We start from the raw sequence: 220,665 nt of genomic DNA, 5'->3' as shown, positions 1-220,665 counted from the left end.
CAATAAGCCTCGGCTATCTTTTTCCCGGTCTTTAGCCTCTTCTCTCCGGGGTATTTCCCGCGTATCCTCTCCTCCTCCTTGGCGGCGAGAAGTGCCAGGACCGCCTTCCATGCCTGGAACGCCTTTCCCGCTGCATTTCGTATTAGCCCTTGTCTTAAGAAATCCAGCGCCAACTCCGCCTCATATAAGGCTTCCTTGCTCCTGGTATTAATATACCCGTCGAGGTCTATCCAAGGTTTTTTTAACTCCACATAACCGCCGTGGGTTGAACTTAAATGTTTATTCAAAGAGGGGTTCGACCTTTTCGGCGGTTTAGGCACGGGGGCAGTAAGTGGCATTCTCGCCGTGGATTCTGACGTGTCTATGAGGTGCCTTTTTTCCGCTGTTTAGATGCGCCCATTGGCCGTTCTACCCCTCGCTGTAGAAGCCGCGGTTTGCCCACGGCGTGTTTTCTATTCGGTATAGGTACTCGGCGGCGTCGGGGGGATTCCTATATATTTTACCTGTCCCACAATCCCCCGGCGCCAGCTCTGCCTATTTTCACCTCTATTCCCAGCCTCAGCTCCGGCACTGCCCTGTACCACCTCTTGAGGGTAGGTCACCTCGTCGAGTATTACAAAGGCGCTTCTAACCCCCACCTCTCCTTCAGCCTAGCCACCTCTCTCAACACCTCTGCCAGCTCCCGGTAGTCGGCTAGGAGGTCGCAGGTGTAGTAAAAAATGGAGCGGGGTCCCTACCCTCCTACACAAGCCGCTTCACCAAGAGACTCGGCGCGGTGATCCTCCCCACCTGCCTCGGCCCGAATAGGAAGTGGAGGGCGTAGGGCTCCAGCTCCACCTCGTAGACGAAGCTGGGCACCCGCCTAACAGGCGACTCTGTCCACCTAGCCAGGTGGGGGTCCTCCTCAAGCCTCCCCCTCCACCAGGGGTTTAAAAAATCCACGGAATCCCCAATTCCAACATGTTTAAGAACTTTGGAATTTCAAATTCCAAAATGTTTAAGTGCTGGATATGGCGCGCCAGAAGTCCAGTTCGTACCTCTGTATCGTCCTGGCCACGAAGCGGTAGCGCCCCCAGTCGAGATACCTCTCCGCCACGGCCTCCGCCGCCGCCTCCAGCTCGTCGTAAGGCCCGGCGAACATCTCTAGAAAGCCCAGCTTGGAGTAGACCTGCCCCCTGGCCCACCTCGCCAGCGCCGCGCAGTTCTCGCCCCAGACGGGGAGGTTCACCGTCATGGCAACGGCGAGGTCCCCCAAGGTGCCGTGCAGAGCGAGCCAGCTCAAGAAGTGGGTGTAGGAGACCGCCGACGGGTCGACGGCGTCCCAGCTGAAGGTCACCCCCACCTCCTCCGCCAGCTCCCGCAACAGCTCCAAGGCTCTGTAGTCCCCGTCTACCAGCAACTTGACGAGGCGGTATTCGTCCCCCTCCCTCGCCTTGGACATGGCCGCGGACAGCGCCTTCAAGTCGTGGGGCACTATGTAGAGCTAATTAGCCACTAACCTGCGAAGGGCCTCCCCACTGGGCTTGAGGGTAGCCAGGATCTCTCTATTAAGCGGCTCCAGCTCCCTCCTAATAGCCTCAATGACCCTCATACGCCGCCTGCCAAAACTCCAGCTCGTAGAGAGACGCCTCCCGGAAGTAGGGCCACAGCTCGTCGGGGTGCCTCCCCGAGCGGTCCAGCACGGCCTTAAGCCTCTCCACGAGGGCTCTGTACTCTGGGGAGAGGTAGACGGAGGCCCAGCGCCTGTAGACGGCGACCGGGTTCCCCTCCAGCTTCTCCCGGTGGGCCTCGGCTATCTCCAGGTAGCTCCAGAAGCAGGTCAGAACCGCCGCCATGCAGCTGTAGAAGTCTTCCAAGGCGCAGACAGACTTGAGATACGACATATACGCCTTGTTTACCCTATTAGGCTCTGCCGCCTCGGCGTCTCTCAGCGTAAGCCCCACCTCCGCCAGCAACCTCTCGTAGTTAGCCATCTCCCCCGTCACTGTGCCGTAGGCCAGCTCAAGCGCCGTCTTCATAAGCGACACGTCGGGCGCCTTGGCCGCGGCGAGGGAAAGCGCCTTGGCGAAGTTAACCAAGTAGTTGTAGTCCTGGAGCAGGTAGTACCTAAACTTCTCCAGCGGCAGAGACCCCCCGTACAGCTCCACGACAAAGGGATGCGCCAAAATCCTCCCCCAGACATCACCAGCCCTCCTCCTCAACTCAGCCGACGACATAAGACATTTATCCCCTGAATATAAAAACGTTATTACACTGATTTATTTAGGGGACGTGTCACCTCCGTGGGCCTGGAGGACTGGTTTGAGAGAGGAATTTCATTTATGAAAATGGCTTACATAGCACTGCGCTCGGGGGTTTACAACTTGGCATGTTTCAACGCACACCAAGCGCTGGAGATGTTTTTAAAAGGCCTTATCGTAGACGCCACCGGCTCCCACCCCTTTACCCACAGCATTACAGAGCTACTGGAGGTGTTGAAAAAGCTGGGGAGGGAGGTGCCGGAGGAGCTTTTTAGAGAGGCTGAGTGGATGGAGCCCCACTACATACTCGCCCGCTACCCCGCCAGGGGGGTGAAGCCCTACACGGAGGGCACCGCCAAGAGGTGCATAGCGGCAATGGAATTGATAGTGAGCCTAGTAGAGCGCTGGTCCGGGCGGGAGATACCTAGAGGAGGCTAGAGCCGGCGTATTTCACACGCCGTGGGCTATATATACGGGTGGTGTGTGTGGATCTGTGGTTAAGATTGAGGTTTTTGTAGAAAGGGTGAGGGAGTACCCCGAGAGATTTTCCCACTGCATATCTTCAATAGTGGAGCGGTACGGGGGCCGCGTCTCGGTTCTACTATTCGGCTCTAGGGCGGCGGGGAGGCACGGCGCCGCAAGCGACTTCGACATAATAGTGGTACTGCCGAGGTACGAGGACTACTTCGAGGAGGCGGCGGAGATTAGGAGAATGTGCAGAGGGGTACCCCTAGACCTGCTTCTCTACTCACTGGGGGAATTCGCCGTAGACGGCGTATTGGCGAAGATGTTGGAAAACTGCCTCGCGCTGTTCGACGGCCTCCGCCTCGGAATCTGCCGTCAGGCGGAGCCTGGCGGCACGATCCAGCGGTCTACGTAGCGGTCTAGGTTCTGGAGCACCACTATGCGGCTCGGCTCGTCGTCGTCCATGTAGACAAAGCGGGCCCCCAGCCTCTCCAGCTCCCCCAGCAGTTTGCGGCTCCACTCCTTAACCTCCTCGTGGCTGAGCATGTCCTCCTTCCTCAGCCTAAAGGTGGAGTGGCCGAGGTGCATGTAGCTCTTCACCTCCACGAAGTGGGGGTTGCCCCGCTTCACAATCTGGGCGAACTCCGGTATGTACCTATCGTCGTAGTTGAGGCTCCTGATCAGGGTGATGCGGAGCACAGTCCTCGTGGGGGCCTTGGCGATTATGTCTAGAGACTCCAGCCACCTTTCCCAGGCGTCCTCCACGTTGTAAACCGGCACGTTTATCCTGTAGTACAGCTCCCTGTTCGGCGCGTTTGTGGAGAGGTAGAGCTGGGTGGGCAGGGCGTCCTCCTCAATAAGCCTCCTCAGCATGTCGGGGTGCTGTCCGTTTGTGACGAGAAATACAGACTTGGTGTGGGGAAGCGACTTCACCAGCTTAATCAACTGGGGCAGTTTTGGATACATAGTGGGCTCCCCCGAGAGGGAGATGGCCCAGTGGGTGGGCGCCAGCGCGTCTTTCACTCTCTTACGCCCCTCGGGGTGGCCCCAGTAGCCCGAGAGGAGGCGCCTCCTCTCCTCCAGCACCCCCCTCACCACCTCCTCAGGCTCCATGTACAACCTCTCGTCGAGGACAAAGGCGTCGAACTCCTCGGTGGGCCTCCAGCAGTAGACACAGCGGTTGCTACAGACAAGCCCCACCGGGCTCATCTCCACACACCTGTGGGACCCCCCAGCCGGGGCGTTGTAGAACTTCACCTTGTAGCAAGACTTACCCCCCTCAACGGCGTCCTTGGTCCACTTGCAGAGCTCCACCGCGGCGTGGCCAACGAAGCCGTAGTGCCGCTCCACCAGGGCCCTCCCGGCGGAGGCCCTAATCCTAAGCCTAGGCCCCTCCAGCACGTGGTACCGCCCCAGCGCCACGTCTTCACAAGACACGTAAAACCCCCGTTGCCACTATATAAAGTTAAAAAAGGCCGCAGTCCACGAGAGCCTTCAGAATTCTAAAGGTGAGGCCCCAGATAACCCAGCTCCCAGCAACATATGCGTAGCGCCCCATCCACTCCTCCTCAGCAAGCTCCTCCCTCGCCACCCACCTCGCCTCGGCAACCTCCCGGGGGTTGGGCCTCACCTCCCCCTCCCACCTGTCGAAGACGAAGGGGACCACCTTGAGCCAAGGCGCGTTTTTCGGGCTCTGCGGCGCCATGACCCCCACAAGCCCTGTGGGCCTAACCCCCACCTCCTCCTCCACCTCCCTAACCGCCGTCTGGAGCAGATCCTCCCCCTCCCTCCAGCGGCCCCCCGGGAAGGCCACCTGTCCAGACCAGGGGTCCCCCTCCCTGCTCACCCGCCTAATTAGCAAAATCCGGCCTCTGTCCAGCAACACCCCCACAGCAGCCCAGTCCGGACCCCCCGACGGCCACGTCTTTGAAAGACACACCCACATAAAGAAGGGGTGTTTATAAGAATGTGGCGTTAAAGCTAAAATACGGGGGCGTAGATTTCAATGGCGATGAGGACGACTTGCCCCCTATCGAGCGGTGAGAACTATTCCGCGGACTGAGCCAACGTCGTGAATACACGCCGTGAACACCGCCCTCGGAGGCGTTCACCACGTCAAGCCGGCCGTTCACCACGTCGGGGAAACAAATTCCTTTAAACCACGGCAGATACGGGGGGTCATGCAAGGGAAATACCTAATAATAGCCGCGGTGGCGGTGTTGCTCGCCGCGGGCCTATCCGCGGCGGCCACTACAAACTCCACAACTACAAACTCCACAGCCACCGTGTCGAACGGCACGGTGTACGTGGTGACGCCCTCCGGCACGATACACATCGTCTACAAGACAAACGGCACGATGCTCGTCCTAAACTACAATAATAAGACTATTAATGTAAATCTGAAGACAGTTGTCTACAACGGCACCACCGCCTACTACATACACGTTGTGGGCCACGCCGTGGGTCAGTTCAACGCCTCCAGCTCGGTGAAGCAGATATACGAGGCCCTTAAGGCCGGCAACACCACCAAAGCCATGCAACTACTGAAGCAACTTGCGCAGTACGTCGCCACAAACAACGCCACGAAGAAGGCCGAGCTGAACGTAATGGTCGCCGCCAAGGCCCTCAACGGCACATCCCCCAACGCCACAGCCCTAAAAGCCAAGATAGAATACGAAATAGAGAGAAGAGCCAAGGCCCTCAACGGCACCTCCAGCGAGCTCGAGGTAAAGGCCCACGTAAGAGACCTCGCCCAGATGGCCACATTCCTGAGACAGGTGGCTAAGCAGATAGAGCCCATAGATCCGCAGACGGCGGCGCAGCTGACAAAAGCCGCCGCCTACGTGGCAAATCTCACGTCAACGCTCAAAAAGGCTGAGCTATACCTAGGCAACGGCACCTACATAGAAATAAAGAAAACGGGACAAGGCTACGCAGTAGAGGTAGAGGTAAAGAAAGGAAAAGTCCACAAAGACAGCCACGATGAAAAAGACGAAAAGGCGAAAGATGAGAAGAAGGAGGACAAGGGCGTAAAGGAGGAGAAGAAGGAGGAAAAGTCAGATAAGAGCGAGAAGAACGAAGAGAAGAAGTCGGGTGGCGGCGACAAGAAGAAGGACAAGGAGAAGAAGGATAAGAAGGGTAAGTAGGGGGCGAAACTTTGAAATAGGTTTTTTCCGGCTCCCCCGTGTTCTGGGCAGTTCTAATCTTTGCCAACGGGACAGCCCTCCTCCTATTCAACCAGACCTTAGTGGGCACTCTCTACAACCTCACCCTCCCAGCCCCGCCCCTATCCGCCCCCGTGGTTTACAACAACATGACCCCGGTCCCCGCCGTGCTCGCCGGCGACGTCTTGACGGTGCCAGTCCTCGGCTACGCCTTGATAACGGTAAAGTACGTCCCCCGGACTAGGGTCGTCGACGGCACACTCGCCTTCAACGTCACAGAGGGCTACTACGTCATATGGGCAGAGCGAGGCGTGCTCCTCCTCCCTACACTCCAAATCATCAACTACACCCTTGACAAAAACGCACTCGTAGTAATAGCCAAAGGCCCCGGCACCGTCGCCTACACACTACAAGGCCGAGGCCAAACCCCCACCACCACAGCAACCACATCACCAGCCCCCACCCCGGCCACCACTACCACAGCCATGACCACCACAACAGCGATCACGACGACAACGCTGACGCCTGCACAAGCCCAGCAGACCGGAGCCGGCCCCTCCACAACATCCACCACACAGACGTCGCAGCCTCCCCCAGCCGCAACAAGCTCCACAGCCCAGAGCCCGGGCCCCACCGCCAGCGCCGCTCCTTCTGGAGGCGGCCCGCCGCCTGGCTTCGACTGGGTTCCCGTAGCCGCGGCAGGTGTAGCGGCGGCGGCCGCCGCGGGTGTGGGATACGCCGTGTTGAGGAATAGAGGCAAGAAGTCGGGCGGCGACCTCAACGAGACGGATAGCGCCGTGCTGGAGTACGTCAGGCGCACCGGCGGGGTTTACGAGGCGGAGATAGCTAGGGCGCTGGGCCTCCCACGTACCACAGTCTTCAAGGCCGTGAGGAGGCTGGAGAGGGAGGGGCTTGTGGAGGTGGAGAAGAGAGACGGCCGGAACTACGTCAAGCCTAAGTAAACCTGTGGAGGGGCACAGATTTTACAACTGATGAGGTACGGCTTACTCCAGCGCCGCGGTGCCTCCCTTCAACACTCCGTAGTTTGTGACGATCCACCTATTCTTCACCTGCCTAATGACGACGGTCTTGGCGCCCTGCTCGGCGCAGACCGCCTTCTTAAGCGCTACGGAGACCACGTCTTTCTTAACTGACTGGACCACGCCGAACACGGTGGCGGGGCCTACCGCCACCAGCACCACCTCCCCCTGCTTAAGCGGCTCCACCTTCTCCCCCACAGCCCTGGGTATGGGCTTCGTATCGATCTCCACCGCGGTCCAGACGGGGGGGAGCGTGCCGGGCTTCCCCACCACTGCGCCGGCCAGGGCGTCTGCCTTTGTGAGCGCCGGGTCGAGGCCGGTCATTATGCCCACCAGCCCCCCGGGCCTCGCCTCCTCCACCTTGTACCCGCTGTACTCGATGCTAAGCACCTTTGTGTATATAGGCTGGTATCCGGGCTTGGGCTTGTCCACCTTCAGCCCCGGCCTCAGCTCGATCTCGTCGCCGACGCGCAACACCCCCTGCAGTAGCGTCCCGCCCAGGACCCCGCCCCTCAGCTTCTCCGGCGGGGTGCCCGGCGGGTTGACGTTGAAGCTACGCAGGACGGAGAACCGCGCCGGCTTCCCCAGCTCAGCCTCGCGCCTCGGCACGGACTTCGCGATGTAGGTGGCGAGGACGTCTATATTTACCCTGTGGAGCGCCGAGATGGGCACCACCTTGGCCTTCTCAGCCCACGTCCCCTTTAGAAAGTTTCTAATCTGCTCGTAGTTTTCAAGGGCCTTCTCCCTAGTCACCAGGTCAATTTTGTTCTGGGCCACCACCATGTGCCTCACCCCGATGATGTCGAGCACGGCGAAGTGCTCCGCCGTCTGGGGCTGCGGCGCGGGCTGGGATGCGTCCACCACGAGGAGGGCCCCGTCGACGACGGCGGCGCCGGATACCATGGTGGCTACAAGCACCTCGTGGCCGGGGACGTCCAGAAGGGAGACGCGGCGGATTAGCTTCGGCTCCCCGCCCCCCGGGCACTTACCCTCTTGGAGAATACCGTCGCTGTAGTAGTACTCCTCGCCGCAGTCGTAAATCCCCACCTGGGTGTAGCCAAGCTTTATAGTCATGGCCTTCTTAACCTCCTCGCTGTGCCTCATAACCCAGACCCCCGATAGGGCGTAGGTGGTCTGCGTCTTCCCGTGGTCCACGTGCCCCGCGGTGGAGACTATGGCGTCTGGGTAGACGAAAGCCATGCCGCCACCTACGGCAACGTTTATATACTTAACGCGCCTCGGCATACACAACACTTAATATATATACTGGCTGGAAGAGAAACATGTGACCGTCGTGAGGCTGGAGAAGCTCCGCAAGGTCTTCGACAACCGCGTCGTGGCTGTAGACGACGTAGATCTCACGGTGAACGACGGCGAGATCCTCGCAGTCCTGGGGCCCTCCGGTTGCGGCAAGACCACGCTCCTCCGCCTCGTCGCCGGGCTGGAGGAGCCCACCTCCGGCCGTATATACTTCGACAACCGCGACGTCACCCACCTCCCCACGCAACAGAGAAACACCGCCGTGGTGCCCCAGACCTGGGCGCTGTGGCCCCACATGACGGTGTTTGAAAACGTGGCGTACGGCCTCCGCCTCATGAAGAAAAAGGGCAAGAAGATGACGGAGGCGGAGATAAAGAGGAGGGTGGGGGAGGTGCTGGAGCTTGTGGACCTCTCGGGGCTGGAGGAGAGGAAGCCCTTCCAGCTCTCCGGAGGGCAGCAACAGAGGGTGGCCCTCGCCAGGGCCCTGGTGGTTCAGCCCGAGGTGCTCCTCCTAGACGAGCCCCTGGCCAACCTCGACGCGAAGCTGAGGGTGGAGCTCAGAGAGGAGGTGAGGAGGATAGCCAAGAAGCTCTCCATAACCACGATATACGTCACCCACGACCAGGAGGAGGCCTTCGCAGTTGCCGACAGAATAGCCGTCATGAACGCCGGGAGGGTCATGCAGGTGGGGACACCTGAGGAGATCTACCACAAGCCGGCCAACCTATTCGTCGCCACCTTCGTCGGCCGCTCCAACGTCCTTAAGGGCCGCGTCGTGGAGCAGAGGGGGGAGGCCGCCGTCGTCGACGCCGGCTTCCCCATACACGCAGCCACCCCCCACAAGCTGGCCCCCGGCGACGAGGTCACCTTGGTGATTAGGCCGGAGGACGTCTACGTAGGCGGGGGGCGCCTGAGGTGCGAGCTGATGGACGTGGTCTTCCTCGGCAGGTACTACCAAACCACTCTGAACTGCGGAGGAGTCGTCCTCAAGGCAGAGGGCCCGAAGCCCCCGGCGGCCCCCGGCGAGGGGGTGGCGGTGGAGATAGCGCGGGCCTGGGCCTTCAAGACATGAACCTCATAAAGCTCTCCACGGGGGCTGGCTACCTATACCTCACCATCCTGCTGGTAGCCCCCCTGCTCTTCATCTTCTGGCAGGTCCTCGCCGGCATAGCCGAGATCTATACATCAATTACAGACCCCTTCTACCTAAACCCCACCCCCGGCGCCTTTAGAGACGCCGTGTTTATAAGACCCACAGACCCCCCGACGGTGGTCATCAGAGGGCCCGACATGGGCGTCATCCTCAACAGCCTCTGGGTAGCCCTAACAGTGGCCGCCGCCGACGTGGCCCTGGGGTTCGTCCTAGCCTACGTCCTCGCCAAGTACGTCTTCCCCGGCAGGACGCTTCTGGGGTTGCTCGCAACGATCCCGCTGATAGTTATGCCCTTCGCCACGGCGTATGTGGTGAGGAAGTTCCTCGACCCCAGGTGGGGCACCCTCAACTGGCTCCTCCACGACGTCCTCGGGCTCCCCTTCAAGATAGAGGTTTCGGGGCTGGCGGCGGTGGCGGCTGTGCAGATGCTCATGTACCTCCCCATAGCCTACCTCAACATATACGCCGCCCTAACCCGGGTGGACCCCACCCTCGAAGAGGTGGCTAACAACCTAGGCGCCGGCGAGGGGAGGGCTGTCCGCGACGTGGTGCTCCCCCTCTCCACGCCGGGCCTCGCCGCCGCCTTCGTCCTCGTCTTCATATTCGCCATAGACGACGTGGCCGCCCCCATAATATTCCAAGACGACCCAGCCGCCCGTAAGCTACTCTCCTACCAGGTCTACTCCAAATTCCTCGACCAGATAAGAGGCCAGATTAGCCCAACCGCCGCCTTCCTCGCCCTGATACTGCTGTCCATATCCATCGCCTCGTTCCTCGCCGTGAGGAGGTACGTCGGGCTTAGGCAGTACGCTATGCTCATCCGCCAGCTGAGGCCGAGGACCTACACCCCAGGCCCCCTCGGCAAACTCGCCATCTACCTAGTCGCCTTCCCGCTGGTCCTCACCGCCGCCGCCCCCCTCATCGGCGCCGTGGCTCTGGTGTTCGCCGACAGGTGGACCACCTCGCCGCTACCGGAGGGCCTCAGCCCCGCCAACGCCGCGGAGAGGCTGGAGGGGGTTTTCCAAAACCAGCTCTTCCTCCGCGGCATACTCAACACTCTGTACTACGGCGTAGCCGCCACGCTGATCATGACTGCGGTGGGGCTCTTCATAGCTATCGCCGCCGCCCGCTCCAGAGGCCCCTTCGCAGACGCCCTAGACGCCCTCGCCACCATGCCCATAGCCATACCCGGGCTGGTGGTGGCCTATGCCTACTTCCTCACCTCATTTCAGGTGACCACGTGGCTGAAGGCCGCAGGCGCCCCCCAGCTAGCCGCCGTCCTCGACCCCATCGCCCACCCCGAGCTCTACCTTGTGCTGGGATACTCCGTGAGGAAGCTACCCTTCGTCGTGAGGAGCATATACGCCGGGCTCCAGCAGATACACACCTCCATGGAGGAGGTGGCCATGAACCTAGGCGCAGGCTACCTCGGCGTACTCCACAAGATTTTGATACCACTCCTCAAGACCAACATCCTCAGCGGCGCCTTGATAGGCTTCGTCTACGTCACCAGCGAGGTATCCCTCAGCATAACCCTGGGAGTCCTCAAGGGGGTGGGGAGAGACACCGCCATGCCCATAACAGCCTTCATGAGAGAGCGGTTCGAAAGCGGGCTATACGGCGTACAAGACGCCGCAACCCTCGGCCTCATACTAGTCGCAATACAGATAGCAGCGATAACCCTAACCACGAGGGTACTAAAAACAAGATACGGATTCGTCTTATAGGAGTAAAATTTTTAAATACAAAAAAAGGATCTTATGCCCAAATTACCTCAGTACTGTTATAATGCAGTCTATAGCTACAGTATAAATGCCTATTTAGAATGGCCATGAAAAATGTAATAATATTCTCAAGCGTAGTATTAGTTATTGCCATACTGGCGGTTGTTGCTATCATACAAACGGGCTTAACAACAGCGCCAGATCGCCAATCAGCTCCACAACACAACACAGCCGCAACAACATCGGCTCCTCAACAAAATACGCATACCAACTCAGCAACTTACCAGAACACTCCCCCCGCGGTCACAGAGACAGCTTCAAGAGCTACAGAAACGGGGCAGAAGCTGGCGCCACCGCAATCAGCTACCTCACAGAGAGGGGGCGAAAATTCTACGAGAGCTGGAAACAGAACCGACTGGGGGTCCTACACATTATTCGTTGAATCCATCGCGTACGATGGCTTGGAGAGGGTGTACATCGGCGTGAGGGCTGTGGAGATGGACTACTTCAAGAAACCTAAGAGAAACGACACAGTCGTGAAGATCTACGGAGTGCTAGACGACGAGGCCCGGAGGGAGTTTCTCTCCTATGTAAACTCGTCGGCTGGGGTCGTGGAGAGGGTGAGGCGAGATCCAGAGTTCCTCGCCCCAGGTGACGTGGACGAGTTGGTAGACGTATTAAGGGCTAAGATTCCAATACGCGGTGTATACTACGCATGGCGTATCGAATACGCAACGCTGGTCGCGGGAAGAAATGAGACCACGGCGTGGGGCCCCGTTGCGGATCTACTCGTGCTAGACGACGCGGATTTTGTAAAACTCGGCCGGGAGCACCTCGGTATAGAGGTTGACCCGTGTAGCAACACAATTCTACTCCCCTCCGACTACGGTAGCTTCTTCAAAAACCGCCAGGTTGTGGAGGCCTTCGTTCCTCTGGGGTGGTACGGCGTCTCTAAAAACACGGCAAGAGCATTTCTACACGCTAACATGCAGTTGAGAGTAGAGGTGCTTAAAATCGGCATGTCCGGCGACGCCGTGGGCTTCATCGGGCGTTGCTTCGCCGAGAGCTTCACCGATCTACCACCTGACCGCTCATATGTCGTAATTGAGGCGCCGGAGAAAACCGCCAGTTACATTAACAGAAAACTCTACGAGTTACGCTATACAAAAGCCCTAGAGCGCCTGGCCGCCGACAAAAACGCCACACGCTACATAAAGTATTATGAAGACTCTCTAGAGAGGATTCGTAAAGAGATAAAAACAATGGAGGTTGAGCTGGGGATTAGCTAAACCTCACTTACCTTTTTCAACAACTCCGCTATTTGCCTCACCCTCTCTTTGTAAGGAGACACTTTCTCTGGATCAGACACGGCCAGGTCTGAGAGGTACATAGCCCAGCTCTCGATCTCCTCCACAATCTCCCCCACGCTCCTCGGCGCCCCCAGCCTCGGCCCCCTCAGCCACGGAATCAGCTTCACAGCCCCCCTCCCAGACTCCGTAAGCTCGTACCTCCCGTCGGACCTCCTCCTGACAAGCCCCTCGGCCTCCAGCTGCTTCAGGAGCGGGTAGACGGAGCCGGGAGACGGCCTCCAGAAGCCCCAGGTGACGTCCTCCACAGCCCTTATAATCTCAGCCCCGTTCATAGCCTTGTCCGAGACTAGCCACAGAACCACCTCCCGGAGGCCCCTCCTTCCGATAAACGCCCACGGAGGCGGGCCCATGAGTCTACGAACAGCCGTCTTTATAAACATTTCTCTTCCGATATCGAAAACGAGCCTTTTACCCGCCGAGACCAGCGCCTCCATGAACCACTCCAAAACCAGGCATTTAAAAAATTTCGTTTCCGATATCGGAAAATACGTTACTACTCCACCGCGGCGCAGCCCCCGCTGCCCTCAGCGGGCTCCACCACCACCGCCGTGCCGTAGGCAATGATTTCATCCATATTTTCACTAATTTCATTGCTCTCCAGCCGGAAGCTCACCACGGCGTTGGCCCCCATCTCCCTCGCGTGCATCACCATCCGCTCGATAGCCTCTCTCCTCGCCTGCTCCGCAAGCTCCGTAAATTCGTCAATCTCCCCACCAAAAATCGACCTAAGCCCAGCAATTATAGTAGCCCCAAGTCCCCTCGACCTCGCCGTCACCCCCACAGCCACCCCCAGCACCTTAACCACCCTGTACCCCGGCACGTACGGCGTCGTCACGACAATCACATCACCCTCCCTAATCGCCATGTCCCCCACACCCCTAGGCAATATATCTCTTACCCCCAGGCGCACCTCACCTCTCCGAAGCCCTCCGCCTCCCCGTAGCCCCGGGGGAGCCTCAGCGACTTCACAAACCCCGCCACCCGGCCGCAGGCCTCCCTCCTGCACACAAAGTCGAAGTTCTCCACCCCCAGCTTGTAGAAGTAGAGGCCGTGCCTCTCCGCGGCGTGGCGCACCGTGACTGTGTAGTCAGCCGACCCCTCGGCCACCCGCCTAGCCGCCTCCTCGTGGGTCGCGGCCACGTCCCAGTACCCCGGCACCTCCCACGGCGCAACCCCCAGCTCGGCCAGCAACCTGTCGATGTGTACCCTGGTCCCGGCACCCGGCGGCCTGTTGACGATCCTCAGCCCGCGGAGCTCCGGCAGACGCTTAATAGGCCTCCTCGACGCCACCCCCACCTCCCTCGTGAAGCCCGCGACGAGGCAGAGATGCGGCGCGTACCGCGAGACAAACCCCCAGTTGTCCCCCAGGTGCACGCCGCCGAAGTGCGCCAACCCAGAGGCCACCAGGAGGAGGCCTTGCATAGAGCCCACGAAGTACGCCTCCCCCCCGCCCAGGGCCCCCTCCACCACCGGGTCGTGGCTACCCGCGTATATGAAGTCGGAGAGCCCCAGCACAATCCCCCGCCTCCCAGCCTCGGCCAGGTAGAGGCGGAGGACCCGCCGCCCCTCCTCAGTGAGCCTAGCCCCGCCCCTCCGGCTCGCCGCCACCAGCCGCGCGCCGAGAAGGCGCTCCCCCCGGGCGATCTTGTTCCACACGCTGGAGTACGGCACCCCCAGCCTCTCAGCCGCCCCCTTGATAGACCCCCACAGGTCAACCGCGAGCAGACACCTAAAGAAGTCGGCCCCCAGCTCCCCGCCCCCCACCACCAGCTTCAAATCAGCTCTAAACTCCATGAATACTTAAAAAACCAGTAGATAAAACGTACACATGTCCAAAATTGGATATCTAATAACCGCAGTTGTGATAGCCATAATCGCCGGTGCCGCCGCCCACCTCCTAACCACGCCCCCCGCGGCGACCCCCACTCCCCCCGCCACTACGCCAAAAGCCGCGCAGACCCCCACGGCAGCGACCACGCAGACCACACAGACAGCGACGACCTCCCAGAAGGTCGTCCTCTACATGGCCACCACCACCAGCGTAAAAGACACGGGGCTTCTAGACGTCTTGATCCCAGACTTCGAAAAGTGGGCCAGGTCCAGGGGCTACGACATAGAGGTTAGGTACACCGCGGTGGGGACCGGCCAGGCCCTCCTAATGGCCGTCCGGGGAGATGTGGACGTGGTTATTGTACACGCCCCCAGCCTGGAGAAGCAGTACTTGGAGAACGGCACCCTGAAGTGCAGAGACGTGATAGCCTACAACTTCTTCATCATCGTCGGCCCGAAGGACGACCCCGCCGGAGCCAGGGGGCTCACCGCCGTGGAGGCCTTCAAGAAGATCACCGAGGCCAAGGCCCCCTTCGTCTCCCGCGGCGACAAGTCCGGGACCCACATAATGGAGCTTTCCCTCTGGAAGAAGGCAATTGGGAGGGAGCCCGACCCGGCCAAAGACACGTGGTACATCTCAGCCGGCGCCGGCATGGGCCAGACCCTCCTCCTTGCCAACGAGAAGAGGGCCTACACACTGTCTGACACCGGGACCTGGCTGAGGTACAGAGGCAAGCTACCCCAGCTAGACGTCATAGTGGCGGCGGCGCCGGACCTCATCAACATATACAGCTTCGAAATCGTCAAGCCTTCCCCCGCCGCCAAGCTAATGGCCCAGTACATGCTAACCAGGGGCCTCGAGGTCATCGGCAACTTGACCATCGCCGGGACGCCCCTCTTCACCCCAATAAACAAAGCCGACCCCAAAGCCATGGAGTGGATAAAACCCGCCATCTTCGGACCCAGCTGTGTCAGCTGAAGTAGCCGGCATAGTCCTAAACACCCTCTACGTCTCCACAACACCCGTTATTATAGCCGCGGCGCTGGGCACCCCACTCGCCGCCTGGCTACACATAAGAGGCGGGAGGGCCGCCGCGGCGCTTAAGGCCCTCTTCAACGGCTTCGTCGGCATGCCGACGGTCCTCCTCGGCCTCCTCCTCTACCTCCTGCTGGCGAGGACGGGCCCCCTGGGGAGCCTCCAGCTGCTCTACACCCTAGACGCGGTGGTCATCGGCCACACCGTGCTGATCCTCCCCCTCTACCTCTCCTTCGCCCTCACGGCGCTTGCGGGCGTCGACCCCAGGCTGAGGGAGGTGGCCGACATGTTCCGCTTCTCCCTGTGGCGCACCGCCGCTCTGCACGTCAGAGAGGCCGCCGCGGGCCTCGCCGCCGCCGTCGCCGCGTCGTACGGGAGGGCCGTTGGGGAGCTGGGCATCGCCTTGATGCTGGGCGGCGACATCAGGTACCGCACGAGGGTCCTCACCACCGCCATTGCCCACGAAACCATGCTGGGCAACTGGGACGCGGCGATTCAGCTGGGCGTGATACTGCTGGCCATCTCGCTGGCTGTCAGCGCCGCCGTGACGGCGCTGGGCTTTAGATACAGGGGATGATTAGGGCCGTCGACCTCGGCAAGAGGTACGGGGACTACGTGTTCCGCCACGTCAACGTGGAGCTACCCGAGAGGGGGCTGGTGGCGCTGGTGGGGCCCAACGGCTCAGGCAAGACAACCCTCCTAAAAATATTCGCAATGCTCACCGAGCCCACAGAGGGCGAGGTCTACATAATGGGCACGCCGTGGCGCGAGGCGAGGGCAAGACACCGCGGCGACGTCCTCTACAGCCACCAGGAGCCCCTCGTCTATTCCGGCACCGTGGAGGACAACCTCGTATGCAACGACGGCGACGTGGTGGACGCCCTCGGCCTCAGACCCCTCCTCAGACACAAGGCCAAGTCCCTCTCCGGCGGCTATAAAAAGCTCGTCACAGTAGCCCGCGTCCTCGCCTGCAGACCCAAAGCCGCCCTGCTGGACGAGCCCACCGCCTACCTAGACCCAGAGAAGAGGAGGCGCCTCCTGGACTACGTCGCGCAGTACGCAAAAAAGGCGCTGGTGGTGTGGACAACCCACTACCCCCCAGAGGCGGAGAACTCAGACGCGCTTTACGAAATGCGGGACGGCGCCCTTAGGCGGGTGCGGTAGGTTGCGCCTTCGGCGTCCACTCAGACCCCTCCTTATATGCAATCATCTCCACAATGTAAGCCGCGATGCTCACAATTCCCCCAAGCGCCGCCAGACCCACCGCCGGGCCTGGCGCGGCGAAGCCATAGGGCCTTGAATACGTAAGGATGTAGAGGTAGTAGGCCGCGTAGAACACCAGCCCCACAAGTGCGAGGACAAAGGCAATGTTGAAAAGGTTAATGCCGGTGTAGCGGTAGAGCCCCCTCAGCAGAGCCAGCCGCGCCACCAGCACCGCGAAACCCACCGCAAAGGCCGCCGCCAGCAAGGCCATGACCGCGACGCCAGCCGCCAAGGCCCCCAAGATGTCCCCTCTGAACAACACAGCCGGCGCAGAGACAACCACCACGCCGATTATCGCCGCCATGAGTATCAGCGTAATCACAGGCCCCCAAGCCAGCAACCAAGCCACCTTAAACCCCAGACGGTACAGAGCCATAAACCCCCTGAAGTGATACCTAAAAAAGATAACCAAGACACCAACCGTAAACAACACAACCACAGCTATAAACGCCGCGAGGAACCCCCAGAAGTCGAACCCTCTCCCATGCAACGCCGACCAAACCGCCGACATCACCATGGCGTATAAAACAGCCACCATCGCCAACCCAGCCCCAATCACATAAATCAACATGTAGAGATACCCCCTAAACAACACCCCCATAGCTTCCCGAAACTCCATAAAACAAAAAACGATTGCTATTTTAAGTTTGTGGCGCTACTTCAACTCCTCCTCAGTCCTCCTACGCTTAACCGCTAAGTCAAACACAACCCAGTTCCTATACCACTCCTCATTAACCCTCTTCAACTCCGTGAGAATAAGCCGCGTCAACTCCCTCGCCGTCACGTTCTCGCTGTCCATAACAGCGCACTCCACCTTCCTAGCCACCCTACGCGCAACGTCCACAGGAGCCCCCGCCTTGAGAACACTCACCACAATCTTCTCAGGAATAAACTCCTCAACCCGCCCATCCCTCTTAACCACCTTAACCATGTATACTGCTAGTCAGAAATATAAAAGAGGAGACCCGCGGCGCCTGGCCGTCGGCGCCGATTTCGCCGGCGGCGCCAGACGGGGAGGCCCGCCCAGCGCAGCCGGCTTATCCCCACACGCCACAAGCGGTGGAAGCCGTGGATGGGGGGACCACCCACAGCCCCAGCCGCCTGCGGCTAGGCCTGGGGGCGGCTAGACGCCGCGGGTTAATATCAAAACTACTCAAATTATTAACAGTGGTGTGATATTACCAGAATATTATACACCATTTCTCGACATGTGTAAAACAGTGGTATATAAATTTTACAGAGATGGAACCCCGCCGGCGCCCGATCCGGGCATCGACGTCTTGGCGCGGCGTGCGCCGCGGTTACGAGGCAAATCTGTACACCATACAGAACTTCATATACAATATTAATTGTTAAATATTTTATTAAATTGATACATGTAAATTAAATTTATAAAGGTATTTCAGCAAGTCGCTATGGTAGATAGGGGAGCCCTCTCGGCTAGGATGTGGAGGCATATAATGCCCACCGTGTGGGTTGCCTACCTCCTCGCCTTCATAGACAGGGTAAACATCGGGATAGCCAGCCTCGGCATGAAGCAGAGCCTCGGCCTCACAGACGCCGACCTCGGCCTCGCCGCGGGCATCTTCTTCATCGGCTACTTCATACTCGAGATCCCCGGCACATACATAGCCCTTACGGAATAACCTTCTGATCCCCCCAGGTTCTAAAAGCCCTCACAGGCGGCAACCCCGTGGTGGCGGGCCTCCTAAACGCCGCGCTGTACCTCACAGCCTTCGCCGCCATGGTGGCCGTCGGCTGGTCCTCAGACAGGTCCGGAGAGCGCTTCCTCCACTCAACCGCCGCGCTCCTAGCCGGCGCCATCGGCCTAGCCGCAGTAGCCCCCCTCGCCCCCACCCCCCAGCTCGCCTTCGCCGCGCTCGTCCTCTCCGCCGCTGGGATATACGCCTTCTACCCACCCTTCTGGCCAATACCCCAGCGCATGCTCGCCGGAGTCGCCAGAGCCGTCGCCGTCGGCCTAATAAACTCAGTCGGCAACCTCGGCGGCTTCGCCGGCCCCTACATCGTCGGCTACCTCAACACAATAGCCAACTCCACATACGCCGGCCTCATATACCTGTCGGGGTCCGCTTCACTGTCAAGCGCCCTGTTGCTAGCCGCCCGCCGCTACGTACTACGCCGGCACTCCAGTTAACCCCCCGACGAGCTCCCACAGCCGTTACATCCGGCAGGCGGCACCCCCACCCCTCAAGATATAAAAACGCGCAGATATAGAGACGTGGACACGGCCCTCGCCAAGCCGTGGAGAGACCTCGACGCCTACATACAGGCAAGGCTGGAGGAGGCCCGGGCAGAGCTGAGGCTAGCCCTCACGCTGATGACAGAGGGCTACACTAGAAACGCCGCGGGCAAGCTCTTCCAAGCCTACAAGTCGTATCTAGCCGCCGCCGCGGGGAGGAGAAAGGCGGAGCTAGCCCCCCGCTTCAAAAACATAGACAAAATCATAGCGCACATGCCCACGAGGGCAATCCCCGAAGTATCAGCCGCCCTAGGCATGGAGAAGGAGGGCTACGTCGCCCTCGCCCTCCACCAGTACCAGCACAGCGGCCCAGACCCCGAGGGGGTGATGTCCATATACCCAAGCCGCGAGGCGGCCGCCCGCGACTTCTGCTGGCTCGCCGCCAGGCTCTGCCAGGCGCTGAAATGCGACGAAGCCCTCTACGCAGAGGCATGCGGAAAATACCAAGTGCAGAGCGCCTAAGCAAGGCCCTAGGCATTCACAACTGCGCGAAGATACAGACGCCCCCCACGCGGGGCGCCAAGCCGCTCCCCGCACCTGGGAGCTGACGAGCGACATGCGATGTACAGACGCCCCCTGTGAGCACCATCGGTATGAAGCTATGCACTTATCGAGATGTTGATACTAAGGACAAAAACTACGCCTAGAGGCTTAGGCGGCTAGGATGACAATGCCGAGCTCCCCGGCGAGGAAGTCGCTGATCAGCACCTCGTCTATGTAGGGATTCACCAAGATGTTCACCCAGGCCCCTCCACCTCAAGCTCCGCCCCGCCTCGATATAGACAAGCTCAACCTCGCCGCCGCCGGTATCCGCCGACACAACCCTCGCCGACTTCGGCGGCCACAGCCCAAGCGCCTTCGCAACCTCCACGGGCACAGCCACGTCTGGGGCGGAGGACTCAAAGCCCGTGTTCACAAGCGCGGAGGTCGCGACCTCTCTGCCCCCGGCCCTAAGCCTTACCCTCACCCTCAACGCCATAGAAAACCCCCAACCCCCTTCACCCTGAGATACCCAATCTTAATGTGGGGCCTCCTAGCCTCTCTATACGCCCTCAGCAGAAGCTCCACCTCCCTCGGAAGCTCCTCCACAGACAAAAGCAATCCCTATTTATAAACTTAACCAAACACGCCGCCGGGCAACGCCCATCCGCGCTCGCAGATCCACCCGCCGAACGCAACCAGCGGCGTTGCAGTACGAAAACCCGGCAAACAGGCGCAACACCAAGCCCCGGCGCGTTACACGCAAGCAACGCCGAGTGCAGAGCCGCGTCGGCGCGCTTACAGAAGAGCCCGAAGACCCGCCCGCGGAGATGCCCAACGCCGGGCCTTTGAAGCATCACTAAGACGAAGCTCAGCCCAGCCCGAACGGAGAAACCAAGCGACAGCCTACGCAACGCGGCGAGGGGACGCGCATAAGAGCCAGACGCGGGTCAGGGGCACGCGAGGATCCGCCGGGAGGCTCCACCGCCCATGTGGAGACGCCGCAGGCGCGGCGCCCGAGGCGAGGAGGACAGGTCGGAGAATACGCGGAACACCGCGCCGAGCCCAGACGCCCCACACCCCCGCAACCACCCCAGGCGGGGGCGCGGGCCGCCGGCTCAGACAGCCCAGATCCCCCCCCGGCGGCTACGTATTTCCGCAGACGCCGCCCCTGGGGATGCGTAGCTAGAGGATTTCAATCCGCCGGTTGTTCAACAGCTTGCTCGCGTAGTCGATAAGCTCGCCGTCGTTTACGATGACTATAATCCCACCGCGCCGCGTCGTCTTGTACTCAAGCTTCCGCACGAGAATGCCGCTGATCCTCACCACCCGGCCTTCCTCCACAGCCCTCTTGATCTCCTCAAGCTTCTTCAGATAAACCTCCCGCACACCCGCGTCAGCCGCAGAAGCCGCCTCCGTTTTTTTCACACCCACATAAAAAACAGCTCTATAAAACCTTTACATCGGCCGAGCCCCGAGCGCACCGCCCCGGCGCAACCCACGCGCCGACAGCCTCCGGCCAACCGCCCCGACCAGCCGCACAGCCACGCCGCAGCACCCGCAGACACCAGCCGCGCCCACGCCCAGACAAGCCCGCACGCCGCCGGCGCCGGGCCTCTGCGCCTCTGACCTGGCATCTGCCGCCCCCCAATTCACGCTTCTCGACCTCCAGCTGAGGGAGAGCGACCGGAGAGAAAGCCGACCTCTTTGACTACCAGTCAGCGGGACCACGGCGGGGAGGAGATCGTCGTCACTAATACATCGTTAAGGGGGACCATCATCACTAGCAACTTTTCGATTTCCAGCTAGATGAACTTTCACGGCGGACACACACGTTTCAACTATCCTTTTGATTTCTGGTCACCTCAGACCTCTCGCGTGACATCGACAGTATCTCGTCGATGTTTCAACTATCTTTTGATTTCTGGGAAGCCCGCCTTCCTGGTGGCCCACACGCCCGACATGGCCAGCCGGTTTCAACTATCTTTTGATTTCTGGACTGCGGCTTACGCCCCCCAGCCATAGAGCCGCTTACATCGGTTTCAACTATCTTTTGATTTCTGGTTTGAGTTGCGGGGAGGCGTCATAGCGTACATGTTGAATAGTTAGTTTCAACTATCTTTTGATTTCTGGTCAGGCTGCACATGTTTAGGCTCCAAGACGTGTCGCATACAGGTTTCAACTATCTTTTGATTTCTGGTATGTCCATAGTTGCGAATGCGACCGCGCCAGGCACGCTGGTTTCAACTATCTTTTGATTTCTGGAGAGGGTAGTCAAGACGCCGCGTGGTTGCCTCAGACTCTACGTTTCAACTATCTTTTGATTTCTGGATTGGTCCTCCCGGAACGGCAAAGACAATGCAAGTTATGGAGCTGTTTCAACTATCTTTTGATTTCTGGAGAGTATGTAGAGCCCCTTGTGGACAGGGTTCGACGCCTCCGTTTGTTTCAACTATCTTTTGATTTCTGGACCGTCTCGATAGCCTTGTTCACCTCGCCCCACAGCTCCTCGAGTTTCAACTATCTTTTGATTTCTGGTATGCCCCGTCGAAGACGGAGTGTTGGGCGCACACGCAGACATGTTTCAACTATCTTTTGATTTCTGGGGGGGGGGGGGGAGTGGGTTAAGATAACGGAGTACGCGTGGTTCATCCTTGTTTCAACTATCTTTTGATTTCTGGTTCGGAAGTTCTGCTACTCACAACCAGAGATATAGATCTAGTTTCAACTATCTTTTGATTTCTGGTAAGGATCCACTGAAGCGTCCAGGCTTTCGGAAACTAATTAGAGTTTCAACTATCTTTTGATTTCTGGTGGGCATCGCGTGGGCGGCCCCGCCTCTGTGAAAGTTTCAACTATCTTTTGATTTCTGGCTGGCGCTCGCCGGGCTTCTTGGGCTGTTAGACCCAGTGGTTTCAACTATCTTTTGATTTCTGTGTCGATTTCAGTCCCCTGGTCCTGGGAGGAGTTCCTCAGCAGTTTCAACTATCTTTTGATTTCTGCGTGGGGAGGTACGGCGCGGTGTACCTCCCGTCGGTGTACTACTAGTTTCAACTATCTTTTGATTTCTGGGAGCATTCTACGGCCTAGGAACCGCGCTTACATACGTGGGGTGGTTTCAACTATCTTTTGATTTCTGCTTGAGAAGATGAGCACAGAGGAAATCGCGCTACTGCTCTTGTCGTTTCAACTATCTTTTGATTTCTGGGCTGGTTTTGATGGTTTTTGTGGGTTTTTAAGTTTTTCGTCTGCTTTTTGTCTCTTCGGTGGACGCTGTTTTGCCGCGTTTTACATTCATATATTCCGCTGTTCGGCCTGGCCGTGCGCCATTCTTCGCAGTGGCGGCGGGCCGAATGTTTAAGAGACGCCGAGACCCAACGCCATTCTTCGCCACGCCGGGCGGTTTCATTTACAAATTTCTATGTAGGCATATTGTTTTGTCTATGGTGCTCTTCTGTTCGCGGCATTTGCGTTTTAGCGTAGTGTCAAGAGGCGCCGCGGTCGGGTAAGGCGGGGCCTGCCCGGAGGCGGCCCGGGGCTGGAGGTGCGGTGTAGAGAGGGGCTGGTCGGTTGGGAGGGAAAAAATAAAAATTGGGTTTGGGGGTGTTGTATGCGGGTTTTGGTGGCTTCGCTGGGCTTCTCCTACCACCACGTAATGGCTGTGGCTAATAGATGCAGGCCGGAGAAGATTGTACTGGCCACAGTTAATCCGGAGGTGGACCGCGTGAAGAACGCCGTCGACGAGGTGGCGCTTTACGGAAAGGCGCTGGGAGTCGCTGTCGAGGTCGAGAGGCTCGACCCAAGCGACTTCTGGCAGTGCGTGGGGGAGGCGGCGCGGCTCTTCGCAGGCGACGACGAGTCGACGTGGGCGGGGGCGTGAGGGCCCTGTCGCTGTGCCTCTTCACGGCGGCGTTGCTCGCGGTGTACATCCTAGACGCAAAGCTGAGGGCCGTCTACACAATGGCGGAGCACTCGGAGAGGGTCGTCGAGGTGGACCTCAGGCCGGTTCTCTACGTGAGGAGCCTCAGAGACTCCCGCTCCAGCGCCAAGAGAAGCTTTCTGGCGGAGCTGGCCTCCGCCGGGGAGGCGGAGCTGGAGAGGTACGAAAAGAGGTTGCTTAGGGAATTCGCCGAGTACGGCATGTCGGACGGGACCTCCCTCACCAGCGCCGGCGCCGCCTTTTCCAAAATACTCTCGCTGTGGGAGGCCAGGCGTTTACAACTGCGGAGATTGCCTCGTCGATGAGGGCGAGGGCTTCCCAGGTCCTTATTCTCCACCTCGGGCTGTCCCGGCAGCGCTCCGCCACGTAACGCGCCGCGGCCAGCGCCCTGGCCACTGTATACGCCAGCCTCCTCACGTCAACCAGCCTGGGGGCTAGGCGCCTAATCCGCAGAGCGGCGGAGAGGGGGTCTGAGAGGTTGCCCAGATAGACAGTGTCCCTCGGCCGCCACCCCAGCTTCACGTAGAGCCTCAACCCCAGAATCCACATGTAGCCAGAGACGCCGCCGATATCGACCCTGCCTATGTATAGGTACATATGGCTCTGTACTGGCAGTAGGCGCATTTGGGGCTCCTCCTCGGGGGCGGCGGCGGGCCCTCCACCACCTCAGCCGCCTTTGCCAGCAACCGCTCAGCCGCTTTAAGCTCGGCGGGGGTCACCTGGAGGCTCCTCAGCCTCTCTCCATACGCCAGCACCCCCCTTGTGACTGCGTAGCCCGCCGCCTTCACGAGGTAGGCCTCTGCGTACAGCTGCCACTTGTGCTCGGGCCGGGGGGCGCCGGTCTTTATCTCGACGGGGACCGCAGACTTCCTCACGACGAGGAGGTCCACGACGCCGTGCGCCCACCCCGCGTCTATGTACACAGGCCTCGGCTCTCCCCCCAGCGCCGCGGCGAGCCTCCGCCTCAGCTCCGGCTCGGCGGATTTCCCCGCCCTCATGGAGGGGGTGACGGGGACGCCGTGTCTCTTAGAGAGCCAGAGGTAGCGGGGGCAGTACTCCAGCTCCAGCACGTCCCAGGGCGTGGGTCTATACGACGAGGGTCTGTACATACCTGGGCGGCTTGAGGGGGGCGTATGGGGGAGCCCCCAGCTCCAGCGCCTTGTCCAGCGAGTCGTCGGGGACCGGGATTAGGGCCACGTGCCCCGTCTTGACGTGTCTAGACAAGACGTGGAGGAGGTCCTGCGCCCTGCCTCTGGGGAGCCTCCCCACGAAGAAGCTCCTCTGCACCCGCACGAAGCCCCACGCCTGCAGAATGGCGGCTGCCTTGGCCCTCTCCCCGTCGTCTTGTATGTCGTAGACGGCGAGCCAGATCACAGCCTGTGCGGCTGGTAGCTGCTCCTCCCCTCTAGGTGGGCCACCGCCTGGGCCACCTGCCTCGCTATAACAGGCTCAAGCCTCAGGGAGAGCCACCTCTCCACAAGAGCCGCCCGCGCCTCCCGCTTCAAAACCCCGCCGTCAAGCCAGTCAAGCCCCGGCCTCATCTTCAAAACCATGAGATCTACGTGGGGGCGGAACTCCTCCATCAAGTCCAGCACCAGGGAGGGCCTCCCCGACCTGTCGGCGTGGAGGTAGCCGGCGTAGGGGTCGAGGCCGTGGATCACCACCTGCCTCCACACCGCGTATCTGAGGATGCCGTATCCGTAGTTAAGCGCGAGGTTGAAGGGATCCCCGCCCTGGGGGTCTCTGGACGGCACGCCGAAGGCCTCCGACACGGCCCCCCAGTAGATGGAGGCGGCGGAGCCCTCCAGCCCCAGGACGCACTGCGGGTCGCCGCACGCGAGGACCCGGGGGGCCAGCCCAGCTACTTTGGAGGCGGCGTCGGCCAGCAGGCGGTAGCTCTCCCTCCTCCACGCGCCGAGCCTCCTAAGCGCCGCGGCTTGGTTCACCACCTTGCCGTACACCGCCAGCTTTGCTAGCTCGAAGCCCCTCCCCGTGAGGTAGGCCTCGTACTGGGCCCTTCTGTGCGACACCGTGCCGTTTGCCTCCGGGGGGAACAGCCTCGCCGCCGGCTCGCCCCTCCCGTCGAAAAACACCACGTCGACGAAATGCCTCGCCAAGGCCCTAACCAGGCGGGAGGATATGGAGACGCCCCCCGTGAGTATCCACACCCTGTCCACCTGATGGAGGGGCACCGACTGCTCCCCGCCGCCCCTCTTCCTAACCACAAGGGCGCCCCTCCTGTAGCCCAGCGAAACCCCCCAGTCCTTAACCACCACCTCCATGGCAGTGCCTCCAGAAGGGGCACTTGTCGTCGCACCTAGGCGAGAGCCCGGGATCCGAGCCCGACGCCACCATCTCCATAAGCCTGTTCCTCTCCTCGAGGAAGTCCCTCCTGAGGCCCTCCCCCACCGCCACTGGGTACGCCCTGAGCTTCACCCCGCCGTTGAAGCTTATGTACACCAGCAAGCCGGCGTCCACCGGCACCTCCTCGTCCGCCTCCACCGCCAGGGCGTAGCCGGCGAGGGCAAGGGCGTGTCTATCGTCGGGAGGCCCCACCTTCACCTCCACCACAATATTGTGGTAGAGCGCGTCGGCCCTCACCAGCGTCAGCCCCAGCGGCCTCCCGTCCACGACGTACTCGGCGAGAAGCGGCACCGCCCTGGCGGCGAGGCTGATGGGGTCCGCCTCCGTCCTCGCCGCAATTTCGTCAACCCGCGCCGCCACCTGAACCGCCAGGTACCTCGCCAGCTCCACCCCGCGCGGATCCGGCTCGGCCCCCACGGCTGAGGCGGCCTCCCTGGCCACCTCCTCGGGGCGGAAGGCCTGCACCAGCTCCCACCCCCTCGCCGCCCCCCCCCCTCCACAAGCCTCCTCAACGCGGCGAGGCTCCTCCTAAAAACCTCGTGTATATACGCCCCGAACTTCATGGCGCCGTTCGGCTCGGCCCTCACCCTAACCACCCTCCTCAAGTAGAGATCCCGCCTAGACTCGCAGTACCCCCCAACCACGTCAGACACCGACAGCCTAACCCCCAGCGGAGGCGGCTGGACAGGCGGCTCACCCCAACGCCACCCCCTAAGCTCCTCCCCCACCTCCACCCTCAACCCCCTCACCAACCTAATCTCCCTAAACATACCCCCCTGGAAGCCCGGGCATTTAACTATTTTTACATGTCCAGAGCCCCGTTTACAAACATATAAACTTGTGCACGGCGCGGCGAAGAATGGCGTTGGGCCTCGGCGTTTTCTCAACCTCCACGTTGCTGTGCTTGCGAAGAATGGCGGCCGCCCACCCCGAAAAGAGACATATATGAATGTAAAACGCGGCAGAAAAGCGTCCACCGAAGATACAAAAAACCTACAAAAAACTTAAAAACCCACAAAAACCAACAAAACCAGCCCCAGAAATCAAAAGATAGTTGAAACGCCCTTGAAAAAAGCGTGGGTTTAGTTTATGGGACTAGGGACCAGAAATCAAAAGATAGTTGAAACGCAACAGTGTAGAAGTTGCCAAGTTGCTACTAGACGCCGGCCAGAAATCAAAAGATAGTTGAAACTCACAGCGCGGAGGTACTCCACGTCAACTGCGTTCCTTATGTCCCAGAAATCAAAAGATAGTTGAAACATATATCTGTCTGAGGCGGCTCCCCCGCTCTTTCTGGAGGTATCCAGAAATCAAAAGATAGTTGAAACCTGGGGCCAGCTAAACGCGAATTAATCTTCCTCAGGACCCCAGAAATCAAAAGATAGTTGAAACATAAACACCGGGAGGAAGCTGGGGATCCGCGTCAGGGCGTGCCCCGACCCAGAAATCAAAAGATAGTTGAAACAGCCTGAGGCTACCCGCCTTGACCCTCCTGAGCCTGGCGCCAGTCCGGAAATCAAAAGATAGTTGAAACACCATCCCTACAACGCAAGCACATGTCATAGTCGCTTAGGTACAGCCGGAAATCAAAAGATAGTTGAAACTTCTACCCCGATCACGCTCTACCGCGCAAGTGGATCGCGGCCGGAAATCAAAAGATAGTTGAAACGAGGACTGGATTCTGGAGGGGAGGCAGTTTTACGGGTACAGCGCCGGAAATCAAAAAATAGTTGAAACTACTGGCATGAGAGCTACGCGGAGTGCGTGGCAACTAAGCTACCGGAAATCAAAGGATAGTTGAAACAGAATATTGTGGGCGCAGTACGTTGGGTACCGGTGGCACTCATACCAGAAATCAAAAGATAGTTGAAACCAGACAAGTAACGTGTAGTAATTCAGCACAACCATCTCGGCAACCAGAAATCAAAAGATAGTTGAAACAATCATTGCCTCAGATATGCCGGCCCACCGGAGTTGCCCGGCCCAGAAATCAAAAGATAGTTGAAACGCGATAAAGATATAGCCATACGCAAGACAGCCGAACCTCTCGCCAACCAGAAATCAAAAGATAGTTGAAACTACGTCACCTTGACCTGCGCCTGCTGTGCGGCGCCGCCTACGGCCAGAAATCAAAAGATAGTTGAAACATGATAGGCGAGATGAGGCCGGCCGCTAAAATGCTCGACCGCCGAGGTGATCATAGGCGTGGTGTATCAGCACGGCACGTAGTATCGACTATCGATACAAAAAATTTAGCTTTTAGTCGAAGTAAAAAATAATACCGATGTTGTTAGCAAGCCATGCGAATAGCTAGAAATAACTATATATCGGTGATATACGGCGTAGTTGTAGGGCTGTTGTTGATAGAGATATCGTTGGTATTGGCAACTCCGTTTGCCGCGCAGAGCTGGTATCCGTTCTTCACGGTGGTTGCGTCCGCCGGCTATAAGACTATCTATCCAGGTCCTGCCCTGATCGCGGCCATGTTGGCGCTCGGGGTGGCCTCGGCCTTCGTCGTGCCCAGGAGGTACTACGGCGTCTTCGTCGTGGTGTTAATCATAGCCGCTGTAGTAGCCATAGCGATCCTAGGCTCCCTCGCCTCCTGCGCTACTTGTAAGTGGTGGTTCTGTAGCAAGGTGCTGAGTTGCGGCTTGGAGGTGGGGTGGCTCTACGTAAAGAATATATGCCTCTGCTATAGCCCGTAAATGCTCAGCTTTTTCCTCTACCATCTTAAATACATATTTATGGATATTTATTTTATAATTTTATTAATATTAATGATGTTTGTTATGATTACTACAGAAGTCTTTTTTGGTTTTATTCAAATGGAGAGTTCAGCCTATTTCCTATTAATATACATACTGTGCGTCTACGCGGAGAGGAGGATATCCGGGCCTCTGCCGGCTATCTTCAGCGCCAGGGGCCTCTCGGCGACCGCGGCGGTGACGTATTCGGCGTCGTTGCCCGTCTTGTTGACGGCGGCGTGGAGATCGCCGACGCTTCTCGTCGCCCCTCTCCTAGCGGCCTTACGTAGGAGGCCCGCGCTCCTCGTGGCGTCTCTGATCGCCGTTGCGCCCCTCCTGCCTGTAGGCGTTGCCGCCGTGGCCGTATTCGAGGCGCTGGCGAGGGCTAGGCTTATCACCACGATGGGCCGGGGAGCCTTGCGCATGTCGACGTTGCATCCCGTAGCGAAGGCTCTTCTCGCGGCGGCGTTCATGGCGGTTTACTTAACAGTCGGCGGCGCGGCCAATATCTCCATAAGGGGTCTATCCCAGTTCGCCGCAACGTCGCCTCCTCCCATGACGCCCGTCCAGCTGGCCGCCTTGGCTTTGTTCCTCCTGGCGTCCTACGGCTTGATCTTCGGCGCGTCTTTAGACACTTATTTGGACAGCCGCCTGCGTATATATCATCTCCTCAAGGGCCGCCCCTCGGCGAAGCCGATCGTCACGTTTTTCTGGCTCCTAGCCGTATCGCTCCCCGTGTGCCTATTCAAGGAGTGCGACGTGTTTACCCACACGGCGTTTATTGCGTTGTGGACGGCGTCTATATGGTCGTTGAAGCCGGATATCTTCAGGAACGAGGACGCCGTTGCGTTGTTGCTGGCCCTCTTCGTCGCCGGGTATCTGTCGCATTACCCTCAGCTCCTCGCCGCCGCGGCCCTTCTTCCTATCCTCCCCAAGCTTTCCGAGGAGATCCGCCATGTACTTAGCTCCGGCCAATAACGTCGTTGGGTTCCTCTCCGCCCTCAGCAGGCTCATGTTAAAAAACGCCGTGTTTAGGGCTTATCTGGCGCTGGGAGCGACGGCGATAGCTCTGTGCTTCCTCCTCGCCTCTTGTCGGACCTATTGCCTTATATCTATAGAGGTCTTCCTCGCGCCGTTTGCGTATATCTACGTCCACGAGACGGCGCAGTACATCGCCCTGGGCGTAGACGTGGAGCTGAGGCTGGAGAAAGGCTACGTGGTCTTGGAGCCCCGCGGAAACCCTAAGCGGCCGCGCGGAGCTGTGGTCGCGGGCGCCCTCGCGCCGACTGTTGTCGGGCTCGCGTCCCTGCCCTACGCGCCTTTGTTCTCGCTGATAGTTTTATTATCCGTGGCGCTCACGTTGGCCAGATATGTTGGAGGCTAGAGGCCTAGTCGTCGGCTATGACAAGCCCTTGACAAAGCCCTTGGACTTTAAGCTGGCTAAGGGCGAGTCGATAGTCTTCTACGGGCCTAACGGCGTCGGCAAGACGACTTTGGCCAAAACAATAGCCTCTCTGCTGAAACCGCTCGGCGGCTCCGTGCTCCTAGACGGCGTGCCTGTCCCAAGGGCTAGGGACTATATATTCTTCCTGCCGGAGGTCGTGGATCTGCCGGATGGTTAAGGCTTTCGAATACGTGGAGGCGCTTGCGTCGTTCTACGGAGCTGAGGACTCGGCCGAGGAGACCCTCGAACTGGCAGGCGTGTCTGGGCGCTTGCCGTTGGGCAAGATGTCGCAGGGGATGAAGAGGTTGGTCCAGCTGGCCGCCGCATTGGCGGTCGCGCCCAAGGTCAAGTTGCTCGTCTTGGACGATCCCTACGTCAGCGTATCCCCTGAGAGATCCGCCGAGCTCCACGACGAGTTGTTGAGAAGGTCGAGGGACGGCGTGTTGGTCCTGACGGCGCGCGTCCCCCTGAAGGCGACTCTGCAGGTCGACTTCTTGTCTTTAAAGCCGTGAGGTCGGTCGCAAGCGCGGTCTTCATGGCCTTCTGGACATTTGCCGACATAGTCTTGAGGATGGACGAGTTGCGCCACGCTCTTGAGAGGCTCATACTCGAGGAGGCCCAGCGGCTGGGGCAACCGGTCTTGGTGAGGGAGTCCGTCGACGCGACTTGGAGCTTCTTCGTGCCCACTGCCGTGTTCGCGTCGTTTTTCATACAGCTGGCGGTGTACGCGGCTTGGAGTCTAGCCTTCAAGATAGGGGGATGTAGGCGGGGCTTCGCGACCGCCTTGGTCGTAGTAGCCGTGTTGACGGCCGCGTTGTGGCTCCTCGTACTGCCCGCGGTCTTCTTCATGGGATTGCCGATAGAACAGCCGTTGATGTACCTAGCTCTAAACGCCGGCCTCGCCTTTATAAAATACTCCGAATGCCCCAAGACGCGGCTTGGCTAGGTATTGCGTCATCACGATCCCGGCCGCCGTCGTTGAGGATGCACAGATCGGCCTAGGGCCGGCTGAAGACGGCCCGTGGAGATAGACGACGAGGGAGGTCTAGAAAACGCGCGGCCGCCCGATCCCGGCGGTACCCTTGGCTAGCGGGGACCAGGCTATGAGCGCTATCCCGTTCCTCCTAAGGTAGGGCGGGAGCTCCTTGTCGGCGTCTCTCTCCAGCAGATTGTAGCGGATCTGACTCGTCGCTATGTCGGTGTTGGAGAGGCACTGCCTGCCGGCCTCCAGCCAACTGGCCAGAAATCAAAAGTTAGAACATTAACAACGAGGAGTGTCAGTAGTTGCGCCTCGCAGAAATAGTTGAGACTTTCCTCCTCACAGCTGTGGAAAAAATTTAAATGCTCTATGCCAGAAACCAGAATGTAGTTGAAACAGATGATATCTCGGGCCGGCACAGAGGGGTGAAGAGTCTGCAGGAAGGCAGAGGATAGTTGAGACGTTCTCGTTCGCGGGGACGCAGGTTTATAGATCTAGTTGAGGCGATAGATGGGTGATGACAGTCCCCCTTAACGATGTATTAGTGACGACGATCTCCTCCCCACCGTGGTCCCGCTGACTGGTAGTCAAAAGGTGGTTGAAACGCCCTCCCTGAGTTCTGTTTTTGCCTGGCGTGCCACCTCGGAAGAGCCAGCTGTAGAGCGCCGCGGCGTTCCGAGAGGCCGAGAGCCTGTCGAGAGGAATTGACGGCATACGCGGCAGAGGCGCGGGCTTCTAGATCAATCGCCTTCCGACTTGGGCTGGACGTGGGGAGGCGCACAACCCGGCGGAGCCCCTCCATAGGGGGCCGCCTGCGTCTCCTATCCGCCGCCTCCGGCAGTGTCCGCATCTTGCCTCGTTGCCGAAAAGAGCCGGCCCGGCCTCTATGGGGACTGTTGGGAGATACGGCAAGGCCCTCAGGGCTCTGCCTCTAGCCGCCGGGGGACGGGTACCGCGGAGGGGATAGTGGAGGCCCTCGCCGAGCGGCTCGGCGTGCCGAAGCCCAGAGCGGCCCCTCTCGACGAGTGCTCTGTAGGGGGATGGCAGGTGTCTACGAGCCCGGCCTCAAAAGGATTAGCTACAAGCCCCCCTTCTGCACCTATGGCCGTCGAGATGGGGGTCATGCAACAGGGCGCGTGGAGGCCGAGGGAGCTGAGGCCTCTCGAGATCTCAGCCGCTGTGAGGGCCCCGCCGAGGGTCCTAGGGGTGTGGGAGGAGGAGGAAAAGCCCAGGGTTAGGGAGCTCGACGAGAGCCTTGCCTAGCTGAATGCCGACGTGGAGGAACTCTCGCCGAGGTATACGCTCGGCGTTAGCCGCGGGGCGCGAGGGAGGCGGACGCGCCCACTACGAAGTACCGACGACGCGGCGGTTAACGACGGCTACCGCAGAGTGGCGTAAAGATCTGGGCTTGCAGGTGCGCGCCGAGTAGAAGCCGAGGCGCCTCAGCGCCGCGAGGCCTACGGGGGGTGACAGTGCTTATATCACTGACGAACGCCGCGGCGCAACAAAGGCGGGCGCTAGAGAGGCCGCGAGGAGGGGGGAGCATATGAAGAAGGCGCCTGGCATGAGGGGTGGCGCCGCTGGAGGTGCCGGAATCAGGACGAGGAGGAGGGCGGTATCTGACAGAAACAGCGATCTAAGTCGAGCTCTCAGCAGGGGCCGGGGCGGCGCGGCTGTTCCTCGAGCCTTTGCCGTCGGCCGCCCTTCGGTGTGAGGCGCGTCGCCGGGGGCCGGGGTTTCTAAACAGGCCTCGCCGCCGCCTCCTCTGGGGCTATGAGTTTGATGTTGATTCTCTCAGCCATGGCTTTGATGTAGCTTGGGTTTCTGTCGCTGATATACGGCGTTATGACTAAAACCGCGTTGACTGGCCTTCCGGTGGTTTTTGTATATAGTTCAGTTTTCCGCTTTACGGCAAGCAAATCCCCCCTCCTCAGACTAGAGGCGATCTCCACGGCGATTACAGCGCCGTCTTTTATAACTACGTCGAGCTCCACCTCGCTGGGGTATCCGTAGACGTACCCGTCTGCGTCGTAGTACAGCCGCTTCTCCACCGCGTAGCCAGCCGCGCGCAGAAGCTCCCTCACCCCCTCTCTAAAGGCGTCTTCGCTGAGGACCCCCCAGCGGGCGCCGAGCGCGTCTACTCTTAGAGATATTTGGCTAACAGTTTTTTCCAGCGCATCTAGTCTCAGAGATATCTGATCAACGCTTTTTCTCAACTCGTCTAAAGCTCTCTTCAGCTCATCTATATCTTGTCTAGCGGCTTTTCTCAATTCATCTATATCTTGTCTAGTAGCCAGGTTCTGCCACGGGGCCAGCTGGGCCAGGGCCTTGTAAATTATCTCAGGTCTGGAGACCAGCACCTCTGCTAGTATATCTGGGTTCTCCATCAATACCCTCTTGACCTCCTCGGCAAGAGACACGGAGTTGCTTACGCCTAGATTTAAAAATGCTTCTAGGCCCCGCCCCGGCGGACCTGCCGCTGTACACAGCGGGTTGCCGCCGTTGTCTATGTGCCTCTAAAATCAATAACGGCGTTCGTTGGGATGTGATAGTTGAAACGTCAGTGAGATGCACAAGCCCGCTTTGAGTCGGGGTTTGAAATTAAAAGTGAAACAGCTGATGCGCCTCTCTGCGGCGGCTGTCCGCACTACGGCCAGATGTCAATAGCCTCCAGGTAGCTGGAGGTTGTGGTTGTGTGCCGGGACGGCCCTCAGCCCCGCGGCCCGCGGCGTGGGTGTGGGGCGCCTCGGCGCGGTGTGCCAAGTGTCCCCCTCCCCCGCCAATCCGCCTTCTCCGTTACACGGGTTGTGGTGGGCTTATCTCATGAAGTAGCGACATGATGGCGGTGTTTAGCGCCAGGTATACAGGATATACGGTTGCTGTGAGGGCTACTCCGCGTCTCCAGCTGTTTAGGTAGTGGCGCATGGCGTAGGCTAGAAACGCGGAGGCCAGTGCATGGGACCACGGGCCTAGGGCTACTGCGGCAACGGCGGCGGTTGTGTAGACGCTTGAGGACAAGGCGCCGAGGTTGAAGACGCCGCGGTCTGTGAAGGCGGGGCCTGCCAATCTGCGGATTAAGGGCTTCGCTACGTATGCCAGTGAGATGGAGAACGCGAGGAGGCTAGCGAAGACGGCTGGGAGCGTGATGTAGATAATGTCCTGAGGCAAGAGGTAGTACTTGCAGGTTATTATGGATAGAGAGGCCAGGGCGCCCGCTAGGGGGAATTCAAGCCTCCAGTGGGCGCCGATGGGGTCTCCTGTGGTGAGGGTGATGTCTCTGCGCGAGGTGTGGGTGAGCCTAGACCAGAGGGGGGCCCTCCGCGGCTCCTCTACGCCGTACCTCAGCTTGAGAAAGGCTTTGAGGCGCTCGTACGCCGCGGGCCCCAGGGCGCGCCATGTGTAGGCGTCGGCGGCTGTCTCCAGCGCCCTTATGAAGACTAGGAAGCCGACGGCGAGCGCCAAAACAGCCGTGGGGTAGACCGGCGTGTTCCATATGCCGTGTCTTATCATGATACCCGTGAGGAGGAGCGCGGCCAGGAGGTACAGCTGGAGCTTCATGGGGTGTCTGTTCTTCGCGTGGTACTCTTCGTGTAGCCTAATCATCTCTAGCACGGCGGGGTCCTCTCCGCCGATTAGTACAAACGACTTTGTCCCGAGCCCAAAGGTGAAGCCGCCGTAGGCTACTCCTCTCTCGACATGTAGATAGCCGCCGTCTACTCTGCCCACGCCGGCCAGCCGCCTACTGTAAACAATGTCCACGACCTTCATCAATGACAGATACACTAATACTGAAATTGCAACGTATAGAAAATCGCCGAGATCTCCGACGTCTAGTAAACCACCTATATACAACTCACCTAATAGCCATGTCGCACCTATCAAAAGTACTGATGTGAGGAATACTCCGCCGAACAGCGCCGAGAGGATTTTATTTTCCGTCTTTTTTATAGATAGGTAAAGCCTTGCAGCGGCTAAGACGAGGCCAGGTACGTAATACGCAACAATAGGCACCTCCATAAGCAACTGTCCTAGAGTAGTGTAGCCGCTTACGTAAATTACAGCACCAGCTACTAATAAAATAGGGAATAACCTATCGAGATACCATGTAATCCCCCTCTTACTATTCATTAAATAAGAATTTTTAGTTGTTTAAAATTTTACTGATATGTCTACACAGTAGCCTGCCCGCCTCGCAGACGGCGTAGACGCCGCCCTCTGAGAGGCGTCCGCGGTCTCGGAGCCGTCTCCCGCCCACGCCAGGCCTAGCTCTCGCTGGACCCCGCGGCTCTGATTAGTATCTGTATACGAGAACCCCCTTTCCCTTTGCGTATTTTTCCACGTCGTCTCCTATCCTTACGCCGGCGAGGATGGCTACTGCGGGCTTGCCGTAGGCGCCTCGGGCCGCCTCAGCCTTCCTAGCCACGGCGTCGACGTCCCTCCTCCTCGCCCTAGTCTTCACCTCCACCACGTAGACAGATCTATCCGTCTCCACGAGGAGGTCGATATCCAAGCCGTCCACGCGGGCGTTCCGCCTTCTCGACAGCACCACCTCCCCCCTAGCCCTAACCTCCTCTCTAAGATCCTCCCAGACGTAGCGGGAGAGAGTGGCCTCTGTTAGAGAGTCCACACTATCCTCGACGTTAGATACGCGTTTTTCTAGACTAGATACACGATTTTCTAGACTAGCTGTACGTGTCTCTAATGCAGATACCCTCGTCTTCAAGTCGGCGACTTGAGTTTTCAACTCTCCGAGTTCTGTGGTGACTTGTGTAAATCCGGCTTTGGTGTAGTCTGCCAGCGCCTTCAACGCCTCGGCGACTGCCTTCATCTCGTAGCTACGGGCTTCTGCCAGGGCCTTCTTGACGGCTCTCTCCACCACCTCCTCAAGCGTCTTCAAATCCACAGACACGGACATATACCGGAGCCGCTTTTTAAAATTAGCCCGGCTCCGTATCTACATGGGCCTCCGCGCGTCTCTGCGTATGTGCGGATGCGGCGTGGGTGGGCGCGCTTCTGGGTGCGCTTTGCATGTTGCGTGACATTCTGCGAGGGCGCCGGGTCCTCTCGTCTGCGTGGTCGTAATTAGCGACCACCGCGGCGGAGGTTGCCGGGTGGAGATGCGCCAGCTGGTGGGAGGTCTCTGCGAGCTGGCCGCCGACTGGGGGCCCGCTACCTCGGGACGTAGCGGCGGGTCTGGCGCTGGGGGCGGGTAGAGCACGTAGAGGGCTGTGTAGAGCGGCGGGGGCCCTACTTGTTGCCGTCTTTGTCGTCAGCTCTACGGGGTGGCTTGTGTCCGATGGGGGTTGTCTTTAAATAGCGAATTGCATGTAGAGCCGTGGATGTGATCTACAGCAGGACGTATATGGGGGGCTTTTCTTCATACTTCTTCGTGGGAGTGGTAGCCTCCGGTTAACTACACCGGGAATTTGGGGGTAAAGGGCTGGTCTTACTACGCCGAGGCGCCTAGCGTCCGGGTGGTGGACGCGGTGCTCATTGTGAGGAGGTCTGAGGGGGCGCCGTCTGCGGTGGTTATGGGGCAGGCCGAGGTGATTGTGGGGCTCGACGAGGTGGGGCGCATAATCAACCTCGAGATTGACTTCACCGCCTTTACTAGATCGACAGGGAGGAGGCTCTGCGGATACTGCGCTCGGCTAGATGGTAAAGTCGCTAAAGGCAGAGGTGAGGGAGGTGAAGCCGGCCGTTGCGGAGTTCACAGTACAGCCGTTTGGTTGGTATTAAGCTTCACCCCATTGATTTTACAATTTACCAGGTTGGAGGGGGCTACTTGGTTAATATATTGGCGAAGCAATACATGGGAGTTGAGGTGAGGTATTTCGGCGGGGTCCCGTGCGCGCCTGTGCTCCCTCGCATAGTTGTGGGGCTTGAGCGCTCCGAGCTAGGCACAGCGCGGCTTGAGGTGGGGAGCGACGTCACAGATGTCTACATGTAGTCAAAGTTATGCCAGCTCCGAATGCCTCCGATATTGAGGGGTTGCCTTGTGTAAACGTGCAGTGGGTTCACGGCATCAGAGTGTAGCCACGAAGTTGATGTAGAACATCTCTCAGCGGAGTCACCTTCGGCATCTGGCTGAGCACCTCCAGTGGAGGCTGTACCTAACACCGAGAGAGGTAGATAAAGTCAATGAATCCGTTTTAGGGCCCTTTGGCGCCGGCATCGCGCTGAACTACGGCACGTTGCGACAGGGCAGTAGATATACTCTGTGTCTAGACATTTGGTGTCGACACCACAGCGCCAGGGTATTTGGTTGTGGAAAAACAGAGACATGTACGCTTACCAGAACCGCGTATCCAAACCCCAACTGCAAGCCAAAATACACCTTTCAGCTGTACTGAGGCTAGTCCTCTGGGGGGTGGTAGTGGAGCCACTTCATCGCCGCCAGCCACATGGTCCACCAAAACGCCGCCTCCCACGCCGCCCTCGCCACGGGCGCCGCCACGTCGCGGGCGAATTTGTCGAAGGCGCGCCTAAGCGCGGCGGCCGCCTCCGGGTTTGAGCGCCACTGCTTAAGGACGGGCTTGGCGGCTTTTGTCCACCTGTAGCGGTTCCCCTCCCTCTTCAAGTAGCCCTTCTCCACAAGCCATTCGAGGATGAGCTCCACCCTTTCCCTCGGCATCTCCGTTAGGTAGGCGATGAGGGGCGGGTGCGCCCCCATGCCCGCCAGCGCGAGGACGAGGAAGTCCTCCAGCTCCAGCCGCGGCGCCGCCACGTATTTCTGTACACGGCTACTTATATGTTTTATGTTGCCCCCGCCGCCCCGCAACGTGGTTTGTGGCGTCGAGCACTACAGATTCCAACGGATCTCGAACTGCGCCGCTGGTGGAGCAGGCTCTACATCTAGTTGCCGACACTAGTTGATATTGGTATGGATCTTGTATGAGCTCTTCAGGGAAGTCTATCTTTAGTTCTTATTATCGCTCCATATCCTAGTTGTGAGAAGAGGCCAACTGCTTTATATTTACATTTTATTTTTACTACGGTTCCAGGTGGGAGGGCGTAGTAGAGTGGTCTCCTTCTGTTGCATACCTCACTGTAGCCGAGCCCCATTGGCTCGGCGACAATTTTGAATGTGTCGCCAGTGTAGATGCCGCGTATCTCTTCGACGCATTCAAGGCCGGGTGTTGGACCCTTTGGGTGGCCTGCCGTTCTTGCATAGCCGTCTTCTGGCTGGAAAAGGAGGGGAGTCAGCACTATGGCATCTTCGCTCTTTTTGGATTCACCTTCCGGTTTTTCTCCTCTTATGTCTACTGGTTTTTCTCTTAACTCTATCTGGGCTAGTCTGCCTTCTCCTCCGAGTCTGTAGACCCCTTTGTAGTTTTGATCTGTGGGGATTGCCATGTTTACGACGTAGCGTATCTCTGATGCAAGGGGGTAGCCTACATATGTGGCTCCGTAGAGGTAGCCGTATCTGGGGGTTTTGGACGTCGGGTCTAGGGCTATGCCTGGCTTTATGTTGACTGTTGCTTTCTTGATTTTGATTTTTGAGTTTTCTCCTGCGGCATTATCGATGTATTTCTCCATTTCTCCTCTAGGTACAAAATATCCTCCCTCGATAGGTATATGTGGGATTTTTTCTATGTATACTACTGGCCCCCAAATGAGGGGTCTGTCTACCCCCTCTATTGTGGGTGTTAGTTCTTCTCCCGTCAATTCTCTATATGTGGTTTTGAGATCTTCTAGTGGACGGTTGCAGGGTTTTGGCTTGTTGTAGTAGTTGATGCCTTTTATAGAGGCGAGGAGGCCTAATATTGTCGAGGGCGGGGGCGCCGTGAAGGCAGCGTCTCTGCCGGCGAGGTCTATGCCGGGGATCTGCGTCTTGCCGAAGTGGAGCGGCTCCAGCGGCTTGATTACAAGCACCAGCGTCTTTTGATTGCTTGTCATGGGTATCTTCTGAGTATGGCCAGTGCTTTCATTATTTCGTCTCCCAGTGGGGTTCTGCCCTCTTTCTTTGCCTCTGCCGCTACATCTGCGTATTTCCATGCGGCGGCTTTTTTGAGGTTTCTACTGAGCGTGTATTCGTAAATTTTGACGAGGGCTTCTTCGTCGAGTAATTTCTCCGTCACGTCGCCGAATGTAGCTATGTAGTCAGACGGGGCGTTGCCGCTGAGTTCTCCGCCGATCATCATCCCCCACATTTTTCTTAGATATTTTATGTATGTGCCTACTCTATTTCTTGAATCTATTAGTGGGAGGTATGCAGAGGTGTTGGTTCTCGAGTCGCTTATCACCAGCGTATCTTTTCTAACTTCTCTGCCGCCCAGCAACCAGGTGGTTTTTTTCGCTTCTTTTAACAGTTCTAATGTTTTCGATATCTCGCCGCCCATATGGTCGAGCACGTTGACGTATCTGACTGATATGCTTCTGCCAGTCACCACTACCGCAGGTATGGCGTATTGGCCTATTCTGTGGAAGCCTCCGTCACCCCAGTAATTACGCCTCATCGTTTCGGCTACGTGTAGCGAGGCGTCCACAGACGCTAGGGCTAGTACGTCGTCTCCACCCGCGTACACGGTCATACCCTCGTAGATTTTTTCCACTTTGTATATATCTTTAAGTGCAGTTATCATAAGCGAAAGCGAGAGGGCGGCATAGTATGTTGGTGAAACTAGTATTTTTCCATTGGTCAATTCCTCGAGGGCGTTTAGCAATTTCAGCAGGTCTGTGAAGAATTCTTTTACATCTCTGCTATCGCTGTGATCTGCGAGTTGTATCAACAACTGTTTATATGACGTGGTTGGGATGTTTCCAGTGTAGACTTTGCGTATGTCGTCTGCGTCGGCTTTTATCACAGCGTAGGTATCTCTTAACTCTAGTAGTGCATATAATTGTGTAGCGCCATAAAATCTACTAATTTTGGTTGCCGTATCTTTATCCACATACTTTTCTACAGACTCTGCGCATTTTCTAAACAGGCGCCGTATCTCTTCTATTGGGCCGTAGGCCAGGATATCCCGGCCTCTTTTCTGTTCGATGTATTTGACTGCGACGTTGCATTCTCTAGTTTGCGTATTTTTGAGGAGGGGAGATATCTCTCTATATATCCTCCTGGTATACCATCCAATGGCTACGTCCTCGGTTGTGTCAAATTTCGGACGTAGGGTTGTTGAAAGATAAAGTAATCTTTTGAGGAGACATAGGGGGCCTAGAGCCTCGCCAGGCTTGAAGATTTTTTGTAGCTCGTCAACGTTGCCGTCTATATTAAGCCTCTTTATTGTCTCGTCGTCGTAAGAGACTACGGGAACACCGTCTTTTACTTTCCACGCCTTGCCGAATTTTACGACTGCCGGCTCTCGTAGGCAAGTGGTGCAGAATATCCAGCCTGGCGCATCTGTGAATTTCTGGTAGTCCATCAGTGGTTGGCCGTCTAGTGTAAACCAAGTTCTGCCGACAGGTAGCATTGTTGTATTTATGAGTTGTCTAAGGGCTTCTTTAGTTACTACATGGAAGAGTAGATATTTAGATATCATGTCCTCGTCTATTTTTTTAGAATCTGATTTTTGTTCTTTAAAGTTTTTAAGGAATTTAAGGAATTTTTGATATGTTTCTTTATTAATATTATCTATTGTTTCTTTACTTTGACCTGTTATAATATTTTGGAACTCGGTATATAGCTTTTCTATATCTATAATTACTATTCGTGGAATTAATAATTGTTCAAAGAGATGTGGTTGGATTTCGTATAGTATGGATTTTACGGGTTTTAGAATATTCTCATCTATTTGACTTTTCCATGTTTCTATGAATTTTTTAACTATTTCATCAGTACATTCTATGTTTCTTTCTTCTCCTAGCACTAGTCCATGTATTATGCACCGATATGCTTGGTTAAAGTTTTGTAGTATTTCTTCTTCTAGTTTCTCAACATTTTCTTTTTTTGGTAGTGCGAGAGTGATTGTAGGTGGAATAATTGCGTGTCTCAGTAGATAACTTAGTTTTACTCCGTTTTTTGCCCCCACAGCCATCGCTATAACGTCTTCGTATAGTTGGATTAGCTTGTCCGCTATCTGCTTCTTGTTTTCTTTTTCAAGCCAGAGTCTAAGGAATTCGTAGTAGAACGGGTTGAATCTGGCCGTGGGGGTAAGCAAGATGTCGGGTCCGTAGGACTTGATATAGCTCCACGCCGTAAGCCACATCAAGGCAGAGACTAGCCAGCTACCTGCCCAGAAGTCTCCTGCCTTTCTCGACGCCTCTAAAATTTTTGAGACGCCGGGTGTGTCTATCACGACGTAATAGCCCTTGGGCATGAGCGAGAAAGGCCGTGAGGCCGTATCTTCGGTGTTCTGCCGGTCCCGTGAGGCCGTATCTTCGGTGTTCTGCCGATCTTCCCACAGCCAGTTAACTGTCATGGCGGCGGCGTAGAGGTGGTCAAAGATTGTGTGTGTAGGCACGCGGGTCTCTGCTAAGGGTGGAGGTAGGTCCTCCTTTATCCACGCCAGCTCAGCCGATGCATAGACTAAGTGGTACACAAGCTCTATGTTGTCAACGCCATTTGTTAATCCGCTGATGCGGGCCACCCATTTTTTAATTCTATCACATAGTACTTTTTCATCAGGATTTTTTACATAAATTACGTAATTAGATGGAGAGAATATATTGTGTAGATTGTAGTATTCAAATACTATATTTTTAATGATATTTTTTGAGTCAAGTATAAATATTATATTGCTAATCCAGCGATCAAATGAAGATGAGTAGTGGTCAGCTTCTTTGGCAAGTTGTAGTAGGGGCTCTTTGAGATACTCATGTGCTCTGCCATTTAGAAAGCTGTCGAAAATTTTCAGAGCATCTCTTTCATGTCCCCGTAACTTATGTTGCTCAGCCCAGCTTTCTATGTTGGTATCGGCATCTAGGCATCTTTTTCCGTCTTTTAGAATCCAGACCTTGTGTGGGGGATCGTGGAGGAGGGTCCACAGCTTTGCTAGGAAAAACTCGGTTAGTGATTTCATGGCTGTCTTGTCTATTAAAATATTTAAATGTACGGTTTCATTAGATTATGCAAGCTTTAGCGCTGTTTGTATACGCCCTATCGCCTCTGCATGTGGGAGTGGGCCGAGCTGAGGGAGCTCATGTGGATCTGCCTGTTCAGAGAGATGAGTTTGAATTACCCGTGATTTGGGCGTCTTCGCTCAAGGGTGCTTTGAAGTCGCATGCATACAAGAGGGGGGCGGGGAATGACGTTCGCTTAGTGTTTGGTAGGGAGCCGGGGGAGCGGCCAGACTCCATCTCCGGCGTTACGCTACTTGACGCCAGGCTCCTCCTCATGCCCGCAAGATCGCTGAGGGGTGTCTGGATATACGTTACCACACCTCATTTGTTAAGACTTTTTACAACATATGCCGAGGTGTATAAGGGTGGTGAGAGGGAAGGCTTTAAAGATGCTGTGGAGAACGCGCAAAAGCTTATCAATAATAGCATTAAAAACAAGGCGTTAGTATCCTCTAAGGATTACGTTGACAATGGGAAGATTTTTCTTAACGAGGTAGAGGTTGAGGCTTCTGTTGACCCCGTGGTGGAGGCCTTTGCTAATGCGTTGAGGAACCTGGGGATCCAGTTGCCGAAGTTTGATATTGCTGTTGTTGGCGACGACTTAAGCCGCGAGGTGATTGATAGATCGCTCTTGGTTCAGTACAGGGTGAGGCTGAATAGGGAGACTAAGACGGTGGCTGAGGGGGGTTTGTGGAGCGAGGAGTATGTGCCGCAGTTTACTCTTTTCCATTCGGCGGTGGTTTGTAGAGATGTTGGGGATAGAACAGCTGATAAGGTATGTGCATTGTTTAACAACCTTCTAGGCGGTAACCCTGCTGTGCTTTGGGTGGGGGGGAAGGAGACTATTGGTAAGGGTCTGGTGAGAATATGGATCAAATAGACTTTGCCGTTGAGTGTACTAAGGCTGTCGCTGAGGTTAAGTCGAGAGATATCCAGTCGCGCTACGCGAGTAGGGCTCGCTCTTTGATCTCAGATCTCTATGTGCTGGGTCCTGCATATGTCGTTGCCGTGGCCGCCGCCAGATCTTCTAAAGATGCTGTAGAGCTAGGGTTGCGTGCCGAGAGCTGTAGAGAGGTTGTGGAAGGTGTGATGAACGCTAGGGAGGGGCCTGAGTGGAAGGCGTATGCGCTGTATGGCGCTGTGCTTCTCTACACGATGAAGAAGGTGGGAGTAGTTAGCTCCACGTCTTTTGAGGATGTTTTAATGGAGTTGAAGCGACCAAGCTCCGCGCTGAAGTCTAGGGAGGTGGCTAGGTGGATTAAGTTGCTGGCTGAGGCGTATTTCAAGTGATGTCTGCGGTATTTAGGCTTACTATTGCAACGCCGATGTCTCTTGGGTGGTACAAACCTGAGGTGCTTGACAGGTGGTTCTATATCAGGCCGCCGTCTGTAAAGGGTCTTTGGAGGTGGTGGGCTCGGGCCTTCGTCGCCGGGGTCATGTACGAAATGGGGTGTCTAGCGGGCAGGAGCGGTAAGGATGTGCTGTTAGTTCCCACATCGAGAGAGGCTGAGGCGGTATCTAGGGTGGTGGGCACTGTGATGGGTCTAGGATATGCTGGCGAAAAGGCGGCAATGGCATCCAAATTCGCGTTGGATATCAGGGTGTTAAGGGAGCCCTCTATAGACCGTACCAAGGGTAAGGTGCGGGTGAGGGAGTATTGGGCGGATGTGCATAGGTTCGCTTATTTAACCCGCAAAAAGCCGCCAATAGAGTACGCTGTGGGGGGCGATTTTGAGCTGGAGGTAAGTGGAGGCGGCCCGCCGCAAGCTCTTGAGGTTCTGTTGGTTGCGTTGACGCTTGAGGGTCTGGGGAAGGGAGGGCGGAAGGGGCTTGGCTCTATTGACGTCACAGCGGTGTACCGCTTCCGCCTTGCCCGTGATTTAAAACAACTAGTGGAGGACGTGAGGGGGTGGCTTAGGAGGTGGATATCTCCGTGTTCTGGCAAACGTCCTCCGTTTCCGCCTATGCCAGCTGTCGCAGAGGGTGTGGCGGAGATCTACCGCGTAGAGGGGTTAAATTTCTCTCATTTACACGACTTCTTTTTGCGGTCGCATAGGGCCCGCGTGCTGAAGGGCAATTACGCCATTCCGGATGAGCTTAGGGAGAGGCTCTTGGCGTGGGTTCTTGGCCTTCCGCGGAAAGAGGAGAAGACAGAGACGGGCTATGGGATTAAGGGCGATGTCAAGAGACGTGCGTCGACTTTTATTGTCTCCTTCCACAACAACCATGTGACGGGTAGAGGCGGCTATCTTACTGTGATTAGATCAGCCGACTGGCCTACGGCGCTGGAGTGGACAGGTGGCGGTGATCAGCAGATTAATATAGACTTTGAGAAAGTTTCTGAGGCGTATGATACAGCTTTGTCCGAGTTCCGGGAGTATGTGGAGAAGCTTGGTGGGAGTATGAGTAGGCTATGGCCGTGAGCAACGTTAGTGGGAGATACTTTAACTGTTCTGGCGCGTATAATATTACATCTTGTGTCGTGTTGGGTTTTCTCAAGGCGAGTGGCGGCGGGAGTGTGGCTATTGCAGAATTTTCGAGGGATACTGTGTTGTATATCTACGAGAATCCCCCCAGCTGGCCTTCTCCAAAAGACGTGGAGAAATATGTGGAGGAGCTCTACGAGTCTGCTAAGGCGGTATTCAAAAACGTTGCTATTTTGCGATTTACGTTAAGGACTCCGCTAACGATTCACACAAAGTGGCCGTACCTGCCCTTAGAGATTGGGCTAGCTATCCATCCCCTGTTGAATGTGCCTTATATCCCGGGTAGCTCGCTTAAGGGTCTGCTGAGCCACCATATTGATAAGGCGTGTGGATTAGATGCGGTGGAGCTGTTCGGCGATGCGGAGCATAAGGGCATGCTTGTCGTATTCGACGCATATCCCGTGAAGTGGGAAAAGGTTATGGAGCCGGATATCATTACGCCCCATTACCGAGAAGTGGAGGGGGAAATCTCTGAGGTGGAGGCGAGCCCTACTCCGCTGGTTTACCCCACGGTGCCGCCAGGTGTGGAGTTTGCTTTCATCATTGCCGCGGATGCCGATGTAGGGTGTATCGCGGAGCTTCAGCAGAGAATAGCTGACGCGTTAGCAAGAGGCGTGGGGGCTAGGACTTCGTTAGGATACGGAAGATTTAAATTTAAATTCTAAATATATAACGTGGTGAGAATTAAGGCTCAGGGAACGTATAAAAATTTCTCAACGGAGGTTGTAGGTAATAAGATATTACTTTTCGGACCAAATGGCGGGGGTAAATCTACCTTTATCCACCTGGTGCTCCGTGCGCTTTATGAAGGTTTGGAACTTGGATCTACGAGAAATTGGGATTTCTTAAAGTCGCCGGGGGAGTTAGGTAGTGAGTGGGAGGTGGTGGTTGAGCTGGACGGAGGTGGCGTAGTAACGTGCATGTATAGCGTGGGGCGGATTAAGTGCGAGGGGCCGCGTCGGCGGCTCGGAGTCGGATACGTGGGTCCTTGTGATGCTGTTTCGACGCGGTTGGGAGATCCGCTGGATTTGTGTAAGGGGACTGTTGAGATTAAAGATCCGTCGCTAGCTGAGTACCTGGAGGAGAATTGGAACGTCACCACGGTGGACAAGGTATATGGCGACAAGGCGAAGCAGGGGGATATATGGATTGAGATGAGGGACCTCGCGTATGGGTACAAGAGGGCGCTTGGAATAGTTGCTACGTCTTATGACGTTGATTTGTTAGCTATAGAGGCTTTTGAAGCCGGGTTACACTACGACTTGGCTACAACGCTTATCAAATTCCTCTCGAAGATAAGAGCATGGGTATTGATGGAAACTCATTTGGCAATAACTGTGAAGACTGCGCTTGTAGAGGGCTGGTCTGTGTATTACGTCTATGACGGCGGTTTCAGCCGCGTGTCTTCTCTAGACGATTTGAGGCGTGTGGCTGAGGTGGAGCTGTCGGTGTAGTGGTTATGCACAGGCTGGGAGGGTGCGAGGCTTGTGTGCTGGATAAATCGACGGTGAATCGGGGCTGTCCTTATGGCTGTGGTCAGATTTATGATAAGGCGCCAGAATGGGTTGTGAAAGTGGGGAGGGGTAGGTATGTCTTGGTGGAGTGCAAGTGTAAGATTGGGACACGTGTAATGGGGGATAAGGGAGAGAGGCACTCGTTGCTGGTAGAAGTGGAGAATAAGTTTAATAATATTAAGAGCTATCTATCTGTGAAGGGGAGATTAGAGTACGGGGTTGCTATGCCGTATGTTAGCGATAGTCTTAGGAGGGAACTGGAAAGGAAGAGAATTCGGTTGTATAGATGTTGTGAAGAGCCTTGTGGTGTGTGTAAGGTATGCTCTTAGCGTTTTGTAGGGGGGGCTGTCCCGATCTGGGGGAGGATTTTCTAGTGAGGAGGAGAGAGGTTGGCGGCTACGAGGCTGTGTCTATTACCTTGAGGAAGTACTGGCTTGATGAGGATTTTGAGGTGTATGGGGGGTGTCTAGCTGTGGCTGAGGGTGCCTACTCGCCTGAGCGTGCGTTTGAGTTGCTGAGAGGTTTTGTGGATAGGGCGGTGGCGGCGGTGGCAAGCCCCTCGCCGTTTTTAAAAGAGGATGTTTTTGGAGACAGTATATTTACAGTGTGTGATTGGGTGTGGGTTAGGGACGTTTCTGAGACGCCTACGCCGGTGAGAGAGCTTCTGTGCGCCGATGCCGATGTCGCGGTTTATTTAGATAGTCCGTGGAGATGTGGGGAGGTTGTGGAGGGGAGGGTGTGGGAGGATGCTCTGGGGGGCCGCTTGACTCGTTGTGTAGCTGATTCAGGTATGAGGTGTGGTGTGGGATCTAGGCGTGTTTCTTGACCTCTTTTATTTTGTATTTGCCGAAGCCTATGGCGCGGGATATGCCTACGCCTGTGGCTTGGCCTAGTTTTAGGAGGGCTAGCCAGGTTTCGACGTTGCCGTATATGGCGAGCTCCGCCTTGCCTATGTAGGCGGGGACTGCGCGGGCCTCTCCTATGCCGACGCGGACTGGCCTCACGGCGAAGTGGGTCAGCTCCAGCGCCGTGGGGGCGCGGTCGGCGAGCTGTTTGAGGTCTGTGCCGAATAGGTCTCTGTAGGTCTTGGTTAGGCTGTAGGCGATGCGCTGGGGGGAGGGGTAGAGGACGTCTCTGCCGTGGAACATGAAGGCCGTGGGGGCGAAGACCAGCTTGACGGTGGCGAATCCGTGGCCGTCGGGGAGGGCGGGCTCCAGCGCCGTGAGGGAGAGCTGCTCCGCCTCTAGGTGGCAGGGGGCCTCCGGGCGGGGGTTTTTGGACACCGCGGCGAGGAGGTAGTAGGCGTCTTGCTCAGACATCACCGCCCTTATGGCGAGTCTGGTGCCTGGCTCTAGGACGGCGGCTCTGCCGTCTACTCCGGTGAGGAGGGGCCTCCCGCCGACGTATATTGGGTGGGCGTATATCTTGTTTTTGGGCTCGGCTTCCCGCCTCGTGGTCTCCAGCAGGATTCTGTAGGCGGCCGACCCCGACCAGCCGGCCATTGGGCAGGGACCCTCCGCCCTCAGCCTCAGCTCGACGAGGCGCCACTCCGCCACGTACACGGCTCTCCTTGTGTAAAAAAGTTTTTATGTTGGGGGCGGGGGTGGGGTGTGATTGAGGTTGTGGTCTTCGCCCCGCTTAGGGTGGGGGTCTGCAGGGCGTGCGACGCGGCGAGGGCCTTCGGGGTGGATTTGACGGAGGAGCACATCCCCGCCGGCGACTTCCCGGCTGTGCTGGCGGCGCTGTCGTACCTCGGCGGGGTGCCTGTGAGGTTTACAAACCCCATGTCTCTCCGTGGTCTGTACCTCATGCTGAGGCACCGCACCGGGAGGCTTCCCCTGGTCCTCGTTGGGGGGAGGCTGGTGCACAGCGGCCCAGTGCCCAGCGCCCTCGAGCTGGCGGAGAGGCTGAGAGCGGCGCTTGGAGAGTCTTATGGATCTCCGTCTTAGAACCCCCGGGGCTCCATAGTGACAGACGGGGGCCCGCCGGCCTACGAGGCTCCCGCTGGGCGTGTGGAGAGTTGCGAAACTGCACTTGTCTCCCCACCCATGAGCCAGGTAGAGGTCGCATGAGTCGCGCTGGCAGTGGCGGCGGTTGCGAACATACAGCTGAAAACGCCATGGCGCCGCCCACTTGGGTAATCGCGTCCTAGCCCAGCATTTTCAAATTTTTAAGCCGTCTTCCGGATCTTTACGTGGCTTTGGTGATCTCCCCACCGATCGCCGAAATTCTCAGAAGGGCGGCGGGCGGCCGTGATCTCGAAGAGTTTTTAGTAGAGTTGCTGGCGGCGAGGCTGGACCCCCCAGAGCGGGTTGAGGTCTATCTAAAGCTCCACGAGAAGTACTTGAGGGAGGCTGAGGAGCTGTATCAAAAGGGCGACCTCCAGCAAGCTGGTGAGAAGTATTGGGGAGCTGTCACCGCTCTGCTCAGCGCAATTGCGGAGAGGCGGGGCCTCCGTCACTTCAGCCACAGGGACTACGCCGAGGTCGTCGAAGTACTGCATGAGGAGTCTGGAGACGGCGACATCCCCCGGCTTTTCGCCTCCGCAGAGAGGCTACGCGCAAATTTCTACCACGGCTTTCTGAGAGAGGCATCGTTTAGAATTCATAGAAGCGACGTGCTGACGCTCGTCGAAAAACTCAAGAAATTCCTCAAATAGGCCCATGCGGACAGAGAGACAACCCTCAGCGGAGGGACTTAACTACGGCCTTTCTGGGGGAGGGCAGAGATTTTAAGAGTGGTATTATCTCGAAATATGAGACTCATGATTCTGGCTTTGATAACTGTGGTGGCGTCGGCATACTCCTTTCAAGTGGTCACCGACAGAGGACTATCTGTAGGTAATCTCTATAACGCAATTGGTTACCTGCCGCCTGGTTGGTATAGCTATAGATTTTTTAACGTAAGTAGCGGGTTCTGGCTAGATGTAGTTGCGGATAGGCATGTCCAGGTTTTGGTTTTTTCAAATTCTACGTTCTCTAAAGAGGGTCTCAAGGCGAAGCCGCTGTGGTCAGCTTATGGCATTAATGTATCTTCGTGGATTCCCTTGGGGAGGGGGAGATATGTCGTGGTTGTGAACAACAACGGGACAAGTCCTGTTGTTTTTAGACTAGCTATAAATCGAAGCGCGCCGATCGGCGTTTCCGACTACGGCGTCGTTTTTACAAATCCTCCGGTTGTGTACAACTACACTACTAGAGAATTCAGATTACGAGTGGTCTGGCTGGGCGGCGAGGCGGCGAGCCCGCGCGGCGATGCCTACAGCATACAGCTAAACGTATATGCTGAAGTTAATACTTCGAAAGGAATTCACTACTACTGGCTACAAAACGTTATACAGTTTTATAATGGAAAATTTAGAATTCTAAATAACATATGGAATCATACCGATGCGTTCAGCTATCTTAGTAAAGAAGTTATAAAGGGGCTGGGTAATGTGGGTAACGATCGCAACCCCCAAGGAGTTTTAGAAGACTACTATTATAAAATTGCTTTTGATTTTAAAGACGCCGCACCACCAATAAACACTTCTCTATATATTAAAGTCGGCGTTAGGTCTGATGGGAGGCCGTGGTTTGCCTTTGGCTATGATGTTGGACGTGGTGTTGAGTGGTATGACAACGTGACTTTAAACTTGGCGGCACGTAGCGTGGCCATTGCCGTAAGGGGGCTGAAGAAGAATCCACGTGGTCTTGAGCTAAACGCGGAGGGAGTCGTGGGGGGAATGTGTTGCCGCGAGCATGCAGATTTTAAGAAGATTTCAGTCGTGCTTCAGCTCGAATACTGGAACGGCACGCACTTCGCCGCAGTTCCGAGTTTTGTAAATTTTGGACAAGCCACCGCAGAAACCGCATCAAACATAAAGGTCGTCGCGTTGTACGGCAGAGGAGCCAATCTTACTCGGGGTGTATATCTGCCTGAGTATATGTGGAGTAGATATGTGCCGATTTACATCTCCGACTATGATCGAAGGGGCTGGGTAGTGGTTTTCAACGGCACTTTTCTAAACTTGACGAGGCCCCCGCTTATAGACTTTGGCAATAGAACGCGTGTAAGATATCTGGGGAATAGTTTAGGTGTGGGTGGCGTAGTCGTGACTAAGCCGCTGGAGGTCGTATTCCGCTGGCAGAGGGAGTACTTAGTTAGGGTGTCTGGACCTGTGGAGAGAAGTGAGTGGGTCCCCGAGGGTGGGGTGTATGAGTTTAGCCCGCCTCCTGTCGTAGACTTCGGCAACGCGACGCGGCTTGTCTTCGAGGGGTGGCGGCTTGGGGGGGTCTACAGGGGGTCCGTGAGCTTTGTGGTGAGGTCGCCGGCGGAGGTTGTCCTTCTATACAGGCGGGAGTACTTGATAACTCTTGTAGATGTGGCTGGGGTTTCGCGTTACTGGGTTGCGGCTGGCTCAGTCTTTTCCCCGAGGGTGGAGTCTATTATCGACTTTGGCAACGGCACCAGGGCGGTTTTGAAGGATCTGAAGCTGGGCAACGTCTCTATATCCTCTGTAGTGGTGAATGCCCCGGCGACTATAGTTGTGGAGAGGGGGTATCAGTATTTTGTAACTTACCGTGTGTATAACGAGTCGGGCGGCGTGTGGGTTGAGAGGGGAGGCTCCGCGCCTCTGCCGCGGCTTGCGGTTTTGTATCTTGGAAACGGGACGAGGCTCGTGCCTCTTGGCTATAACTACAGCGGGCCGGTGTACAAGCCTATGCACATCGTTGCCGAGTACAGGCGGGAGTACAACATTACGCTTCACCTATATAGTAGAGATGGCGTCTATCTAGGGCCTCACTACGTAGGCTGGGCGCCGGGGCCGCCCAGGCAAGTGGAGTGGCGCGGCGTTGCGGTGAGGGTGGAGGCCAGGTCGCCGCCGCCAGAGGTGGAGGCCGTGGCTGACGTAGGACACGTCGAGCTGGAGGTTAGAGACTTTTTGTCAATGCCAGCGCCGTTCAGCGAGGTGTCTATATCGTGCGGAAACTACACCACGAAGGCTGTAACAGACGCGGCGGGCCGATCAAGGCCACTGCTTCCACTCAACTACAAGTGCGAGGTCTCTAGACCGGCCGTGGGCGTCTACAGCGTGGCTGTGTTGGTGGGTGGAGGCGTCTTGGTGGGCCTCCTCGCCGTGCGCCGGGGGCGCTAGGGGAGCACCTCCCTCAGTAGGCGGTAGGCGTTTCGCCACATAACGGCCTCTACTTCCTCGTCGCGGAACCCGGCGGCTTTCAGAGCTTTTACAAAGTTGTCTATTTTGTCGACTGATTCAAGTCCATGGGGGGTGGTGGAGATTCCCAGGTAGTCTGTGCCCACGGCGATAATCTCCACGCCGAATTTGTCCCTTAGGTAGGAGGCGTGTTTAGCCAAGTCGCGTGGGGTGGGGGACTGGGATATGGTGGATGGTATGAAGGTGAGTCCCACTACCCCGCCTCTGTCCGCCAGGGCCTTGAGGACCTCGTCGCCGACGTTGCGGGGGTGGGGGGTTACGCCTCGGGCGTTGGCGTGGCTGATGACCACCGGCTTCCTAGCCTCTCTCAACACGTCGAGCGCCGTGACCATGCCGGCGTGGGCAAGGTCCACGACTATCCCCAGCCTCTGCGCCGCTTCTACCAGCTCCGCGCCGGCCTCGGTGAGCCCCCTGTCGTTTTTGGAGTAGCAGGAGTGGCCCCACCTGTTGTCGAGGTTCCAAGTGACTCCGAGGCCGCGTAGCCCCAGTCTGTGCCACAGGCGGAGGTCCCCCACGTCGTGTACGACGTCCGCCCCCTCGAGGGTGATGAGGAATTTGAGGCCCGGGGCGTACAGATCCCCTCTCGTCTCTACGATCTTTACGCCGTGCCTCTCGGCGATGGCGTGGTAGACCTTTACCCCCTCCCACGCAAGCCTCACGTCGGGGGTCCACGCCCCGTAGGCGTTTACGAAGGGGAACACGGCGGCGAATACCAGCTCTGCGCCGGCTCTCCTGAGCTTGGGGAGGTCGCTCTGCCTCCCTCCGGCGTCGGCGTCAAAGGGGGGCGGGCTGAGGGAGGTGAGGAAGTAGAAGGCGATGTCCTGGTGCAGATCTACAAACATCACCCCTCGAGCTCCTCGACCAAGCTTCTCAACTCGTCCAGCGCCTCCTCCACCGCCTCGCAGTCGCCGTCCTCTACCGCTGACTCGAGCTGGTCGATAACCGCCCTCAGCCTCTTCACCAATTCCTTGTCCATGCCTCTTTCATAACTCTGTTTTTTAATTATCTCCCCCTCGCGTTGCCCCACGCCGCTATGTGGAGGCGGGGGGTTACTCTGAGGCCGTGTCTCAGAGCCGCGTCCCATATCCTTCTGAGCACTGCGGCGTGCTCCTCGGGGGTCTCGGCCATAGGCATAAGAAAGACCCGCCCCCGGGGTATCCCCCGGGCCTCGACGTAGGCGGCGGCTTCCTCCACGTCCCCCTCGTCCCGGACCACGAATTTAAACCACGCCTTGGGGCTCGAGGGGTAGAAGGGGTGGAGGGGGGCCTTCACCCCCGCGTTGGACAGCTTTGGGGACACGTCGTAGTAGTCCACGCACCGGTCGAGCCCGGCGCTTGGGGGGTAGACTCCGCTTGTCTCGACCTCCACGGCGCCGAGCTTCCTGAGCCTGCACGCGAGGTCCTCCAGCCCCCTCCCCAGCCATATCAGCGGCTCACCGCCCGTCACCACGACGTGGCCCCTCACCCCCAGGGAGGCCGCCTTTTTCACGACGTCGTCGACGTCCATCTCCACCCCCGCCCCGTAGTCCCATGAGTACTTTGTGTCGCAGTAGGCGCACCGTATGGGGCACCCCGCCAGCCTCACAAACACCGCGGGCTTGCCTATGTTCACCCCCTCTCCCTGGAGGGAGGCGAAGATCTCCAAGACCCTCATGGCGGCGGCTTGAACCTAAGCCTCAGCTTCACCACCTCCCCCAGCACGCGGGTGATGTAGCCCTCCGCCTTGGCGCGGTCTATACCCCTCTCGGCGTAGATGAAGCGCATCACCTCTTCGTACTTCTTAAACTGCTCGTTGAGCCTCTTCCAGGGGATGCCCCTCAGCTTCTCCGCCAGCTCTCTATCCACGGGGAGGGCGCCCCCGGCCATTAGGCAGGCCAGTATGGGGTAGCCCACGTAGCCCCGGTGCACCGTCCCGTTGTCGTTGCTGTATGCGTACCCGCCCGCGACGTATACGGTGTAGGTCTTGTCGCCCTCGGAGGACACCACCTCGCACCTCCCGGGGGCCAGCACCCTGACCCTGCCGTCTGCCAAGGCGCCTAGGGCCTCCAGCACCTTTATCCTAGGGGGCAGACGCAGGTTCACATGGCTTTTTCGGTTATTAGTTTTTCAATATTTTCCACATAGCGCCTCGCCTGCTCCGGGAGGTATTTGTGGATGTCTGTGGTGACGAAGCCGCGGATTAGTAGCGACACGGCCTCCTCGTAGGTGAAGCCCTTGGCCATTAGGTAGTTGATCTCCTCCTCCGCCAGCCTCCCGATGGAGGCCTCGTGGGTCAGTGCGGCGTCGCTGTGGCGGGCGGCCAGTTGCGGGATGGTCACGATATTGGCCCGCTCCGACATCAGCAGTCCGCTACACTCCACGTGGCCCCTCGCCGGGCTCCACGCCTCCACCAAGGCCCGCATCGTCACCGTAGAAGACCCAGCGGCGATGGCCCTTGTCGCCAGCTCCACGCCGGCGCCCCGCCCCTCTAGCGACGCCACGGTGCCTATATCAATCACCGCGTCTCCCAGGCCCAGCACCACGGAGACGGAGTGGGCTCTGGCCCCCTCTTTCAGCACAATCCGGGGACTTGTCTGGAGCGTCTTCACGGAGGCGAGGTTGGCGTAGTACTCTACATACTCGCCGCCCTCCTCAACGAGGACGCCGGTCCTGGGCCTTACGTGAGCCGCCTTGTTCCAGCTGTGGACCATGATAAACCTAAGCCTGGCCCCTTTCATCACGTAGAACTCGGAAATACCCACGTGAAGACCCACCGCCTCCGGCGCAATGGCGCACCCGGTGTAGACCACCGCCTCGGCCCCCTCCTCTACTATAACCACATTGTGAGGCGCCTGGAGGCCTCCCCTCACAATAGAGAGACATGCGAGGATTGGCTCGCTCACCTTGACGCCGCTCTTTACTCTTATGACGTAACCCCCCACCCCCCTCAAGGCGGCCGCCGCGGTGTATTTATCCAGGTGCGGCGGCACTAGGCGCCAGAGGTAGTCCCTCGCCACGTCTCTGTACTCCTCTACAAACTCCTCTAGTCTATACACCTCGACGCCGGGTATTCTGCTTAGGTATCTAAAGTAGGCGTTGTCCGCCTGTATGTAAAACGCGGCCGCCGCTGTGGAAACCCCCACGCGCCCCGCAACTGAGGCAACCGCCTCCTCCTCCAAGAGGCCCCGCCCCTCTCCAAAGGCCGTCACGTCAATATCCGGCCCGTACGGCGCCGGTTTATCCAGCGCGCTCCTTGCCTTGTGCCTAACCTCCTCAAACCAGCTTTGAGAAGCCATAGCTAAACACCTCCTCGATGACCTCCCGCCCTCCGCACCTCCTAAGACCCCCGCCGTGGAGAACGCATACCCGAGTTGGAGGGAGGTGCCTAGCAATATGGGCGCTGTGGGTCACTACTAGAAGCGCCGCTGTCTCCGCCAAGGCTCTGAGCCCCCTCCCCACCACGGCGAGGCTCTCCACGTCCACGCCGCTGTCCGGCTCGTCGACTAGGGCCACCTTAGGCCTCTGTGCAATGACTGTGGCTAGCTCAACCCTCTTCCCCTCCCCTCCGGAGAGCTTCCCAACCTCCCGATCTAGTAAATGTTCAACCTCAACCACCTTCGCCACCTCGTGGGGGTCGCACCCACTTTTCCTACAGATGTGGCGGAGAAGTGTGCCCACCTTTACCCCCTGGAGCCTCGGCGGAGTTTGGAAGGCGAGGGCGAGGCCCCTAGCCGCTCTATCACAAGGTTTCAGCCCAGTTACATCCTCGCCGTTTAACAAGACGCGGCCCCCCACCACGTTATAACCTGGAATACCCATCACAGCCTTGAGAAGCGATGACTTCCCCGCCCCGTTGGGCCCCAGTATGTAGAACACACCGCCTCGGGGAACCGCCAGAGATATGTCACTGAGCAGAAGACGCCCCCCTACAGATACAGAAACGCCCTCCAACACAAGAGACACATATATGAGAAGTACATCAGTTTAAATATGTAAAGATGCATGCAGTGCACAAAGCTGACGACCACATCGCACACACTTGTGTTTAACACGTAGGGGGTGTAAAATCTGCGTCGGCTAAGGCACAGGATCGTAGACGTTAAGCAACTGTACCCCCAAGGCCAGGGGGTATACGGGGCCCGCGGGGGGTGGCGTCAGGAGGTGTAGTTAAAGAACAACCAGCTTTTTTAAAACCTCTTGCTTGTCGACTCTTACGCCGCCGAATTTAGAGGCGAGGATGTAGACGCGGCCTCCCACCTCTACGCCGGAGAGGTCCAGCCTCTCGCCTTGGGACTCCACGACGCGGATGTCGCCCTCGGTGGAGGCGCCGGAGAGCGAGGCCTCGCCCCTCAGCTTGTAGATGGAGATGGAGTAGGCAGAGGCCCCCGCCTGTAAGGTGCCCCTTACCCCCTCGACGATTAGCTCCCCCGCTATCTTCGCCCCGCCCAGCGCCACGGGGCCCGCCGCATCTACCACGGAGACGTGGCCACCAGCCGACAGGCCGCCGGCCGCCACGGAGCCTTTCACAGACCAGAGGACAACCCCCACTGCCCTGGCCCCCGTCAGGTCTACCCCGCCCTCCACCGTGTCTATGTATATGTTTCTAAACCGGGAGCCCCCCAGTCTCACGGCGCCTCTCACGCTGTGGATGTAGAGGTCGGCCCCCCTGGCCTCTGAGAGGTCCACGTCGCCCACCACGTACTGCACTATTAGGGGGCCGTGTATCTTCGCCCCCCTCAGCCTCGGCGCCGAGTCGAACACCTCGCCCCCCGGGAGGTTGCAGCCCTCGCAGTCCGGCGTGAAGGCCAGCGATCTCCGGCACCGCTTGTCCCTCACGCAGTTGGGGTCGTGGTAGGGGCAGTAGCCGCTTTCCAGCGCCGGCCTCCCGCAGAAGCACCTCACGTAGGGGGAAAAGGTTATATTTTTTAACTTGGGTGGAGGCGTCGGAGTGGTGAAGAGCCGGAGTACCTCCGACGTTGAGGAGAACCCGCCCCCCTCGCGCCGCTACATCCTCATGTCGATTAAGCCCAGGTTCGGCTGGGAGATCCTCAGCGGCCGCAAGAAGTACGAGCTGAGGAGGCTGGCGGGGCCCCTCGTGGAGCCGGGGGACGTGGTTTACCTCTACTTCACCAAGCCCACAGCCGCCGTGGCCGGCCGCTTCACGGCAGGAGTCGTGTTCGTCGCGCCCCCCTCCAACATTCCGCAACTGCTGGCGGAGCTCGGCGACGTGGGCGTCGGCGGGGAGGACATGGAGTACGTCCGCGGCGCGAGATACGCCATGCTCATCCAGGTGAGGGAGCACGCCCAGTGCCGCGCCCCCGTCAAGCTGAGCGACCTGGGCCTGAGGCCGCCCCCCAGCTACAGACGGCTGGACAGGTACATGGGGGCGAGGCTGGACGAGCTTTGTGAACCCCCGCCTAAGCCAGGCACTTGACGCCGAGCTCCTCCTCCCCGGCTACTCTGCACAGGTTTTTATCGGCGGTGACTAGTATATCCGCTTTTACATACCTCGCCGAGGTGATTTGCAACGCATCTGCTTGATATATGTGGTGCTTCTCTATTAACCTCCACGACTCTCTCAGCAAGTCTGCGGTGATTCCCACTACTTTCAAAACGCCTAGCGAGACGAGCCTCCTCGTCTCACCTAGAAAATTTCTCCGCGCGGCTCTCCACGCCTCCTCTGTCAGCACGCCGCGCCTCAGGTAGCGGTCGAAAACGCCGAGGGTCTCCCCCACGTTCCAAAGTGAGAAGCTGAGCTCCACCTCGCCGTCTAGCGAAGAGTCGTACAGCTCCACCACGTAGTCGCTGTGCTTCTCAAAAACATACCTCTTCACAATGGCGCTGGTGTCTAGATAGAAGACTCTTGCCTCATTTTCCATACCTCCTCCCCCGCGTCGGCGGGGCCCACAGGCTTCACAGGCCTCACCACAAGCGGCGCCTTCTCATCGGCCAGCCCGGCGAAGAGGTCGGCGAGGAGGTAGTTCCTAATCAACTCCTCGAGAACCGCGCTTGCGGTCCTCCCCTCCGCCGCCACCTTCTTCTCAAACCTCTCCCACAGCGCCGCATCCAGCGAAATACTCGTCTTTTTCCTCTTCGACACCCCTCCCCTACCCACAGTGGTAAATACCTCTAGATTTAAATACCTTGTAGCTCACGGCAGGCGGGCTCTGCGGCTCCGCCGCGTTCACCTGTCGCGAGCGGAAGGACTCCTCACGCCTCGGCGTATATATCCAGCGCCCGGGTTTTTATAGGTGGATAAAGGCTTTAACCCCCTTGTCTCTGGCGGACGTGTACCGTCTGAGGATTAGGGGTATATACGCCACCGCGCTGACCAAACTGGCCCTGGACTGGGGCTTTAAGGTGGTGCAGCCCACCGAAAAGATCGCAAAACGCCTCGCCATTGATAGGGACGTGTCTCCGCCGGATGCCACGGTTAAGGACCACGAGTCGAAGACGGGGATCGTGGTGGTGGGGAAGTGCGAGGTGGTGGAGGCCTTTCTAGAGAGGCTTTCTCAATACGCCGATCCCTTTATCGCCAGGGCTAGGGCAGGCGTGAAGGAGGTATTCGCCGGGAGGGCGGTGGGCGAGGCGGCGGTGGAGGGCCCCGGAGGCGAGGTGTACGAAGTGCCGAGCCGCTACGTCCTCACGCCGGGGTCCGTGGGCGTATACACGGTGGCGAAGCCGCCCATCGGCCCCCACAGAGGGGTGGCGGTGCCGGAGATCGTCGTCGACGGCGAGTACCTCGAGCTGAACACCACGGGGAGGGTGACGTACAGCGAGCACATCCCCCCGGAGGACAGGCTGAGGCTGAGGATACTCGCGGAGTCCCGGCTGAGGCAGTACGCCACCCTCGGGCTGAGGTTCAAGTCGTCGGCACGCTACGCCGACGAGGAGGCCCTGGCCCGGGAGGCGGAGTCCCTCTACCAAGAGCTCCTGGCGCTTTCGAAAGGCGGGGCGCCCGGCGAGGTGCTGAGGCGTGGTAGCTGCCTCGCGATCGCCCTCTTCGACAAGTGGGGCAAGGAGAGGCTGGACGATGCCAGGGCCTCGGTTGTCCCAACGGCTAGGGGGCACCACGCCCTCAGAGCCCAGGGGATTGGGAGATGCGTAGACCTCCTCGACTACGTCGGCGGCGACGTGTACGAAAAGGCGGCGGAGTACCTGGCGAAGGGCGAGGTGGCGATTTACCACGTGAAGCCCTGGGGCGACGTGGTGAAGATGAGGGGGGAGTCCATAGGCGTGAGGGGCGGAGTCCTGGTGGTGAAGAGGTTGCTCAAGCCGGGGGGCGTGCTGGACGGAATCGGCGTCGAGATCGGCAGGGGCTACTACGCGCTGACGTGCATACCCCGCGGCGCCTGGTACGTGGTACACACCTACTACACCCCCGACGGGAGGCCGGTCGGCACATACATCAACCTCAACACCGAACCCGAGTGGGGCCGCCGCGTCTACTACATCGACCTCCTCGTCGACAAGGCCGTGACTCAGCAAGAGGAGAAGATCCTCGACCTCGAAGAGTTTAAGAAATACACCGCGTTCTTCCCACGGCGTCTAAAGGACCCCCTAGCCCACGCGCCCGCTGGGAGGCCCCAGTGCACCGAGAACGGGCTAGTCGACATCTCCGGCCGGTAGAGTTGTATAGAGTTATAATGGTGTATGCGTGGAGAAGACGACTATAGCCGTGTCGAAAAAACTTCTGCAGGTTGCGAGAGTGAAGGAAAGGCTCGGGGCGAGGTCCATGGAGGAGGCCATATCCAGAATACTACAGGAGTACAAGCTTCTGAGGAGGAGAGTGGCCATACTGGAGATGCTGGAGAAAAACCGGGGGGGGGAGGCGCGGCCTCCGTCGAGGAGCTACTTGAAGATAGGAGGAGATGGGGGTCCCCGCGGAGGCTCTCCTAGACACCTCAGCGCTGATCGAGGTGCTAGACAGAGAGGCTAGAGCTACTACCGGACTAGCCCCATCTCTCAAAATCGGTATATGAATATATTAGGTGTAAAGGGGGAGGCGGTTTTACAAGATGAGGCTTGAGGAGGCGTTCACCGTGCTCCCCATAACAAACGAGGTGGTTGAGGTAGCCGCCGACGTCTTCGCCCAGCTGAAGAAAAGAGGCACAGCGGTGAGTGAAAACGACATATACATAGCGGCGACCGCCATCGCCCACGGGCTCCCCCTATTGACAAGAGACAGAGACTACCTGAAAATTGGGGAGGTGGCCCCGGCGCTGCGCCTCTACCTAGTTGACTAGGTCTGGGACAGGGCGCCTTCGGCCACGGCCGCCACCTTTACCTCGGCCCTCAGCCCCTCCTCTGCGTACGCCCTCGCCACGGCGCTTTTCACGGCGTCGGCGTCTCTGTCCAGCACGAGGGCGATGACGGAGGGCCCCGCGCCAGAGAGGGCGAAGCCCAGGGCCCCCGCCTCCAAGGCGTATCTCCTCGCCCTGTGGTACCCCGGCACCAGAGGCGCCCTGGCCGCCTCCACCACCTCGTCCTCCATTCCCCTCGCCACCAGCCTGGGGTCGGACAAGGCGAAGCCGGCCACCAGCGACGCCACTCTCGAAATCTGCCTCACATAGGTGCGGAACTCCACCTCCCGCGGAAGGACCTCCCGCATCATCTTAGTCTTGTTCGGCATAGGCGGGACGTCCGGCACCCCCACCACGAAGGTGAGCCTAGGCGTAAACTTGACAAAATCCACGGGAGACAGCGAGGTTAGCACAACGGCCCCCCCGAGTGCCGCCCCCGCCACGTTGTCAAAATGCGGACTCCCCGCCGCCGCCGCCTCGCCGAAGCCCGCCGCCTCCACCACCAGCCGCGGGTCAACCCTAACCCCAGCCTCTCTTATAAAACCCGCCAGGGCCGCCACCGCCGAGGCGCCGCTACTCCCAAGCCCCCTGGCGACGGGGATGTGGTTAACCACCTCCACCTCCACCCCCCGGCACACCCCGGTAAGCTCGAAAAACCGCCGAAAAGCCCGTACCACGGTGTTATCACCGCCGGGGTCAAAACCCCTAAACCTCACCTCCACGCCGCAACCAGACCCCACCTTGACATACGCCTCAGCCACGTAGGCGTCGTGCGCCACCGCAACCACGTCGAAACCAGCCCCGAGATTAGCGCTAGTAGACGGAGCCCTCATACCCCCACCACCCGCCGGCTCCCCAAGGCGACGCAGAACCCCACGCCGCCAGCCCACCTATATACATCAAGGAGCAAAATCCATAGATATATAAACTTTAAAAACGCCCCACCCCAGGAAAACTTATAAAACAGACAATACAAAAATCCACAGATAGTAATCCAAGAATATTACAAACAGATAGTTATAAACATAGAGTCTTTGATATACAGACCCGCGGCGTCTAGCCGCCCCCGTGCCCAGCCTCCTGCGGTGGGGGATGTGGGTGGCTTCCCCATCCACTGCCCTCGCCGCTGGCGGCGTTGGGGGACAAGCCGGTAGCGCTGGGCGGGCCTCCCCGTCTGGCGCCGCCGGCGAAATCGGCGCCGACGGCCAGGCGCCGCGGGTCTCCCCTCTCCTATGCACACCGTTGTAGACGACTGTCATATTGGCAACTCATTTATAACCCGGCTATGTCCACCTCATGGCTATTGACTATTTGGTGTTTTACCTCGTTCCCAACCTCATCGGGGGGTTCTACGCCTTTATAATGGCGCTGGGAGCTGTGAAGAGGGTGAGGGGGCGCCGGGCGCCGCCCGTCGAGAACTACCTCGTCGTGGTGGTAACGGTGGGCGACGGCAGGGTCCTCCCGGCGCTGTTGGAGACGGTGGCCCAGCTGGAGCGGCTGGGGCTCAGGTACGTGGTTGTCTCGTCGCGGCCCCTCCCCCTGCGTAGCGTGTTGGTGGTGCCGCCGGAGGAGGACGGCTCTAAGTACCGCGCGGTTAGGTGGTTTGTGAAGAACTACGCCAGGCCCGACGTGTGGTACGTCTTTCTCGACGACGACAGCTACCCCCTAGACACCCGCTTCCTCAGCGACATCGCCTACTACGGCGCGAGGGGCTACGTGGCGGGCAACGGCGTCTTGGTGCCTAGGCCGGGGAGATCGCCGCTTGCCTACGCCCTGGACTGGGTTAGGTGGTTCCACGACGTGACGATTTACCGCTTCGCCATGGAGTTGCTGAGGAGGCCGGTGTTCGGCATGCACGGCGAGCTCCTAATAGTGAGGGGAGACGTGTTGAGAGAGATCTGGCCCGCCATGGGGGACACCGTCACCGAGGACTTCCGCTTCGCCATGGAGCTACTCAGAAGGCGCTACAAGACCTTCCAGTCGGCTACCCGCGTCTCGATTAGAAGCCCGAACTCCCTCGCCGACTTCGTGAGGCAGAGGGCCAGGTGGGCCAGCGCCCTGAGAGACGCGGCGAGGTACAGAAACACCCCCTACATAGGCCTAATAGCCGCCGGCTTCGCCCTCTGGACGGCGGCCCCCTCCACGTGGCTCTACGGCCCCAGCACGCCGCTACTTATCGCAACTATATACGCCGCGGTGTACCTCTACGGAAGCCTCAAAGCCAGGCGCTACGTCCTAGACGTCTGGCTCGCCTCCCTACTCGAGCTAGTCGGACTCGCCGCCGGCATCGTCAAAAAAGGCAAAACCTTCTACATCCTAGACAAGACGTAGCTTTTTTAAGCTCGGTGGGAGGTTCGTAGACTTTTAAAAGCCGGCGCTCGCGGTGTTTTTTGGCTTTTGCCAGCGCAGACGGGTATCCCAGCCCAGTCTACCCCCCGGCGCGTCTCTAGCCATCTGCGATGCGGGTCAGCACATCTACGTAGTGGACCACGCCGCAACGGGGCAGGGGCCTAATGGGGGCACGCCTATGTGGCACATCGAGATGCTCCAGAGGGCAGACGGGACCTTGGCAGAGACGTGGAGCGGTCCGGCAGAGCTCGGCCAGCTCTGGGCGTGCTCCACGGCGGGAGGAAAGCTGGTGACGTTGGAGGATAGCTACGGTAGGGGTGGCTCCGGGTACAGGGTTAAAATTTATAAATTGATGGATGAGGCCAACTGAGCCGCCGTAGTCTAGCGGTTAGGATGGCGGGTTGTGGTCCCGTTGACCCGACGACCCACGAGGTCGGGTTAAGGTTCAAATCCCGGCGGCGGCCCCATGCAGTTTTTAAAGATCCACCTACGCGAGGGAGCCCTCACCGCTGGACAGACCTCTTGGTATAACTCGCCAAGGCCTCTTTAAGACTTTTAAGCGCGTTCTCCAGCTCGTCGCCCCACCTCACTCTGGCCCTCAAAACCTCGGCCTTGTCTGTAACTTCCCTCAACAGCTCCACTACAGCCACTGCGGCTTCCTCCCGTGTGCGGTACTTGGACCACGCCATGTCGGGATCGGGGCCGTGGTACTGATACTCGTGGAGATTAAGAGCGGTATTGGCGACAAAGTAAATCCCACTATACCCCACATCACTCAGCATTTTAGACAAAGCCATCAACCTAGAAGTCGGCACCCGGGAAACACCCGTCGTCTCTAGCCACCGCCTCTCCTCGTCGCCTCTGGCCAGAGTCTTCAGCTTATCCAGCTCCAGCCTCAATAAGGCGGCGATAAACGCCTTCCACGCCTGGAAGGCCTTCCCCGCGGCGTTTCTCACCAGGCCGCGGCGTAGGTATTCAAGAGCCAGCCCAGCCTCCACAAGCGCCTCAAGCAGACGCGCCGAGACGTAGTCCTCGGCTGTGGGCTTCGGGAGGGGCCTCTCCAAAACCTCCACATCCACGTACGTTGGGCAGGTTTAAAATCTTCTGTACGGAGAGCTGGGACTCTCTCACATCGCTAGCCCCTAGGGCGCGGCCCCGTCCGTGTGCGCCTTGGAGAAAGCCAGGTAGCAGTCGCCCGGGGCGCTCGGAGGACATAGGGGGTATTTCCCACCAACTCCCCTCTCAGAGGCCTTAGAGCGAGCCAATTCTCCACAAGAGTGTAGTGTTTAAAGAGGTGGGACGTGTGTATATAAATCCATGCGGCGGCTTTAGCTGTGAGCTGGGAGAGTTGGGCCGACTGGCTGAGCGACGCGGAGGACGACCTAGCCGCGGCGCTTGACCTCGTGAGGCTTGGGAGATACGCCAAGGCCTGCTTCCTCGCCCAGCAGGCGGCTGAGAAGGCGCTGAAGACCCTCCTTATTGCAAAAAGCGGGAGATACGCGGGGCCCCACAGCGCATTGGCGCTGGTGCTGGAGGCGGAGAGGCTCGGCCTAGCACCTCCCCCGGAGCTACGCGAAGCCGCGGAGGAGCTCGACCGCCACTACGTCCCCAGCAGATGCCCAGAGGCGTGGCCGTGGGGCCCGCCCCACGCCCACTACCGCGCGGCCGACGCCGAGAAGTGTATAAAAAACGCCGAGGCTGTTCTGGAGTATGTCAAAAGGGCTGTTGGAGGCGGCTAGGCGGAACAGGTCCCTCACAGCCGAGGAGCTGGCCCAGGCGTTGGAGCAGGACCTGAGGGGCGTGGAGGCGGCCGCGGCGTATCTACTCGGCTCCGCCGCCCGGGGGAGGTTCGTCCGGGGCCTAAGCGACATAGACATCTTGGTGGTGACGAGGGGCCCGCCTTCCTGGAGGGGGAGGACCGCCCATGTGGAGGCCGGCGACGTAAACGCGGTCTACATGTCGCTTGAAGAGGCCTGCGCCGCCTACAGAAGAGGCAACAACTTGGTGAGGGAGGCCCTTGACGAGGGGATACTCCTCGCCGGGGACCAGTCAACTGTAGATGAGAGCCGCCGCGTTGCGCAGACTACATAGGCGAGACGTATAAATTTAGAGTCGCGCCCAAACCCCATGTTTAGAGCCTCCGCCGTGAGGGCCTTTGAGCTCTCGCTCATATACGGCACATTGGCGCTGGGGGGCCGCGGCGGCGTGGAGCCTAGATATACCTGAGCTGTGGTATGCCGTGGCGTTGTTCTTCGCCGTGGACACCCTCATCGTCCTCTGGTACATGCCGGTTAGGTGCGCCTCTGACAGCGGCATCTACAAGCTATGCACACCCGTTAGATGCCTAGAAGTCAGGGTAGTAGAAATATTCGGTGAGGTAGCGGGCGGTGGAACAATCCCCACGACGCCCCGCGGCGCCTCATGCTGGGGGTGGCCCCTGCCCACCACCCAATTCCTCAGCTGTAGAGACCGGCTCTACTTCTCAACACCTCACTGCGGCGGGAGGTGGATGCGCATTAGAGGCGTGGTGAAGGGGAGGCAGAAGGAGGTTTGGCTGTGTGGTTGCCGCTAGGCGCAGTTGTGTCCACGAATCGCCCGCAGGTGGCTAAGGAGCTTACCGACCGCCCCGTGAAAGTAGCGGCGGTGCCCCTCTTACCAGGCGACCCGCGGTGTAGGGGCCGGTGTGTGGCGTGTGGCCTCGTCGAGCTGGCCGCTGGTAGGGCAGTTGTGTAATTTAAATAGTGCGTAGGTGGAGTTATGGATTTGTTGAGAATTGGCGTGTTCCTTCTGGGGGTGGCGGCTCTGATTGTGGCTGTGATTGGCCTTATGATCTACTTGGAGAGGCCGAGGCCGGCCCCCACGCCGCCTTTCTACGCCTACTGTGTGGATAAGTACGTCGTCGTGTCGGCTAACGCCGAGCTGAGGGGGGTGAAGGTCTACGAGCCGGGCGGCGCCGTTTACTGCGTATTTGACCAAGTCAAGGCGGGCTCGGACGCGGCCTGCCGCGTGGGCAACGGCACCCTGTACGTGGTGGAGTGGGAGGGCTATACCAAGGCCGTGCAGTGTGCCCCGCCCCCGCCTCCGAGGCCGGCCACGGATTAATGTTATAAACCAGCCGCCTCGATCCGCCATGCTGAGAGTAGAGCTACAAGGCCCCGTGGCGAGGCTGGTGTATCAACGCGGCGAGAGAGAGGCCGTGGCAATTGGGCCGCTCTCCGACCTCCCCACCCTCCTAGGCCTCTTCGTCGCCCAGATGGCGAGGGAGGGCTTCACCCCAGATGAAATATGCCAGGCGGTTAAAGAGGTATTGGAGAAGGTAGGGAAAAAACCCTAGGACCTTACCCGAGTCTCGCCCTGCTTGGGCCTCCTAGCAAGCACAGCAAGCACCGCCGCCCCAACCGCCGCGATTATTACCAGCGCGGCTACCTCAATGGGGAAGCCGGGCTGAGGCGCCGGCGGCGCGGCGGGCGCAGGTGTGGCTGGCGGCGCGGTTACAGTCGGGGACGCCGCGGACGGCGGAGGCGCGGCGGTTGGTTGCGGCGTGGCGATCGGCGTGGTGGTGGTGGCGGGGGCGGGCTGGGTTGTTGTGGCTGTCTGCGTTGCTGGGGCGGTGGTGGCCGTGGGGGTCTGGGTCGGTGTGGCGGTGGGGGTGGTTGTGGCTGGCGGGGTGGCTTGGCCTATCTGTATGGTGGTGGGCTGGCCGCCGGGGGCTAGGATCTGGAGGGCCGTGGGCTTCTGGTAGGTGAATTTGTAGATGTAGACTGGCTTCTCCTCGAAGTAGGAGCCGAGGACTCTCTGGCCGTTGACCAGTAGGAAGGGCACGCCGACGTTGGGATCGTCTGCTGAGATTGTGACGGTCACCAGGTCGCCGGGGGTTGGGCTCCTGGGGAGCACCTTCTCAACCTTGACTGCGGGCGCCGGGGCGTAGTCGCCTATGGCGATCCACACCGGCCTGCCGGAGATCCTAATGGTGTATCTGCTGTACTTGCCCAGGGGGTGTCTCTGCACCTTCACCAGCTGGGCGGAGCCGTTGAGCACCTTCAGCCCCGAGTAGTCGCTCGGGAGGTCGATGGTGATCTCGCCCGGCGCCAGGTCGCTGTCTATGTAGAGCTGAGCCGCCTTGGAGCCCCAGGTCAAGACGGCGAAGTTCTTGTAGGTCCACACCTCTCTGCCGATTTCCACGCGGCCGTCGGGGTAGACGACGTAGGATCTGTAGCCGTGGGAGGTGTCTATGGAGCCGCCGAGGGTCCTCGTGGTGACGAAGTACGTGCCGTTTATCACAATGGTGGAGTTGCCGCTGTGGACGTGGCCGGACATCACCAGCGCCACTCTGTACTTGATGGTCAGCTCTAGGAACTTCTCGTAGGCGGGTCTGTTCTGGAGGTAGCTGGTGTAGACGATGTAGTACTGGCTTCTGCCGGTGGGGTCTCTGTTTAGGCGGTCGACGTCCTGCGGCCCTCTGTATGTCTCCACTATGTAGGAGTCGGCTTTGTAAAACGGCGGGTGGTGCACGAGGACTATCTTCACCTTGTCTGGGTACCTCTTCAACACGTCTTCGTAAAACTTGACGACGGAGTCGGTGAGGTAGCCCTCTAAGCCGCTGTCGAGGCCGATTATTAGGTAGGGCCCGACGACTCTGTACCACACCGGCGGGCCTTGGAACTTCCTGTAGTTTACCAGGGGGTCGTCGCCTGCGTGGTCGTGGTTGCCGGGAATGGCGAATATGGGCTTGGTTGCGGTGGAGGCGTACCTAGCGAAGAGCATGTGGTGCCACGGCTGGCCCCCCACGTCCGCCTGGTCGCCAGTGGCGAAGACCACGTCGAAGGGACCGCCGTTGGCCACTACCATGGCGTGTATGAGGCGGTAAACCGAGGCCATGTCCAGCTCCACTCCCATGTGCTCGTCGGTGATTTGGAGAATCCTAAGCGGCCCCGTGACGTTGCCCACCCAGACAGCCTTCGGCTCGTAGAGCTCCCCGCCGTTTATCACCACGTCGTACAGCCCGAGCGGCGTGTCAGCAGGCACCGCCGCCGTGATTACGTTGCCGGAGGTCTTGAATGTGAGGGCTATGGGCTTGTCTAGCCCAGGCGCCGCCAGCGCCACGCTGTTCACTGCGACCGGCGCGTCGAGGGTGATGTTGAACGTGCCCCCCGGCGTGACGTACGCGGGTACGGCCCACCTGGGATCGACGATGGTGGCCGCCAGGGCCAGGGAGGCGGCGAGGAGGAAAAAGAGGAGTCTCATTACCTCTTCCTAATTGCCAGAGCCGCGGCGGCTATGGCGAATATCAACGCCAGCGCCGTCCCGACGAAAGCCACAGTGCGGGCGTTGGAGGCCTCTGCCATCGCCGCGTTTAGTTGCTGGCTGAGCTGGTCCACCTTCTGGCTCAGCGCAGAGACTTGACTACTCACGGTGTTGATCTGCCCAGCAACGCTCCCTATCTGGTTGCTTAGCTGAGACACAGAATTCTTAAGAGACACCACGTCGCTCTGCACCCCGCCAACGGCGCCTTTCACCGCCGCTACTTCGCTCTTCACAGACTGCAAATCGTCGGACAGAGAGGCCACGTTGCTGGCCAGCTGGGCCAGGGCCTGGCTCTGGGCCACCATGGTGGAGAGCTCTCTGTAGTTGCCTGTGGCCCACAGCATGAGGTTTCTGAAGAACCTCGGCCCCTCTAGCCTCACGCCGTAGTACACAGGGGCTACCATGGGCTCGTAGCCGCCGTAGGGCGTCTCGCCGGAGAGTATCAACACGCTGTTGTTAGGCATAAACTCGACAGCCATTAGGGCAAAGACGCCGCGGTCGCCGGCTTTGTGCGCCTTGCCGTCCCTCCCCTTCTTATCAGCTGAGGTTCTGCTCTCCACTATAACGCCGTTCTCAGTTGTCCTTGCAATTACAAAAATGTTTTTGTAATATTTAGACACCTCCGGGCTAGTAGCCGGCACCCAAGTCCCGTTTGGCAACACAACTGCGATGACTCCGGGCCCGTGGAAGAGGACCCTCTGCGCCATGAAGCCGAGGAACGCCAGCTGAGGCGGCGGATCTACAACGCCGACCACTCTGTAGCTGGCCCTCGCGTTGTGTTTAGAATCCTCCACGGAGACGTAGTCGAGGCGGATGTGGGCGCCGAGGTACTCAGCCACGTCGTTACACGCCGCCTGCGACTCCTCGGAGCCCTGCGCCGGGTAGTCGGAATCGGCGGCGCACCATAGCACCTTCCCTCCGGACTCGAACCACTTCTTCAAAGCCGCCAGCTCTGTGTCTGACAGCGTCTTAGGCGGCTGGCCCAGTATGATAACCTTGAACTGGGACAGATCTACCGTGGAGAGGTCACCACTGATAATTGTAGCCATCTTTGTGGCGTTGAGCCTACTGATTAACGGATCAACGGAGGTCCCCGGCGGCACCAAGATGTAGAGGCTTGCGAAGTCAGAAATCGCCAGCGGGTTCGCCGTGGAGTTTACCCAGAAGTCAAGCCCCTTGGAGGCCTCTCCGTGGGCTAGGTCTACCAAAATAGGCGTGTTTATTTGCTGGGCCGCCGCGAGGGCGGCCACGAGGACCGCCAACAGAAGTTCCGACCGCATAGCACAACTTTCAACCATTTTTAAATGTCTAATTCGTATGAATCCCCGCCAGCTAACATTTAAATAGAGGTAGTAGTTACGCCATGCGAACCGGGTTGGTAGCTGGTGCACTAGCCGCGGTGGCCGTAATCGCCCTGATCGCCCTCTACCTCGCCACCCAGCCCCCCGCAACCCCTCCACCAACTACCACAAGCACCCCCACGACGCCGCCACCTCCAACCACTACGCCGACGGTGACGCCCAGCCCCACGACGACCTCCCAGCCGCCTACCACCACCTCCCCCACAGCCACCACGTCGCCAACCGCCACCACACCAACGACAACCACGACGGCGGCGCCTACCTGCGACAGGCTTGTGGTGGTGACTAGGCACCCCACCGACATCCTCGACGCGGCGAGGACGCTGTTTCTCAAAAGCGACGTGGCGAAGAAGTACGGAATCAAGGACGTGGTTTTTAGGCCCATAGCCGCGGCGCAGTGGAGGCCCCTCATAGAGCAGGGGCAGGCCGACGTGGCGTGGGGCGGAGGCCCCACCCTCTTCGACTCGCTCTATAAAGACGGGCTTCTGCTCCCCCTGGAGGGCGACGAAGTTAAGGCCGCGCTGGCCCAGATACCCAAGACCATCGCGGGTATGCCCATGATGCGGACGGGAGCAGACGGGAAGGTGTACTGGGTGGCCTGGGCCGTCTCCAGCTTCGGCATCACAATAAACACAAAGGTCCTCAAGGCCGCCGGGGTGCCCGAGCCCAAGACGTGGTCGGACCTCGCCTCCTTCGACTACGGCAGGGCCGTGCTGAGGGGGATGCCGGTGACGGGGCTCTCCCGGCTCACCCAGTCCACCAGCAACACGAGGATTGCCGAAATTGTACTACAGGCCTACGGCTGGGACGAGGGGTGGAGGGTGATAACCCTTACGGCGGCTAACGGGAAGATCTTCGGCGGGAGCGAGGCGGTTAGAGACGCCGTAATTGCGGGAGACATAGGGGCGGGCTGGACGATTGACTTCTACGGCTACACTGCCCAGCTTCAGAACCCAGACACGAGGTACGTCATCCCGCCGGACACCTCTGTCAACGGCGACCCGATAGCGGTGGTTAAAAACACCAGGTGCAGAGCCGCCGCCGAGGCCTTCGTGGCGTGGGTGATTACAGACGGCCAGGCCATAGTGTTCGACCCCAGGATTAACAGGATGCCCGTCAACCCCAACGCCTTCAACACGCCGGAGGGCCAGAAGAGGCCCGACCTCAAGTCGATATACGACTACATGCTAAACCTCAAGACGATAGCCTTCAACGACACCCTCGCCCTAGCCGTTGAGAACGTAGTCATGTACTACTTCGACGCCGCCATCACGGACAACGCCGACATCCTCCAGCAGACCTGGGCCAAGCTTGTCAAGGCCTACAGCGAAGGCAAGATAGACAAGGCTAAGGCGGAGGAGCTCGCCAAGAAGCTGGCCCAGCCCGTGACGTTCACAGACCCCGAAACGGGGAAGCCCACCAAGCTGACGCTGGAATACGCCATGAAGATAAACGACAAGTTGACAGACCCCACCTACAGAGACAAGATATACGCCGCGTGGAGAGAAGCCGCCCGCAGACAGTACCAAGAAGTTGCAACCCAAATCCCCTAAATTTCCCCCAACCCTCCTCTTTTTCATCTCGCGGCCACGCCTCACGCTAGCTTGACCCCCCAAAACCGCGGCCTGCGCTGATCGACGCATCACCCCCCCCCCAAGCCTAAGTGGCTGTGCGTAAGGTACTTAAATACCACCACAATTCCCTACGTGGAGTATCTTTCGCTTGCCTTGGACAAGGCTCTTGAAGTGGTGGTGAAGAAGCTGGAAAAAGGCGAAAAACTCAAGCCGGAGGACCTCGCCGTTTTGACAATCGCCGTGGTGAGAGACCTAAACAAGAGAATAGATGAGACCAACAAGAGGATTGACGAGACTAATAGAAGGATTGACGCTGTTGCGGAATATCTAGGCAGGAGAATAGATGAGACGAATAAAAGAATAGACGCTGTGGCTGATTCTCTCGGTAGGAGGATTGATGGGGTTTACCAGCAGATTGGTGAGCTTCAAAAAACTATTGCCGATATGCAGAGGACCATCGCCGAGACTCAGAGGACGGTCGCCGAGATGCAGAAGACTATGCTCGACATGCAGAAGCTCATGGCCGAGATGTATAGGGAGATCGTCCAGCTGAGAAGCGACGTCAGTGAGATAAAGACGAGGCTGGCAAGCCGCTAAGCCGCGGGCGCGGACAGGAGCGGCCGCCCGGATAGGCGCTGGGAACCTGCGCGGCGGTGCCCATGACTATGATCCGTAGCAGATAAGGCTTCCGGCGTTATGCGGTAATAAACGGCGTGGATATTGTCATCTAGCCCTATGACACGGGGTACGCCGGCCAGCAGGTAAGTATGTGGTGGTCCTCGACCCCGCCTTGCATGCCCTCGACCCCTCTGAGGCGCAAGCCAGCTACGTCAGCCTCACGATCTCCCTCAGAGGTTACTGAGTGTCTCCCTTAAATAACGCCACGTTTCCCCAGACATGCCGATTAGAGACCTAAACCTGGGGGTGCGGCGGCGGGCTTCGTGACTAACGGCTCCAGCTTCTTTTGACTATGGCGACATCGGAGACGGGGCAGTGAGGGTGCGGATGACGACGGGGTCTGCTCACACCATTAGGGGCTGGGTGAGCCACACCGCGTCTCTTGTGCGTAGCTACACCTATAAATAAAACTCTCAACGACACGGAGTCCATCTGCCTCTTCTGGGTCGGTAGCCCGCCCGGCTTCGTGAGGCTGGGCAGGTTGGTGAAGCTGGCAAAGAGCGGCGACAGCTACGCCCCGGTCTTCGAGGCGGGGACTCTGCCAAAGCTGACGATTTCCGGCATTAGAGGCGCGGGGGCGTCCGGGCCTTCGACGGGAGATACGTCCACTATCTCTACGGCAACGGCTCCTGCGCGGTCAGACGCCGCGTATATGCGCCAGCTGGCGCGATGTGAGGTACAGCAGATGGCTTGAGGTAGGGGGTAGGGCACGACCGGGTGGTGCGGGCTGAGGATTTGGGAAGCGGCTATATTAACGATGCCGGCCATAGCTTCTGCTTCCGCTTCGAGAGGCCTGGCTACGTGGCTGTGATGCGGCTCTCCCAACGGCACCGCCGCTACGGTGGTAAGCTACACAGACTACGTTGCGATATGGGCGTTGCCGCCTTTTCCAAGACCTACACACGGCCCAACTACACTTCCCCCACCAGGGCGTTCTCCACTGTGATAGTGGTGTAGACACAAACCGTTATCAACACAGCCACGGCCGCCTCCGCACTAGCCGCGGGCACCGCCGTCGGCCGGCTGGCGAGAAGCATGCGCAGAGCCACTTTAGAATTAAAATTTAGAAAGCCCCCTCTATGCGGGCCCCGGCCCCAGCCGCGTTCCGAATCTAGAGTATCCTCAGCTTGAGTTTTTTCACAGCAAGCTCCACCTCTTCCCAGGGTGCCCCCAGCCAGTTGGCCTCCTCTAGGGCTTGACGGGTAACCGCCAAACCGCCGTCGGGCGTCTTGATTATGCGCCTCTGTAGCTCCCACATGAGTCTGTACACCCGGTCCCGCTTTGCCTGGGCTGCCAGCACCGCCGCCTCCAGCGGCGAGCCAGATAGGGTGCGGAGCACGATCTCCGCGATTTTGTTTATCCTGTCGGGGACCCCCACCCTCGAGCCCCTCAGCTCAATTCTGCACCTCTTCTCAACGCCGATCCTCCCGGCGAGGCGGGCAGTGGCCCCCTTAGCCGACCTCTCCTTGTCCACTATACCCCCGATGATAAACTCCACGTGGGACCTCGCCACCTCTTCGGTAAATAGGCAGCCGCCCTCCGGATCTAGGACAACCGGGTTTTCGAAATGAGGCGTGTCTGGGAAGATCCTCATCTTGTGTACCAAGCCGGGGGCGTGACGGCTCAGCAACTGGAGGAACTCACCCGGCGTGTTGGTGAGCCACAGATTGCCGTCCCACAGCACGGCCCTCACCGCCTTGAGCGTGGCTAGGATCTGCTCCACCAGCTCGTTTTTCTCCCCCTCCGTGTGCTCAGCCCACAGAGACAGATCCACCACCACCCTCGGCCTGTCCGGCGGGGCGTAGGGCACCTCCACCACGTCGCCGCACCCCCTAGCCAGCACGTGGCTACACGGCTCCCCGCCCCGACCCCCCAGGAGAGCCACTCCGCCCCACTCCCCCAGCCGCCTCCCCGCCGAGGTTCCCCTGCACACAGCGTAGCGCCCAACCAGCACCCACACAGCCACGCACTGAGGCAGATCCCCCCAGCACTTGAAATGCCTAGGCAAGCACAGCGACTCCACGCCGGACTCCCTCAACACCTTGAAAAAATCAATCCACAGGGGATACACGCCCCCATATCACCTACAGGTTAAAAACCTTAGAAGTATCCCAGCTACCGCCGACTCATTAGTTAAAGTGCCGGCGGAGGGCGATGACTACTGGCAAATACCTAAAATACCGACATCATTACATTATGTGGTAGATATGGCCAGAGGTGCTGAGGGATCTCTGGAAGAGGCGAACCTTAATTACATAGTGGCTCTGTTGTACCTGGCGGGGGGTTGCCTTTCTAGGCTTAAGATACAGAAGGGGCTCTTCATCGCGTCGACGGTGGTGCCTTATCTTTCCAACGTGCTTGTGTTTAGGGAGGGTGGACTAGGGCCGTGGAGCCCCCAGGTAGCGGCCGTACTGAGCAGGCTACGAGCGCTTGGGCTGGTGCAACTGGGCAGAAGATCAGTGTGCCTAAGAGACGCATCTTCGGCAGAGGTTGCCCTTGGAAAGCTACCCGTGTCAGATCGGGAGGGGATAGGCGATGTAGCCGAGCTACTGAGCGTGGCGTCTGACGACGAGGTTTTGCTATATGTCTATGTCCTCCACGGAGGGGACAGATGGCCGGGTATGGAGAGGCGTGTCTCCACACGGCGCACGGAATTGGCGATTTCGTTACTGGCAAAGGGCGCAGTGTCGCTGAGCCTAGCCGCCCGCCTCGCTGGCATGTCTCTCGACGATTTCGTCAAGGAGTTGAGGCGTAGGGGGGTGAAGCCCTTTAGAGCCCACCCCGAGGATATCGAATTTGCCAAAAAGCTGTAAATCTCGACTGGACACGTCTCCGATCGCCTTACCCGGAGAGGCCGGTGCCATTCGTAACCTGCGGTGTCATGACGTAGGAGTTGTCGCACTGCGCGCTGTTATTTAGCCGCTAATGGAGATACGTTGGAGGGGCTTGAAAAAGCGGTTGGGGGTTGGGTTGGCTAGGCCCACCAGTACTTCTCTCTTAGGATCCGGGCGGCTTTTACCATTACTTTGAGCTTCTCGAGGGCGACGTGGCGTGGGAAGGCGCGGTACATGCCGGGGGCGAATCCGCAGTCTGGGTTGAGCCATATCCGCGTGGGGTCGACGTACTTCACTATCCTCTCCACGTGGGCCACCACCTCCTCCACAGTCTCTACGCGCTTGGGATCCCGGACGTCTATGGAGCCGAGGCCTATCTCCTTGTCGCTTGGGAGGATTTTGGCGAACTCCTCGGGGTTGCCCATCCTGGGGTGTTTGTACTCCACGACGTACTGCCTCACCTTTATGTCGAATATCTGGGGGGCCAGCCTCTCGTAGCCCACCACGGGGGACTCCTCTGTGGGCCAGCGGTCGAGGTGCATGCCTAGCCTAACCGAGGAGCCGAAGCCCTTCACCACCTCGTTTGCCAGATCCACCGCCAGCTGGATCTCGTCCCTCAGCCCTCTGTATTTCTGGCCGTAGAGCTCCGAGGCCACCTGCTTGTATCGGTCGGGCTTGTCTGGCTCGGCTTCGATGAGGTCGCCCAGCATGGGCTCGTCTAGCTGGATGAAGGCTACCCCCGCGTCTATCAGCCTGGAGATCTCTCCTCTTAGCACCTTGGCGTAGGCCTCGGCGGCATACTCGGGCTTGGGGTAGTAGGGGGAGGATATCTTGGCGTGCCACGCCTCCCACATAATGAGGTAGGGAGACGGCAGGGTCACCTTGAGTGGCTTCTGCGTAATTTTCTTAGCGTACTGAACCTCGTCCACCGCAATGACGCTCTCCTCTATGTAGCCCGCGATGACTGGGCGCCACAGGGTGAGGGGGGCCTTGTACTTCTTCATAATCTCCTTTGCGTTTGGGTGGAGCTCCTCCACCCTCACGATCTTGAACCCCTTGATCTTCTGCCCGACGAAGGCCACGAAGGAGGTCCTCCTCTGCTCCCCGTCTGTAATCACGTCGAGGCCGGCCTCCTCCTGGTCCTTGATGGCTAGCTTAACCGCGTCGTCTAGGTACTGCGTGAAGGTCTGCTGGTCTAGCTGGCCCTTTTCGAACTTCTCAAACGCCTCTATTAGCCAAGTGGGCCTCGGCCACGACCCAACCACAGACGTTATGAACGTTCTGGGGATAGACATTAAGGCGGGGATAACACATTATTAAAAATTTTGGCCACAGACACAGATTTAAATCCCTCCACAGCCACAGCCATGTCTACTGTTGGGAGGAGGCTGGACAACGTCTACATCGCCGCCTTCGCCAGAACCGCCTTTACGAGGTTTTCAAGGAAGGAGCCGCAGAGAGACGACTTCTGGGATCTGCGGCCTGAGGAGATAGCCGCGGCGCCGGTCAAGGCCCTCCTGGAGAGGACGGGGGTGAAGCCCGAAGACGTAGAGGAGCTTCTCACCGGCTCCGCGCTTCCGGTTGGGGAGCAGTGGCTCTACGGCGGGAGGCACGTGGTCTTCGCCGCCAAGCTACCCTACACAATACCCGCCGCCCACATCGACAGGCAGTGCGCCTCTTCTATAACCACGGTGGGGTACGGCGCGATGGAGGTGGCAACCGGCATGGCCGACTTGGTCATCGCAGGGGGCGTGGAGAAGATGTCTAAAACCCCGATGTACGAAAACCCCCATATAGAGATAAACCCCAAATTCCTAACAGACGAGGAGTACGTGAGGCTCTACAACCTCCCCATTGGCTACGTCATGGGGCTCACCGCGGAGCGGCTTGCCGAGGTCTCCGGCATAAGGCGGGAGGAGATGGACGCCTGGTCGCTGAGGAGCCACAGAAGGGCGGCAGAGGCCTACGAAAAGGGGTACTTCAGAGACGAGATCATCCCCATAGCCGTGGAGAAGGACGGGCAGAAGAAGGTCGTGGATAGAGACCAGGCTGTGAGGCCCGACACGACGCTGGAGGCCCTCGCCAAGCTCCCGCCTGCCTTCAAGCCGGATGGGGTGATAACTGCGGGCAACTCATCGCCGCTTAACTCCGGCGCGGCCTATGTCATGCTGGCCTCCGGGGAGGCTGTTAAGAAGTACGGCCTCCAGCCGCTGGCCAAGGTGAGGGCGGTGGCCTTCGCAGGTGTGCCGCCGGAGGTTATGGGCATGGGGCCGGTCCCCGCGTCGAGGAAGGCGCTTGAGAAGGCGGGGCTCTCCGTGAAGCAGGTGGGCAGGTGGGAGATCAACGAGGCGTTCGCCGTGGTCACGCTCTACGCAATAAAGGAGCTCGGCCTCGACCCGGAGACCGTAAACACGAGGGGAGGCGCCATAGCCATCGGCCACCCCCTGGGGGCCACCGGGGCCAGGATCATAGGGACCTTGGCTAGGCAGATGCAGATAGACGGGGTGGACTACGGCGTGGCCACCCTCTGCGTAGGCGGAGGGCAAGGCGCGGCCATCGTCTTGGAGAGGGTATAAGGGACATATTTTAAATGCACAAGTTTTTTATCGCTCATGCGGGCTCTATTCCTACTTCTCGCACTGGCCGCCTTGGCCCTCTCGGCCACTATTTTGACCAGGGCGGACCAGGCCTCTATAGACGCCGCCCTGCCCCTCTTACAGAGATATCTGCCCGATGTCAAGCTTGTGCCGGCGGATCCCACCCAGTGGAGGGCGTTGATTGACCGCGGTGGCGTGGACTTCCTCTGGGCCGGGGCGCCGGTGCTTTACGAGGCGCTGTATAGAGAGGGGTATCTCGCACCCATGCCCGACGTCCCGGAGCTGAGGCAACTCCCCGAGCGGCTTGGGGGCATCCCGCTGAAGAGGGTGGGGCCCGACGGCAGGGTTTACTACGTGGTGTACGGCCTCCTCGGCTATGTAATAGGCTACAACCCCGAGGCTCTAGGAAAGGCCGGGGCGAGGGCGGTCTGTAGCTGGCGGGGCCTCGCGTCTCCCAACCTCACCAGGTACTATCTAGAGACTGGGGTGAAGCCGTTGGCCATTGCAAGGCCTACCAAGTCCACCTCCTCAGCCGCGATGATGCAGTTGGTCACCGAGATCTACGGGTGGGAGGAGGGGTGGCGCTATCTGGCGTCTATGGCCGCGGTAGCCCGCTTCGTGGACTCCAGCGGCGCCGTTAGGGACGTGGTGAAGAGGGGAGAGGCGCTTTTCGGCCCCATGGTGGACTACTACGTCTTCATAGCTGGGCTCGACTACTGCATACCTACAGACGGCACAGACATACTATTCGACCCCGTGGCGGTGCCCCGCGGCGCCAACATGACTACGGCGGCCCTTTTGACGCGGGTGTTCCTCACCGACATGGAGAAGCGCCTTGTGGATAGGTACATCCTCCCCGGCAACCCCGCCGTGCTGGACTCCCCCGACGTCAACAAGACGAAGGCCGCCGTCTTAAAGAACCACCTGGAGAAGCTCATGGGCGCCAGGGTGCTCGCCGTCCCGCCGGAGAAGAGCGCCTCGTACTACTACTCCTTTATCTACTACTACGAAGCCACCCTGGTGGACCTCCAAGACCTCCTCACAGACGTCTGGACGAGGGCGGTCCAGGCCTACCTCGCGGGGAAGATCACAGAGGCCCAGCTCCGCGACATATGGCGGTTGCTGGGCGCCCCCGTCAACTTCACAGACCCCGACACGGGGGCGAGGAGGACATTTACCTACCAGGTGGCTGTGGAGATAAACGACAAGGTGGGGAGGGACCCCGCGTATAGAGACAAGGTGTATCAGGCGTGGCGCGAGGCGGCGAGGGAGAGGTACCAGAGAGCGGCCCAGCTCCTCGAAAGCTACATGTCAGCGGTTAACACAAAACAAACACAGCCTCAGCAAGTTGCGCAACAGGTCAATACTCAACAAAATACTGCATTGATAATCATAGTGTCTGTACTTGCAGTATTGGCAGTTGTTGTTTTATTTATTAAGAGAATCAGATAGTTTCAAAAAAGAAACACCAAATTTATAAACACTCTACATATTTTACACGTGAGCGTTATTCTCATCGGAGACGTTCCGGGGGAGTATCGAAACGTGTTGCTCAAGCTCGGTTTCGAAATTTCCGAGAAAACCCCCCAGGAGAGAAACGCGGTGCTTCTCTTTTATGAAAACTGCAGAGAGGCGGAGAGGCTCGGCTATGGTTGCCTCACGAAAGACGAGCTGGAGGAGCTCCTAAGCGCTTATCTTTCAGAGGCCCATAGCGTCTAGGAATCGGCGCCACTGGCGATAAGCCTCCAGCATTTTTAACCCCTGGGGAGTTATGCAGAATTCGCCGTTGTGTATAGACACCAGTCCCCGATCCACGAGCTCCTCAATTATCTTCGCCATGCGGTCGTAGGCGAGGTTCGCCTCGGCGGCTATGTGCGTCGGCTTTTTACAGCCTCTGGACAGCACGTTGAGGATGTCAACAACGATCTCAAGCCTACTTCTCCTTTTCCGAGCCATAGGCCACGCCCAGCGCCAGAAACACAGCTGTGAGCAGTCTCGCGGCCACGTCTAAAAATGAGAAGGAGGGCGCCACCAGCGAAACTGCGTAGGAGATGAACGCCAGGGAGATGAAGGGTGGGGTCCCCCTTTCGAAGTTCTTTACCAAGGTGGCGGCGGCTATGTAGAGGGCTAGCACCGTGTTGATAGACCCCAGCAACGCGACGGGCGGCAGTGCGGCGTAGAAAAGCGTCGGAGTCACCGCCACCGCTATCGGCACCAGCGCGGCGAGGCTTAGGAGCTGAATCACAGCCCTCAGCAACGCCTCAATCCTCTTGACGTACCGCATGGGGGCCTCGCCCCAGATGTTGGCGAGGTACATCTCCACCACCGCCTCGAGGAAGAGAGACGCCGCCAAGATAGCCATGCCGAGGGAGTAGAGCGTAAGCCTCCAATCGGCGAGGTTTCTCCACGCCTTGAATATCTTGTAGGCGATGTATATAGCCAGGGCCCCTATTACTATGTCAGGTATGTAGATCATTACTCATACCTCAGGGCGGAGACGATGTCTATCCTCCCCGCCCGGTACGCCGGTAGGAAGGCGCCCACCAGATTTATGGCGATTACCAAAGCCGCGGTTGCCGTGATGAGAAGGGGGTCTAGCTCCAGCGACGTTATGGAGGAGAAGGGTGGGTGGGCGGAGGGGCCGCCCCTCGGCGCCTGCTGTTGCTGTGTGGTGGACATGAAGGGGATGCCGCTCTGGGCGAGCGGGACTAGGAGGGCCATGCCCACTGCGACGCCTATCGCGGCTATTATCAACGCCTCCATTAGAAACATCCCCATTACATGCCTCTTCTTGAAGCCGATGGCTCTGAGGATCCCAATTTCCTTGGTTCTCTGCACGACGCTTATAGACATGGTGTCGTAGAGCCACAGCGCCGTTATGACCGTGCTGACCCCCGCGATTAGGCCGAGGAAGAGCTGGAAGGAGGTTAGGAAGCTGTTTATAGTCTGCAACACCGCCTGCGGCGAAATTACATCTACGTTGGGGAAGCTGGCTCTGACCTCGTTGGCCACGGCGTCTGCCAGAGAGGGGTCTCTTAGGAAGAGCATCACCGTGCTGTAGCTCGTGATGCCGGTGGTCTGTCGGAACGCGGAGAGGTCCATAACCACGCCCCGGGACGTGTCTATGAAGCCAAGCATCCCGGACGCTAGTATGCCGGAGACCACCGCCGACTGGGCCCTCCTCCCCAGCGTCAGCGAGATGGGGGACCCCACGGACGCCCTCTGCTGGCCGGTGGATCTGTCAAAGGCTACGAAGTACCCCACCAGCACTAGATTAGACGCCACGACGAGCTCCCCGTCGTAAAGCGCAGTCTCTGGGAGGAGCCGTCTAACCAGCGCCGGATCGACGCCGTATACAGTCGCCGGGATCTGCCCAGAGGCGCCAGGTATCCTCACGACCCCCCGGGCCGCCGCGATGGGCACCGCCAGCTCCACACCATCAATCCTAGAGAGGGCATCTACATCGGCGTCTGTGAACTGCCCCCCGGTGACGTACAGGACATTTGTCTGGAAGTTTGAGGTGAAGTAGCGCGTGGTGTAGTCCTTGAAGGTCTGCCCCAGCAATAGAGCGTAGCTCAGCGCCGTAAAGGCTATGACTACCCCCACGATGGCGCCGATGGTGCGGCCCCTCCTTTCCCACAGCGCTTTCCAAGCTAGCCGAGCCACTTCACTCATCATACGCTGGAGATCTCCACGTAGTATAAAAACAAAATTCACAACTGGTGAGTTTAGCTTTTTATATACTGTAAATTGAGCCGCCATGAAAAGCAAACACCCAATATTAGCCATCGCCACAATAGCTCTCGCCACTGTGGCTTACAGCCAAGCAATAGTTGGCATCACCCCAGCCGTCGATTATCTGTGGCTAGGCGCCAAGTGGAGCCAAATCCCCAGATACCCCGGCGACGTCGGAGTGATCTCCCTCTCCTACTACCTATCTAGTCAATACGTCGACGTGTCTGTATACATCGATCCCAAATGCCCCTACTTGACTCCTCTCGAAACCGCGCGGCTACCCTCCGCCGGACCTGGGGTTGTTACCGTGAACCTTAGAGTATTGGTAAACGCGCTGAATGTCACTTGTCCCATAAACGCGGTGTTTGACGCCGCATACAAGGTCGTGGGATCCGCCTTAACCGACGGCATGGAAAAGGTGGAGTACGACTCGGTTTACATACCCCCGTATCCCACCGCGGAAATCTCCACGAGAGGTGTGGCGTACATAGGCATCCCCAGCCAGCTGACGCTGGTAATTAAAAGCCCCTACGCCCTCACAGCCTCCGTCGCCGTCCAAGGCCAGGGTGCGAGGATCCTCTACCCCACGGGTCTGTACCGGATAAATGGCACCTACGCCGAGGTGCCCGTCGTGGCCATAGCCGACGGCCCCGCCGCAAGCCTCGTGGTAGCCATGCAGGCGAGGGACTGGCTGGGCAACCCCGTGGCGCTGAGCTACACGGTACCCATCGCCGCGGCCCCCGCCCCGCCGCCTGTTCTCTACATCAGCCCCACCACCCTATACATAAATAGGTTCAACAAGGTCAACGTCACGATCCAGCTTCCGGTAAACGCCGACGGGGTTGCGGTAGTGTCCGCGGCGGGCGCGGCGGCGCCGCAGTCCAGCTTCACAGTCCAGATCAGGGGCGGGAGGGGGAGCGCCCAGATCGACGTCTATCCCATGGCCAGCGTGGTCACCTTCACGGCACAGATCACCTACCAGACCCTCGGCGTGTCAAAGACAGAGCAGATAACCGCCACAGCCGCCACGCAACAGTCCGCGGGCGGCGCGGCGCGTGTGGAGGTGAGGCCCTCTAGGCTCATCTCCGGCGTAACCAACAACGTGACTCTAGCCGTCGCCGCGCCGGGGCCCTTCAACGCGTCTGTATCTGTCTCAAACGTAGCGGTTGACAAGCCCCAGCCCTACTACTTCGGCGGCGTGGGTAAGGCGGCGGCGAGCCTCCTGGTGACCCCACTGTCAAACCAGCCGGTCGTTATATCAGTCACAGTGTACCACAGTGCCGGTGTTGACCAGTACACAGTAAACCTCCCCGTAACCTCCTCTAGCATATTCACCGTCTTGCCCACGCCCTCCATTGTCAAGTCCGGCGGCAACCGCACCGTCGTCTTGACGGTTATCAACAGCGGTGACGTCGTGGTGCAGAAAGCCGTGGTCACGGTCTCCCCCGCCTCTGGCAACATACTCGCCTCCACGTACACCTTCCAGATAGGCCGCCTTGCCCCCCTCGACAGCGTACAGCTTCCTGTATCCTTCATAATCCCAGCCACCTACAGCGGCTCCGTGGCCCTGACCTACAACATAATATACACCACAGAGCTTGGCACCACAAGCACCGCCCAGGGCACCATATACCTACAGGCTCTGCAGACGCCGGCGGTAAACATCACAAACATCTCCGTAGTCCCCACTACGCCGGAGCCCAGGAGGACCTTTTACATCTCGATAACAGTGGTAAACAAGGGCTTCACCCCCGTCACCAACCTTCAGGTAGAGGCGAGGGTGCCTAGGGGTATCAGGCCCGTGACGTCGCCCATATACTTCGCCGGCCAGCTGGACCCCCAGCAGACCACCACAATACCCCTCAGCTTCAACGCCACGGCGCCCGGCCAGTACCAGATAGACCTCGCCGTCTCCTACACAGATCAATACGGCAACTACTACACAATCCCCACCACCCTCACCATAACGGTGGCCAACGGCTCGCGGTTCTCCGCCGCCTTCCCACGGACGGGGGCCCCCGGCGCGGCGCAACAGCAGAGCGGCGCCAACACGCCGTGGGTATACGCCCTGGCGCCAGTACTCGCGGCGGCGGTGGCCGGAGCTATTTTCTATATGAGGAGACGTAGGACTTTAAAAAGTTGAGGAACTCCGTAGCCTCCTCTTCTGTGAAGTAGGCAACCCCCAGCCTTTTAGCCAGCTCCCTATCCCCGACAACCACGACAAACTTGCCCGAGATGTCCCCCACGCCGTTTTTAGCAGAAGCCACCTCGACGCCCTCGATTCCGAGCTCCCTCCACTCCCGCGGCACATCTCCTTTAAATACGACAAGGAGAGACATGGCGCACGAAACACATCAATATTTAAACTTTACTTGGCCAATCCTGAACTACAATGTAAGGCCGCGAGTCTTCACTGCTCAGACTCGCCCTCGGCAGTCACAAATCCTCACCTTACCCACGAGGTGGTGTTTTAAGCATTTAACCAGCCGCACTTCTCTAGATGTGCCTATCTACTCGTGGCCCCGCCCCCTCTACAAGCCGGATGAGGGGTTGCTAGGGGAGCCCAACGTCAAGGAGTCGACCTATGCCCGGCGCGAGGGCGGCGCGGTTGTGTGCACCCTATGCCACAGGAGGTGCAGACTTAGCCACGGCGCCGTGGGGGCCTGCGGTATGCGTTTCAACCTCGGGGGGAGGCTATACACGGTGGCCTACGGCCTCTTGACCGCCGCCGAGTCTAGGCCGATGGAAATCAAGCCCCTCTACCACTTCTACCCAGGAACCTCCGCCCTAACGATCAGCACCTGGGGGTGCAACTTCCCATGCGCGTGGTGCCAGAACTGGCACATATCGAAAAGGGCGATCCCCCGCGGCGTCTACGTGCCGCCGGAGAAGGTGGTGGAGTGGGCTTTGGAAAACGGCGACTCGGGGGTCAACATCAGCTTCAACGAGCCCACCCTCCTCGCCGAGTACGCCGAGGATCTCTTCAAGCTCGCCACTGCCAGGGGGCTACACGCCTCTATAAACACCAACGGCTACCTAACCGAGGAGGCCGTGGAGAGGCTTGCTGCAGCCGGGATGGCGGCGATGAACGTAGATCTGAAGGGGGGCCGCGGGACGTATTGGAGGTGGCTGGCCGCGGATTTAGACAAGCTTCTCAAAACCGCCCGCCGCGCCAAGTCGCTGGGCGTCCACGTGGAGTTCACATACCTCGTGATCCCCGGAGTTAACGACGGGGATGCGGAGGAGGTGCTGGAGGTAGCCGCCTCCTTTGGGAGGGAGACGCCTCTTCACATCACCGCCTACCACCCAGCCCACATGCTCACAAACCCCCCGACACCCCCCGATCTTGTGGACGCCCTCTGGCGCCGCGCCAGGAGGGAGCTGGATTTTGTATACGTCGGCAACATACCGGGCCACCCCGGCCAGCACACCTACTGCCCCAACTGCGGCTACCCGGTGATAAAACGGGCGGGTGATCGGGCTGTCAAGATAGAGCTAAGTGGCGGCAAGTGTCCGAGGTGCGGCCGGGAGTTGCCCATAGTGGGGAGGCCGGGGCGCTACGGCAAGCTGTACAGATCCTTCATATAGTGCGTCGGGGAGATACTAATATAAGGGGGCTCTTATCTCTACATGGATTTGTGGGCCGCCTTGTTTCACACAGCAGTCGCCGTGTTGATCACCGCGGCGGGCTTCGCGGTTGGGAGGGTTTTGAAATTTCTACTGGCGAGGGTGCTGGGTAGGCTGGGTTTCAACGACTGGTTCCGCAACCTAAACATCGGGAGGGCTCTGTTGCGGTCGGGCTACACCGCGGGGGAGTTCTTCGGATCTGTCGTAGCTTGGCTCATCTACATCGCCTCTATACTAATCGCCGTGGCCTACCTTGCCTACAGCGCGGGTAACATGGACGTATACAACTGGGTTATCCACGTCTTGGTGGTCTACCTATTCGGATTTGTGAAGTTCTTCATCATTTCAATCATTGGCTTCATCCTTGTCGACGGCTTCGTGGAGTATATCTACAAAGGCTCCTTTTCCGAGAGCCGCCTGGCGATTGGGCCCGTCGCTGAGTACATCCGCATAATCCTCTACCTCGTCGTCATCACCTTCGCCCTGGAGCAGGGCGGGATAAGCGTAGCTACCCTCACGGCGATGCTCACCCCCATAACCTGGGGGCTTGTGGCGGCTCTCATCGCCACCGCGGTGCTGGAGGCTTTGAAAAAGAAATGAACTTTGTTGTTGTTGCCCCCCAAAGCTCCCACTGGGAGGATTCCCACAGAGCGGCGGCGATACTAGTCAAGGCTCTGCGCCGGATAGGCCACGAGGCTTGGCTGGTGACGAGCGTCTACCACGATGGCGAGCCGGCTGTGGACCCCGATGTGGTGGAGAAGAGCGAGGAGGGCTTCGTCGAGGTGGAGAGAGACGTCTCGGGAGTCCCCACCATCCGGGTCCTCAGCGCTAAGTCTATGCTCCCGCCGGGCGCGGTGACGTTGAGAAGCTTCTCCAAAATCCTCGCCGCAATAGATAGAAGACGCGGCGTAGACGCCGTGGTGGTTTTCTCAAGCTTCTGGAACGGCCCGGAGGAGGCGGCTAAGTGGGTAACCATAAAAAAGATGCTGGCCCAGTCGGGGGAGGCGGAGAAGCCGCCGGCCCTCGTCTACGTCCCCGTATACCCCACAGGTGCCCACGGCGCCAGCCCCGTGGAGGCGGTCTCTAGGAGTATATGGTCCACCCTAAACCTCCCCCAAGTCCTCAGACAGGCGGCGGCTGTTGTAGTGAGCTGTAGAGAGGAGGCGGAGGCTATTAGGCAATTCCGCGTCCCCGCGGACAGAGTTATAGAGGGGAAGTGGTGGATTGACCCGGACTACCCGGAGGCCCTCGCCGCCGGGAGGCCGCCCCTTCTAGAGGGTTTTGAGCTGGTGGTGTCCTACGCCGGTCCGCTTACAGAGGAGAAAAACGTCAAGGCTCTGGCTAGGCTTGCCGAGAGGATGCCCCAAGCGGCCGTGGCTGTTGTGGGCCGGGGGGATGCAGTAGCGTGGCTCCGGAGGGAGGCCGCGAGGAGGAGAAACCTCGTCTTGGTGGAGGACCCCTCGGCTGTTGCCTCAGTGGCCAGGGGCTCCCTACTGGGGGTGGATCTATCCCTCCACGAGCCCATGGGTATTCGGGCGCTGGAGTACCTCTACGCCGGGACGCCGTACGCCGCGTCCCCCACCTCAAGAGCCGCCTGCCATATCACAGACGGCGTCGACGGCGCAAGGCTGAGAAACCCCGAGGACCTAGAGGGCGTCGCCCGACTCGTCTCCACGCTGGCTAAGAAGCCGGAGCTGAGGGAGGAGATGGGGAGGCACGGGAGAAGGAAGACAGAAAACTTGCTCGCCACTACACTCGCCGAGACACTCGTAGCTAGGCTGAGGTAGCCGCCGCCTTTCTCAAGCTGTGGAGAAGCTCCCTAAGCCGCTTGTACGTCGGGACGTAGAACCTCGCCGCCGTGTCGCCCCTCCCCACCTTCACAGTATACGCCTCCCCGGGCGCCGCCTTGAACATGTCCTCGTCCGTGGCGTCGTCCCCCGCCACGAGGACAAAGTCGGGGCGCAGTTGCTCAATTAGCCACCTAGCCACCGCGCCTTTGCTCACGCCGGCCGGCCTCACCTCAACCACCTTACTCCCCCTCAGCACCACCGCGGGGGCGCCCTCCAGGAGGCCGGACAGCGCCTCCAAAAGCCTCTGCGCCGCCTGCTCGCCCACTTCCGGTTCCACATTTCTATAGTGCCAAACCACGGCGGTTTCCTTCTCCTCAACATATGAGCCCGGCGTCCTCAATGCGTATTCCTCCATTACCCTCTTCACAGCTGTTTTCCACCCAGTGTCTACTGGGTAGAACTGGCGCCATCCCCCGCCGGGCTCTTTGACAAAAGCTCCGTGCTCCGCCACGAGGTACAGGGGGAGCGCCCCCAGCCACGCCTCGAGAAACTCCCTCGGCCTCCCGCTCACCACCGCCACAGCCGTCCCCGGCAGAGAGGCGAGATCTCTGAGGAGGGAGAGGAGGGCCCCGTCGGGGACGGCTTGATAGGCGTATGGGTAGTGCGGCACCAGCGTCCCGTCGTAGTCCAAGATGAGGAGCCTCTTCCCAGCCCGTCTGAAGGCCTCCGCAACCTGCGCCGCGGCTCCGCCGTCGAGGAGAGCCGCGGTCGCCGAGGCGGCGGCCTCTCTAGCCTCGCCGTACGCCTCCACCGTCGCTTTTATGAAGTCCACAGCCCACTTCACCACGTCGTTTTGCCTAATCCTCTCCTGCATCGCCCTCAGCCTCCTGCACTGCTCCTCAGGCTCCATGGAGAGGGCCCTCGCTATGGCCTCCACCATGGCGCTCTCGTCATTGGGATTGACAATAAGGGCCTCCACAAGCTCGTGAGCCGCCCCTGCCGTCTCGCTGAGAATGAGGACCCCCCGGCAGTCCCTCCTAGAAGCCACGTACTCCTTCGACACGAGGTTCATCCCGTCTCTCAGCGGGGTGATGAGGGCGACGTCAGCCACGTTGTAGAGGGCGTGTAGGGTGGGCGTCGGGATGAACCGGGAGATGTAGATAATGGGCACCCAGTCCACCTCTCCCAGCTCTCCGTTGATCCTCCCCACCTCCCTTTCGATCTCCCTCTTCATCGCGTCGTACTGCGGAACGCCAGTTCTCGACGGCACCACCACCAGCACGAAGGTTGCCCTCCTGCGCCACTCCGGGTGCTCGCGGAGGAAGCGCTCCCACGCCCTTACCCTGTTGATAACCCCCTTGGTGTAGTCCAGCCTGTCGATGGAGAAGACTATCTTCAGCCCCCTCAGCCTCTGCCTCAGCTCCTCCGCTGCCGTCTGCACATCGGGGCTGAGGGCCGAGTTGTGAAACATCTCGAAATTTATACCGATGGGGAAGGCCCCCACCCTCACCCTCCTGCGGCCCACGTGGACCACACCCACCTCCACTCTATACCCCAGAAACTTGGCGACAGACCGCAGAAAGTTGTTCACGTATTCGTGGATGTGGAAGCCCACTAAATCAGAGGCTAGGACGCCCTCTAGGATCGAGGTCCTCCACTGCGGCGGCATGAGTTGGAGAATCTCCGGAGGGGGGAAGGGTATGTGTAGAAAGAACCCCACCGCCAGGTCGGGGACGGCCTCTCTGAGCATCGCCGGGAGGAGCATCAGGTGGTAGTCGTGCACCCACACCAAATCGCCGGGCTCAGCCATAGACGCCACCGCCTCTGCAAACCTCTGCTGAACCCTCACATACGCCTCCCAGAAGCGCCTCTCGAAAACGGTGTACACCGTAAAGCTGTGGAACAACGGCCACAGCGTCGAGTTGCAGAAGCCCTCGTAGAAAAGCGAAACATCCTCCTCTGAGAGAGGCACAGGAAGGAGCCCCCTCTCCCGAAGCCTAGCCCTAACCTCCTCCCCCTCCACCTCAGCCCTCAACCCAGACCACCCAACCCACACCACCTCCCTAAAGCCTAGCCCCCTCCCGCCGTCCGTCGCCTCGAGAAAAGACTTCATCGCCGTCGCGAGGCCGCCCACCGACTCCCTAATCTCAACCCCGCCATCCCTCCTCACCACCGTCACAGGCAACCTGTTAGACACGATAAAAAGCCTCACAGCCAGAGAAGCGAAAGGAAATAAATTAGTTACCCACCCACACCACAACCGCCGCCCAGCCCTCCCACAGACGTCAAACGGCGTATGCCGCAGAGATCCCCAGCCCACCGGCGCACTATGGAGCAGGTTTGTAAGGTAAGTATTTTATACCAGGTATACCAAGATGCCGTGGGCTACACTACTATTAAAATCAGGACAGAGACAAAGAAGAGGTTGATGCAGATTGCGGGGGAGCTCGAGGCGGCCAGGGGGGAGGAGGTCAGCCTAAACGAAGTTATTGAGCACCTCATAGAAAACTACAGAACGAGGAGTAGAAAGCCCCTAAATCTGGCGGACCTCGACCACCTGGCAGTTGAGCTGGAGGAAGACGCCTCTGAGAAGATTGATGACATCTTATACAGAAAAAGTCGTCATTGACACCTCCTACTTCGTAGCCTACCTAAACAAGAGAGACAGACACCACGCAGAAGCCCTCAAGCTATCGAAGGTGCTCGAAAACTACCACCCATACATAACCGATCATATCTTGGACGAACTAGTGACATATTTCTCATACAGGGTAGATAGAAGACACGCCGCCTCCGTAGCCGAGGCCATTCTAAAAAAGATAGACGAGGGGGGGCTCGACATAGTTCTCGCAGACAGAGAAATATTGACTCAAGCCCTTACATATCTAAAGAAATACGACAGAGATCTAAGCTTCACAGACTGCATCACCCTCGCAACCATGGACCAGCTCGCCACTTCGCACATCCTAACCTTCGACTCAGACTTCGACAACGTCACACTTCTCAAGACCAGGAAAAGAGTTGTAAACATCCGCTGGCTCTACTAGCCACATGCAGAAAGGAAAACCCCCGCCCGCGCCGGGGCGCTCCGGCCTAATCCTCCTCGTCCTCGTCGCGTGCCGCGGCCTCGGCAGGATCTGCTTGATAGAGCTCCCTCCTCCGCGCCTCTAGTAGCTCCTCGCCTCTGCCCAGCAACCCCGCGTAGGTCGTAACCGTGACGCCCCTCCGCTCTGCGTATTCCAACACCGGCGAAACCTTCTCCCTCCAGTCTGCGTCTCTCAGCAGGTGGTGCGCCAGCACGAGCACCCTGGGCCTTAGGTCGACCACCTCCCGTAGATAGGCCAGCGCCTTGTCAAGCTCCCAGTTGAGATAAGTCGGCGGCCCGCCCAGCACCACGAACGTGGGCCTCACCTCTCTGAGGAAATTCACGGGCTCTGGCTCTACGGGACCCTCCACGTCTGGCACGAAGGCGAGCCTCTCCTCCCCGTCCAAGACGGCGAACGCCACGACTCTCCCCGTCTTCGAGCCGGCCGGGCCGTGCCACAGAGACTGCGACGCCTTCACCACCGTCCCCCCGAAACGCCACCCGCCCCCGTCGGCGTATGCCACCTCCGCCCCCGCCTCCTGGAGAGCCTTGGCGAGGCCGTAGTGGCGCCTCCTCTGCGACCAGTTAAGGTCGTGGGGGCTCTTGGCGAGGACCTTCCTCCCCCCGTACACCCTTCTGTAAGTCTCCCCGTCTGTGGCCATGTAGGTGCTGGGGTACCACGGCGTGAAGTGGTCTCTGTGGTAGTGGCTTATTGTCACCACGTCGGCCCCCTCCGCCAGCCTCAATATTTCGGCCCTCACGGCCCTGGCCCGCTCCAGCTCCCGGGGGTGCGGCGGGAGGCCGAAGCGCCGAGGCGCGAGGGAGACCCCGGCGTCGAGTAGAATCCGGACGTCTCTCGTCTCCACGTAGAGACACATAGAGCGCACTCCCAGCGACTCCTCGCCAACTGGCCGGATCTCCATATCAAACCCGCCTAACGAAGTAGAGAAGCGCCACAAGCTTCACAAAGTCCGCCGCCGCCGGAACCGCCCACAGCCCCAGGAGGACGGCGGGGAGGCTGTAGGCGTAGGCCGCCGCCGACGTGAGGAACACCAAAGCCCAGAACTTGTCGATAGACGCCAGCATCCTGTAGACGAAGTACCCCAGCACCGGCTCTCCGAAATACGCCGCGGCTACAACCCCCGCCCCCTCTGGACGGCCGAGCCATAGGAGCGCCACCCCAACCGCCGAGAGCCCAATGACTGGGGGGCCCAGCAGAGAGAAGCGCCTATCTCCCAGCGCAGACCTGAAGCTAAGATAGACAAAAACTGCTATGGCCACAAGCGCCGTCATCAAGACAAGAGCAGGTTTGTAGAAAACCCCGTAGAGCCCCACCATGCCCAGCACAGCCAGTATAACCACCGCAGCCGCCACGCTCCCCCACAGACCGCCGCCGAGCCCTCCCACGGCGCTATACACGAGGAGAAATAAATCCTTATGCCCCCTTCATCAGTAGGAAAAGCACGGCCAGCACGGGAACCGCGGTGCTGTACATAACCGCCGCAGTGTACGCGGTGAGCCTCCCGGCGATCCCCGGCGGATAGATGGAGGCGTAGAACTGCACCGCCGACCTCGGAAACTCGTACACCGACATATAGACCACGCGTCCAAGGAGGAGCGCGAAGAGTAGCTCCACGGCCCCGATCCTCCCCGAGTGGAAGGCGGGGGCCCCCGCCATAATTCCGTATGTCGGCCTAAACGCCGCAATGGAGGCCACCGCGAGCGCCTCAGGCGAAAGCGGGAGCCACCCAAAAGATATCCGAATCCCCAGCAGGTCGAGCGCCATAAACACCGCCTCAAAGGCCAGGTAGCGCAGTGTGACAGAAGCCGCCTGCCTCCACACCATCACCCCCGACAGCTTCCTCAACTCGGCAGACATGTCGGGCCACCTCACCTTCGTCCTCCACGCGATTAGAAACCCAACAGCCGCCGAGAGGTAGACAAGCCCCAGATACGCCGCGCCCAGCCACCCAAGCGCCCCAAGGGCCACCGGGATGACGCCAATCCGCAGGTGGAGAAGCACGACCCTCAGCGGCCACGTCGCAAAGGTGAACTGAAGCAAATGCCGAAACTCCAGAACCCCCCTCCTGTAGGCCTCCGCCAGAGCCACATGCGGCGCCCTAGCCTCCACCACCGCCAGAGCTACGAGCGACGCGGGCACCCCAGTCCTCCTCGAAATAGGCCCGGCCAGCCTCTCCACACGCCAGAGCAACCTCCCCGCCGCGTAGAGCCCAGCCACCACCGACACAAACACCAAAGCCCCACGCCACAGAATCTCAAACCACACCCGCCACCCAAATCGACTATATAAATCATAAGCCTAACCCCCCGCAGAGGCGTAGCCGAAATCTTGATACCTCGACCATACTACAAACTTGGCATGTTGCTGTGCGAAAGCGCTTTGCAAATGCCGTTGAAACTAGAACCCAAACTTACAAAATGTTAATAGTCTCCCCGATCTTATAGTTTAATATATTGCCTATTTTCATGTGATAGAAGCTCCGCACGTAGTGCTGGAGGGGGCTGTCTATATCGTTGTTAGAGAGCCGGCGGGTCAATGGGCGCATCTGGGATTCATAAGGTGGAAAGGGCTCTTAGGCGGGGCGATTTGATAAAAGTCTTTGGGGGTTTTAGATGTTGGAAACCATTGCTCTTCACACGGTGTTGTAAAGCACGCCGTAATAGATCTAGAGGTGGGTGAGGGATTAATCCAGCGCTATGGATTAAAAATAGCCTTATCGCTGCAACGGGTCCGCCCAGGTCTGCGGCTTGATCGGTCATGATAATGGCGGTTGCAAACCTCGCCCTTTAGAGCAGGTTAAGGCTTTAAACTTGACTCGATTTAGGCATTGTGGTTAGACGCTCCGCGGCCGGCGCGGAGGCGCCATGGCCCGCCGTGCTGGCCTAGGCCAGCCTCATTAAAACAGTAAGGGGAAGAGGGCGCTTGTGAGCAACCCCAAGAGGAGCACCGAGGAGCGGGGAGGAGATTAGTCTGGTGGCTAAGGACTTAAAGCTATGTTGATCGATGTAGATGGAGACTTGTCTCTGCTCAGTAGGGAGGCTATTTTGGGTATGTTGGCGGCGTATGGTATGCACTGAGGCGGGGCGTTTTTAAGAAAGATTTCGACGGCTTTCTCCACTAGCTCTGTATAGCGTGGTGGTACTTCGCCTTGTGCTAGGGCGCGGCATAGCGTGGCTTGTGGGGCTTGGTTTTGTTTCTTGGCGGCGCAGTGCGCTATGGGGATGGCGGCTAGCAACTCGTCGCCTACGTAGTCTAGGCACCTAGCCACCCCCGCGGCTAGTTCTGTATAGATTAGCGCCCCGCTTAGCTTGGCGGCTACGACGCCCATGTCGGCGATTGTGTCTAGGACTCGTTCAGGATCGTGGCTCGGCAACGCCTCTCTAAGGACGTCTTCGGCCTCCTTCGCCGTATGTGGGGCTTTCCGGAGGAGCGCTCTTATGGCGGCGCCGTAGGGTCGCAGAATATGAAAAGCCCCGTCGTCTTCGGGTGGAGGCGGCGAGGCTACTTGCGGCGGCGGAGTTGTGGGCTGGGGAGCGGCGACAGATGTGTGTTGGAGGCATATAGTCTCCACATACGTATTAGGGGTTATTAGCTACTTCGGCGGCTTTGATCTCATTGTATCTACCCGCCCGACGACGGAGTGCCTATGGACGTGCGTCACCTGTACATGTCCGATGTCTGCGTATCCGAGAATCGACACGACAACCTCTGCCCCAGCTCGGCGAGGCGCTGGCGGCGTTTCTAGCTCTACAGCCTGTAGACAATCTGGGGGAAGGCTTGAGCGATTTGTTTGTCGAGCGTCAGGAGGGTTGCGCCTAGTTTTTTAGCTAGGGCTACATATGCCGAGTCGTACACCGTGACTCCCCTCTCCAGGGCTATTTCTAGGGCGTCGGGGAGGACCTCCCTATAGCTGTACACCTCCAAGGTTTTAAATAGCTGAAGCACCTCCCCCGCGATTTCGAGAGCCGCCTCCCGGCTTATGAGGCCCCGCCTGGCGCGTTTCCACACCACGTTGAGGACCTCGTACGCCGCTAAGTCAAGCGAAGAGACTGAGTCGGCCCCGGCTAGTGCCTTCTCCACCTCTTCACTCAGCTTCTCCGGCAGGTACAGAGCGGCGATCGCCGAGGCATCAGCGACTATCCGCATCCCTATCCTCCCTAATCAGCTCAGCCGCGGTAGGCAAGACGCCGACCTCCCTCTCCAGAGTTTTCCGTAGCTGGCGGGCCCTCTCCAAGGCCCTTCTCCTCCTCTCCCTAGCCACCAGCTCCTCTAGATAACGCCGGACCTCCTCTGCGTAGTCAATACCCAGATCCTCCAGCGCCTTCTTCAGCTCCTTTCTAACTCTCACAGATATGACATCACTCACACCACCCCCCTCGTAAAGTCTTAAAAAGTTTACTCTTACGTATACCCATCTGTATACAGAGGAATAGTGGAAAGGGTCAACACCCGGAGTAGCCAACCCCCGCAACGGCCCCAGCCGCCGTGCAGTCAGCTACTTACCGGTAGGCGCCGAGCCCGACGACCTGCGGAATAGCTCCACTTGGATATTATACCTAACGGCGTGTGTGAAGGATGTGTAGAACGAGGGAAAAATATTATTTTTTCTTCAGCGTCTCGATGGCCTCGTCTACGGGGATTATGAGGTAGCTGGTGGTTCTAATAGTGCCGCGTCTGTTCAGGTCTAGCATGGCTTTGAGGAATTTATTTACATCCTCCACCTCGACAATGTTTAGAAAGTCGTAGTCGCCAAACACGACGTACTGCTCCAAGACCTTGACGCCGTAGGACTCAAGCTCTTTGTTTACTTCTTTTATCCGCTCAGGCCTCTCAAAGACGGTCTTTGCTCCCTCGTCTGTCAGCCTCGACAGCACCACGAACTTAGCCATATTCTCAATGAGTCTTGTCTATAAATTTTTGCGGGTTTTAACACTTCCTGATTAGCTCTACTCTCTGCCTCCCGCCTTGTTGTACAAGCCGCACGTAGCCGTACCTGGCTAGTTTGTGGAGGTGGCGGTGGAGCGTTGTTTTTGGTATGCTCAGCGCCTCATGTAGCTCCACGCGGTCAGTTGCGCCTCCACGCCGCGCTAGTTCCTCTAGTATCGCCTTGTCTACCTCGTTTAAATCGGCACAGTCGCCTCTATCTACTTTCTTTTTTTTAAAACGTAGGCAACTACACCAGCGGCGGCCGCCGCGGCCACCGCAACGGCCCCGGCCGTAGGTAGCCACTCCGGCTGGGTTTGTTGAGTAGATGGGCGGGTGGTGGCTGGGGTGGATGTCTGTGTGGGCGCCTGGGTGACGGGGGGCGCCGTGGGTGTCGTCGCGGTGGCGGGCGTCGTGGCTGTGGGGGTTTTGCTGGGGGTGGGCGTGGTGGTGGTAGGCGTGGTTGTGGTGGATGATTTTGTTATGGTGAAGAAGTAGTAGGTTATGGTGACGGGGGCTGTTAGGTATAGGTATAGGCCGGTTTTGTTAATTACTACGTTGGTGGGTTGCTTGTCTACGTCTTGTATCATGACGCCGGGTGGGGCCTGGACAACGACTGTGCCGCTTTTCACTGTAATTCTGTATATACCTGTGGTGTTTTCAAAGCGGGGGATGTATACAGCCACGGCGGGGTCTCCGTTTTGGAGTACATACAGAGTGCCATTCACAACCCATGTGGGCAACGGGGCGCCGCCGGGGGTGAAGGCGGCTACGTCCGACAGGGGTGGGGCTGGGAGTGTGTAGTTGCCCACCACGGCGGCTGGGAGGAATAGCAGGAGGATTGGAGGCGCCGTGAGGTTTAGGAGGATCAGCATGTCGCCGTTGTTCCGCCTGTGAATTTAAGAGTTCCGCGCGTGGTTTCTAGGCGGCTCTTTAAATCCCCCCGTGTACATGGGCTCATGGACTCCAGAAGAGTAATAGTGCCAGCGGTGGTGACGGCGGTGCTCCTCGCCGCCTTGGCCTACGGCGCCGACACCTCAGCTACTGGAAATATGGATTTCCACCTTTGGCTGAAGTGTAAAGCTATTGAGCTGTATGTAAATACCACCGGCGCGAACTTTACCTTGCCACAGTGTCAGATTCTCCTGTCTGAGATTAATAAAACGTTTATAATTGGGCGCGCTGGCGCGGCGCCTAAGCCAATGATTGGAGTTGGCGAGTTGAAACTTCTCAATGTGACTGATGCCAAGAGGGTGTTTTGGGAGATTAGCCAGATTCGCCTCGCGGCGGTGAGGGAGTTGGGGAAGCATCTAAACAAGACTATTGGCAATGTTTATAGGTTTCTAAACGCGTCGAGGGACGCGGCGGAGTTGCTAAACAGTACTGAAAAGGGGCTCGGGGTGCTCATGCGGGTTAGGAATATGCTTCGGCTAGTGAATGCCTCTGATAAAGCGGTGGAAGCTGTCGAGGCTGGGATTAAGTGGCTGAATCTTACCAAGTGGCTGATTAACGAGGAAGCACGGATAAGAAAGCGGATATCTGCTGGAAATATGTCTGATGCTGATATTGAGAATATACTTATCGAAGTGGAGAAAGCCAGGGCAAGGATTAGGGAGCTACTTGACCACTTCGAGAGGGTGAAGATTGCGGGCTTCCCAAGACAGTGGGCGGCGGAACGCATCGCGTTGCTCAACAACACAGCCGCGCTGTTGCACGAGCTGAGGGGTCTGGACATCGCCGCGAGGCAACGCATTATCAAAGACCTGGTGTCTGGACGCTCAATTGGAGAGCTGATCAGCGAGGCGCGGTCAGCCAAGGCCGCGCACGGAGGCGGCCCCGGCGGCGGGAAGAGGGAGAAGTAATTAGAAGTAATTTAACAGATAACCACTTTTTTTACACACCTCGCCGGGATATACCCGGTGAGGAGTATTTTCTGCGTCGCCTTGTAGATCGGCGCCTCCTCTCTGACGCAATCTGCGTCAATTTCTAAAACGACAGGCTTCGGTCTCCTCCTGGCGTTGAGACACGCCGTTTCCAGATCGGCGGCTAGGTGGACGTATCTCCTCCTCATCGGGAGGACGCCGTTGACTTCAATCGACGGCAGGTAGTCGAGGGACGTGCCGTGGTAGAGCGTCTTCACCGAGGTGTTCACCGGGTATTGAATGTCTACGTCTATGCTGTGGCCGTAGCGGGCTCTTATACGTCCGCCGTCTATCTCAAACCTCCCCTTGTCGTCGAGGGCGGCGATCGCCGCCAGTTCCTCCGCGCCTATCCTCACGCCGGCCTTCTCAAGGCCCCGGAGCACGGCTGTTGTATCCGCCCAGCCGCCCCGGTCTAGAGTAATACCCAGAGCCGCGGGGTCGTGGCGCAGGACAAGCGCAAGTAGCTTAGATGCCCGCAACCGGGTGGCGCCGTCTATTACTAGCTGGGCGGGTGCTCCGCAGTGGGTAGACGCCTCCGTATAAAGGCCGCAGTGGATGCATTTGTATACCGGCTTCACCGGCACCAGAGCTGTGTAAGTATCTGGAGGGCCTCTCTGAAGCGCGTGGGCTCCTCGGTGCCTAGGCCTATGCGTATGGCGTTGGGGGCTTGGAAGAACCTTCCGGGGACGGTCTTGACGCCGTGGGCGAGGAGCCTCTGCGCGAGGCTGTAGTCGTCGCAGTTGGTGGGCACCAGCGCTATGGGCATGTGGGGGGTGTAGACGGCGTCGGGGAACGCCCGCCTCAACGCGTCGGCGTTGGGGGCAATGATGGAGAGGTTTCTCTGCTTGACCTCCGCCCTCCTCGAGAGAAGGACGGCCGCGGCCCTCCTCTCGGGATTCCTGGGGCCGGGGTTGGCGAGGTCCTTCAAGAACCTTATCCTCTCCACCACCGCAGGGTCGCCGAAGGCCCATCCCATCCTCGTGTCGGTGGTGTAGAACTTGTCCGTGCTGTGGCTGAAGACCACGTTCTCCAGAGGCCACCCCCTCAAGTCGTCCGTGACGAAGTCTGAGAAAATCACGTCCACTATTAGGTAGGCCCCCCGCCTCCTCGCCTCGTCGGCCAGCTCATATAGCTCCTTCTTCGTGAGGAAGCGGCCAGTGGGGTTGTTTGGGTTTGAGAATATAAGAACGCCCCCGGGCTTCAGCGGGGCCTCCCACACGTCGCCCACCTGTAGGTGCCTGACGCCGAGACCCGGCGCGAGCTTCGTAATGGGCTCGTACTCCGGAGCCACCGTAACGGCGTACTCGGGCCTCACCGCGAGGAAGGCGAGCAGGTTCCCCTCCTGAGCCCCCGCGGTTAGGGCCAGCTCCCTCTCGGAAATCCCGTACATCTCGGCAATTACCTCCTCCGGAGGAGGCGCCGAGTCTGCCGGGGGCACCTCAATCCTTGCCACCCCGCTGTGGGCGAGGTCGTACCTACCCGCGGACTTGCGTATCCACATAAACGTCTCCACTTGCGCAACCAACCAAACCCTAATATAAATCAATACCCCGGCCACAGACGCCGCGACGCGTCGGCGACCGTCCGCCCCCCGGCCGCTCCGCAGATATAGTTTTAACGTTGCTACATCTCCCGTCTGTGAAGTGCTCCTACTGCGGGGCGCCTCTCGACCTGTCACCGGAGTCTGTGGTTGTGGTGTGTAGGTACTGCGGCACGCCTAACTTCGTAGCGGGGAACCCATCGAAGATCCTGGCCGTGCCGACGCTTTCCAGTTCCGAAGTCCTGCGCCGGGCTGTGGAGAGGACGAAGAGAGATTTCAACCTGGGGAGGAGGATGTCTGAGATAAACTTCGCCAGCCCCGATCTCGTATACCTGCCGTTCTACTTCGTCGACGTCCGGCTCAGAGCCTCTTACGAGGCCACGGTGGTCCTCACCTACACCCGCACCGTGTACGTCAGAGGCCAGGCAACAACCCGCGTTGAGACTAAACGCGTGAGGGTGTCGGGAGTCGTCACATATTCCGACTTGGTGGCGGTGTTGGCTAGGAGGGCGGCGTGGGGCCTCTCTGTGGATAAGCTGACGTCACATTTCTTCAAGACCGCACCCGAGCCGAGGCAACTCGCCGAGGTGGCGACGTCCGCTTCGGTGTCGGGGGCGTTTCTCGCAACCGAGCTGACGCCTGAGAGGGCCAAGGCGAAGGCGGTGAGGGCCGTGGTGCCGAGGCTACTGGCCAGGGTTGATGAAGACGCGGCTAGGGTGGCTAGGGAGGAGACGGGGTTGTTGATGGCTTCGGCGACTGTGGAGGACAGGACCGTGGACTACACAGTGGAGAGGCTTGAGGTGTCCCCATTGACGTACCTCCCCATGTGGATTGTGCCGTATCTCTACAAGGGGTCCTACTACAACTACTACGTGGCTGGGTGGGACGGGGCGGTGGTGGTGGCTGAGGAGCCCTCCTTCGTGGAAAACAAGGCCATCTCACTCCTGGGGGTGGCGGCTGTTGGGGGGGTGCTGGGCGGCCTCTCGTCCCTGGCTCTGCTCGGCGGAGTAGTCGAGGGCGCAGTCACGGCGCTGGCCGGCACAATCGCTACGTACCTCCTGGCAGGCGGCCTTCTTAAGTCTCGGCGGGTGGAGGCATGATCATACAGTGCCCCTTCTGTGGGGCTAAGTACGACGCTCCGCCGGGCCGGAGGTTCTACGTCTGTCCCTACTGCGGGACTGTGGTGTCGGAGGGGAAGACCTACGAGAGCGTCTACATCTTCAAGCCCACTGTGGACAAGACCACGGCTTTTAGAAAAGTGCTGAATTTAAGGCCCATGGGCTCGCCCGATGACCTTCCCTCGGCGACGCCCGCCGGAGCCGAGATGCACTTCCTCCCCCTGTACCTCTACCACATAACCTTCAGGCCTCTGGAGGAGCTGGAGACATACGCCACGGCGCTGGCCCTATCGACGCCGCCCTTCAAACTGCCAAAGAGTTACATATTCCCCGCGAGGTGGAGGACGCCGTTCAAGCCAACTCTTGAGAGGCTCGGTGTATTCAACTCGCCGGACCTGTCGCCGGAGGACGCCTTCCGTAGCCTAGGCGACGTTGTCGAGGAGGCCCGCACCTACGTTTCGGTCTTTAAGGTCAAGGTGACGATAGAGTGGAGCTTTGAGGGCATTGTCTACTACCCATTCTGGTCTCTCACCTATACATACGGCGGGAGGCAGTTCAGGGCGCTTATCGACGCATGCGAGGGATCTGTCTTGAGTATGGAGTACCCGCTGTCGAGGCGGGGCCGCGCCGAAGGCCTGGGACTTGCGGCCGGCTCAACCCTGGCAACAGCGGCCGTAGGCGCTTTGACAACCTACCTCCTCGGCATCCACCCGGCGCTGGGGGCCCTAGGCGGAGCCCTTGCCTCGCTAGGCGCCGTGGCGAGGCTGGTTGCCTTCTCGGCGTCGAGGGTGGGTAGGTACGAGGCCGAGGCGAAGCTCTAACTTTTTAAACCCCCGGGAGGCGACAGACATGAGGAAGGTCGCCTTGGTGATCCTCGCGGCGCTGGTGGCCGGCGCCCTTATCTACTTCTATCAAGCCGCGACGAGCTACACAAGGCCAGGTGGAGAAACCAGGTCCGCGACCCCCAGCTCCCCCACGCCCACCACCCCGGGCGGGGCGCCTCCCACAGCCACCTCTTCAACCCCTCCAGCGGCAACCACCTCTACTGCGACGTCCACAGAGAATACGCCGAGTACCACCACTCCCCCCGCCGCCACAGGCCCAAAGACCTCAACAGCCACCACGGCTCCCGGCTTCAGGAGAGACAGCTACCACGTTAACTACACGTACACGATAACCGTGTACATCGGCGACATGTCGCTGAGGCTGGTTGGCTGGTCTGTGGAGGGCGTGGGGCCGCTTGGGAACTACAGCTTCGGCAAATTTGTCTTTAACATACCGCCGAGGGGGCCTGTGGAGGTGAGCCACAAGGCGGCTACGGAGGGCCGGCTTATGTATGTGGTGACCTGCGCCGGGGGTGAGTGCCAAGCCGAGACCGCCGCCGCGAACTACACCCTGTTCCACTTCCTCCACGGTGTCAACATCACACGCGCCGTGAAGGGGACCTGCACGCATCTAGGCTACGCCGGCTCCGCGGTGGAGGAGAGAGGCATGATAAGCCCGGAGGCCTTTGCCTACATCCTAGGTGGCCTGCCCGCCAACGGTAGCGGGGTTTACGTGGCGGAGATGTGCGAGGTGGGCGGCGTGCCCCTGGCAGTGGTGGGGGACGTGTATCTAAACATGACTCTCTACGGCCAGGCCTTGACTATGAAGCTGAGGGTCGAGTCCTCGGCTGTGAGCGTCGCGCCGTACAACTCGACGCTGTACCAGCGAATCCTGGCCGAGGCTAAGGCGGCGCAGAAGGCAAAGGCTTAGCAACGTTTTAACTTCCCCAACTCCTCCACGGCCTGGGGCAGGGAGTAGCCCCTAGCCAGGAGCTCCTCTAGGTGTAGCTCGGTGGGTATTCCGTTGGCCAGCAACAGCTCAGCCGCCTTATCGATGGGGGCGTCGTGGCTGTATATAAGCGACGCCGCCTTGTTCAGCCCCAGAAGGACCTTGGGGTCTAGACGGAAGCCAACCATGGCGCAGGCGTCTACCCACACCCGGCGGGTGCCGCCCCTTATCTCCAACTCGCCGTGCCCGCCCCTGTAGGCCCTCACGGCCACGGAGGAGGCTTCCGTCACGCAGATAGATACGAGCCTCTCCAGCCTCTCCATCTGCTCCCTAGCCAGCCCCACCGTGCCTATGAGCCCGCCGGCCGCCGCCGCCTCGGCCACTCTCTTCAACACGTACTCCCTATCCAGCTCCCCGTCGGCCCCCGGCGACATGACCCACACCTCCGCCTCAACGCCCAGCTCCACAGCCGTGGCGAGCACGGCGAGGCCGTAGGAGTCGGCGAGGGGGCTCCTAATCGACCCCTCGCAACCGATCCCAAGCACGTCGCCCCCAACGTCTATCCCAACTACGCGGCTGAATCTCGTAAGGGCGCGAGCCACCTCGCTGGGGCGTCTGTAGGGGTCGACGATGTATATCGACTTGTTGAGAGCCCTCGCCACGCACATGCCCTGGGTCTTGAAGACGCGTCCGCCTCTCTCCACGTAGCTACGGGGGGTGGCTAGGTAGAGCCCCCCTCCCAGATCCACCACCTCTCTCAGCGCCGAGGCCGGCACCGGCCCCGGCGTCGGGTCAACGACGTATCTCTCCCACGGTATCTGCCCCACCGCTTCATCCCCGGCCAACGCCGCCGCAGTGACCACGTCGCCCCCGCCGCCGATGGCTAGGTAGAGAGCCACGTCGGAGGCCCCCTAGGGGTTTTTATGGACTGCGCCTCCCGGCGACTAGCGCGAAGAGAGATATGAATATATGAGTATAATGCCGAGCACCAGCAAGGGGGAGGCGCCGCCCCCAATGAAAGTGGCCGCGCCTAGTATTGTGAGGACCCCGCCCCAGAAGGCGGACTCCCTGGTCCTCCCCACCGCCATATAGGAGGCCCCGAATGCGCCGACGGCGATGCCTATAAGCTGGTTAGCCGCCAGCTGGACAGCCCCCGCGGACGCCAGGACGAGGTATACGCCGACGGCGAGCGCGGCGACGGCGGCCGCGGTCTCTCCAGGCGTCACGGCAACTTGACGCCGCAGTTCATACAGAACTTTGCCTCCGGCGGGTTGACGAAGCCGCACTGGGGACACCTCTTCCCCAGCATGTAGCCGCAGTTTATACAGAACTTGGCCCCCGGCGGGTTTACGTAGCCGCACTGGGGACACACCACCCCTTGCTGGTGCTGAGCTAGTTGTGTCGATACGGCTGTCTGAGGCGGTGGGGTGGGCTGCGGCGGAGGGGGAGCCGGGGGGCTGTGGGGCCGGTTGCGTGGGGGGCTGGGGGGTGGGCGGAGGCTGAGGCGCCTGCTGTTGCTGGAAGAGGGGCGGGATGATCATCAGCCCCGCGCCGACCGCGGCCCCGGGGCTTTTGCCGAGCTCCGCGGCGGCTTTCTGTAACGTCTCCATGCGTAGGTACTCCGAAGGGGTGACGCCGGTGGCCCTGATGTAGAACAGCCTGTCGCGCCAGATGGGGTCAGTGACGTCTAGGCCCTCGAATTTGACGTCTATGAGCTCGAGGCCTAACCTGGCGAAGTGGGGCGCTATTGCGTTTTTAGCCACGAAGCTGGCCTGCTCCAGGTTGCCGTATATGGTGAAGATGGAGTTTCTGGAGAGCTCCGCCATTAGGTTCTCGTTGAAGTAGCCCCTTAGGAACTTCTGGAGGTCCTCCGTGGTGTATATGTTCTGGCCGCCCACGACCTGGGTGACGAAGAGGGCCGGGTCCGCCACTCTGAACCAGGCGGTGCCGAAGAACTGTATCGGCGCCAGCTCGGCGGTTTGGCTCCTCCCGCCGAAGGGAAGCTGGTGCTGTTTAAGCGAGACGAATATGACAACGGCAGTGAAGGGCGACTTCTCAAACCCCGCGACTCTGGTAAGGGCCTGGGTGAGCAGGGGGAGGTTGGCGGTGGTGAGGGTGTGCCTCCCCGCCCTAAACACGTCGTACACCTTCCCGTCGCGCATAAAAACCGCCGCCTGCCACTCCTCAACAATGAGCTGTGCTCCCCACTCAATTCTATCCACGGGGTAGCGCCAGATTATCTCCCCCTCTCTGGGGTTAACCCACTGGATAACCTGCGGCATGGATGACCATGTCCATCATTTTAAAACCTTAACGGAGGTTCAAACCACGTCATTAGAGCTGTACATTGACACTACACCACCCGCAGTCCTAGCTCTTGCCCCTCCTGAACAGCTTGTCGAAAAGCCCGCCTTTTTTCTCCTCACGCGGCTGCTCCCACGTGGCGGGCGGCGGCTCGCTAATAGCCTTTAGTATTTTGATACGCTCGTCTATCTTAGCATCTAGAGACTGCAACTGCGCCAGCAACTGCCTGAGGGCGTCGGCCCATTGCTGGGAGCCGGGGGGCTGGCTCTTCAAGACGGCCACTTGATCTGCCACCTTCTTTGCCTCCTCCACGAGGGCGAGGTCGTGCTGGTACACCTGCTCTAGGACGCTCTCATCCACCTTGGCCAAGTCAAAAAAGCCCGCGTAGCCGTGGGGGGCCTTGTCTATCTTCTGCGTCACCTTATCCAGCAGAGCCCTCGCCGTGTCCCAGAGGAAGCGGGCGTCTGGGCTGGCCGCCACGGCGCGGGCCTCCGACGGGCTCAGCACCAGCTGCGACGCGGCTGAGGATAGGATAGAGGCGACGTGGCGCCTCACGAGGGCGTCGGTCTCCCTCCTAATCTCCTTCTGCTTATACCCGGCGTAGCCAGGAATGTAGGAGGCGATCCTCTCCAGGAGGTTTTTTTCAAAACTCATAAAGCCCCGTAACCCCCTACTTATATTATTTACTGGAGATAAGGTTTGTACAGCGGACTCTCTCTCTTTAGATATTCCATAAACCTCTCCACCTCTCCATACGTGGCGTGGGCCACCTCCAGCCTCTTGGCAAGCAGGCGGTCTCCAACCACAACTACAAACTTGTCTTTAATATACTCCCGGAGTCTCCACTCCTCCACTCTTTCAACACCTGGACAGGAGGTAAGAGAGGCGAGAATTATCTCCCATTTTTTCAATTCATGAAACCGCCGAGGGGGGCACCTCCTGAAGATGAAAACAAGAGGCGTACTCATAATAAAGAATAATAACAAATGTTATTTAACAGTTGCTGTGATGTAGGATACCATTTCAGCTACTTCTCTCTCGAAATCGGGGCTTGGTCTGTATTTAAGGAGGTGGGTCATTTTTTCACAACTGAAGCTCCTTCCCAGGAAGGGGAGGTGTTTTTTCAAGTCCCGTGGCGCGGCAATCCTCATGACAAAGCTGGGGACAGGTATGTGGAGGGCCCTTTTCCCCAATGCCTTCTCCATAGCAAGCACGAAGTCCGAGAGACGCCTGGGGGCGCACTCAGTGGCAAAGAAGTACTCTCTGGAGAGGGTGGTGGAGAGCTTCACCACCTTCGCCAGCTCCCGGGCCGATATGGCCGAGACGGCTAGATTCACCATGGGCGCCACGCCGCGCCTCACTATGCCGGTAAGCGTCACCCACTCCGGGTGGTCGTTGAAGCGGCCGTAGACGAGGACCGGCCTTATAATAACCCAGTCCTCGAAGCAGTTCGCCACCACCCTCTCCCCCTCAGCCTTCGACGCGTCGAAATGGGAAACGGGCTTTATCCCCTCCATGTGGCGCTCCTCCTCTCTAATGGGGTTGCCCACGGGCCCCCTCACGGTGGCGGCAGATATGTGCACCAGCTTGCCCCTCCACCCGGCCCTCCGCGCCGCGTCGCACAGCCTCTTGGGGAACTCGGCGTTTGCCTCCCACACCACCTCTGGACTTCCGAAGTACTCCCCCACGAGGTTTATCACCACGTCCGGCTTGGCGGACTCAAGCGGCTTCGCGGGGTCTGTGTACTCTATCAGCTCTGCGTGCCGCGAGACGAAGCCCGCCAGCGCCGGCTTTCTCCTCGGAGAGCCCGGCCTGTGGGCGACGTACACCTCCTCCCCCGCCAAGGCCTCCACGACGTTGGCCCCAATGAAGCCCAACCCGCCGTACAGCAGATATCTCATAGACGGCGTTGGGTGTTGATATAAAACTTATATTCAAACCCCCCAGAACAGCTGTGAGGGCCGCGGCCCTGGTTTTGTTGCTGGCGGCTTCTCTACTGGCGCTCGAGGTGAGGGACTGGAACGACAGGCCCCTCGGGTACGGGACGGCGGTTGTGTACGACGAGGGCGGTGGAATCGTCGCGCTGTCCTATGTAGTAGACGGCAAGGCCCTCTACGGCCTGCCGTGGAGGCCGGGCTACGGCTTGAGGATCGCCTGGGGCATAGCCTCTCTCAGCGAAGTCGCCGCGGGGCGCCTCATCTGGATATACGACAGCTCCGTGGCTAGAGACGTGGCTGAGCTGGGCTGGCCCACCGGCGGCAAAATCCGCACCTGGACCTACCCCCTCACCATTACCCTAAGGGATAGACACGGCAGACCCGTGGCGGGGTGCTACGCCAAGGTTGTCGACACACTCACCGGGGGGCGGTGGGTCGCCATATTCGCTTGGACCGCCTCTGACGGCTCGGTATCCGCCTACCAGATACCCGCCACGGACTACACGGTGGAGGTCTACTGCAACGGCGTGCTGTCAGCCACCGCCAAGTTTTCCGTACAGCGGGGAGCCCCCTCCACGGCGTGGAACTACGAAATAACCGTAGACTTCATAGATCAGATAAAGGTGTTAAACGCCCCTTAAACCCCTACGGCGCCGCCCTCGCCGGCTCCGCCTAAGGCGGCCGTGTAGGGCCCTCTCTTTCGCCACATGCATGACAACAGCGCCGAGGACACCCCCGTCTAGGGAGCCGCTATTTGAAACACCACGCGAATCACCTACCCACCCACAGCGGGGAAGTGCCGCGCCTCTAGGCCGTCTAGGAGCTCCACAACCTCTCTCACGGGGCGGAGCGTTCTTAACCACGTAGCGTATCACCAATTAGTATCTATAAGCGCCTCAGCCACCAAAGAACTTATCCAAGCCAACTGCACAGCCGACAAGATGTAACTGACCTAGTTTATGAGAGAGAAGCCCCCTCCCAGCACAGCGGTTTCCCGGGCCCTCGCGGAGCCCAGTACTCCCGACTGCGGCGCCGGCCTTAGCTTCCGGGTTCTGAAGAGTCCGGGCGTATCACCGGCGCCTATGGCCGGGTTAGGGGCGTCCCCAAATTTTCACGAGTTTATATACTTTTCCCCCCTATGCGGCGGCCTCTTCGAAGGCCACCAGCTCCCGGCTCCACTCCACTAGCCACACCTTTAGTTGCCTCGCCTTCTCCACCGCGTCGGGGTTAGCGGCCAGGGTGTAGACCACCGGCACCACTCGGCCGGAGACCAAGTCGGGCCACCCGGCGGCCAGCGAGGCGGCTCTCTGGGCGGCCCTCTCGACTACTACGGCCCCGGCCCTTACCTTAGCCTCGCCCATTACCGTATACCGCTCCGATTTGCAGTAGATGTCAAATTCGTAGGCGCCAGGTAGAACGAGGCGCTCCGCTTTACACTCGACACCCCGGCTCTTCAAGAGGTGGGGAACCCAGCTACGGGCAGTCTCCTCAAGCGAATCAGCTAAATCCTCAAACTGCTCCTTAGTCGCCATCCTCTCCTCAATTCTCCTAACCGCCCTCTCCAAATCCTCCTTAGTAGCAAACCGAGCGAGGTCCTCCCTAGTGGCGAATTTAGTGAGGTCGTCCTTGGTGGCGAATTTTGCAAGATCGTCTTTGGTGGCTAATTTCTCTAGGTCTTTTTTGGTGGCCATCTCCTCTCTTATCTTCTCAATCTCTTTTTCAAGTCTCTGTATGTCGTCTTTAGTCGCTACGTTGAGCGGTATAGCCACCTCGCCTATCAAGGCCTTTGCCAGCTTCAGCCTCACCTCCTCGTGGCTGATGAGTAGATCCACCAGCTCCGCCGCCGACCTGCCGTCTGATCGGAGAGCCGCCATGAATAGGTCCCGCAGAAACTGAGGCTCATCCCGGGCAATCGCCGCCAGCAATCTCTTCAACTCAGCCACATCCACATACCCACCGCCGCACCCAGTTAAAAAACTTACCGCGCCGCATCGGCCTGCTGGTACATATTTTTACATACACGCCCAGGCCCCCTATCCGCCGTCAATCGGCGCGGGGCTGTGAGTTCCGCAGAGATTCGCCAAAGTTCCGCACGTAGTTTCTAGCGTAGTCTAGAAATTCTGCCTGCATCGAAGCGGCTATAGTCTCGAAAATAGCGCTGTACATAACTGTAATACTGCTACTAGCGGCCTATACAAGTAGCCATGAAGATAATGAAACGGCTAGGCATGGCGATGTCACAAACACCACTACTGCCGCTGTCGGTAGGCAGTGGCGCGGGGTGAGGTCATGAGTTGGATTATTAGAGCCTTAGCTATCTACCTACTAGCCACCGCCAGGGTCATGCTGGCGTTGTCGGGCTTGGTGCTGTACTTCGCCCCCTCCGGGCCGGGTAGCGGCCACCAGATAATTCTGGGAGCTACCAAAGACATGTGGAAGAACATCCATTCATACGCCGCCTTCTCCATACTAGCCTTCGCCGCCGCCCACGTCGTGCTGTATAGGAGATCGCTTATATTCTACATTAAGAAGACCGCGAAGCCACCTCAGGAGAAATAACCCGATTTTTTGCGGGGTAAATTTTTTAACGGCTCAGCTATGTATGCTTGGGGCGGAGGGGCCCTCTGGGGCCGCTGTGATAGCTCCGCGTACGCCAGAGGCCACACGTCATCAGTTTAACGGCCTTCTTCACTTATGCAGTGCGGCGGCGCTAGCTCATCACCGTCTAACTACACCTCCGGATTTTTAAATCGAGACCAGCCTTGAGGCCGTGCGCCGCCGCGGCGTTCCCCATGACCACGGCCACCTCTAGATACCCCTCGCTGTTTATGAGAGCCACGGTCTCCCCAGGCCGGGCTCTGCCGTAGGTCTCTACAAACTTGGCCTCTATCACCCGGCCCCCCACCTCGATACACAGCACATCCCCCCACGAGGCGATTTGGAACACCTCCCCCCGCGCCGAGGTGTAGACGTTGCCAAACCTGTCTACGTATATCGTCCGGGCTCTCATCTCGCCCCCGGCCACCTCGGCGGAGGGCCTCCCCAGCCTGACCCAAGTGGCCACCGGGATGCCGAGCATCCGGGGCTCCACCCCCAGCGATAGATACGCCGCGGCTGGGGCAAAGACGTCGCGGCCGTGGAAGGTGGCGGAGAGCTGTGGGAGCCTCGCCTCTATTCTATACGCCTCCTCCACGCCGTCCTCCTCAGCGGCGAGGGAAAGCACGCCGTTGTCAGGCCCCACGAAGAAGTACCGCCTGGTTCTCAGCAGAAGCGGCGCCCTCTCGGTGCCCACCCCGGGGTCGACAACTGCGACAAAAATTGTCCCCCTTGGAAACCACTTGTAAGCCGAGGCGAGGATGAAAGCCCCGGTCCACACGTCTTGCGGAGGTACCTCGTGGGTGATGTCCACAACCACAGCTCTGGGGTTTATGGAGAGGATCACTCCCTTCATCGCCGCGACGAAGTAGTCTCTGGTGCCGAAGTCGGTGAGGAGGGCGATGGCCACGTGTAATACAAAGTATTTATATAAATGGCCGCCGCCGTGTGTGGAGGTTGTGGACAAGGCGAAGCTCCCCTACGTATACACGGTGGACGAGCTCATCTCCATGTTCCTCGCGGCGTATGGGAGAGAGGAGGCCAGGGGCTCCACGGCGGAGCCCGCCTTCCTCAAGCAGAAGAGGCTGGAGATCAAGAGGATAGTTGCCTCCGGGAAGGCCCTGGCGTCCACCCTCAGAAAGATGGCCCTTGGGATGCCCTTCCTAGACCGCCTGCACCCCTTCTACCGGGACCTCGTGGACGTGGTTTTCGGCGCCCAGCTTTACAAACACGCCGTGGCTAAGGTTGGCAACGCCCACCTAGCCGTGAGGGCCATAGCCAAGGAGGCCATCACGGCGGTGCGCACCGCCCCCGACAAGAAGGCGCTCCTGAGGGCTAGGCAGATGTACAAGGCGCGGATAATCGACCTCCTAAACGACCTCGGGCCGGAGCTGGAGAAGCTGAGGGATGTAGCCACCTTCCTAAGGAAGCTCCCCTCCATAGACCCAAACCTCTTCACTATTGTCGTCGCCGGCGCGCCCAACGTGGGGAAGAGCAGCTTCGTGAGATGTGTATCCACGGCGAGGCCAGAGGTGGCCGAGTACCCCTTCACCACCAAGCAGATACACCTAGGCCACATACATCTAAAAGGCGACAAGATCCAGGTGATAGACACGCCTGGACTCCTCGACAGGCCGCTGTCCCAGAGAAACAAGATAGAGAGACAGGCAGTCCTAGCCCTTAGACATTTGGCCGGGGTGATTATCTTCATCGCAGACCCCACACCCCACAGCGGCTACAGCCTGGAGATGCAGGCCAGCCTCTGGAGGGAGATAAAGACGGAGTTTACAGCCCCCGCCGTGGCGGTGCTAAACAAAATCGACATAGCCACCCCCCAGGAGCTGGAGAGGGCCAGGGCCCTTTTTAACCCGGCGGCCGAAATCTCCACCATCAACTGCCACGGCACCAAGGAGGTGGTCGACCACGTACTCCACAAGTACTACGTCCCACAGGCGCTGGAGAAGCTCAGGGCGAGGGCCAGAGGGGCGTAGAGCAAAGAGTTTAATACCCAGCCGCCGGTGGTGGCGTGGAGCTGGAGAAGCCGTGGCGAGATCTGGAGAAGTATATAGAGGGCAGGATCAAAGAGGCACTGTACGAGGCCGAGCTGGCATTGAAGTTTCTAGAGGCTGGTATGTATAGAAACGCGGCTGGAAAAGCCTTCCAAGCCTTCAAGGCGTTGCTAGCGGCGCTTGCGGCTAGACATAGAGATACGCTGGCGACGCGGCACCCCGGAGTAAAGACAACGAAAGGCGGAAGAAGGGTGCTCTACGTTGACTGGCTTATCGCAGTTATGCCCACCGGCCAGATGCTTGAAGTGGCTAGGGACCTCGCCGCGGCCGAGGGGGAGGAGCTTATCCACTACGCAAACACCGCGCTTAACCTCCATGAATTTCAATACATCGGACTAGACAAGAGCGGCGTGTTGAGCAGATATACAAGGCTCGCCTCTGTGGAGGATGACGTGAGGGCGCTTGCCAGCTACGTGGCGGAGAGGGCCAAGTCACAAGCCTCCTAGGGCGGCTTCAGCGGCACCGCCTCCTCCCGCAACATCCTCACCGCGACGTAGGCTATCAAAACCGCCACCAGCACCGCGGCCGCCTCTATGAAGCCGGCGAGGCGCGCCGCCGCGGCCGACGCCGCCAGCGCCAAGTTCTCCCAGCCGAATCTGGGCGCCCTCCTGTAGAGCACCCCCGGCACGAAGTAGGGGACGCACAGCACAGCCATCACCACCGCGAAGCCCATGTAGAGAAAGTGGTGGTGGAGCCAGCCAAGCGCCATCAACACCCGGCCCAGCGCCACGCCCACCCCGTAGACATCTCTGGGGACCGGCGGCGCGGCGAGGGATACCGCCGCGATGGGCAACGCCACCCCCCAGAGGTGGCCTGTCTTCACCAGCGCGAATCCAGCTAAATGCGCCGCGGCCACCGCGGCGGCGCCCCCAGCGGAGAACCTCCTCTTCAGCCTAGAGCTGTCTATACGGTAGAAAAGCGTCAAGACGGAGCCCAGCGGAAAGGAGGCCGCGGCCTCAAAGGGCGTGGCCGCCGTCGCGGCTGTGGCAAGGCCCGCCACCATGATCCAGTTGGGGTAGAAGTTGGGAGACCCGCGGAGGGCCTTTAAATGGAGGGCTAGGTACAAAACGGCGAGCGGCAGAAGCGGGTAGGGCCCCAGCCTGAGGAGGGCGGCGGCCAGCGTAGCGAAGGCCGCCGCCGTCGCCGGCTTGACCGGCGCGGCGTTTATAAAGCCGGGGAGCTGGAGGTACATCACAGAGAAGTAGAAAGAGACTAGCCCGGACGTCATAAACCAGAGGTGGAGGCCCACGTCCCTCCCCCACGCGGCGGCGATGCCCGAGAGGAAGAGGGCGGCGGAGAGGGCAAGCGCCGCCTGGCTCGCTCTTATTACCCATACGACGGCGTAGAAGAAGGCTCGGGGTTCCGACTTCCCTATCTTAAGCCACATGACCCTTGCGGAGGTACAGGAGGCCGCCAGCCACGAGAAGGGCGGCGCCGGTCCAAACCAGTTGCACCATGGGGATTATCTTGATCATTGCGACGTATCCCTGTGGGTTATACCTCAGCAACTCCTCCACCTCCCCGGCGCCCAGCGGCCTTCCGCTGTAGGTAGAGAGGAGCATCCACGCCCCCATGGGCAGACACGCCTCCACATCGCGTCGAGCCAGCTCCAGAGCCAAGCGGGTATAGCTGACGTTGCCCACGACAGCAACCTCGGGGGTTACCGCTATATAGATATCGTCGAGACCCCTCGGGACCGCGGCCACGCCGTGTATCAGCCCCCTAACCAGCTTAAACTCCCCAGCCGCCTCGTACCTAGCGGCCACCTCCACCTCCCTGCCCCCCACGCTGAGGCGCACCCTCTCCTCGAGAAGATTTAGAGACGTGGCGTTTGGGCCGCACACAGCAAAGGCCGAGAGGGCGTCGAGGCGCTGTGGGCTGAAGAGCAGAGGCCTCTCGCCGAGGCCCAGCGCCGCCACTAGAAGCCTCCCCGCGGGGGTCGACGCGGTGGAGTTTACGTAGAGCCAGTAGCCGCCAATCGTGTGGAGGCCGGGGGTGAAGTTGCCGAAGGCGACGACGTACCTAGTGCCGTTGAGCTGTACCTCGGCGAAGCGGAGGGGCAACCGCCAGACCCCCATGTAGGCCGCCAAGTCCCCGGACACGAAGCGGGAGAGGTACGGCGGGATGGAGACGAGCTCCTTCGGCCCCTCTAGACGCCACCCACGCACCTCGACCCCCAGCGCCTCTGGGCCGTAGGGCGTCTGCAGAGGCACCAGGGTCGGCTTCTCAACATCAAGGGGGACGACCACGCCGTACTGTGTGTGGTATGCGTAGGGGCCGCTCAACGCTACGCCGACCGCCAGCACCACGAAGCCTACGTGCGCCACGGACCTCGCCGCGTCTTTTCTAAAGACCAGCGCCGCCGACGCCAAGGGAAGCGGCGACGAGAAGGCCAGGGACAGCACGGCGGCGTTGGTGAGGGGGGAGCTGAGGGGAGACCACCGGATCCCCGCCGCGGCGGCCGCGGCCCCGGCGGCGAGGGATGCGGCGATGTAAGCCGCGGCTAGTCTTGCCGAGAAGCGCCAACGGGCTATGGCGTAGAAGGCGGCGAACACCGCCGGGACGAGGACGGGGTGTATAAGCGCCACCGCGCTGTCCCCCGACGGGATTGCGACAGAAAGCCCTAGGAACTGCGCCAGCGTGGGGGCGGCTAGGAGCCAGTAGATGTAGACTCCCACGGCCAGAGGGGGGACGTAGCTGTAGAGACCGCCCCTCTCCAGCCTCAGCTTATACAATCCGTAGAGGAAGGCGGCGATGGAGGGGGCCATAAGCCATCTGCCGGCCGACTCAGCTCCGGCGAAGGAGTGCAGGGGCGACACTCCGCTGTAGGTGACCGCCATTGTGAGAAACACCCCCGAGAGAGACATGGCCAGGGCCCCCTGGCCGCCTCCGTGCACCCACGCAGTCAAGAAGAGCCAGATGACGAATACCGAGGTCTCTACGGGGTCCCACGCCCAGTAGCCCCCCCAGCCGAAGGTTGTGTAGGACCAGTAGGCCCCGGCGGCGAGCCCCGCGGTGGAGAAAACCCACGCCAACACGCCAAGGCGCCCCCGGGCCCTGGGCTCTAGAAAAGCGGCGACGACAAGCGCGTACGAGGTGATGACCAGGAGGGGGTGGGGAAGGGCCCACAGGTTTCGCAAGAGGGGGTTGAGGCCTATGCCGGGGCCCCCCGTCGTCCATCTGGAGAAGGCCTCCCAGTAGGCCGCCGAGGCTAGGAACGCGGCGGATGCCGCCGAGAGCCTCCAGCTACGCAACGCCAGCGCCGCGGCGCCGAGCACGGCTGATATGTAGAGCATAATGCCCCCTATGTTTACAAGCGACGCCGCGGCTCTGTAGTACAGCGGCATTCCCCACGAGGTGTTGGCATACACGTCGAGAAAAGAGGTGTCGAGGAGGACAAACCTAGAGAGGTAGAACAGCCAGAGGGCTATGCTGACCGCCGAGGCGTAGGGGGCCGCCTTAGCGAGTATTAGCCGCGGGCTGGCCATAGGCCGAGTGGCACCCCCTAAGTATCGCCGTGATTACCAAAGTCCTATTCGCCGGGTAGTAAACCCCCCTTACGACGACCGTATTTTCAAAACTAGCCGGCGTAATTGGGCCGTAGAGCGCCTCCATCCCCCTCCGGTCGCCCACCGCCGTGATTTCAAACCCCCCTCCCGCCAGCCTCAAAACGACGTATCTATCAGTTATCTCCACACCCCTCAGCGCGCCGGAGACTACGTACTCCCCAGGTGTCTTCACCCCCCGGAGGGTGGAGACGTCGGCTATCCCCGTGTTGTTTAGAAAAGAGAAGATGGCGCCTGCCAGCGCCGCGGCGGCTATAGCCATCAATAACAACCTCTTCATATCCCCCTTCTGCTGAGGAGGGTTATAAGCACTACCGCCAGGCCGGTGGCCAGTAGATTAGCCGCCACAGACCAGTGGCTCACCACGACGCCGTCAGCCGTTATTAAATGCCCCTTGAGAGTGGGCACTCCCCCAATCTCCAGGGGCCTGAGGTGGATACTCTCTGCAGGTAGCTTCAAAACCCCGCCGCTGGTGTACAGCACCACGGTGGAGTCTGTCAACGTGGCGTTGTAGACGCGGTACACTGGATGCGTGTATCCAGAAAGGAGCCACGCCGCGGCTCCCGCCAACACCACAAAGGAAGCCACTCCCCAGGCCACCCCAGCCCTCGCCTCGAGTACGTACAGAACGGCGACTGCCAGCAGAACCGCGAAGACGGCTATGTACAGCAGTCTAATTGAAGTGGTTAGCTCAGCCAGAGAGCCGGGGGCCGGGTGAAGAGCCGGCAACAGCACAGGCGCAACGAGCGTGACGGGGACCGAGATAAAGACAAGCACTAGGTAAGACGCCGAAATCCTATCCAGCCTATCCGGATCCTCCACCGCCCTCCTCAGAAACACATACCCGGTGTACAGCACAGCCATGACGGCCACGGAGAGTTGCCGGGGGTCCCCAGACCACGCCGCCCCCCAAGACTCCTCGGCCCATATTGTCCCCGTCGCGAAGCTCAGCCACGACAACACGGCGGCGAGCTCGGCGGAGCGGTGCATGACGACACGGGCCCTCGCCCCACCCCTCTTTAGAAACCAGATAGAAGAAAGGAAAGAGGCGAAGGCCATCGCCAGCGCCGCCATGGACTGGGGTACGTGGATGTAGAGGCTTCTATACGCCGTGGGGCTCCCAAGCGGCACAAAAGCTGGGAAAGGGCCAAAAACAGCGGCGTAAGCTAAGATAGCTGAGTAGGCCAGGAGCAGTACCCCCAACACGGCCCTCTACTCCACTCACATATAAATAGATATTGTAGAATCCCGTTAACAATTTAAAAACGCGGCTACGCCACACAGTGCTCCGGCTCTTCGACATCTGGAAAAAATTCGACAACTGGGTGCTGAAAGGCGTCGATCTAGACGTGGCAGGCAGAGTATTGATACACGGCCACAACGGCAGCGGGAAAACTACGCTGGTGAAAATCGCCGCGGGGCTCCTCGCCCCCACCAAGGGAGGCGTGGAGAGGGCGGGGAGGCTGGGGGTCTCTCTACAACATCCACTTCTACACCCAGACCTCACGGTGGAGGAGAACCTCAAATTCTACGCCAGAGCCGTCGGCGCGGCGTATAGAGAACTTGCCGAGGAGCTGGGGCTGGTCCCCTACCTGAGGACTAGGTTCGCCCACCTAAGCTTCGGCTGGAAGAGGAGGGCGGATCTCGCCAGGGCGCTTATCGGAGAGCCAGACGTCTTGGTGCTAGACGAGCCGCTGATAGGCCTCGACCCCGAGGCCCGGCGCGTCGTGGCAGACGCGCTGAATCGCCGCGGCGTGTCTATGTTGATCACGGCGTCCAGCCCCTGTGAGTATCTACAACTTCGGATAGACAGATTCTACCAAATAGTAGACGGCAGGCTTGTGCCTACACAGCCGCCATGCTCCTCTTCATAGAGCGGGAGTTAAAAATAGCCATGAGGAACTGGGAGCTCGTCGCTGTCAACATCCTCACATCCACGGCGCTTGCGCTTACCTTCTCTGCCCTGAGCTACTTCGGTGGGTTAATCGCGTCGCTCCTCATATCCTCCTACCTCTACACACACCTGCTCCTACTGAGAGAGGAGGAGCTGGGCACTCTAGACGGCTTAAGGCTACTGGGGAGGTACGAGGAGTACTTCGGCGCCAAGATAGCCACCGCCACCATGCTGAACCTACTCACCTCAGCCGCATACACGGCGGCGTACGGGGCCCTCTCCACGGGCCCCATAGACGTCCTAGAGGCGTTGTACACCCCCTTCTACCTAGCCACGGCCTCCACGGCGGCCGCCGCGATAGCCACCGCGACGAGAGCCAGGCAGGCCCTGTCCCTATTTATAACATCTGCCCTCTCCCTTGGATTCGCGGCGTCGGTTGTCCGCGGGGGGCTTGACATACCCACGGCCATGGCGGGCCCGGCCCTCGCCGCCGCCGCAATATTGCTCAGTAGAGAAATTAGCTGACAGGCTCAGTCTTGAGGGCACCTAGGTAGTAGACTAGCCCCAGCAGGAGCGTCAGGACGGCAGACCTCCCCAGCTCCCTCCAACCCATCTTTACAATATCCCCGTGTCTAGACACCTTGGTATTCCTGACGAGGTTTCTCGTAAATTTTACAGTGGGCTCCACCGCGGGTATCACTAGCAATTCCCACAGTGGTAGGGTAACGGCGAGAGTGGCCACCCACGTAATAAAGGGCCAGATGGGGGAAACCGACCGGAAGGCCAATCTGCTCTCCACGTAGTAGGCGGTGGCTACGTGGTACCCCACGAAGAAGGCGGCGAGGGCGACGTCCCGCGTGGCGACGTTGTGGACCAGCATCGCCTTGCCGAGGATAAACACGTAGGAGAGCAACGCCGTTCCGACTACCACCCCGGGCACAGACCTGCCCCGCCCCGTCTTCATAAGCCAGAGATATGCAGACATGAGCAACGCCCCGACCCCATACACCGCAAAATCCCCACCGTCAATAGACAGATACAGCACATACGGCGCGACGTTTAGGGCTAGCAGGGCGCCGATTCGAAGCCACCCCCTGCCGTAGAAAATCGCGTCAAAAGTCAATAGATGAGTCACGTAGGCAATTGAAAACAGAGCCAAACCCACCAGACTGGGCGGTATAGAGGTGGCCAGCGCCAGTAGATATGAAAAAGTTAAGATCCCCAAGACGCTCTTCTCCCGCGGCAGCATACTAGTAAAATCGTTATGTGGATATAGGTGTTGGGGTTAACATGGAAAACCCCCAAAAGCACCTGCGCTATGGGAGCTCCCGCACCTCACCGCCGCATAGATAGTAGCGGCCGTGTACGTAAGCCGGGGCGCAACTCAGCTTAACTGCGCCGTTAAGCAGATCCCCCACCACGACGCCTCTACTTGAAATAAAGAATGGCCTCTCCACGGGAAGACGCCCACTCTCCGTAACTAGGTAACTCCCCGCGCCGTCTTCAACATAGATATATAGAGGCTTCGCGGAGAGCGGCTCCACAGCTGTGGCTTTTCTAAACTCCATCTCCACCACGTCGAGGTACTCGCCCCCCAGCGATACGACCTTTGCCACCATCTCCAGGCCATCCTCCCCGTACTCATAGTCGACGACGAAGGCGCGGCCGGGGTTGAGGACGTCGACGTGGTAACTCAAGCCGCACGGCGCCGAGCTCACCCCGTAGCCAAACGGCGTCGCATACGCCACGAAGCCGTCTGTGCAGTAGATAGACTTCTCGTCTGCAAAGGGGTAGGCGGGCATGTAGTCCCACTTCCCCCGGCACCTCAACGACCTAGCCACGGCCCACCTCTCCAGATCCACAACCAGCAACCGCTCCCCCTCTACAAAAAGGCCGTACCGCGGCTGGACGTAGCCGTCGCCGTAGAGGCCGTACGGCACCAAGACGAGGTTGAAGTCGCCCACCAGCTCGCCGCCGGACTTGTACACCCTCCCCCCGCTCACGACCACGGGGCCGTAGTGTATACCCACGCCGCTCCACGGAACCTCCACCTCCACTCCCCGGGGCCCCCTCGCAACGCCCCCCTCCACTGTGAAAAGCTCACCTCTGCTGTTTCCCACCACCAACATGGCCTACAGCCACGGCCAGAGCTATGTAGTGTACCGACAGCTGGGCCGTCGGGCCGACGAGCAGGGCGTAGATGGGGTAGCGAGATTTCGACGACATGGAGAGGTAGACAGCTATGGGAAATAAAAACACTTGGGTAAGCCCCATGCCGAATACCATGATCATACCGGCGTAGTAGGGCGACGCCGAGACGAAGAGGGCGGCGACGAGGGATAAGGCAACCGCCTTCTTGCTAAACCTCCACCCCCCGAGCAACGGGAGGAGCGCCCAGATCCACTCCATGTGAGGCAGATAGGCCGGCCTAACCGCCTTGACGACCCCCTCGGCGAGGTAGTACAGCGAATACCCCGCCGCCGCCCTCTCCCTGAAAAACATGCTGAAGACCGCAGGCAGGACGAACAGCCCCTTCACCCCCACGTGCAGGTAGTCGTGGGCCAGGTCGAGCGCGGTGAGGAGGAGGGCGGCGGCGCCGGGTATCAAGCCGCGCCGCCCCCAGCTCCCGATTAACATAAACGAGTAGACGTAGAGCGCCAGCATGGAGATGTACCCACCCCACTGAATGCCGAGGAAGAGGAGGTAGGTGGCGGCGTTGTGCGGGACAAAAATCCACAGCCTGTTAAGCGTCCTGTTGAGTAAAAAATCTAGAAACAGGAGGAGAAGAAAAAAATCCATTCTTTCACTTGCGGCGTAGCGCGGAGCCTGCGAACAGGGCTAACAACGCCACCAACACTCCAATAACCGCCCAGGCCCACGTAGGCGTCGTCTCAACCACCTGCGTCACAGTAGTGGTCTGTGTGATAGTAGTTGTGCCCGGCGCGGCGGTTGTCGTAGGAGTCTGAGTGGCCGTGGCTGGGGCCGCGGGTTTCTCCAGCTGGAAGGCGATCCATCCGCTGGTGGCCTTAAGCCCGCCCCTCTCCCCCTTCGACCCGTCCCATGTGGCGAACGCCGCGCTGAAGCCGTCGGCCAGCGAGGCCATTAAGGGATGCGCCGAGCCGAGCGGCCGCATCAACACTACGTACCACTTCCCATCTCTATACGCCGCCGCGGCGGTCACCATCTGAGCTGTTGCAGGCAACAGCTCCACAGGCGCCGCGGGTGTCGCCTGTAGCCCAAGCGCCTCTCTCTGCTGTGGACTCAGCCCGTAGCCAGCCCCGGCGACTAGGTTCTCTACCCCGACGCCGGCCTTCCAGTATACTATATTCACCGGGTTGTCCACGGTGCCCATACATATGTACGGCAACTGCGCCCGCGACACCGGGAACTGCACCGCCACGGCGTCTGGGAACACGTCCAGCCCGCCGGGCTTAGCCACGTCCTGCGTCGGGTCGCTCCACACCAGCAGGAAGGCTATATGCGTCCCGTTGTAGACAGCCGACACGCCGACCGACCTCGTCTCAGTAGCCGCCGGCAATGGATACACAAGCGACTGCGATGTCAGCGGCACGTCGACAGGCGCCGGCCAGACGTTGGAGAACGGGTCTGTGGGCAACGCGCCGGCCACGTACTTAACTCTCACAGCCGCCTCCTGGGCGGTCACCACGACCATGCCCATCAGCGCTAGTAGCAACGCGGCGGCGAGGGCGATGCCCGGTAGTAGCTTGTCGCCCCTCATGGCAACCCCACCACGCCTCTCTCTATATACGGCTGTTTTGCATATCTCTTGGGGTTCGTCGGTATGACAAACCTATCCTCGTATCTGGCTAGGGCGAACAGCCTGTACATCTCCTCGGCGTCCTCCTCGGTGAGGCCCGCCTCGGCGAGGGCGGCCTTCGCCTTCTCCGCCAGCCCCGGCTCCGCCACGTTCCTCGACCGCTCGTAGATGCGCACGGCTATTAACTTCTTCAAGGCCTGCTCAACCAGCGAGGTGTCGCCGGCCGTCAGCAAGTTGGCGAGGTACTTTATGGGTATCCTGAGCTCAGACACCTTTGGAAACACGTCGGTGATCTTCGCCCCGTAGGTCTTCTCAAATGTAGTCACTACGGGGCTCAGCGGAGGCACGTAGAACACCATTGGCAACGTCCTAAACTCGGGGTGGAGTGGGAACCCGACCTTCCACTTCTTCACGATTTTGTAGACGGGCGACCTCTGCGCCGCCTTGATCCAGTCGTCCGGGATGCCGTTCCTCCTCGCCGCCTCCACCACCGCCGGGTCAAACGGATCGAGCAAAACCTCGTCGATAAACCTCCGCACCAGCTGGGTTGGGTCCGGCGTAGAGGCCACGTCCAGCACCTTGTCGGCGTCGTACAGCAACACGCCCATGTATCTAATCTTGCCGACGCAGGTCAACGAACATACAGTTGGTTGCCCAGCCTCTACCCTGGGGTAGCACAGTATACACTTCTCTGACTTACCCGTCTTCCAGTTGTAGTACACCTTCTTGTATGGACAAGCCGCGACGCAGTAGCGGTACCCGCGGCACCTATTCTGGTCGACGAGCACAATGCCGTCCTCCTCGCGTTTGTATATAGCCTTTCTGGGGCACGCGGCGAGACACGACGGGTTTAGACAGTGGTTGCATATCCTCGGGAGGTACATCATGAACACGTCTCTAAACTGTGCATACACCTCCTTCTGCAACCCATCTAAGCCGGGGTCCTCCAAGATGTAGTCCGTGCCGGCGAGGTCGTCGTTCCAGTTGGGGCCGTATGCAACGTCCATTGGCTCGTCTGTGATGAGCGAGATAGGCCTGGCCACGGGCTGTTGCTCCGTCTGCTTCTCCGAGAAGAGTACCTCGTAGTCGTAGGTCCACGGCTCGTAGTAGTCCTGCAACGAGGGCGGCTTGTAGTTTTTGCCAAGCTCAATCCTGAGCTTCAGCTTCCCGCCGTCCAGCGCCCAGCCGCCGTTGTACTTGTTCTGGTTTTCCCACTGCCTCGGGTAGCCAGGCCCGGGCCGCGTCTCTACGTTGTTCCACCACATGTACTCAGCTCCCTGCCTATTAGTCCACACGTTTTTACACGTGACGGAGCAGGTGTGGCACCCAATGCATTTGTCTAGGTTCATCGCCATTGAGATCTGGGCGCGGACGTTCATAGCCTCACCCTCCCGGCGGGTCTTATAACCACAAGCGTGTCTCTATTCACGCCTGTGGGGCCGTAGTAATTGAAATCCCAGCTCAGTTGCGCGTAGCCGCCCACCATCTTAGTAGGCTTTAGATGCGTAATAGTCACGCTGTTGTGTATACCGGCTCTCCTACCCGTCTTGGGGCTGATGGGCACATAGACATGCCTCTCCTGGGCGTGGTACATAATTACCGTGCCCCTCGGAATTCTCGGGCTCACCGCGGCCCTCGCCACAATCACGCCGTTGGCGTTGTATACCTCAATCCAGTCGTTGTCCCTGACGCCGAGCCACTTCGCATCTTCGTCGTTCATCCAAACCACCTGGCCGCCGCGGAACAGAGTCAACATAATCAAGTTATCCCAGTACTCGCTGTGGATATTCCACTTGCCATGTGGCGTCAGATACCGAGCCACCAAGTACCGCGACCCGCCGGACTCCACCCTGTACTTAGCCGGATCGTACCAGAAGTCCCCCATGGAGACATCCACCAAGAGCCTCGCCATAGCCTGGTCGAGAGGCCTCTTGTGGACAGGCAGTGACTCGCCTAGCTCTCTAAACCACTCGTGATCAATGTAGAAATGCTGCCTCCCAGTCAACGTACGCCAAGGCACCCTCCTCTCTGTGTTTACCGTAAACGGCGAGTAGGTCCTCCCCGGCGCCTCGACTCCGTTCCACACCGGCGACGTAGTCACGCGCCTAGGCTGGGCAACTATGTCGTTAAATGTTATTCTGAGCTCCTTCGCTGGGAGATCGGCTAGCTGTAGCCCAACCACCCGCTCCAAGTTCTTCCACGCCATGTAGGCAACCTCGCCGTTTGACTCAGGAGACACCGCCAGCATCGTCTCGGCAGCGTGTTTATCCCTCTCCAGAGTGGGGCAACCGCCCACCGCTTTGCACTGATTCAAGACGTATGTAGACGTGGCCTTGGTGACTCCGTTGCGCTCCCTCAAATAGGCGTACTGCTCCACCGGCTTAAATGGCGGTATGCCCTTCGCGGTTAGGCCCACCGTCACAACCAGCGGGCCGTAGGTGGTGTACATGTCGTAGACATCCCAGTACCTCCTCTTAACCAGAGCAACGGCGGGCATTGTCTTGCCGGGTATCGGATCCACCTCGCCCTTCTTCCAGTCCTTCACCTCCCCCATTGGCTGAGCTATTTCTTGCGCCGTGTCGTGGAGAAGCGGCGTCAGCACGACGTCATAGGCCTCCTCCGGCAGGTACCTCCTGGCCATCTCCGAGAACTTCTTGGCAAGCTCCCTAAAGATGTCCCAGTCTGATTTGGCCTCCCACGGCGGATCGACAGCGGGGGTGAATGGGTGGATAAAGGTGTGCATATCGGTCATCGACAGGTCGTACTTTTCGTACCACGTCGCCGCTGGCAGAACCACGTCTGCGTACACGGCCGATGTCGCCATCCTGAAGTCCAGCACAACCAGCAGATCCAGCTTCCCCTCCGGGGCCGGCCTGATGTTCACCTCCTTCACCAGCTTGTTCTCCACCGCAACCTCTCTGTTCATCACGTTGTTATCCGTCCCCAGGAGGTGCTTTAAGAAGTACTCATGGCCCTTCGATGATGAGCCCAGGAGGTTCGCCCTCCACACAAACAGCACCCTGGGCCAGTTCTCGGGGGCGTCCGGGTCCTCGATAGCCATCTTTATCTCGCCTGCCTTAAGCATATCGGCCACCCTCCTCGCCACATATGCGCCTAGCTGGGCGTCGGCCACGCCCTGCGCCTTAGCCTCGTCCACAAGCCTCTTGCCGAGATCCAGCGGGTTGACGTTGAGGGAGGGGTAGAACGGCAACCAGCCCAGCCTCGCGGCTATCACATTGGCGTCCATCTCGTGGAGGTCGCCCCACTTCTTGGCCCACGGCGCGGCGTATAGCTTAGTGGTGACGGGGTCGTACCTCCACTGGTCGGTGTGCACATACCAGTAGCTGGGCGAGTTCTGGCGCCTCGGAGGCCTCACCCAGTCGAGGGCGAAGGCTATAGAGGCCCACCCAATCAACGTCCTTATCTTCTCCTGCCCCACGTAGTGCGCCCACCCGCCGCCGTTCTTCCCCTGGGTGGCACCTAGCAGGACGAGCAACAGCACAGACCTGTAGATCAAGTCGGCGTGGTACCAGTGGTTTATGCCAGGCCCCACGAATATCATAGCCCTCCCGCCGCACGGCGTCGCCTCGTCCCCGAAGAAAGGCGGGTCCTGCGGCTTTCCGTAAACCGGCTTTGAATACACCGCCGTGTTCATGAAGTCTCTAGCCACCTGAATTGCCAAGTCCCTAGAGACTCCTGTGATGGCCTCCTGCCACGCCGGGGTGAATGGCTTGGGGTCGTTGTAGTCCGCCGGGTAGTCGCCGCCGAGATCGCCCCTCTTCACGCCTAGGTGAGCCGCCAGCAGGTCGAACACCGTCGTTACATATCTGCCGCCTACCTTAACCGCCGGCACCTCCCTCACGACGGCCTTCACGTCGAAGTCCATCGCGAAGAACTTCACCGGCACCTTCTCGTACTGGCCCACCTCCATCACCGAGAGGACTGGGTCAATGTCGCCCTCTCCCTTGGCCGTAATGCCCTTCAGCTCGAGATTCCACTTGCCGCTCCCGTCCCACCTAAAGCCAATAGAGCCGTAGGGCGCCGCCAGAGTGCCGTCTCTCTGGAGAACCACCGTCTTCCACTCCGGGTTGGCCCCCACCTTGTCCTTCAGCTCCGGCACGTCGGAGGCCCTCAGGAACCTGCCCTGTAGATACGTGCCGTCGCCCGCCGGCTCTAGAGTCACGAGGAATGGCATGTCGGTGTACCTCCGCGCGTACTCCCTCAAACACTTAAACTGCGTATCCACGTAGGACTCCTTCAAAGCCACGTGGGCCATGGCCAACCCAAGTGCGGCGTCGGTGCCCGGCGAGGCGGGTATCCACACGTCGGCGAACTTCACATGCTCGCTGTAGTCAGGACTTACGACAGCCACCTTTGCCCCCCTGTACCTCGCCTGGGTGTACATAGGCGCGTCGGGAGTGCGGGTCATGGGCAGATTTGTGCCCCACACAATCATGTACTGGGCGTGGTACCAGTCGGCGGACTCGGGGACGTCGGTCTGCTCGCCCCACATCTGCGGGCTGGCCGGCGGAAGGTCGGCATACCAGTCGTAGAAGGAGCCCATCGCGCCTCCGATAAGCTCAATGAACCTCGCCCCCGCGGCGTAGCTCACAGGCGACATGGCGGGGATGGGGGTGAAGCCGTAGATCCTGTCGGGGCCGTACTTCTTGATGGTGTAAATCAAGGCGGCTGAGATGAGCTCAAGCGCCTCGTCCCACGTAACCCTGGCCCAGCCCGCCTTCCCCCTGACCTTTTGATACGCGGCGCGGTTGGCGGGGTCCTCCACAATCCTCCGCCAAGCCTCCACCGGGTCGCCGGTCTCCTGCTTAAACTTTCTATACATATTTATCAACACCCCCCTTACGTAGGGGTACTTAACCCTCAGCGGCGAGTAGACATACCAGGAGAAGCTCGCCCCCCTTGGGCAACCCCTAGGCTCGTAGTTGGGGATGTCTGGCGAAATGTCTGGGTAGTCTGTCGCCTGGAGCTCCCACACGATGAGGCCGTCCTTGACGTAGACATTCCACGAACATGAGCCGGTGCAGTTCACGCCATGTGTAGACCTCGCCACCTTGTCGTACTGCCACCTCCTCCGGTACATCTCCTCCCAGCTCCTGTCTGGGTACTGGAGGCGGGTGTTAACAAACTCGGCGAGGGGCTTCAGATACTGCATATTTTGGGCAAGAGCCAAGACGCCGGTGGCGGCGCCTATGGCGGCGGCGCTGGCCAGCATCTGGCGGCGTGTAGTTTTTAGCATAGTTAAATGTTGTAGCAACTCCTTAAGTATAGAAATCGAGAACTCAGCGCCGAGGGGTTTGGGTGTATTCTCGCCGTTGTGTTATTTATACTGCAGTATCGATAAGGATTTAATATGCGGCTTGTTTCGCGCTGGTGAACCTCCTAAGGATTATGTATATGGTGATCGCCAGGCTTCTCGACAGCCCGAGACAAGTCTACAGCGAGAGAGGGGAGGTGTTGAAAATCGCCCAGGAGCTGGGCCTGGAGGCGCTGGAAGGCTTCTTTCAGGAAATGAGGGAAGAGGAGGTGGAGGGCCACCGCGTGGAGATGTTTGAACTCGCGCCTAGATGCCCGCCGTACGCGGGGTACTACGCCCTGGGCGAAGACAGCAGAGAACGGGGCCTCTACATGCACCAAGTCCTAACATACTACAAGGCTTTTGGCTTCACCATGGACGTCCGGCAGGAGCTACCCGACTACCTGCCAGTTATGCTTGAGTACCTCGCCTCTACCACCGACGTTGAGGACTTCGGCAGGCGGGAGATGAGAAGAGATTTCTACAGGAGGTTTATCAAGCCGTGGTTTCCAAAATTTAAAGAATGCGTAGAGAAGAGCAACAGCCCCTATAGATATGTACTACATGCATTAGAGAAATTGTTTAAACTAGATTTTGAAGAAGAGTAAAAACCGCGGCGTATAGGCGTTAACTGGGGTGTGCGTCTCTGTGAAATAATCGTATAAATAGGAGCTGTGTTCTTACACTTTTGTGTGTATAAAGCTCATTCCTGTTTCAATTCTTAATTCTCTCAGCAGGGAAGATGTGAATTTGCTGTGTCTTTCTATGAAGCTGAAGCCTAAGCAGATAAGCTTTGTTTTAAATATGCCGGTGAGCACCGTGTATAGACGTCTGGAGAGGCTTAGCAAGATGGGCTTCGGAGAGCCATGCATCTACCTCCCGATTTACACAGAGGACGGCACCATAAAGCTGTTGAAGAGGCCCATCCTCGTCTTGACCGAGGAGCACTGCGTCTATATCCCAGAGAGGTGCGAGTCGGATTGTCTAAACTGCCCCTACTACTCAGTCCACCTCAACGGCCTCAGCAAACTCGGCGTCGTGGATGGGCTCTACGCAACACCCCGGGACTGGGCCGACGCCTTTGTTGAGAAGGTCAAGAGGCGCCTGGCCAGCGGCTTCCGGCTCGACTAGCAGAGGCGATGGCTCCCCCCGGCGCTCGGGAGATCAAGCTGAGAGGCTCGCCTGGGCGGGCCTTGGCCGCCGCGACGCTGGCTTTCTTCGCAGGCTTTACATGCGTATCCCTCTTCAATATCTCTGTAAAATTCGTAGCCACGCATGTGGAGCTCGCCTTGTCTCAAGTCGCCGCGCTTGTCGCCATCCCGAACCTCACTGGGGCTTTTCTAAGAATTCCACTCGGCGCGTTGGTAGACGGCGGAGGGGCGAGGGCTATAATCCTCGCCCAGCTACTCACAACAGCCGCCGGCCTCGCCGGGCTATCGTACGTCACGGCGCTGGTGGAGGCGGGATCGCTCTCCGGCGCCTCTGCATACGCCGCCCTACTCCTCCTGGGCGCTGTGGCGGGCGTCGGCATCTCCATATTTTCGCCGGGCGCCGCGTACCTCAGCTACTGGTTCCCAAAGCGCAGACAAGGAACCGCGCTGGGGATCTACGCAGGTCTGGGCAACACAGCCCCCGGGATATACACGGCCCTCCTCCCTCTCATGATCTCCGCCATCGGAATCTCGGGGACCTACCTCATGTGGGCCGCGTTCCTGGCCGCGGCGGCTGTCCTGTTCTACGCCTACGGCCACGACGCCTACTACTTCCAGCTGTTGAAGATCGTGGGAGACCCCGCCGCAGCCCGCCGCCTAGCTGGGGAGCTGGGCGGGGAGGTCCTCCCCAGCGGAGGCGCGTGGAGAAGCCTGACGTCGTCCGCACGTCTCCACACGACGTGGCTACTGGTCCTGCTCTACTTCACCTCCTTCGGCGGCTACGTGGCGCTCACCGCCTGGCTCCCCAGCTACTACACCGCGGCTCTAGACATGGATATCGCGACAGCCGGCCTCCTCACGGGCCTCGGCTTCTCTCTCTTAGCCTCTCTAATGCGCATCGCCGGGGGGTGGGCCAGCGACCGCGTCGGCGGCGCGAGGGTGGCCGCCGTGGCCTACGCCCTCGTCGCCGGGGGCTCGGCGGCGGCGATGCTCAACCCCGCGGCATCCCCACTGGGGATGTCGGCGGCCGCCGTGGGGATGGGGATGGCCAACGCGGCGGTGTTTAAACTACTTCCACAGCTCGTAGGAGAGGCTGTCGGCGGTGCCTCCGGCTGGGTAGGCGGCGTGGGAGCAGGCGGCGGGCTGGTACTGCCCATGTTAATGGCCATATGTACAGAGGCGCTCGGCGCATATACGGCAAGCTTCCTTCCAATAGCCGTGCTGGGCGTGCTATCTCTCACAGCGTCGGTGACGCGCCTCCGCACCAAGACGGCTAATTGGCAACAAGGGTAGGCGGCCTCTCAACACGCGGAGTTCCGCTGAAGTTGGTCGCTGGTCGCATCCGCCGCGGCTGGGCGCGCGGCTTCGTCTGGGGAGATGGTTTTAAATATGTGGCGGTGTGACTCCATGACTAGGATATATCTCATCTATTTACTGCCCTTCGCCGTGCTTCTAACCACAGTTGTGCCTCTTAGTAATTTGACGCTGGGCCACGTGGTCCTCCACGTGGCTACCCCCCTCATGGCCGCGGTCCCGCTGTACCTCTCCGCGAGGGCGTATCTAAGGACTGGGGGGAGGAGGTTTCTAAACCTGGCTCTGGCCTTCGCCGCGCTGTTTCTAAGCCAGCTCTTCCTCTCTCTATACATGTTGACGGGGTTTGTGGTGTATCTAGGCGACATCCCCGTTGACCACTTCCTAGGCCTTCTCTCATTCTCCTTCTTCACAGCCGCCCTACTAGTAAAAGATTTATAGAAATATATGAGGAGGGCTGTGAAGCTGGCCGTTCTACTCGCCCTGTTTTTAATCCCAGTTGCCGTCCTAGTGGTGCAACCCCCAGTGGCTGTGTCGAATAGCTACGTCGAGGTGGTGCCCCCAGACACGGCGGTGGTGGGCTTCACCTTCACAAATCTGGGACTCCGCCAGGTGTGCATAACTTCAGTCTCGGCGCCCCAGGGCACCCACGCCGAGATGCACGTCACGGAGTTCAACGGCACCCTCGCCGTCATGAAGACGGTGGACAAGGTGTGCGTGGGGCCCCTCTCAGCCGTGAGGTTCGGTAGCCTTACCTACCACATAATGCTCACCGGCGACGTAAACGCGGTGAGAAACGGCGCGGTGATCCAGCTTAGGCTAGACGACGGCCGAGTGGTGGAGGTCAGGGCGCCCCCCGGCACAGGCGCCCACATACACACGCCATGACCGGCGCCTCCATACTCCACTACCTGCGCACCTGCCCCGGCCCCCACTTCAGAGAGCTGGTGAGAGAGCTCTCCCTCCCAGTTGGGACGGCCCAGTACTGGGTAACAAAGTTGCTACAGACGAGGGAGATATACGTGGTGGACCTGGCGCAGCGCCCCCGGTACTTCCCAAGCGGCTTAGACGAGGTGACCGCGGCGGCGATATACGTGGTGAGGGAGGCGAGGCTCAGGCCCTCGGTCGTCAGGCAGCTGGCCACGTACGTCTCTAGAGAGGCTCTGCGCAGGGCGGTGGCGTATCCATGCGTCCAGAGAGACCTCGTTGACGTATTTATGGAGCTGTTCTGGCAACTATGACCGAGGCCCGGCTGTACCACCTCCTAGGCGTGGTGGGGGCCCTCGCCTTCTGCGTCGAGGGGGTCTTCCTCCCCATCTCCCTGGCGGCCCACGTCCTCCTGCTCCTCTCCTTTAGACGTCTCTCCACGGGCCCCTCCCCCTATGCGTGGTTCGTCTCCGCGTCCACCGCCAGCCTCATGACGGCCCTCGCCCTCGGCACCACGCCGCTACGTATGCTCGTAACCCCTTACCCCTACGAACCAGGAAACGCGGTGGCGGTGGCGCTTCTGTGGCTTGCCTCCGGCTGGTTCTACTGGGACGTGGCGAGGAGCATAGACACGGGGCCGCTCGGCCGCGGATCTGCCGTAGCTTACGTGTTAGGGGCGGGGCTCTTCCCGGTAAGGATAGGCTGGATGCTTGTCATCGCCGCGATGGTGATGCTCGCTCTCGCCCTACTCAGGCCTTATCTCGCCCAGCAACTCCTGTACAGCGAGGCGAGGGTGTCGGGGTCGGCGAGGCCGTAGGCCACGGCCTTGACCACGTCCCCCTCGCCGAAGGCGAAGACGACGCTGTGGTAGATTAAGTAGCCGCCTGAATACCTCGCCCTGCCGACATATACGCCGAAGCTACGCCACAGAACCTCGACTTGCTCGCCTGTTAGGAAGACGAAGCGGTAGCCCGTGGCGGCGGCGTACGCCCTCAACCTCTCGGGGGTGTCGCCGGCTGGATCCACCGTAACTACATAAGCCGGGAGGCCCGTTAGGTACTGCGTCTTGTTTAACACAAGGAATACGAGGGGGCACACGTCTGGGCATGTGGTGTAGCCAAAAGTGACGACGTAGGGGCCGGGCGGCGGGAACTCCACACGGCTACCGTTCTGATCTGCCAGAGACACGTGGGGGATTGTGAAATTTGTACACATGTATTTAACGTCCTGGGAGTAGAATGGGGTGTATGGAGGGGCCAGCGGGTCGAAGCCCTGGGAGTAGAGGAAGATCAGGAGTAGGGAGAGGGTGAAAAAGGGGAGTTTTAGGAGGACTTCTCTTTTAGCCATCTCTCGTGCCACTTGGCGAAGTAGGCGTAGGAATACGCCATGGCGGCCAGCGTCCAGAGGGAGGCTACCCAGTCCGGCTGGAAGCGCCCGGTCGCCGCCGTGTATACCCCCCACGCCAGCCCGGCGAAAAACAGCACGACGGCGACGCCGAGGGACAACGCCCTTAGAGGCGTCATGCGTGCAACGCGGCGGGGGGCGGTATTGCGTTCACGGCGCCGAGGTAGAAGGTGGAGAACACCAGCACCCATATCCCGTCGACGAAGTGCCAGTAGTACTCGGCGGCCTCCACGCCGTCTGGCCTCTTAGGCGTCCAGTAGCCCACCTTAACCAGCAACAGAACGAGGGCCCAGAAGGTGAGGCCTATCAAGACGTGGAAGCCGTGTAGCGTGACTATGGAGTAGAAGTACATGGAGTGTATCGTGGCTGTTGGGACAAAGCCCTCGTGCATAAGCGTGGGGTACTCCACCAGGAACTGCGAGCCGGCGAAGAAGGCCCCCATGGCCATGGTGGCCCCTATCCACATGTAGAACCTCCTCACGTCCCCCGCGGTGAAGGCCCTCCTGGCGGCCACGGCCGTGAAGCTACTTCCCCACAGCGCTATGGACATCGCGATGGCCAGCGGGCTCAGCAGATCCGGAGCCTTCTGCAACGCGGCGTTCCACTGGCCGTACAGCACCACCCTCGCATAGTACGCCGAGGAGATGAGGGTGAGGAACAGCACAGCCTCTGAGAAGATCACCCACGCCATGGTCACCCGGAGATCGCCCCACACGCTGGGGGGCTTCGGAATCGCCACGTAGCCGTGGGCGGCGCCGTTCATAAACCTCATGGCAAGCGCCCGGTTCCACATGTCCGACTTAAACCACGCGAGGCCGAAAGCCACGAAGAGACCAACCATGGCCCAGCCCACCTGCGGAGAGGCAGCCACCCCCTTCACGATGCTAGTCGGCATCGAGGCGAGGATATTCAAGACGCCCAGCGACAGCGGAAGAGCCGCAAGACCCACCAAGGCGGGCCACGGAGTGTGGACGTGGGGCGACTTGAAAGCCGGCTCGACGACGTCCGGCAACCCCATCTTCGCCGCGCCCCACGGATCTTCTCTGTTCTTCACAGGCCTCCCGTTGAAGTAGCTCCACAGCAGATTTATGAGGTAAAGGGCTACCCCGGCCGCTATTAGCCAGCTCCCCACAGTCATCAACACGTGGTAGGGGTAGTATAGGCCCGTCGGCGACGCGGCGTAGCGCCTCGGCATGCCCAGCACGCCGGCCGCCAGCATCATGGTGTAGGTCAGGCCGCCGCCCACCGTCAGGAGGCCCCAGCTCATTCTCGCAAGCCTCTCGTCGTACCACCTCCCCGTGATGTGTGGGTAGTAGTAAAGCAACGCGCCTAGGACCCCCAGGGTGATGGCGTTCACCACGTAGTGGAAGTGGCCGAGGACGAAGTATGTGTCTTGGAGGTGCAGGTCCACGGGCACCACTGGGAAGAACACGCCGGTCACGCCGCCCACGATGAAGAAGGCTATAAACGTCAGAGTGAACAGCATCGGGGCCCTCAGCCTAATCCGCGCCCCGTACAGCGTGGCCACCCAATTGAAGACCTTCACACCCGAGGGGATGGCGACAGCCATCGTCGCCACGGCGAAGGCCACCCTCACAATCCAGTCCTGCACCGCGGTGAACATGTGGTGAACCCACACAGCGAAGCTAATAGCAGCAATAGCCACGGAAGACAAGGCGATGGCGGTGTAGCCATACGCCCTCCTGCCAGCCATCCTCTGCAACACCTCGGAGACCAGGCCCATGGCGGGGAGCACCAAGATGTAGACCTCCGGGTGGCCGAAGAACCAGAAGATGTGTTGCCACAGCCGCGGGTCCCCCCCAGCCGCGGGGTTGGAGGGGTTAGGTGCGAAGAAGCGGAAGCCCAGGTGGCGGTCGAGCAACTGCATCACCGCGCCCACCGCCAGGGGAGGCAGGGCGGCCACCATTAGAATAGACATGGCCAAGACGCTCCAGGCGAAGAGGGACATATCCAGCATCTTAATGTCCGGCCTCCTCAGCCTCGTAATCGTCAATATGAAGTTTATGCCAGACAAGGTGGAGGAAATGCCCCCCACTATGATCCCCATCAGAACTAGATCTACCCCCAGCGAGAGCGTGTAGCCGGTGCTAAACGGCGGGTAGATCGTCCAGCCAGGCCCGGCGCCTTGCTGGGCGAAGAACAGCCCGCCCCACATCAACACCGTGGCCGGGACTTGTAGCCAGAAAGACAGCGCGTTTATCCTCGGCCAGTACAGATCCGGCGCGCCGATGAGCTTCGGCACAGCCACGTTCGCCATGCCCACCACCGCTTGCATAGCGAATAGGAGCAACATCGCCAGCCCGTGGAGGGAAACGAACCAGTAGTAGAGGTTCCCCGTGGCTATGCCGGTCTCCTCCACCCGCGCCCCCGGCGGCGTAACGGCAATGACCAGGCGGATGAGGAAAGCCATCAGCCCCGCCAAGACGAGGTTAATAATAGACAAAGTTAGGTACAGTATGCCTATCTTATGCGCGTCAGTCGTCGTTAAGTAGTCGACAACCTTTTCCCACTTCATGGCTCCACCACCACCCTGCCCAGCATTAGGTAATGGCCCGAGCCGCAGTACTCGGCGCAGAATATGTCGTACACCCCCGGCTTATCCACCTTCAGCCACATGACGTAGACAAAGCCAGGTACAGCGTCGTACTTAATACCTAGCTGCGGGATGTAGAAGGAGTGCACCACGTCCATCGACGTTATCTCAAGTTTGTAGAGCGCCCCAGCCTTTACATATAGCGTGTTGAAGCTCCGCGACCCGTTGGGGTACTGGAACTCCCACGAGAACTGCCTCCCCACCACCTTTATGGTCTGGTAGTCCCCCCTGGCGTATCTATACCCATAGTTATCAATTGCGTATAGATTGGCGGCCGCGACCACGGCTAAGTAGCCAAGCACGGCGGCGGCCCCGAATATCGTGAGGTATTCAAACAGCCTACTCTTCTCCATAGCCCTCCCTCGCTCTGAACTTTATTGTGAAGAATATCATAGAACCCATAAAAAGAGCCGTAACCACGCCCCCACCTACGTAAACCACTGTATATGGCGTGAATACGTAGCTCGACACCTCTGAGACGACGGGATACGGAGGCCTCCCCCAGTTACCCGCCCACATCCACACAACAAATATAGCCGCAATGATTAGACCCCACGTTACATAATCTCCAAAATTTAACCTCACTTCTGTACTCATGCCTAGAAACATTTTATTTTCTTTAAAAATTTTATTCTCAGTATAAAAGTTTGTATTAATTCACATATATATGTATATATATCTACAAAGTTTAGTAGAGGCTATCTCTCAAACTCTCAAACGTTACTATGACAACATGTAAAACTACATTAAAGAAAAGTATATAAGACAGACTTATCTACCCCGTATGCGCGGTCCAACAATAGCACTGGTAATAGGAATTGCGATTGTGGTAATCGCTGCCGCGATCGCTCTGCAATACCTAACAGCCCCCTCTGGCGGCGGCGGAGGAGGCGCACAGCCTCCGGCAACCCCAACCCAGACACAGACCTCCCAACAGACCGGAACATCGGCGCCGCCCAGCGGCGGCGGTGGCCCCATCCAATACGACCCGCAACTGGCGGCGAAGGGCAAGCAGTACTTCAACGAGATTGGGTGTACAAGTTGCCACTCTATTAAGTCGCTGGGCATCTCCGGCGGCAACGTCGGCCCCGATCTCAGCAAGGCGTTGCTGGGCAACCCCGGCCAGGCAGGCTCTGTGATTGACAAATACTTCAAGGAAAACGGCCTAGACAACCCGGCGGCCGATCCGCAGAAGGCGGCTCAGTTGCTCGCCCAGTTTTTAACCAACCCGCCTGACTACGCCGGCACAATGAAAACTATGGTAAATACATATAAAAACGCATACCCCGACTGGGCCACTGAGAGAGTACCAGCGTTGGTAGAGATGTTGAAGGAGGCGGCTAAGTAGTATGGTAGACGAGAACAGGAGGGAAACCCTCAAGATTTTTATCGGCGCCACCGCGGCACTCGGCATAGGCGCGTTGACCACTCCTCTAGTGGGCTCTTTGATAAACGTCAATGAGCTGAAAGCAAAGACAGCGTATGGCTCTATCGAGGTGGTGCTTTGCGAATCTGTGGATAACTGCCCCGAGGAGTACTCCGTCCCAATAGACGAGCTGAGGAAAGGCCCCAAGTTCGTGTTGCTCAAGAAGGGGACTATGGCAATACCTGCGGTTTTTGGACTAGTTAACGTGGGCGGCAAGGAGTACCCAGTTGCCTACAACACTGTGTGTACCCACTTCGGCTGCCCGGTTAACCCCTCGGGCGGCAAGTACCTCATCGGCTTCTCATGCCCTTGCCACGGCTCGCAGTTCATAATATGCACAAATCCCAACGGATGCGACGGCCACGCCTTTCTTGAGGCGTACGTATCGGCAGGCCCGGCGCCGCGGTCGCTGAGGCCTATAAAAGTGGCTGTGAAAGGCGACAGAGTGTACGCTCTCAGGGCGGAGATATGAGGATCTTCATAAGGCTCTGGGAGATCATCATCGAGCGCTTCCACCTCAAGGAGTTTCTGGAGCACCCGGTGCCGAGGTATTCGAACCTCAACCCGCTTTACTGGATCGGCGACGTGGCGGCCATGAGCTTCTTCATACTGGCCATCACCGGCTTCATCTTGGCCTGGCTCTACACCCCCGGCGTATCCACCACAGTTAAAACTCCGCCTGATATTCTCTCTGGCCACGCGGCGGCTGAGAGCTACGTAGCCACTCAGAGCTACGGCTCTGTCTACAGGATAGTGTACCTCACCCCGTTGGGCTTCATAGTGAGGGAGATACACCTCTGGGCCGCCTATATGATGATATTCGCGACGCTAGCCCACTTCTTCGCCAAGTTCATCCTGGGCTCATACAAGCGGAGGGGCGGCGGCGCCCTGTGGCTCCTCGGCGTCCTCCTGGGCTTCCTCACGATAAATCAAGCGGTGTTGGGCTACATACTGCCGCTCCACCTAGACGGCATCCTCGCACTGCAGATCGGCTTAAACATCTTCCGCTACTTCGACTACCTGGGCATACCGGTGGGCCAGCTGATTCTGGCTCTGCTGGGTAGCAACTTCGTCACCGACCAGGTGATTAAGATAATCTACTCGCTACACATCTTGATCGTGCCGGCGGTCATACTGGTGTTGCTTGGGCTTAAGATAAACGGCATTCTGTACGGCGGAGTCTCTCCGCCCCCTGTGAAGGACCCTGCTGTGAGGGAGAAGGCGTTGCAGGAGAAGGAGCCGTTCTACCCGCACCGCTTCGCCTTGACAGTGGGTCAGCTGTTTCTACAGCTCAGCGTCCTGCTCCTCCTCGTCGCTGTGTTTCCACTGCCGCTTCTCGAGCCGTGGTTGCCGGGTCAGCCGGTTCCTGCCGGGGTGAGGCCGCCTTGGCCTGTGATGTGGTACTACACATATGTCAAGATGATTGATCCGTTTATCTCGGTGGGGTTGCCGTTTGTACTGGTGCTCTTCGCCTTGGTGGTGCCTCTGCTGGATAGGGGCAAGGGCGTATCCGTTGAGGAGAGGTGGGTTTGGGTTCTCATAGCGCTGGTGTACATCGCCATCATTGGCTACGGCACTGTGCTGGGGTATTTGATTGACTTGCCTAAGGAGATTACGCCGATTACGAGGATAGCGGTGCCTCCCGAATACGCCACACCGTACATCTCCACGCCTACGGCCGTGGGGCCATGATTCTGGAGGTGGTTCTCCAGGGCGCCCTCAGCCCCGAGGCTATTGCCTACATAATGGCGGCCGTGGGTGTGATAGGGGCTCTGTCGGTGTACGGAGTGATGCAACTAGATAGGAGGTGGGCCGCCTACGTGGCGTTCCTCTTCGAACTGGTTCTGGCTGTGCTGTTCGCATACACCGTCAACATAGTATATGCCCTCTACGGCGCTCCGGGTTTCGGCTCTGTTGAAGACATAGCTCTGGGGGTCGCCTACCAGCGGGTGGCCGCCGGGATCCTCTCGGCTATGTTGTTGCTCGCCGGCGTTGTTTCAATTGGGTACTACATAGAGCTACAGAAGACAGGTGGCGGGGGCCATGAGTAGGGTAGACATCTTGACGTACATAGCTGTGGCGCTGGTCGCCGGCATGGTGTTGCTAAATACGGCTATTATCGTAAGCCCGGATGTGTACGTGGCGCTGGCGAAGGGCGGCTCGCACGAAAATCTGCTGGGCCACGAGATAAAGTGGGCGTTTGAGAGCGTTGTGTGGACGTCGATGTTTGCCTTCGCGGTGCTGGCCATATTCATCTATCTGTACCACTTGAGGAGATACGCCGACAGGTTCCAAAAGTAGTACACCACAGGGGGAAACTCTCCCTTTTTTGTACCAATACACATATCAACTACCGCTTGTTTTCCCCCGTGAATCGTAGGAAAGCACTCTATCTGCTAGGGGGGGCCCTGGCCGCCGGCCTCGCGCTCCCCTATCTAGCCACGGCCCTCGTAAGAGGCGGCGAGGGTTGCGGCGAGCCCCCCGTGGAATACGGCCGTAGCGAATGCCCCGTCTGCAAGATGATTGTAGACTACGAGCCGTCCTCCGCCGCTATGTTGGTGTCGGAGTTCGGGAGGAGGCGGTGGTATTTCTTCGACGACCTGGGCTGTCTCGCGGTTTGGTATAAAGTAGTCAAGGAGCGCGGCGGGTCCGTTGAGAAGATCTGCGCAAGGGATAGAGTCACCGGCCAGTGGATTGAGCTGGAAAAAGCCGTTGTGCTAGTCACCGACGAATTCACCAGCATGAACACCGGCTTCCTAGCCACCCAGCCCCAAAACGTGGAGCGTTACAGGTCGGGGGACGTCCAGTGGGGCCCCCGGCCCGGAAGGCTACTAAAAACCCTCCCCCCCAGATGTCTCCTCGAGAGGTTTAGATACGGCTCTCAGTGGTCGGTGCCCCAGGGCTGGGACGAGGGGTGCTAACCCCGACGCCGCCATATGGTACACGCCCACACAATTTTAAATCAAGACACACCACATCACGATGTCCATCGACCTCAAGATGCTTGAGGAGGTGGTGGAGAGGGCTGTAAAGAAGGCCCTTGCGGAAGCCCGTAGTGAGGAGATGAAGGCAGTGGCTGAGGCTTTGAAGGCGCTTGCGGACTACACCAAAGCCGGGTTTACACAAGTCACTACAGAACTCGGAGAGTTGAAAACTCAAGTCGCCGACTTGAAGACGAGGGTATCTGCATTAGAGATACGTACAGCTAGTTTAGAAAAACGCGTATCTAACGTCGAGGATAGTGTGGGCTCTCTCACAGAGGCTACCCTCTCCCGGTACGTCTGGGAGGATCTTAGGGAGGAGGTTAGGGCTAGGGGGGATGTGGTGCTGTCGAGGAGGCGGAACGCCCGTGTGGACGGCCTCGACGTCGATCTGCTCGTGGAGACGGACAGGGCGGTGTACGTGGTGGAGGTTAAGACAAAGCCGGGGAGGAGGGATGTGGACGCCGTGGCTAGGAAGGCGGAGGCCGCCCGCGGAGCATACGGCAAGCCCGCAGTAGCCATACTCGCCGGCGTCAGAATAGGAGACGACGTGGAGAAATACGCAAAAGGCAAGGGAGTGCTGGTGTATAGGTACTAGGGGTGTGTGTCGGGTTGTGAGGGTTTTGTGTTTATATTGTGCTTGTTAGTTTTCTGTTTGTGATTTTGTGTAGCTACGGGGTGTGTATGTGGGATGTGTTGAGGGGTTGGGGGGTGTTGGGGTTTTTTGTGGCTTGGATTTCTGTGTTGTTGGGTTCTGCGTTGGCCGCGGCGGCGCTTGTGGTTAGCCAGAGCAACGTGGCTGTTGTGGTGAACGTGACGGGGGGTATGGGGCCTGTGGAGCTTGGTGGGGGGCTTTTTGCGACTTACAAGGTGCGACCCGCCGACTTCTGCGTGGTGGTGCAGAACGCGGCTAACGTTACGCTACTTGTGAGGGAGGTTAGGTGCTCCGCCGGGGTGCTGGTGGTTAACTCCACAGATGTGAAGATCTACGGCGGGTTGGTTGAGGGGAATCCCAGCCTCCCGGTGTACCGGCGGGGCGCCGGCATCTATATATACAACTCCACGAATGTCTCTGTCGTAGGCGTTGAGTTGCGCTACTTCCACGACGGGGTGTATGTAGAGCGGTCGCGGGGTGTGTATATCGCCGGGGTGTTGGTGGGAGACAGCCGCTATGGGGTACACGTCATGTTTAGCAGAGATGTCGGCCTCGCCAACGTCACGGCGAGGGGGAACTACGTGGGGGCCGCCGTTATGTATACGCAAAACGCCGAGGTTAGCCGCTGCAAATTCGTCGAGAATATAAACTGGTCTGAGGGATATGGGCTCTTCATCGCCGACGTCTCTGGGGGGGTCTTCAAAGACAACTACGTCGCGGGCAACGTCCACGGCGTGTACCTCCTCGTGATGGGAGGCTGGGGAAACGCAACCAGTATAAAGATAGCTGGGAACACCGTCAGGGAGAACTACGTGGGTCTGACTTACAGAGGCGCGCCGTCCCCCGGCGTCAAGATTATAAACAACACCTTTGTGGGAAACGCCGTGCCGGCTATCTACGTCGACATCTTCCTCGCTGGTGGTTCCCTCAACGGCGTGGTGGTCATGGGCAACACGTGGCAGGGTCACGCCTCGCATAGGCCGTACATCTACAGAAGCTACTTCGCCGAGGCCCTCGCGAAGACGGACTTCCTCATAGCCCCCCTCTCCTCATCGCCCGCGCGCTTCCTTGTTGACTCCCTAGCCGTGGGCAACGTCGCGTTCATCGACCCGCAGCCAAAGCCGCAGAGAGGCGAGGTGGGCCAGTTGCACCTGGCGCTGGCCGCCGCGGCTCTCCTCCTCGTCCTCCTGGCGAGGAGATGAGAATCACGGCAAGAAAGAGGCTGGGCCACTTTATGCTTGACGTAGACGTCGAGGTGGGCGACAGGTTTCTGGTGGTGGGGCCCAACGGTAGCGGCAAGAGCACGCTCCTCAAATGCATGGCCTCTGTCTACACGGGGTGCGGTGGGGGTAGGTGGCTGTACGTCCCCCCGGAGCCCCAGCTCCCCCGGAGAGCCAGGGTGAGGGAGGTCGCCGAGACCTATGCAAGAGTCCTCGGCGTCGAGCCTGAGTGGGACCTCTTTGGGGTTGACTATCTCAATAGGCGGGTGGGGGAGCTCTCCAGCGGCATGGCCAAGCGCGTGGTGCTGGCCATAGCCTTCTCCGCCAAGCTACCCCTGGCGCTGGACGAGCCCACGGCCTTCCTCGACGAGAGGTGGAGGAGGAGGCTTGTGGAGTTGCTCCGGGAGAGGACGCCCGCCGCCGTGGCCACCCACGACCCGGAGCTCATATTCTCACTCCCAGACTGGGACGCCGTGGTGCTGGAGGAGGGCAGAGCCAGGTACGTAGGAAAGGCGGAGGGCTTGAGGGGGCTGGCGGCGTATAGATGTGGCAAGGGGCCCGCCGAGGCGCAGGGGGATGGGGGAGCGGGCGGCTATGTATAGGCTTGAGGGGCCCGACCTCGCGATGGCGGCGGCTCTCGTACTGCTGGCGCTGGCAACCGCGGGCCTGGGCACAGGCCTCGGGCCTGTGGTTATGGCGGCCAGCTTATCCTCAGCCGCGGCTTCCCTCGCCGGCTTGATACTCGGCCTCGCGTCTGCCTTCGATGACCGGGAGGGCTGGGCGGCGGCGTATATAGCGGCTATGGGGAGGAGGAGGTACGCGTTGTGGAGAACCGCCACCACCTCTCTAAAAGCCGCCTTGGTGCTGGCGCCTGCCACGGCGCTGTACGCCGCGGCGAGGCCGGGAGGCGCGGCGGCTTACGCAACTGCCGTGGTGCTCTCGGCGTACTCCAGCCTCTACATGGGGCTTCTCATAGGCTTCTCTGCGAAGTCGAGGGGGTACGGCTACGCCTGGGGGGTCTCGCTCTGGACAGCCCTCGCCCTGGTGTACGACCTGGCCTTGACCTTCGCCACGACGTATCTGCCAATCCCCACGGAGGCGGTGGCCGGCGCGTTGCTTCTAAACCCGGTTACCGCCGCCAGGCTGGCTGGGGTGGCGCAGGCGGATCCACACCTCCTAACGCTAGGCCCCGTGGGGGATCTACTCTACTCCAGCGCCTTTGTAATTCCAGTCGCCGCGGCCACATGGCTCGCGGCTCTGTTAGCTACCGCCGTCATTAAGATAGCAACAACAGATCTATAGAGACGCCGCAGATAACGCATTTAAGTAGCTGTATCTAGATCTATACATGAGAGTTATTATTCTTAGAGAAAAGCCTTGTAAATATTTTTTAGAGACAGTTGAAAATAATGTTGAGAATTTGGAATATGTTGGTTTTTCTGTATATGGAGGGAAAATTATACACTATTTAAGGAGGGGGAAGGTGCTGTACAGGGTGACATGCCGCGGTTGTGTATTGACGGAACTTCTAAAAAGGTCGGCGCTTGTAGATATGCCAAGGGTAGACGAGGGCCACATAGTCTTCACTCTTCTGTACACCCCGGGCTTGGAGAAGATGTTGCGGCACAGAATCTACACAGTTGAAGAGAGGAAATTCATACGCCTAAGCGCCAAGCAGAGGAAAGCCCTCCGGCTTTTTGCAGAGGGAGGCCTCTCGGCGGTGGCGAGCGGGCTTGGTATTTCTAAATCTGCCGCCTGCCGCCTCGTCAAGAGGGCGCTTGAAAAGACAATACGCCTACTAGGCTAGCAAGGCGACTACTTTTCTAAGCGCAGTCTTGAAGGTTTTGTAGACAGCTACCTTCGAAACGCTTTCCATCCGGGCTGTGCTTGATATGTTGTGGCCGTCTGCCAAGGCTCTCAGCACCTCTTTCTGGCGCTCTGTGAGGACGAGTGATCTGGGCCCCGCCTCCACTACCTTGACCACCTGGTGGCTGTGTTGAGCCACTAGCCTCCTCACGGCTCTGTTGTCCAGTGCCACCACTTTAATCCTGCCTTGGCTTATCTGGGGCGTCCCGTATACATATGTAGAGGTTAGGAGTTTGTAGAATATACACTCCTCACAACGGGCTGAAACTAGGCGGAGGCCGTGTTTAGTAGCCACGACGTGGGAGATCAAGCCATTTTTGAGGTAAAAACCGAGATGGGCGTAGGCGTCGCGGGGCAGTTTTTCACAAGGCTTAAGATAGAGGACGAGATACTTCATTATACTACACTCTATTTCTATTTTTAAATTTTACCTCGATATAAATGAATTAGTTAACTATTTCTTAATATATATAAAGGCCTATACTTAGGAATATTTGTAGAAAAAAGTATCTATTTTTTAACCGTCTTAATAAACAGCCAGAGGGTGAACAGGGCAAACGCGGCGAAACTCATCGCCAGGCCCATGTCCAGCGGTAACATCACAGCCTTCTTTATCCTGGCGGAGGCCTCTGCCAGAGGGGTGAGGGTCGTCGCCGCGGCTCTCCCGGCGAATATCGGCGACAGCTCGTAGACAAACGCGGCGGCTAGGGCCACGGTGCCGCCTACCACCAGCAAAAGCGCCGGTATCTTCCTCATCGCCCCGCTGAACCCGTCGAGGTAGAGCAGGAACATCGCAGACGCCGTGACGAAGGCCAGCATATGCCAGTGAGCCACGTTGTAGGTAATCTCGTCCTCCAGAGGCCAGACAGCCCTTACGTATTTAAGCTGAGAGGCCACCATGGGGCCGGTGGAGGTGACGAAGACCACCATCCAGATGGGTATTAGAAAGAGGCCAAGTTTGACGGGGTCTCTCCACCCGCCGCCCCTAAGCATAGAGGCCAGCCTAAGCCAGAGGAAGAAGAGGGCGAGGTGGAGGGGCCCAATTCCGCCGAATATTATCTGGTGCGCAATGGGCCTCCACACGGGAACCACCGCGCTTCCAAACAGCGTAATTACAGAGCCAACCGCGGTGAGGATAAGCGCCGCCTTGTAGAGGCGGGGCCTCCAGCTCTGCATCTGCGACCACTTAATCCCCAGCAACATGACCGCGGCTGACCATATGGCGACGGCGGCGTGGGCGTGGCCGGCCACCACGAGCTGTAGAGGCGTCGAGGCCGGGGCGAGGCCCCGGTACTCCCTCGTGGAGTGCTCCTCCGGTATGTATATCTTCACGCCGGGGTCAAACCCCAGGTAGGCGGCGTATACGGCCCCCATGGCGGCCGCGACGAGTAGACACGCCCCCACGACAAACACCGCGGCCCTCTCTAGGCTGTTCTCCCGCCAGCTGAACCTCAGGGGGGACACAGCGTAGAGGAAAAGCACCCCCGAGGCGAAGAGCAAGGTGAGCCCCACCAGCCACAGAGCGTGGGCGACCGGGCTCCTCCCAAAGTAGGCGAAAGCCAGCCCAGAGGGCACGGCGACGATCCAGCCGGCTGTGGCGAGCTTAACAATTGGGTTTGTGAGCCTCGTGTCGTGGTCTAGGTATTTCACAGCTAGGTAGAGAGTGCCTGCCGTCACTAATGACAGCGGCTATGTGGTAGACCATGATGGCCCGGGCGGCGAAGTCCTCCTCCCCGGGCTTTATAGAGAGGTAGTGGCTCAGAGCCGCCTTGACCCCCGCCTCCGCCAGCGGCCCCGAGAGCAACCCGAAAAACGCCACTATTGGGAGGGTGAAAAAGAGGAGTAGTCTAACTTCCTTTACCTCCCTCATCTCCTAACCCCGGCGGCGAAGCCGTATACATAGAAGACAGCCATGAGCAGGAGTATCCACGGCAGTAGAGCCACCACAAGCTCCAGAGGCAGTATAGGCCGCGCCATTATCGCCGAGGCTAGCGCCAGGCTGCCCACTCCTATCAACACGCCGCCCACCGCGACGCCTATGAAGTGAACCGGCGCGGCTTTTTTTAAGCACTGCGTAGATGGGGAGGAGGAAAATCACGAGGCCAGCCACGGCGTGGATGACGGGCACAGCCGGCCTAAAAGCCGCAATTACCACCAGCCCCACCACGGCAAAGACGCCGTACCACTTCCAGTACCTAGGCGCCGCCACTTTTACAACACCTAGAGATATGAGTAGCGGCACCAAGGCGCCGAGCGGAGCCGCCAGCGGCGACTTCAAAGCCTCCAGCCCCTGCACCGCCAGTAGGATAGACAGCGCCGCCAGAACCACAAGCCCCAGCGAAACGAAGAGGTCGCACAACTGCCTCCACCTGGCGAACAGCCACAGCAGATACAGCCCGCCGCCCAGCGAGGCGGCGGCGACTACTCCAAACAGAGCCGCGGACATGTGTCCACTCTACACGGCGCGTTATAGCCATTTCCGTCAATCATGTTTCCACCAAGATTTAAAATGCCAATTTATTTACATTGACATGTCGCCCTATCTTGTTTTACTAAAGCCGCGGGTAATCTGGCTACTCATACTCGCAAGCGCGGCGGGGTACATATACGCAACCCCCGCGGTGGACATGCAGAAGCTGTTGTGGTTGCTTACAGCCGCGACGCTGTCCACGGGAGGCGCCGCCGCCTTCAACCACTACTGGGAGAGAGACATAGATGCGAAGATGACCCGCACAGCCAAGAGGCCCCTGCCCCGCGGCCTCGTCGACCCGAGAGCCGCCCTTATCTACTCCCTCGCCCTGTCGGCGGCGGGCGTCGCGCTGGCCTTTATCCTCCTCACCCCCCTCGTCGCCTTCTTCACAGCGCTTGGGTGGTTTTTCTACGCCGTGGTGTACACCATCTGGCTCAAGAGGAGGAGCTGGCTAAACGTACTGGCGGGCGGCTTCGCCGGAAACGCCACGTTCCTCGGTGGATACGCCCTGGGGAGGGGCTACGTGGATCTACCGGCTGTTCTGCTCTCCTTCGCCATCTATCTCTGGATCCCGGCCCACATATGGGCCCTCGCGTATAGATACAGAGATGACTACATCAAGGCTGGCGTCCCCATGCTGCCCACCGTGGCGAGCCTGGGCACGTCTCAGCTAGTCATAACCTCTATGAACATCGCAAGCGCCATATACGCCGTCGTGCTGTACCTGGCCTTCGTCGGGCTCGGCACGGGCCTGCCGCTGGTGGCTCTGGGCGCCGCCATGTCGCTCTACTCAAGCCTCCTGGTCCTCAAGAGGAGAGACGACGCCTCGATGTGGAAGATGTACAAGATGTCGAGCCCAATCCTCACCTTCTTCCTCCTAGCCTTGCTTATACGCTAGAGGCGGAGAGGGGCGGCCAGAGGAGCCCTCTGGTTTCTCTGGTTAACCAGAAACATTTTCTCACGGCGCTGTGAGCTACACCTATGAAAAACGGGTGGACCTACCTAGTCCTGGCCGCCACGGTTTTGGTGTATGTGGTGTACATCGCCATGGCCGTCTGGACTTTTTACAACCTCCCCCCGATACCGGAGCGCGTCGTGACTAAGAGCGGCCAGCTTCTATTCACCGCGCAGGATGTGATAGAGGGGAAGGTGCTGGCGCAGAGGTACGGACTGCTTGACTACGGCTCATTCCTGGGCTTCGGCGGCTACTTCGGCATAGACTACACCGCCTACACCATGAAGTTTTATGTTGACAAAATCGGCCAGCTTAGGGGGACCACCCTCGCCCCTGAGATCAAGCGCCTCATGACGCCGGAGCTCTCCGCGAGGGCCTCCTCCCTCTTCTCCCCCGCCGCCGGCACGGCTGTCGTGAGCGATGAGTTCGGCGCCGCCTATAGACAAGCGGTGGAGTTCTACAGACAGCTCTTCGGCCCCAGGGCCGAGGAGATCGGCCTAAAGCCCAACCTAATCACAGACCCCGAACACGTAAGGAAGATAGTGTCTTTCTTCACCTGGGGAGTCATGGCCGCCATGGCTAACTACACCAACGGCTTCCCCTACATGCCCGGCATTCTCGGCCCAAACGTCCACGTCACCGTGTCTACCTGGGTAACCTTCTTCGTGTTGCTCCTTGTCATAATGCCCCTCGCCGGCTGGATAATAATCAAGTTTATTGACTACTGGAGGGAGCCCCGCATAACAGTCGAGTTGCCGCCCCCCACGGCGGAGCAGAGGCTGGCCCTTCTAGGCTTCGTCCTGGCGGTGCTCGGCCTGTCTATCCAAGGCCTTCTCGGGGGCTACCTTATGCACAAATATACAGAGCCCTCTTCACTATATGGAATTTCAGGCATAAATAACATACTGCCCTTCAATGTCGCTAGGGCGCTCCACTACAATCTGGCAATATTGTGGATAGCAGTATCGTGGGTCTCATTCGCCTTGTTTGTCCTGCCGTATCTGGGAGTGAAGCTATCCAGAGGCAAGGTGCTTGCAATTTTAGGCGCCGGCGCCTTCACCGCCCTTGGGATACTCCTTGGCATATGGTCGTCTTACCTACAGCTACTGCCAGATCCGCTCTGGTTTATAGTAGGGTCCCAGGGGAGGCCGGTGATCAGCCAAGGCACTCTGTGGCTATTGCTAATAGCCGCCTTGCTGTCCTACCTCTCCATCACCGTGTGGAGGGCGTCAAAGACCTCGCCAGAGCCCATACAGCCACTCGTCAAGATCCTCTCCATCGCGCTGGCGGGCACAGCCTTCGGCGCCTTCATGGGCGCCCTGCCCGTAGCAACGCCGTGGTGGCACTTCACAATAGACGAGTACTTCCGCTGGATAATAATCCACTCGTTTGTGGAGGGCTTCTGGCCGGCCATCGTCATCCCCATACTCCTCATCCTACTTGTGATAGCCGGCATGGTTCCGCCAAAGATGGCGGTGGCGGCCGCCGGGCTGGACGCCACTCTTGAGATTGTGACCGGCATGATCGGCACGGCCCACCACTACTACTGGGGCGGGCAGCCCACCCTCTGGATGTACGTCGGCGCCGTCATGTCCACCCTCGAGGTGCTCCCCATCGGCTTCCTCATCGCATACGCCTTAGTGCTGTGGAAGAGGGGGGAGTACAAGACGGAGCTTCAGAAGACCCTCCTCACGTTCGTCCTAGTGGCGGCCTTCGGCGGCGCCGTCGGCGTCGTGGCCTTCGGAGCTGGGCTGATAAACATGCCGGTGGTAAACTACTACACCCACGGCAGCCAGGCTACCATGGTGCACGCCCACCTAGCCATGCCGCTGGCCTACGGCGCCCCCACCATGTTGATGTGGACAGTGGCCTTCGCCTTGGCCGGGGCATTCGGCGCGGCGCAGCTGAGGAGGCTTAGACTCGCCGTTGTGGTCATGGCCGCCGGCTTCTACCTACAGGTGCTCCTCTCCCTCATGCTCCTCATGACCAACCAATTCGCCGCCACTCAACAACTCGGCTACTGGGCCTCCAAAGCCATCTTCGCCCCCGACGGCACGCCTGCCTTCTGGATGCGTCCGGACATCCACACATACGTGTGGCTGAGGATGATTGGCGACGTCGTGGCGGGGGCCGGCATAGCCGTATTCCTCCTATGCATGATAAGAGGACTGCCCAAGGCGCTGAAGCCCCAATAGCCCAGCCCTAGTACACACACCCCTTTTTCCCCTCCTTATCTGTACCACAAGATTATTAAAAGATGGGAAGACCCCACAACATGGACGTAAAGATGCTCGCCGTGGGTTTAGTAATTGGCTTAATAATAGGAGCCGCGGCGGGCTACCTCGGCGGCGCCGGCGGGGCCGCGTCCACGGCCACGGTCACCAAGACCGCCACGGTAACCACAACAGCAACCTCCACAATCCCAACCACAGTGACCACCACGGTTGTGCAGACCGTCACGCCGACTGGACCGTCGACTCTTGAGGCGTTGCTGAGAAACGGGACGTATTGGAGCCGTTGCGTTTTTTGTAATATGTTAATAAACGACACCAGATTCGCCGCCTTGGTGGTGCTGGAGGGAGGCCACACGGTTAGGACAGACGACATTGGGTGCATATTCCGCATGGCGCTTTTGCCCCCGGAGAAGTGGCGGGCTCTCCAGAGGTACCCGCCGGAGGACGTCAAGCGCCTTGTGAAAGTTGAGAAGGTATTTGTCCCCGACTTCCACACGGGGGAGTACGTCGAGGCTGAGAAGGCCTACTACGTCATTAGGCAGGACATGAAGACCCCCATGGGCGACTGCGTACTAGCCTTCAAAGACCCCAACCACGCCAAGGAGATGAACAGCACAGTCTACACCTACAGCCAGATGCTCCAGCTCTACCGCCAAGTCATGCAGGAGAGGGGTATGCCCCGGCCCAACTGGTGTAGAGGCGGAATGGCGATGCACCAGCACGGGGGCTGAAACCTCTCATTTATATATTTTTTGGAAATCTGATTAACCACAGGGTTTATCTCGACACGGCAAAGAGGGTGTCATGGATAAAAGTGTGAGATTCCGCAATGGTGGTGTTTATATACGTGCGCAGGGCGGCGCTAAGCCTGGCTATAACCCCTTTAAGATTGATAGAAGAACTCTCCTCGCCGGCATCGCCGGGCTCGCCGTGGGGGGAGCAGTAGGCTACCTGGCGGGCTCCATTGCTAGGCCGGGGGCGGCGCCCGCCCCGGCCACGGGTTTTGATGATATTCTCAAAGAGAGGGGGCTGACGCCCGACGACGCCCGCGCGGCTTTGAAAACCTTTGTCCCCCCGGGGAGACCTGAGCTGGACGAGTTTATAATGATTTCCTCCGGCGGCCACAGTGGCCAGGTTTTAGTCATCGCCATACCTTCTATGCGTATCTTGAAGGTTATTGGTGTCAACACGCCGGAGCCTTGGCAAGGCTGGGGATACGGGGAGAGGGGTAGTATGGAGATATTCAGAAGGCTTAAGGAGGCAGTGCCCCCCAAGATATTTTTCGGAGGCGACACCCACCACCCTGATTTTGACAGACGCGACGCGAAGTACGTCGGCGAGTGGGCTTTTATAGGCGACAAGCTGGGGGGACAGGCGGCGGCTATAAGTCTAAAAGACTTCAAGACGAAGGACATAATTAAGATCCCAAACGTGCAGACTATACACGGCGGCGCCTTTACGACGCCCAATACTGAGTACGTCGTCTATGTGAGCCAGTACCCCACTCCCTGGGATCCCCAGAAGGGCGGCTACAAACCCGGGAAGACGTATGTAAAGCTCACTGCTGAGAACTACAAAAACTACTTTAGAGGCGCCATGACGTTTCTCTACTTCGATAGGGAGAACATGCGGTGGGACTTCTCAAGGAGCTTCCAAATTGAGCTACCTCCCTACGTACAAGACTTGGCCTCCGTGGGCTGGGGCCCCTCTGACGGCCTCGCCTTCTGCAACTCCTTCGGCACGGAGCTCGTTACCACAGATTTACTCGACGGCAAGGTGCCGCCTGAGGTGTGGTGGGGTAAGAACGAATACGATTATCTGCACGTGGTGTTGTGGAGAAAGGCGGAGGATTTAATACGTCAGGGGAAGTACCAGGAGATTAACGGAATTAAGGTGATTAGGCTCGAGACCGCTGTGAAGGAGGGCATTCTGTACTTCATACCTGAGCCCAAGAGCCCCCACGGCAACGACATTACGCCAAGCGGCAGATACAACATAATCGGCGGGAAGCTGTCGCCGATGGTTACAGCCTACGACGTTGAGAAAATCAAGACGGCTATTGCCGACAAGAAGTTTGCCGGCACAGATGACTACGGCGTCCCCATTATTAGGCTTGAAGACGCCATGGCGGCCCAGGTAGAGGTGGGCCTAGGACCCCTGCACAACGAATTCGACGGGAGAGGACATGGCTACGTCAGCTTGTTTATTGACAACAAAGTGACTAAATATAACTTGGGGCCGCCTGACTACACTGGCGACAAGCCGTGGACAGTAGTGGATAAGGTAGATATCCAGTACAACGTCGGCCATATAGCTATACCGGAGAGTGATAGTCCCGACCCTGTCGGTAAGTGGCTCGTGGCTTTAAATAAGTGGTCTGTCGACAGGTTTAGATTGGTTGGCCCACTACTGCCGCAGAACTTCCAGCTTATAGACATAACGGGAGAGAAGATGAAAGTTGTATATGATATGCCGATAGGTCTCGGCGAGCCGCACTACGCCAAGATTATCAGGGCTGAGAAGATTAAGGCTATCGACGTATATCCGCCGGGGACCGATATGTTTACCTTCAAGAAGCACCCGCACGCCATCGAGCTTGGCCAGGAGCGTATTGAGAGAAAACAGGAGGACGGCCGCTGGGTTACCGAGGTGTGGATGACGGTTATTAGAAGCACTATTAGGCCTTGGGTTATAAGAGCCAAACAGGGAGATATAATTAGGCTCCACATCACCAACGTTGAGAAGGTGAGAGACGCCACACACGACTTTGGCATCCCCGAATACGGCATCCAAGTTTCTATAAATCCAGGCGAGACCGTAGGTATAGAATTTGAGGCGACTCACCCAGGCGTCTACACGTACTACTGCCTCGAGTTCTGTTCGCCTCTCCACCTAGAAATGATGGGCTTTCTGGAGATCGAGCCGGCATGAAAAAATACTTTTTTATCGTTCCCCTCGCCCTGGTTTTGATAGGCTACGCCTTTCCAGTCTGGACTATTTGGTTTAATGCGCCCATGTATGGACACACTTGGTTCTCCATATCTGTATATCCAACAGGAACTGTAGCGGGCCCCGTCTTCGAGGTCAATATCATGAACCACTACGTGGGGATTGGTAAGCTGGAGCCCGAGAAGATGATTGAGTTAAAATTCGTACCCGCGGTGTGGGCGCTCCTCGCCGTCTTTGTGGCGCTTGCGTGGATTAAGAGAAACAGCCGTCTGGGGCTGGTCTTCTGGTTACTGGCCGTGGCGGTATTGGTGGGTTTCGTGGCGTATCACTGGTATTTCCTAGACAAGTATCTAAACACTAGGGATCCTATGGCGCCTGTGAAGGCGGGGTACGTGCCGCCGTTGGTTATGGGTAGCGACAAGGTGGCTAATATCTACAGAGTTGCGTATTACGACGTCAGCTACTGGCTGGCGTGGGTCGCCGTAGTAATCACCGCCCCAGGTATAAATAGGAGGATCGAGAAGTTTTTAAAGTGAGGTTTTTCCTCCTAACGTTTCTGGCGTTTTTCCTAGTGGCGGGCTATGTACAGAACATGATAGACTCGGCGCCTCCCAACTCCACTGTATATATACCCTCTGGCCACTACCGCGAGAGGCTTGTGATTAACAAGCCTCTGACGATTATCGGCATTGGAATGCCGGTTATTGACGGGGCCGGCGTGGGCGACGTGGTTGTGATAAACAACACCCGGGTCACTATAATCGGTGTGGCTGTGTGGAATTCGGGCACGTTGCCGGAGGACGCTGGGATTAAGGTTTACAACAGCGACGTAGCTTTAGTCAACGTGGTTGTGAATATGTCCTACAACGGGATTTACCTTATCAGGAGCCGGGCGTATCTAAGCAACATAACTGTAATAGGCTTGGGTTTGGTGAGGGCTACTAATGAGACTTTCCAGAGGTTGATGCATGAGGGGGGTTACCACGTCACTGGTTTTGAAGATAGGGGGCACGCTGTCTACGTATTTAACAGCTCCGCCGTGGTGGAGAAGTCTCGCCTTCTCTACTCAAAGGACGGCGTCTATCTGGAGCACTCCACCGACGTCACTATTAAAGGGAACACTGTAATGTATGGCAGGTACGGTGTCCATTCTATGTATTCACGGAGGGTGAGGGTTATTGGCAATACATTCATGCATAATCTCGTCGGGGTTCTGCTAATGTATTCACAGAACCTGGACGTTGAGAATAATTTCATTGCAAAGAATAGGGGTGTTTACGTAAGTGAGGGAATTACCTTGATAGAGTGTGACAATGTAGACATTCGTGGTAACAAAATTTTCTACCACATCTATGGGCTAAATGTGAGGTACACCCCGTGGCGGGGCGATACGTATTTCGTGGTGTATAACAACACCATAGGCTTTAACTACTATGGCGCGGTCTTCGACATCTACTCGGGCGGTAATTTTACTGGAAATATCTTCCTTGACAACATGGTGCAGCTGGCGGCGTCGGGCGGCGCGCGGAGAGTAAAGGCTAGGTTTTACGGGAATTTCTGGAGCGACTACGTTGGCGACGGTAACCAGCCCTATGTCTACGCCTCCCCTCTCTCCGACGTATCTGATGTATATCTCTCCATCAGGTTCTATGCTTTTGGCCCCTCGTACGCCGTTATGAGGTACATGGGGGTATCCCTCCCCACATACGCCAAGGTTACTTTCGTCGACGAGTCGCCAAGAAGGGCGCAACCTCTGCGAGAATCCGCCGTTGGGATATCGCCTATTTGGCTCGTCGCCGCCGTCTTGCTCGCCGCTCCCTACGTTGCTATGAGCGTATGGACAAGGCGGTGATCGCCAGGGGCCTAACAAAACACTACGGTAGTTTCACAGCTCTAGACAGTTTATCTCTCGAAATTGCCAGGGGGGAGACTTGGCTTCTCTTCGGCCCCATGGGGTCTGGGAAGACCACCTTTTTCAAATGCGTCTTGGGGCTGGCGAGGTGCGCCGGCTACGTCGAGGTGATGGGGAGGCGCGACCCCGCCGCTATTAGAGAGGTGGTGGGGTACTCCCCCCAGGACTTGGGATTTGAGCCCGGCTGGAGGGTGAGGCGCGTCGTTGAGTACTTCGCCGAGCTCAGAGGCGTCAGGGTTGACGTCTTGAAGGTGCTGGAGGGGATAGGCCTCTCCGAAAAGGCGGAGGCGAGGGTGGAGGAGCTGTCTGGGGGTATGAGGAGGATGCTGAGCATAGCCCTGGCGTTCCTCGGGGAGCCCGAGGTGCTGTTTTTCGACGAGCCTCTGAACGACCTCGACGTCAAGGCCCGGGCCGCGTTTATAGATACAATTAAGGAGGTTAGAGGAGAGGGAAAGACTGTGGTGATATCTTCACATGACTACGAGCCGTTTTTAAAAGCCATCGACAAGGTGGCTGTTTTAAAAAACGGCAGACTTGTTGCAGTATTAGAAAACCCAGAGGATATTGTGAAGTATGTCTAAAATTAGTATAATAGTTAAGTATGACATCGCCAAGATTGTGAGTAGCAGAGCTGTTGTTGGGTATGTGCTTAGCTTCGTACCTCTTGGGCTAGGTCTCGCATATCTGGGCCTTTTGGGTTTTAGAGAACTGGGGTTGACTGGTATAGGCCCAATCTCGGCGTCTTTAATAAACTTCGTTCTTCTCATCAGCGGCTTAGTTTCGCTGTCTCTAGCCGCTCTCTCGATTGTTTCTGAGAAAGAGAGGGGGTTCCTCGCACGTGTTTTGTCTCAGCCAGTGTCGCGGCGTGAATACCTCATTGGAAAATATATCTCAATTCTCGTCGCGGTGGTGTTGAGCACAGCGGCGGGCTTCGGCATAGCTGCTCTCTTCATCTCCACAGTACTTACCCCAGTTGAGTTGATAACATATCTCAAATTTGTGGCGATAGCGACCGTGTATCTATTCTCCACCACGTCGATAGGCATGTTGATTTCTGTAGCGTCGAGAAGTAGGTTCGACGCTATTCTCTCCGCCATAGCCATTTGGTTTTTCTTCACCACGCTCTACCAAATGGTGATTACGTATATAGACGTGGTGTGGAGACTCAGCTGGACTCAGCTGGCGGCCACCGCCCTCGCCAACCCAGTTGAGGCGGCTAGGCTCATGTACGTCCAGACTCTAGATCCAAACCTCATCTACCTAGGGCAGGGCGGCGTATACTTCGCCGCGGCCTACGGCCCATACATATGGCTCTTATCTACTATTTCTCTAGCGGCGTGGGGCTTCGCCTCGATTGTACTGGCCATTTACATATTTTCAAGAGCTGACATATGAGATCAGTATTGCTAATCACCGCCGTTTTAATTATTGTAATAATCGTGCTTATCAACCTCATGAGTAGGGCGGAGAATCTGCCAGTTGCTATATACGGCGAAGGGGGCCCCCCGGCGCCGACATTTCAGCTTTACGACCAGTACGGCCGAGCCGCAGACCTGAGGAATCTTTCCAAATACATACTGCTTACTTTTAGCTACACGGGGTGTCCCGACGTTGGTTATATAACGGTAGTGAGGATTAACCAGACGCTTCAGAAATATCCCCAGCTTCTTTCAAAGCTTGAGGTTTGGGTAGTCACGGTAAGTCCAGATACAGACACCGCTGATAGGGCGCGTGAATATACTGAAAAGTTAGGCCTCCCGTTTAGGTGGCTTATCGGCCCTAGGGACGGTGTAGAGCGGGCGTGGCGTAGCTACAATATAACTGTGAGATACGACCCAAAGGCGCAGTATATAGCTCATGATGTGAGAGTCTACTTGATAACGCCGACAGGTAGGATAATGGCGCGTATCGACGGGGTGCCCTCTAATGATGCGCTGGTGAAAGTCTTGTCGCTACTGGGTGTAAAGTAGTTGATATTTGCACATTTTTTCAGTTATTTAAACAAAAATATATTGAATTTACCATTGATATAGAATTCTTTCAAATGTTGTAATTAAAATAAATTTGAGAAAAAGATAAAAATGCTTTTGATTCTTGTTTCTATGCAGAAGGAAGAGGCTGGTAGGGGGGCTTTAGTAACGATGTTGATATACGGCGCTGTGTTTGCAGTCTTGTGGTTTGTGATATATGCAATAGCGCTAAGCAGGGGGATTGTGGGGTAGTATGACGGTGCACAGAGAAGAGAAGATCTGGGCCTTCTTCGTCCTCGGCCTCACTGTTGTTTTCCTCGCGGCGCTTGCCTACGCCGCGTGGGGGCTTGGCCTAACGACACCCTACACTGTGGAGAGGATACCGGCCCAGAAGGCCGCCCAGGAGCTGAAGCCAGGTGTCGACTGTGTAAATCCAAATGTGAAGCAGATAGTTAACAACGTGGTGGTGTGTCAAGACGGGCGCTACTACGTAAATGTGTTGGCTATGAGGTTTACGTGGCTACCGAACAGGATTGTGTTGACAGATCCCAAGGAGGTTAAGTTCAGAATTACGTCGACGGATGTGATACACGGATTTGAGATCGCGGGTACCAACGTCAATGTTATGGTGTTTCCGGGGTATATCGCAGAGATTACATGGAAGGTGCCTAGCAACATGGCGCCTGGCAACTACCTCATCATATGTAACGAGTACTGCGGCGCGGGTCACCAGAACATGTACGCAATCCTAGAGATAAGGAAGTAGTAGTAAACTCTCTCCTTTTTTCTGCATGTATATACTTTATTCTTTGTAAAGTTTTTCTAGAGAAAAATTTTTAAACTCACTAATTCTTTCTATATATGGCTACAACTCCCAAATTTGCGGTGGAGGACCGCTTCGCGAGGGTGGCAATACTGTTTAGCTTTGTAATGCTGGCGCTTGGGAGTTTGTTCGGGCTGGTGCAGGCGCTTACAAGATTTCCGGGACTGCTCCACGCTCTTGGGCTTGACAAGGTTATCACCCCCGAGCTGTACTACACCGGCTTGACGCTCCACGGCGTCGCGAACGCCATATTGTTCACTGCGTTTTTCATAATGGGCCTCGCCGTGTTTGTAGTTACCCGCGACATGAATATAAACCTGCACGGGCCTCTGCTGAGGCTTGCGTGTATGATGGCCATCGGCGGCACGCTTGTGGCGGCTGTGCCGATACTGCTCGGCCAGGCCACTGTGCTGTATACCTTCTACCCGCCGCTTAACGCCAACGTCTTGTTCTACCTCGGGCTGGCCGTCGTCGTTGTGGCTAGCTGGATTTTTGCGGCTGTCGTCTTCCACGGCATCTACCGCTGGAAGAAGGCAAACCCCGATAAGGAGATACCCCTCGGCGTGTGGGGCGTCATAACTACACTTGTGATTTGGCTCTACGCCACGCCTCCGCTGGCTTACGAGGTGTTGTTCCTGCTGGTGCCCATGTCACTAGCCGGGATGCCGGTGGACGTGCTGGAGGCTAGGCTGTGGTTCTGGTACTTCGGCCACCCGCTGGTCTACTTCTGGCTTCTGCCCGCGGTGACTCTGTGGTACACGCTCCTGCCGAGGGTCTTAGGCACAGAGGTGTTTAGCAAGACTATGGCTAAGGTGGCTTTTGTGCTGTATATGATATTCTCCACGCCCGTGGGCCTGCACCACCAGTACGTAGACCCCGGGGTGCACCCCGTGTTTAAGTACCTCCACGCCACTTTGACTTACTTCGTGGCCGTGCCGAGCTTCCTCACTGCGTTTAACCTAATAGCGACTCTAGAAAGGGCGGGCAGGGCCCGGGGTGGGAAGGGCTTGTTTGGGTGGGTGACTGCTCTGCCGTGGTTTAAGGACCCCGTTTTTACTGGGCTTGCCCTAGCCATCATTATATTTGGCACCGGCGGCTTCTCCGGCGTGATCAACGCCTCGTTCCAGATTAATTACGTGGTGCACAACACCATGTGGATACCTGGTCACTTCCACACCACCGTGGGCTCGGGCGTCGCGCTGTCGTTCTTGACGGCCAGCCTGGTGCTGATCCCGCTTCTCTACGGAAGGCAGATAGTTTCGATGAAAACCGTCAAGGCGGCCTTTGTCCTCTGGTTTGTGGGCATAATGCTTTTCAGCGTCGGGGGCTACTTGAGCGGCTTGGCCGGCGAGCCGAGGAGGACCTACGCCCCGCCGTACTTAAACGGAGTGCAGGTCACGGCCCACCTCCTCGATCTAATGAAGTCCGCCGCCTCTGTGGCTATGTCCGGCGCTTTGATGTTCTGGCTGGGCGGCGCTTTGTTTTTGGGGACTCTGTTCTTCAGCGTGTTGTTCGGCAAGAGGGTTGCCTTTGAGGGTGAGGTCAAGATCTCGCCGGAGCCCGGCCCCGCCTCGTGGTTTGAGAAGAACCTAAAGCTGATATTGATTGTAGGCGTGGTGCTTATACTCATATCCTACAGCCTCCCCGCCATTGAGGTGTACAGCCAGGGTCTGTCGCCGGCGCCGCCGCAGGGCCCGCTTAAATAAATTTATAGAAATTTCCCTTTTTTCCTTATGCGTTTTTTCTGGGTGGTGGTAGTGGCATTCCTGCCATTCGCCGCTCTGCTGGCCTTCCCCTACATAGCGCAACTTCTCGGCCTCTCCCAGAGCGGCGCGCCGGAACTTGACGATGTGTTTAAGATACATAGCGGCATCTCACAGCGGATTGTTCCGGTGTGCTACCAGCCGGGCCGGGAGCCCCCGGCGTACGACTTCACGCTGGTGGACCAGTTCAACAAGACGTTTACGCTTAGCAGTGTGTGGAGCCGCCCCGTGGTGATCACCTTTGCCTATACCTACTGCCCGGATGTATGCCCCTACATTAACCTGGTGCTGAACGCCACTCTGCCCGCGCTGAGGGGGGTGGTGGTTGTCGAGGTTAGTCTAGACCCCGAGAGGGACACGCCGACTAGGCTTTTCCACTACTCCCAGGGGAATAGGTACAACTGGACTTTCGTCACGGGGCCAGCCGACGTTCTTGAAAAAGTGTGGAGGGCCTACGGCGTGACTAGAGTGGTGCAACAGGGATACATCGCCCACGACGTGTTGTTTGTGGTGGTTAGAGAGGGCAAGGTGCTGGGCGTGGTCAAGGGACTACCTAAACCCGACGACCTGGCTAGGTACATCCAGAAGATAATAAACAGGGATTGCTGAACGTGGATAGGAGGGCGCTAGTCTGGACCCTGCTCTACTCCTCCCTGGCTGTTATAAGCCTCAGGGGGGCCGCCGGCCCTAGCTTAGTGCTTATGGTTTTGGGGGGCTGGGCGGTTGGGTTCTGGCCTCGGCTGGGTCTTATGCTTTTCACCGCCGGCGTCTTGAGCCGCCTCGTGAGCGGCTTCGCCTTGGGGGACCCCTGGGGCTGGTCGCGGCTGGACATCGCCCTCGCCGCTGGCTGGGCCGCGGCTTGGTCGGCGGCCCACATCTCTCGCCGGTTTTTCTGGCCGGGCTTGGCGGTTTTGGCCGCGGCTGGCGATGCCGGCGTGTTAGCCAGCGTCCTGCCTCTGGGGGTGGCGTTTTACGAGCTGTCTAGGTGGAGGCCGCCGGCGACTGTGCTGGGGGCCGCTGGCGCCGCGGCGCAGTTGCTGGCGTTACTGGCCTTCGGTGCGGCGGCTGTGCTTGGCCACGTGGGCAACGTCTTTTTGGATATATACGGGCCTCTCGTAGGCGCCGCGGCTCTGGGGGGCGCCGCGGCTTTCTTGGCCTATTTGAGGAGGCGCTACCTCCCGTTGACTATCTCGGCGGCGTTGGCGGGGTCCATCGGCGCGTATATCCTCGGGGCGAGGTTCTATCCCGAAAGTACGGCTCTTACCAACGTGTTGATGCCCGCCTTGGCCTACGCCTTTTTTCTCTCTGCCGCCGCCGCCACAACCGCCCCCAGGCCCCCCGCGTGGAGGATCGTGCACGCCTCTGCCTTCGCCGCCCTGGGCCTAATCGCAGTGGGGGGGCCCTACTGGGCGAACCCCACGTATACCAAATTCGTGATTGCGGAGCCAGGAACCTCTGTGTGGACTTTACTCGACCCGCCGTACCCGTCCACAGTCGCGCTCCTCGGCGTTGACTACAAGTTTTTGGGAGGTGCAGTGCGCTACGGCAACTGCGATCTTCCTCGGGGGGTGGAGGCTGTGCTTCGCATAAGGCTGGACGGCGCGGGCGTTGCGGCGAGCCTCGTCTACGGGCCTAGGGAGGCGCTTGGGGAGGCCCCAGCGTACTCCGTGTCGTACATACCTGTGCTGGACCACGTGCTGTACGTCGGGCCCGCCGCCGCAGAGGGCAGAGTCCCCCGCGTCGAGGCTCTGTACGCGGCGGCGGCTGGGAACTCCACCTGCCTAAAGCCCGCCTCGTCTGAGGTAGACGACGCTTGGTATATCGGCTTCAGGCCGGTGCCAGCGGCCACGTGGGCCATGGCGTTGCTGGCCGTGGTGGCCGCCCTGCAGGCGGCGTTGCTTTTTACTAGACTAAGGCGGGGGGCGTAAGTTTTATATAGTGGGTCGGGGGTGTGGGATGTGTTGAGGAAGGTCGACGGGAGGGGGCGTATTGTCATCGGGAGGGAGTACGCCGGGAGGAGGCTGTATGTGGTGAAGGTCGGCGGCGGGTTTTTCATAACGCCAGACAGAGAGCTGGCCGAGCGGGTGAGGTCTGAGGGGATTAGGGCTGTTTTAGACGCTTACTACAAGCTTCTAGACGTGGTGGGGGAGCCTGCGCCTGAGGAGGTGGAGAGGCTAGTCGAGGAGGAGTTATGGAGAGGTGTGTCGTCGACACGTCGGTCTTAGTCTCTAAGAGGCTTGACTCTGTGCTCCAGTGTAGAGAGAGGTACGTCACTTCTGTAGCCGTGCTTGAATACCTGGTGTGGGCTAAGAGGTCGGCGGACTCCTCCTCGGGGGCTAGGAGGGAGGGGTATCTGAGGCTTATAAAACTGCTACCCCTCTTGATGGAGGAGGTGGGGCTGAGGCTGGTGGATGACTTGTCTATCCAGGACGTCGCCGCGGCCACCCGCTGGGTGCTGGAGAGGGGTGTGAACCCAGGCGACGCTCTGATTTCCGCCGCGGCTCTGAGGCTGGACGCCGTGATGTTGACTAGGGATAGGGACTGGGAGAGGTTGCCGGAGGTGAAGAGCGTGATAATTTAAGGCCGGGAGAAGGGCGCGGCTGGGCAGTCTGTACTACCCGCGGCTTTTAAGATAGGCGACTAGTGTGGTGGTGGCCATTAGGTGGGCGAGGACTGCGTGGAGGGCTGTCTGGGGCCCGGGGGCCCAGGTATTCGCGGTGGCGCCTAGGTACATGGCGAGTCCCGTCGCCGCCTGGAGGAGCGAGGCGCCCGCCAGCACGGGCCTCCACAGCCCCCTACCGCCCACCGACGCCGCCGCTGTGAGAGCCGCGGCGAGGCCTCCCGCGGCTATGTGGAGGAGCAGAGGCGCCGAGCCTGGGTCGAGCGACAGGCTGTACATAAACGGCGATCTGTCGATTTTATGGACTCCTAGTATATAGGCGCCTGTTAGGCTCGCAACCACCGACCAAAACGCCGCGCCTCTAAGGAGGATTCTCCGCCTCCACTGCGGCATTTCCGGCACTGCAAGCATTAGGAGGAAGAAGGCGGTGGCGAAGGCGGCTAAGTTGTTTATGGGGTATACTAGGTAGGCCAGCGGCTTCGGCACCTCTCCGCCGAGTGCTAGAAGAACGACTCTGCCTGTGAGGGCGGTGGCCACGAGAGCGGCCAGAGCCGCGGCTCCGTATATAGACTTCCTATTTTTTAAAAAGGCTATGACTACGGCGGCGCCGGCCAGCACAGTTGAAAATCTGTGTATTGGCTCGAAGCTACCCGCCGCCACCGCGGCGAGTAGTCTGTATAGCGCGCCGGGCCACTCGGTGCCGAGGTCGAAGCCCTGGCCTAGACCCGCCGTGAGGGCGCCAGTGAAGGTTGTCCACAGCACCAGGAGGTAGGCAAGAAACGGCGCCTTTTTCAAAACCCCCGTCGACATCACCCCCCTACCCTCGTATATATTAATGCATTTCCCGGAAATACCCAGCCGAATGTGTTGGGTAGCGGGTGCTGTGTCTTTACATTAATTTTCTCTTAAAAACTGTTTCTAGTTAACACCATTAACAATGTTAATGTTTAAATATGGAAGTGGAAAGTATTTCCATGGAACATCTCCTACCACTCTGGTATGGTTTTTTGGCGGGAATAACTGTGTTAATAGGGGCGTGGGTGATGTATAAAGCGAGGGAGAGGATGAGTCCGCAACGCATGGGGGTTTTGCAGGCTGTCGCAGGCGGCGTACTCGCCTATCTGGCGCTCGAGACGGGGCACGCCGCGGCTGAACATGTGGAGAAGCTGGCGAGGCCCGATACGCTACTCGACTTTCTGGTGTCGTCTCTTGTAACTACTGTGGCCTTCATTGCCACCTTTATCTTACTGGCGAAGGCTGAGCGTATGGGCCACAAGGCGGGGCTTTCGCCGTCCCTCGCCTCGGCTCTGATTGTGGCTCTGGCGCTCGGTATCCATAACGTGGGTGAGGGGTTCGCCATCGCGGCCAGTCTCCTCGCCGGCGCCGTAGCCTCCGCTGTTTTGTTCACGGTTGGCTTCGCTGTTCACAACGCCACTGAGGGCTTCGCCATTGTGGGCCCACTGCTGGGAGATAGAAACGCCAAGCCCTCTCTTGCGTACATCACGGGGCTGTCGCTACTCGCAGGTCTGCCTGTGATACCGGGAGCCGCCATATACTACACAGGCCTAGGCAACGAGCTGTTCATCTCCACGTTGAATACAATCGCCAACGCCTCTATCGTCTACGCGCTCCTCCACGTAAACCTCGGCGCCTTGTCGAGGCTGGGCGGCTTAACTAGCTACAAGTTCTGGACGTCACTGGTGGCGGGCGTCGCCCTGGCCTTCTCCACCGAGAGCATAGTACTCTTCGCCGTCGCATGACGGTGGAGGTTTTCACGCCGAGGAGGGTGCTCCCCGTGATGGCACCGGGCCTGATCTCACTTGTGCTTGGCGGCCTCGGCGGGGTTGGGATTATGTGGAGCTGGGCAGGTGCGTCGTTCCCCCTCAAGTTGCAGATACCTCAGCACTACGTGTTGATGGTGGCCGGGTTCTTCGGCGCGTTGATAGGCAACGAGCTTCTAAACGTCCTCTCCCTGGAGTGGGCTGGGAGGCAGGCGGGGCGGCCGCTGTTGGCGCTGTACGCCGCCCTCCTGTGGGCGCTGGTGTTCACAGCCATTGGCGGGTTGCTGGCAGCCGCGGCTTTGATCTACGTGGCGATGCTCGCCGTGCTGGCTCTATACTCAGGGGAGGTATATCTAAAGCCCTCCAAGGTGGGCTTTAGACCCCCCGTCTCCAACCACCTCGTCGTCGCCACTCTGCCTGTTTCCGCGCTGTTGTTTATCACGGCAGTTTTTCTCGGGGGGAGCTGGGGCGTGGCGGCGCTGTTCTTCCCCGTGGGGATGATCTACGCAATTATGGCGCGGGACATCGCCCTCGTCACAGGCGTCAGACCGTCGAGGCCCTACCTAGGCGCCGCGGCATACGCGGCTCTCGTGGTTTCCTTCGCCTTGTGGGTTTTCGGCCACGTGAGGCCCGCCGGCGTGTTGCTGATAGTCAGCGGGGCGCTGTCGGTAATGTTCTCTGGGGTGGCCAGATACGCGAGGCGCGGGAGGCTCTTTTCCTATGTCAAGATCTGGAGTGCCTACCTGTGGCTAATGGCCGCCGGAGTTTTGCTGGTGGTGGGCGGCCCGGGCCTCTGGTGGGACGTGGCGGTGCACGCAGTGGCTCTGGGCTTTATCTTCAACATAGTGTTTGGAGTGGACGTCGTCCTCATCGACATGTTGATGACGCAGACGCAGCAGAGAGTAGTTGTGAAGGTGGGGAGAGGCGGCGGCGCGCCGGTGCTGGAGCTGGCGACGTACATCTTGCTAAACGCAGGCCTCGCGGCCAGGGCGCTGTACGCCCTCTCGGCCGCCGGGGCTCTGGCGCTCCTCAGCGGGCCGCTAGTTGGGATAGCGGTGGTGGCGTTCCTCCTCTATACACAGAGGCGGTTAATGAAGCTCTCTGCTTAGGCTGAAGACAATGGCAGGCCTGCCCCTAGGCCTCCCCTGGTATATCTTCTCTCCGGGGCCGTAGAGGTTCTCCACCACGAGGCCCTCCGCCGCGTCTTCTGGCATCAGCACCACGACGTCTGGCTCCGCGCCGTCTGATCTTCCAGTTTTGAGGAGTATCGGCCTCCCGCTCTCGCCAATGGGTATTTTATATTTAGCCGCGGCGGCCGTGACGGAGGTGACGCCTGGCACGATTTCGCACGGTATGCCCTCCTCCTCCGCCCGGCGGCATATCTCCAGCCCCCTGCCGTAGAGGACGGGGTCGCCGTTTTTCAAAAAGACGACGGTCTTCCCCTCCCGCGCCGCCCTCAGCGCGGCCTCCACAGCCTCCTCGTGCCTCTCCTTGGTAAGCCTCTCCCTGTAGATAACCTTGTCCTTCACGACGTCGAGTAGCTGGTCGGGGACGAGGGAACCCGCCACGACTACGTCTGCGGTTAAGAGGAGGAAAAAACCTTTTAGAGTTATTAAGTCGGGGTCCCCAGGCCCGGCGCCTACTACGAAAACCTTGCCTAGAACCACGGCGCCTTTATGCGCCAGGCGGGGAATATGCCGGTTGGCGAGGGCTCCTCAAGCAACTGCACTTTTTCAATTTCCTTTAGTCTAATTGTGCCGACGACTTCGCCGGTCTCCACGTCGACTTTATAAACAGTGTCTGTCCTCTCCAAGGCGCTAATTACATACCTGCCGTCAGGCGTGTAGCCCGGGTGCATGGCCCACTTGCCAGGCTTATTCTCCGCGAATATCGCGGGCTTCGGCGGCTTCGTGGCGACGTCGAGCAGGTGTATATCCACGGCAAACACGCCCTTGTTTATGTTAAACGTGGTGTCGAACCATGCCAAGCCCTTCGGTATAGTCCCGTCAGGCAACGGAGGCGTGGAATAAAGCCCCCCGCCGGTGTTCGCCGGGAATTCGGAGGGGTATGTGATGTACTTCTCCAAGTCCATGGTCTGCAGGTTGATTACTGTAATCTTGCCCTCGCCAATGGCGTTGGTTAAGAAGTATTTACCGGGCACCAGGGTTCCGGGGCCTGGGTGAGGCTTCAAGCCGCACGGCACTACGTTTACAATTTCGAAGCTTTTCATGTCTAGTATGGTTATCGTGTTGCTCTCCTGCCCCGTGACTGCTACGTAGCGCCCTTCCTTGTCGAGTTTATTAAGCTCGTGGGGGCTCTTGCCGATGCCAGTGACGTCGTAAGTCTTGTCGCCAATCTGAACCTTCACAGAGCGGCCCTTGGCGTTTTGGTCGTAGCTTGTGAAGACGTGGACAATTGGGAAGTCGGGCGATCTGTAGTCGATCACCAGCACCATCTCAGCGTCCTTGACGTTGACAAGCCAGTAGCCTAGGTCTGTGGTGAGTATGGCCCCCTGCCTCCCCATCATAGGCGTTGGGAAGAACTTGGAGGGTCCTATAAACGGTATGACCTTCAACACTTTGAAGGTATCTGCGTCGAGAATCACCGCGTGGCCCGGGTCTTTGCTACCGGCGATTATGTACTTCCCGTCTTTGTCGAAGGCTGCGCTTCTGCAGTCGACGCCGATTTTTATCTGCCTCACCACCTGCATGGTGTAGAGATCTATCTTCGACAGCCAGCAGTCCCTCGACATGCCCAAGGCGAATCTTCTCTTGTGTTCTGGCCACTCCTCCCTCCCGAACCTTACCACGTGTACGCGGTCCCCCGCGTTTTTCACCCTCTTTAACACCTTGAAGTTTTTCATGTCGAGGAAGGTGTAGGAGCCTACCATCTCCACACCTGGCTCGTGGTATCTACTCTCAATCATTATAGCTATCCAATCCAAGTCGTTTATGTTATACCCAACCGGCTTGCTAGGGAGCTGGTCCTCGGGGACGAGGACTCTCAGCGTGTTCTGTATAGTGTTGGGATCTAGAAAGGCGAGACCTCTCTTCTGGAAGGCGGGGTGGGGCGGCGCCGTGGGCCCCGTCTGTTGCGCTGGCTGTTGCACCACCTGGGGCTGTATCTCCACCTGAGGCTTAACCCGCACCTCCTGAACCGCCTGCGAAGTCACCTCCACAACCGCCTTCCCCCGCGACAGCGCCAGGGCCCAGCTACCCACAGCGAAGCCGACACCAGCCGCCGCGGCCGCCTTTAGGAGGTCCCTCCGGCCTGTCTTCTCCGTCATTGGTGTACACACACCCCATTTGTATATGTGTATTTCTGGTAACCAGCTTAACCAAAATGTTTATCTCACAACGAGACGGGCCGAGCCATGGATCGGGGGGCTCTATACGCGGTAGTGGCCGTGGTTGGCCTTATTATAGGGGCCTTGGCGTTCACCTACAACCCAGGGGTGCAGGTTGTCCAGAAAACCCAAACCATAACAACAACAATAACAGAATCACCCGTCACCGTCACCCGCACCCCCGTCACTGGCACCGCCACAACGTCGGCAACCACCCAGCAGATAAAGATTAGCTACAACGAGCAGCTGGCTCAGAAGGGGGTTCAGTACTTCAAGGAGCTGGCCTGCAACGCGTGCCACACTGTGAAGGGCGCGGGGATTGAGGTGGGGGGCAACATAGGGCCAGATCTCAGCAAAGTTCTGCTTGGGAGCGTAGGCGTTGAGAAGGGCACCGCGGGGGGGCCGATAATGATGAAGTATTTTGAAAAAATGGATTGACAAACCCCTCGGCTGATCTAGACAAGGCGGCTCAGCTCGTGGCGAAGTTTCTCGTTGAGGGCGACAAGGAGCTGGCCCCAACTATGTCGGCCCAAGTAGAGCAGTTTAAGAAGTCTCTTGGAGACAAATGGGCCACCGAGTACGTGCCGGCCATAGTGGAAATGTTCAAAATGGCACTGGCAAAATCTTAATTTTTTAAATTTTTATAAAAAAGTTAGAAGCGTGTGGGATATATAGACACAGTTCCTTTTATCCAGCCTAGCCGTACGCTCTTATATGTGTTGCCCTGGACAAGCTCGGCGACACCCTCTTCTTGTCCTCCCACTGGGACTCGGAGTTTTATGTGTACATAGCTTCCCTCGTAGAGGTTGTTATAGTTCTCGTTTGAAATTACCCTAGTTGGGTCTTTGACTTCATATCCAAGAGCTCTGGCAAGGGATTCGGCGGCTACTTGGCCGCTACCTACTGCGTATCCGTAGTTCGTGAACCCTTGTGCATCGCCTGCCGCAAAGATGTCGTCATACTTCACATGTCTAAAAGTTCTCCTATCTACATCTACAAACCTTTTTGCGAGACCGGTGGCAATTAGCCAATCGGGCGCGTGGGTAGGCCCTATTATCATTAGGATATCCCATTTATACACTTCTCCCTTTGTACTTTCCAACGTCTTGTTTACTGGGTCGACGCTCTTAACGTATTCTGAGGAGTGGTATTCAATAACTCCATTTGTCTTATTTATGAAGTCGAGGAATATTTTTCTACGCGTGTCGGGTCCCGGGGCTGGGCGTTGATTTGCGTCTAGTATTATAATTTTAAAGTCGGCGCCCTTCTTTTTAAGACGCTCGTAAGTCATGGACGCGGTTTCGAAAGGTGCGGGTCCGCACTTATACGGCGCCTGGGGGATGCCTATCACAATAGTGCCCTTTTTCAACCTCTCGGTAGCGTCGTAATAGGCCAAGGCCGTCTTGCCGTAGTAAATAGAGTAGTTAGGCGCCTTGGCTAATCCCGGTATTTCCCAGTCTGCAAATACCATACCTGTGCCTATGAATAGGTAGTCGTATTGCACAGCCCCTATCTTTGTGTATACTATTCTATTGTCGGGGTCTACCCACCCCACCTCTGCGTTTAAAACCCTCACGCCAGGCCCTTCTAGCGAGTTTATCACACCTATGTGCCCCTCAAATGTGGCCTCTCCTTGCGCAATTTCTGTATGTGCCGGCACCGATACTCAGTATACATTTTTGTCGATAAGTAGGATGTCTACTGCGTTTGGCGCTATGGCTAGTAGTCTAGTTCTAAAAGACACGCCGGCGGGCCCCCCGCCGATTACCACCACACGCTTCTTGCCGCCCTCGCCGAATTTAATATAGTTACCTTTTAAGGGGATCTGCCACGTCTGTTGCTGGGCCGGGGTTTCTGTCTTTGTCACAGTTTCTGTTTTCGTAACTGTGGTGATGACTGTAGACTTCATAGAACCCACGCCTAGACCCAACGCTAAACCTATAACGCCGCCAACCGCGGCGCCGAGAAATTCCCGCCTAGTTGACTGTCTCGTTGAGTCAGACATAGTAACAAATGTTAATCTACTTTAAATATATCTTATAAACAGGTTCATAGTGAATATTGACAGATATAAATTTTTATAAATATCAATGTTAAATAATATAATTTTTCATTAATATCAATATTTGTGCCTATGTGGCGCTCCTTCAACTTGGATTATGTAGTGGCGGCCCGTGTTTTCTATCTTGAACTTCACTGGGAGGAACTGCTCAACTATGTATATATTTGTCTGTAGGTGAGTGGTGAGTTCGGGGGTGGACATTCTACTCCTGCCTCTGGCCAGTGCCATGTAGAGCACGGCCATGTCGGCCATGTGGGGGTCTAGCGAGGAGCCGGAGGCTAGTGTGGCGGCTAGCTTCTCGGCGGCTTCCCTCCCCACGACTTCCGCCGGCTTGCCCCTCTCCCCCAGGGCGTCGCCGCCTACTACGTTGCCTGTGTCTGAAACTGCCCAGAGGACTACGCCGCTACCGGGGCCAAGCCCGTCGCTCCTTGTCTCCAGTTCCACCTCGGCTTTGTAGCCCAGCCTCTCCAGCGCCTCCCTGGCGGCTTTTGCTTGCCTCTCAGCCACGTGCGGGGGTAGGTTCACGGCGTGTGAAATCCCCCTTATCTCGACGAGTCTGCCGAATTCCGGAGAGTCGACAGCCGACAGCGTCTCCACGGGCTGGACCTTGAGGATCGCCTTCCCTCCGCCCTTGGGGTAGTGGCCCCGTTTGACCAGCTCAATGGCGACTTGTGCGCCGAACCTGGCCAGCACCTTGGTGAATACGTGGCGCATGTAGTCTATGGGCGGGGCCCAGGCCACGTCGGTGCCTCCGGTTATAGCCACCTCGGTGGGGCAAGGGGCGTAGAGGAGTATTGGGGTCAGTGTCTGTATCACCAGCGAGATGCTTCCTGCGGTGCCTATGTCTATGTTGTATCTGCCACATTTAAGAGTCCGGGGGTTGAAGTATAGGCGGGTGGAGCCCTTCTCAGCACCCACGACCTCGGCGTCTGTGAGGAGCGCCGCGGCCTTCACGCCGGTTAGGTGCTGGGGCTGTAGGCCGGGGTTTGCCCTCTTTGCGCGTATGTTTATAATCTCCACTGGCCTGCCCAGAAGCGCCGACAGGGCAATGGAGGTCCTCAGTATCTGGCCGCCGCCCTCTCCGTAGGAGCCGTCTATTCTCACCGCCACGTCTACATCCAGCGCCGGGGTTTTTAAGCCTCTCCCCCACGGCGGTGGAATGCTTATATACACCACATACGGCCGCTCCCATGGGTGAGGAGGTTCAGATCGGCGCGACGGCCGTGGGCATCAAGACTGCTGGGGGCGTGGTTCTGGCGGCTGAGAAGAGGGTGTCGTACGGCTTCTACACCCTGAGCTCCTCTGGCAAGAAGGTTTTCGTCGTCGACGACAAGCTGGCGATTGCCTCCGCCGGCATAATCGCCGACATGCAGGCCCTGGCCAAAATTCTCAAGCTGAATGCCAAGTCTTATGAGCTGGAGATGAAGAAGAAGCCCTCTGTCCACGCCATGGCTAAGCTCCTCTCTGTGGTTATGTTCAGCAGAAGGTTTATGCCCTTCTTCGCCGAGGTGCTCGTGGGGGGCGTCGACGAGGAGGGGCCCCACCTAATTGTAATGGACCCTCTGGGGAGTCTAATTGAGGATAACTACGCCGCGTTGGGCACAGGCGCGAAGCTAGCCGCAGCCGTACTGGACGGCAACTACAGGAACGACATGTCGATAGAGGAGGCCAAGAAGCTGGCTGTGCAGGCGCTTAAGGCCGCCATCGAGAGAGACCCCGTCTCCGGCGGGGGGATCGACCTCGTTGTTGTGGATGAAAAAGGGGCCAGGGAGGAGGAGGTTAGGGTGCAGTTGGTGATTTAGAAAGCTCTTTTTGAAGCTCCGCCAGCGCCTCCTGCTCCTCGAGCGTGCTTAAGTCGCCCAGCGGCTGGTTCGTGGCCAACGCCCTAAGGACGCGCCTCATCAACTTCCCAGTCCTCGTCTTGGGTAGCTTACCTACTATGGCTATTCTCCCCACCACCGCCACGGGCCCCAGGGTTTTGCGTAGGTGCTGGGTCACCTCCTCCTCTGTTACCTTCGCCCCGAGCTTGGGGACTACGAATACGCCCAGCACCTCTCCCCTGACTGGATCTGGTATGCCCACCACGGCGGCCTCCGCCACGGCTGGGTGCGAGGTGAGTATGTCCTCCACCTCTCTGGTGGACAGGCGGTGGCCAGCCACTTTAATCACGTCGTCTGACCTGCCGAGTATGTGGAGGTGCCCTTCCTCGTCTATGTAGCCCAGGTCACCCGTGGTGTAGTAGCCGGGGAAGCGGGACCAGTAGCTCTTGACGTATCTCTCAGGGTCTTTCCAGAGGGTGTGGAGGAAGGCGGGGGGCAGGGGGGGCTTCACGGCGATGTGGCCCTTCTGCCCGGGTGGCAGCTCGCGGCCGTCGTCGTCGAGGGCCACGAGCCTCAGGGTGGGGTAGGGGAGGCCCACGGAGCCGTACTTGTACCTAAACCCGCCGAGGTTCATGGAGCCGGGCGCCGTTACGAAGCAGGCGGTCTCCGTCTGGCCCCATATGTCGGCCACCTGGCACTCCGCCCTCTCGCGGCATAGGTACCTCCTCATCCAGTTGTAGGCTTCTTCGTTTAGCACCTCGCCGGTGGGGTAGAGGGCCATGAGAGTGTCTAGCTTATACCTCATTGGCCACTCCTCGCCGTATTTCATCAAAAGCCTAATGGCGGTGGGGGAGAAGAGGAGGTGTGTGACTTTGTAGGTGTCTACAATCTCCCACCACACGCCCGGGTGCGGATAGTCGGGCGCGTCTTCGTACCAGAGTACGGTGAGGCCGTTTAGGAGGGGGCCGTGGACGCCGTAGTGGTGGCCCGATATCCAGCCGATGTCGGCTGTGGAAAAGAAGACTATGTCGTCGCGGAACTCCCTCTCGGCCCCCACCAGGTGGTTAAAGGCGTACCAGACCCACACCATGTACTGGCCATGGAGGTGGAGTATCCCCTTGGGCTTCCCCGTGGTGCCCGAGGTGTAGAGAATGAAGAGCGGCGAGTCGCCGCTGACCCACTCAGGCTCGGCGTAGGCGTTCGGCGGTATTTTAGATATCTCCTCGTGCCACCAGAGATCCTTCCCGTGTCTCATCGCCACGTTCGCCCCCACGTGTCTGTAGACCAAGACCCCAATGTCGTCGCCGGCTATCTTCAACGCCTCGTCTACGGTGGGCTTCAGCGGGGTCACCTTACCCCTCCTTCTCATGCCGTCGGCAGTGATGACGAGCTTGGCGTCTGCATCCACAATTCTGTCGGCGAGGGCCTGGGCGCCGAAGCCGGAGAACACCACGGTGTGGACGGCGCCTATCCTATTGACCGCCAGCATAGCCACCATGGCCTCGGGGATCATGGGCATGTAGATAGCCACCCTGTCGCCCCTCTCCACCCCCAGCGACCGGAGCAGGACAGAGAGGCGATTGACCTCTCTGTAGAGATCCCAGTACCTGAGGACCCTCGCCCCCTCGTAGGGCGAGACCCAGATCAGCGCCGCCTTGTTAGCCCCGCCAGCCTTGATGTGCACGTCCAGGGCGTTGTAGGCGATGTTTGTCTTGCCCCCCACAAACCACTTGTAGAAAGGCGGGTTGGAGTCGTCGTAGGCCTTAGCCCAGGGCTCCCTCCAGTAAAGCTTCCTCGCCTGCTCCTCCCAGAAGCGGACTGGGTCTTCAAGTGATTTCCTATACACTTCAAGAAATTCTTTAGACATGCTACGCCTATTCAAAAACCCATATAAAGTTTTCTTTCAATATTTTTAAATAAACTATTTTTTCAATTTTATATAATGTTGATTGCCCAGCGCCGCATTGGCGAGATACAGAACGCGCCCACACGCCAGTTTCACGCCGTCTATAAATGCGCAGCGGCGTGTTAAAAACTACGCGGTGTTTAAGACGTAGTACTTGGGCTCTGTGAAGTAGTACATGGTGGACCTAACGCCTTCTCTCCAGCCGAAGCCCGACATCTTAACCCCGCCGTAGGGCAACGCGTCGAAGCGCACCCTCGTGGAGTCGTTTATCATGACGGCCCCAGCCTTGATGGCGCGTGCTATTCTAAACGCCCTTCTGTAGTCGCTGGTGTACACCGCCGCCTGCAGGCCGTACTGCGTGGCGTTGGCGTAGGCCACGGCCTCCTCCTCCGTGTCGAAGGGCACCACCGGCAGGACAGGCCCGAAAACCTCTTCCCTCAGCACGAGGGCGTCTGTATCCTTCTCAAAGGCGATTACCGTGGGCTCGTAGAAATAGCCCCGCCTGTTCATCCGCCTGCCGCCTATCAGCACCTTGCCGCCCTTGGCCACGGCGTCGTTGGTAAACTTCTCCATAGACTTCACCATCTTGTCCGAAACCAGGGGCCCCATGTCCACAGACTCGTCCATGGGGTCGCCCACCTTCAAGGCGGCTACCTTCTCCAGTAGGAGTTTTACAAAGGTGTCGTACACGCTTCTGTGGACGAAGACCCTCTTCGTGGCGTTGCAGTTCTGCCCAGCGTTTTCAAACCTCGCCCTTGCGATGATGGTCGCCGCCCGCTCGAGATCTGCGTCTGGAAAGACCAGCGCCGGGTCTGAGCCGCCGGGGGCCACCATGAACTTCTTGCCTCTCCCCGCGGCCTTTGCCGCCACCTGGAGCCCCACCGCGGTGCTCCCTGTGAAGTTTATGGCGGCCACCTTGGGGCTGTCTATAAACTCGTTGAATACCTCCTCGCCGCTCCCCACCACTACGTTTACCACGCCGCTGGGGAACCCAGCCTTGGCGAAGATCTCGGCCATTTTCAACGCTGTTAGGGGGGTGTAGGACGAGGGTTTGATCACCACTGTGTTACCCGCCGCGACGACGGGAGCCACCTTGTGGGCAAATGTGGAGGCTGGGTTGTTGTAGCTCTGGGCTCCACCCACGACGCCGATGGGCTCCCTGACGATTGCAACTAGGCGGTTTTCATTACCGGGTGGGTATTCATAGGCGTCTACCCGGGGCACCACGCCCTCTAGCACGTATCTCGCCTCCTCGGCGCTGGCCCTAATTATCGATATGGCCCTCACCATCTCGGCCCTGGCGTCTCTTATTGGCTTCCCAGACTCGGCCACCAGCGTCTTGAGTAGCTCCTCTTGACTTTTCTCTAGGAGATCCGCCACCTTGTACAGCAACTTGGCCCTATCTCTCAGGGGCGTCTCTGACCACTTGAGGAAGGCTTCGTACGCCGCGTCTATGGTTGCTCTGATCTCCTCCGCGGTGGCCTGTGGTAGTTCTGCAATTACCTCTTCTGTGGCTGGGTTTATGACGAGGAGTTTAGACATGCCCCTTCTTTATTTTAAATTTTTTAAATCTTTTTTATGTATTTATTAAAATTGTATTTTTACAATTATCTATAATTTAAATTTTTCGAATCATTTATAAATTCCAATGGAGGTGGGTATATGGGGCTGAGAACCGGCCAGCAGTATGTAGAGGGCATCAAGAATAGGAAACACGCTAAGATTTATGTAATGGGTAAGAAGGTGACAGACGTCACTACAAACCTCTTCCTAAAGCCCTCGGTGGAGTCTTTCAAGGCCACGTTCGACGCCGCTTTTCAAGAGGACACGAGAGATCTGGCGAGGGCCTACAGCCCCTACATCGGGGAGGAGGTGAATAGGTTTGTCCACATCCACCAAAGCCCGGCGGATCTCGTGGCTAAGGTGAAGCTTCTGAGGAAGCTGAGCCACAAGACGGGGACTTGTTTCCAGAGGTGCGTGGGCTGGGACGCCCTTAACACCCTCTACATAGTTACTCACAAAATCGCGGCTAGGGAGGGGCGGGCCGAGTATAAAGAGCGCTTTATGAAGTATCTAGAGTACGTCCAGAGGAACGACCTGGCTCTGGCGGGGGCGATGACTGATGTCAAGGGGGTGAGGACTCTGAGGCCCAGCGAGCAGCCGAATCCAGACGCCTATGTGCGGGTGGTGGAGCAGAGAGACGACGGCATAGTGGTGAGGGGGGCCAAGGCTAACATAACGGGGATCGCCGTCGTCGACGAAGTTATCGTCCTCCCTACGAGGGCAATGACTGAGAGCGACGCCTCCTATGCTGTGGCCTTCGCCGTGCCTCTAGACACGCCGGGAGTCACCGTGGTGGTGGGGCGCCAGATAAACGACGCCAGGAGGCTGGAGGGGGGCGATCTCGACGGCGTGCCCTACATGGCTCACCACGAGGGGCTGGTCATATTCGAAGATGTGTTCGTCCCCTGGGACCGTGTGTTTCTCTACAAAGACTGGCGGTGGACCGGGCCGCTGGTGGAGATATTCGCGTCGTACCACAGACAGGGCTATGGGGGTTGCAAGTCGGGGCTGGGCGACGTCATAATCGGGGCTACTCAAGGCCTCGCCAGGGCCATAGGCATCGCTGATAAGCCGGCCGTCGCGGAGAAGCTGGCGGAGATGGTGTTTCTAAACGAGTCTATGTACAGCGCGGGGCTCGCCGCCAGCTGGGAGGGGGTTAAGCTACTGGACGATGGGGGCTGGTGGGTAAACCCCATGTACGCCAACGTGACGAAGCACATGGTGGCGCGGTTCCCCTACGAGGTGGCTAAGATAGCCCACGACATCGCCGGCGGGATAGTGGGCACCGCCCCCAGCGAATTCGACTTCAAAAACGAAGAGATTAGACACCTAATTGAGAAGTATCTGCAGGGCGTCCCCGACATACCCACCGAGGAGAGGCTTAGGCTAGTGAGGCTGTTGGAGAACGTGTCGGTGAGCGTGGGGTACCTGGTGGAGTCTGTACACGGCGCGGGGTCCCCCGCGGCTCAGAAGATTATGTTCACAAGGCTCTACGACTTCCAGAAGGCTGAGGAGATCGCCAAGTCGCTGGCGAGAGTCAAGGTCACCGTCAAGTGGCCTAAGGAGCCGGAGCCGCGGCGGCCTTCCGAGGCTCAAAAGACTTGAACTATAATTAAAATTTTCAAGGAATTATAAATAATGACAAAATAACTTTATAACTTTTTAAATTACGCTCTCTGTGGAGGTTTTAAAATACGACGTAGTTGTAGTAGGCTCGGGACTGGCGGGGCTTAGGGCGGCCGCCGCCGCGGCAGCCGCAGGTGTGGAGGTGGCGGTTTTGACAAAGGTAAGTGGGCCTCGTTCCCACAGCATATCGGCGGAGGGCGGCATGGCCGCGGTGGTTGACCCGGCGAAGACCGGCGACAGCCCGGAGCTCCACGCCTACGACACGGTAAAGGGCGGCGACTACCTGGTGGATCAAGAGGTGGCTGTCCAATTCGCCTACGAGGCGCCGCGGGAGGTTAAGTTTCTCGAGTCTATCGGCGTGCCGTGGAACAGAGATCCCGACGGCTCCTACTCGCTGAGGCTCTTCGGCGGCATGTCTAAGCCTAGGACGCTTTTTGTAAAGGACAAGACTGGGTTCTACATAATGACGGCCCTTTATAAATATGTAAAGGGGCTACCCAACGTCCATCTGTATGAGGAGCACTTCGTCACTAGGATAGTGGTGAGGAACGGCGTGTTCCTCGGTTTCGTGGCGTACGACATGAGGAGGGGCGAGCTGAAGGGCTTTGCCGCGAAGGCGGGGGTTCTGGCGGCGGGGGGCGGGGGGAGGATGTTCCGAACCACCACCATGGGGTATCTAAACACGGGCGAGGTATACGGCTACGCGCTACGGGCCGGCGCCGCCCTTAGAGACATGGAGTTTGTGCAATTCCACCCCACTGCGCTGGTTCCAAGCGGTATTTTGATATCTGAGGCGGCTAGGGCCGAGGGGGGCTACCTGGTGAATAGGCTCGGTGAGAGGTTTATGAAGAGGTACGCCCCGGAGAAGATGGAGCTGGCCCCCAGGGACGTGGTGTCCAGGGCGATCTACACGGAGTGCGCCCAGGGCAGGGGCTTCACCCACGAGTCTGGCCTCTGCTACGTGGGCCTCGACGTGAGGCATATCGACGAGAAGAGGCTAAAGGAGAGGTTGCCTCAGCTCCTCGAGCTCTCCAAGACGTATGCTGGCGTGGACCCGACGAGGGACCTCATACCCGTTAGACCTGCGGCTCACTACTTCATGGGGGGTGTATACACAGACGCCCAGGGGAGGGTCCTCGCGGCAGATGGACGCTGGATAAGGGGGCTGTGGGCGGCTGGGGAGGTGGCGTCCGTAGGCCTCCACGGGGCGAACAGACTGGGGTCAAACTCCCTCTCGGAGTGCGCCGTCTGGGGAAAGTTAGCCGGCGAGGCGGCTGCGCAGTACGCAAAATCCACGCCGTCTACCCCCTCCGGCGTGTTGACCGAGGAGGTGAAGAGGGAGGAGGAGCGGGTCTACGGTCTCGTCAAGCGGGAGAGGGGTGGGGAGACCCCCTCCTCTATTGCGAGGGAGTTGCAGAACATCATGGATGAGGCGGCGGGCGTGGTGAGGCACGGCTCTGAGCTGTCTAAGGCGCTGGGGAGGCTGTCGGCGTTGCAGAAGAGGCTCGCCGACATTAGAATCTCAGACGGGGGGCTTGTCTACAACATGGAGCTCCGCGAGGTTTTGGAGCTGGACGGGGCCGTCCTGGCGGCGCAGACCATACTCACCGGCGCCCTCCTCAGACAAGAGAGCCGCGGTTCCCACTACCGGCTTGACTACCCGCAGAGAGAAGACAAGTCGTGGCTTAGACACACCCTGTACTACCTCTACGGGGGTTCTCTACTCGTGGCGAAGCGGGAGGTAAACATCACGAGGTGGATGCCCGAGGTTAGGAGGTACTGATGGAGGTCACTATCCACATCAAGCGGGGCACCCAGGGACGGCAGTACTACCAAAGCTACAGAGTGGAGGTGGAGAACCCCAACATAACTGTGCTAGATCTCTTATTTAAAGTCAGAGGGATTGACGGGTCGCTTAGTTTTAGATATGCGTGTAGGATGGGGGTCTGCGGGGCTTGCGCTATGGTTATAAACGGCGTGCCGCGGCTGGCGTGCACCGTCAAGCTCTCCGACCTGGGGACCAAGGAGATATTCGTAGAGCCCATCAAAGGTAAAAATATAATTAAAGATTTAGTTACTGATACATAATTCAAGAAAGATTAAAAAAGATTCATTTATGTTAATCTAGTGAAGACGATATTAGTAGTGGGGGGAGGGGCGGCGGGGGCCACCGCCGCGTCCCGCGCCAAGAAAGTGTGCCCAAGTTGCAGAGTGGTTCTGGTGGAGGCGGGCGGCTACATCACCCACGCGCCGTGCGCCATCCCCTACGCCATCGCCGGCCTCTCCGAAGAGGCTCTGTGGCTGTACCAGGAGGAGAGTTTCGAAGTGGAGAGAGGCGTGGAGGTGTACACCAAGACGAAGGTCGTCGACATCGCGGGCGGCAGAGCTAAGCTAGAGGGTCGCCTCGCCGGGTTGCTCGACTTCGACGTGGTGATAGTCGCCACCGGCGCCAGGCCATGGGTGCCGCAGGTAGAGGGGCTGGATAAGAAAGGCGTGGTGGTGCTGAGGGGGGTAGACAGCGTGGAGGAGGCTAGATCGCTACTGAGAGGAGCGGCGAGAGTGGTGGTTGTGGGGGCGGGGTACATAGGGGTCGAGATGGCAGATGTGCTAAACGCAATGGGTAAGAAGGTGGTTTTAATAGACGTGGGGCCCTTCCCCATGTCTAAAGTCCTCGACCCAGACATCGGGAAGCTGGTGGCTAGCTACATGGAGAGCCGGGGCGTGGAGCTCAGAATGGGGGAGAGAATTGAGAGGATTACTGGAGGAGACAGGGTGGAGTACGTAGTCACCGACGGGGGGCGGTACCCGGCGGACGCAGTGATCCTGGCCACGGGGGTTAGGCCAAACGTGGAGCTCGCCGTAAAGGCCGGCGCCAGGATCGGCCCCACGGGCGCCATCTCTGTGAATAAGTACATGGAGGCGGGGCCGCCGGGGGTGTACGTGGCGGGGGACGTCGCCGAGTCTATACACAAGGTGACGGGGGAGCCCGTGTGGATACCCCTAGCCACGTATGCAAATAAGATGGGCTACGTGGCGGGGACAAATGCAGGTCTCGGGGCTAGGGTTGCCGAGTTCCACCCGGTGGCGGGGGCCTCTGTTACTAAATTCGACGAGATGTACATCGGCGCTGTGGGCCTCACCGAGGCAGAGGCGAGGAGGAAGGGCATGCCTGTGGAGAGCTACGTGGTGAAGACCCACGACAAGGCTAGGTACATGAGGGAGCTGAGAGACGTCACGCTGAAGGCGGTGATCTCCCGGGGGAGGCTGATAGGGGTGCAGGCCGTGGGGCTAACCCAGTCGATCTCCGGATATATAGACCTCGCGTCGCAGTTCATCGGGAGGCCGGTGGAGGAGCTCTTCAACGCCGAGTATACCTACATGCCCTTCACCGCGCCGGTGTGGCACCCCCTCGCCGTCGTGGGGAGGCTGTGGCTAAGGCACCACTATAGGTCTAACGGCCCTCCCGCTCCTTAGAGCCTCCACGGCGTCGTTTATCTCCTCCAGCTTGTAGACGGGGCCGGCGAGCCTCTCCGGCTGTAGAAGACCTCTCTCCACCATTTTGATAACTACGGGCAGATCTAGCCTAGGCCTCGCGCCGTAGCTACCCAGAATCTGTATGCCCCCACGGACCACCCTGGCCAGGGCAAGGGGCGTTTTGTGGCCCATCGGCATTAAGCCGACGAGGACCACCCTTCCGCCCAGGGCCGCCATGTCCACTGCCTGTTGTATAGTCTCGTCTGACCCAACTGCCTCGATGACGACGTCTGCCCCTCTCCCGCCTGTCAGCTCCTGCACCGCCTTTACGGCGTCGTCGGATTTCGTGTCCACGACTTCGGCCCCCAGCTCCGCCGCTATTTTAAGCTTTTGGGAATTCCTCCCCACTGCCACCACCCTCGCCCCCACCGCCTTGGCTATCTGGACGGCGGCCAGCCCGACGCCGCCCGTGCCTATAACCGCCACGACGTCTCCCGGGGAGACGGAGCCTGTGTTCACCACCGCGCCGTACGCCGTTAGGTAGGCACAGCCGAGCATGGCTAATTCTCTACGGCCCTTCATAGCCGGCGGCAGTTTAGCCACCGCGGTGGCCGGGACCACAGCCTCCTCAGCCCAGGTACCTCCGAGAAATATCCTAATCTCCTCCCCCGTGCGGCTCCTCAGCCTTGTGGTTCCGTCCAGCAGTACGCCCTTGAGCCGGACTTTTGCAAAATTTTCACAAAGATTTTCCGCCCCCCTTACGCAGTTCTTACAGCGTCCACATGGCCATATGAAGCTAGTGACGACCACGTCGCCGGGTGACACGCTGTCGACGTCGGGGCCTACCTCCTCCACCACCGCCACCGCTTCGTGCCCCGGCACGAGAGGCGGCGGTACGGGTGTGGCGCCTTCGAGTACGTACAAGTCGCTGTGGCACACGCCGGCGGCATGAATCCTCACCTTGACCTCGCCGCGTTGGGGAGGCGCCGCGTCGACGTCCTCCAGCTTCAGTGGCTGGTTGTACTGCCTTAGGACGGCGGCTTTCATCGGCGTGGTTAATACAAAACTTTTTAAATCTTAACTTTTTTATTGTTTTTTAATTATTTTTATAATTATAGATTTTATAGCTTAAACTTTAAAAACCTCCAGATAGAGACACAGGTAATGACGCCTAAGCTCATGTGTACACAGCACCCGGACACCACGGTGAAGATCACCGCGGCCGAGGAGGTGGATGAGGCGTTGGTTGGCCACACCGCCTATGGATGCGACGAAGTTATGATAGACTACGAGGGGAAGACTACGCCCTACTCCCAGCCCAAGGACATAACGGTCAAGGCTAAGGAGGCCGACTTGCCTCTGGGGGAGAAGTTCTTTCTAACCCCCCGGATGCCTAACCCAAGGCTTGAGGAGTTTGAAAGAGCTATGCTGACCCTCGAGGCGGCCGTCCTCGCCAACTACTTCTCTGTGAAGCTGATGGGAAGACAGGCCATTAGGTGGGTGGTACTGCCCATGGTGGCTGATATAGACACGCTTTACCTTGTATACAGGATGTTGCAACACAAGTCGAGAATTTACGAACAGGAATTGGGTATCAAGTGGGAGCCTATAGAAATTGTGCCGCTGGTGGAGGACGCCCACGCCCAGCTGAAGATCGAGGACATGCTCGCCTCCTTTATGAATAAGCTGGAGGAGAAGCCGCAGAGGATCAGGCTGTTCCTGGGCAAGTCCGACTCAGCCGTCAAGTACGGCCACATAGCATCCGCGCTCTCCATAGTGTTGACCTTGGCAAAGACGCCGCAGATAGAGGAGAGGTTCGGCGTGAGGATACACCCCATTCTGGGGATGGGCTCCCCTCCCTTCCGCGGAGGTATAAACAACCCACAGCTGGCGCATTTAGAAGTGCTACAGTACTCTGGTTACTACACAGTAACTATCCAGTCGGCGGTTAGATACGACGTGTCTTATAACGAGTATGTAAATGTAAAGGAGTCGCTACTTGCCGCATGCTGTGTGAGGGGGGTCAAGGCTGTAGATCCGGAGCTTTACCAGATAATTACCCAAGCCAGCTCGAACTACCGGGGAGTAGTTGCGAAATATGCAGACAAGATCGTCGAGGTGGCGCGGCTCGTGCCCCCCACCCGCGACCGCGTCAGCTGGAACGTGTATGGCAGGAGCTTGACGTTGCACGACCGTGTGGTTAACATGCCTAGGGCTATTGTATACACCTCCACGTGGTACGCCATGGGGTTGCCCCCAATTCTGCTCGACGCGCCTACCGTGGTGGAGCTCGCGCGTGGGGATAAACTCGACCTCCTGCTGAGGGCGCTTCCTGCCTACCGGAAGGAGGTTCAGTACGATGCGCAGTTCTACGACCCCGCCATTGCGGAGCGCTACGTCGGCGAGGATTTTGTAAAAATTGTAAACGAGGCTCTTGACTACCTAGATGTTAGAGATAGAGCCGCCGGCACATACCTAGCGCTTCTGCGGATGTATAGAAATGAGTCAAATATAATAGCCATGGCTAAGTACCGCAAGTTCCTTGGCTAAGTAGAATAGAGTATATATACACGTCTCAACTTTATGACATGGAGAAGATAGATGTCTATATTCGGCGGCAACCTATATATGTCACGGAGGGTGCTACTGTGAGAGACGTTGTCAGACTCATGGCTAGTAACAACATAGGTCTCGTGGTGGTGGTAGACAGCGGGAGGAGGCCGGTTGCTGTGGTGTCTGAACGCGACGTGATCAGGGCTCTTGACCGGGGGGTGGGTATGGATGAGAAGGCTGTGAATATCGGAACGAGGGGGCCTCTCCTCACCGCGAAGAGGGGAGACGACGTGTATAAAGTGGTTAAGGCTATGAGGGAGAGGGGTATTAGACATGTGTTGATTTTAAACGACGACGGGACGCTGGCGGGAGTCGTGTCAATCCGAGACTTGATTGAGGACAAGGCGCTGAAGGCTATTGGGGAGAAGGTTTGGTGGCCCCCTCCGGAGGAGTGATGAGGCGGCGTCTGGTAGGCTCGCTGGTCCGTAGGAGGCCCGTCACTATCACCCCAAAAGACACCTTGTTGCAGGCCGCCGAGAAGATGGCCGCGGAGAACGTGGGGGCGCTTGTAGTCGTGGAGGCCGACAACCCCAACAAGCCCGTCGCGGTGATCTCCGAAAGGGACATTGTGAGGGCCATCGCCATGAAGATGCCGCTGTCTACGCCTATCGAGGCTTTTATGTCTACGGGCGTGGTTAGCATAGGCGAGGATGCTGACGTGGATAAGGCGGCTGATTTGATGATAATGCACAACATCCGCCACCTGGTGGTTGTCAACAAAAAGGGGGAGCTCGTGGGGATGGTGTCTATTAGAGACGTGCTCCGAGAGCTTAGATCCCCGGCTAGCCCTTAGTTTTTGATAACTTGTTTATCAATATGGGGACTATTTTGTACAAGTCCTCCACGACGCCGTAGTCTGCGTTTTGGAAGATGGGCGCGGAGGGGTCGTTGTTTATCGCCGCGATGATGCGGCTGTCTAATATACCCGCTATGTGTTGCGGCTGGCCGGAGATGCCGATGGCTAGGTAGAGCTTCGGCTTCACCTTCTTGCCGGAGAGCCCAACCCAGTGCTCCTCCGGTAGCCACTTCAAGTCCGCGGCTATGGGGCGGGAGCAACCCACCTGGCCGCCAAGTACTCTGGCTAGTTCAAAAGCCATTTGGAGATCCTCCTTCTTCTTGAAGCCCCTGCCCACAGACACGATGATCTCCGCCTCCTCTAGCTTAACGGCGCCTCTCGCCTTCTCTTCCACAGACACGATTTTCATCTTAGAACCAACCTGGAGAGCCACTTTTTCGACTGCGGTCTGGACCGCCGGCGGCTGGCCCTGGAACCTGCCCGGCGCAACTGTTACGACAACTGGTGGAGCGGCCTCCACAGCCGCCACGGCCTTGTTGCCGAAGACGTACCTCTCTGCCTTCAACACGCCGCCCTCCACCCTCAGCGAAAGTACGTCTGTCAAGAATTCGGCCCCCAGCCTCTGCGCCACCAGACCCCCCACGGTCTTCCCGTTTTTAGTAGACGGCAACAACACTACCTGGTAGCTCTGGGCGGCCTTGACAACAGCCTCCGCGACCGCGTCGGGTAGCCTCGGATCTACCTCAGCCACCAACGCCCTGTGAGCCACTCCCTTGACGGCCTCGGCTTCCCTTTCGCTGAAGACCAGCGCCGCGACTTCTCCGCCTAGTGTAGAGGCGGCGTATAGAAGCTCCCTGTTGGGGTAGACCACTAGGGCCTTCATATCACCCCCTCCTGTCTGAGGTACTGTATCAACTTCTCAGCCTTCTCCTCCGGCGTGCCGTCTTTAATTACCACCTTCTTCCTCTGTATTACAAGGGGCTTGTAGGCGGCGGCTATCCTGGGCGCCACCTCGACGCCGAGGTCGGCAAGGGTGAGCCTATTCACCGGCTTCTTCATAGCAGCCCTAATCGCTAGCAACGTGGGGATGCGCGGCTGGTTGATCTCCCTCGTCACCGAGACAACAGCCGGTAGCTGAACCTCCACAACCTCCACGTGGTCCTCCAAGTCGCGCCTGGCTATTAGCCTCCCCCCCTCTACCTTCAGCTCTCTCACGTAGGTCACCACGGGCCAGCCCAGCTCCGCGGCGACTCTAGCGGGCATCTGACCTGTGTAGTTGTCGACAGTGGCCTCCCCGGCCAGCACGATGTCCGCGCCTACCTTCTTCACCACGGCGGCCAGCGCCTTTGCCGTGGCCATGTGGCTCGCGTTTAGCAACCTCTCGTCGGCGACGAGGTACGCCTCGTCTAGGCCCATGGCCAGAGCCTCCCTCAACACGTTCTCAGCCTCCTGGGCCTTCTTCTGGAGGGGCCCCCACTTCAGCACAGTGACGGCGTACGCCTTGTCCTGCCCCTTTTGCTTCACCGCCTCCTCAATGGCGTTTCGGTCTATGTCGCTGATTTTCAGCGGGGTTTCCTCTGTCGCCACCGTATCCCTCACCCGGAGCTGGCCCGTGTCGAGCGCTGTCTTGACCAGGACAGCCACCTTCATAGCCCCCCAAATGTGTACCTATTTAAAGAATATATAGCCAAATAGAGAACCGGCCTAGCCCCTCTGGTCAATGGGCACATACCTCAGCCCCAGCGGGCCTGTGTACCTCTCGGTGGGTCTAATTAGGCGGTTTGACTGCCGGTACTCCACCACGTGCGCCACCCACCCTGCCACTCTAGACACGGCGAAGGTGGGGAGATTTAGGTCAACCGGTAGCCCCAGGTATCTGAAGATAACCGCGGCGTAGAGGTCTGTGTTTGGGTATATGCCCTTCTGCGAGAGCTTAGACGTAACGTACTCCTCTAGCTTCTCCGCCAGCTCTACCCAGCGGAAGTCGCCCCTCTCAGCTGCCAGATCTCTGGCGAGGAGGCGCAGTACTCTCAGACGGGGGTCAGGGCCTTTTTTATACAGCCTATGTCCAAATCCAGGGATCCTCCTCCCCTTGGCTAGCTGCTCGTCTACCCAGCTCTGCACCCTCTGGACGCTCCCCACCTCCTCGAGCATCTTGGCCGCGTCGACGTTTGCTCCTCCGTGGAGCGGCCCCTTGAGGCTGGCTATGGCCGCCGTGACGGCGGCGTACATGTCCGCCAGCGTCGAGGCCACCGATACCGCGGTGAAGGCGCTGTTGTTCATGGAGTGCTCGGCGTATATCACCAACATGACGTCGAGGGCCCTCACCTCGCGGGGGGTCGGCCTCTCCCCCCTCACAGCCCAGAGGTAGTACTCCGCGTGGCTCGCCGCCTCGGCCGGGTCGACAGGCCTCTGCCCGGTCCTCAGTCTGTGGAATGCGGCGACGATGTAGGGCATAGCGGCGGTGATCCGCTCCCCCCTCCTCAGCTCAGCCTCAATATCCCTAGCTGACAAGTCTTCGCCTAGGGCCAGCGCCGATACGCCGGTTCTCAACACGTCTATCGGCTCCGCGCTTGGGGGAGCCGACGCCACGATCTCCTCGACGTGTCTAGGCGGCTTTCTGACGCTTCTCAGCCTGTTTTTAAACTCTTCAAGCTCCCTACTACTAGGGAGGCGGCCAAACCAGAGAAGATAGGCAACCTCCTCGAAGCTTGAGTTCAGGGCGAGTTCCTCGAGGTCGTACCCTCTGTAGTATATCTTGGAGTTTTCCAGATCTATATGACATATTTTTGTCTCCTTAATTACAACACCTTCAAGACCTGGGAAGTACATTGCTTGAAGAATACTCCAGCCTTTTGTACAATAATTAGATTAAAGTAGAATCCCATACTTTTCTCTCAAAGTTAATTATAATTATGGTGTAGGCGCTATTCCTGCTAGTTTTGGGTATGGCCGGGCTTCCCATACTGCTCTCAGGCCGCATAGGTATCTTGTCAGTCTCTCTACGCCTATGCCGAAGCCCGCCGTCTGCAGAGGGTAGAGCTCTCTCAACATCTCTAGATACCACTGATACCTCGCCGGGTCCTCCCCGCCTTCTCTAATCCTCGCCGCCACTCTCTCCGGCTCGAATTCCCGCTCAGCCCCGCTAACAGCCTCCCCAAAGCCCTCTGGGTAGAGCATATCGAAATCTCTCAACACCCCCGGCCTCGCCGGATCCTCCCGGTCGTAGAAGCCGCGTGAACCCTTGGGGTAGTCGTATATAAACACAGGCTGGCTGTGTAATGCAGAAAAAAGCCTCTCACACCCCCACTCAAGCTCCGCATCGGGCGGATTCCGGCAACCCAAGGAGTTTACAATCTTCACCACCTCCCCATGGCTGTACCTCCTAAACGGCGGCTTAAACGACGGCAGAGATCTGCCGAACACCTCCTCCAGCTTCTTTCCGTACTCCTCCCCCACGGCCTTAACTACGTAGGCCACGAGGCCCTCCGCCACCTCCATTGCCCTGTGGTAGTCTGCGCCCAGCATCTCCACATCCACCTGCACAAACTCCACGAGGTGTCTCCCGGTGTATATGGAGTCGGGGGGCTCAAGCCTGACGTTGGGGCTTATGAAGTATATCTTGCCGAGGGAGGCGGCCATGTACTGCTTGTAGAGGATGGCGGAGGACATCACCTTATACTCACGGCCGTAGAAGTCAATGGAGGCCTGCCTGGCCCCCCTAATGCCGGGGTCCGTCACGGGGCCGATTATCGGCGGGAGGACTTCTGTAAAGCCCTGGCGGTCTAGAAACTCCCGGATAGCCCTTAGGGCAGCCGCCTGTATCTTGAAGACTAGCCGGTATCTGTCGACGCGGGCCCACCTCCACGAGTACCTAAGCCACTCCTCCAACACCCTACGGTAGCCCTCCCTATCCGCCACAAGCTTCTCAAACTCAACCACAGCAGGGTGAAACCTAGGCTCCAGATAATCCATGTGGGATCTGTAAAATGGTTTTAATTTACGTGTCGTGTAAAAAGTCTATCTCCTTTCCGTAATTTACGTAGGAGTTGTTCTTGGAGACGGGTTTTGTAGGGTGTTTCTACTGCTGTCTTCACGTTGTTTCTGTACGTTTTTTATGGCGCGTGGCCGGTTGTTTTTATATAGAGGTTGGATACTTGGCTCATGGAGCTGGCTGTTGTGTCTGTTTTAGGCGCTGATCGGGTTGGCATCGTGGCTGGTATAGCTTCTGTCCTCGCTCGGCATAACGCCAATATTGTGGATATCGCCCAGACGGTGGTGCAGAACATATTTTCTATGATTATGGTGGTGGACATATCCAAAGCCGACGTGGATATCGCTCAGCTACGCCGGGAACTTGAGGAGGAGGGGAGGCGTCTAGGGGTGATGGTGGCGGTGTACCACATAGATGTGTTTCGCTACATGCAGAGGATATGAGGTTTGACCCCAGGGAAATCGGCGAGGTACTCGAAATGTTGCTGTTTAGGGAGCTCGACATCCGTGCGGTGACGCTCAGCGTAAATACCCTCCCAGCGATGAGGCCGACCGCCGCGGAGACCGTCGAGGCGCTTGGGGAGCTCCTAGAGCCCTACCTCAGGAGACTTAGGCCTGCGGTGGAGAAGGTGGCGTCGCGCCTGGGGGTGAAGATCGTCACGGTTAGGCTGGCGGTATCCCCCGTCTCTATACTGCTGGAGCCTCTGGGGGACGCGGCGTCCGCCGTTGAGATAGCCGTTTTTCTAGACAAACTCGCCGAGAAATACGGCGTCGACTTCGTCGGCGGCTTCTCGGCGTTTGTCCACGCAGGCGTCTCCCAGGGGGATAGGGCCCTGATAGAGGGCCTAGTTGACGGGCTGAACAAAACGGAGCGCGTCGCCGGCTTTCTCAACGTCGCCTCGACGACGACAGGTATAAATCTAGAGGCGGTGAGGAGAGCCGCCGAGCTGGTGCTGGGTCTGAAGCCCCACGCCGCGGCCCGCTTCGCCGTTACCGCCAACCTCCCCGAGGACGTGCCCTTCATGCCGGGGGCCTACCACGGCCTCGGTCTGCCGGACGCGTTGATTAACGTAGCCGTCAGCGGGCCGGGGGTTATAGAGGCTGTGGTGAGGAGTCTGCAAGACGCCGACGTGAGGACGCTCCACGACGCCATGAAGAGAGCCGCGTTTAAAATAACCAGGCTGGGAGAGCTGGTTGGGAGGGAGGTGGCGAGGGAGCTGGGGGTGCCATTTGGGGCTGTGGATCTCAGCGTGGCGCCCTCGCCCAAGGTGGGGGACTCGGTGGCGGCTGTGCTGGAGGCCATGGGTCTGCCGAGGGTGGGGGCCCCTGGCTCGGTGTTCGCCTTGGCGTTGTTTACAGATGCGGTGAAGAAGGGGGGCGCCATGGCTTCCTCCACCATCGGCGGCCTGAGCGGGGCTTTTATACCTGTGAGCGAAGACGCCGTGATGGCCAGCGCTGCGGCGGAGGGCGCGGTGACGTTGGACACTCTCAAGGCCATGGCGGCTGTCTGTAACACGGGGATTGACATGGTTGGGATACCGGCGGAGGCCGGCCCAGACGTGGTAGCGGCTGTGATAGCAGACGTCATGGCGCTTGCTGTACATCTCGACAAGCCGCTGGGGGTGAGGCTGGTGCCGATCCCCGGCGGGAGGCCAGGGGAGTTCTACGACCTCGGCGGCCTCTATGGGAAGGTGGCTGTGGTGGATGTGTCGCGCTACGGGAAAATTCCGCTGATGTCTAGAGGCGGCACGGCTCCCCCCGGCGTGGAGAGGTTGAAGAAAGGTTAATTAAACGGTATTCGGGGAGATTTGTGGCCCTGCACGTAGCCGCCGCGCCTAACGTCGACGCGGAGACCCGGGAGGAGTACAGGAGGATGTATGAGGAGGCCCTGGGCAAGTACTTGGGTGGTGCCAACTTTATCCTCGTCTTGACTGGGGGGTCCGAGCCTGAGATTTTGTCGGCGGCTGGGGATTACAATATTCTGCTGGCGTGGCCTCACTACAACGCCTTGCCCGCCGCCTTGGAGGCCGCCTCGGCGCTGAGGGCGATGGGGAGGTTTGTGGAGGTTGTCCAGCTGGAGGGCCCCGGGGCGCCTCCGCCTCTGGCCAAGGTGGAGAGGCTGGTGAGGCTTGTGGATCTGCTCAGGCGGCCGCCTAGACTTGCGCTGGTAGGCGCCCCCAACAAGTGGCTGGTGTCCTCCGACCTGTCAGGAGGCCCCAGCCTGTTTATTGACGAGGAGGGGGTGTATAGGCGGAGTCTGGAGGTGAGGGCGGGGAGCGAGGCCGAGGCGCTGGTGGCCGGGGCTGTGGAGAGCGGCTTCGGCACCGGGGAGCTTGAGCGCCCGCTCGCCTATGCTAAGGCTATACGGGAGGCGGCTGGCGATGTGGACGGCTTGACTCTGGGCTGTTGGTGTTTTGACTTCGGCAAGGTGAGGGAGCGCGGCTGGACGCCCTGCATATCTCTGGCTGTACTCAACGACTGGGGGGTGACGGCGACGTGCGAGGGTGATCTCAGGGCGCTCTACTCGGCTGTGGTTTTGAGGCGGCTCTCGGGGAAGCCGGCGTGGATTAGCAACGTCAACATGGTCACCGATAGCGGCCTCTTGCTGACGCACGACGGGGCGCCCCCCTCCTTTGGGAAGTATTCCATAGTACCTAGGATGGCAACGAAGGCCGTGGCGGCTCTGAGGGTGGAGGTGCCGCCAGGCATGCCCATTACGCTTCTCAGAGTATCCGGGGACTTGAAGAGGGCAGTCCTCTTGAGGGGACTCACCGACGTGGCCCAGAGGGTAGAGGCTTGCAATACTCAGGTGGCTGTGAAGTTGCCAGATGGCGCGGGCCGCGCCGTGTTGAAAGCCGGGCTTGGCAACCACCTCGCATATGTGCTAGACGACGTGTATGAGGAGGCCAGGGCCTACCTGGAGTACCTAGGCGCTACCGTAGTGCCCTGAGTCTAGAGATGAAAAACGCCTCGCTTCTGTGGATGTGGGGGAAGGTCCTCCCCCCTACCCCCCCCCTACCGTAGGGATCTGCGAGGTCCTCGAGAGGTTTCTCGGGGGCCGCCTCGACGCTCCCCACCACCTCCTCGCCTTCCTCGGGCAGGATGCTACACACCGCGTACACCACCTCCCCCGCCAGCTCCAAGGCGTTTTTCAACAGCTCTCGCTGAATTCTGCTGTACCTCGGCGCGTCCTCCAGCCTGGGGTAGATCTTAACGGCGGGTTCCTTGGTGAAGGCGCCGCTGGAGGTGCAGGGCGCGTCTAGGAGGGCCTTGTCGAAGAGCCGCGTCTTTAGCTTTCTGGAGTCGGACCTCACCACCTCCACCGCGTCTCCGGCGCCGACGCGTCTCAACAGTTGCTTCATCCTAGCCACCCGTTTCTGCGAGAGGTCAACCGCCACGATCTTGGCCCTGCCCTCAGCCAGCTGTGCTACTAGGCTTGTCTTCATGCCCGGGGCGGCGGCGAGGTCCACAATCCTGTCTCCGGGCTCCGGCTTGAGGGAGAGGACGGCGTACACAGAGGCGAGGTCTTGGGGTATCGCCACGAAGCGCCTCACCGCCTCTAGGTACTGAACCGGCCTTTTAGAGCTCTTAAGCAACACTGCGAATGGTATTCTCGGGTGCGTCTCCACCTCGGCCTCGGCCTCCAGAATCTTCAAGGCCTTGTCCACGTCGGCCTTTAGGGTGTTTATCCTAAGCCAGATCCAGGTCTTGTTCCCCGCGTCTAGAAGCTTCTCCACCTCCTCCGCGGGCAGGTGGCTGAGCAACGTGGCGACTATCTTGGGGTGGTAGCTGTACTTTATGGAGAGGTACCGCGCCGGGTCCCCCCTAAGGCTCTCCACCTCCCGGAGCACGTCCCCGGGCGCGGCGAGGGCCCTCTTAAGCAACCTCTTCCTAAAGCGGCTCACCATATCTCTGTTGTAGAGCATCTGATCCGCCTTGTAGATAAACCACGCCTTGGCCACCGCCTTCGCCCCAGAGGAGCCGAATAGCCGGGAGGCGGCGAATTTCAGAAAGAAGTAGTGCCTAACCGCGTCGAAGGAGACGTCGTAGAACACCTTGAAGCTGTCCAGCGGCCTCCACCCCCTCTTGACCTTCTGAAAGGCGTAGTCCAGGGTGAGGCCGCGCTCCGCCACTTCGTATATCACCCGGGCCGTGAAGGCGACTAGCTCGCCGGGCGTCCACTTCACAAGAAAGCCAGCTCCACCTCCAGCCTCTCTAGGTCAATCACTGCGTAGGTTGACCTTCCCGTGAGGCATCCGCACAGCTCGCCGGGGTTTACCACGAGCGTCTTCCCTCTACGCTCCACAGCGGCCTGGTGGGTGTGGCCGTATATCACCACGTCGTATATGCCGGACTCCACGAGGGCCTTCAGCAACACAAGCGACGTGCCGTGGTACACTGCTATCCTCCTACCCCCGGCCTCCAGCTCGGCGGCATCCCCCGCTATCTCGACCCCGTACCTCCTCGCAGTTTCTAAGAAGTAGGGCTTCTCCCCTTCGTTGTTCCCCCAGACGCCTACTATCCTCACCCCCTCGCCGACAGCCTCTCTTAGAAACTTCGCCGTGAAGGGGGAGACCCAGTCCCCGGCGTGTAGGACAAGCGACGCCCCCCTCCTCCTCGCCTCCTCACCGGCCTTCTTGACCGCGGTTATGTTGTCGTGGCTGTCCGACAGCGCGACTACGAGCATTAATCAACCTGGACCCCCAGCACCTTTTGGAAAAATTCGATAGCCTCCTCCCTAGTCACGAGTTGCCTCTTCCCCACCTTACCCCTCCTACGCCTCCTGAGCTGGACCCTCAGCCCCGGCTTAGCCAGCTTTACACATACGTCCATTCCCCAGATGCCCACTGCTGGGTCGTACTTGACGCCGGGCAACAGGATGTGTTCCTTTATGCCGAAGCACACGTTGCCTCTGTCGTCGAAGCTTGTCTTCTTGACTCTGTTGTTAACCGCCTGTAGCGCGCGCATTAGGAAATCCACGGCTTGGTCACGCCGCAGGGTCACGGCGACGCCTATCGGCTCCCCCTTCCTAATCCCGAAGTCCTTAATTGAGCGCTTCGCCCTCCTCTTAGAAGGCTCTGCTCCTGTCAAGTCTTTCAACAAATCCGCGGCTTTTTCAAGCTTCTCCCCGCCTGTCCCCACGCCGATGTTGACCACCACCTTTTCAATAAATATTCGCTGCATAGGGTGGTCCTTGACGAGCACAAGCTCCCTCCAGCTGGGCATGGGGGTTGGGAGGTGGCTCTTTAAAAAACTTTTCCTAGAAGACCAGCGGTATCTCTCTCTTCTGGGCGGTGGCCACGGCCTCCACGGGCTTGAAGAGGGCCTCGAGGTTCTTCTCGATGAGGAAGGCGTATTTAGAGGCGTGTTCCTGTAGCTTTGCGGTGTCTATCTGAATCTCGGCGAGCTTCGCCACGGCGTTTATCAGCTTCAGGGCGGCGCCGACGTCAGGCCCCACGCGGCCCACCAAGTCGTTTAGTATAAGCATGACGTCGCGGTGAGTCGAGATCTTGCCGCTGTCAACCAGCCTCTTGATAGCCGTGAGGAGTCTAGACTCAGCTATGAGGAGGGCGCCGTCTATATTCCTCCCAAGCACCGCGTCGAGATACGCACCTTCAAGCCCCGCGACGGTGGCCTCTTTTATGGGCTCAAACCCGTACTGCTTAAACTTCTCCACTAGATCCTCCTCAGTTACGAAGTATACGTTGTCGCTCTCCCTCTCGCCGGCGGCCGGCATGGAGGAGAGGCAGACGACTAGCTTCACCTTGTTCTCCTCAGCCCAGTCGAGCACCTTGTGTATAAACTCTGCATATATCTGCGGAGGGATAGGCACGTGTTGTCTAATCGCCACTATCCCAGCCTCACGTGAGTAGAATATGCGGTGCGGCAACTTCGCGGCGCCGTTGACCACCGCGATGACCGGAGGCATCTCGGTGATCCTAATCGCGCCTATCTCCTCCATCTTCAACGCATCGATTAGGTATTCAACCGCCACGACGCCAGCCAGGGAGGGCTCGGGACATGCCATGACCAGTATATTCCTCTTGTCTCTAGGCAACCCGCTTATCTTAACTTCAAGACGCATACCTATAGATCACCACCACTTTATAAATCAATGGCCCCTTCCCCGCCCCAAAATTTAAAAAGCTACACCCCACTAGCGCTATGCCTAAGGCGGTGGCGTTTCACGGCTACAGAAGCTCGCCTTCAAACATCAACTGGCTGACAAGGCCGCTCGCCGAGAGCGGCTTCGAGGTTGTGGCGCCCTCTATAAGAGATGTGGAGGACGGCTACGAGGCCGGTGTGAGGGAATTGCCGGTGGCGGTCGCCGCCGGGCACAGCATGGGGGGCACCGTTGCCCTCCTCCTCGCGGCGAGGAATCCAGGCTCTGTCAACTGCGTAGTCGCCGTGGCGGCGCCGGTGGACAGGAGGCTTCAGCTCCAGTACCTACTCCAGTCAGACGACCCCTACATGAAGAAGCTGGCTAACCACCTGGCTTCTCTTGGCGGCAAATTGGAGCAGACCTCGCCGTCCCGCTATATAGGCAACGGGATGCCCCCGGTTCTCTACATCAGAGGCTCCGCGGACAACGTAGTGCCGAGGATACACGTCGACATCCTCGCCGGCTTGTCAGACAAGTTAAACTTCCCACTGGAGGTTGTGGAGATCGAGGGGATGGGCCACTCCCCCCAGAGGGAGGAGCACGTCGACAGAATTGCAGACGCCGTGAAAAAATTCGTGAGTAGGTGCGGCTCTACCCAATCTTAGGCAGTACCCCCCTGGCGAAGAGCTTCGATAAGAGGGACTTATCCACTTTGTATATGTGGAGGGCGACCTCGGCAATCAGCCTGTCGCTTGGTTTACATTTCTGGAAGCCCATCCTGAGGCAGTATGTGTATTTCATAATTTTGAGGTTTTCGGCGCTTCTTATCCTCCCCAGCGCGATGTCCTCAGCTATTTTGTAGGCGCTGTAGAATGCGGCGTAGTTTACCAAGCGCTCCGACAGCTGTGGGTACACAGTCTCGTAGATCTTCAAAGCCTTGGTTAGCAACATCTCTGGGTAGTAGCCCAAAACCGCCCCCGTGAACACGAGCCTGAGGACTCTAAAGACTCTGTCCTCGGCTGATTTCCCCTTCACCTCCTCCGTCTTCCTCGCCAGCGCCTCCTTAAGCTCGGCGGGCAGGACCTCGCCGACGTTGCGTATAATCTCCACAGCCTCGACAGCCCTGTTCTCGATGTAGAAAATGTCGTCGTAATCCCCGGCGGCGAGGACACCTGCGCCGTAGATCCCTACTAGATACACCGTGGCTATCTCCTTGTCGTAAATCCCCTCTTTCGAAAGGCCGCGGAGGGGCTCAACCCCCTTCTCCCTGTACACCTCCTGGAGCTCGGCGACCAGCGCGGAGCGGGAGGTGATAAGCCCGTTGAGGACGCGCTCTAGTAGTACAAGGGCGGCCTCTATCCTATCTTTGTGCAGTTGCCTTGCCGCCTCCATCCTTCGCCTCTATAACTATCCGTGTGGGCAGGGGCAACTTTGACGAGGCGCGTCTCAGCGCCTCCTTGATGTGGGCCATGTGCTCCGGCTTAAACTCGGCGTAGAATATGACCTCCCCCGGCTCGACCCTCGCCGCCCTCCCCGCCGGCGATCCGAAGGCCAGCCTCATACCCTCTTGTAGACGGTCTGCGCCCGCCATTGCCAGCATTCTATTCTCCCTGAGGACGTGGTGGGGAATCACATTAAGCCTGAGGTAGTAGTTGGCGTCCCCCACATACTTGGTCAAGTACTTCGAGGCCATCTGCCTCGCCGCCTCCAGCGCCTGCATCCTGATCTGGCCCCGCTCCTCCACCACGAGCTTAGCCACCATGGTGAAGGCCGCCCGGGCCGCCGCGCTTGTGGTGCCCATGTCAAACTTGGGGATCTGGATCATCGGGGCGCCGTGGATGTAGTCTTCCCTCGTGTAAGGCGGTCCCTTAATCCGCCGGTAACACCGCGCCGGCCTAACTGGCATACGACAGAGATGGGTGTATAATATAAACTTTATCCAGCCGCCGGGCCTACCCCTGCCTCCTCGATATCAACTTCATAGCCGCTTGCACCAAATCTCCCTTCGCCTCTATGAGGGCCTTCACCACCTCCTCCCTCGGGGCCCCCGTCTGCTCCGCCACGAGCGCGATGTCCTCCTCACTGGGCACGTACTCAGAGGCCTGGGGCTGGGGCTGTTGTTGCTGCTGGGCTACCCTCTGGACTGAGCCCTCTGCCGTCTGTATCTGGTAGACCAGCATCTTGTTAGGCATTTTCATCAGAGCCACGGTGGGGTTGTTGATGCGGAGGACCTCCCCCGACTTGAGCCTAATCTCTACATAAGCCGCGTCCACCTCCTCCACCTTGATACCCATCCTCTTGAGAAGCCGCTCCAAATCGCGGGGGTTGGAGGGGATCATGCCAGCGCCCTCTTCACAGCCTCTATTAAAGTCTTGACGTCGCCTGTGTACACCCCCTGGGCGAAGGTCTTAGAGCCGCCTCCTCTGAACCCCACCTCCCGCATCGCCTTGACAATCGGCGCCACGTCGACGCCTCCCGTAAACACCGTGGCCCTCCCCCCGCCCACCACAAGCAGAACCAGATCCTTGTCGCGGCCCGTGGCTATCTGCGCCACCCTCTTGGCCAGCTCCTCGTCGTCTAGCTCCAAGACGGCTAGCTTGTAGCGGCCGGCGGATTCAGTCCTCAGGCTCTGCGCAAGCCCGGCGGCGTAGAGCTCCGCGTAGCGGCTCGCCCTCCTCTCAGCCTCCTCCGCCCTCTGCAACAGCCTCCTCACCGAGTCCACCACGTCGTCCCTCCTCCCCCCGGCCAGAGAAGCCGCCTCGGCCACCTGCCGCTCCAGCTCCTGGACGTAGGCAAGGGCGTGGAGCCCCGTGGTGAATATGAAGCGCACCACGCCGTCGGCGATGCGCTCCACCTTCTGAATCTTGATGAGGCCGACCTCACCCGTGGATTTGAGGTGGGTGCCTCCGCACGCCTGGACGTCGAATGGAGCCTCGTCGGGGCCTATCTGCAACACCCTGATCTCCCTCGCCGGCACCACCCCGCCTTGGTACAAGACAAAGCCGTACTTCGCCTCCGCCACGTTGCGGGGGACAACCCTGGCATACACCGGGAGGTTCGCCTGCACCACAGAGTTAGCGAGCCTCTCAATAGCCGCCACCTCCTCCGGCGTGGGGAGCTTGAAGTGGGTCACGTCGAGGCGGCTGGAGGGGATGTCCTTCTGCGCCCCCGCCTGCCATATGTGGGGCCCCAGCACCCTCCTAATGCTCTGGATAAGGACGTGCGTGCCTGTGTGCATCTTCATGAGGGCGTACCGCCTCTCCCAGTCGATCTCCCCAACCACCTCGCCCCCCTCCGGCGGGGCCCTCCCCTCGACGACGTGCACAATTACGTGCCCCACCCTCTGGACGTCGACGACCTTCGCCTCCCCGCCGTCGAACTTGAGCACGCCGACGTCCGCCGGCTGGCCGCCGCCCTCTGCGTAAAACGCCGTCTGGTCAAGGATAACGTACCTCCCGTCTATCACCCTCAGAACCCTCGCCTTGAAGTTCTTCATGTAGGGATCCTCGTAGAAGAGCTCCCTAGTCCTCGGCAGGTCGACAACCTTAGCCATCTCCACCAGCGTCTTCTCCTCATGCCTCTCCCTTCTGGCGTGCCGCGCCGCCAGCCTGGAGTAGAAGTCGTCGGGTATCCTAACCTCAACCCCGAGCGATTTCGCCGCCTCCGCCACCACTTCGGGCGGGAGGCCGTAGCTGTCGTACAGCGAGACTAGGTCGTCGGCGTCGAAGCCAGACCTCCCCCGCCTCCTCGCCTCGTCAAGCGCCTTCTTCACCACCCCCGGGGCCGACTTCAATACCTCTCTGTACTTCCTCTCCTCGATATCCACCAGCTCGAGGATGAGCCCCCTCGCCTCCCACACCTCCGGGTAGTCGCCCCTCAGCTCCTTGAGGTGCATATCGAAGAGCTCCACCAGAGGCGCCTCCACCCCAGCCAGCCTCAAACTCCTCAGCGTCCTTCTGATGAGGAGGCGGGCGAGGTACCCCGCCCCGCTGTTCGAGGGGATGACGCCGTCTGCGATCATCCACGAAACGGTCCTGCTGTGGTCGGCCAGCACGTACAGCGCCTCCTGCGGCCTAAACACCTCCCTCAGCCACTTGGGGTCGACGCCGATCTTCTCCGCAATTACGTCGTAGGCCTTCTCAAGCCCGATAACCTCGGGGTCCATCTGTCCGAAGTAGATGGAGGCCCTCCCCATGACGTCCACGGGAGGCTCCGGCACCCCCAGCCGCCTCCTGGCCCTATCCAGAAACGGCCCGAACACAGCGTCGTATATCGTCGGCGTCCCCTTCAGAAGCCAGTAAATCCTCTCAAGCCCGTAGCCGGTGTCCACGATCTTCAGGGGGAGCTCCACGTACCTCCCCTCCTTAACCTCGTAGTGCATAAAGACGAGAGTCGCCACCTCCAGACCCCTTATCAAAACCTCGAAACACTCCCCGGCGTTCCCCCCGCCCTCCCACACAGACTCCTTAAACGTAATCTCCTCCGGCGCAATGCCCAGCTCCTCTGTGAAGAACCGGTACGCGTACTCAGTCGTCTCGTCTATCCAGTAGACATACCGATCGGGGTAGTTAAAGGCGTGGTGAGCCATCATCTCGAAGCCGGTGAGGTGGCGGCCGCTCCTCCCAACCTTGTCCACGTCGGTCAGCCGGATGGAGGGCTGGGAAATCGCCAGGGGGTTCGCCGGCGGCGGCACCGCCCCGCTCGTCACCCACGGCTGGAAGTCGTAAATCGACGCCCCGACGAGATAGACGTCGTCCCTCCACCTAGCCACAACCGGATACCTCCTAATCCTGACGTGGCCGTGCCGCTCGAAGAACCGCAGAAACCTCTCCCTAAGCTCCCCAAGCGACTCCACCGACACCTTCGCCGGGGGGTTCCCAATGAAGCCGTACGGCACGCAGGGCTGGTCGCCGCAGTAAACCTGATCCACCCTCTTCGTCCAGAAATAAGACCTGCAGAGCGGACACTGCTTCCTCAAGAAGCCAGATCTCTCCAGAATCTTAGCGCTCAACATACCCCACACCTCCAACTCCCTATAAATGCATTTACAACGCCGCGCCACAGACACGCCCCCACCAACGCAACACCACAAGGAAACAAAAACCAGCGGCTATCAACCAAAAATCGGAAAGGCGCAAAAACCGCCTAGTGTACAGAATATTGCTTAGACCCGACCAGCTCCAGAAGAAGCTCAATCTCAAGCAATCTCATCTATCCTCTGCCCCACCTTAAGCCCCCCCAATTTCCTCCATGTCCCTCAATGATCGTACACTCGGTACAGAGAGGGCATCCTCAATAGACAGCCTCTTAACCCTCCCTAAGCCTACCCATCACATGCTAAACGGCTAGGCTAAACCCGTCGTAGGCAACAGCCCAAATCATTAGACACAATATAGTCCCAATCCCCATATATAGACATGGCGCCCCCGTAGCGGCCCACAGCTTAAAAGACGCCTCCAACAAAACCCCGTGGATCTCCAGGAGGCGCTGGCCATACTCAGAGAGAAGACCAAGTCGCCGACCTTCCGCAAAGCCGTTGGCGCCCGGACAGCCGAAGCCATAGAGACCCTAGTAAAGCTGGCGGACTGCGGCGCCTGTCTAGACGAGGCGGAGGCCGCCCGCCTAGTCGCCAACTACTACGTATTCGAGTCCAGAGTCAGGAGGCTACTAGACCTATACGACAGAGTCACCAGAGGCGCCCTAAGGGCAGTCGCCGCCGAAGTACTCGGAGAGGAATTCACAGCCCACCCCCTAGACTACACCACGCTGATAAGAGAACTAGAGGCCTACAGGCAACACCTCTTCTCCATAGCACAACGAATTACAAAGTGCCAAGGCGGATTATAGAGTTATTGCAAAAAATCTACTACAATTTATTCACCGCTCTAGCTACTTATTACTCCTCTACTATTTCTAGGGCGTATATCCCGCTTTTTTCTATGCCGAGCCTCTTGGCGATGCACGACTTGGCGGGGTCTATTACTGCTATCATGCCGCGCCACCTGGGGGCGAACTCCTCGGAGCCGCAGTTGGGGCACTGCTTCGCGTCTTCTGGCACCACTAGCTTGCACCGCCTGCACGCCTTGTAGCCGCTTAGCGTCTTCTTCTTGGCGCTCATGTCTTCTTAGCCGCAGGCTTTTTCTCCCTTAGCCACTCCAGCTTGCCCATGCCGGGCATCCTCATGGTGAGGGTTACTCTGAGGAGGAGGTCTGTGCCCTCTCTGGGGGTGGTGAAGCTGACGCCGGTGATGCGGGCCCTCACCACGTCGCCGACCGACACCCTACGCTTTGTCCTCTCGCCGATGTAGCTCTTGGTGCTTGCGTCGAAGAATATGTTGGGCTCGTCCATGACGTGTATCTTGTTTATAAAGCCGAGGATGGGCCCCACCCTGACTAGCATGCCCATCTCCCTGACGTTCTCCACGACTCCCTCCACCACCTCGCCGTCGAGAGGCATATATGTCAGCATTGTGAAGACAGCCTTGTGGTAGGTCCCGCCGTCGCCGAAGACGATCTTCCCCTCCCGCCCCACCTCGGCCTTCAACACCGCTACGACGTACCCAACCTCTCTCAACACCCTCCCTTCGTAGCGGCTTTTCAACTGCTGTAGGGCGATGTCCTCCAGCGGCTTTCCAAACTCCGTGGGGGGGATCCGCACGTAGTCCTCCGCCTCGACTAATCTAAAAGGCACGCTGTGCAGTATCCCGTTATTTATATACTTTCGCCCACCGCCCCAGCAAGCGGCTTCTCAATATATGGCGAGCTGCCCCTTGTGGAACTTGGCCACGGGCACCCCCTCGCGCCTGGCGCGCTCGGCCAGGGCGGAGTCCCCCGTCACCAAGACGGCGCCTATCTCCCTCGCCAGCTCCACCACGGCGACGTCGGCCGGGCCCCGCCGCTCCACTATCCTCGGCCTTAGGAGGGGGAGCAACTGCGCGGCGGCCCTCGCCTTTCTACTCCTTGCGGAGAGGGTGCGGAGCTCCTCCACCACGGCCGTTGGGATGTGTATTTCGTGTTCTAACAAGACCCCTATGTCTATCCTGCGCTCTACTATGTAGATGAGAGCCGAGGTGTCTAGCACCAGCTTCACAGAGCGGCGATGCTCATGCCGAGCTTCTCGGCGGCGCGGGCGAAGGCGGGCTCTCTGGCGGCGGCCACCAGCTGGAGGCGCCTCCTCTCGGCGATCTCCAGCAGGGTGGACAGGAGCGCCTCGGCCCTGTCGCTGGGGACTGCTAGATCGGCGTCGTCTATGAAGACCGCGGAGCCTTCGTTGGCTAGGAGCATCTGGAGGAGGACTGGGAGGACTGCCTTGGTGTAGCTACCGGCGTTGTAGGCGTTGGTCCACAACCCGCCCTTCTTAACGTACAGCGCCACTCTGCCGCTTTTCACAAGGCCGACGCGGACGTCCTCCACCCCCGCGGCGGGTAGGTAGGCGTAGAGGGCCTCTCTAACCGGGTCGTAGGAGGGGAGGGTCAGCACTCTTGAGAGGTGGTGGGGGGTGAACTGCCCCTCCGGCCCCACGCTGGTCTGCGGCATGAGGTCTACGTGGGTTTCGTATGTGTATTTCCACGCGGCGAGCCTCCGGCCGCTGATGAAGTAAAACTTGTCTTTCAGTCCTATCCTCAGCTCCATGAGGGCTCTCTCGGCGGCTCTAAGCTCTTCGCTCTCCACCGCGGCGCAGGTTATGAGTGCGTCTTCGTTCATCACCGCGTAGGGCGCGGCACAGAGCTCCGCCTCCACGGGGTGCGTCAAGACGCCGCGCTCCCCCCTCTTAGCCATCCTCGCCAGCAACCTCCCCCCGATCCCGACCCACTGCTCCACGTAGTTCGTCGCAGTGGCGTATCTGTAGCCGTAGCTGACCTCGCCGGCCCCCACCTCAGCGGTGAACTCCACGGCGAAGGGCTTGTCGAGGTCGCCTCCGTGGTGCAGGTCCTCGGGCTCGTGGACGATTAGGAGGGGGCCCTCCAGCGCCAGCCACTGCTCTCCCCGGCTCTGGACGAGGAGGGCGAGGGCTTCTATGTACGTGGTTTTTCCCGAGTTTGGGGGGCCGTGGATGAGGGAGCGGCGCCCCAGCTCCACGCAACCAGCCTTTACCCCTCTGAAGTGATCTAGACATATCCTCCTTATCATAGGGCCTTCCGCAGGTCGCGGGTTAGCTGTACAAGGGCGGGGTCCAAGTCGCTGGCTGGGGGCACTTCGGTGTCTTTGGGGATTACGTGGAGGTGTATGTGACTTTCCAGCCCCGCCCCGGCGGCGCGGCCCACGTTTATCCCAATTATGAAGTCCCTGGCGCCGGCGATCCTGGCCAGGGCCTGCGTGAGCCTCCTGGCGAGTGCCACCATCTCGGTCCACTCTTCGGCGGTCATCTCCTCAAACTGGGAGATGTGTCTGTAGGGGGCGATCATTACGTGTCCCCAGGTGTAGGGGTATTTGTTGAGTATGGCGAATACGTGCCTCCCTCTGTGGGGGACAAGGTTTTCGTCGTCTCGGTGGGGCTCGCCGGCGGCTCTGCAGAGGAAGCACCCCTCCTTCCCTATGTTTTTTATGTATCTGTAGCGCCACGGGGCGTAGACAACTCTGTAGCCCACGTCGATTTGAAAACCCCAGTTAATAAACTAGGCCCTCGCCGCGTTTACCCTCCTCACGAGGATTTTGCCGGATACTGCGTGGTAGACTGCCTCCACCCCCTCCATGCTGTGTACCAGCTTGATCTTGTCTATCCACGGCATGTCTATCCCAAGCCCCTCCAGCACCTTGTCCAGGTCAGTGGGCTCCTCGCCTATTCTAGACGCGACAAGCTTGGCAATTACCCGGAAGTCCACGCAACTCCGCGCACCGGGACTTATGTACTCAACGAGTAATATACGGTTTTATATCCCCGGTCTACGAGGGCCGTGGCTACCTTCAACACGCCGTGCACCTTGGCGCTGGGCGTCGTCGGCAAGAGGCTCGTCTACCTAGATGTCGAGAGCGGCAAAAGGGTGGAGGAGTACGTGGGGGTCGACGTCGACTCGGCGGCTCCAGACGTCGGCCGCGACTTCCTCGGAGGCCACATAGCCATAACCTCCTTCTCTACCTCCATCGTGAAGGCGGTGGCGCTCGCCAAGCCTGCATATGTGCTTGACCTAGAGGGCCTCAGGCCCCTGGCGAGGAAGGCGGTCACCGTCGCAGGGGTCAGGGCCCGGGAGTTCGGCGCCTGGGAGCAGGTGTGGAATAAGCCGATCCTCCTCTCCAACGCCAGCCCCACCGTGGCGCTGGGGGCCTCCAGAGCCGGGTCGCTTCTCCACATAAACGCAGTGCCCACAGACGTGGAGCTGGTGGGCAAGGCCTGGGCCACCGCGAGGGTCCTGCAGAGGGGCGGGGAGCTCTCCATGAACTGCACCTGCCGGCTGGGGCTCATGCCCCTGGAGATCTTCGTAAGGAGGGGGAACCGGTACGTGGTTGCCAAGTTCTACCTCAACGCCACGTCCCCCCGGAGCCGGCGGGCCTTCTTCATCCTGGGCGAAGGCGGCAACGTACTCCAGAGAAGAGATGTAGACGTAGGAGAGGCGGAGGTGGTGGCGTTTGAATATGTAAAACAGCTGGAAACCCACGGCGTGGATTAACGCCAATTTCGGCCGGCGGCGCCGCGCGGCGGGTTGCGGATACCGCCTCTTGTGGGGGCTTCTGCCTTCTGGTGCTTGGCGGTTACCGGCGGCTGTGCGGCGCGTCTGTTGTCATGTATTTATACCATGGTTTTTGTTTTTACGTGGCTGAGTGTGGGATTATTTTGGCGGGTGGCTTCGCCACGAGGCTTAGGCCTCTGAGCTACACCAAGCCGAAGCCGCTGTTTCCTGTGTTGGGGAGGCCGGTGATTGACTGGGTGATTGAGCGGGTGGCGGAGGTGGCTGAGCCGGTCGTGTCGGCGAGGTACCTCTCCTACGTAATTCGGAACCACGTGGGGGCGAGGTGGGGGGGCAGGGTTAGGGTGGTGGAGGAGGACAGGCCGCTGGGGGACGGGGGGGCTGTGGTGAATGTGGTTAGGAGTCTGGGGCTTAGGGGGCCTTTGATTGTGGCTAACGGCGACGTCTTTACGGACCTCTCCGTTAGGGGCCTCTGGGAGTTTCACAAGAAGAGCGGCGGCGCGGTGACGATCGCCTTGGTGGAGGTTCCGCAGGAGGAGGTGGGGAGGTTCGGCATAGCTGTTGTGGACGACGGGGGGAGGATTAGGAGGTTTGTGGAGAAGCCTAGGGAGCCGGTGGGGAGCAACCTGGCCAACGCCGGGTTTTACGTATTTGAGCCTGAGGCGGTGGCGGAGTTCCCAGACGTCAACGCGGGGGAGGTGAAGATTGCGAAACACATCATCCCGAGGCTTATGGAGAAGTTCGACGTGTATGGATACGTGCACCGGGGGCTTTGGTTCGACATCGGCACCCACTCCGACTACCTGAGGGCTAACTTCGCGGCTTTGGATAAGTGCGGCTGTGCGAAGGAGTTGCCGGGGGTGAAGATCATCCCTCCGGTGTACATCGGCGAGGGTGCGTCGGTGGGGGCTGGCAGCGTGTTGGGGCCCTACGTGGTGGTGGGTAGCGGCAGTAGGCTGGGGCCGGGGGTGAGGGTTAGGGAGAGCGTGTTGATGGACGGCGTGGTGGCCGAGGCGGGTGCCTACGTGGCGAGATCCATCGTGGGGGAGGGGGTTGTGCTTGGGAGGTGGACGCGGGTGGTGGAGGCCGTGGTGGCGGACGGGGTCTACGTGCGGGACGAGGTTTACATCGGGAGGGGGGCCTCTGTGGGGCCGAACAGGGAGGTGGAGCAGGATGTGAGAGATGGGGAAATTCTGCCCTAGAGCGAGAGCCTTCTTCTTGGGCTCAGCGTGTTTTTAGCCTCTCTCACCAGCCTCTTGGCTTTTTCCACGTCTATCTCCCTTTCCTCTTTTAGGCAAGTGCCTACGATTGCCCCGTCGGCGATTTTGAGGAGGGTTAGGGTGTTGAAGCAGATTCCGCTCCCCACCAACACCGGCAGGTCTGTGTGGGCCCTCGCGACGGCTATGTCCACTGGGTCTGGGGGCTCCCCCGTCTTTCCGCCGGTTATCACAATGGCGTGGGGCCTCGCCCTGGTTGTGGCGGTCTCGACCGCCTCCGCAAGCGTCGGGGGGTAGATGGAGCGGCCGTGTTTTACGTGGACGTCTGCCAGCACCTTGACCTCTCTTAGGTAGGGGGCCTCGGGGATCAGCACGCCGGATTCTGTAAGCACTATGTCTGTGTAGGCGTTGCATCTTATAAATCTGCCGCCGGCGTAATTCGCTATGAGGGCCGCCTTTCTGCAGGCGCTACGTAGTAGGTTTACGCCGACCGGCACCGACACCTCCCGCACTACGTCGCGGGTGGCCACGGCGACTGCGATGGCCCTCCGGAGGTCGGCGCGGGGCTTGTAGGGGGCGTCGTAGTAGTTCTCCACAATTATGGCGTCCACCCCCGCCTCCTCCAGCCTCTTGGCGTTTCTAACTGCGTGGTTTAGATAGTCGGCGTCGTCGATCTGCAGTAGGTGGAGCACTCCGATAATCACACGCGACGCCACCTGTCCCTATATATACTTGTCCGCCCCGTCGGCATCTCTCCGCGGAGGCCGGCGTCTGTGGCGAAATGTTCAAATACCCCCTCTTTGCATGGGGGCGATGGTTTACCCTCCGAAGACTTTGATGGTGGGGAGGTGCTCCCGCTGTGGGAGGAGGATATACGCATTTGAAGATAGGTATGTGTGTAAGAAGTGGGGCTACGTCTTCTGCGACGTCTGTGCGAGGAAGCTTCAGTATAGGTGTCCAGACGGCTACACTCCGCTGGAGCTTGTCTAAGGTGCTTCTCTCAATAACGGCGAGCCCCGGGGTGAGGTCTATCACAATCACCTCGGGGGATAGGGTGCTCGTACTCCACATGTACGCCAGGAGCACATACGGGGCCGTGGTGGCTCGGGGCAGGGAGTGCTTAGTGGGTGGGGAGGATTTGAGGAGGGCGGCTTGGCTTCTTACGCGGCTGATGGATAGGGTCGGCGAGCTTTTGAAGTCTAGGTACTACACCTACACGGGGCCTCTGGAGGTTGTGGGGGACCGGGTGGTGTATAGGCCGTACGTCTCGCCGACCTCCACGGCGGAGGTTGTGCTGTCGGGTAAAACGGCTAGGGTAGCCTCCGGCGATTTCCGGCGGAGGTTCAGCACCAGCCTAGACGTGGGGGCGGTGCTGAGGAGGTATCTGGAGTTGTTAGAAAAGTGTTAAATTCACCCAGGTGCTCTGGGCTTGGTGAGGAGACCAGGCTGTCTGACTGGTGATTGTGGTTAATAGCGCTGACGCCCCTGCCTCGGCTTTATGTAGGATCTCTGCCACTCATCCGGGTTTAGGTTAATGGCGATCCCGCTTGCCGACGCTCATACACGCCATCCCTTGCCTGGCTATGGTGGGGTAGACGTAGTGGATTACGGCCACGTAAATCAAAACTTAAGATCAGCTATGACTTTCCACTACCTTCTCTACATTTTTCCTGATTCAGTATCGTATGTATTTCCTGGTTCAGGAAGAACATCCGACGTCGGATCAGGTAGAATGTAGATAACGGTTTGCCGCCTCTGTGTGTGCCGTATCTGTTCTAGATTTGTATATGGGCAATAACCGATATGGACTGCAGACTGCTGGATGTGTGGATGGCGGAGGCGCCGTTGCGGTGGTTTGGGGAGGCGTACAGGCGGTACAGAGAGCGGGATGTGCAGTGCGGGGAGAGGAGGGGCGCGGCGGCGGATCCCCAGCTCTGCGCAACTTTAATGCTCCTGGAGGCTGAGATGAGTGCGGCGGCTGGCTACGTGAAGGCCCTCGCCGAGAAGTGCACCGCCGCGGCTGAGCAGTGGCTCGCGGAGGCCGAGAAGAGGATCGGCGCCGCCGACTTCTACCCCTACATCGAAGAGGCGGATGCGAGCTTCTCGTTATGGGCAGGCCCAGGCTTGTGGAGATAGGCGCATCTATAGACCACTTCGACGGAGGCGAAGTGGACCTCTGGCGCATTGTCGATGTGCTTAGGGCAGACAAGCCGTGGCACTCCTACCTCTACCTGGCAGTGGACGCCACCGGGCCAGGCCTCTGGAGGCTGGCAGAACGCCTCCCGGAGGAGGGCTGGCGCTATCTAGAGGAGAAGGACATGTACAGAGCGTACTCGCCGACGAGAGACAGCGACGAGGGCTAAGTTGATGAAACTGTAAACCCCATTTTCCCCCACCCTCTACATTTTACCTGATTCTCCGTCATATATTTTTCCTGAATCAGGAAGAACGTCCGGCGTCAAGTCAGGAAAAGTGTAGAAGAGATAGTTGAATGCTACAGCTGGTTTTAAACCCTGGTTTATACGTGGGGGCTGTCTACTACGTCTACCTGGCCGTGGCCGGGGGGCGGGTGGCGTATGTAGGCGTCGGCAAGCGGGGCGGCTACTACGATCGCGTCTACATGCACCTCCGGGGGCACTCCTCTGCGGCAAGGAGGGGGCTTAGGGCCGACGTCTTCATCATCCTGGCCTACACGCGGAGGAGGCGGCTGGCGGAGATGTGGGAGGCGTGGCTCCACGCGGTCTTCAGCCCGCCGTACGCCGAGAGGAGGCCGAGGAGGCCGCCCCCCTCCCCAAGGCGAGACGCCGGGGCAAGCCGGTGTAGGAGCCCGTGTCCATGGCGAAATACGCCAGGCCTTTGGGCGCCCCGCTGGCCAACGCCTCTACGCTTCTAGCAGTGGCGCCTATCAGAGACGTCAGCGGCGCGGCTCCAGAGGCGTATATGGACAAGCCGCCACCTGCCGTCTGCGATGCGGCGGCTTAGAGAGGAGGACTGTCACTTCCACGTGTGGAGGTGTGTGTAGCGGGACATGGGCTACCGAACACTGGTGATAAAGAGGAGGGTGGAGGAAATCCCGCCTGAGCAACTGGCAAAGTTTCTAGAGGTGCAGGAGAGGTTTAGACAATGGACGACGGAGTGGTACAAGAGCGGATTCAAGTCACCTATGCCAGAGCAGAATCCGTTGAAGTACTTCGCCATTGAGCTAAAACACGCGATGAAGCTTCTGCCTACAAACGGGTTGAAGAGCGGCGTGTGGAGGGTGCCGCTTCCTTTCAATACAGAGTTGAGGTTTGGCAAAAACGCGGGCGACAACAGCCGCGGCGTCCTTGTAGATCTGTCAGAGAAGGCGGTTAAGGTGAGGAAGTGGAGCGGCCAGCGTAACAACACCATCACGATTAAGCTGAAGAAGACGGAGATCAAGTGGATTGAGGAGCGGATAAGGGAGGGGGGCCAATTGAAATTAGCCTTAGCATGGGTAGGCAAGAGGAGGGGTAGCAACATGATGAGCTTTAACGTGGCGCTCATCTTTTATAGAGAGGTGACGCCATATCAGCCCAGGCGGCTTCTTGTCGTGGATATCAACTCTTTGCATAACGGCGTTGTTTGGGCAGTTGTTGAGGAGAGGCGGGTGTTGCGGAGAGGCATCTTGAGGCCTGATTTGGCGCACATCGGCCGTCTGGAGAGAGAAGCCGCTAGGCTGGAGTCACTCTGCGCCACAAAAGGCGGCGCCTACTGCAGAAGGGCTGTGGAGTTGAAAAGCAGATTGTGGCGCCTTTGGAGGCAATGGACGGTAGAAGCGGCAAAGAAGATCGCGAAGCTCGCCATTCAGTACAAAGCCGCCGTCGTAGTGGACAAGCCCATGAACGAGTCTATACAGGAGCTGAAAGAGAGCGGTACTGTGGCGAGGAGAAACAAGATATACCTAAACGTGGGGAGGTTCGTGAAGAGGCTGAGGGAGCTCGCCGAGTGGTATGGCGTGCCCTATAGAGAGGAAAGATTGTACTCCACCATCTGCCCCGTATGCGGAGCTAAGATGGAGGAGCTTCCAAACCGCCGCGTAAAATGCAAATGCGGTTTTGAAGCGAATAGAGACGAGGTGCCAATACACTGGGCACAGAAGAGGTACCGGGAAATAATTCCCCTTTTTTCCACTACACACTACATTCAACTATTCCCTATACATTTTACCTGACTCGACGCCGTATGTTTTTCCTGAATCAGAAAAATGTAGAAGGGGGTGTTGTGCCGCTTCTGCATAACTTAGAATTATCCACGCGACGCGGTTGGCTAAAGGCGAAATATGCCGACGTCAGTTCCAAATCTAAAAATTTGGAATTGGAGGGGGCGAGCCTGGCACAACCACATCTATACCGTTCGTTAATTCATAAATTGGGGGTGTGTTTCTACGACCATGGGCCTGTAGTTGCCCCCCGCCCCGCGCCGGGCCGCGCGGGGTGGCCCTCCAGAACGGGCCTAAGGCGGGGGAGCCCCCATCGGGGGCGAAGCCGCCGAGGGGGCCGGCGATCCTCCGGGCGCGGCCCCGCCCGGGCGCGCCTCAGCGCCCGCCCGGGCCCCGTGCCCCCCGGGACGCCCGGAGAGCAGAGGGGGGTACTATGTATAGCTCCCCGTCTCTCAGCTCGAGCTGCGCAACGCCAGCGCCGAGGAGGTACGCCAGGGCTCTGTCGGGGTCGTGCCCCTCGGCCCTCAGCCTAGAGAGGAACTCCGCCAGCTTCTCAGGCTGGGTGGGGGCTTCCGTGTCTAGGTAGAGGCCGGGCTCTATTTTGAGGTCTGTCTTCATGACTATGTCCAGCTCCGTGTATATGGCGTAGAGCTTCTCTAGGAGGTTTATTATCGTGGTTAGCTGCTTATACAGCTCCGCCACGACGCTTCTCAGCTCGTCGTCTTGGTACTTCTGCGCCAGTCTGTCCAGCTGCTCTATCGAGCGGGCTAGTCTAGTAAGGAATTGCATGGAGTTTACGTATTCTGTCTATTGTGAGGGGGTGCGTCCTGGCTAGCAGAGTCAGCCTAGCGGCTAAGGGGTTTAGCAACGACTCTACTATGCCGTTCCAGTCCAGCTTAACCAACGCCGAGACCAGCCTCTCCCTGTGCCTCCGCGCCGCGTATTTGTCTGCCTCGAATTCAAAAGCCTGGAGCATGGCGGTGTAGAGAAGAGCCACGCCTATGAGGTGTATCGCGAGAAGCGTTATCGAATACTTGGCGTAGACCAGGTGTACGAGGGGAATTCTAAGAGTGTACTCAGAGATTAGGAAGGCAAGTAGTTTGTGGGTGTGGCGGTATTTGATATGTCCCCTCTCATGTTCAAGCACCGCCTGCAACTCCTCGGGGGACAGCCTGGCGAATATGCCGGTGGTGAAGTAGACGACGGGGCCTCGCGGCCCGTCTAGAGTGAAGGCGTTGGGGCGTCTGTCCCTAGCCACGCACACGTTGACCGGCGCGTAGTAGTACTCGTAGTCCCCCGGCAGTTTCTGGGGGTTTTCCAAGATCTCTAGCTTGTTCCTCCTGAGATACTCCACGTCTCCGTAGTTAGTCCGCACCACCTTGACCGCGTCTGGGATAAAGCAACTTTTCTTTAGGTATATATACAGCGCCATGTAGGTGATGGATATGAGGGACACCCCGAGGGCCCACTGTATGTATAGGTTTTTGACCGCCAGGAGGGGGGCTACTGAAAGGGCCAGGGGGGCTAGGAAGAGGGATAGGTTTGTCTGCAACGGCGGGGGGTCTACATACCTCCCGTCTTTATACGTCCCGACCAGGGCCGCCTTGTAGCTCTCTTTTTTGTATCTATCCTTGAGAAGCTGTATTAATTCTACTGTCTGCACCTATTTAGCCACTCTCCTCAATATAAGGCTACTGCTGAATTTTTTCTGACTCTAAAAACTCCAGAACCTTCTCAGGCTCGTATATCGACAGCATATCCCAGAACTTGTTGGCTTTATACAAGCCGTATACCTTTCCTCTTGCGCTTCTCTTAATTATCGTGATGTAGCCCCTCTGGACCAAGTCGTCGAGAAAAGCTCTTATCAACACGGTCTTGGCTCTTAGGTCCTGCCGCCCGTAGAGGTGGAGGTCCTGCGCCACCTTTGAGGGGCGGAAGGTCACGAGGTTGCCCTTGGCGTTTTGCACCTGCTCCCTGAGGAATTTGATGGTGATTAGCTTGATACGGAAAGAGTCTGTTTTGTCGTTGTAAGTTCGTGAGAGAGTCCGGATGTCGGCCATATACATAAAGAAGGTGCCCCTATTTATTTATTTCTTTGACATTTTTAAAGCATATATCCTCTAAGTACTCTACTTTACTTTTTAATTCTGAGATTTTTCTCTCAATACTAGCGATATACTGCATAAAATAGTTAATATATATATCACATGGAGCAAGCTCGTCCTTTTCTAAACCTAGGAGCTTTAATATCTTCTCTACACTATCCATAGCTCGGTGATTTTATTATCCCTCACAACAGCGGCGCGTGCCGTCTTTACGTTGTAGGTGTAGTGAGGCCTCGTGATTACAAGATTGCAGTGGACGAGGAGGTCCTGCGCCGGCATTTCGTTGCTCACAAGCACTATCCTGAGCCCGTACTTTGCGCTTTCGAAAATTAAGTACTTCACCACGTCGCCTCTCCCCAAGATGTTCTGCGCCTCGTCTATTACCAATAGCCTCTCCGGGCCTCTGCTAATACCTTTTTCAAATAAAAAATTATATAATGAGGACAGTATGAATAAAATTACTAAAATTTTTTCTTCATATAGTTTTAGTTTTGAAAGATTTATTGATATAGTTTTCTTTGTCTTGAATAACATGTCGACGGGTATTACCCCCTCTTCGAAGACGTCAATTACATATTCCAGCCTCCGGGCTATCGCCGCCTTCATCTCCACCTCGCTCCTAGTGGTGACGAGGAAATCCTCCAGCGCTATGTGGACATCCCTCAGAGTCTCCAGCCGCCTGCCTCTCACCGCTCTGTAGAGGAAGTAGATACTCGGCTCGTTGAGATTAAGCGACAGGCCTAGTATCTCCACTAGAAGTTTCTTGTCGAACTTATCGAAGGTGAACTTCAGCTTCCTGGCATCTATAGAAAGACCCCCGTACTCCCCATGCCAGTCCAGCACCAGCGCAGGCAGTCCTGACCTGGCGATTATCTTCTTGGCTAGCCTCGTCTTGCCGCTCCTGGTGGGGCCGGTTATTACGACGTGTCTATCCATGGCGAGGTACACCGGCCCGGTCTTCCCAATGCCGACGAGCACGCCGTCGTTCATAGTAAGGGCAAGAAGCAGAAGTAGCAAAAGGAGTTCCCACACGTATAATTGTAAAATATAAGCTACTACACGGCTCTCGACAGGTACCGCGGGAGGTACGATCTGTATTCAGCAAATCTGTCGTCTATTAGCAGTATGTACTTCCTCTCTCTGTCTAGCCCCCTCATGACCCTCCCCGCGGCCTGCACGACGTGGTTAACTGCGGTGAACAACACCCCGTATTTATACCCGTCATACCCAAGCCTCTTGAGAATCCTTACCTTGTCCCACAGCTCCCGGCTACGGACATCTGGAATTGGAAACCCAACCAACACGCCAGCCTTTACGTTTAAGTTAACGCCCTCGGAAATGGGGCTACCGTAGTAAGTTACTATTACGTGATCAATATCCCCTAGGGGCTGGTCAGACACAGGCAGGTCTGCAATTTTGCTAGCGTAGAGCGATGCCAGCTCTTTGTTTGGCAGAAACACCACAGCCCTCCCATACTCCCTGAAAATCTGCCTCACCTTGTCAATAACCGCGTCTACATACCGCTTCTTTAGACGGGTTCTGTACCTGATCTTCAGAGGCATGTAATCTACGTCGAGATTCTCCTCCCCCGGCAGGCGCTGTACCTCTACATACTCGGCCCTTAGGAAATATGTAAAAATATCTGAAAACTGCCTCACAATAGAGGCGCTTGCCGCCACCAGGAAACGGGCCCTCCCAGACACCTCGCCAACTAGCGGCAACACGAGACACGTCAAGCCGCCCCCACCCCCGATGCAGTACCTCCGCGAGTAAAGCTCCTCGTCGCCGACCTCCACAGTCGACAGCAAGTTATGCGCCTCGTCCAGCGCGACGAACTCCACCTCCTCGAAAAGGTCAGCCACGGCGGATATGTTCGACACCTTCGACAGATAGGCAAGGGGCAACACCACCACCCCCTTGCGCCTGCCCTCCACGTGGAGCGCCTCGTATGGACACACTCCCAATTTATACAGCTCCTCTACGTCGAAAATCGGCGCCTCGGCCCTGCGAGACTTAGCCTTACACACCCCGCTATCCCTCAGCTCGAAGCACCGAGCCCAGCTCTCCGCCCTAAAGGGGCATAGATGTCTTCTTCCGAACAGCACGCCGGCGTCGCCTCCGTGCTCCGCCACGTAGCGAGCCATCTGGAGCCCCTCCACGTGGCTTCTGACGAAGATTAGAGAACGCCTACCCGCCGCCAGCCTTGCGATCAGCCTAGACTTCCCAAACCCAGGGGGGGCGTGCAGGACGTACCTCACTAAATAGCGGGGCTTTAAAACCCGCTTAACAACTCCTCGAGGTACTCCCTAAACCTGGAGTTTGAAATCTCCTCTAGCTCTAGGCAGTACTTCACCATATTCTTCACAAAAGCCTCCGCCAGGGCTGGGTCACGTTCTTTCAACATCTTCAACTTCTCGGGGAGGTCCACCCGCATTACCCTCACGGCGGAGTCCACGGAGGTGATGTGCCTCTCCAAGTCTCTTATCTGGCTCACAACGTCGTCCAGCACGTTGACAACCTCGGCGGGGACTCCGCCGAGGTCCAAATCTGCGTACGCCTTGTTGACACAGTACCGCACAAATCTGTACCTCAGAGTCTTAACCACGTCCATGGCTCCCCCATGTCAGCAGTTTATTTGCTTTGCCCCGATTCTCACCCCTATTTCTCTGCCGAACCCCCCGACGTTCACTATCCCCGAGTCGGAGACACCCAGCACAGTTATTCCACGCATCTCGTAGAAGTAGTACGCGTCTGTATCCCGCTCGAAGCTCTCCCTCCTAGGCCCCCACCTCCAGTAAAACCTCTCGCCCCTTGGATCCACGCCTTCGTACAGCCTCTCACTGTAGACCGATCTGGCGAGCCTCCTCACGCAGTAGACACCCCCTCCCCACTCCCGAGGTATGTTGACGCTGGCCGCCAGCGCCCCGTCTAAGCCCGCTCGCAACGACTCGACGGCTCCCCCCACCACCCTCTTCATAAACTCCACGTCGCCGCCAACCTCCATAGAGACGGCGATTGAGGGCACCCCCAGCGCGCCTGCCTGCACAGCCGCCCCCACAGTGCCGCTTCCATAGGTGGCCTCAATGCCGATGTTCTCCCCCACGTTGACGCCGGAGAGCACCATGTCGGCGTCTGGCGCAACCAGCTTCAAGGCCATAAACACGGCGTCGGCGGGGAAGCCGTTCACCACGTAGAACCGCCCAATCCTCCTCACCCTCAGGGGCTTGTGGTAGGTCCTCGCCAGTCCCGCGGCGGACCTCGGCCTCTCCGGGACTACGACGACCACCTCGTGGCCCCGCGACTCGAGCACCTCCACAAGCGGCTCCAGAAGAGGCGTATGAGGGCCGTCGTCGTTAGTCACTACTATCTTCACAAGAGGCGCATTAGGCGGGTTTTTATCCTATTAGGGCAACTAAAGCCAGGCCGAGGACGGCAATAGAGGCGCCCGCCGCCCTCCTCCACATAAAAGGCCTCTCGAAAAGCGCCGTGATGAGCGGGTAAGAAGATGTGACTAAAGACACCGTGACGTAGTCCCCTATAGACACCGCGAGGGTGTAGGCGCCGAAGCCTACGAACGTGTCCACAAACCCCCCGAGAATCAGACGCCCCACCCGGCAGACGCCCCCGCCCGCCCCCAGCAACAGAGTGGCGAAGAACACAACAACTCCCCGCGTCAGCAATGCCCCGCCCGGGCCCAGCAGATCCACGGCCGAGGCGTAGAGGCTAATGGAGGCGGTCCACGCCACAGCGGCCGCGACGCCGTAGGCCCCACCTCGCCGTGCTCCAGAGCTGTGCGCAGACGCCACCACGAGCCCCAGAAGCACCAGCAACGCCGCGGGCAACAGACGATAGTGACCAGCAACCAGCGGCAACAAGACAATGTACAGCGAACTGCTTATATTGCCAACAGCCGCCCCGCCGGCCTTCACCGAGGTTACGTACAGCCAGCTACCGACGACGCCCCCCAGCAAGGCGGCCGACACCGCCGACAAGACCCCACGAGGGTCAAAGCCCCTCCACGGAAGTAGGAAACCAAGCACAATTGAATACAGAGAGAAGAGGCCCACTGCCCTGTACTGAGATGTGCACTGCAGAGCCGGGCGGTAGATCAATGGCGCCACGCCATAGGCCACTGCGGAAATTACAGAAAACGCCAGAGCCAGCACGCCCACTCAAAACAACAGTTATAAATCTTGAGCAACTATTACAACTCATGAGCGACGCGGTGGCCGTGGCCCTAGCCTTCACAATCCTTTTCCTCCTAATGATCGGGACTGTATACCTAGTAATGCTCATCGCCCCTAGGAGGCCAACGCCGGGTAAATTAATGCGCTACGAAGCCGGAAACCCCGAGACGGGCCCCGCCAAGGCCCCGCTGGCGATGCAGTACCTAGGCTACATACTAATGCTGGTGGCTCTTGAGCCAGCCGTGGCGATCCCCCTGGCGGTGCAGATGGCCTTCAAAGATCTGGCCCTTACGGCGACGGCGGCGTTGATAGGCGGCGTCGTGGCAGTATCCGCCTCGCTATACGGCTACCACTACGCCAAGAAGATAGAGCTCTGGAGAGCTAGCGCCTAGACGTCAGCGCCGCCTTCAACAAGCCGAGGAACACCGGCCGCGGCTTAGCTGGCCTAGAGCGGAACTCGGGGTGGAACTGCGTCGCGATGAAGTAGGGATGCCCCGGCAACTCTATTATCTCCACACGCCTAACATCCCTCCTCCAGCCAGAAACCACAAGCCCAGCCTCCGACAGCTTAGGCAGGTAGGATAGGTTGATCTCGTATCTATGTCTATGCCTCTCCACCGTGGCGTTTGTCCCATACAGCGAGGCGGCGAGGGTGCCGGGGACGATCTCCACCTCCCTGTTGCCCAGAATCATGCTACCCCCCAACACGTCTACCTCCTTCTGCTCAGGCGCGAGGTGGACCACGGGGTGGGGAGTCTCGGGGTCGAGCTCCGTCGAGTTGGCCTCTCTAAGGCCGAGGACATTCCGGGCGAACTCCACCACCGCCAGCTGCATGCCGAAGCATATGCCGAGAAACGGAATTTTCTCCACACGGGCGTGGCGCACACACTCAATCATACCCTCTGTCCCCCTCTTCCCAAAGCCCGGCAACACCACCATGGCGTCCAGCCCGAGCTTCCCCAGCCGATCCGGGTCCTTCTCCACCTCCACCGAGTTAATCCAGACAAGCTCCGGCTTCACGTCGAGGGCGGCGCCGGCGTGCTTCAACGCCTCCACAATGCTTAGATAGGCGTCGGGAAGCTCCACGTACTTGCCGCACATCCCCACCACCGCCCTGTACCTCGGCGCCGACAGCTTCGAGAGAAACTCCTCCCACTCCCTATAACTCGGCTCCCGCGAGGCGAGGCGGAGCCTACGCACGAGGAAATCCCCCATACCCTGCTGTTCCAAAATCAGCGGCACCCTGTAGGTGGTGTCCACGTCATAAGAGTTGAAGATGGCGTACTGAGGCACGTGGGCAAACAGCGCAATTTTCTTCACGGCGCCGGCGTCGATAGGCTTCTCAGACCTCACAACCACGGCGTCGGGCTGTATGCCGTAGCGCCTAAGCTCCGCCACGCTGTGTTGCAGAGGCTTAGTCTTAAACTCGTTAGTCACTCTGAGAAGGGGAACCCACGCAACGTGGATAAAAACCACGTCCTCACCCATCTCCAGCCTCAGCTGGCGGACAGCCTCCAGAAACGGCAACTGCTCGTAGTCGCCCACAGTCCCCCCAATCTCCACCAAAGTCACGTCGTACCCCCCCGCCGCCTCGGTAACCCTCCTCTTAATCTCGTCAGTGACGTGGGGGATTAGCTGAACCGTCTGACCCAGGTAGTCGCCCCTCCTCTCCTTCTCGATGACAGAGAAGTAGATCTGGCCAGAGGTGATGTTGTTCCTCCGGGGAAGCTCCACGTCCAGAAACCTCTCGTAGTGCCCCAGGTCAAGGTCGGTCTCACCCCCGTCGTACGTGACGAAGACCTCCCCGTGGGCGTAGGGGTTCATAGTCCCGGCGTCGACGTTGATATACGGGTCTATCTTAACCGCGTTTACAGAAAGGCCCCGCGCCCTCAAAATTCTGCCAATGCTAGCCACGACAACCCCCTTACCCACGCCCGACATCACCCCCCCAGTCACAACTACCAACTTCGGCACCACAAACCTAAACCACCAGTATATAAACCATCTCAGAACCGTTGAGATATACAAAACTTAAATACATCCGCCGGGGTAGACACGGTGAAGAGTTGAACCCACGCTGACGGGTGGCGAGAGCCTGCCCAGCAGTGGCGGGCGCTGACAAATGTTTTATACACCCCCCACCCAAGCACCATGGCAATAGTGGAGATAGGCGGCGTCAAGGTGCGCTTCATTACGTGGGCCGAGGGGATAGCGCTCAGCGAGGCCCTGGCGAGGAGGATAGAGGAGAGCGGCTACCGGCCCGAGGTTATAATCGCCATCTCCCGCGGCGGGCTGGTGCCGGCTAGGATAATCAGCGACGTCCTGGGGGTAGACGACGTCATCTCCATGGGCGTGAAGTACTGGGGGCTGGCCCAGAGACGCGCCGAGAGGCCCCTCCTCTACCACAGCATCGAGCCCGGCGTGATCCGCGACAGGAGAGTCCTCATAGCCGACGAAGTAGCCGACACAGGACACACCCTCATGCTCGCAAAAAACCTCCTAGACCTCATAGGCGCCGCCGAGGTGAAGACCGCCGTCCTCCACCTAAAAACCACCAGCAGATTCACCCCCGACTACTACGCAGAGAAGGTAGAAGAGTGGGTCTGGATATCCTACCCATGGAGCCGCTACGAAGACCTAAGAGAATTCAAGAAGAGGGGACACGACATATCTAAATACATCGACAAGATATGTTAAGTATATAAACGGGGAGCCAGTAGGAGAAAGGTGAAGAAGCTTCACCTCGCGGAGAAGTGAAGAATCCTTTAAGAACTGACTAACCCTCCGGCTCCTCCCCCAGCCCCGACGTTTTATACGTCTTAACATCTACAAAAAGCGACGGCAAGGGGTAGTACTGATTATTGAACTCATACAATGGGTTTGGCCTGTAGTATACCGCGTAGATCGTAACACGCGGGTCATTTGTCTGCAGAGTGGCATAAACCTCTCCCCTCGCCGCTGAGAAACTTTGTGAGCCAAGACTCGCGGCGAGGCTAAAAACTGCGCTCAGCGGTATGTTAGGCCTTGACAACAAGGGAACAGACATAGACAACAAGCTGATACCCCCGCTGTTGCCCACAACACTAGTAGCGCTGATAGATACATCGCTAGCGCCGTATATCGTCTTGCCAGCCCAGTTGCTACTCACCATGCTGAAGACGTTGCCAAGGTTTCCGTCTAGTGGTTGCATGTCTTTGTATACCGTAATGGGGATCCTCGGTCTAACAAGGTACATATAGGCGTAGTCGTTTAAATACACGCATGTATATGTACATGCTTGTTTCCTGTAGCGGACTACTGCATAGTCGCCATAAAAACCAATAGCTATAATCCTGGGACCTAACTGGTAGGGTGTATAAGAGTAGTAATCGTCTAAGTATAGATCACTTGTAACCGCTAAAGTCACAATGTCGGCTGAGAACCCAGTTGTCACCTCCGAGCCGTCTGCATTTTTTGTAGTTAGCATGGAGCCGCCAGAGAACGATACCGCGTATTGGCTTGACGCGGCTAAAAATAGTGCCACTCTTACGGTGTGTAAGTTGTATGCGTCTGAGGAGCTGACTCTAGCAACTACCACGGGTACTGGCGTGTTTGTGGCGCTTACATACGTAGTCTCTAGTGCCCAGTTGTAACAAGTAGTCACTGGGTTCGGATCCCCCACCGCGGGAAAGCACTGTTCACCAGTAGGTACCGACTTAGGTGGCCACTGTAGGATCGCCGCCGAGGCTCGTGACACGCTTTTCTCCTTGGGAGGCTTTGCCTTTACTTTTATTGTAGCCTTTATGTTTTCACCAGCTACTACACGTTTTGGCCGTATTGTGAAACCCTTCACTGCGTTGTCAAATGTATAGTTGCCTTTCGAGTCTGTGCCGTTTATATATGTAAGTATGACAAATACCCCGATCTCTCCATCCAAGTCCTTCCACTGCTCGGCGTATTTCCTTACGGCGTCAGTTTTAATCTTGCCCACCCCTCTTGCGCAGACGTCGTCTAGCTTCACTACAGAGCCGTTGGGGTACCAGCCAAATATCGATGCACAGAAGTGCACCGGGTGCCCAGTATCGTTCACCACCTCAAGAGTCACTTCCTGCCCAATACCCCTGTTGTAAGTTATTGTATATCCCGACGGGTACTGAATTACCTCGGGCCACCCTACCCACAGAAACATAACCCCCGCCGTAACCACCGCTGTTAATAATACCCATCTCAAACCTTTTACCAACTTCATTATTCTACCTACATATACCCACAAATCTATACCCTTTTATTTTTTCACCTCGCCTTTCAGCTACAGTAATATACTTCATCTAACTCCCCTCTCTCGACTCTTCGTAGCCGCAGTTTGGGCAGTAGAGCCTCTCCACCACTGTGTACCTGCCGTTTGCCACTTTTGCGGTCCTCTCGACGACCTTTAGTCGGGAGAAGCAGCGGGGGCATGTGTAGGGCCCCGGGCGGTAGACGCCGGCGGCTGAGAGTATCCTCCTCACTTCGTACAGCGAGAGGCCGAAGGCGCGCGCCGTCTCCCTCAGCGAGGCGCCGGAGAGGTACATATCCACGACGGCTTGCGCAATGTCGCCTCTCCTCTCCGCCACGTTCCAAATCCTGCCGCGTATCCTAGCCCGCTCAAGCGCCGTCTTGGTCCTCTGCCTGATAAACTCCCTCTCCATAGTCGCCACGAAGGCGAGGACCGCCCTTAGAAACTGGCGGTACACCCCGTCGAGGCTCTGCAGAGCCTGCTCCCTCTCGGAGGCCGACACCACCACCAGCCCCAGCTTGTTCTCCACCACGTCTAGGAGGGTGAAGAGCTCCTGGAAGGAGCGCACCAGCCTAGATATCTCGTATACGAGGAGCACCTTAGGCCTCGGCTCGAGTTTCTCCACCTCGGCGGCCATCTCTCTAAACGCCGGCCTTCCCCAGGGCTCCGTGGCGCCGGACACCCCCACATCTACGTAGTGCTTCACTATGTGGATGCCCCTCTCCCCGGCCCACCTCTCGAGAAAAAGCCGCTGGTTCTCCGGGTCCTGCTCCTCGGTGGATACTCTTATGTAGGTGACCGCGGGGATCAAGACCTGCCCCCGCCCTCCCTCCTAGGAGGTCCCCCGCCCCTCGGCCTCCTCGGGGGCTTTACCTCAGGCGGCGGCTGGAGGGGGGATATGTAGTACCCCAGCGGCCATCCGTACGTGCGATCCCTCTCCTCCCCCGACGTCGTGTGGACATCGATGTAGAGGACGTTTCTAAATACTAGAGGCTCCTCGGCCCACACCCCCACCCTCTCTGGGTAGTAGGCGATAGGCTCCACAAACCACTCGTACACCCGCCCATCTTGTATAAACCTGACAAAGTCCAGGTACTCGTCGGCGTTGTAAAACCCCCAGACGACGAGCACCGCCGCCGGGGGGAGGTTCACCGTTATGCGGCCCAGCTGAAGCGAGTAGCCGAATTTATCCGCCGCCTCGCCGTATATATGCCTCGGCTGGATCACCTCAAGCCTGCCCCCTATCTTCCTCGCGTACTCCTGCGCCACTGCGTAGGCCTTTTTAATCGCCTCCACAGCCTCGTTTCTAGAAAGCGGTAGGAACCACACGGCGGTATCTATATCAACACTATTTAAACAATACACCGCCGCCCCCCGCCCAGCTCCCCCGCCGAGGCCCGCCGCGCCGCGGTTATAAAGACAGGCCGCATAATAACCGCTAGAAATAAAACCGCCGTGTTAGGCCCCGCCCATGTTCGGGCTAATCGCCCTGACAGCCATTGCTGTGCTCACCGCGCTCGCCCTGAGAAGGGTGAGAGACCGCATACTGACCGGGCTGGCCGTCGCCGGCCTGTTCCTAGTATCGATACCCGCCCTCCTTGTAAACGGCGACGTGGCCGAGCGTCTCGTGGCCGCCCTCTACATGTACGCCCCCTACTGGGAGTACCTAGTGCCCATCGCCTTCTTCACCGCCGCCCTTCTGCCCGGGAAGAGGTCTGGCAAAAAGAGGGGTAAAAAAGCCGCCGGTTATAAACGCGACGTAGTTATCGTCTAGAGGCGTAGATAAGAGCGACGGCAGCCAAGAGGGCGAGAATCAAGACAAACCACAGACCTTTTTCCTCCCCATGCACAGCCGGAGAGGCCGTGGTAGCCGTGGTCTTGACGGGGGTCTGCGGCGGCGGGGAGAAGTTGACCCTCGGCAGGGTCACATTTCCCTTAGCCGCCATGCACGACACGTCTCCCATCGCCGTTGAGTATATCGACGCCATGATGTAGTACGTCAGGGCGTTCTGCGGGTTGCCGCCCTCCCCGCTGTAGTAGTCGCCGAATTGGAGGTAGCTTAGGGGCAGGGTGTTGGTGTAGCCGCACGCGGCGGCCCTTGCCATGTTGGTGAGGGCCCTCTCCCTAGCCACGTTTAGGTACTTGTCGGGAGCCGCAGACATAAGCGCTGAGGCGGTCTCCGCGATGATCTCAATGGAGTTGGCCATGGAGGCCAGGTAGAGGTCCCTCCTGTAAAGGTCTTCGGCCAGCTGGACGGCTGTGGCGTAGTCGCCCAGCGTTACGCCGTAGGTAGTTTCGAGATATGCGTACATGGCCTTGGCGTAGTCTAGGTACATTCTAGCCACCTCCGCGAGGCCCGTCTCGTTTATAGCCGGGCCGTAGGCCATGGCCTTCGCCTCGTCGACCCAAGATTTCAAAGTCACAGCCCGGGCGTACATGACTCCGGCATCTGGCCTGCTGGAGTTGGCCTGGAAGTAGACCTCGTACAGCCTCGTGTAGCTAGCCACGACGAGGTCAATGTTGTTCACTGTCAGAGGGATACGGGAGAGCTCCGCCTCCGCCTCCTTAGCCATCTGCAAGGCCTGGTTGTACAAATTGCGGTATGTCCGGCCGGAGGAGGCCGCCTGGTCCTTGTAGTAGTTTACGACGCCTTGGTAGATGAGAGACGCTGCGGCGTAGTAATAGCCCTTGTTCTTCAGACTCTGAATCACAGCCGCGTCGACGTAGCCCCTGCCAACCGTCTGGTTGTAGTAGCTGTAGATGGCGTTGAATAGGTCTCTTGAAATCGCCTTGAATACGGAGTCGTCCACCGCCGTCGCCGGCGGCGTGGGTATCCTCCTACCGGTTAAGTAGTATATGGCCTCCTCCACCGTACCTATCTCAACCACCTTTATCCCCCTCACGCCGCTGGGGGCCTCGCCTATTGGGACAAGCGCCGTCTTGATCCCGCTCTCCGCCGCCGCGCTTACCTTCTGCGACACGCCGCCCACAGGCCCTATCAAGCCGTCCGGCAGTATAATGCCTGTCATCGCCGTGTCGTTCCTAAGTTGCAACCCGTTCATCAAGGCGTACATAGCCACAGTAATGTAGCCACTAGCCGAGGGCCCCCCGACCTGGGCGTCGCTGGCTAGCACCCTGAGCAGAGCCGTGTAGTTTGTATACGGGACGCCCGAGAGGCGGGAGGCCACATACAGCGCAATCTGCGCCGAGGGGCCGAAGCCCTGGCCCGCCTCGGGCACCCCGGCCACATACGCCCGGCCGTCGCCCGGCGTGAGCAGGGTAACTCTAATAGGCAACACGGCGCCGCCGCCCGGCCCCACAGCCAGGGCGTTGATCTCCACAGAAGACACCTTAACCGTGTAGGTCTCCCACCCCGCCGCGGCTACAACCAACGCCACCGCCAGCACGGCGATAAACCACTTTTTCATGCCGCAGACCCCCGCCTCAACTATAAAAAAGTTACTCACCTCCAGTGACAAAGGGCGAGATCTGCCGAGAGGCCGCGGCGCGGCTTAGTTAAAGACCAGGCGGGTCAGTGGAGGTCGTGTTGCTTCACAGCTCTGCCTCGCCTGGGTCATCACATAAATACCGTGTGGACAGAGGTATTTATGGATGTCGCGGAGGTGGTCGCGGCTTCGCGCCGCTGTGTTGTGCTCACCGGCGCGGGCATCTCGGCCGAGAGCGGCGTGCCGACGTTCAGAGGGCCAGGCGGCTTGTGGGAAAGGTACCGGCCTGAGGAGCTGGCCACGCCGGAGGCCTTCGAGAGGGACCCGGAGCTGGTGTGGAGGTGGTACAAGTGGCGCCAGGAGGTTATCTACAGCGCGTCGCCGAACCCCGGCCACTACGCCGTCGCCGAGCTTGAGAGGCTCGGCGTCGTCAAGGCTGTGATCACCCAGAACGTAGACGGCCTCCACCAGCGCGCCGGCAGTACAAAAGTCGTGGAGCTACACGGCTCCATATGGCGGGCCCGTTGTACCAAGTGCGGCGCCGTCTACAAGCTGGAGAAGCCGGTGGAGGCTGTCCCCCCGCGGTGCGCGAAGTGCGGAGGCCTCCTCAGGCCGGACGTCGTGTGGTTCGGAGAGCCCCTCCCCCAAGAGGCGTGGCGGGAGGCCGCGGAGCTCGCCGCGGCCTCAGACGTCATGATCGTAGTCGGCACATCCGGCGTGGTCTACCCAGCGGCGTATATACCGCAGATCGCTAAGAGGGCGGGGGCAGTCGTGATCGAGGTGAATATAGAGCCCTCGGCCATAACCCCCATAGCCGACTTCTTCATAAGAGGCAGAGCCGGGGAGGTCCTCCCCCGGCTAGTGGAGGAGGTTAAGAATAGGCTCGGAACCCGCCAAGCTCAACGCCACGACTCGCGCCAGCCATCGGCTCCTCATCGCCGGGATAGATAACACACATGTATAAAAGCTACATCGTCTTTTTCCAATGCGCCCCCCAGGTGGTGCAGACCCCGGCAAGGACGTTCCAGCTGGAGGGGGGCACATACGCCTACGTGGGGTCGTGCGGTTTGAACTGCGCGGCGAGGCTCAGGAGACACCTCGAGAGACGGGGGAGGAGGAGGTGGCACGTTGACTACCTCGTCTGCACCCCCCTATACGCCGTCGTCACCCACATACCCGAAAAAGAACTCGCGAAAAGGCTGGCCGCCTGCCGCCCAGTAACCGGCTTCGGCTCCACCGACGACCCAGCCGCCCCCAGCCACCTCTTCCAGTGCCAGCCCGGCGAGGCCCTCCGCTACGCCGGCCTCACCACGTAGGGGGAGGAGCTGACTATCTTCGCATAGCCGCTCTCCGCCAGGTACTTCACAAAGGCGAGGCCCTCCTCCGACAGCCTCAACACGTCCCCCCCACCCCTGGCGCACAGCGCAATTCTGTAGGGAGTCCTCTCGCCGAGGCACTCCACATACCTCCTCAACAGCCGCTTGAAATCCCCCTCAAGCCTCTGCACATACTCCTCCAGGGGGATCCTCTCCCCCTCCCCCGTATACGCCACGTATCCCCTCAACCCCTTCATAGAGGCGAGCACCTTTAGAAAAGCCCCCACGCTCACAATCCAGCCCCCCAGATCCCCCACAAACACCGCGTTCTCAACCCCGAAACAGGTATGGCCCCAGGTATGGGACCCGCACGGGATGACCCTCACCGAGACGTCCCCCAGATCCACCCACCCCGCCGTGAATTTATAAACCGAGCCGCGGAAAGGCCCCACAGAGGCCGACGGCCTCCCCGCCGCCCCCGCCCGCCTCAGCACAACCTCGGCATACCTCAAAGCCCTCTCCAAGTCGGCGGCCATGCTGTACTCCAGAGGATTCATAACAACCAGCTGCGCCCTCCGGGCCCCCGCCACGTGCCTCTCGTGGTGGTGAGTCACCAAGACCACCCCCACATCTACGTCCTCCGGCGCGTCGACGGCGAAGAAGCCCTCATATACCCACCCAACCCCCGCCCGAGAAAACACCGCATTTCTATACATATCTTATTTAAATAGAGTGGCACTACCACCAGTGGATTGGGTAGATAAGTTCCTCGCCGACGCCGAGAACATGTTCCAAATACCACGACAAGAACTCGAGAAATTCGTCAAGTATATGTTGACAGAACCAGAAAAAGTACAAGAGTGGGCCGAGAAGCTACAGATAAGCGACACCGACTTCCTAATGCTCACCACCATCTACACCCTATACAAAACAGAGGAGAAGGTAATCAACATGCTCTCCGACATGGACCTCAAGGTAGACGAGGCAATAGGCCTCACCTCAACCCTAGCCGCAAACCTCCTAAACTCACTGCCCGAAGAAGACAGAAAACCCATCCTAGCCCAGCTACTACTCGCAATAGCCCTACAGACTGAGGACCAGCAACTACGCAACTCCCTGGCAGAGTACGCCAAGATCGTACTAGCCGAGTAGCCCCCACACCCCCGAAAAGGCACACCCCCCGGGCGTAGTCACGACGCCCAAGCGACACATCCACAGAAGGCGGCTAGTTACTCTACTGATTTCGCCATGTGGTCTTGGGAAGTGGGAAAAATACTTATAAATGGTTGCATATGGTGGCTAGAGCCGCCGTAGCTCAGCCCGGTTAGAGCGGCGGGCTGTTAACCATATGCAGAAACCCGTAGGTCCCGTCAAGCCCCCGCGTGGGGGCTTGGGATAAGGTTCAAATCCCGGCGGCGGCGCCATGTAAGTTTAATTTAAAAGGGGGTTAGTTGAAATAGTAGCTTTTTCGCAATGGGCTTCCTCTCAGCTTTCCTTCTCGGCCTTGCCGAAGGCCTCCTTCTGTTGTACAGCGGTTTATATACCGTATATAGCTAAGCCTCCCACATCTCCGCGAGGCGCCTACTGCGGGTATACGCTAAGATGATGAACACATTCGCCCTCAGCCCCCTCTTCGCCGCAGAGAAGTGGCCCCTAATGTGCGTGTCGACATGGTCGTAGCGGCCGCTCCGCCTCCCCACCCCCACATACTCCACACGCCCCCCGGCCACGGCCAGGTAGACGTAGTGGATTTTTGCCACATCTACGCCAGGGTTTAAGGCCAGCTACGGCTTTCTACTACTTCATCTACACTCTTCCTGACTCGACGTCAGACATATTTCCTGAATTAGGAAGAACGTATGGCGTTAGATCAGGAAAAATGTAGAGGGGAGGGGAGCTGTAGGCTTGTTTCTTTTCGACAAATGGGGGCGCGTCCGCGATTACGTGGACAGCCTAGAGAGACTGTTGGAGGAGACAAGTTTCTCCAAAAGGTAGGGCTGGAGGAGTGCTTTGAGATAAGGTATCCAGACGGCCGGGCGGTTCTTTTGTGTCCCTAACCCCTTTTTTCTGCTTGTTCTTTTCCTAAAAGGAGCCGTATGGGCGAGCTGGGCAAGAGGCGGAGTGCCGAGGAAGGCAGTCGCGGCGCTTCTGCCGTGACGTGCCGGAGAATCGACGGCGGAGAGAGGCGGGTTCGGTGTCGGAGGCCGTCTGGCATCTAGTCCTCAAAGGCGTAGCGCCCCGAAAAACCCCTCTTTTTCCCCTCCCCGTGTCTGCAACCGCCTCGCGGGTTTCTCAATTCCTCATGTGCGGTGGAGGGGGCGCCGGTGGTTGAATCGAGCCGGGTTGAAATATGATCGCGCTGGGCTTGTTCTCGATAAACGCCGAGGGGTGATCAGGTAAGGCCTCTGAACTCCTTGGTTTTGCCGAAGAGGGCGAAGAAAGCCGCCGACATGGCGGCGACGGCTGGGGCGATGACGAGCCACATGGCGCCGTATCCCCAGAGCTCCGCCGACGCGCCTAGGGCGGGCGGCACAGCCGTGCCCAATATCACCAGGTAGGAGGAGAAGAGGGAGTTCACGGCGTTTCTCTCCTCCAACGACGTAGTCCTGACTATCATTATCGTCGACAGCGTGAAGACGCCTCCGTGCGGCACCCCGAGGATGGCCATGGCGGCCGCCAGCAGGAGGTAGCTCTTGGAGGCGTAGAAGACGGCTAGGCCCAGCAAGGTGAGCGCCGCGGACACGGCGAACGCCTTGTTCACGTCTCTGACGGGTCTGAGGAACATATAGAGGCGCGTGAGCATGGACACGGCGAAGAAGGGCAGGAAGAGCGAGTAGGCAACTGCCTTGGCGAGGCCCAGCTCCTCGGAGGCGTATATGGGCAGATAGGTCACGAAGGCGATGAAGGGGACGTTGTACGACGTAATGGCGAGAGCCGCCGCAACGAAGCCTTTGCTGAATAACGCCGATCTGTAGGTAGCGCGGAGGTCGGCCGACCTGGCGCCCACTATGGGGATCCTCGGCGATAGGGCGGCCATGAGGATCGCGGGCGGGAGGAA

General features: G+C 58.7%; 267 protein-coding genes, 2 tRNA genes, 1 rRNA gene, 4 pseudogenes and 2 CRISPR repeat arrays (2 of these 276 running past the window's edge). Of the genes and pseudogenes, 137 read left to right on the top strand and 137 right to left on the bottom strand.

Annotated features, from left to right (window positions below; translation table 11 throughout):
• From P186_RS04365 to tenA, 5 genes are all read right to left on the bottom strand, one after another.
• On the bottom strand, positions 1-251 hold the 5' portion of the coding sequence (locus tag P186_RS04365; RefSeq protein WP_014288203.1) for a PaREP1 family protein. 226 nt of this gene lie to the left of the window's left edge; only the first 251 of its 477 coding nucleotides appear in the window; its start codon is at positions 249-251; its stop codon lies off the left edge, out of view.
• 201 nt (positions 252-452) lie between these two features.
• Complete coding sequence (locus P186_RS04360; protein WP_014288202.1) at positions 453-638, bottom strand: hypothetical protein; 186 nt, start codon at positions 636-638, stop codon at positions 453-455.
• Between the two features lie 103 nt (positions 639-741).
• The gene (locus P186_RS04355; RefSeq protein WP_014288201.1) at positions 742-942 is read right to left on the bottom strand and encodes an ATP-binding protein; all 201 of its coding nucleotides are present in this window, start codon (positions 940-942) and stop codon (positions 742-744) included.
• Positions 943-997: 55 nt separating this feature from the next.
• Entirely contained in the window at positions 998-1,474 is a 477-nt protein-coding gene (locus P186_RS04350; protein ID WP_014288200.1) for a thiaminase II/PqqC family protein, read from the bottom strand.
• Between the two features lie 103 nt (positions 1,475-1,577).
• Positions 1,578-2,216: a thiaminase II gene (tenA, locus tag P186_RS04345; RefSeq protein ID WP_014288199.1), complete on the bottom strand. Its 639-nt coding sequence runs from the start codon at positions 2,214-2,216 to the stop codon at positions 1,578-1,580.
• A 66-nt stretch (positions 2,217-2,282) separates the two neighbouring features.
• Here tenA and P186_RS04340 point away from each other — a divergent pair, with 66 nt between their 5' ends.
• On the top strand, positions 2,283-2,678 hold the full coding sequence (locus tag P186_RS04340; protein ID WP_014288198.1) for a HEPN domain-containing protein: 396 nt from the start codon (positions 2,283-2,285) through the stop codon (positions 2,676-2,678).
• A gap of 55 nt (positions 2,679-2,733) precedes the next feature.
• Positions 2,734-3,120 carry a nucleotidyltransferase domain-containing protein gene (locus tag P186_RS04335; protein ID WP_237179464.1) on the top strand — a complete coding sequence of 129 codons (387 nt, stop codon included), beginning with the start codon at positions 2,734-2,736 and terminating at the stop codon, positions 3,118-3,120.
• Here P186_RS04335 and twy1 read toward each other — a convergent pair.
• Both twy1 and P186_RS04325 read right to left on the bottom strand, forming a co-directional pair.
• Positions 3,081-4,142: a 4-demethylwyosine synthase TYW1 gene (twy1, locus tag P186_RS04330; RefSeq protein WP_014288196.1), complete on the bottom strand. Its 1,062-nt coding sequence runs from the start codon at positions 4,140-4,142 to the stop codon at positions 3,081-3,083. The two genes, P186_RS04335 and twy1, sit on opposite strands and share 40 nt — an antisense overlap.
• Before the next feature lie 28 nt (positions 4,143-4,170).
• On the bottom strand, positions 4,171-4,644 hold the full coding sequence (locus tag P186_RS04325; protein WP_148683156.1) for an NUDIX domain-containing protein: 474 nt from the start codon (positions 4,642-4,644) through the stop codon (positions 4,171-4,173).
• A gap of 241 nt (positions 4,645-4,885) precedes the next feature.
• Between P186_RS04325 and P186_RS04320 the strand changes: the two genes are divergently transcribed.
• Together P186_RS04320 and P186_RS04315 are read left to right on the top strand one after the other, a co-directional pair.
• Positions 4,886-5,851 carry a hypothetical protein gene (locus P186_RS04320; RefSeq protein ID WP_014288194.1) on the top strand — a complete coding sequence of 322 codons (966 nt, stop codon included), beginning with the start codon at positions 4,886-4,888 and terminating at the stop codon, positions 5,849-5,851.
• A gap of 38 nt (positions 5,852-5,889) precedes the next feature.
• Positions 5,890-6,831 carry a helix-turn-helix transcriptional regulator gene (locus tag P186_RS04315; RefSeq protein ID WP_014288193.1) on the top strand — a complete coding sequence of 314 codons (942 nt, stop codon included), beginning with the start codon at positions 5,890-5,892 and terminating at the stop codon, positions 6,829-6,831.
• A gap of 42 nt (positions 6,832-6,873) precedes the next feature.
• On the opposite strand, the gene eif2g is transcribed toward P186_RS04315, so the two are convergent.
• On the bottom strand, positions 6,874-8,109 hold the full coding sequence (gene eif2g, locus P186_RS04310; protein WP_148682717.1) for a translation initiation factor IF-2 subunit gamma: 1,236 nt from the start codon (positions 8,107-8,109) through the stop codon (positions 6,874-6,876).
• Positions 8,110-8,194: 85 nt separating this feature from the next.
• Here eif2g and P186_RS04305 point away from each other — a divergent pair, with 85 nt between their 5' ends.
• The 3 genes from P186_RS04305 to P186_RS04295 all read left to right on the top strand — a co-directional run bounded on the left by P186_RS04305 (position 8,195) and on the right by P186_RS04295 (position 12,335).
• Positions 8,195-9,241, top strand: coding sequence for an ABC transporter ATP-binding protein (locus P186_RS04305; RefSeq protein WP_014288191.1), 1,047 nt, complete (start codon positions 8,195-8,197; stop codon positions 9,239-9,241).
• Complete coding sequence (locus P186_RS04300; RefSeq protein ID WP_014288190.1) at positions 9,238-11,049, top strand: ABC transporter permease; 1,812 nt, start codon at positions 9,238-9,240, stop codon at positions 11,047-11,049. The genes P186_RS04305 and P186_RS04300 overlap by 4 nt, the downstream gene beginning before the upstream one ends.
• 458 nt (positions 11,050-11,507) lie before the next feature.
• Positions 11,508-12,335, top strand: a complete 828-nt coding sequence (locus P186_RS04295; RefSeq protein WP_148682716.1) for a hypothetical protein — start codon at positions 11,508-11,510, stop codon at positions 12,333-12,335.
• On the opposite strand, the gene P186_RS04290 is transcribed toward P186_RS04295, so the two are convergent.
• The 3 genes from P186_RS04290 to P186_RS04280 form a co-directional block, all read right to left on the bottom strand.
• The gene (locus P186_RS04290; RefSeq protein ID WP_148683155.1) at positions 12,332-12,766 is read right to left on the bottom strand and encodes a PadR family transcriptional regulator; all 435 of its coding nucleotides are present in this window, start codon (positions 12,764-12,766) and stop codon (positions 12,332-12,334) included. The two genes, P186_RS04295 and P186_RS04290, sit on opposite strands and share 4 nt — an antisense overlap.
• A gap of 143 nt (positions 12,767-12,909) precedes the next feature.
• A complete protein-coding gene (locus P186_RS04285) occupies positions 12,910-13,281 on the bottom strand; it encodes a heavy metal-binding domain-containing protein (RefSeq protein ID WP_148682715.1) in 372 nt (123 codons plus the stop codon).
• 29 nt (positions 13,282-13,310) lie between these two features.
• The gene (locus P186_RS04280) at positions 13,311-14,210 is read right to left on the bottom strand and encodes a substrate-binding domain-containing protein (protein WP_014288186.1); all 900 of its coding nucleotides are present in this window, start codon (positions 14,208-14,210) and stop codon (positions 13,311-13,313) included.
• A gap of 34 nt (positions 14,211-14,244) precedes the next feature.
• Between P186_RS04280 and P186_RS04275 the strand changes: the two genes are divergently transcribed.
• The 3 genes from P186_RS04275 to P186_RS04265 are packed head-to-tail and all read left to right on the top strand — an operon-like array spanning position 14,245 to position 16,446.
• Positions 14,245-15,225, top strand: a complete 981-nt coding sequence (locus P186_RS04275; RefSeq protein ID WP_014288185.1) for an ABC transporter substrate-binding protein — start codon at positions 14,245-14,247, stop codon at positions 15,223-15,225.
• Positions 15,215-15,859: an ABC transporter permease gene (locus P186_RS04270; protein WP_014288184.1), complete on the top strand. Its 645-nt coding sequence runs from the start codon at positions 15,215-15,217 to the stop codon at positions 15,857-15,859. The genes P186_RS04275 and P186_RS04270 overlap by 11 nt, the downstream gene beginning before the upstream one ends.
• Complete coding sequence (locus P186_RS04265; RefSeq protein WP_014288183.1) at positions 15,856-16,446, top strand: ATP-binding cassette domain-containing protein; 591 nt, start codon at positions 15,856-15,858, stop codon at positions 16,444-16,446. The genes P186_RS04270 and P186_RS04265 overlap by 4 nt, the downstream gene beginning before the upstream one ends.
• On the opposite strand, the gene P186_RS04260 is transcribed toward P186_RS04265, so the two are convergent.
• Together P186_RS04260 and P186_RS04255 are read right to left on the bottom strand one after the other, a co-directional pair.
• A complete protein-coding gene (locus P186_RS04260; RefSeq protein WP_148682714.1) occupies positions 16,430-17,164 on the bottom strand; it encodes a hypothetical protein in 735 nt (244 codons plus the stop codon). The genes P186_RS04265 and P186_RS04260 overlap by 17 nt on opposite strands.
• A 36-nt stretch (positions 17,165-17,200) precedes the next feature.
• Positions 17,201-17,476: an ATP cone domain-containing protein gene (locus P186_RS04255; protein ID WP_014288181.1), complete on the bottom strand. Its 276-nt coding sequence runs from the start codon at positions 17,474-17,476 to the stop codon at positions 17,201-17,203.
• Between the two features lie 484 nt (positions 17,477-17,960).
• On the opposite strand from P186_RS04255, the gene P186_RS04250 reads away from it, so the two are divergent.
• The 3 genes and pseudogenes from P186_RS04250 (at position 17,961) to P186_RS04240 (ending at position 19,267) form a co-directional block, all read left to right on the top strand.
• Positions 17,961-18,191 (top strand): hypothetical protein, encoded by a 231-nt coding sequence (locus P186_RS04250; protein WP_014288179.1) that lies wholly within the window; start codon positions 17,961-17,963, stop codon positions 18,189-18,191.
• A 35-nt stretch (positions 18,192-18,226) separates the two neighbouring features.
• Positions 18,227-18,700, top strand: a pseudogene (locus tag P186_RS04245) (MFS transporter); the annotation flags it as partial.
• A gap of 84 nt (positions 18,701-18,784) precedes the next feature.
• On the top strand, positions 18,785-19,267 hold the full coding sequence (locus tag P186_RS04240; RefSeq protein ID WP_014288177.1) for a PaREP1 family protein: 483 nt from the start codon (positions 18,785-18,787) through the stop codon (positions 19,265-19,267).
• A 181-nt stretch (positions 19,268-19,448) separates the two neighbouring features.
• On the opposite strand, the gene P186_RS04235 is transcribed toward P186_RS04240, so the two are convergent.
• From P186_RS04235 to P186_RS04225, 3 genes are all read right to left on the bottom strand, one after another.
• Entirely contained in the window at positions 19,449-19,784 is a 336-nt protein-coding gene (locus P186_RS04235) for a hypothetical protein (RefSeq protein ID WP_014288176.1), read from the bottom strand.
• A gap of 686 nt (positions 19,785-20,470) precedes the next feature.
• On the bottom strand, positions 20,471-20,713 hold the full coding sequence (locus P186_RS04230; RefSeq protein WP_148682713.1) for a hypothetical protein: 243 nt from the start codon (positions 20,711-20,713) through the stop codon (positions 20,471-20,473).
• Positions 20,714-20,743: 30 nt separating this feature from the next.
• The gene (locus P186_RS04225; RefSeq protein WP_148682712.1) at positions 20,744-21,016 is read right to left on the bottom strand and encodes a hypothetical protein; all 273 of its coding nucleotides are present in this window, start codon (positions 21,014-21,016) and stop codon (positions 20,744-20,746) included.
• Positions 21,017-21,188: 172 nt separating this feature from the next.
• A CRISPR array of direct repeats spans positions 21,189-22,493; the repeat unit is 25 nt; unit sequence GTTTCAACTATCTTTTGATTTCTGG.
• A gap of 402 nt (positions 22,494-22,895) precedes the next feature.
• Between P186_RS04225 and P186_RS04220 the strand changes: the two genes are divergently transcribed.
• Complete coding sequence (locus P186_RS04220) at positions 22,896-23,165, top strand: hypothetical protein (RefSeq protein WP_014288173.1); 270 nt, start codon at positions 22,896-22,898, stop codon at positions 23,163-23,165.
• Positions 23,150-23,530, top strand: a complete 381-nt coding sequence (locus P186_RS04215) for a hypothetical protein (protein ID WP_237179463.1) — start codon at positions 23,150-23,152, stop codon at positions 23,528-23,530. The genes P186_RS04220 and P186_RS04215 overlap by 16 nt, the downstream gene beginning before the upstream one ends.
• On the opposite strand, the gene P186_RS04210 is transcribed toward P186_RS04215, so the two are convergent.
• The 6 genes and pseudogenes from P186_RS04210 to cas4 (P186_RS14455) all read right to left on the bottom strand — a co-directional run.
• Positions 23,445-23,822 carry a hypothetical protein gene (locus tag P186_RS04210; RefSeq protein ID WP_148682711.1) on the bottom strand — a complete coding sequence of 126 codons (378 nt, stop codon included), beginning with the start codon at positions 23,820-23,822 and terminating at the stop codon, positions 23,445-23,447. The two genes, P186_RS04215 and P186_RS04210, sit on opposite strands and share 86 nt — an antisense overlap.
• A complete protein-coding gene (gene cas4, locus P186_RS04205) occupies positions 23,807-24,334 on the bottom strand; it encodes a CRISPR-associated protein Cas4 (protein WP_014288171.1) in 528 nt (175 codons plus the stop codon). Before cas4 (P186_RS04205) ends, P186_RS04210 begins: the two co-directional genes overlap by 16 nt.
• Complete coding sequence (cas2, locus tag P186_RS04200; protein WP_014288170.1) at positions 24,312-24,599, bottom strand: CRISPR-associated endonuclease Cas2; 288 nt, start codon at positions 24,597-24,599, stop codon at positions 24,312-24,314. Before cas2 ends, cas4 (P186_RS04205) begins: the two co-directional genes overlap by 23 nt.
• Positions 24,596-25,507: a CRISPR-associated endonuclease Cas1 gene (gene cas1 / locus P186_RS04195; protein ID WP_014288169.1), complete on the bottom strand. Its 912-nt coding sequence runs from the start codon at positions 25,505-25,507 to the stop codon at positions 24,596-24,598. The genes cas2 and cas1 overlap by 4 nt, the downstream gene beginning before the upstream one ends.
• Positions 25,491-26,030 (bottom strand): type I-A CRISPR-associated protein Cas4/Csa1, encoded by a 540-nt coding sequence (gene cas4a / locus P186_RS14460; RefSeq protein WP_250634616.1) that lies wholly within the window; start codon positions 26,028-26,030, stop codon positions 25,491-25,493. Before cas4a ends, cas1 begins: the two co-directional genes overlap by 17 nt.
• A gap of 107 nt (positions 26,031-26,137) precedes the next feature.
• Positions 26,138-26,359 (bottom strand): annotated as a pseudogene (cas4, locus tag P186_RS14455) (CRISPR-associated protein Cas4); the annotation flags it as partial.
• A 266-nt stretch (positions 26,360-26,625) separates the two neighbouring features.
• Positions 26,626-27,736: direct repeats of the CRISPR family, unit length 25 nt; unit sequence CCAGAAATCAAAAGATAGTTGAAAC.
• 153 nt (positions 27,737-27,889) lie between these two features.
• Here cas4 (P186_RS14455) and P186_RS04185 point away from each other — a divergent pair.
• The 6 genes from P186_RS04185 to P186_RS04160 all read left to right on the top strand — a co-directional run bounded on the left by P186_RS04185 (position 27,890) and on the right by P186_RS04160 (position 30,723).
• Entirely contained in the window at positions 27,890-28,294 is a 405-nt protein-coding gene (locus P186_RS04185; protein WP_014288165.1) for a hypothetical protein, read from the top strand.
• 84 nt (positions 28,295-28,378) lie between these two features.
• Positions 28,379-29,311: a hypothetical protein gene (locus tag P186_RS04180; protein ID WP_148682710.1), complete on the top strand. Its 933-nt coding sequence runs from the start codon at positions 28,379-28,381 to the stop codon at positions 29,309-29,311.
• The gene (locus P186_RS04175; protein WP_014288163.1) at positions 29,289-29,717 is read left to right on the top strand and encodes a hypothetical protein; all 429 of its coding nucleotides are present in this window, start codon (positions 29,289-29,291) and stop codon (positions 29,715-29,717) included. The genes P186_RS04180 and P186_RS04175 overlap by 23 nt, the downstream gene beginning before the upstream one ends.
• Positions 29,704-29,955 carry an ATP-binding cassette domain-containing protein gene (locus tag P186_RS04170; protein ID WP_014288162.1) on the top strand — a complete coding sequence of 84 codons (252 nt, stop codon included), beginning with the start codon at positions 29,704-29,706 and terminating at the stop codon, positions 29,953-29,955. Before P186_RS04175 ends, P186_RS04170 begins: the two co-directional genes overlap by 14 nt.
• Positions 29,948-30,289: an AAA family ATPase gene (locus P186_RS04165; RefSeq protein WP_014288161.1), complete on the top strand. Its 342-nt coding sequence runs from the start codon at positions 29,948-29,950 to the stop codon at positions 30,287-30,289. Before P186_RS04170 ends, P186_RS04165 begins: the two co-directional genes overlap by 8 nt.
• Entirely contained in the window at positions 30,286-30,723 is a 438-nt protein-coding gene (locus P186_RS04160; RefSeq protein ID WP_148682709.1) for a hypothetical protein, read from the top strand. Before P186_RS04165 ends, P186_RS04160 begins: the two co-directional genes overlap by 4 nt.
• A 132-nt stretch (positions 30,724-30,855) precedes the next feature.
• Here P186_RS04160 and P186_RS04155 read toward each other — a convergent pair.
• Positions 30,856-31,008, bottom strand: a pseudogene (locus P186_RS04155) (aldo/keto reductase); the annotation flags it as partial.
• A gap of 714 nt (positions 31,009-31,722) precedes the next feature.
• On the opposite strand from P186_RS04155, the gene P186_RS04150 reads away from it, so the two are divergent.
• Complete coding sequence (locus tag P186_RS04150) at positions 31,723-32,019, top strand: hypothetical protein (protein ID WP_148682708.1); 297 nt, start codon at positions 31,723-31,725, stop codon at positions 32,017-32,019.
• Positions 32,020-32,495: 476 nt separating this feature from the next.
• Here the strand turns inward: P186_RS04150 and P186_RS04145 are convergent, their stop codons facing one another.
• The 3 genes from P186_RS04145 to P186_RS04135 form a co-directional block, all read right to left on the bottom strand.
• Positions 32,496-33,176 (bottom strand): PD-(D/E)XK nuclease family protein, encoded by a 681-nt coding sequence (locus P186_RS04145; RefSeq protein WP_014288157.1) that lies wholly within the window; start codon positions 33,174-33,176, stop codon positions 32,496-32,498.
• Between the two features lie 376 nt (positions 33,177-33,552).
• Entirely contained in the window at positions 33,553-34,884 is a 1,332-nt protein-coding gene (locus P186_RS04140; protein ID WP_014288155.1) for a hypothetical protein, read from the bottom strand.
• A 163-nt stretch (positions 34,885-35,047) separates the two neighbouring features.
• Positions 35,048-35,665, bottom strand: a complete 618-nt coding sequence (locus tag P186_RS04135) for a hypothetical protein (RefSeq protein ID WP_148682707.1) — start codon at positions 35,663-35,665, stop codon at positions 35,048-35,050.
• Positions 35,666-35,828: 163 nt separating this feature from the next.
• On the opposite strand from P186_RS04135, the gene P186_RS13780 reads away from it, so the two are divergent.
• The 3 genes from P186_RS13780 (at position 35,829) to P186_RS13775 (ending at position 36,706) form a co-directional block, all read left to right on the top strand.
• Positions 35,829-35,969: a hypothetical protein gene (locus P186_RS13780; RefSeq protein ID WP_158307128.1), complete on the top strand. Its 141-nt coding sequence runs from the start codon at positions 35,829-35,831 to the stop codon at positions 35,967-35,969.
• Positions 35,970-36,182: 213 nt separating this feature from the next.
• A complete protein-coding gene (locus P186_RS04130; RefSeq protein WP_014288152.1) occupies positions 36,183-36,584 on the top strand; it encodes a hypothetical protein in 402 nt (133 codons plus the stop codon).
• Positions 36,569-36,706 carry a hypothetical protein gene (locus P186_RS13775; protein ID WP_014288151.1) on the top strand — a complete coding sequence of 46 codons (138 nt, stop codon included), beginning with the start codon at positions 36,569-36,571 and terminating at the stop codon, positions 36,704-36,706. Before P186_RS04130 ends, P186_RS13775 begins: the two co-directional genes overlap by 16 nt.
• Positions 36,707-37,111: 405 nt before the next feature.
• Here the strand turns inward: P186_RS13775 and P186_RS13770 are convergent, their stop codons facing one another.
• The 3 genes from P186_RS13770 to cas10 all read right to left on the bottom strand — a co-directional run bounded on the left by P186_RS13770 (position 37,112) and on the right by cas10 (position 41,720).
• Positions 37,112-37,483: a hypothetical protein gene (locus tag P186_RS13770; RefSeq protein ID WP_158307127.1), complete on the bottom strand. Its 372-nt coding sequence runs from the start codon at positions 37,481-37,483 to the stop codon at positions 37,112-37,114.
• Positions 37,484-37,659: 176 nt separating this feature from the next.
• Positions 37,660-38,631 (bottom strand): type III-B CRISPR module-associated Cmr3 family protein, encoded by a 972-nt coding sequence (locus P186_RS04120; RefSeq protein WP_158307126.1) that lies wholly within the window; start codon positions 38,629-38,631, stop codon positions 37,660-37,662.
• Positions 38,632-38,651: 20 nt separating this feature from the next.
• A complete protein-coding gene (gene cas10 / locus P186_RS04115) occupies positions 38,652-41,720 on the bottom strand; it encodes a type III-B CRISPR-associated protein Cas10/Cmr2 (protein WP_014288148.1) in 3,069 nt (1,022 codons plus the stop codon).
• Between the two features lie 47 nt (positions 41,721-41,767).
• Here cas10 and cmr4 point away from each other — a divergent pair, with 47 nt between their 5' ends.
• From cmr4 to P186_RS04080, 7 genes are all read left to right on the top strand, one after another.
• Complete coding sequence (gene cmr4 / locus P186_RS04110) at positions 41,768-42,640, top strand: type III-B CRISPR module RAMP protein Cmr4 (RefSeq protein ID WP_014288147.1); 873 nt, start codon at positions 41,768-41,770, stop codon at positions 42,638-42,640.
• Entirely contained in the window at positions 42,628-43,050 is a 423-nt protein-coding gene (locus P186_RS04105; RefSeq protein WP_014288146.1) for a hypothetical protein, read from the top strand. The genes cmr4 and P186_RS04105 overlap by 13 nt, the downstream gene beginning before the upstream one ends.
• On the top strand, positions 43,050-44,183 hold the full coding sequence (locus tag P186_RS04100) for an RAMP superfamily CRISPR-associated protein (RefSeq protein WP_014288145.1): 1,134 nt from the start codon (positions 43,050-43,052) through the stop codon (positions 44,181-44,183). Before P186_RS04105 ends, P186_RS04100 begins: the two co-directional genes overlap by 1 nt.
• 95 nt (positions 44,184-44,278) lie before the next feature.
• Positions 44,279-44,911, top strand: a complete 633-nt coding sequence (gene cmr6 / locus P186_RS04095; RefSeq protein ID WP_237179462.1) for a type III-B CRISPR module RAMP protein Cmr6 — start codon at positions 44,279-44,281, stop codon at positions 44,909-44,911.
• Between the two features lie 147 nt (positions 44,912-45,058).
• Positions 45,059-45,700: an ATP-binding protein gene (locus P186_RS04090; RefSeq protein ID WP_148682704.1), complete on the top strand. Its 642-nt coding sequence runs from the start codon at positions 45,059-45,061 to the stop codon at positions 45,698-45,700.
• A 113-nt stretch (positions 45,701-45,813) separates the two neighbouring features.
• Positions 45,814-46,089, top strand: coding sequence for a hypothetical protein (locus P186_RS04085; RefSeq protein WP_014288142.1), 276 nt, complete (start codon positions 45,814-45,816; stop codon positions 46,087-46,089).
• Positions 46,080-46,586, top strand: a complete 507-nt coding sequence (locus tag P186_RS04080; RefSeq protein WP_014288141.1) for a hypothetical protein — start codon at positions 46,080-46,082, stop codon at positions 46,584-46,586. Before P186_RS04085 ends, P186_RS04080 begins: the two co-directional genes overlap by 10 nt.
• Here P186_RS04080 and cas6 read toward each other — a convergent pair.
• Positions 46,570-47,316: a CRISPR system precrRNA processing endoribonuclease RAMP protein Cas6 gene (gene cas6, locus P186_RS04075; RefSeq protein ID WP_237179461.1), complete on the bottom strand. Its 747-nt coding sequence runs from the start codon at positions 47,314-47,316 to the stop codon at positions 46,570-46,572. The two genes, P186_RS04080 and cas6, sit on opposite strands and share 17 nt — an antisense overlap.
• A 54-nt stretch (positions 47,317-47,370) precedes the next feature.
• Between cas6 and P186_RS04070 the strand changes: the two genes are divergently transcribed.
• The 3 genes from P186_RS04070 to P186_RS04060 all read left to right on the top strand — a co-directional run bounded on the left by P186_RS04070 (position 47,371) and on the right by P186_RS04060 (position 50,897).
• Positions 47,371-47,709, top strand: coding sequence for a hypothetical protein (locus P186_RS04070; RefSeq protein WP_014288139.1), 339 nt, complete (start codon positions 47,371-47,373; stop codon positions 47,707-47,709).
• Positions 47,710-47,954: 245 nt separating this feature from the next.
• Positions 47,955-48,419, top strand: a complete 465-nt coding sequence (locus P186_RS04065) for a PaREP1 family protein (RefSeq protein ID WP_014288138.1) — start codon at positions 47,955-47,957, stop codon at positions 48,417-48,419.
• Between the two features lie 96 nt (positions 48,420-48,515).
• A complete protein-coding gene (locus P186_RS04060; protein ID WP_014288137.1) occupies positions 48,516-50,897 on the top strand; it encodes a thermopsin family protease in 2,382 nt (793 codons plus the stop codon).
• On the opposite strand, the gene P186_RS04055 is transcribed toward P186_RS04060, so the two are convergent.
• The 7 genes from P186_RS04055 to P186_RS04030 form a co-directional block, all read right to left on the bottom strand.
• Entirely contained in the window at positions 50,894-51,817 is a 924-nt protein-coding gene (locus tag P186_RS04055; RefSeq protein ID WP_014288136.1) for a dipeptidase, read from the bottom strand. The genes P186_RS04060 and P186_RS04055 overlap by 4 nt on opposite strands.
• On the bottom strand, positions 51,817-51,951 hold the full coding sequence (locus tag P186_RS14555) for a hypothetical protein (protein ID WP_257719878.1): 135 nt from the start codon (positions 51,949-51,951) through the stop codon (positions 51,817-51,819). Before P186_RS14555 ends, P186_RS04055 begins: the two co-directional genes overlap by 1 nt.
• Before the next feature lie 26 nt (positions 51,952-51,977).
• Complete coding sequence (locus P186_RS04050) at positions 51,978-52,628, bottom strand: 7-carboxy-7-deazaguanine synthase QueE (protein WP_014288134.1); 651 nt, start codon at positions 52,626-52,628, stop codon at positions 51,978-51,980.
• Entirely contained in the window at positions 52,625-53,056 is a 432-nt protein-coding gene (locus tag P186_RS04045) for a hypothetical protein (RefSeq protein ID WP_014288133.1), read from the bottom strand. The genes P186_RS04050 and P186_RS04045 overlap by 4 nt, the downstream gene beginning before the upstream one ends.
• Positions 53,053-54,249: a SufD family Fe-S cluster assembly protein gene (locus P186_RS04040; RefSeq protein ID WP_014288132.1), complete on the bottom strand. Its 1,197-nt coding sequence runs from the start codon at positions 54,247-54,249 to the stop codon at positions 53,053-53,055. The genes P186_RS04045 and P186_RS04040 overlap by 4 nt, the downstream gene beginning before the upstream one ends.
• Positions 54,227-54,916 carry an ATP-binding cassette domain-containing protein gene (locus P186_RS04035; RefSeq protein WP_193383991.1) on the bottom strand — a complete coding sequence of 230 codons (690 nt, stop codon included), beginning with the start codon at positions 54,914-54,916 and terminating at the stop codon, positions 54,227-54,229. The genes P186_RS04040 and P186_RS04035 overlap by 23 nt, the downstream gene beginning before the upstream one ends.
• A 204-nt stretch (positions 54,917-55,120) precedes the next feature.
• Complete coding sequence (locus P186_RS04030) at positions 55,121-55,855, bottom strand: DUF4097 family beta strand repeat-containing protein (protein WP_014288130.1); 735 nt, start codon at positions 55,853-55,855, stop codon at positions 55,121-55,123.
• Positions 55,856-55,967: 112 nt separating this feature from the next.
• Here P186_RS04030 and P186_RS04025 point away from each other — a divergent pair, with 112 nt between their 5' ends.
• Positions 55,968-56,387 carry an ASCH domain-containing protein gene (locus P186_RS04025; RefSeq protein WP_148683151.1) on the top strand — a complete coding sequence of 140 codons (420 nt, stop codon included), beginning with the start codon at positions 55,968-55,970 and terminating at the stop codon, positions 56,385-56,387.
• Here P186_RS04025 and P186_RS04020 read toward each other — a convergent pair.
• Positions 56,371-56,832 (bottom strand): type II toxin-antitoxin system VapC family toxin, encoded by a 462-nt coding sequence (locus tag P186_RS04020; protein WP_014288128.1) that lies wholly within the window; start codon positions 56,830-56,832, stop codon positions 56,371-56,373. The two genes, P186_RS04025 and P186_RS04020, sit on opposite strands and share 17 nt — an antisense overlap.
• A complete protein-coding gene (locus tag P186_RS04015) occupies positions 56,802-57,068 on the bottom strand; it encodes a ribbon-helix-helix domain-containing protein (RefSeq protein ID WP_148682703.1) in 267 nt (88 codons plus the stop codon). The genes P186_RS04020 and P186_RS04015 overlap by 31 nt, the downstream gene beginning before the upstream one ends.
• Before the next feature lie 173 nt (positions 57,069-57,241).
• Between P186_RS04015 and P186_RS04010 the strand changes: the two genes are divergently transcribed.
• The 3 genes from P186_RS04010 (at position 57,242) to P186_RS04000 (ending at position 59,199) form a co-directional block, all read left to right on the top strand.
• The gene (locus P186_RS04010) at positions 57,242-58,582 is read left to right on the top strand and encodes a ribonuclease FAU-1 family protein (protein WP_148682702.1); all 1,341 of its coding nucleotides are present in this window, start codon (positions 57,242-57,244) and stop codon (positions 58,580-58,582) included.
• A 28-nt stretch (positions 58,583-58,610) separates the two neighbouring features.
• Positions 58,611-58,892 carry a hypothetical protein gene (locus P186_RS04005; protein WP_014288126.1) on the top strand — a complete coding sequence of 94 codons (282 nt, stop codon included), beginning with the start codon at positions 58,611-58,613 and terminating at the stop codon, positions 58,890-58,892.
• Between the two features lie 79 nt (positions 58,893-58,971).
• Positions 58,972-59,199 (top strand): PIN domain-containing protein, encoded by a 228-nt coding sequence (locus P186_RS04000; RefSeq protein ID WP_014288125.1) that lies wholly within the window; start codon positions 58,972-58,974, stop codon positions 59,197-59,199.
• Here P186_RS04000 and P186_RS03995 read toward each other — a convergent pair.
• On the bottom strand, positions 59,196-60,089 hold the full coding sequence (locus P186_RS03995) for a homoserine kinase (protein WP_014288124.1): 894 nt from the start codon (positions 60,087-60,089) through the stop codon (positions 59,196-59,198). The genes P186_RS04000 and P186_RS03995 overlap by 4 nt on opposite strands.
• A 123-nt stretch (positions 60,090-60,212) precedes the next feature.
• On the bottom strand, positions 60,213-60,515 hold the full coding sequence (locus P186_RS03990; protein ID WP_014288122.1) for a hypothetical protein: 303 nt from the start codon (positions 60,513-60,515) through the stop codon (positions 60,213-60,215).
• Between the two features lie 37 nt (positions 60,516-60,552).
• Between P186_RS03990 and P186_RS03985 the strand changes: the two genes are divergently transcribed.
• The 3 genes from P186_RS03985 to P186_RS03975 all read left to right on the top strand — a co-directional run bounded on the left by P186_RS03985 (position 60,553) and on the right by P186_RS03975 (position 62,072).
• Positions 60,553-61,587 carry a glycosyltransferase family 2 protein gene (locus tag P186_RS03985; RefSeq protein WP_014288121.1) on the top strand — a complete coding sequence of 345 codons (1,035 nt, stop codon included), beginning with the start codon at positions 60,553-60,555 and terminating at the stop codon, positions 61,585-61,587.
• 52 nt (positions 61,588-61,639) lie between these two features.
• On the top strand, positions 61,640-61,975 hold the full coding sequence (locus P186_RS03980; RefSeq protein WP_148682701.1) for a hypothetical protein: 336 nt from the start codon (positions 61,640-61,642) through the stop codon (positions 61,973-61,975).
• Positions 61,976-62,072: transfer RNA gene (locus tag P186_RS03975), tRNA-His, on the top strand. It begins immediately after the preceding gene.
• Positions 62,073-62,108: 36 nt separating this feature from the next.
• Here P186_RS03975 and P186_RS03970 read toward each other — a convergent pair.
• Positions 62,109-62,684, bottom strand: a complete 576-nt coding sequence (locus P186_RS03970; protein ID WP_014288119.1) for a PaREP1 family protein — start codon at positions 62,682-62,684, stop codon at positions 62,109-62,111.
• A gap of 255 nt (positions 62,685-62,939) precedes the next feature.
• Between P186_RS03970 and P186_RS03965 the strand changes: the two genes are divergently transcribed.
• From P186_RS03965 to P186_RS03945, 6 genes are all read left to right on the top strand, one after another.
• The gene (locus P186_RS03965; RefSeq protein WP_014288118.1) at positions 62,940-63,344 is read left to right on the top strand and encodes a HEPN domain-containing protein; all 405 of its coding nucleotides are present in this window, start codon (positions 62,940-62,942) and stop codon (positions 63,342-63,344) included.
• Positions 63,316-63,696, top strand: a complete 381-nt coding sequence (locus P186_RS03960; RefSeq protein ID WP_148682700.1) for a nucleotidyltransferase domain-containing protein — start codon at positions 63,316-63,318, stop codon at positions 63,694-63,696. Before P186_RS03965 ends, P186_RS03960 begins: the two co-directional genes overlap by 29 nt.
• 148 nt (positions 63,697-63,844) lie before the next feature.
• Positions 63,845-64,177 carry a hypothetical protein gene (locus P186_RS03955; RefSeq protein ID WP_148682699.1) on the top strand — a complete coding sequence of 111 codons (333 nt, stop codon included), beginning with the start codon at positions 63,845-63,847 and terminating at the stop codon, positions 64,175-64,177.
• A gap of 8 nt (positions 64,178-64,185) precedes the next feature.
• Positions 64,186-64,338, top strand: coding sequence for a hypothetical protein (locus P186_RS13765; RefSeq protein WP_158307125.1), 153 nt, complete (start codon positions 64,186-64,188; stop codon positions 64,336-64,338).
• A 24-nt stretch (positions 64,339-64,362) separates the two neighbouring features.
• Complete coding sequence (locus tag P186_RS03950) at positions 64,363-64,707, top strand: hypothetical protein (protein WP_014288114.1); 345 nt, start codon at positions 64,363-64,365, stop codon at positions 64,705-64,707.
• Positions 64,708-64,735: 28 nt separating this feature from the next.
• A complete protein-coding gene (locus tag P186_RS03945) occupies positions 64,736-64,939 on the top strand; it encodes a hypothetical protein (RefSeq protein ID WP_014288113.1) in 204 nt (67 codons plus the stop codon).
• Here the strand turns inward: P186_RS03945 and P186_RS03940 are convergent.
• From P186_RS03940 to P186_RS14235, 3 genes are all read right to left on the bottom strand, one after another.
• Complete coding sequence (locus P186_RS03940) at positions 64,936-66,849, bottom strand: metallophosphoesterase family protein (RefSeq protein WP_014288112.1); 1,914 nt, start codon at positions 66,847-66,849, stop codon at positions 64,936-64,938. The two genes, P186_RS03945 and P186_RS03940, sit on opposite strands and share 4 nt — an antisense overlap.
• Positions 66,849-68,189, bottom strand: a complete 1,341-nt coding sequence (locus tag P186_RS03935) for an ABC transporter (protein ID WP_148682698.1) — start codon at positions 68,187-68,189, stop codon at positions 66,849-66,851. Before P186_RS03935 ends, P186_RS03940 begins: the two co-directional genes overlap by 1 nt.
• Positions 68,190-68,334: 145 nt before the next feature.
• On the bottom strand, positions 68,335-68,568 hold the full coding sequence (locus P186_RS14235) for a hypothetical protein (protein ID WP_014288110.1): 234 nt from the start codon (positions 68,566-68,568) through the stop codon (positions 68,335-68,337).
• On the opposite strand from P186_RS14235, the gene P186_RS03930 reads away from it, so the two are divergent.
• The 3 genes from P186_RS03930 (at position 68,552) to P186_RS03920 (ending at position 71,216) form a co-directional block, all read left to right on the top strand.
• Positions 68,552-69,823 (top strand): ABC transporter substrate-binding protein, encoded by a 1,272-nt coding sequence (locus P186_RS03930; RefSeq protein WP_014288109.1) that lies wholly within the window; start codon positions 68,552-68,554, stop codon positions 69,821-69,823. The genes P186_RS14235 and P186_RS03930 overlap by 17 nt on opposite strands.
• A 153-nt stretch (positions 69,824-69,976) precedes the next feature.
• Entirely contained in the window at positions 69,977-70,441 is a 465-nt protein-coding gene (locus P186_RS03925) for a hypothetical protein (RefSeq protein WP_014288108.1), read from the top strand.
• Positions 70,442-70,904: 463 nt separating this feature from the next.
• Complete coding sequence (locus P186_RS03920; RefSeq protein WP_014288107.1) at positions 70,905-71,216, top strand: hypothetical protein; 312 nt, start codon at positions 70,905-70,907, stop codon at positions 71,214-71,216.
• Between the two features lie 217 nt (positions 71,217-71,433).
• On the opposite strand, the gene P186_RS14550 is transcribed toward P186_RS03920, so the two are convergent.
• Both P186_RS14550 and trm10 read right to left on the bottom strand, forming a co-directional pair.
• Complete coding sequence (locus P186_RS14550) at positions 71,434-71,559, bottom strand: hypothetical protein (RefSeq protein WP_257719877.1); 126 nt, start codon at positions 71,557-71,559, stop codon at positions 71,434-71,436.
• A gap of 74 nt (positions 71,560-71,633) precedes the next feature.
• Positions 71,634-72,593 carry a tRNA (adenine(9)-N1)-methyltransferase Trm10 gene (gene trm10 / locus P186_RS03915; protein WP_014288105.1) on the bottom strand — a complete coding sequence of 320 codons (960 nt, stop codon included), beginning with the start codon at positions 72,591-72,593 and terminating at the stop codon, positions 71,634-71,636.
• Between the two features lie 136 nt (positions 72,594-72,729).
• Between trm10 and P186_RS03910 the strand changes: the two genes are divergently transcribed.
• Positions 72,730-73,335: a UPF0175 family protein gene (locus P186_RS03910; protein WP_014288104.1), complete on the top strand. Its 606-nt coding sequence runs from the start codon at positions 72,730-72,732 to the stop codon at positions 73,333-73,335.
• A 161-nt stretch (positions 73,336-73,496) separates the two neighbouring features.
• Here P186_RS03910 and P186_RS03905 read toward each other — a convergent pair whose 3' ends face one another.
• Positions 73,497-74,651 carry a cobalamin-independent methionine synthase II family protein gene (locus P186_RS03905; RefSeq protein WP_014288103.1) on the bottom strand — a complete coding sequence of 385 codons (1,155 nt, stop codon included), beginning with the start codon at positions 74,649-74,651 and terminating at the stop codon, positions 73,497-73,499.
• Between the two features lie 72 nt (positions 74,652-74,723).
• Between P186_RS03905 and P186_RS03900 the strand changes: the two genes are divergently transcribed.
• Genes P186_RS03900 through P186_RS03890 form a run of 3 tightly spaced genes read left to right on the top strand, consistent with a single transcriptional unit; the run spans position 74,724 to position 77,672 of the window.
• Positions 74,724-75,932 (top strand): acetyl-CoA C-acetyltransferase, encoded by a 1,209-nt coding sequence (locus P186_RS03900; RefSeq protein WP_148682696.1) that lies wholly within the window; start codon positions 74,724-74,726, stop codon positions 75,930-75,932.
• Positions 75,933-75,968: 36 nt separating this feature from the next.
• Positions 75,969-77,405: an ABC transporter substrate-binding protein gene (locus tag P186_RS03895; protein ID WP_014288101.1), complete on the top strand. Its 1,437-nt coding sequence runs from the start codon at positions 75,969-75,971 to the stop codon at positions 77,403-77,405.
• A 48-nt stretch (positions 77,406-77,453) separates the two neighbouring features.
• Positions 77,454-77,672 (top strand): hypothetical protein, encoded by a 219-nt coding sequence (locus tag P186_RS03890; protein WP_148682695.1) that lies wholly within the window; start codon positions 77,454-77,456, stop codon positions 77,670-77,672.
• Here the strand turns inward: P186_RS03890 and P186_RS03885 are convergent.
• From P186_RS03885 to P186_RS03875, 3 genes are read right to left on the bottom strand one after another with little or no spacing between them, the layout of a single operon-like run.
• Positions 77,652-77,909, bottom strand: a complete 258-nt coding sequence (locus P186_RS03885; protein ID WP_014288099.1) for an Sso10a family chromatin protein — start codon at positions 77,907-77,909, stop codon at positions 77,652-77,654. The genes P186_RS03890 and P186_RS03885 overlap by 21 nt on opposite strands.
• Positions 77,887-78,429: a hypothetical protein gene (locus tag P186_RS03880; protein ID WP_014288098.1), complete on the bottom strand. Its 543-nt coding sequence runs from the start codon at positions 78,427-78,429 to the stop codon at positions 77,887-77,889. Before P186_RS03880 ends, P186_RS03885 begins: the two co-directional genes overlap by 23 nt.
• A complete protein-coding gene (locus tag P186_RS03875) occupies positions 78,429-79,631 on the bottom strand; it encodes an ABC transporter permease (RefSeq protein ID WP_148683150.1) in 1,203 nt (400 codons plus the stop codon). Before P186_RS03875 ends, P186_RS03880 begins: the two co-directional genes overlap by 1 nt.
• Before the next feature lie 82 nt (positions 79,632-79,713).
• Here P186_RS03875 and P186_RS03870 point away from each other — a divergent pair, with 82 nt between their 5' ends.
• Complete coding sequence (locus tag P186_RS03870) at positions 79,714-81,831, top strand: COG1361 family protein (RefSeq protein WP_014288096.1); 2,118 nt, start codon at positions 79,714-79,716, stop codon at positions 81,829-81,831.
• Here P186_RS03870 and P186_RS03865 read toward each other — a convergent pair.
• Positions 81,791-82,027, bottom strand: coding sequence for a hypothetical protein (locus tag P186_RS03865; RefSeq protein WP_148682694.1), 237 nt, complete (start codon positions 82,025-82,027; stop codon positions 81,791-81,793). The genes P186_RS03870 and P186_RS03865 overlap by 41 nt on opposite strands.
• A 163-nt stretch (positions 82,028-82,190) precedes the next feature.
• Here P186_RS03865 and P186_RS03860 point away from each other — a divergent pair, with 163 nt between their 5' ends.
• From P186_RS03860 to P186_RS03850, 3 genes are read left to right on the top strand one after another with little or no spacing between them, the layout of a single operon-like run.
• Entirely contained in the window at positions 82,191-83,276 is a 1,086-nt protein-coding gene (locus P186_RS03860; RefSeq protein ID WP_014288095.1) for a radical SAM protein, read from the top strand.
• 42 nt (positions 83,277-83,318) lie between these two features.
• Positions 83,319-83,915, top strand: a complete 597-nt coding sequence (locus tag P186_RS03855; RefSeq protein WP_014288094.1) for a hypothetical protein — start codon at positions 83,319-83,321, stop codon at positions 83,913-83,915.
• Entirely contained in the window at positions 83,912-85,102 is a 1,191-nt protein-coding gene (locus P186_RS03850; RefSeq protein WP_014288093.1) for a glycosyltransferase, read from the top strand. Before P186_RS03855 ends, P186_RS03850 begins: the two co-directional genes overlap by 4 nt.
• Here P186_RS03850 and P186_RS03845 read toward each other — a convergent pair.
• A complete protein-coding gene (locus P186_RS03845) occupies positions 85,089-87,317 on the bottom strand; it encodes a bifunctional alpha,alpha-trehalose-phosphate synthase (UDP-forming)/trehalose-phosphatase (RefSeq protein ID WP_014288092.1) in 2,229 nt (742 codons plus the stop codon). The two genes, P186_RS03850 and P186_RS03845, sit on opposite strands and share 14 nt — an antisense overlap.
• Positions 87,318-87,485: 168 nt before the next feature.
• Between P186_RS03845 and P186_RS03840 the strand changes: the two genes are divergently transcribed.
• Positions 87,486-87,734, top strand: coding sequence for a hypothetical protein (locus tag P186_RS03840; protein WP_148682692.1), 249 nt, complete (start codon positions 87,486-87,488; stop codon positions 87,732-87,734).
• Positions 87,703-88,152, top strand: a complete 450-nt coding sequence (locus P186_RS03835; RefSeq protein WP_014288090.1) for a type II toxin-antitoxin system VapC family toxin — start codon at positions 87,703-87,705, stop codon at positions 88,150-88,152. The genes P186_RS03840 and P186_RS03835 overlap by 32 nt, the downstream gene beginning before the upstream one ends.
• 46 nt (positions 88,153-88,198) lie before the next feature.
• Here P186_RS03835 and P186_RS03830 read toward each other — a convergent pair whose 3' ends face one another.
• From P186_RS03830 to P186_RS03795, 9 genes are all read right to left on the bottom strand, one after another.
• Positions 88,199-89,113 (bottom strand): MBL fold metallo-hydrolase, encoded by a 915-nt coding sequence (locus tag P186_RS03830; RefSeq protein ID WP_148682691.1) that lies wholly within the window; start codon positions 89,111-89,113, stop codon positions 88,199-88,201.
• Between the two features lies 1 nt (position 89,114).
• Positions 89,115-89,597, bottom strand: coding sequence for a hypothetical protein (locus P186_RS03825; RefSeq protein WP_014288088.1), 483 nt, complete (start codon positions 89,595-89,597; stop codon positions 89,115-89,117).
• A 28-nt stretch (positions 89,598-89,625) separates the two neighbouring features.
• Positions 89,626-90,477, bottom strand: coding sequence for a hypothetical protein (locus P186_RS03820; protein WP_014288087.1), 852 nt, complete (start codon positions 90,475-90,477; stop codon positions 89,626-89,628).
• 712 nt (positions 90,478-91,189) lie between these two features.
• Complete coding sequence (locus P186_RS03815; protein WP_014288085.1) at positions 91,190-91,783, bottom strand: hypothetical protein; 594 nt, start codon at positions 91,781-91,783, stop codon at positions 91,190-91,192.
• 176 nt (positions 91,784-91,959) lie between these two features.
• On the bottom strand, positions 91,960-92,358 hold the full coding sequence (locus tag P186_RS03810; protein WP_014288084.1) for a type II toxin-antitoxin system VapC family toxin: 399 nt from the start codon (positions 92,356-92,358) through the stop codon (positions 91,960-91,962).
• Positions 92,342-92,578, bottom strand: a complete 237-nt coding sequence (gene vapB / locus P186_RS03805; protein ID WP_014288083.1) for a type II toxin-antitoxin system VapB family antitoxin — start codon at positions 92,576-92,578, stop codon at positions 92,342-92,344. The genes P186_RS03810 and vapB overlap by 17 nt, the downstream gene beginning before the upstream one ends.
• 232 nt (positions 92,579-92,810) lie before the next feature.
• Positions 92,811-93,101, bottom strand: coding sequence for a GYD domain-containing protein (locus tag P186_RS03800; protein ID WP_014288082.1), 291 nt, complete (start codon positions 93,099-93,101; stop codon positions 92,811-92,813).
• A 37-nt stretch (positions 93,102-93,138) separates the two neighbouring features.
• The gene (locus P186_RS14230; protein ID WP_237179460.1) at positions 93,139-93,441 is read right to left on the bottom strand and encodes a helix-turn-helix transcriptional regulator; all 303 of its coding nucleotides are present in this window, start codon (positions 93,439-93,441) and stop codon (positions 93,139-93,141) included.
• On the bottom strand, positions 93,357-94,010 hold the full coding sequence (locus P186_RS03795) for an IclR family transcriptional regulator (RefSeq protein ID WP_237179459.1): 654 nt from the start codon (positions 94,008-94,010) through the stop codon (positions 93,357-93,359). Before P186_RS03795 ends, P186_RS14230 begins: the two co-directional genes overlap by 85 nt.
• Positions 94,011-94,094: 84 nt before the next feature.
• Here P186_RS03795 and P186_RS03790 point away from each other — a divergent pair, with 84 nt between their 5' ends.
• Positions 94,095-94,997, top strand: coding sequence for a hypothetical protein (locus tag P186_RS03790; RefSeq protein ID WP_014288081.1), 903 nt, complete (start codon positions 94,095-94,097; stop codon positions 94,995-94,997).
• Between the two features lie 11 nt (positions 94,998-95,008).
• On the opposite strand, the gene P186_RS03785 is transcribed toward P186_RS03790, so the two are convergent.
• On the bottom strand, positions 95,009-95,635 hold the full coding sequence (locus P186_RS03785; protein ID WP_014288080.1) for an RNA 2'-phosphotransferase: 627 nt from the start codon (positions 95,633-95,635) through the stop codon (positions 95,009-95,011).
• Entirely contained in the window at positions 95,632-96,570 is a 939-nt protein-coding gene (locus P186_RS03780; RefSeq protein ID WP_014288079.1) for a pyridoxal phosphate-dependent aminotransferase, read from the bottom strand. The genes P186_RS03785 and P186_RS03780 overlap by 4 nt, the downstream gene beginning before the upstream one ends.
• A 125-nt stretch (positions 96,571-96,695) precedes the next feature.
• Here P186_RS03780 and P186_RS03775 point away from each other — a divergent pair, with 125 nt between their 5' ends.
• The 3 genes from P186_RS03775 to P186_RS03765 are packed head-to-tail and all read left to right on the top strand — an operon-like array spanning position 96,696 to position 99,470.
• A complete protein-coding gene (locus P186_RS03775) occupies positions 96,696-97,697 on the top strand; it encodes a TFIIB-type zinc ribbon-containing protein (RefSeq protein ID WP_014288078.1) in 1,002 nt (333 codons plus the stop codon).
• Positions 97,694-98,536: a TFIIB-type zinc ribbon-containing protein gene (locus P186_RS03770; protein WP_014288077.1), complete on the top strand. Its 843-nt coding sequence runs from the start codon at positions 97,694-97,696 to the stop codon at positions 98,534-98,536. Before P186_RS03775 ends, P186_RS03770 begins: the two co-directional genes overlap by 4 nt.
• A gap of 28 nt (positions 98,537-98,564) precedes the next feature.
• Complete coding sequence (locus P186_RS03765; RefSeq protein WP_148682690.1) at positions 98,565-99,470, top strand: hypothetical protein; 906 nt, start codon at positions 98,565-98,567, stop codon at positions 99,468-99,470.
• Here P186_RS03765 and P186_RS03760 read toward each other — a convergent pair.
• From P186_RS03760 to P186_RS03735, 6 genes and pseudogenes are all read right to left on the bottom strand, one after another.
• Positions 99,467-100,387: a DUF1152 domain-containing protein gene (locus P186_RS03760; RefSeq protein WP_014288074.1), complete on the bottom strand. Its 921-nt coding sequence runs from the start codon at positions 100,385-100,387 to the stop codon at positions 99,467-99,469. The genes P186_RS03765 and P186_RS03760 overlap by 4 nt on opposite strands.
• A 45-nt stretch (positions 100,388-100,432) precedes the next feature.
• Positions 100,433-100,714, bottom strand: a complete 282-nt coding sequence (locus tag P186_RS14655; protein ID WP_148682689.1) for a hypothetical protein — start codon at positions 100,712-100,714, stop codon at positions 100,433-100,435.
• Positions 100,711-101,770: pseudogene (locus P186_RS14650) on the bottom strand (SPFH domain-containing protein). The gene P186_RS14655 and the pseudogene P186_RS14650 overlap by 4 nt, the downstream one beginning before the upstream one ends.
• An 88-nt stretch (positions 101,771-101,858) precedes the next feature.
• The gene (locus P186_RS03745; RefSeq protein ID WP_014288072.1) at positions 101,859-102,446 is read right to left on the bottom strand and encodes a hypothetical protein; all 588 of its coding nucleotides are present in this window, start codon (positions 102,444-102,446) and stop codon (positions 101,859-101,861) included.
• Positions 102,447-102,475: 29 nt separating this feature from the next.
• The gene (locus P186_RS03740; protein WP_148682688.1) at positions 102,476-102,760 is read right to left on the bottom strand and encodes a hypothetical protein; all 285 of its coding nucleotides are present in this window, start codon (positions 102,758-102,760) and stop codon (positions 102,476-102,478) included.
• A gap of 21 nt (positions 102,761-102,781) precedes the next feature.
• Entirely contained in the window at positions 102,782-103,693 is a 912-nt protein-coding gene (locus P186_RS03735) for an NAD-dependent epimerase/dehydratase family protein (RefSeq protein ID WP_014288070.1), read from the bottom strand.
• A 53-nt stretch (positions 103,694-103,746) separates the two neighbouring features.
• Between P186_RS03735 and P186_RS03730 the strand changes: the two genes are divergently transcribed.
• Entirely contained in the window at positions 103,747-104,370 is a 624-nt protein-coding gene (locus P186_RS03730; RefSeq protein ID WP_148682687.1) for a hypothetical protein, read from the top strand.
• A gap of 332 nt (positions 104,371-104,702) precedes the next feature.
• Here the strand turns inward: P186_RS03730 and rrf are convergent.
• Together rrf and P186_RS03720 are read right to left on the bottom strand one after the other, a co-directional pair.
• Positions 104,703-104,823: ribosomal RNA gene (gene rrf / locus P186_RS03725) — 5S ribosomal RNA — on the bottom strand.
• Between the two features lie 42 nt (positions 104,824-104,865).
• Positions 104,866-105,678, bottom strand: coding sequence for a DUF8196 domain-containing protein (locus P186_RS03720; protein WP_014288068.1), 813 nt, complete (start codon positions 105,676-105,678; stop codon positions 104,866-104,868).
• 340 nt (positions 105,679-106,018) lie between these two features.
• Between P186_RS03720 and P186_RS03715 the strand changes: the two genes are divergently transcribed.
• Positions 106,019-106,288: a DUF4405 domain-containing protein gene (locus P186_RS03715; protein ID WP_014288066.1), complete on the top strand. Its 270-nt coding sequence runs from the start codon at positions 106,019-106,021 to the stop codon at positions 106,286-106,288.
• Between the two features lie 166 nt (positions 106,289-106,454).
• On the opposite strand, the gene P186_RS03710 is transcribed toward P186_RS03715, so the two are convergent.
• Positions 106,455-107,234 carry an SAM hydrolase/SAM-dependent halogenase family protein gene (locus P186_RS03710; RefSeq protein WP_014288065.1) on the bottom strand — a complete coding sequence of 260 codons (780 nt, stop codon included), beginning with the start codon at positions 107,232-107,234 and terminating at the stop codon, positions 106,455-106,457.
• A 40-nt stretch (positions 107,235-107,274) separates the two neighbouring features.
• On the opposite strand from P186_RS03710, the gene P186_RS03705 reads away from it, so the two are divergent.
• Both P186_RS03705 and P186_RS03700 read left to right on the top strand, forming a co-directional pair.
• Positions 107,275-108,315, top strand: coding sequence for an NOG1 family protein (locus tag P186_RS03705; protein WP_014288064.1), 1,041 nt, complete (start codon positions 107,275-107,277; stop codon positions 108,313-108,315).
• 35 nt (positions 108,316-108,350) lie between these two features.
• Positions 108,351-108,839, top strand: a complete 489-nt coding sequence (locus tag P186_RS03700; RefSeq protein WP_014288063.1) for a PaREP1 family protein — start codon at positions 108,351-108,353, stop codon at positions 108,837-108,839.
• On the opposite strand, the gene P186_RS03695 is transcribed toward P186_RS03700, so the two are convergent.
• From P186_RS03695 to ccsA (P186_RS03680), 4 genes are read right to left on the bottom strand one after another with little or no spacing between them, the layout of a single operon-like run.
• On the bottom strand, positions 108,836-109,780 hold the full coding sequence (locus tag P186_RS03695; protein WP_014288062.1) for a hypothetical protein: 945 nt from the start codon (positions 109,778-109,780) through the stop codon (positions 108,836-108,838). The genes P186_RS03700 and P186_RS03695 overlap by 4 nt on opposite strands.
• Positions 109,770-111,881 carry a cytochrome c biogenesis protein CcsA gene (gene ccsA / locus P186_RS03690; protein WP_014288061.1) on the bottom strand — a complete coding sequence of 704 codons (2,112 nt, stop codon included), beginning with the start codon at positions 111,879-111,881 and terminating at the stop codon, positions 109,770-109,772. Before ccsA (P186_RS03690) ends, P186_RS03695 begins: the two co-directional genes overlap by 11 nt.
• Positions 111,853-112,239, bottom strand: a complete 387-nt coding sequence (locus P186_RS03685) for a hypothetical protein (RefSeq protein WP_014288060.1) — start codon at positions 112,237-112,239, stop codon at positions 111,853-111,855. Before P186_RS03685 ends, ccsA (P186_RS03690) begins: the two co-directional genes overlap by 29 nt.
• Positions 112,236-113,165, bottom strand: a complete 930-nt coding sequence (gene ccsA, locus P186_RS03680) for a cytochrome c biogenesis protein CcsA (protein WP_014288059.1) — start codon at positions 113,163-113,165, stop codon at positions 112,236-112,238. The genes P186_RS03685 and ccsA (P186_RS03680) overlap by 4 nt, the downstream gene beginning before the upstream one ends.
• A 77-nt stretch (positions 113,166-113,242) precedes the next feature.
• Between ccsA (P186_RS03680) and P186_RS03675 the strand changes: the two genes are divergently transcribed.
• Together P186_RS03675 and P186_RS03670 are read left to right on the top strand one after the other, a co-directional pair.
• Complete coding sequence (locus P186_RS03675; RefSeq protein ID WP_014288058.1) at positions 113,243-113,833, top strand: ATP-binding cassette domain-containing protein; 591 nt, start codon at positions 113,243-113,245, stop codon at positions 113,831-113,833.
• Positions 113,818-114,378 (top strand): hypothetical protein, encoded by a 561-nt coding sequence (locus P186_RS03670; protein WP_014288057.1) that lies wholly within the window; start codon positions 113,818-113,820, stop codon positions 114,376-114,378. The genes P186_RS03675 and P186_RS03670 overlap by 16 nt, the downstream gene beginning before the upstream one ends.
• Here P186_RS03670 and P186_RS03665 read toward each other — a convergent pair.
• The 6 genes from P186_RS03665 to P186_RS03640 form a co-directional block, all read right to left on the bottom strand.
• On the bottom strand, positions 114,371-115,102 hold the full coding sequence (locus tag P186_RS03665; RefSeq protein ID WP_014288056.1) for a hypothetical protein: 732 nt from the start codon (positions 115,100-115,102) through the stop codon (positions 114,371-114,373). The genes P186_RS03670 and P186_RS03665 overlap by 8 nt on opposite strands.
• A gap of 67 nt (positions 115,103-115,169) precedes the next feature.
• Positions 115,170-115,982: a hypothetical protein gene (locus P186_RS03660; RefSeq protein WP_014288055.1), complete on the bottom strand. Its 813-nt coding sequence runs from the start codon at positions 115,980-115,982 to the stop codon at positions 115,170-115,172.
• Positions 115,954-116,652 carry a hypothetical protein gene (locus tag P186_RS03655; RefSeq protein ID WP_014288054.1) on the bottom strand — a complete coding sequence of 233 codons (699 nt, stop codon included), beginning with the start codon at positions 116,650-116,652 and terminating at the stop codon, positions 115,954-115,956. Before P186_RS03655 ends, P186_RS03660 begins: the two co-directional genes overlap by 29 nt.
• 4 nt (positions 116,653-116,656) lie before the next feature.
• Positions 116,657-117,592, bottom strand: a complete 936-nt coding sequence (locus P186_RS03650; protein ID WP_014288053.1) for an ethylbenzene dehydrogenase-related protein — start codon at positions 117,590-117,592, stop codon at positions 116,657-116,659.
• Positions 117,589-119,010 (bottom strand): nitrate reductase subunit beta, encoded by a 1,422-nt coding sequence (narH, locus tag P186_RS03645; protein ID WP_014288052.1) that lies wholly within the window; start codon positions 119,008-119,010, stop codon positions 117,589-117,591. Before narH ends, P186_RS03650 begins: the two co-directional genes overlap by 4 nt.
• Positions 119,007-122,888 carry a nitrate reductase subunit alpha gene (locus P186_RS03640; RefSeq protein WP_014288051.1) on the bottom strand — a complete coding sequence of 1,294 codons (3,882 nt, stop codon included), beginning with the start codon at positions 122,886-122,888 and terminating at the stop codon, positions 119,007-119,009. The genes narH and P186_RS03640 overlap by 4 nt, the downstream gene beginning before the upstream one ends.
• 134 nt (positions 122,889-123,022) lie before the next feature.
• Here P186_RS03640 and narJ point away from each other — a divergent pair, with 134 nt between their 5' ends.
• The 7 genes from narJ (at position 123,023) to P186_RS03605 (ending at position 127,151) form a co-directional block, all read left to right on the top strand.
• On the top strand, positions 123,023-123,553 hold the full coding sequence (narJ, locus tag P186_RS03635) for a nitrate reductase molybdenum cofactor assembly chaperone (protein WP_014288050.1): 531 nt from the start codon (positions 123,023-123,025) through the stop codon (positions 123,551-123,553).
• Between the two features lie 136 nt (positions 123,554-123,689).
• Positions 123,690-124,076 (top strand): hypothetical protein, encoded by a 387-nt coding sequence (locus tag P186_RS03630; protein WP_237179458.1) that lies wholly within the window; start codon positions 123,690-123,692, stop codon positions 124,074-124,076.
• An 8-nt stretch (positions 124,077-124,084) separates the two neighbouring features.
• A complete protein-coding gene (locus P186_RS03625) occupies positions 124,085-125,389 on the top strand; it encodes an MFS transporter (RefSeq protein WP_014288048.1) in 1,305 nt (434 codons plus the stop codon).
• 114 nt (positions 125,390-125,503) lie between these two features.
• Positions 125,504-125,848, top strand: a complete 345-nt coding sequence (locus P186_RS03620; protein WP_014288046.1) for a hypothetical protein — start codon at positions 125,504-125,506, stop codon at positions 125,846-125,848.
• 18 nt (positions 125,849-125,866) lie between these two features.
• Positions 125,867-126,295: a copper chaperone PCu(A)C gene (locus P186_RS03615; protein ID WP_158307124.1), complete on the top strand. Its 429-nt coding sequence runs from the start codon at positions 125,867-125,869 to the stop codon at positions 126,293-126,295.
• Entirely contained in the window at positions 126,292-126,648 is a 357-nt protein-coding gene (locus P186_RS03610; RefSeq protein ID WP_014288044.1) for a hypothetical protein, read from the top strand. The genes P186_RS03615 and P186_RS03610 overlap by 4 nt, the downstream gene beginning before the upstream one ends.
• Positions 126,645-127,151 (top strand): hypothetical protein, encoded by a 507-nt coding sequence (locus P186_RS03605; protein ID WP_148682685.1) that lies wholly within the window; start codon positions 126,645-126,647, stop codon positions 127,149-127,151. The genes P186_RS03610 and P186_RS03605 overlap by 4 nt, the downstream gene beginning before the upstream one ends.
• On the opposite strand, the gene P186_RS03600 is transcribed toward P186_RS03605, so the two are convergent.
• From P186_RS03600 to P186_RS03580, 5 genes are read right to left on the bottom strand one after another with little or no spacing between them, the layout of a single operon-like run.
• Positions 127,091-127,681, bottom strand: a complete 591-nt coding sequence (locus P186_RS03600; protein ID WP_014288043.1) for an SCO family protein — start codon at positions 127,679-127,681, stop codon at positions 127,091-127,093. The two genes, P186_RS03605 and P186_RS03600, sit on opposite strands and share 61 nt — an antisense overlap.
• Positions 127,657-127,857 carry a hypothetical protein gene (locus P186_RS03595; protein WP_014288042.1) on the bottom strand — a complete coding sequence of 67 codons (201 nt, stop codon included), beginning with the start codon at positions 127,855-127,857 and terminating at the stop codon, positions 127,657-127,659. The genes P186_RS03600 and P186_RS03595 overlap by 25 nt, the downstream gene beginning before the upstream one ends.
• Positions 127,854-130,274, bottom strand: a complete 2,421-nt coding sequence (locus P186_RS03590; protein WP_014288041.1) for a cbb3-type cytochrome c oxidase subunit I — start codon at positions 130,272-130,274, stop codon at positions 127,854-127,856. Before P186_RS03590 ends, P186_RS03595 begins: the two co-directional genes overlap by 4 nt.
• Positions 130,271-130,705: a cupredoxin domain-containing protein gene (locus P186_RS03585; RefSeq protein ID WP_014288040.1), complete on the bottom strand. Its 435-nt coding sequence runs from the start codon at positions 130,703-130,705 to the stop codon at positions 130,271-130,273. The genes P186_RS03590 and P186_RS03585 overlap by 4 nt, the downstream gene beginning before the upstream one ends.
• The gene (locus P186_RS03580; protein ID WP_148682684.1) at positions 130,692-130,949 is read right to left on the bottom strand and encodes a respiratory chain protein (SoxI-like); all 258 of its coding nucleotides are present in this window, start codon (positions 130,947-130,949) and stop codon (positions 130,692-130,694) included. The genes P186_RS03585 and P186_RS03580 overlap by 14 nt, the downstream gene beginning before the upstream one ends.
• A 187-nt stretch (positions 130,950-131,136) precedes the next feature.
• Between P186_RS03580 and P186_RS03575 the strand changes: the two genes are divergently transcribed.
• The 11 genes from P186_RS03575 (at position 131,137) to P186_RS03525 (ending at position 138,441) form a co-directional block, all read left to right on the top strand.
• The gene (locus tag P186_RS03575) at positions 131,137-131,700 is read left to right on the top strand and encodes a c-type cytochrome (RefSeq protein ID WP_014288038.1); all 564 of its coding nucleotides are present in this window, start codon (positions 131,137-131,139) and stop codon (positions 131,698-131,700) included.
• 1 nt (position 131,701) lies between these two features.
• A complete protein-coding gene (locus P186_RS03570) occupies positions 131,702-132,250 on the top strand; it encodes a QcrA and Rieske domain-containing protein (protein WP_014288037.1) in 549 nt (182 codons plus the stop codon).
• A complete protein-coding gene (locus tag P186_RS03565; RefSeq protein ID WP_014288036.1) occupies positions 132,247-133,470 on the top strand; it encodes a cytochrome b N-terminal domain-containing protein in 1,224 nt (407 codons plus the stop codon). Before P186_RS03570 ends, P186_RS03565 begins: the two co-directional genes overlap by 4 nt.
• Positions 133,467-133,829 (top strand): hypothetical protein, encoded by a 363-nt coding sequence (locus tag P186_RS03560; RefSeq protein ID WP_014288035.1) that lies wholly within the window; start codon positions 133,467-133,469, stop codon positions 133,827-133,829. The genes P186_RS03565 and P186_RS03560 overlap by 4 nt, the downstream gene beginning before the upstream one ends.
• Positions 133,822-134,079: a hypothetical protein gene (locus tag P186_RS03555; protein WP_014288034.1), complete on the top strand. Its 258-nt coding sequence runs from the start codon at positions 133,822-133,824 to the stop codon at positions 134,077-134,079. The genes P186_RS03560 and P186_RS03555 overlap by 8 nt, the downstream gene beginning before the upstream one ends.
• A 68-nt stretch (positions 134,080-134,147) precedes the next feature.
• A complete protein-coding gene (locus P186_RS03550; RefSeq protein ID WP_014288033.1) occupies positions 134,148-134,699 on the top strand; it encodes a hypothetical protein in 552 nt (183 codons plus the stop codon).
• Between the two features lie 61 nt (positions 134,700-134,760).
• Positions 134,761-135,357 (top strand): hypothetical protein, encoded by a 597-nt coding sequence (locus P186_RS03545; protein WP_014288032.1) that lies wholly within the window; start codon positions 134,761-134,763, stop codon positions 135,355-135,357.
• 59 nt (positions 135,358-135,416) lie between these two features.
• Complete coding sequence (locus P186_RS03540; RefSeq protein ID WP_148682683.1) at positions 135,417-136,616, top strand: right-handed parallel beta-helix repeat-containing protein; 1,200 nt, start codon at positions 135,417-135,419, stop codon at positions 136,614-136,616.
• On the top strand, positions 136,613-137,236 hold the full coding sequence (locus P186_RS03535) for an ATP-binding cassette domain-containing protein (RefSeq protein WP_014288030.1): 624 nt from the start codon (positions 136,613-136,615) through the stop codon (positions 137,234-137,236). Before P186_RS03540 ends, P186_RS03535 begins: the two co-directional genes overlap by 4 nt.
• Positions 137,181-137,936, top strand: coding sequence for a hypothetical protein (locus tag P186_RS03530; RefSeq protein WP_158307123.1), 756 nt, complete (start codon positions 137,181-137,183; stop codon positions 137,934-137,936). Before P186_RS03535 ends, P186_RS03530 begins: the two co-directional genes overlap by 56 nt.
• Positions 137,937-137,982: 46 nt before the next feature.
• The gene (locus P186_RS03525) at positions 137,983-138,441 is read left to right on the top strand and encodes a hypothetical protein (protein WP_014288028.1); all 459 of its coding nucleotides are present in this window, start codon (positions 137,983-137,985) and stop codon (positions 138,439-138,441) included.
• Here the strand turns inward: P186_RS03525 and P186_RS03520 are convergent.
• From P186_RS03520 to P186_RS03510, 4 genes are all read right to left on the bottom strand, one after another.
• Positions 138,433-138,897 carry a bacteriocin gene (locus P186_RS03520; RefSeq protein ID WP_014288027.1) on the bottom strand — a complete coding sequence of 155 codons (465 nt, stop codon included), beginning with the start codon at positions 138,895-138,897 and terminating at the stop codon, positions 138,433-138,435. The two genes, P186_RS03525 and P186_RS03520, sit on opposite strands and share 9 nt — an antisense overlap.
• 113 nt (positions 138,898-139,010) lie before the next feature.
• Positions 139,011-140,150 (bottom strand): hypothetical protein, encoded by a 1,140-nt coding sequence (locus P186_RS03515; RefSeq protein ID WP_237179457.1) that lies wholly within the window; start codon positions 140,148-140,150, stop codon positions 139,011-139,013.
• On the bottom strand, positions 140,104-140,370 hold the full coding sequence (locus tag P186_RS14215; protein WP_237179456.1) for a hypothetical protein: 267 nt from the start codon (positions 140,368-140,370) through the stop codon (positions 140,104-140,106). Before P186_RS14215 ends, P186_RS03515 begins: the two co-directional genes overlap by 47 nt.
• 3 nt (positions 140,371-140,373) lie before the next feature.
• On the bottom strand, positions 140,374-140,946 hold the full coding sequence (locus P186_RS03510; RefSeq protein WP_237179455.1) for a hypothetical protein: 573 nt from the start codon (positions 140,944-140,946) through the stop codon (positions 140,374-140,376).
• Between the two features lie 85 nt (positions 140,947-141,031).
• Between P186_RS03510 and cyoE the strand changes: the two genes are divergently transcribed.
• From cyoE to P186_RS03430, 16 genes are all read left to right on the top strand, one after another.
• Complete coding sequence (gene cyoE / locus P186_RS03505) at positions 141,032-141,868, top strand: heme o synthase (protein ID WP_148682682.1); 837 nt, start codon at positions 141,032-141,034, stop codon at positions 141,866-141,868.
• A gap of 83 nt (positions 141,869-141,951) precedes the next feature.
• The gene (locus P186_RS03500) at positions 141,952-144,120 is read left to right on the top strand and encodes a nitric-oxide reductase large subunit (RefSeq protein ID WP_014288024.1); all 2,169 of its coding nucleotides are present in this window, start codon (positions 141,952-141,954) and stop codon (positions 144,118-144,120) included.
• A gap of 80 nt (positions 144,121-144,200) precedes the next feature.
• Entirely contained in the window at positions 144,201-144,890 is a 690-nt protein-coding gene (locus tag P186_RS03495) for a nitrous oxide reductase accessory protein NosL (protein ID WP_014288023.1), read from the top strand.
• A 73-nt stretch (positions 144,891-144,963) separates the two neighbouring features.
• A complete protein-coding gene (gene nosZ / locus P186_RS03490) occupies positions 144,964-147,090 on the top strand; it encodes a Sec-dependent nitrous-oxide reductase (RefSeq protein WP_014288022.1) in 2,127 nt (708 codons plus the stop codon).
• Positions 147,087-147,644, top strand: a complete 558-nt coding sequence (locus P186_RS03485) for a hypothetical protein (RefSeq protein ID WP_014288021.1) — start codon at positions 147,087-147,089, stop codon at positions 147,642-147,644. The genes nosZ and P186_RS03485 overlap by 4 nt, the downstream gene beginning before the upstream one ends.
• Positions 147,641-148,960 carry a NosD domain-containing protein gene (locus P186_RS03480; protein WP_014288020.1) on the top strand — a complete coding sequence of 440 codons (1,320 nt, stop codon included), beginning with the start codon at positions 147,641-147,643 and terminating at the stop codon, positions 148,958-148,960. Before P186_RS03485 ends, P186_RS03480 begins: the two co-directional genes overlap by 4 nt.
• Positions 148,945-149,601 carry an ABC transporter ATP-binding protein gene (locus P186_RS03475; RefSeq protein WP_014288019.1) on the top strand — a complete coding sequence of 219 codons (657 nt, stop codon included), beginning with the start codon at positions 148,945-148,947 and terminating at the stop codon, positions 149,599-149,601. Before P186_RS03480 ends, P186_RS03475 begins: the two co-directional genes overlap by 16 nt.
• Positions 149,594-150,415 (top strand): ABC transporter permease, encoded by an 822-nt coding sequence (locus tag P186_RS03470; RefSeq protein WP_014288018.1) that lies wholly within the window; start codon positions 149,594-149,596, stop codon positions 150,413-150,415. Before P186_RS03475 ends, P186_RS03470 begins: the two co-directional genes overlap by 8 nt.
• Entirely contained in the window at positions 150,412-150,990 is a 579-nt protein-coding gene (locus P186_RS03465) for an SCO family protein (protein WP_014288017.1), read from the top strand. Before P186_RS03470 ends, P186_RS03465 begins: the two co-directional genes overlap by 4 nt.
• A gap of 132 nt (positions 150,991-151,122) precedes the next feature.
• Positions 151,123-151,242 carry a cytochrome c oxidase subunit 2A gene (locus tag P186_RS03460; protein ID WP_237179454.1) on the top strand — a complete coding sequence of 40 codons (120 nt, stop codon included), beginning with the start codon at positions 151,123-151,125 and terminating at the stop codon, positions 151,240-151,242.
• A 1-nt stretch (position 151,243) separates the two neighbouring features.
• A complete protein-coding gene (locus tag P186_RS03455; RefSeq protein WP_014288015.1) occupies positions 151,244-151,756 on the top strand; it encodes a cupredoxin domain-containing protein in 513 nt (170 codons plus the stop codon).
• A gap of 95 nt (positions 151,757-151,851) precedes the next feature.
• Entirely contained in the window at positions 151,852-153,519 is a 1,668-nt protein-coding gene (locus P186_RS03450; protein WP_014288014.1) for a cbb3-type cytochrome c oxidase subunit I, read from the top strand.
• 27 nt (positions 153,520-153,546) lie between these two features.
• Positions 153,547-154,185: an SCO family protein gene (locus tag P186_RS03445; RefSeq protein WP_014288013.1), complete on the top strand. Its 639-nt coding sequence runs from the start codon at positions 153,547-153,549 to the stop codon at positions 154,183-154,185.
• 2 nt (positions 154,186-154,187) lie between these two features.
• Positions 154,188-155,504 carry a hypothetical protein gene (locus P186_RS03440; protein ID WP_148682681.1) on the top strand — a complete coding sequence of 439 codons (1,317 nt, stop codon included), beginning with the start codon at positions 154,188-154,190 and terminating at the stop codon, positions 155,502-155,504.
• A gap of 30 nt (positions 155,505-155,534) precedes the next feature.
• Positions 155,535-155,801 carry a hypothetical protein gene (locus P186_RS03435; RefSeq protein WP_148682680.1) on the top strand — a complete coding sequence of 89 codons (267 nt, stop codon included), beginning with the start codon at positions 155,535-155,537 and terminating at the stop codon, positions 155,799-155,801.
• On the top strand, positions 155,768-156,157 hold the full coding sequence (locus P186_RS03430; protein WP_014288010.1) for a PIN domain-containing protein: 390 nt from the start codon (positions 155,768-155,770) through the stop codon (positions 156,155-156,157). The genes P186_RS03435 and P186_RS03430 overlap by 34 nt, the downstream gene beginning before the upstream one ends.
• A 33-nt stretch (positions 156,158-156,190) precedes the next feature.
• Here P186_RS03430 and P186_RS03425 read toward each other — a convergent pair whose 3' ends face one another.
• Entirely contained in the window at positions 156,191-157,006 is an 816-nt protein-coding gene (locus P186_RS03425; RefSeq protein ID WP_148682679.1) for a respiratory chain protein, read from the bottom strand.
• 164 nt (positions 157,007-157,170) lie between these two features.
• Between P186_RS03425 and P186_RS03420 the strand changes: the two genes are divergently transcribed.
• On the top strand, positions 157,171-157,956 hold the full coding sequence (locus P186_RS03420; RefSeq protein WP_148682678.1) for a ZIP family metal transporter: 786 nt from the start codon (positions 157,171-157,173) through the stop codon (positions 157,954-157,956).
• A complete protein-coding gene (locus P186_RS03415; RefSeq protein ID WP_014288007.1) occupies positions 157,953-159,086 on the top strand; it encodes a hypothetical protein in 1,134 nt (377 codons plus the stop codon). Before P186_RS03420 ends, P186_RS03415 begins: the two co-directional genes overlap by 4 nt.
• On the opposite strand, the gene P186_RS03410 is transcribed toward P186_RS03415, so the two are convergent.
• Together P186_RS03410 and P186_RS03405 are read right to left on the bottom strand one after the other, a co-directional pair.
• The gene (locus tag P186_RS03410) at positions 159,066-159,644 is read right to left on the bottom strand and encodes an SAM-dependent methyltransferase (protein WP_014288006.1); all 579 of its coding nucleotides are present in this window, start codon (positions 159,642-159,644) and stop codon (positions 159,066-159,068) included. The genes P186_RS03415 and P186_RS03410 overlap by 21 nt on opposite strands.
• Complete coding sequence (locus tag P186_RS03405; protein WP_014288005.1) at positions 159,635-161,263, bottom strand: cytochrome D1 domain-containing protein; 1,629 nt, start codon at positions 161,261-161,263, stop codon at positions 159,635-159,637. Before P186_RS03405 ends, P186_RS03410 begins: the two co-directional genes overlap by 10 nt.
• Before the next feature lie 87 nt (positions 161,264-161,350).
• Between P186_RS03405 and P186_RS03400 the strand changes: the two genes are divergently transcribed.
• Positions 161,351-161,761 (top strand): c-type cytochrome, encoded by a 411-nt coding sequence (locus tag P186_RS03400; protein WP_237179453.1) that lies wholly within the window; start codon positions 161,351-161,353, stop codon positions 161,759-161,761.
• Positions 161,758-161,952, top strand: a complete 195-nt coding sequence (locus P186_RS14210; protein WP_237179452.1) for a hypothetical protein — start codon at positions 161,758-161,760, stop codon at positions 161,950-161,952. The genes P186_RS03400 and P186_RS14210 overlap by 4 nt, the downstream gene beginning before the upstream one ends.
• 23 nt (positions 161,953-161,975) lie before the next feature.
• On the opposite strand, the gene P186_RS03395 is transcribed toward P186_RS14210, so the two are convergent.
• The 3 genes from P186_RS03395 to rtcA all read right to left on the bottom strand — a co-directional run bounded on the left by P186_RS03395 (position 161,976) and on the right by rtcA (position 164,495).
• The gene (locus tag P186_RS03395; RefSeq protein WP_237179451.1) at positions 161,976-162,926 is read right to left on the bottom strand and encodes an FAD-dependent oxidoreductase; all 951 of its coding nucleotides are present in this window, start codon (positions 162,924-162,926) and stop codon (positions 161,976-161,978) included.
• Positions 162,927-162,989: 63 nt separating this feature from the next.
• On the bottom strand, positions 162,990-163,328 hold the full coding sequence (locus P186_RS03390) for a twin-arginine translocation signal domain-containing protein (protein ID WP_148682676.1): 339 nt from the start codon (positions 163,326-163,328) through the stop codon (positions 162,990-162,992).
• Between the two features lie 114 nt (positions 163,329-163,442).
• Positions 163,443-164,495 carry an RNA 3'-terminal phosphate cyclase gene (gene rtcA, locus P186_RS03385; protein ID WP_148682675.1) on the bottom strand — a complete coding sequence of 351 codons (1,053 nt, stop codon included), beginning with the start codon at positions 164,493-164,495 and terminating at the stop codon, positions 163,443-163,445.
• A gap of 80 nt (positions 164,496-164,575) precedes the next feature.
• Here rtcA and psmB point away from each other — a divergent pair, with 80 nt between their 5' ends.
• Entirely contained in the window at positions 164,576-165,187 is a 612-nt protein-coding gene (psmB, locus tag P186_RS03380; RefSeq protein ID WP_014288000.1) for an archaeal proteasome endopeptidase complex subunit beta, read from the top strand.
• Here psmB and P186_RS03375 read toward each other — a convergent pair.
• Together P186_RS03375 and P186_RS03370 are read right to left on the bottom strand one after the other, a co-directional pair.
• Positions 165,165-167,072, bottom strand: a complete 1,908-nt coding sequence (locus P186_RS03375; protein WP_014287999.1) for an acetate--CoA ligase — start codon at positions 167,070-167,072, stop codon at positions 165,165-165,167. The two genes, psmB and P186_RS03375, sit on opposite strands and share 23 nt — an antisense overlap.
• A gap of 168 nt (positions 167,073-167,240) precedes the next feature.
• A complete protein-coding gene (locus tag P186_RS03370) occupies positions 167,241-168,653 on the bottom strand; it encodes an aldehyde dehydrogenase family protein (RefSeq protein ID WP_014287997.1) in 1,413 nt (470 codons plus the stop codon).
• Positions 168,654-168,773: 120 nt separating this feature from the next.
• Between P186_RS03370 and P186_RS03365 the strand changes: the two genes are divergently transcribed.
• The 4 genes from P186_RS03365 to P186_RS03350 all read left to right on the top strand — a co-directional run bounded on the left by P186_RS03365 (position 168,774) and on the right by P186_RS03350 (position 173,774).
• The gene (locus P186_RS03365; RefSeq protein WP_014287996.1) at positions 168,774-170,279 is read left to right on the top strand and encodes a 4-hydroxyphenylacetate 3-hydroxylase family protein; all 1,506 of its coding nucleotides are present in this window, start codon (positions 168,774-168,776) and stop codon (positions 170,277-170,279) included.
• 73 nt (positions 170,280-170,352) lie between these two features.
• On the top strand, positions 170,353-172,083 hold the full coding sequence (locus tag P186_RS03360) for a succinate dehydrogenase/fumarate reductase flavoprotein subunit (RefSeq protein ID WP_014287995.1): 1,731 nt from the start codon (positions 170,353-170,355) through the stop codon (positions 172,081-172,083).
• Positions 172,083-172,388, top strand: coding sequence for a 2Fe-2S iron-sulfur cluster-binding protein (locus P186_RS03355; protein ID WP_014287994.1), 306 nt, complete (start codon positions 172,083-172,085; stop codon positions 172,386-172,388). Before P186_RS03360 ends, P186_RS03355 begins: the two co-directional genes overlap by 1 nt.
• 39 nt (positions 172,389-172,427) lie before the next feature.
• The gene (locus P186_RS03350; protein WP_014287993.1) at positions 172,428-173,774 is read left to right on the top strand and encodes an FAD-dependent oxidoreductase; all 1,347 of its coding nucleotides are present in this window, start codon (positions 172,428-172,430) and stop codon (positions 173,772-173,774) included.
• Here the strand turns inward: P186_RS03350 and P186_RS03345 are convergent.
• The gene (locus P186_RS03345) at positions 173,733-174,821 is read right to left on the bottom strand and encodes a zinc-binding dehydrogenase (protein WP_014287992.1); all 1,089 of its coding nucleotides are present in this window, start codon (positions 174,819-174,821) and stop codon (positions 173,733-173,735) included. The genes P186_RS03350 and P186_RS03345 overlap by 42 nt on opposite strands.
• A gap of 117 nt (positions 174,822-174,938) precedes the next feature.
• Here P186_RS03345 and ppcA point away from each other — a divergent pair, with 117 nt between their 5' ends.
• The 3 genes from ppcA to P186_RS03330 are packed head-to-tail and all read left to right on the top strand — an operon-like array spanning position 174,939 to position 177,180.
• Positions 174,939-176,324, top strand: a complete 1,386-nt coding sequence (gene ppcA, locus P186_RS03340) for a phosphoenolpyruvate carboxylase (protein WP_148682674.1) — start codon at positions 174,939-174,941, stop codon at positions 176,322-176,324.
• 38 nt (positions 176,325-176,362) lie between these two features.
• Entirely contained in the window at positions 176,363-176,782 is a 420-nt protein-coding gene (locus tag P186_RS03335) for a CBS domain-containing protein (protein ID WP_014287990.1), read from the top strand.
• On the top strand, positions 176,782-177,180 hold the full coding sequence (locus P186_RS03330; protein WP_014287989.1) for a CBS domain-containing protein: 399 nt from the start codon (positions 176,782-176,784) through the stop codon (positions 177,178-177,180). Before P186_RS03335 ends, P186_RS03330 begins: the two co-directional genes overlap by 1 nt.
• Here P186_RS03330 and P186_RS03325 read toward each other — a convergent pair.
• The 4 genes from P186_RS03325 to P186_RS03310 all read right to left on the bottom strand — a co-directional run bounded on the left by P186_RS03325 (position 177,170) and on the right by P186_RS03310 (position 181,158).
• Positions 177,170-178,066 carry an electron transfer flavoprotein subunit alpha/FixB family protein gene (locus P186_RS03325; RefSeq protein WP_014287988.1) on the bottom strand — a complete coding sequence of 299 codons (897 nt, stop codon included), beginning with the start codon at positions 178,064-178,066 and terminating at the stop codon, positions 177,170-177,172. The two genes, P186_RS03330 and P186_RS03325, sit on opposite strands and share 11 nt — an antisense overlap.
• Positions 178,063-178,833 carry an electron transfer flavoprotein subunit beta/FixA family protein gene (locus tag P186_RS03320; protein WP_014287987.1) on the bottom strand — a complete coding sequence of 257 codons (771 nt, stop codon included), beginning with the start codon at positions 178,831-178,833 and terminating at the stop codon, positions 178,063-178,065. The genes P186_RS03325 and P186_RS03320 overlap by 4 nt, the downstream gene beginning before the upstream one ends.
• Before the next feature lie 54 nt (positions 178,834-178,887).
• Entirely contained in the window at positions 178,888-180,015 is a 1,128-nt protein-coding gene (locus P186_RS03315; RefSeq protein WP_014287986.1) for a citrate synthase/methylcitrate synthase, read from the bottom strand.
• Between the two features lie 81 nt (positions 180,016-180,096).
• Positions 180,097-181,158 (bottom strand): asparagine synthetase A, encoded by a 1,062-nt coding sequence (locus P186_RS03310; protein ID WP_014287985.1) that lies wholly within the window; start codon positions 181,156-181,158, stop codon positions 180,097-180,099.
• A 189-nt stretch (positions 181,159-181,347) separates the two neighbouring features.
• Here P186_RS03310 and P186_RS03305 point away from each other — a divergent pair, with 189 nt between their 5' ends.
• From P186_RS03305 to P186_RS03295, 3 genes are read left to right on the top strand one after another with little or no spacing between them, the layout of a single operon-like run.
• Positions 181,348-181,620 carry an ACT domain-containing protein gene (locus tag P186_RS03305; RefSeq protein ID WP_014287984.1) on the top strand — a complete coding sequence of 91 codons (273 nt, stop codon included), beginning with the start codon at positions 181,348-181,350 and terminating at the stop codon, positions 181,618-181,620.
• Complete coding sequence (locus tag P186_RS03300; RefSeq protein ID WP_014287983.1) at positions 181,617-182,963, top strand: PFL family protein; 1,347 nt, start codon at positions 181,617-181,619, stop codon at positions 182,961-182,963. Before P186_RS03305 ends, P186_RS03300 begins: the two co-directional genes overlap by 4 nt.
• A 23-nt stretch (positions 182,964-182,986) precedes the next feature.
• Positions 182,987-184,126: a fucose isomerase gene (locus P186_RS03295; protein ID WP_014287982.1), complete on the top strand. Its 1,140-nt coding sequence runs from the start codon at positions 182,987-182,989 to the stop codon at positions 184,124-184,126.
• Here P186_RS03295 and P186_RS03290 read toward each other — a convergent pair.
• The 4 genes from P186_RS03290 to P186_RS03275 are packed head-to-tail and all read right to left on the bottom strand — an operon-like array spanning position 184,110 to position 187,261.
• Positions 184,110-185,363 (bottom strand): RsmB/NOP family class I SAM-dependent RNA methyltransferase, encoded by a 1,254-nt coding sequence (locus tag P186_RS03290; RefSeq protein WP_014287981.1) that lies wholly within the window; start codon positions 185,361-185,363, stop codon positions 184,110-184,112. The two genes, P186_RS03295 and P186_RS03290, sit on opposite strands and share 17 nt — an antisense overlap.
• On the bottom strand, positions 185,360-185,863 hold the full coding sequence (locus P186_RS03285) for a metallophosphoesterase (protein ID WP_014287980.1): 504 nt from the start codon (positions 185,861-185,863) through the stop codon (positions 185,360-185,362). Before P186_RS03285 ends, P186_RS03290 begins: the two co-directional genes overlap by 4 nt.
• Entirely contained in the window at positions 185,863-186,402 is a 540-nt protein-coding gene (locus P186_RS03280) for a 50S ribosomal protein L5 (protein WP_014287979.1), read from the bottom strand. The genes P186_RS03285 and P186_RS03280 overlap by 1 nt, the downstream gene beginning before the upstream one ends.
• Before the next feature lie 34 nt (positions 186,403-186,436).
• Complete coding sequence (locus tag P186_RS03275) at positions 186,437-187,261, bottom strand: proteasome assembly chaperone family protein (RefSeq protein ID WP_014287978.1); 825 nt, start codon at positions 187,259-187,261, stop codon at positions 186,437-186,439.
• Positions 187,262-187,341: 80 nt separating this feature from the next.
• On the opposite strand from P186_RS03275, the gene P186_RS03270 reads away from it, so the two are divergent.
• A complete protein-coding gene (locus P186_RS03270; protein WP_014287977.1) occupies positions 187,342-187,944 on the top strand; it encodes an alpha/beta hydrolase family protein in 603 nt (200 codons plus the stop codon).
• Here the strand turns inward: P186_RS03270 and P186_RS03265 are convergent.
• Genes P186_RS03265 through alaS form a run of 4 tightly spaced genes read right to left on the bottom strand, consistent with a single transcriptional unit; the run spans position 187,931 to position 192,293 of the window.
• A complete protein-coding gene (locus tag P186_RS03265; RefSeq protein ID WP_014287976.1) occupies positions 187,931-188,671 on the bottom strand; it encodes a DUF2192 domain-containing protein in 741 nt (246 codons plus the stop codon). The genes P186_RS03270 and P186_RS03265 overlap by 14 nt on opposite strands.
• Entirely contained in the window at positions 188,640-189,185 is a 546-nt protein-coding gene (locus P186_RS03260; RefSeq protein ID WP_014287975.1) for a 50S ribosomal protein L16, read from the bottom strand. The genes P186_RS03265 and P186_RS03260 overlap by 32 nt, the downstream gene beginning before the upstream one ends.
• 46 nt (positions 189,186-189,231) lie before the next feature.
• Positions 189,232-189,618, bottom strand: a complete 387-nt coding sequence (locus P186_RS03255) for a nascent polypeptide-associated complex protein (RefSeq protein WP_014287974.1) — start codon at positions 189,616-189,618, stop codon at positions 189,232-189,234.
• Positions 189,615-192,293 (bottom strand): alanine--tRNA ligase, encoded by a 2,679-nt coding sequence (alaS, locus tag P186_RS03250; protein ID WP_148682673.1) that lies wholly within the window; start codon positions 192,291-192,293, stop codon positions 189,615-189,617. The genes P186_RS03255 and alaS overlap by 4 nt, the downstream gene beginning before the upstream one ends.
• Positions 192,294-192,748: 455 nt before the next feature.
• Between alaS and P186_RS03245 the strand changes: the two genes are divergently transcribed.
• The gene (locus P186_RS03245) at positions 192,749-193,126 is read left to right on the top strand and encodes a hypothetical protein (RefSeq protein ID WP_014287971.1); all 378 of its coding nucleotides are present in this window, start codon (positions 192,749-192,751) and stop codon (positions 193,124-193,126) included.
• A 49-nt stretch (positions 193,127-193,175) separates the two neighbouring features.
• Here the strand turns inward: P186_RS03245 and spt4 are convergent, their stop codons facing one another.
• The 6 genes from spt4 to P186_RS03215 are packed head-to-tail and all read right to left on the bottom strand — an operon-like array spanning position 193,176 to position 196,100.
• A complete protein-coding gene (gene spt4, locus P186_RS03240) occupies positions 193,176-193,397 on the bottom strand; it encodes a transcription elongation factor subunit Spt4 (protein ID WP_014287970.1) in 222 nt (73 codons plus the stop codon).
• Complete coding sequence (locus tag P186_RS03235) at positions 193,394-193,969, bottom strand: DNA-directed RNA polymerase (RefSeq protein WP_014287969.1); 576 nt, start codon at positions 193,967-193,969, stop codon at positions 193,394-193,396. The genes spt4 and P186_RS03235 overlap by 4 nt, the downstream gene beginning before the upstream one ends.
• A 57-nt stretch (positions 193,970-194,026) precedes the next feature.
• Positions 194,027-194,368 carry a PIN domain-containing protein gene (locus P186_RS03230; protein ID WP_014287968.1) on the bottom strand — a complete coding sequence of 114 codons (342 nt, stop codon included), beginning with the start codon at positions 194,366-194,368 and terminating at the stop codon, positions 194,027-194,029.
• Positions 194,365-195,408, bottom strand: a complete 1,044-nt coding sequence (locus P186_RS03225; protein WP_014287967.1) for an AAA family ATPase — start codon at positions 195,406-195,408, stop codon at positions 194,365-194,367. Before P186_RS03225 ends, P186_RS03230 begins: the two co-directional genes overlap by 4 nt.
• Positions 195,405-195,866, bottom strand: a complete 462-nt coding sequence (locus tag P186_RS03220) for an HIT domain-containing protein (protein WP_014287966.1) — start codon at positions 195,864-195,866, stop codon at positions 195,405-195,407. Before P186_RS03220 ends, P186_RS03225 begins: the two co-directional genes overlap by 4 nt.
• Before the next feature lie 27 nt (positions 195,867-195,893).
• Entirely contained in the window at positions 195,894-196,100 is a 207-nt protein-coding gene (locus tag P186_RS03215; protein ID WP_014287965.1) for a hypothetical protein, read from the bottom strand.
• A 72-nt stretch (positions 196,101-196,172) separates the two neighbouring features.
• On the opposite strand from P186_RS03215, the gene P186_RS03210 reads away from it, so the two are divergent.
• Both P186_RS03210 and P186_RS03205 read left to right on the top strand, forming a co-directional pair.
• A complete protein-coding gene (locus P186_RS03210; protein WP_014287964.1) occupies positions 196,173-196,883 on the top strand; it encodes a hypothetical protein in 711 nt (236 codons plus the stop codon).
• Between the two features lie 143 nt (positions 196,884-197,026).
• Positions 197,027-198,103, top strand: a complete 1,077-nt coding sequence (locus tag P186_RS03205) for a nucleotidyltransferase family protein (protein WP_014287963.1) — start codon at positions 197,027-197,029, stop codon at positions 198,101-198,103.
• Here P186_RS03205 and P186_RS03200 read toward each other — a convergent pair.
• Positions 198,100-198,822, bottom strand: coding sequence for a BtpA/SgcQ family protein (locus tag P186_RS03200; protein ID WP_148682672.1), 723 nt, complete (start codon positions 198,820-198,822; stop codon positions 198,100-198,102). The two genes, P186_RS03205 and P186_RS03200, sit on opposite strands and share 4 nt — an antisense overlap.
• Positions 198,823-198,931: 109 nt before the next feature.
• On the opposite strand from P186_RS03200, the gene P186_RS14005 reads away from it, so the two are divergent.
• From P186_RS14005 to P186_RS03175, 6 genes are all read left to right on the top strand, one after another.
• Entirely contained in the window at positions 198,932-199,108 is a 177-nt protein-coding gene (locus tag P186_RS14005; protein WP_193383990.1) for a hypothetical protein, read from the top strand.
• A 1-nt stretch (position 199,109) separates the two neighbouring features.
• The gene (locus P186_RS03195; RefSeq protein WP_148682671.1) at positions 199,110-199,526 is read left to right on the top strand and encodes a hypothetical protein; all 417 of its coding nucleotides are present in this window, start codon (positions 199,110-199,112) and stop codon (positions 199,524-199,526) included.
• Positions 199,527-199,921: 395 nt separating this feature from the next.
• Positions 199,922-200,254 (top strand): hypothetical protein, encoded by a 333-nt coding sequence (locus P186_RS03190; RefSeq protein ID WP_014287959.1) that lies wholly within the window; start codon positions 199,922-199,924, stop codon positions 200,252-200,254.
• On the top strand, positions 200,227-200,481 hold the full coding sequence (locus P186_RS03185; protein ID WP_148682670.1) for a hypothetical protein: 255 nt from the start codon (positions 200,227-200,229) through the stop codon (positions 200,479-200,481). Before P186_RS03190 ends, P186_RS03185 begins: the two co-directional genes overlap by 28 nt.
• A 128-nt stretch (positions 200,482-200,609) precedes the next feature.
• Positions 200,610-201,011, top strand: a complete 402-nt coding sequence (locus P186_RS03180; protein WP_014287957.1) for a hypothetical protein — start codon at positions 200,610-200,612, stop codon at positions 201,009-201,011.
• A gap of 135 nt (positions 201,012-201,146) precedes the next feature.
• Entirely contained in the window at positions 201,147-202,310 is a 1,164-nt protein-coding gene (locus P186_RS03175; RefSeq protein WP_148682669.1) for an RNA-guided endonuclease InsQ/TnpB family protein, read from the top strand.
• Between the two features lie 363 nt (positions 202,311-202,673).
• Here P186_RS03175 and P186_RS03170 read toward each other — a convergent pair whose 3' ends face one another.
• The 9 genes from P186_RS03170 to P186_RS03130 are packed head-to-tail and all read right to left on the bottom strand — an operon-like array spanning position 202,674 to position 208,575.
• Positions 202,674-203,087 (bottom strand): hypothetical protein, encoded by a 414-nt coding sequence (locus P186_RS03170; RefSeq protein ID WP_014287955.1) that lies wholly within the window; start codon positions 203,085-203,087, stop codon positions 202,674-202,676.
• Positions 203,071-203,961 (bottom strand): M48 family metallopeptidase, encoded by an 891-nt coding sequence (locus P186_RS03165; protein WP_014287954.1) that lies wholly within the window; start codon positions 203,959-203,961, stop codon positions 203,071-203,073. Before P186_RS03165 ends, P186_RS03170 begins: the two co-directional genes overlap by 17 nt.
• Positions 203,962-203,989: 28 nt before the next feature.
• A complete protein-coding gene (locus P186_RS03160) occupies positions 203,990-204,358 on the bottom strand; it encodes a DNA-binding protein (RefSeq protein WP_148682668.1) in 369 nt (122 codons plus the stop codon).
• A 19-nt stretch (positions 204,359-204,377) separates the two neighbouring features.
• Entirely contained in the window at positions 204,378-204,566 is a 189-nt protein-coding gene (locus tag P186_RS03155) for a hypothetical protein (RefSeq protein ID WP_014287952.1), read from the bottom strand.
• On the bottom strand, positions 204,554-205,435 hold the full coding sequence (locus P186_RS03150; RefSeq protein WP_148682667.1) for an ATP-binding protein: 882 nt from the start codon (positions 205,433-205,435) through the stop codon (positions 204,554-204,556). Before P186_RS03150 ends, P186_RS03155 begins: the two co-directional genes overlap by 13 nt.
• Positions 205,436-205,458: 23 nt before the next feature.
• A complete protein-coding gene (locus tag P186_RS03145) occupies positions 205,459-206,661 on the bottom strand; it encodes a helicase C-terminal domain-containing protein (RefSeq protein WP_014287950.1) in 1,203 nt (400 codons plus the stop codon).
• Between the two features lie 14 nt (positions 206,662-206,675).
• Positions 206,676-207,014, bottom strand: coding sequence for a hypothetical protein (locus P186_RS03140; protein ID WP_014287949.1), 339 nt, complete (start codon positions 207,012-207,014; stop codon positions 206,676-206,678).
• 12 nt (positions 207,015-207,026) lie between these two features.
• Entirely contained in the window at positions 207,027-207,776 is a 750-nt protein-coding gene (surE, locus tag P186_RS03135) for a 5'/3'-nucleotidase SurE (RefSeq protein ID WP_014287948.1), read from the bottom strand.
• A gap of 22 nt (positions 207,777-207,798) precedes the next feature.
• Entirely contained in the window at positions 207,799-208,575 is a 777-nt protein-coding gene (locus P186_RS03130; protein WP_014287947.1) for a hypothetical protein, read from the bottom strand.
• A 41-nt stretch (positions 208,576-208,616) separates the two neighbouring features.
• Here P186_RS03130 and ndhC point away from each other — a divergent pair, with 41 nt between their 5' ends.
• Positions 208,617-208,982 carry an NADH dehydrogenase subunit 3 gene (gene ndhC, locus P186_RS03125; protein ID WP_014287946.1) on the top strand — a complete coding sequence of 122 codons (366 nt, stop codon included), beginning with the start codon at positions 208,617-208,619 and terminating at the stop codon, positions 208,980-208,982.
• Here ndhC and P186_RS03120 read toward each other — a convergent pair.
• A complete protein-coding gene (locus tag P186_RS03120; protein ID WP_148682665.1) occupies positions 208,972-210,564 on the bottom strand; it encodes a CTP synthase in 1,593 nt (530 codons plus the stop codon). The genes ndhC and P186_RS03120 overlap by 11 nt on opposite strands.
• Before the next feature lie 177 nt (positions 210,565-210,741).
• On the opposite strand from P186_RS03120, the gene P186_RS03115 reads away from it, so the two are divergent.
• Positions 210,742-211,287 carry a phosphoribosyltransferase gene (locus tag P186_RS03115; protein WP_014287944.1) on the top strand — a complete coding sequence of 182 codons (546 nt, stop codon included), beginning with the start codon at positions 210,742-210,744 and terminating at the stop codon, positions 211,285-211,287.
• Positions 211,288-211,366: 79 nt separating this feature from the next.
• Here P186_RS03115 and P186_RS03110 read toward each other — a convergent pair whose 3' ends face one another.
• The 3 genes from P186_RS03110 to P186_RS03100 all read right to left on the bottom strand — a co-directional run bounded on the left by P186_RS03110 (position 211,367) and on the right by P186_RS03100 (position 214,174).
• Positions 211,367-212,818 carry a hypothetical protein gene (locus tag P186_RS03110; protein WP_148682664.1) on the bottom strand — a complete coding sequence of 484 codons (1,452 nt, stop codon included), beginning with the start codon at positions 212,816-212,818 and terminating at the stop codon, positions 211,367-211,369.
• A 79-nt stretch (positions 212,819-212,897) separates the two neighbouring features.
• Positions 212,898-213,656 (bottom strand): recombinase family protein, encoded by a 759-nt coding sequence (locus P186_RS03105; RefSeq protein WP_014287942.1) that lies wholly within the window; start codon positions 213,654-213,656, stop codon positions 212,898-212,900.
• Positions 213,653-214,174 carry a hypothetical protein gene (locus P186_RS03100; RefSeq protein ID WP_148682663.1) on the bottom strand — a complete coding sequence of 174 codons (522 nt, stop codon included), beginning with the start codon at positions 214,172-214,174 and terminating at the stop codon, positions 213,653-213,655. The genes P186_RS03105 and P186_RS03100 overlap by 4 nt, the downstream gene beginning before the upstream one ends.
• 142 nt (positions 214,175-214,316) lie before the next feature.
• On the opposite strand from P186_RS03100, the gene P186_RS03095 reads away from it, so the two are divergent.
• Complete coding sequence (locus P186_RS03095; protein WP_014287940.1) at positions 214,317-214,619, top strand: hypothetical protein; 303 nt, start codon at positions 214,317-214,319, stop codon at positions 214,617-214,619.
• Here the strand turns inward: P186_RS03095 and P186_RS03090 are convergent.
• The gene (locus P186_RS03090) at positions 214,609-216,273 is read right to left on the bottom strand and encodes a S16 family serine protease (RefSeq protein ID WP_148682662.1); all 1,665 of its coding nucleotides are present in this window, start codon (positions 216,271-216,273) and stop codon (positions 214,609-214,611) included. The genes P186_RS03095 and P186_RS03090 overlap by 11 nt on opposite strands.
• 180 nt (positions 216,274-216,453) lie before the next feature.
• Here P186_RS03090 and cobB point away from each other — a divergent pair, with 180 nt between their 5' ends.
• Positions 216,454-217,242, top strand: a complete 789-nt coding sequence (gene cobB / locus P186_RS03085) for an NAD-dependent protein deacetylase (RefSeq protein WP_148682661.1) — start codon at positions 216,454-216,456, stop codon at positions 217,240-217,242.
• A gap of 5 nt (positions 217,243-217,247) precedes the next feature.
• On the top strand, positions 217,248-217,607 hold the full coding sequence (locus tag P186_RS03080; RefSeq protein ID WP_014287937.1) for a DUF123 domain-containing protein: 360 nt from the start codon (positions 217,248-217,250) through the stop codon (positions 217,605-217,607).
• Here P186_RS03080 and P186_RS03075 read toward each other — a convergent pair.
• Positions 217,586-218,308 (bottom strand): MBL fold metallo-hydrolase, encoded by a 723-nt coding sequence (locus P186_RS03075; RefSeq protein ID WP_148682660.1) that lies wholly within the window; start codon positions 218,306-218,308, stop codon positions 217,586-217,588. The two genes, P186_RS03080 and P186_RS03075, sit on opposite strands and share 22 nt — an antisense overlap.
• A gap of 46 nt (positions 218,309-218,354) precedes the next feature.
• Between P186_RS03075 and P186_RS03070 the strand changes: the two genes are divergently transcribed.
• Both P186_RS03070 and P186_RS03065 read left to right on the top strand, forming a co-directional pair.
• A complete protein-coding gene (locus tag P186_RS03070; RefSeq protein ID WP_014287935.1) occupies positions 218,355-218,759 on the top strand; it encodes a hypothetical protein in 405 nt (134 codons plus the stop codon).
• Between the two features lie 152 nt (positions 218,760-218,911).
• A tRNA-Asn gene (locus P186_RS03065) sits at positions 218,912-219,031 on the top strand.
• A gap of 129 nt (positions 219,032-219,160) precedes the next feature.
• Here the strand turns inward: P186_RS03065 and P186_RS03060 are convergent.
• Both P186_RS03060 and P186_RS03055 read right to left on the bottom strand, forming a co-directional pair.
• The gene (locus tag P186_RS03060; RefSeq protein ID WP_014287934.1) at positions 219,161-219,367 is read right to left on the bottom strand and encodes a hypothetical protein; all 207 of its coding nucleotides are present in this window, start codon (positions 219,365-219,367) and stop codon (positions 219,161-219,163) included.
• A 632-nt stretch (positions 219,368-219,999) separates the two neighbouring features.
• Positions 220,000-220,665, bottom strand: partial view of an MFS transporter gene (locus P186_RS03055; RefSeq protein WP_014287933.1) — the 3' portion only. The gene runs 495 nt beyond the window's last position; only the last 666 of its 1,161 coding nucleotides appear in the window; the start codon falls outside the window, past its right edge — the gene reads right to left on this strand; it ends in the stop codon at positions 220,000-220,002.

It is taken from the genome of Pyrobaculum ferrireducens, assembly GCF_000234805.1.
In the GTDB taxonomy this organism is placed as follows: domain Archaea; phylum Thermoproteota; class Thermoprotei; order Thermoproteales; family Thermoproteaceae; genus Pyrobaculum; species Pyrobaculum ferrireducens.
This window is presented reverse-complemented; position numbering and strand designations above follow the sequence as displayed.

Bases quoted from the DNA above. Each gene is read 5' to 3' on its own strand.
- tenA (WP_014288199.1), bottom strand. From the start codon at position 2,216: ATGTCGTCGGCTGAGTTGAGGAGGAGGGCTGGTGATGTCTGGGGGAGG.
- P186_RS04320 (WP_014288194.1), top strand. From the start codon at position 4,886: ATGCAAGGGAAATACCTAATAATAGCCGCGGTGGCGGTGTTGCTCGCC.
- eif2g (WP_148682717.1), bottom strand. From the start codon at position 8,109: ATGGCTTTCGTCTACCCAGACGCCATAGTCTCCACCGCGGGGCACGTG.
- P186_RS04300 (WP_014288190.1), top strand. From the start codon at position 9,238: ATGAACCTCATAAAGCTCTCCACGGGGGCTGGCTACCTATACCTCACC.
- P186_RS04290 (WP_148683155.1), bottom strand. From the start codon at position 12,766: ATGGGCCCGCCTCCGTGGGCGTTTATCGGAAGGAGGGGCCTCCGGGAG.
- P186_RS04285 (WP_148682715.1), bottom strand. From the start codon at position 13,281: ATGGCGATTAGGGAGGGTGATGTGATTGTCGTGACGACGCCGTACGTG.
- P186_RS04280 (WP_014288186.1), bottom strand. From the start codon at position 14,210: ATGGAGTTTAGAGCTGATTTGAAGCTGGTGGTGGGGGGCGGGGAGCTG.
- P186_RS04275 (WP_014288185.1), top strand. From the start codon at position 14,245: ATGTCCAAAATTGGATATCTAATAACCGCAGTTGTGATAGCCATAATC.
- P186_RS04265 (WP_014288183.1), top strand. From the start codon at position 15,856: ATGATTAGGGCCGTCGACCTCGGCAAGAGGTACGGGGACTACGTGTTC.
- P186_RS04260 (WP_148682714.1), bottom strand. From the start codon at position 17,164: ATGGAGTTTCGGGAAGCTATGGGGGTGTTGTTTAGGGGGTATCTCTAC.
- P186_RS04255 (WP_014288181.1), bottom strand. From the start codon at position 17,476: ATGGTTAAGGTGGTTAAGAGGGATGGGCGGGTTGAGGAGTTTATTCCT.
- P186_RS04250 (WP_014288179.1), top strand. From the start codon at position 17,961: ATGGTAGATAGGGGAGCCCTCTCGGCTAGGATGTGGAGGCATATAATG.
- P186_RS04235 (WP_014288176.1), bottom strand. From the start codon at position 19,784: ATGGCGTTGAGGGTGAGGGTAAGGCTTAGGGCCGGGGGCAGAGAGGTC.
- P186_RS04220 (WP_014288173.1), top strand. From the start codon at position 22,896: ATGCGGGTTTTGGTGGCTTCGCTGGGCTTCTCCTACCACCACGTAATG.
- P186_RS04210 (WP_148682711.1), bottom strand. From the start codon at position 23,822: ATGTACCTATACATAGGCAGGGTCGATATCGGCGGCGTCTCTGGCTAC.
- cas4 (WP_014288171.1), bottom strand. From the start codon at position 24,334: ATGTACAGACCCTCGTCGTATAGACCCACGCCCTGGGACGTGCTGGAG.
- cas1 (WP_014288169.1), bottom strand. From the start codon at position 25,507: ATGGAGGTGGTGGTTAAGGACTGGGGGGTTTCGCTGGGCTACAGGAGG.
- P186_RS04185 (WP_014288165.1), top strand. From the start codon at position 27,890: ATGCGAATAGCTAGAAATAACTATATATCGGTGATATACGGCGTAGTT.
- P186_RS04180 (WP_148682710.1), top strand. From the start codon at position 28,379: ATGATTACTACAGAAGTCTTTTTTGGTTTTATTCAAATGGAGAGTTCA.
- P186_RS04175 (WP_014288163.1), top strand. From the start codon at position 29,289: ATGTACTTAGCTCCGGCCAATAACGTCGTTGGGTTCCTCTCCGCCCTC.
- P186_RS04170 (WP_014288162.1), top strand. From the start codon at position 29,704: ATGTTGGAGGCTAGAGGCCTAGTCGTCGGCTATGACAAGCCCTTGACA.
- P186_RS04165 (WP_014288161.1), top strand. From the start codon at position 29,948: ATGGTTAAGGCTTTCGAATACGTGGAGGCGCTTGCGTCGTTCTACGGA.
- P186_RS04140 (WP_014288155.1), bottom strand. From the start codon at position 34,884: ATGAATAGTAAGAGGGGGATTACATGGTATCTCGATAGGTTATTCCCT.
- P186_RS13775 (WP_014288151.1), top strand. From the start codon at position 36,569: ATGGGAGTTGAGGTGAGGTATTTCGGCGGGGTCCCGTGCGCGCCTGTG.
- cas10 (WP_014288148.1), bottom strand. From the start codon at position 41,720: ATGAAATCACTAACCGAGTTTTTCCTAGCAAAGCTGTGGACCCTCCTC.
- cmr4 (WP_014288147.1), top strand. From the start codon at position 41,768: ATGCAAGCTTTAGCGCTGTTTGTATACGCCCTATCGCCTCTGCATGTG.
- P186_RS04105 (WP_014288146.1), top strand. From the start codon at position 42,628: ATGGATCAAATAGACTTTGCCGTTGAGTGTACTAAGGCTGTCGCTGAG.
- P186_RS04100 (WP_014288145.1), top strand. From the start codon at position 43,050: ATGTCTGCGGTATTTAGGCTTACTATTGCAACGCCGATGTCTCTTGGG.
- P186_RS04080 (WP_014288141.1), top strand. From the start codon at position 46,080: ATGCTCTTAGCGTTTTGTAGGGGGGGCTGTCCCGATCTGGGGGAGGAT.
- P186_RS04060 (WP_014288137.1), top strand. From the start codon at position 48,516: ATGAGACTCATGATTCTGGCTTTGATAACTGTGGTGGCGTCGGCATAC.
- P186_RS04055 (WP_014288136.1), bottom strand. From the start codon at position 51,817: ATGTTTGTAGATCTGCACCAGGACATCGCCTTCTACTTCCTCACCTCC.
- P186_RS14555 (WP_257719878.1), bottom strand. From the start codon at position 51,951: ATGGACAAGGAATTGGTGAAGAGGCTGAGGGCGGTTATCGACCAGCTC.
- P186_RS04050 (WP_014288134.1), bottom strand. From the start codon at position 52,628: ATGAGGGTCTTGGAGATCTTCGCCTCCCTCCAGGGAGAGGGGGTGAAC.
- P186_RS04040 (WP_014288132.1), bottom strand. From the start codon at position 54,249: ATGGCTTCTCAAAGCTGGTTTGAGGAGGTTAGGCACAAGGCAAGGAGC.
- P186_RS04025 (WP_148683151.1), top strand. From the start codon at position 55,968: ATGTCGATTAAGCCCAGGTTCGGCTGGGAGATCCTCAGCGGCCGCAAG.
- P186_RS04020 (WP_014288128.1), bottom strand. From the start codon at position 56,832: ATGGAAAATGAGGCAAGAGTCTTCTATCTAGACACCAGCGCCATTGTG.
- P186_RS04000 (WP_014288125.1), top strand. From the start codon at position 58,972: ATGAGGCTTGAGGAGGCGTTCACCGTGCTCCCCATAACAAACGAGGTG.
- P186_RS03995 (WP_014288124.1), bottom strand. From the start codon at position 60,089: ATGAGGGCTCCGTCTACTAGCGCTAATCTCGGGGCTGGTTTCGACGTG.
- P186_RS03990 (WP_014288122.1), bottom strand. From the start codon at position 60,515: ATGACAGTCGTCTACAACGGTGTGCATAGGAGAGGGGAGACCCGCGGC.
- P186_RS03985 (WP_014288121.1), top strand. From the start codon at position 60,553: ATGGCTATTGACTATTTGGTGTTTTACCTCGTTCCCAACCTCATCGGG.
- P186_RS03960 (WP_148682700.1), top strand. From the start codon at position 63,316: ATGTCAAAAGGGCTGTTGGAGGCGGCTAGGCGGAACAGGTCCCTCACA.
- P186_RS03950 (WP_014288114.1), top strand. From the start codon at position 64,363: ATGGATTTGTTGAGAATTGGCGTGTTCCTTCTGGGGGTGGCGGCTCTG.
- P186_RS03945 (WP_014288113.1), top strand. From the start codon at position 64,736: ATGCTGAGAGTAGAGCTACAAGGCCCCGTGGCGAGGCTGGTGTATCAA.
- P186_RS03940 (WP_014288112.1), bottom strand. From the start codon at position 66,849: ATGAGACTCCTCTTTTTCCTCCTCGCCGCCTCCCTGGCCCTGGCGGCC.
- P186_RS03935 (WP_148682698.1), bottom strand. From the start codon at position 68,189: ATGCGGTCGGAACTTCTGTTGGCGGTCCTCGTGGCCGCCCTCGCGGCG.
- P186_RS14550 (WP_257719877.1), bottom strand. From the start codon at position 71,559: ATGCTTCTCGCCAGCCGGCCGACGGCGGTGCCCGCGGCTAGTGCGGAG.
- P186_RS03910 (WP_014288104.1), top strand. From the start codon at position 72,730: ATGGCCAGAGGTGCTGAGGGATCTCTGGAAGAGGCGAACCTTAATTAC.
- P186_RS03905 (WP_014288103.1), bottom strand. From the start codon at position 74,651: ATGTCTATCCCCAGAACGTTCATAACGTCTGTGGTTGGGTCGTGGCCG.
- P186_RS03900 (WP_148682696.1), top strand. From the start codon at position 74,724: ATGTCTACTGTTGGGAGGAGGCTGGACAACGTCTACATCGCCGCCTTC.
- P186_RS03895 (WP_014288101.1), top strand. From the start codon at position 75,969: ATGCGGGCTCTATTCCTACTTCTCGCACTGGCCGCCTTGGCCCTCTCG.
- P186_RS03885 (WP_014288099.1), bottom strand. From the start codon at position 77,909: ATGGCTCGGAAAAGGAGAAGTAGGCTTGAGATCGTTGTTGACATCCTC.
- P186_RS03880 (WP_014288098.1), bottom strand. From the start codon at position 78,429: ATGATCTACATACCTGACATAGTAATAGGGGCCCTGGCTATATACATC.
- P186_RS03875 (WP_148683150.1), bottom strand. From the start codon at position 79,631: ATGATGAGTGAAGTGGCTCGGCTAGCTTGGAAAGCGCTGTGGGAAAGG.
- P186_RS03870 (WP_014288096.1), top strand. From the start codon at position 79,714: ATGAAAAGCAAACACCCAATATTAGCCATCGCCACAATAGCTCTCGCC.
- P186_RS03865 (WP_148682694.1), bottom strand. From the start codon at position 82,027: ATGTCTCTCCTTGTCGTATTTAAAGGAGATGTGCCGCGGGAGTGGAGG.
- P186_RS03855 (WP_014288094.1), top strand. From the start codon at position 83,319: ATGGATTTGTGGGCCGCCTTGTTTCACACAGCAGTCGCCGTGTTGATC.
- P186_RS03850 (WP_014288093.1), top strand. From the start codon at position 83,912: ATGAACTTTGTTGTTGTTGCCCCCCAAAGCTCCCACTGGGAGGATTCC.
- P186_RS03835 (WP_014288090.1), top strand. From the start codon at position 87,703: ATGACATCTTATACAGAAAAAGTCGTCATTGACACCTCCTACTTCGTA.
- P186_RS03830 (WP_148682691.1), bottom strand. From the start codon at position 89,113: ATGGAGATCCGGCCAGTTGGCGAGGAGTCGCTGGGAGTGCGCTCTATG.
- P186_RS03810 (WP_014288084.1), bottom strand. From the start codon at position 92,358: ATGCGGATAGTCGCTGATGCCTCGGCGATCGCCGCTCTGTACCTGCCG.
- P186_RS03800 (WP_014288082.1), bottom strand. From the start codon at position 93,101: ATGGCTAAGTTCGTGGTGCTGTCGAGGCTGACAGACGAGGGAGCAAAG.
- P186_RS03795 (WP_237179459.1), bottom strand. From the start codon at position 94,010: ATGCTGATCCTCCTAAACCTCACGGCGCCTCCAATCCTCCTGCTATTC.
- P186_RS03790 (WP_014288081.1), top strand. From the start codon at position 94,095: ATGGACTCCAGAAGAGTAATAGTGCCAGCGGTGGTGACGGCGGTGCTC.
- P186_RS03770 (WP_014288077.1), top strand. From the start codon at position 97,694: ATGATCATACAGTGCCCCTTCTGTGGGGCTAAGTACGACGCTCCGCCG.
- P186_RS03765 (WP_148682690.1), top strand. From the start codon at position 98,565: ATGAGGAAGGTCGCCTTGGTGATCCTCGCGGCGCTGGTGGCCGGCGCC.
- P186_RS03745 (WP_014288072.1), bottom strand. From the start codon at position 102,446: ATGAGTTTTGAAAAAAACCTCCTGGAGAGGATCGCCTCCTACATTCCT.
- P186_RS03740 (WP_148682688.1), bottom strand. From the start codon at position 102,760: ATGAGTACGCCTCTTGTTTTCATCTTCAGGAGGTGCCCCCCTCGGCGG.
- P186_RS03735 (WP_014288070.1), bottom strand. From the start codon at position 103,693: ATGAGATATCTGCTGTACGGCGGGTTGGGCTTCATTGGGGCCAACGTC.
- P186_RS03715 (WP_014288066.1), top strand. From the start codon at position 106,019: ATGAGTTGGATTATTAGAGCCTTAGCTATCTACCTACTAGCCACCGCC.
- P186_RS03695 (WP_014288062.1), bottom strand. From the start codon at position 109,780: ATGTGGCTTAAGATAGGGAAGTCGGAACCCCGAGCCTTCTTCTACGCC.
- ccsA (WP_014288061.1), bottom strand. From the start codon at position 111,881: ATGGCCAGCCCGCGGCTAATACTCGCTAAGGCGGCCCCCTACGCCTCG.
- P186_RS03685 (WP_014288060.1), bottom strand. From the start codon at position 112,239: ATGAAGAGGTTGTTATTGATGGCTATAGCCGCCGCGGCGCTGGCAGGC.
- P186_RS03670 (WP_014288057.1), top strand. From the start codon at position 113,818: ATGCTCCTCTTCATAGAGCGGGAGTTAAAAATAGCCATGAGGAACTGG.
- P186_RS03665 (WP_014288056.1), bottom strand. From the start codon at position 115,102: ATGCTGCCGCGGGAGAAGAGCGTCTTGGGGATCTTAACTTTTTCATAT.
- P186_RS03660 (WP_014288055.1), bottom strand. From the start codon at position 115,982: ATGTTGGTGGTGGGAAACAGCAGAGGTGAGCTTTTCACAGTGGAGGGG.
- P186_RS03655 (WP_014288054.1), bottom strand. From the start codon at position 116,652: ATGGATTTTTTTCTTCTCCTCCTGTTTCTAGATTTTTTACTCAACAGG.
- P186_RS03650 (WP_014288053.1), bottom strand. From the start codon at position 117,592: ATGAGGGGCGACAAGCTACTACCGGGCATCGCCCTCGCCGCCGCGTTG.
- narH (WP_014288052.1), bottom strand. From the start codon at position 119,010: ATGAACGTCCGCGCCCAGATCTCAATGGCGATGAACCTAGACAAATGC.
- P186_RS03640 (WP_014288051.1), bottom strand. From the start codon at position 122,888: ATGCTAAAAACTACACGCCGCCAGATGCTGGCCAGCGCCGCCGCCATA.
- P186_RS03625 (WP_014288048.1), top strand. From the start codon at position 124,085: ATGGCTCCCCCCGGCGCTCGGGAGATCAAGCTGAGAGGCTCGCCTGGG.
- P186_RS03620 (WP_014288046.1), top strand. From the start codon at position 125,504: ATGACTAGGATATATCTCATCTATTTACTGCCCTTCGCCGTGCTTCTA.
- P186_RS03610 (WP_014288044.1), top strand. From the start codon at position 126,292: ATGACCGGCGCCTCCATACTCCACTACCTGCGCACCTGCCCCGGCCCC.
- P186_RS03605 (WP_148682685.1), top strand. From the start codon at position 126,645: ATGACCGAGGCCCGGCTGTACCACCTCCTAGGCGTGGTGGGGGCCCTC.
- P186_RS03600 (WP_014288043.1), bottom strand. From the start codon at position 127,681: ATGGCTAAAAGAGAAGTCCTCCTAAAACTCCCCTTTTTCACCCTCTCC.
- P186_RS03595 (WP_014288042.1), bottom strand. From the start codon at position 127,857: ATGACGCCTCTAAGGGCGTTGTCCCTCGGCGTCGCCGTCGTGCTGTTT.
- P186_RS03590 (WP_014288041.1), bottom strand. From the start codon at position 130,274: ATGAAGTGGGAAAAGGTTGTCGACTACTTAACGACGACTGACGCGCAT.
- P186_RS03585 (WP_014288040.1), bottom strand. From the start codon at position 130,705: ATGGAGAAGAGTAGGCTGTTTGAATACCTCACGATATTCGGGGCCGCC.
- P186_RS03580 (WP_148682684.1), bottom strand. From the start codon at position 130,949: ATGAGTACAGAAGTGAGGTTAAATTTTGGAGATTATGTAACGTGGGGT.
- P186_RS03575 (WP_014288038.1), top strand. From the start codon at position 131,137: ATGCGCGGTCCAACAATAGCACTGGTAATAGGAATTGCGATTGTGGTA.
- P186_RS03570 (WP_014288037.1), top strand. From the start codon at position 131,702: ATGGTAGACGAGAACAGGAGGGAAACCCTCAAGATTTTTATCGGCGCC.
- P186_RS03565 (WP_014288036.1), top strand. From the start codon at position 132,247: ATGAGGATCTTCATAAGGCTCTGGGAGATCATCATCGAGCGCTTCCAC.
- P186_RS03560 (WP_014288035.1), top strand. From the start codon at position 133,467: ATGATTCTGGAGGTGGTTCTCCAGGGCGCCCTCAGCCCCGAGGCTATT.
- P186_RS03555 (WP_014288034.1), top strand. From the start codon at position 133,822: ATGAGTAGGGTAGACATCTTGACGTACATAGCTGTGGCGCTGGTCGCC.
- P186_RS03545 (WP_014288032.1), top strand. From the start codon at position 134,761: ATGTCCATCGACCTCAAGATGCTTGAGGAGGTGGTGGAGAGGGCTGTA.
- P186_RS03535 (WP_014288030.1), top strand. From the start codon at position 136,613: ATGAGAATCACGGCAAGAAAGAGGCTGGGCCACTTTATGCTTGACGTA.
- P186_RS03525 (WP_014288028.1), top strand. From the start codon at position 137,983: ATGAGAGTTATTATTCTTAGAGAAAAGCCTTGTAAATATTTTTTAGAG.
- P186_RS03520 (WP_014288027.1), bottom strand. From the start codon at position 138,897: ATGAAGTATCTCGTCCTCTATCTTAAGCCTTGTGAAAAACTGCCCCGC.
- P186_RS14215 (WP_237179456.1), bottom strand. From the start codon at position 140,370: ATGAGGGAGGTAAAGGAAGTTAGACTACTCCTCTTTTTCACCCTCCCA.
- P186_RS03510 (WP_237179455.1), bottom strand. From the start codon at position 140,946: ATGTCCGCGGCTCTGTTTGGAGTAGTCGCCGCCGCCTCGCTGGGCGGC.
- cyoE (WP_148682682.1), top strand. From the start codon at position 141,032: ATGTCGCCCTATCTTGTTTTACTAAAGCCGCGGGTAATCTGGCTACTC.
- P186_RS03500 (WP_014288024.1), top strand. From the start codon at position 141,952: ATGAAAAACGGGTGGACCTACCTAGTCCTGGCCGCCACGGTTTTGGTG.
- P186_RS03495 (WP_014288023.1), top strand. From the start codon at position 144,201: ATGGACGTAAAGATGCTCGCCGTGGGTTTAGTAATTGGCTTAATAATA.
- nosZ (WP_014288022.1), top strand. From the start codon at position 144,964: ATGGATAAAAGTGTGAGATTCCGCAATGGTGGTGTTTATATACGTGCG.
- P186_RS03485 (WP_014288021.1), top strand. From the start codon at position 147,087: ATGAAAAAATACTTTTTTATCGTTCCCCTCGCCCTGGTTTTGATAGGC.
- P186_RS03475 (WP_014288019.1), top strand. From the start codon at position 148,945: ATGGACAAGGCGGTGATCGCCAGGGGCCTAACAAAACACTACGGTAGT.
- P186_RS03470 (WP_014288018.1), top strand. From the start codon at position 149,594: ATGTCTAAAATTAGTATAATAGTTAAGTATGACATCGCCAAGATTGTG.
- P186_RS03465 (WP_014288017.1), top strand. From the start codon at position 150,412: ATGAGATCAGTATTGCTAATCACCGCCGTTTTAATTATTGTAATAATC.
- P186_RS03460 (WP_237179454.1), top strand. From the start codon at position 151,123: ATGCAGAAGGAAGAGGCTGGTAGGGGGGCTTTAGTAACGATGTTGATA.
- P186_RS03455 (WP_014288015.1), top strand. From the start codon at position 151,244: ATGACGGTGCACAGAGAAGAGAAGATCTGGGCCTTCTTCGTCCTCGGC.
- P186_RS03450 (WP_014288014.1), top strand. From the start codon at position 151,852: ATGGCTACAACTCCCAAATTTGCGGTGGAGGACCGCTTCGCGAGGGTG.
- P186_RS03445 (WP_014288013.1), top strand. From the start codon at position 153,547: ATGCGTTTTTTCTGGGTGGTGGTAGTGGCATTCCTGCCATTCGCCGCT.
- P186_RS03430 (WP_014288010.1), top strand. From the start codon at position 155,768: ATGGAGAGGTGTGTCGTCGACACGTCGGTCTTAGTCTCTAAGAGGCTT.
- P186_RS03425 (WP_148682679.1), bottom strand. From the start codon at position 157,006: ATGTCGACGGGGGTTTTGAAAAAGGCGCCGTTTCTTGCCTACCTCCTG.
- P186_RS03420 (WP_148682678.1), top strand. From the start codon at position 157,171: ATGGAACATCTCCTACCACTCTGGTATGGTTTTTTGGCGGGAATAACT.
- P186_RS03415 (WP_014288007.1), top strand. From the start codon at position 157,953: ATGACGGTGGAGGTTTTCACGCCGAGGAGGGTGCTCCCCGTGATGGCA.
- P186_RS03405 (WP_014288005.1), bottom strand. From the start codon at position 161,263: ATGACGGAGAAGACAGGCCGGAGGGACCTCCTAAAGGCGGCCGCGGCG.
- P186_RS03400 (WP_237179453.1), top strand. From the start codon at position 161,351: ATGGATCGGGGGGCTCTATACGCGGTAGTGGCCGTGGTTGGCCTTATT.
- P186_RS03390 (WP_148682676.1), bottom strand. From the start codon at position 163,328: ATGTCTGACTCAACGAGACAGTCAACTAGGCGGGAATTTCTCGGCGCC.
- psmB (WP_014288000.1), top strand. From the start codon at position 164,576: ATGGGTGAGGAGGTTCAGATCGGCGCGACGGCCGTGGGCATCAAGACT.
- P186_RS03375 (WP_014287999.1), bottom strand. From the start codon at position 167,072: ATGTCTAAAGAATTTCTTGAAGTGTATAGGAAATCACTTGAAGACCCA.
- P186_RS03370 (WP_014287997.1), bottom strand. From the start codon at position 168,653: ATGTCTAAACTCCTCGTCATAAACCCAGCCACAGAAGAGGTAATTGCA.
- P186_RS03365 (WP_014287996.1), top strand. From the start codon at position 168,774: ATGGGGCTGAGAACCGGCCAGCAGTATGTAGAGGGCATCAAGAATAGG.
- P186_RS03355 (WP_014287994.1), top strand. From the start codon at position 172,083: ATGGAGGTCACTATCCACATCAAGCGGGGCACCCAGGGACGGCAGTAC.
- P186_RS03345 (WP_014287992.1), bottom strand. From the start codon at position 174,821: ATGAAAGCCGCCGTCCTAAGGCAGTACAACCAGCCACTGAAGCTGGAG.
- ppcA (WP_148682674.1), top strand. From the start codon at position 174,939: ATGACGCCTAAGCTCATGTGTACACAGCACCCGGACACCACGGTGAAG.
- P186_RS03335 (WP_014287990.1), top strand. From the start codon at position 176,363: ATGGAGAAGATAGATGTCTATATTCGGCGGCAACCTATATATGTCACG.
- P186_RS03330 (WP_014287989.1), top strand. From the start codon at position 176,782: ATGAGGCGGCGTCTGGTAGGCTCGCTGGTCCGTAGGAGGCCCGTCACT.
- P186_RS03325 (WP_014287988.1), bottom strand. From the start codon at position 178,066: ATGAAGGCCCTAGTGGTCTACCCCAACAGGGAGCTTCTATACGCCGCC.
- P186_RS03320 (WP_014287987.1), bottom strand. From the start codon at position 178,833: ATGAAGGTGGCTGTCCTGGTCAAGACAGCGCTCGACACGGGCCAGCTC.
- P186_RS03315 (WP_014287986.1), bottom strand. From the start codon at position 180,015: ATGTACTTCCCAGGTCTTGAAGGTGTTGTAATTAAGGAGACAAAAATA.
- P186_RS03310 (WP_014287985.1), bottom strand. From the start codon at position 181,158: ATGGATTATCTGGAGCCTAGGTTTCACCCTGCTGTGGTTGAGTTTGAG.
- P186_RS03305 (WP_014287984.1), top strand. From the start codon at position 181,348: ATGGAGCTGGCTGTTGTGTCTGTTTTAGGCGCTGATCGGGTTGGCATC.
- P186_RS03300 (WP_014287983.1), top strand. From the start codon at position 181,617: ATGAGGTTTGACCCCAGGGAAATCGGCGAGGTACTCGAAATGTTGCTG.
- P186_RS03285 (WP_014287980.1), bottom strand. From the start codon at position 185,863: ATGCTCGTAGTCGCGCTGTCGGACAGCCACGACAACATAACCGCGGTC.
- P186_RS03280 (WP_014287979.1), bottom strand. From the start codon at position 186,402: ATGCCCAGCTGGAGGGAGCTTGTGCTCGTCAAGGACCACCCTATGCAG.
- P186_RS03275 (WP_014287978.1), bottom strand. From the start codon at position 187,261: ATGCGTCTTGAAGTTAAGATAAGCGGGTTGCCTAGAGACAAGAGGAAT.
- P186_RS03270 (WP_014287977.1), top strand. From the start codon at position 187,342: ATGCCTAAGGCGGTGGCGTTTCACGGCTACAGAAGCTCGCCTTCAAAC.
- P186_RS03265 (WP_014287976.1), bottom strand. From the start codon at position 188,671: ATGGAGGCGGCAAGGCAACTGCACAAAGATAGGATAGAGGCCGCCCTT.
- P186_RS03260 (WP_014287975.1), bottom strand. From the start codon at position 189,185: ATGCCAGTTAGGCCGGCGCGGTGTTACCGGCGGATTAAGGGACCGCCT.
- P186_RS03255 (WP_014287974.1), bottom strand. From the start codon at position 189,618: ATGATCCCCTCCAACCCCCGCGATTTGGAGCGGCTTCTCAAGAGGATG.
- alaS (WP_148682673.1), bottom strand. From the start codon at position 192,293: ATGTTGAGCGCTAAGATTCTGGAGAGATCTGGCTTCTTGAGGAAGCAG.
- spt4 (WP_014287970.1), bottom strand. From the start codon at position 193,397: ATGAGCGCCAAGAAGAAGACGCTAAGCGGCTACAAGGCGTGCAGGCGG.
- P186_RS03225 (WP_014287967.1), bottom strand. From the start codon at position 195,408: ATGATAAGGAGGATATGTCTAGATCACTTCAGAGGGGTAAAGGCTGGT.
- P186_RS14005 (WP_193383990.1), top strand. From the start codon at position 198,932: ATGGTTTACCCTCCGAAGACTTTGATGGTGGGGAGGTGCTCCCGCTGT.
- P186_RS03190 (WP_014287959.1), top strand. From the start codon at position 199,922: ATGGACTGCAGACTGCTGGATGTGTGGATGGCGGAGGCGCCGTTGCGG.
- P186_RS03185 (WP_148682670.1), top strand. From the start codon at position 200,227: ATGGGCAGGCCCAGGCTTGTGGAGATAGGCGCATCTATAGACCACTTC.
- P186_RS03180 (WP_014287957.1), top strand. From the start codon at position 200,610: ATGCTACAGCTGGTTTTAAACCCTGGTTTATACGTGGGGGCTGTCTAC.
- P186_RS03175 (WP_148682669.1), top strand. From the start codon at position 201,147: ATGGGCTACCGAACACTGGTGATAAAGAGGAGGGTGGAGGAAATCCCG.
- P186_RS03170 (WP_014287955.1), bottom strand. From the start codon at position 203,087: ATGCAATTCCTTACTAGACTAGCCCGCTCGATAGAGCAGCTGGACAGA.
- P186_RS03160 (WP_148682668.1), bottom strand. From the start codon at position 204,358: ATGGCCGACATCCGGACTCTCTCACGAACTTACAACGACAAAACAGAC.
- P186_RS03155 (WP_014287952.1), bottom strand. From the start codon at position 204,566: ATGGATAGTGTAGAGAAGATATTAAAGCTCCTAGGTTTAGAAAAGGAC.
- P186_RS03140 (WP_014287949.1), bottom strand. From the start codon at position 207,014: ATGGACGTGGTTAAGACTCTGAGGTACAGATTTGTGCGGTACTGTGTC.
- ndhC (WP_014287946.1), top strand. From the start codon at position 208,617: ATGAGCGACGCGGTGGCCGTGGCCCTAGCCTTCACAATCCTTTTCCTC.
- P186_RS03115 (WP_014287944.1), top strand. From the start codon at position 210,742: ATGGCAATAGTGGAGATAGGCGGCGTCAAGGTGCGCTTCATTACGTGG.
- P186_RS03110 (WP_148682664.1), bottom strand. From the start codon at position 212,818: ATGAAGTTGGTAAAAGGTTTGAGATGGGTATTATTAACAGCGGTGGTT.
- P186_RS03095 (WP_014287940.1), top strand. From the start codon at position 214,317: ATGTTCGGGCTAATCGCCCTGACAGCCATTGCTGTGCTCACCGCGCTC.
- P186_RS03090 (WP_148682662.1), bottom strand. From the start codon at position 216,273: ATGAAAAAGTGGTTTATCGCCGTGCTGGCGGTGGCGTTGGTTGTAGCC.
- cobB (WP_148682661.1), top strand. From the start codon at position 216,454: ATGGATGTCGCGGAGGTGGTCGCGGCTTCGCGCCGCTGTGTTGTGCTC.
- P186_RS03080 (WP_014287937.1), top strand. From the start codon at position 217,248: ATGTATAAAAGCTACATCGTCTTTTTCCAATGCGCCCCCCAGGTGGTG.